Here is a 230,686-nt window from a genome sequence, read left to right as displayed (position 1 = left end):
ACGTCCGATATAATCATCGTATGCCAAGGCGGATACCTGCATCTGAAGCGGCTCTTCATCTAAATCCGGATAAGCTTCCACATGATTCAGGATGGTTTCAAATAATGGTTCAATGCTTGTACCTTCTTCGTCTAAAGAATGCTGAACAATGCCGCGCTTCGCAATACCGTACAGAATTGGGAAGTCTAGCTGTTCATCATTAGCATTCAAATCAAGGAACAGATCATAAACCTCATCGACAACCTCTTCCGCGCGCTGATCCTTCTTATCGATCTTGTTGATCAAAAGGATTGGACGAAGACCCATTTCTAATGATTTAGATAATACGAAACGTGTCTGAGGCATCGGACCCTCGGCTGAATCGACAAGCAGAATAACGGTATCTACGGTTTTGATGATCCGTTCTACTTCACTTGAAAAGTCAGCATGTCCCGGTGTGTCGACAATGTTGATTTTGTAATCCTTATAGTTTACACTGCAGTTTTTAGAATAAATGGTGATCCCGCGTTCACGCTCAAGATCATTGCTATCCATAACGCATTCCACAACTTCTTCGTTAGAACGGAATACGTGGCTTTGATTTAAAAATGCATCCACCAATGTTGACTTACCGGCATCAACGTGGGCAATTACGGCAATATTAATAATTTTCTGTTTACTCATGTAAATTCCACCTTTTTAACTTTAAAATTATACTATAAGGAATAGCTAATTACAATTTATTTGTGAAAAAATACAATGATTAACGCTTTCATTGACCGGTTTTTACTGAAAGTTAAGATTTATCAGCATAAATACGCGTTTTTCACATTTTAAAGTATTGTTAGAAAAGTGGAATTTTAATCAAAAAGAGGCAAGTTTTTCATTCTGAATTTCTATACTAGAATGAAAAGGTGATAAAAATGAAACGATTCTTAATGGTGATTAGTATACTCTCACTGATGATTTGCGGCTGTCATAAATCAGTGAATCCGGTTAAAGAAGATGTGAATATGAATTATGAAAGCGGTGAGGATAAAAAGATGATGCTGGTTTATCCTACCTTAAATGCTCCCTTGCTTGATGAACAGCTGAAAGCATTAAGTGAAGAACTGAATCAGGAATTTGCGGCTATTGATGGTGACTGTGAATTCAATATGTCGTATCGGTTAAATCACAATGATGATTTTATCTCATTGATGGTTAAGATTCTGCGTGGTGATAAGGAAGAAGTAAAGACTTTTTTAAGTAATGGTGACGGCAGTCAAAGCTATACGTTTGAAGACGCGTTTGATGCGAAGCAGATTAAGAGCTTGGCGCAAAAAATTGATGAGCGTTTGCGGCAAAGCGATGAAACAGCCGGCAGCTCCATTGATTATAAAATGGCTGTCATGCCGAAAGCTGAGAATTTCCAGAATTTCTATCTGGATCAAGATACAATTACATTTTATTTTGATAATTTTGCTGATCAGCAGATTCATGAGGCTGTCTTTACTTATGAAGAATTAAAGGATTTCACCAAGCTTGAAAACAGCAATCCCGTATATTTAACCTATGATGAAATTTTATATGAACCGACAAAGATCATTGATCCTAATAAACCGATGGTTGCCTTAACCTTTGATGACGGGCCCAATAAGTATACGGAGCAGCTTTTAGACGCGTTAAAGGAATATAACTGCAGCGCTACTTTTTTCGTGCTTGGCAGCATGGTTGAAAAGTTCCCGCAGGCTTTGCAGCGAATGGTATTGGAGGGCAATGAAATCGGTAATCATACGATGGATCACCGTCAGCTGACTAAATTATCAGAAAAGGAAATAATCAAGGAGGTTGAGGATACCCAGCAGGCGATTGAATCAATTGTTCATATCTATCCCAAGCTTGTAAGGCCGCCTTATGGTTCTAAAAATGACACTGTTTCACGAATTCTTGATTATGATTTGATTCTTTGGGATTTAGATACCCGTGATTGGGCCAGTAAGGATACGCAGAAAATCATTGAAGTGACATTAAATAATGTGCGGGATAAGGATATTATTTTGATGCATGATATTTATCCGACCAGTGTGCAGGCCGCCATCGAGTTAATTCCTCTGCTTCAGGAGCGCGGGTATCAGCTGGTAACTGTCAGTGAATTGTTGCTGTATCGATAATTTAAAAAAACTTAAGAAATTTTTAATAGGTAATTATTTGAACGTTTTGCTGGACCATGGTAAACTAAGAAATGAGAGGTGAAACTATGGGAAAGCAGCGGTTTGAATTTGACCGTTTGAAAATTTTGGTTCTGGCATTATTAGCTGTCATGGTTTTGCTGGTGTCATTGATCTTCTTAGGACGGAAGGAAGATCGTTATCAAGAGTTCAAATCAGTTTCTTTAGATAATAAAAAAGCAGGTGAGACATTGCAGGATGAGTTCAGTGAAGCCGATGTGATATTGGCCCTTCATTATCCGCAGTTCAGTGATGAGACGCTGAATCAGCTGATTAAGGATCATGTAGCAGCCATCCGCGCTTATCAGGGTGAGGAAAATGATTTGGTTTTTCTTGATTATGAGAGTATGAAAAGCTTTGATCAGTATGTGACTATCCGTTTTATTGAAAAAGTATATGATGAGCAAATAAAGCTGAAGCAGACTAACACAAGCTTTATCACTTATGATATGAAGCAGCAGAAGATTCTGAAAATCGAAGAACTATTCCGTTCGGATTATCTGGTTCAGCTGCAAACGATGTTTAATGAAATTCCCGAGCATTTTCGGATTGAAGAACAGGGAATTCGCTGTTTTGATAAGGATGGCAATGAATTGGGTTTATTTGAATATGCCAATCATGAACGCTTTATCGCGTTAAAGAATCCGCAAGTGCCTTCACTGGCATATAAGGGAGATGAAGAAGTCGAAAAGATGACGATTGATCCCAATAAACCGATGATTGTATTTACTTTTGATGATGGTCCTACACCAGAGATTACCAAAAGAATCATGGATGCTTTTTTAGCAGCCGGCGGCAGAGCTACCTTCTTTGAGTTAGGCAATCGGATGGAAGCTTATGGCGATTTGACACAGATGCTTTATCAGCACGGCTTTGAGATCGGCAACCATTCTTACAGTCATGCCAATTTAAGTGTCGCAGATGAGGCAGCGATTCGACAGGAGATTTATGCGACGCAGGATATCGCTTATGCCTTGACAGGGAAAGAGATTCAGCTGGTAAGACCGACCTATGGCGCTGTTTCGGATTTGATGCGTGAAGTGATTCCGTTTAGGATGATTAATTGGAATATCGATTCATTGGATTGGAAAACAAGAAATAAGGAAGCTATTTTAAATGAAGTGCTTCCCTACATAGAAGACGGTTCAATTATTTTAATGCATGATTTATATGATGCCACTGCTGAGGCGGTTGAAGCGATGCTGCCGATTTTAGCTGAAAAGGGGTATCAGTTTGTAACTTTATCTGATTATTTAGCAAGTACAGAGACGAAATGATGATGTGTTTAAAAAGGAGTGATAGGGAATGAAGATTGCGTTAAGCTCAATGCAGATCAACCCTGGAGATTGTCAGGCGAATTATTTGAAAATGCAGGCTCAGATTAAAGAAGCCATTGCGATGCAGGCAGAACTGATCGTTTTTCCGCAGAATGCGCTGAGCGGGACTTATTTGGGAGAATTGTGGCAGAATGATGATTTTTGTCAGTTTGCGGACAGCTTTAATGAATTATTAATTGAAGCCAGCGATCAGATTGCGATTGTTTGGGGCAATGTGAAGTATCGGCATGGGCATTTGTTTAATTGTGCTTTTTTCGCATGGCAGAAAGAAACGCGAATGAAAGTGAAGCATCCTGAGCATCATTTTATGGACGAGGCGCTTTATTTTGAAGACAGCGCGATTGATTCGGAAATTGAATACAAGGGTGAATTGCTGAAGCTGAACTTCGGCACTGATACCGAAGCGGATGTTTTCAATATTAATCTTGATCATCATCCATACTGCCGTGATTTGATGTGCTGTCTGCATCACAGCGGGGTTTATGTGAACGCTCTGTGTGTGGAAAGCTATGGTAAAAATGTATTTGTTTGTCCGGGCGGCCCGGCTTATTATGAAGACGGTGAATTGATTAGCAGCGCACCGTTTCTGCATGACGGCTTGACGCTGATTGATACACAGCAGCCAAATCATCAAAAACATGAGCTGTGTGAGCTTGATGTGATGCTTTATGGTCTTAAGACTTTTGATGCTCAGGTACTGGGCGGCAAGATGCCGTGGATCATCGGTTTGTCCGGCGGTTTGGACAGCAGTGTTAATGCCGCATTGATTACCATGGCTTTTGGCCCTGACAGGGTTTATGCTTATAATCTTGCGACAGCTCATAATTCATCGGCTACCAAGCAGAACGCGCAGCAGCTTGCGAACGCTTTAGGCATCCGGCTGAATAATGGCGCCATTACGCAATTGGTTGAGGCCAGCCGTGATGTACTTTGCAATGAATATGGTTATGATGATTCAAAATGGCCGTCTCTGGTCATGGAAAATATACAGGCGCGGATACGAGGCCATCTGCTGTCAAGCTTTGCGGCAATCCACGGCGGTGTCGTAATGAATAATGGCAATAAGGTGGAGGTTGCTTTGGGGTATTGTACACTCTATGGTGATGCCATCGGCGTGCTTTCACCAATTGGTGACTGTACAAAATGCGACTTGTTTGCTTTATCAAAGCAAATCAATGAATTGTATGAAAAAGAAGTAATTCCTTGGAATCTGCTGCCCGAAGTCAGCGATAAGATTGAATGGGAAACACCGCCGAGCGCCGAATTGAAAAATGATCAGCTTGATCCGATGAAATGGTTCTATCACGATCAGCTATTAGACGATCTTTTATCCGGCATGGACCCTTGTGAATATCTGCGCGCCTATCAGTCAAAAGAACTGTTTGCAGGTAAATATGGTTTCTGGCTGAAGCTGTATGGTCTTGATGATCCGCAGGAATTTGTAAAGGATTTTTGCTGGTTCACATCAACGCTGCGGCGCAATGCGTTTAAACAGCTGCAGACACCGCCGATTCTATCCTTAAGCAGTAAGCCTTTTGGTACTATACCGGTGATTCAGGGGCATGCCGTATATCCGCAATGCGAAAAATTATTAAAAGAAATAACAGAAGCTTAACACACTCTTTCATAAAGACATGATATGATAGCTATGGAGGTTTTTTATGAATCTAAAACTTACAGAAGAAAACAGGTCGAAGGTAATTGCCAACAGCATTGTTGTTGTGATTGGCATCACCGTATTTTTTGCCTTTTACCGTTTTGATGAATTACGAGCCGGTTTTGACGTCATGATCGGCAAACTCTTCCCATTTATCTTTGGCTTCGCAATCGCTTTTTTGCTTGACAAGCCAATGATGATGTTTGAGGAATTTCTAAAAAAGGTAGGCTTAAAAGGCAAGGGAGTAAGAAACCTGGCGGCGATTCTTGCTTTGATTCTTGGTTTTATCATGGTATCGGCACTGCTTTGGCTGCTGATTCCGCAGGTGCTGACATCACTGTTTGATCTGATTGATAAAGCACCGGGTTATCTTGGTCATTTCTTTGATTTTGTTAATGATGTAATCGTAAGAGAAAACATTGATATTTCATATTTATATGAATTTTTAGGAACCGATTTTGAGAAAGAGCTGATTACTAATTTGACAAGCTTCTTTTCCAGTTCACTGCCGCAGATGGTTACATTAACTGGTAAGGTTACTTCCACCTTCTTTAATATTATTTTAGGAATGATGGCAGGTTTATACATCATGTTTGAGAAAGAAAATTTTATCTTAGGCATCAAACGGACTACATATGCATTTTGTTCTAAGCCGGTTGCGGACTATCTGTCTCGTTTTGCCAAAATCACGGCCGATATTTTTAATAATTTTATTGTCGGGAAGGCAATTGATTCAGTGATTATCGGTGTGATTACTTATGTGCTGATGACGATCTTTAAAATGCCTTATGCCTTGCTGCTGAGTGTAATTGTCGGTACGACCAATATGATTCCGGTATTCGGACCGTTTATCGGCGCTATTCCGGGTGTCTTTATTCTGATGATCATTCATCCTTTACAGGGCTTGTATTTCGCCTTATTGATTTTAGCTATCCAGCAGTTTGACGGCAATATTTTAGGGCCGATCATTCTCGGTGATAAGCTGGGACTGCCGTCGCTCGCTATTTTGTTTGCGGTGGTAATCGGCGGCGGGATGTTTGGCATTCTAGGCATGTTTATCGGTGTGCCAATTTTTGCGGTCATTTATACAGCCGTTCGTGAAGTCGTTGAATATCGGCTGAATAAGAAGAACCTAAAGGTTGAACTGAATACCAAGGTTGAATAAATCATAGATGAATTGAATACATATTAATTAAACCTTCAAACTCTCCATTGAGTGTGTCTGAAGGTTTTTTCTTTAACCTTATACTCAGATTATATGCATATGTTTCTTAGTGACACAAATTTAATGATAATTAAAGAGCAGTGCTACAAAACGTTTTACAAATGACAAAAAAAGCCTTATAATGTATTAAAATAAGGTAAAAAATATCTTGTGAAATTATTTCTTATCAGGATGTTAAATACCCTTTTTTATTACTGCACAGTGAATTTAACGTTTATCGGCTTGTAAGTTCTGCTTAAACGATAGAATTGAGGAATCATAACATGAATAAAAAATCGACAACTAAGAATAATCAAGATGTTTATATCCTTCCTTTAGCTTCGATTCGAAGAGTTTTTATCGTTTTTGGTATCGTGAGTTTTTTAATTGTGTTATTGGGCGGTGTTTTTGTTACGGTTTCCAGAATGAGACAGGTGACTTTATCCGCCTACCAGAACGCGTCTGCGCAGATTTCTCAGCGTGTGAATGAGACCATTAAGCTATTAACTTCGCTGGCCGCTTTGCCGGAGTTTTATGAGCCGGGGGTGCCATGGGAGGAAAAGGTTGCCAAGCTTGATAAAATCAATGAATATTACGGCTATATGTTTATTTGTTATGTGGATCAGGATATTCAGGTTTATACGCTTGGCGAAGAACCGGCAAGTCTGGCAAGCCGTGAACATATGCAGCGCCTCTACACGACAAAGACCAATCTGGTTACTGACAGCTTTGTTGCCGGTGCGGATGGTGTAACGCTGAATTATACGATCGCAGTGCCGTTAATGAAAGCCGATGAGATGGTCGGCAGCTTGTTTGCATCGATTTATTTTGATGAAACGGTATCACTCCTGAAGGATGCCGCCAGTGTGAATGAGGCAGAGGCAGTTTTGATTGGTTCAAAGGGTCAGATTATGTCGTCGACCAATGGTTTGACTTATGGCAGCATTTATACGGATTACCTTCGAGAAGCCAGCTATGTCGAGATTTCCCCAGATAGTTTAGAAACGATGCTGTTAAGCCGTGAAGCTGGCTCATTTAAGAGCGCGGAAGGCTTGAACCCAAAGCTTACTTATTATGGCCCGGTTGAAAATACGAACTGGGATATTTTAGTCAGCGTTGATTTTTTAGGACTGTTTATGTCGGTACTGCCAATCCTGCTGCTGGCGACGGTGCTGATTGTTCTTGCGGAAATTATGCTGTTTATTTTTGTAAGAAAGCATATCTATAATCAGAAAACAATTGTAGAACATTTAGTCACATCGATTCAGAAGCTGGAAAAGAAGCTCTATCATGATGATGTGCCGGAAAGCGTCGATTTTGAAGCATTGCTGAATATGTCCAGCAAAGGACTGCATGATGGCCTGACCGGTGTAATGACGCGCTCGATCTTCTTAGCGCATGCGGAAAAGCTATTAGGCAATGAGCAGAAGCTGCTTGTGCTTTGTTTTGTTGACTTAGATAATTTAAAAATATTAAATGATACCCATGGTCATCAGGCGGGTGATATCGCGCTGCGGCAGATCGGTTCGATTCTGCGAGCCTATGAAACTAAATATGAGGGTGCGGTAGGCCGTTATGGCGGTGATGAGTTTATATTAATTTTAAGAGATATTGAAGATATTGAAGAATTAAAGAGTATTTTAGCTGAATTGGTGAAGAAGCTAAGCTTTAATATTTCATATTCCGATCAAGAAATTAAAATCAGCTGCAGTATCGGCGCCGGTATTTGGAATCAAAGAGATAGTCTTGAAACTTTAATTGCGAATGCGGATAAGGCTTTATATGAAATTAAACGTCATGATAAAGGCACCTATTCGTTGTTTAATAATGGTGAAGAAGTATATGAAGAAAGCTGAACATAAGTGGCTGTATAGCCTGATGCTGATTGTCTGTATGCTGGTTGTAGTCGTGCTGATTCGGAATGCGGCTCAAGGATTGATGATTGAACGGCGAAAGAATGAAGCTAAAGCGGTCATTGATTTATATTATGATAATTTATACGCTAATCTTGAAAATTTAGATATGAGTTCCAATCTTGCATACAGCATTGATTTTGATGATCTTGATGATTTGGCTTTATTTGAGAAAAAAGCCAATCAGCTAATAGCTGAAAATGAACATATTCTCTCAGTTTTATATTTTGAAGGTGACAATGTTAAAATGGCGCTGCCGGAAGATTACGGCTCGTTAGTGGGGAAGAATATTCGTGAATTTTCTTATAGCTACACCTTGGCTAAGGTTGTGAAAACGAAGACCTTTGAAGGCCCGGAAGTATTGCCAGGCAGCGATCAGGAAGGGTTTTTATGTCTATTGCCATTTATAGACGGCAATGAGTATTTAGGCGAGCTTGTGGTAGCCATGGATAAGGATTATGTATTAGATCAGATGCGTTTTGATTTGCTGACTGATAAGGGCTATGATTATGAATTATGGCGGGTTAATGCGTTAGGTGAACAGAAGATGATTATTTCAGTATCAGATGATCAGCTTGATTATTCTGATGCGGTGAAGCATGAATTTAATCTGCCGTCCTCATGGACCTTAAGCATTATTCCAAAAGAAGGCTGGCTTTCAAAGCAGCAAAAGCTGCTGACTGATTTGACTTGTTATGCCGGTGGGATTTTAATTGTTCTTGTGATACTGCTCACCCAGCGTTCCTATCAGCTGCAGCAGGAACTGCGGCGTATTCGTTATACGGAACCTGACAGCGGGTTATATAATCTTGAAGGTTTCTGTTACTTTGTGAATCAGCGGTTAAAGAAAGACAAGCACATGACGCTGCTTTATTTCGGTCTGACTAATTATTATGAAATTGTACAAAATACTGAGCGTACCATCGTCTTAGCTTATTTAGCCAACATGAAGGAGAGTATCTATCAGAATTTTCCGGAAAGCACGCTGGCTGTACGTTTGGATCAAGATAGATTTGCGGTGGCCATTTTTGCTGATTATGATGACAGCTTAAGAGAAAGCATTGAAGAATTTGTTCTTCAGCTGTTCTGGAAGCGTCGAATTGAGGGCCGGAAAATCTTTGCGGAACCTTATTGCTGCGCGGTCACATATCCTCAGTCTGGTGAAGACGCGGCAACCTTACTGGCAAGTGCTGAAAGCAGGCTTAAAACGCTGCATCCGGATAAGATCAAAGACTGAATGGCGGGGGAGCATTATGAATAACCAAAATACAATCCAGTTATATGCGTATAAATTTCACTTTTTAAATAGAGGAATTTGAAAAAATGAAAAAGAAAACGATGCTTGCCGTTCTGGCTGTTTTATTCACCGTTATTATTGCTGCTGGACTCTATGATCATTATTTTGCTTTTAAACCTGATATGCATTTTGTCATTAGTGAAAATACAGAAACCAAGGACTTTCACTTACAGATAATCACGCTGATGCTTGGCACTGATGAAAATCGCCCAATGCCAAAGGATTTTGAAGATAACCTGATTGCTTTCATGGATTGGAACAATGCCATTATCACTGATTTGTATGAGTATATCCAGCCGATTGACATTTATGCTTATGGTGAAATTAAGGATGGAAAGGTTATTTTCAGATATGCGGGTACGGTTACCTCGCAGGATGGAGAGAAATTGGACTATAAAGAAGAAGCTGCCTTTGATTTTGGTATAATTCCTGAATTAATAGGCTTTGAATAATAAAGAATCCTTTGCCCGATTCATTAAGGCAAAGGATTTTTAAATATATTTAGTCGTTTTGATCAAGCAGCGTCAATAATTGATCAACAGCTTCCATTGGGAAACAATCATCACTGACAGCTTTTAAAGACCTTAAAAAATCATGTGTATTCTTGCTTTGCGGCAGCATATAACCGGCTTCTCTGAATAGATCTTCAGCCATAATTCGATTTGATTTCTCTAATGCGGCAGCAAGCTGAGCAAATACCTTATCATCACTATGCTTCGCAAGCTCATGAGCGGCTGCCTCCTGTTCAGCGATCGTTTGTATCAGCTTCATCATTTCCTGTTTCATTGCATCAGCCTTGCGCTGCTGCGGTGCAAAGGTATCCGGCACCATTGAAATTGCGTGTGAAGGACAGGCGCTGACACATAAGCCGCAGGCAATACATTTCTTAAAGTCAATCTGACCATTTTCTGTATCACTGGCACCGGTCGGACAAACATACAGACATAAGCAATCCTTGGTACAGTTTCTTAAATTTCTAAACGCATGCATGATTATTGCCCCCTTTCAATCTTATGCAGTTTAAAGTTGGGTACCTTGCATACCGGGCAGATTTCCGGCGCTTCATCACCAACATAGATATAACCGCAGATTTCACAGACATAGACATTGGCTTTTTCAATAAAATCACTGCCTTCCTTAAGCAAGCGGTCAAGCAGGCTGCTCTGTATCCGCGATACCTTTTCACTCCATACTAAGGCACGCAGAGAACCGCGGTCATTTAATTCTTTAGCGGTCTGCGAAGCAATCGGATAAATATCGGATAAATTTTCATTGACCAGCGTGCGCAGTGTTTCAAACTGCGGATCAACAGTTTTCTTCGCATGTGCCTTAAAATAATCGGCAAGCTTTTGAAACAGTGCCATTTCATCCATTAATACTTGCTTTTCACAGCCTTTTGCCAGATTTGAACATAAAATACTCATTTCAAGCGATGACAGATTCAGCTTGTTTTCCAGCTTTTGTTCCTTTTCTTCTGCTTCTTCTTTTACTTCTTCCTTCACTTCATTAAACATTGATTTCGGTGCGGTACAAATTGGACAAACCCATGTTTCAGGCAGATCCTCCCATTTTGTATCAGCCGCAATACCCTGATCAGGACTGCCGGCTGCTTCATCATAGATATAACCGCAGATGGTACAGACATATTTCTTCATAGAATTCCTCCTCTATAATTTTGGTAGCGCTTTCTATATATTAACTGTACGCTTTATAAATTTAAAATGATAGTCATTTGCTCAGTATTTTTATTTGGTAATAGCATTATTATCAGGCACATGACATAGGATAGGAGTGGAGGTGCAGCCATGAAAGAAATGAATATTGAAAAAAGAATATTAAAGGGTTTAGCTATTGATGGGGTAATTGATGTAGAGGCAAAAACGGAGCTTGATTACCGCCGTGAATCAGGGGGCATGCGTGCGGTCGGGCCGGTTATAATCAGCGGTCACTGTCGAGTTGAAAATGAAGTCCGCTCCTTTAGCGAAACATTAGAGCTGGATGTACTGGCACCGCGTATCAAATTAAGCAATTCAGAACCTTTTACGATTGAGGTACTGAAGGTTAAAGGGGTTGCTGATGACGGCATACTGCTGATGCTTGATTTAGGTATTCATGGGATTGAGGATAATAAGACGGAAACTTTGCCGCCGGCTTTGGATGAGCTTGCTGAAAAGCCGGTCCCTGTGCAGGCTGAACCGACTGTACAGGCAGTTGACGAAACGGCACCGGCAGCGGAGGAAGCGGAGGCTGATTTTGAAAGCATTGAGGATCTTTTTGATGATGCGGATAATGTTTATACGAGCTGCTGTCTGGTGGTCGCGAAGGCTGATGATACGTATGAAACGATTGCCGGCCGTTATCAGGTTGATGTCAATGAACTGCGCAATGTAAATAAAAATAAAGGAATTGAGCCTAAAATGCTGATAATGCTTCCTTAAGACTTGTTTTTTCTTTTGAAATTCGTTATAATGCTCGCAGAAATACTGTGAAGAGAAGGAGTAATTCAGCGGCATGTGCAGAGAGCTTCGGGTTGGTGAAACGAAGTCATTAAACTGAATGAAGGTAGTCTTGGAGTAGATTTTCTGAATTGAGTAGGAAAATCCGTTTCATCTGCGTTAAAGAGTAGAGGCATGAATGTTTGTGCAAATAAAGGTGGTACCACGTGAATAAGCGTCCTTTGCGGATGCTTTTTTTATTTGGAGGTGAGTGTTGATGCGGATGCCTGAAATTGAAACGGAGCGTTTATATTTAAGAGAAATCAGTTTGCAGGATGCAAAGGATATTTATGAATATATGCGTGAAAGGGAAGTTACTGATTTTATGTTTACCGCCTGTGCAACCCTTCAAGAGTGTCAGCATTATCTTAAGGTTGAATTCTTAAGCTATGAGCGGATGGGACTGCCCTCGCCCTATGCGATTGAGTTGAAGGCGTCAGGCAAGGTTATCGGCACATGCAATTTCCATACGATTGAAGAGGATACCGCCCAAGTCGGCTTTGTGCTGAACCCCCTTTATCAGCATCAGGGCTATATGAGCGAGGCCATGGAAATGCTTTTGGAAATGGGCTTTGAAATCCTTGATTTAAGACGGATCACCGCCATGCACATGAATGGCAATACAGCCTGTCAGCATCTGTTAGAGCGTCTTGGTTTTGTGAAGGAAGGCATTTTGCGTGAAGCTGTGACGCGTGAAGATGAAGCTTTGGATATGCATTTATACAGCTTATTAAAAAGAGAATGGAGAGAGAGAAATGAAAGAACTGGCAAGTAAATATGATCATTTGAATGTTGAGAAAGATATTTATAAAACCTGGTGTGATGAGGGTTATTTTAAAGCGGGCGATAAAAGCAAGGATCCTTTCTGCATCGTAATACCGCCGCCGAATGTTACCGGTAAGCTGCATCTTGGACATGCATGGGATACGACTTTACAGGATATCATTGCCCGTTATAAACGGTTAAAGGGGTATGATATGCTGTGGCTGCCGGGAATGGATCACGCGGGTATCGCGACACAGGCAAAGGTTGATGAAAGGCTGAAAAAAGAAGGCATTTCCCGTTATGACATCGGCCGTGAGAAATTTTTAGACCGCGCGTGGGAATGGAAAGAAGAATATGCGAGTCATATCCGCCAGCAATGGGCTAAAATGGGTCTGAGTCTTGATTATTCAAGAGAGCGTTTTACTTTAGATGAAGGATTAAGCCATGCGGTACGGAAAATCTTTGTCGATCTATACAATGACGGGCTGATTTACCGCGGTGAACGTATTATTAACTGGGATCCGAAGGCAAAGACGGCATTGAGTAATATTGAGGTTATTCATAAAGAGATTGAAGGTGCGATGTATACCTTTAAGTATAAGGTTGTGGAAACCGGTCAGATTTTAAATGTATCTACAACCCGGCCGGAAACAATGTTTGGGGATGTTTGTGTCTGCGTACATCCTGATGATCCGCGGTATACGGATGTTATTGGCAAGCATGTGATCAATCCGGCAAATGGTGATGAACTGCCGATAATTGCTGACAGCTATATCGATATTGAATTTGGTACTGGTGCGATGAAGTGTACACCGGCGCATGATCCTAATGATTTCTTGATCGGTGAAAAGTATAAGCTGTCAAAAATTATCTGCATGAATCCAGATGGCACAATGAATGAGTGCTGCGGTGAATTCAAGGATATGGATCGTTTTGAATGCCGTAAAGCGTTAGTTAAGAAAATTGAAGCAGAGGGTAATCTTGTTTCAATTGAAAAGCATATGCATCAGGTAGGGCACAGTGAACGCACCGATGTAATTGTTGAGCCATATCTGAGTAAACAATGGTTTGTGAAAATGAAGCCGCTGGCAGAAGAGGTTTTGAAGCATCAGGAAAATCCAGAGGAGAAAATCAATTTCTACCCGCTGCGTTTTGAAAAGACTTTTAATCAGTGGCTTGAAAATATTGAGGACTGGTGTATTTCCCGTCAGCTTTGGTGGGGACACCGTATCCCGGCCTGGTATCATAAAGACAGCGGTGAGGTTTATGTCGGCTATGAAGATCCAAAGGATATTGAAAACTGGATTCAGGATGAGGATGTATTAGATACTTGGTTCTCCAGTGCTCTGTGGCCTTTCTCAACATTGGGCTGGCCGGAAAATACCGATGATCTGAATCGTTATTTCCCTAATGATGTATTGGTTACCGGCTATGATATCATTTTCTTCTGGGTTGCCAGAATGGCGTTCCAGTCACGCTATGCAATGCATTCAAGACCGTTTAAAGATGTCTTGATTCATGGCTTAGTGCGTGATGCACAGGGCCGTAAAATGTCTAAATCATTAGGCAATGGTATCGATCCAATGGAAGTTATCGATAAATATGGCTGTGATTCGCTGCGCTTTTTCCTAACGACCAATTCCACACCGGGGCAGGATTTGCGCTTTATCACCGAAAAGGTTGAGGCAGCTTGGAATTTTATTAATAAGATTTGGAATGCCAGCCGTTTTGTCTGCATGAATTTGGATGCTGACTTCAGTGTTGATCAGTTAGATTTAAGTCAGGCTTCGATGATTGATAAATGGATATTAAAACGTTTAAATGAAACGATTGAATCAGTCAGCGCCAATATGGATAAATATGAATTTGCTTTGGTCGGCAATGAACTAACAAGCTTTGTTTGGGATGATTTCTGCAGCTGGTATATCGAACTGTGCAAGGCAAATCTAAACAGTGAGGATGCTGCGATCCGCAATGCGGTTAAATCAACATTGGTGACAGTATTAAGCGCTATTGTACGCTTACTGCATCCATTTATGCCATTTGTTACTGAAGAAATCTATCTGAGTATTCCGCATCGTTTTGAATCTATCAATCTTGAAACATGGCCGAGTCTGATTGATGTTGCCATGAGTGATGAAGAGATGAGCTCGGTTAATGAATTGATTACGATGATTCAGGCAGTACGTGAAATTAAAACTGCGTATAATCTGAAACCTTCGGCTGATGTTAATATCATTGTTAAGGCAGCTGACGGCACATTACGGCCTTGTGATGATAAGATTAATGCGATTCTGAATAAGATGTGCCATGCTTTCTGGATCAATGAGGACAGTTCGGAAGAGGTTGTTACCCGTACCATTTTAAATGGAACACTCTCTATTCAGTTATCAGATGTGATTAACGTAGAAGAAGAAATCGCTAAGTGTGAAAAGGAAATTGAGCGGTTGAAGAAGGAAATTGCCCGTGCTGAGGGAATGCTGGCAAATCCTAATTTCACAAATAAGGCACCGGCTGCCAAGGTTGATGCTGAACGTGAAAAATTGGCTGGCTATACACAGCAGTTAGCCTTGAATATTGCCCGTCTGGAAGGGTTAAAGAAATAAGCATGAAGTCCGATCTTAACTGGTCGGGCTTTTTCTTTATTTTGGTGTATAATTAAATAGAGGTGAAGATATGGAAAAACGAGGAATGCGATGGTCTTGTCCATGCTGCCGCGGTAAAATTTATGCCAGTGAATTAAAGCGTGAGATGAGCTGCCCGCACTGTATGAATAAATTATATGTGGTTAAAAATATTAAAAGGGCAACGCTTAATATTTTCTTAATCATACTTGCTGAAGTATTTCTGCTTGAGCCGCTGCTTAGCTGGGTGATGCCTGATGCACCCTACTTGTTGTCTGCCATAATTCGTACCAGTGTAATGTTGGTGCTGATGCTGTTTAGCGGTTATCACTGTGTAAGTCTATTCACAGAAAAACAAAGGGCTGAAAAAGTGCGTGATGCCAGTTGGGATGCTTCTGGTTGGTAATCAGCTTGTCAATCTTTAAGGGTACGCTTATAATAATAAAGTAAAGTGAGGATGAAAGCATGGAAGAGAATAAAAATCAGCCGCGTCATAAAGTGGATATCCGCGAGATGACTATTGATGATGAAACAACGTTAAGACAAATCTGTGACCGGTGTGAGGATGCACTGGCTGGCTGCGGAGAGCGGATCAGCGATCAGGAGGTTCATGATATTGTCAGAAAGAAGGTACTGCCGCCTGAGGGCAAGTCTGAAAAGTATCATGCCAAGCTGATTACCTTTGATGGTGAGCCGGCAGGTTTTATGACTTACTATGAAGGCTATCCTTTTGAACGCACCGTTTGGATTGGTTCTTTCTACCTTGTTCCGGAAGTGCGCGGGCAATCATTAGGTACTCAGATTATGGTGATGTTTAAACAAAATATGATAAATTTAGGTTATATGCAGTTTGTGGCACAGCTGCATCGAATGAATTTAAGAGGCCAGGATTTCTTTAGAAAAAATCAATTCGTATTGGATCAGCGTTCCATTGACCGGGATTTTTTACTGTATTTCTGTACTTATCGAAGCAAGTCTGAAAAGGCTAAGTAAACATTGTTTATCTGTCATTCATTATCTTTGCACCTTTACATGGCTGCGGAAACAATCTTTTTCGATGAGTGTAACGAGCGTGTCAAACGCTTGATTTTTATGCTTAATATGGTAGAATATAGGTGAGGAAACTCATGTTTACTAGATGCATAAACTTATTATGAGCTTTGCTCACATAAGTGTGGTCTCCGAGGGTAACGGGACTTTAATTTAGAATATTATCCATGTGTAAGTGTGGTCTCCGAGGGTAACGGGACTTTAATTTAGAATATTATCCATGTGTAAGTGTGGTCTCCGAGGGTAACGGGACTTTAATTTAGAATATTATCCATGTGTAAGTGTGGTCTCCGAGGGTAACGGGACTTTAATTTAGAATATTATCCATAAACAGACTCTTGTAAAAAAGAGTCTGTTTGCATATATGGGGGGATGATCATGAGCAGTCAGTATAAAAGAAAAATCAAGGTTGTAACGATTAAGCAGTCATTTTATGAATTGTTTTCAGAGAATTATGAAATCATGCGGATTATGGGCCAGGAAGCAAAGGACAGACCTTGTTTAATATTATTGAAAATGAAGTATAAAGGAAACCTACATACTTTTGCCATGCCTTTTAGATCGAATATTGGTAATGCTCCTAGCAATACTTATTTTCCGCTCCCTAAAAGGGCTAAAACCAAAGATCGAAGAAAACATGGTCTTCATTATTCGAAAATGTTTCCAATTACTGAAAAATACATGCTTGCCTATCATATGGGAGGCGATTTTCAGGAAGAACTTGTGATGGCTTACATTGAAAGAAATATCAAGCAAATTTATTCTGAGGCAGCCCAGTATTTAAAAAACTATGAAACTGGCCAACATGAATTATTCTGCGTAGATATAGATGATGTATTGATTAAATTGAATAATCAGTGATTAAAAATCTAAGGAATGGTTGATGAAGGAATAAATCAGTATTTATTTTGTTTGAAGAAAAAAAGGTATCCAAGGTGAGGAAGAAATGTCATTTACGGCTAGTAATTTTTCAAAAAATCTGTATAATTATGTGTAAGCGATTACAGCCAACTTAGAGGAGGTTTAAGAATGAAAACAAAATATGTATATAAGTTTTCAGAAGGCAACGGCAATATGCGTGAGCTGCTTGGCGGCAAGGGTGCGAATCTTGCGGAAATGAAAAATCTCGGTATGCCGGTTCCTGATGGATTCACGGTTACGACCGAAGTCTGCAACCGTTATTATGAAGACGGTGAGAAAATTCACGAAGAAATTCTCGATGAAATTTTAGAGAACTTAAAAGATCTTGAAGAACGTACAGGTAAAAAGTTAGGAGATGTGGAGAACCCATTGCTGGTATCAGTTCGTTCTGGTGCCCGCGCTTCAATGCCTGGTATGATGGATACTATTTTAAATTTGGGTATCAATGATGATGTTGTAGAGACGATTGCGCGATTAACTAATAACCCGCGTTTCGCTTATGACAGTTATCGTCGTTTTATTCAAATGTTTGCCGATGTTGTTATGGGACTTTCTAAGGCTAAGTTTGAAACGATTATCGATGACATTAAGGCTGAGAAGGATGTTCACTTAGATACGGATCTTGATGCTGAAGATTTGAAGGAAATGGTTAAACGTTTTAAGGCTTTCTATCAGCGTCAGTTAAATGAAGAATTCCCTATGGACCCTAAGGTTCAATTGATTAAATCAGTTGAAGCGGTATTCCGCAGCTGGAATAACCCGCGCGCGATTTATTACCGCCGCATGAACGATATTCCTAGTGAATGGGGTACAGCGGTTAACGTACAGTCAATGGCTTTTGGCAACATGGGCAATGACTGCGGTACTGGTGTAGCATTTACAAGAAATCCGGCTACTGGTGAAAAGAAATTATTTGGTGAATTCCTGATGAATGCTCAGGGTGAAGATGTTGTTGCGGGTATCCGTACACCTCAGACAATCGATCAGCTGAAGGAAGTTATGCCGGAAGTTTATGATCAGTTTGTCGATATCTGCGGTAAATTGGAAGAACATTACCGTGATATGCAGGATATGGAATTTACTATTGAAAAAGGCAAGCTGTATATGCTGCAGACGCGTAATGGTAAACGTACAGCTAAAGCGGCTTTAAAGATTGCCTGTGATTTAGTATCGGAAGGTTTGATTACGAAGGAAAAAGCATTGATGATGGTTGATCCTAAGCAGCTGGATTCTTTACTGCATCCTCAGTTCTCACCGGAAGAGTTAAAGAAGGCAACACCAATTGCTAAAGCATTGCCGGCATCACCGGGAGCTGCCTGCGGACATATCGTATTCTCTGCAGAGGATGCTATTCAAAAGGCTGCTGTAGGTCATAAGGTTGTTCTAGTTCGTCTTGAAACTTCACCTGAAGATATCGAAGGTATGGCTGTTTCTCAAGGTATTCTGACTGTTCGCGGCGGTATGACAAGTCATGCGGCAGTAGTTGCCAGAGGTATGGGTACATGCTGCGTATCTGGCTGCGGTGATATTAAGATTGATGAAGAGAATAAATGCTTTACAGTTAATGGTGTTACTTATAAGGAAGATGATCCAATCTCTATTGACGGATCTACAGGCTTTATCTATGGTGAAGCAATTCCTACCATCCCTGCCAGTCTGTCTGGTGATTTTGGAACCTTTATGCAATGGGCTGATGATGCCCGCGTATTGCAGGTAAGAACAAATGCTGATACGCCAAAAGATGCTGCTCAGGCAGTTGCTTATGGTGCTGAAGGTATTGGTTTAGTTCGTACTGAACATATGTTCTTTGAGGGTGAACGAATCAAAGCGGTTCGTGAAATGATTGTCTCTAAAACAGAAGCTCAGCGCCGTACAGCGCTTGATAAGATCCTGCCGATGCAGCAGGGTGACTTTGAAGCTATCTATGAAACCATGAAGGGTCTGCCGGTAACCATTCGTTACTTAGATCCGCCTCTGCATGAATTCCTGCCAACAAGCTCATATGACATCTCTCAGTTGGCTGCTGATATGAAACTTGATTTAGATGAGCTGAAAGCAGTAATTCAGGGGCTTCATGAATTCAACCCAATGATGGGACATCGTGGCTGCCGTCTGGCTGTTACTTATCCGGAAATTGCTGAAATGCAGACAAGAGCTGTAATTCAAGCTGCTATCGCTGTAAATAACCGGCATCCGGAATACCACATCAAACCGGAAATCATGATTCCGCTGGTTGGTGACCGCAATGAATTAAAATATGTAAAAGATATCGTTGTGAAGACAGCCGATGCAATCATCAAGGAAAATAACGTTGAGCTTAAATACTCTGTGGGTACGATGATTGAGATTCCAAGAGCTGCATTGCTGGCGGATGAGATTGCGGAAGAAGCTGAATTCTTCAGTTTCGGAACAAACGATTTAACTCAGATGACCTTTGGCTTCTCTCGTGATGATGCTGGCGGTTTCTTAAAGGATTACTATGACAAAAAGATCTATGAACAAGATCCATTTGCCCGCATTGACCAGCGCGGTGTCGGCAAACTGATTAAGATGGCTGCTGAACTTGGCCGTTCTACACGACCGGATATCAAACTGGGTATCTGCGGCGAGCATGGCGGTGATCCAGCTTCAATTGAATTCTGTCATAAACTGGGCTTAACTTATGTGTCATGTTCACCTTTCCGTGTACCAATTGCACGTTTAGCTGCTGCTCAGGCTGCAATTAAAAATCGATAGGATCGATAATTACTGATTCAATTAAAAGCGTATTATTCAGATTGAGTAATACGCTTTCATCTTATGGTTATTAAAGGGGGAAGAATATGGATTTTTTAAAAGTATTACTGACATTGCTGATCAGTGCTGGCTTAGTATTGTTCTGGATTGGCTTTACAGCCAAACTTAATGAATGGCTGAAAAAATATAAGATGTCCACATTGTTATACTTAAATGTCTTGATTGCAAGTTTTCCTTTTTTATTCATCGCGCAGCTGTCGCTGGGGCTCTATCCGATAAAATCCTTGGGCAGTTCTGCGTTATTCATGATTGTGATTATCATAACCGTGCTGGCTGCAATGCTTGATGGCTTAAAGCATAATGAGGCTAAACACGGCGGTGATTTACTAGGGTGGTGTATGGAAGGGATGCTGATGGAAATACCACAGCGTATGTTGATGCAGTATTTCATCTTTATGCTGCTTCAGACGTTGGCCGTATCCAATGCAGCCTATTATGCGATACTCTGCAATGCATGTGTGTGGTGTTTGGCTATTTATATCAAAAATAGATTGCTGAAAGCACAGGCTAATAAAGATTTATTCTATGAACTGCTGGCATCTTTTATTTTTTCAATCGGTATAGGCGCGATTTATCAATATAATGGCTTTATCCTGATTGCGATGATAGCGCACGGTACAGAGCGTTTTGTCAGTAACTGGCTGATCAGTTTGAGAGATTGATTCAAAGGAGGCATTTGTATGCGAAAGAATTTTGGCGCAAAGCCATATATGTATCCACAACCGGTTTTAATCATAGCTGCCTATGATGAAGCGGGCGTTCCCAATGCGATGAATGCGGCATGGGGCTGCATTGCTGATTATAAGCAAGTAGCGCTGTATCTTAGCGGTGAACATAAAACAGTAAAAAATATCCTTCAGCGGCAGGCTTTCACAATCAGTATGGCCGATAAACGGCATGTGACTGAATGTGATTATGTTGGCATCGTATCCGGCAATAAGGAGCCTGATAAATTTCGCAAGGCAGGTTTCCATGCGACAAAGAGTGAATTTGTAGATGCACCGCTGATTGATGAACTGCCGATGGCATTGGAATGCAAGCTGTTAAGCTTTGATGAGGAAAGTGAGCTCTTAATTGGTGAAATCATCAATGTAAGCGCGGATGAAAGCATTCTTGATGAGGAAGGAAAAATTGATCCTGTCAAGCTGGCGCCGATTACCTTTGATGCCGTACATAATACTTATATCATGCTTGGTGAAAAAGCCGGCAATGCTTTTAAGGATGGAAATAAGCTTAAATAAAAATTATAAAAGGAAGCTGACGGCTGTTGGTATCAAACAGCATAAGGCTTCCTTTATTAGTTAAATTAATCGTAATAGGATGAATTGTATTATAGTAATTGTTAGAATTATCTTTTCATAAACAATCAAAATTTTCAGTATCAAATTGTTCACATCAAATCAACCAGAGCAAAATATACTTGATCAACACCCGGTAATTGAAGCTGTGGATGGGCTATTTCAACTATCATACGAAGCTTGCCTTCATCAGTCACAAACAAACCACCGCCATCAAGCTGCGCATTGAAAACCTTTCTGAAGTAAGAAGTTAAATTCTCATCCGTCATATAACAATCGGTATAGCATATGTCATGAATTGAATCATCTTTGTCAACTTCGCAAGCATCAACGATTTCTGTACTACAGAAGCGGAAACCAAGAGCATCAAGCTGATCATATACAAGCTGCTGAGTTTTTTCCTTGTCTAACTCATATCGCTCAATGATTTCTTCGTTAGTCATCAATTTGTTCGTCCTTAAATCAATGTTAAAGACTTCACGGCGCATTGAATAATAAAACAGATTTGCGGAACCACACCGAATCACTAATGATAGAACATCATGTTCATCATCCACAAAATAACGATAAGTCATTTCTATGGCTTGTGTAATTATTGAATCAGAATAGAGACTATCAAAATAGTAATTTAATAGTTGGGCAGTTTCTCCTTTTAAATTAGTCTGAATATGTTCATAAGTAACTTCTGTTGTAATATTTGTATGCAACCAATTATAAAGTTCATCATCGGTATTGGTGTATTCATTTTGATTATGAGAACCAATATAAGTATACGCACTTTCAATCGTATAGAAATAATCCTGTTCAGGATTGACTTTCCCTGTAACTGTATCCGCCTTTGAATAATGCACTGCCTGCATTATGCATCGTTTGATTTGAGTAGGAAAAAGCTTTATATAGTGCTCATAGCTTCTTACCACAGGGGCATGCTGGGGCTTTTGAAAATAAACATTGAGTTCAGCTTTGCCTTCATAAACAGGACTTTGACAAGCAGTCAGCCCAACAAACAAACAGAATATTGTTAATATTGATTTAATTTTCATGATGCTGTTCCTCTCTAATCTCAATATAGCACAAAATATCTCAAGTTAACAAGGTGGTTTTGTAAAGAATGAAAAGCAACGATTATATCAAAATGAATCACAGCTTTTAGATGCTTATTGTAATCTGCCATTAGAATACAAATGTATACCAAACTCCTCAATTTAATTCTACTTTTTACTCATTTTCTAATTTGTAGGATTCATAGTAATTCATAAGGATTTGTGATAAAATGATAAGTATCATATAATGTCATGTGAGCTTGATAAATCGGGGGTAGATACTGTTTTTTAGGCATCCGTATCGGTCGATATCCCATAGATTGTGAAGAAAAATCATTTCATTGCAGGAGGTAAGAAAATGATTAAAAACAAGGAAGAAGTAAGTGAATTTACAGCTCATATCCTGCGTACCTTTTTTCAGGATAATAATATCGAACCGTTAATCAATGCAATGGATGAGGATATTATTTGGTTTGGTTCAGGACGCGCGCAGTCAGCGGTTGGTAAAGCCGCGGTTGCCAAGCAGTTTATTGACGGTAAGGATGATCTTCAGCCATGCATTCTTAGCCAGGAGCATTACGATGTTGTGCTGCTGGGTGAGGATGATGCGGTATGTCAAGGGTCTAGCTATATGGATACCAGAGCGGATAATGAAGTCAGCATCCATGAATTTCAGCGAATCACCCTTGTTCTGCATAAGGCGTCTGACCGCTTTAGGATTAAGCATATGCATCATTCAATCGCTTATGACGCGATGGAGGATGAACGCTTATTCCCGCTTCAATATGGGAAAGCTCGTTATAAAGAACTGCAGGATGAATTAAAAGCCCGTGATAATCAGATTGAACTGATGCTTTCTCAATTGCCGGGCGGTACGACTATTTGCGCGATGGATGAATATTTGACTACAAAATGGATTTCTCCGCAAGGCTGTGAGCTGATAGGCTTTGCGAATGAAGCCGAATTTATGGAAGCTACCCTCGGGAATACAGTTTCTTTGATTCACGAACAGGATTTAGAAAAGATTCATAATGAATTAATGAAATCAATTCAGGAACAGCGCAATTTCATGTGTGAATATCGGTTTAGAAGAGCTGATGGCCAGCTGATCTGGATTTTAAATATTGGTAAAATTATTAAAAATGATCAGGGTGTTGACGAAGCCTATTGTTTTGTCAGTGATATTACCGAGCGCAAAGAACGCGAGTTATTATATGCTAAGGCAGATCGTGATGTTAAGCGTCAAGCGGCCTTCATGATGGAATTGTTTAACACATTGCCTTGCGGAATCATTCAGTTTAGTGTCGATGCGAAGCATCAGCTGCTGATGAGCAACCGTCAGGGATGGGAAATTTACGGCTATGATGAAGAAAGCTTCCATAGAGAAATTAAAAGTCCGCTTCAGTTTGTTCTTGCCAAGGACTATGACGCAATCGTTAATACATTAAATAATATGAAGCTGGGTGATGAGACTGCTTATGAACGGCTGACATATCGGCGAGATGGCAGTGAGCTGTGGATCTCCGTATTGATGAAGCGTTTGATCAATATGGATGGAAAAGATGTAATTCAGGCTATTTATACAGATATTACAAATGAAAAGAAAATGCGTCTTGAAATAGAAAAGAGCCGGCGGGTTGAAACAGAATCATTAAGAGCGGCTATCGATACCGCGTATCCGCTGATTTATAATTTGAATCTAAGTGAAGACAGCTATTCCTTGCTGCATAATGAATTAGAGGCTGGATTGTCAGAAACCGGCAGTTATCATCAGCTGTTTAACGATTATTTTAAACGTGTGCATCCGGATTATCAGCAGGATTATGTAAAGAATTTCCGCCGGGAAGCTATGGCTGAACGTTTTGCGAAGGGTGAAAAAGAAATCTATATGGAACTGCTTCAGCAGGATGTCAGCGGCAGCTATCATTGGCAGTCAGCGCATGTGATTCATGTTGAAGATCCTTATGCGGAATCACAGCTGGCGATCCTATTGGTTAAAGGCTTGGATGAACAGAAGAGTGAGCAGGCCAGACAGGAACAGCTGCTTCGCGACGCCCTGCAGAGAGCTAATGCCGCCAATGAAGCAAAAAGTGATTTCCTGTCGCGTATGAGTCATGATATCCGTACACCGATGAATGCGATCATCGGCATGGCGACAATTGGTAAGATGAAGCAGGGAGATGTTGAAACTACCTTGCACTGTTTTGATAAAATTGATACTTCAAGCCGATATTTACTGGCTTTGATTAATGATATCCTTGATATGTCGAAGATTGAACAAGGAAAGATGCAGATTAATGAGGATGAATTCAGCTTGCAGGATGTTCTCCAGGAAATTAACAGTATCTTGGTACCGCAGACCTCTGAGAAAGAAATACAATATGAGATGCGGATACTTGAGCCGTTAGCAGATGAGTATCAGGGGGATGCGCTGCATCTGCGTCAGATTCTCATGAATCTTTTAAGCAATGCATTAAAGTTCACATCTGAAAAGGGTAAGATTACTGTTACTATCAGCAATGAGTATACAAGCAATGGCTACGCGCATTTAAAATTCTCAGTAAAGGATAATGGTATCGGTATTTCAGAATCATTTAAACAGAAGCTGTTTCAGCCATTTGAACAGGAGCGCAGTGATAATGCCCGCAATAAGGCAGGCAGCGGTCTTGGTCTGTCAATCGTGCATAATCTTGTTAAACTTATGGGCGGCAGTATCAGTGTTGAAAGTGAGCAGGGAGTCGGAACTGAGTTTATCGTTCAGCTGCCGCTGAAGCTGGTTCACGTTGATCATAAACAGGAAGAAATACGCCGTCAGCGTGAGCTTTTAAAGGATTTGAGTATTTTAATTGTTGATGATGATGAAATTGTAGGGGAACAGGTTACCGCCATTCTAAAAGATATCGGCGCTGATTGTGAGTGGGTTGATTCAGGAATCAAGGCTGTCGCATCAGTGCGTGATCGAATGGATAAGCATGAATTATATGATGTAGCGATGATTGACTGGAAGATGCCGGATATGGATGGCTTAGAAACTACCCGCCGAATTCGTCAGCTTGTCGGGCCGGATACGATGATTATTATTATATCCGCATATGACTGGAGCAGCATTCAAAATGAGGCAATCGCAGCAGGGGCAAATGGTTTTATTACGAAACCATTGTTTACTTCATCAATCTGCTCTGCTTTGGGCAGTATGTTTATTCATCATGAAGCGCAATCTGAGCCAAAGCCTGAATATAATCTGAAAGGTAAGCGCATCTTACTGGCTGAAGATAATGAGCTGAATATGGAAATTGCTAAAACACTGCTTGAGATGCAGGGAATGGTTGTTGAACCAGCGGTGAATGGTGCTGAGGCGGCAGCGATGGTACAAAATCATCCTGAAGGAACTTATTATGCGGTACTGATGGATATCCGTATGCCGGTTATGGATGGTTTGACAGCAGCCCGCAAGATTCGAGCCTTACCTGGTGAGCGCGGTAAGGTGGCTATTCTGGCGATGAGTGCCGATGCCTTTGAAGAAGATAAGGCAAAAGCCAGAAAAGCGGGAATGAACGGCTATTTAGTAAAGCCGGTTCATGTTGATGAATTATATCAGGCATTAAGTAATTTACAGGAAATAAAGATAAAAGAATAATTATCACAATTGGTATTTATTATTGCTAACATGTGCACTCGAGACTATAATAGTTTCATAGGAATCATGTTTTAAAGGAGATACTGCCATGAATCAGACAGAGAATATACAGCGGGCGCAAGTACCAGAGGATTGGGCCGCGGCAAGGCTGACGCTGATGGATGAAATGGGACTGGCCGCCTGCTATCTGCTGCTGGATGATGGACTGCCTCTGCTTGCGGCTAATCAGCGGCTGAAAAAGCTTTGGCAGCTTACATCGGATGCGGTTAAGCTAAAGCAGCTGCTGACTGAAGAGGCATATGATAAACTGATGCATTCACTGCTTCAGCTTTCAGGTGAACAGAGTCAATGCAGTGAGCTTTTGAGTCTGAAAATTAAGGGGCTGACTGACTGGCAGCAGGTGGATATGACCGTCACTAATCAGACTGTCAACGGCAAAACAGTGCTGTCGGCAGTTTTTCATGATATGAATATTCTTTGTCATAAGCAGGCAGCATCCGATGCGGAGATAATGACGCGTATCGGACAGATTGAATGGCTGATGTCAGAATATGCGGGCAATGTGTATATCAGCGATATGGATAATTACGAGCTTTTATACGTTAATGAGAAATCATGTGAAACACTGAATCGGCCAAAAGAAAAGCTGATTGGTAAAAAATGCTATGAGGCGATTCAGGGACGAAGCGCACCTTGTCCATTTTGTACGAATCATCTTTTAAAAAAAGATGAAACCTATGCTTGGGAATTCTATAATCCATCGCTGGACAGAACGTTTATGATTAAAGACCGCATGCTTGAATGGGAAGGCCGCCGCGCGCGGATTGAGCTGTCTCATGATATGCTGAGTACAGAATATAAGCTGGCAAAAAAAGATCAGGAACGGGAGGCAATCATCAAAACGATTCCCGGCGGTTTGCTGCGTATTGATGCCAGAGATTATGATACGGTTTTATGGTACAGCGATGAATTGCTTAAGCTGATCGGCTATACGGGCGAACAATTTAAAACTGAGCTGGATTCCAAATGCTCATACATTCATCCAGAGGATATGGATCGGGTTTACAAGAGTGCTAAAGCATTAAATAAGACTGGTCAAAACGCGGTGCTGCAGACTCGCATTATCACTCGTTCGAAAGAAGAACGAATGCTGACAATGACCTTATGCTACATCAGCGGTGAGGATAGTTGGGATCGAATTCCGTCAATCTACAGTGTAGGGATTGATATTACTGAAGAGCATCTTGAGCAGGAACGGCAGCGAAAGGCTTTAGAAGATGCTTATAATACAGCCAAGGTTGCCAATGAGGCTAAAACTAATTTCCTTTCATCAATGTCGCATGATATCCGCACGCCGATGAATGCTATCGTCGGCATGACGGTAATTGCACAGGCAAATCTCAATCAGCCGCAGCGGGTTGCGGACTGTCTGAATAAAATTGATGTATCCAGCCGGCATCTGCTGAATCTGATTAATGAAGTTCTCGATATGTCTAAAATTGAAAGCGGCAAGATTGATCTGATGCTGGAAAATATTAAGCTGCCGGAGCTTCTGCAGAATGTAACCGATATGTGCAAGCCTTTATTGGTGCAGAAGAATCTCGATTTTCAGATAACGGTCGGTCATCTGCTTCATGAGAATGTAGTCGCTGACGGTGATCGTCTTCAGCAGATCTTAATGAATTTACTCTCTAACGCGATAAAATACACCCAAGAGGGCGGCACGATCCGCTTAGCGATTGAGGAACATGAATCCATGATTGATGGTCGTGAACGCTATGAATTTGTGATTTCTGACAATGGTATCGGGATGTCCGCGGATTTTATTCCGCATATCTTTGAACCATTTTCAAGAGCTGAAGATACCCGCATTTCTAAAACACAGGGTACTGGACTTGGCATGACAATTACTGAAAATATTATCCATATGATGAATGGAACGATTGAAGTTAAAAGTGAATTAGGCAAGGGCAGTCAATTTACCGTATCTTTGCCGCTGCAGGTATGTCATGATGCGCAGGAACAGGCAAATGAATTGATCAATCAAACCGTGTTAATTGTAGACGATGATCGAACCGTCTGTGAGAGCGCGGCATTGCTGCTTGAAGAGCTTGGGATGCAAACGAGAAGTGCCTTATCCGGAACGGCGGCGCTGGCAGAATTAGATCGGATTAGCTTTAGCCATAAGCCGGTATTTGCCGTATTGCTGGATTGGAAAATGCCGGATATGGACGGCCTTGAAACATTAAAACAAATACGCTTAAAGGCCGGTAATAAAGTAGCGGTTATTATCATGTCTGCCTATGATTTTTCCGGCGCGGAAGAAGTATTCATCAAAGCAGGTGCTGATGCGTTCATCACTAAGCCGCTGTTTAAGTCAAAGCTGCTGCATATATTAAAGCTTTACTGCATGAGCAGCAAGCATAAAACAGCTAATGCGTTTATTGAAGAGAAGCACACGGATCTGCAGGGTAAACGAATCCTGCTTGTAGAGGATAATCAATTGAATCGGGAAATCGCGATGGAAATTTTAAATATGCAGGGTCTTTGTGTAGAAACTGCAGTTAATGGTAAAGAAGCTGTTGAAATGTTTAAACAATCCACAGTCGGTAAGTATGACGCCATTTTGATGGATATTCAGATGCCGGTTATGAATGGTTATGAAGCGACTGAAGCAATTCGTGCATTTAAGCGAGAAGATGCAAATACAATCCCCATCTTCGCACTGACAGCCAATGCTTTTATTACCGATATTGTCAAGGCGCAGAATGCTGGTATGAATGGTCATATCGCTAAGCCAATCGATGTAGAAATACTGATCAAAACATTACAAAAATGGATCGTTTAAGGCGATCCTTTATTTGTTTTCATCTGGATATAAAAATCACCCTAAATCATTTAGGGTGATCGATAAATTTATACCTCAGTTTCCTCATGACGGTAACGGCGAGTCTGATGCTTTTGATAAAACCGCATCTTATCCGCATACATCAGCTCATCCGCTTCCTTGATTACGTTTTGAATGTTAGAGCATTCAGCTTCCCATTTATAACCGATGGCAATCTGATACGCGCTCTGTTTGAAGTTGTTTTTCAGCCGTTCTACATTGTCATAAAAGGCTTCTTCATTCGTTTCGGTATAAATGATGACAAACTCATCACCGCCGATGCGGTACAGCTTCTCAGAGTCAGAACTATTTTTGATAATCTCAGCGCAAGCCTTTAATGCCAGATCACCTGCCGCATGGCCCAAGGAATCGTTGATCCCTTTTAAGCCATTCATATCTAAATAAACAACACCGACACTGCCTTGTAAATCTTCTAATTCAGTAATATTTTGAATGTAGCGATTGCGGTTATAAAAGGTTGTCAATTCATCAAGATAGCTCATCTCATATAATGTTTTTTCGTTTTCATTTCTTTCCATCGCCAATGTAATAAAATACTGAATGGTCTGCAGGAAAGGAATGACAATATCCGACATGCCATAAGCCAGATTATCTAAGCCGATACAGCCGCTTAATCCATTATCCTTTTCTAAAGGTACCCAAACAATGTTTTTGATATCCTGCTGACTCAAAAGCTCATAACCGGCAGGCATTTCATCTTTCAAAATCTCAATATCATCATAAATAATATTCTTATCCTTTTCAAGCAGCTCAAGCCAAGGCCGATAGTCATCCATCACAACGTTTTGAAGATGCTCAATCTGCGGCTCAATGCCGGTATTGCACCATTCGGCAATATTAGAAAAATAAGGGTCATGAAATATAAAAATATAAGCACGTTCGGCGGAGAACAACTGACCGATATGAGCAAGTACCGTTGTTAACGCATCGGTGATTTCATGATTATGGTAAAGTTCACGAATACAGTCAACTAAAACATTATCTCTTTCCAGACGCTGCTTCAATTCATTCTTTTCATTGTTGGTCGCGGTTATATCAAAGGCAATTTCCATCCGTGCTGTTTTACCTTCCCATTCAATCAGCCGATCCTTCAATAAATAATGCTTTTGCAGAAGGGGATTGGTATATTCCCATGAATAAGTCTCATCGGTTTTTAACCGTGAATTAGTACAGAATTCACAAGGTGAATCAAAACCCTGAATCACTTTATAGCATTTTAAATTACTTAAATCATCACTGATATTAAAGATTCTTTTACCGGCATCATTCACAAATAATAAATCATATGTATCAATATCTGACACATACATCAATTCAGATATTTCATTCATCGGTGCCAGCAATTCACGCTGCTGTCTTGTAAGCTGCTCGCTTTTCCGCTTGTTTTCATTTTCTATCCGAATCAGCATTTCTCTGCGTTTTTCCTGATAATAAGTAAATACCGTACAGCCGCCAGCCAAAATAATAAATACGGAATTCAAGATGATTAAATGATTTCTGGCAATTTGAACACTTTGTTCCGTATATTCCTCGGCAGAGCGTACAGTATTATCTGCTAAAACGAAATAATCTTCACTTAAGGCATATAAAGCTTCATTCGATGAACCGGTGCGGACTTTATATATTTCATCCTTGATGATTGACCAGCTGCTTTCCATTTCTGTCAGCTGGGCTTGAAAGGTTTGATCCTCAAGCTTAATCAGATCAAATTCATCACTGCCGTTTGCCAGCCCATACAGAATATTATCCAATCGTTCAATCAGGGCGTCATCAGGCTCATGATTCAATTCTTTTTTTATTAATCTTTGGGTAGCGCCGCGGACGATGCCGATATAATTGATGACTCTGGCATTGCCCTGCAGGTTATCAATGGAAGTAATAGAAAGCAGAGCGGTAAAAATTAAGGCTAAGCATAATATTATGGGGATGGTTAATTCTCCTATTTTTGATAGTTTACTTTTCATAATAGCAGTACCTCATGTGAAGCTTCAACATAGTTATTTTATATATTATAACATTAACAATGTTTAAAAGGTAGCCGGTTAATCATTTTAAAGAAAATCAAATAGAATAATTAAAAGTTAATTATTTATAAAAAGAGCTTTAAGGCAATCGCCTAAAAGCTCTTTCTGTCTGCTGATGCTTATTTAGCGTATTCGGCAGCGCTGGCGCCAGCCAGTCGGCCAGAGGTTAATGCGAAACCTAAACCGGTTCCTTCGACATTAACATAAGCAGCTACAGATAAGCCGCTGACATTATTACCGGTAGAATATAAGCCCTTAATGATCTCATTATGTTCGGTAACAACCTGCATTTCATTGGTAACATCGACACCGCCTAAAGATCCGAGTACCGCGTTGTAGCCTTTAGTAATATAATAAGGTCCAGTTTCACAAGTCCAGATCAGCGAATCCTCATCGGTGTAGAATTCAGGATCATATTTATCATTGACGGCTTGGTTATAAGCAGCAACTGTTGCTTTTAAGGTTTCAGCATCACAGCCGATGAAAGCTGCCGCTTCTTCAAGTGTATTCACAATCTTGCCGTCACCTGTATTAGTCAGCACTTCAAAGTCAGCGAGGAAGGTTTCCTTGTCAACCGGCGCGTGGTAGATAGTTGGATCACCATTTTCATCGGTAATACCGAAACGATCCCAATAATGTACCCAAGAACCGGTGTTGGCCTGACTCATATCCGTCCATTGATCCACGGTTTTCTGATCAACAATCGTATAGGCAAAACCGCCTTGCGCAAGAACCGCACTTGAATAATCAACCGTATCCTTTAATAATGACGCAGCCATAAACCGCTGACCGAGATTATTTACCCAAAGTACCGGTGAATTTAATGTAAGCTGATCAGCTACCTGTACATCCTGGGATTTAGGGCCGACACCATGATTCATTGAAAGCAGTTCACCTTTACCGGCACCCACTTCATACATCATTTCTAAACCGCTGCCGTCGCTGCCGCCCATAACTGAAACAGTTTCATAGATTTCCTCGCCAAGCGCTTCCTTCATCATTGCCTCATTGCCCGCAAAACCACCGGTCGCAACGATCACACTTTTAGCATTGACAATCAGCTTGCTGCCATCTTCATTGCGGCATTCAACGCCTACAACTTCATTGTTTTCATTGACCAACAGTTTGGTCGCGGTTGTGTTGTAATGAATATCGACATTGTATTGATCCAGATATTCCTGTAAATGAACAAATGGCTGTGTATTGCCCCAGCGATGGTAAATAATCGTATCATCAAAGTGAGCAATCTGCTGTGCTGTTTTAGACAGATAGACATTAATATCATGATCAAGCAGATATTCAACGGTATTCTTTGCTTCACTGACAAAGGTACGGATCAGCTGTCCATTGCCAAGATAATTGCTTAATTCAAGATAATGATTAAACCAGTATTCTTCATCACTGCCTAAATCATCGCCGTAGCGTTCTTCTTGAAGGGTTGTGCCGATGGCAAACATTCCCTGTGCAGCATTTCCCATGCCGCCCAATGTACTAGTCATTTCGATGCCGATTACATTTGCACCGGCTTCAGCGGCACTAAGAGCGGCCATTGATCCAGAAGCACCCATACCGATAACTACAACATCGGTGGTTAAGGTTTGATCTTCACCGATAACCGTATTTGCATCAACGGTGAAGCCTGCTTCACTCATTGCCGCATCCACAGCGCTCTTTACCGCGTTGCTGGTCATTGTAGCACCGCTGACCCCATCAATTTCTGAACTTTGTGCGGCTTTCACCTGTTCAATTAATTCAGGCATCGCCGCCTGACCGATCGTCTTTGTTTCATCGGCACCTTCAATCGCAACATCGCTGATTGTACCGGAAGAAACCGTGAGGGTAACTGTCACGTCACCGCCATAGCCTTTTTCTGACGCTGTGTAAGTACCATCTTTAATATCCGTTGATTGATTGTTGTTATCGGCAGGTGTTTGTGTACAGCCGCTCAGCATCAATAAGGATACTAATAGACAGGAAAGCATTTTTGTAGATTTTTTCATGAATCCATCCTCCTTGTTAATAGATTAACAAAATTAGGGCATTTACATAATCTATACATCTGAGATTAAAAGTGGTTTATTTTTAGAATACGATTGACTAAAAGATTACTATCTCCTACAATGTCAATATGAACAACAAACCGATGCACCCGCAGAATGATTTACCGTTGCCCTATACATTGCTCACCTGTGAAAGTAAGGCTTATGCAGCTCATACAGTGAGTCTTTTGATCTGCTTTGAAAATGGCAGAATAGAACTGGAAGGCAGGCGTATGCATCTGCAGGCAGGTAATTCAATTCTGATGCGCAATAAGACACAGTTTAAGATTCAGCCTAAGTCGGATAAGATTTATCTGCTGCATTTGGAAGCAACTGTATTTGATACGATCATGATGAGTCAGTTGGCCGACTGCCGGATCATATATGATTTTCTGACATTAGATGAAAACAGTCATGATTATTTATTCTTTGATTATGGACGGCGCAGTCCGCAAGCTGAATCAGCACGGAACCTCTTGCGTCAATGCATGATTCATGATAACTTTTCCGATAAGCTGCTGCGCTGCTGTTTAGTACAGTATCTGACCAATCTGCAGCGTGATTTTGTACATCATTTGGTTGTCAGTCAATCAACGATGGTACGCCATCACCCTTTTGGCCAAGTGCTGAAATATATCGGAGAGAATTATGCGGAAATTGATTTAAAAAGTGCAGCGGCGCATTTTTCCTATAATCCAGATTACTTCTCCGCTTATTTTCATCATCACGCAGGTATGACCTTTACTCAGAAATTATTTGAAATCAGGTTGGAACAGGCATTGCGTTATCTGATATTAACCGATATGCCAATCAATGAAATCTGTGAAACGATAGGCTTTAAGGAAAAAAGCTACTTTATCCGCAGATTTAAACAGCGTTTTAACTGCACTCCTTCTCAATACCGAAAACAGCATCAAAAGACAAGTACCTAGCGGTACTTTTTTGTATAGTTAATTATTGTTCAGTAAATCATAAGACTTGACAGAAGGTAAAACCTGCGTTATATTGTACCCGTACCCCCAGGGGGTAATAGGAGGCTTGCGATGAATGAAAAATTTGATGTGACAGGGATGACTTGTTCAGCCTGTTCAAGCCGTGTTGAGAAGTGTGTCAGCAAGCTTGAGGGTGTTGAAGAAGTAAGTGTTAATCTGTTAACGAACAGTATGCAGGTAAAGTATAAAGAAGGCGAAATTGATGAAAATGCGATTATTTCTGCCGTTGAAAAGGCAGGCTATGGCGCTAATCTTCATCAGGGAGCACAGCCTAAAAAGGCAAGTGTCAAGGTTGATGCTGTTGAGGATGCAATGCATTCCATGCGTTATCGGCTGATTGTTTCCTTTATCTTTTTGATTCCATTATTTTATATATCTATGGGACATATGATGGGATTGCCGATTCCATCATTCTTGAGCGGCATGGAGAATGCGATTGCTTATGCTTTTACGCAATTTCTGCTTTGTCTGCCCATTCTATATGTGAATCGTAAATATTATCAGGTAGGCTTTAAGACTTTATTTCATGGCGCACCGAATATGGATTCATTAATTGCAATTGGTTCGGCAGCGGCGATGATTTACGGTATTGTCGCAATTTATGGCATTGGTTATGGTTTAGGCGTTCATGATATGGCGCTTGTGGAACGTTTCCATATGGATCTCTATTTTGAATCAGCGGCTACGATCTTAACCCTGATTACCTTAGGTAAATATTTAGAAGCTAAATCCAAGGGAAAGACGAGTGAAGCAATCAGTAAGCTGATGGATCTGGCACCGCAGACAGCTTTAGTTTGGCGGGATGGACAGGAACGTGAAATCGCGGTTGAAGAGGTAGTGATCGGTGATACAGTGATTGTTAAGCCGGGGGCTAAGGTACCGGTTGACGGTGTGATTTTGGAAGGTTCCACCGCGCTTGATGAAGCAGCAATTACCGGTGAGAGCATTCCGGTTGAAAAAGGTGTCGGTGACAGTGTGGTCGGTGCGACGATGAATAAGAGCGGTTCAATTCGTTTCAGAGCTACGCGTGTCGGCAATGATACGACATTGGCCAAAATCATACAGCTTGTTGAGGATGCCAGTGCAAGTAAAGCGCCGATTGCTAAGCTGGCCGATAAGATTGCCGGTATCTTCGTGCCGGTTGTAATTCTCATTGCTATTGCCGCATCGGCTTATTGGCTGATACAGGGTCAGTCAATTGAATTTGCTTTGTCAATTGGTATTTCGGTACTGGTTATTTCATGCCCATGCGCCTTAGGTCTGGCAACCCCGGTGGCAATCATGGTCGGTACCGGCAAAGGTGCGGAAAATGGTATTTTGATTAAATCTGGTGAAGCTTTGGAAACCGCTCATGCGATTCAATGCGTTGTGATGGACAAAACAGGTACGATTACTGAGGGAAAACCTCAGGTTACAGATGTTATAACGCTCAATGCAAGCCGCAATGAACTGCTTGAACTGGCACTGGCATTAGAAAAGCCAAGTGAGCATCCATTAGCGGAAGCGATTGTTGCTTATAGTGAAAAAGCTGGCTTCAGCGCTGCCTCCGTCGAACATTTTAAAGCTGTATTCGGTAAGGGTGTCGAAGCGGATTTTAATGGCAGACATTATTTGGCCGGCAATCAGCGGATGATGAATGAGGCAGGCATCGACTGCAGTGATCTTTTAAATCAATTGGATCAATTGGCAGATCAAGGTAAAACACCGCTGCTTTTTGCGGATACAAAGCAGGTGTTGGGAATTTTAGCGGTTGCGGATGTTGTCAAACCAACGAGCCGTGAAGCGATTCAGCGGTTTCAAAAACAGGGTATTGATGTCGTTATGCTGACCGGTGATAATAAGCGTACCGCAGAAGCTATTCGTTCTCAGTTAAATATTAATACGGTTATCGCTGAGGTCTTGCCTCAGGATAAAGAAAAGGTTATCAGTGATTTACAGGCTAAAGGTCAAAAGGTGGCGATGATCGGTGATGGTATCAATGATGCGCCGGCATTAGCGAGAGCTGATGTGGGGATTGCAATCGGAGCCGGTACGGATGTAGCCATTGAGAGTGCGGACATTGTCCTGATGCGTTCTGATTTACTCGATGCGGTCACCGCCCTGCGTTTAAGCAAGGCCGTAATTCGCAATATTAAAGAAAACCTATTTTGGGCATTCTTCTATAATTCAGTCGGTATACCGTTAGCTGCCGGATTGTTTTATACGGCATTTAATTTAAAACTGAATCCGATGTTTGGCGCGGCGGCAATGAGTCTGAGCAGTGTATGTGTTGTCAGCAACGCATTAAGACTGAAGTTCTTTAAAACGGATCATACGGCAGCTGAACTAAAGCCTGCCGATGAGAATAAACAACAAGGAGAGAATAAAATGAAAACGATTAAAATTGAAGGTATGATGTGCATGCATTGTGTAAACCACGTGGAAAAAGCGCTGAATGGTATTGAAGGCGTTCATGCCAAGGTTGATTTGGAAAAGCAGCAGGCGGTTGTGACTTTGGATCATGAGGTCAGTGATGAGACTTTAAAAGCAGCCGTAGCAGAAGCTGGGTATGAAGTCGTATCGATTGACTGATGAAAGCAAATAAAGAAAGTGTGCTGCGGCTGATTAAAACAGCCCGCGGCCAGCTTGATGGGATCGAGCGGATGATTGCGGATGACCGTTATTGTGTTGATATTTCCACCCAGCTGCTTTCCACCCAAGCCATTTTAAATAAAGCGAACCGAGAGATTTTAAAGGGTCATGTGGAGCATTGTGTGAAAGAGGCAATCTTGACGGGTGATGTCGATGTCAAATTGAATGAGATATTAATGCTGATGGATAAAATGAAATAGACGGGAAACCGTCTTTTTTTAAATTAAAAACTTTATAATTAAAATGATTTGTGCTAATGTATTGAAAAAGGAGATGGAAGCATGCTTACAATTAAACTATGTGAAAGTGAAGAAGAGCTGCAGACGCTGGCAAAGCTGGCAGAAAAGATATGGAATAACTATTTTTTAGGGATTATTACGCAGGAGCAGATTGATTATATGGTAGCGATGAATCAAAGCTATCCGGCAATTAAAAAAGCGATTCAGGAACAGCATTATCGCTATTATCTGGCTTATGAGGGAGATGTGATGGTTGGCTATATGGGCGTAAAACCAGAATCAGAGCGCTTATTTTTAAGCAAACTTTATTTAGACGCGCCGGCAAGAGGTAAAGGCTATGCCAGTCTATTGTTTAAACAAGCGGTTGAATATTGTAAGGAACTTGGCTTGAAGGCTATTTATCTAACTTGCAACAAGCATAATGAGCATTCATTGGCTGTCTACCGCAAAAAAGGTTTTAAAGTCATTGATGAGGCTGAAACCGATATTGGTCAGGGATTTATTATGGATGACTATATCATGGAATTAACATTATAAAATTTAGACAATGATATGCTTTTGTCAAAAATGGTTCAATTTTTAATCGTTGGTTACAATAATGTTATTGACAATTAAGGGTCAAAATGATATTGTACAAGCATGATAAAAATACCCTGATAAGGGGGAGTAGCTGATGAAGCAATTCATAATTACATTCGACAAGCCCGATGCATTCGCATCCGGATGTAATGATCCGATAAGGATAAGCAAGACCTTTATTCTTCATGTGTTGTAGAATAAGGGTCTTTTTTATCGAATTGGGAGGTAAACATGATTAATCAAACAAAACAGGAATTAGAGAAGGCATTAAATGTTGATACGAGTATAGGATTAGGCAGTGAAGAGGTTAAAAAACGTCAGGCTAAGGATGGCTTTAATGAGCTTGAACAGCCGAAAAAAGCGTCTTTGTTTGTTCGCTTTATGCTGCAGTTCAAGGATACTTTAGTCATTATTCTGCTGATTGCGGCTTTGGTATCGGTACTTGTTGAGCCTGGTGATTGGATTGACAGTGCGATTATTGTCTTTGTCGTTGTGGTTAACGCAATCTTAGGGGTGGTACAGGAAAGCAAGGCAGAGAAAAGCTTAGAGGCTTTGCAGAAGCTGAGCGCGCCTAACGCCAAAGTGCTGCGTGATGGTAAAAAATGTGTGGTGCCGGCCAGAGAACTGGTCGTTGGTGATGTGTTAGTGCTTGAAGCCGGGGATTGTGTGCCAAGTGATGCAAGAATTGTAGAATGTCATAATCTCAAGGTGGATGAAAGTGCATTGACGGGTGAAAGTCTGCCGGTAGAGAAAAATGATGAAATCATTGATAAAACTGAGGTAGCGTTGGGTGATAAAACCAATATGGTATTTCAGTCATGCAATGTGACCTATGGCCGTGCAATAGCCATAGTGACATCGATTGGCATGCAGAATGAGGTAGGTAAGATTGCCGGTATGCTGCTGGCGGCAAAGCAGGAAGCAACACCGCTTCAAAATAAATTGGATGAAATCGGTAAAATGATCGGCATTATGTGCATCGGTATCTGTATCGTTGTTTTCGGTATGGAAATGCTGTCAGGGCTGAGTGCCTTAGATGCCTTTAAAACCTCTGTCGCTTTAGCGGTAGCGGCGATTCCGGAAGGCTTGGCAACGGTTGTGACCATCGTATTAGCTTTAAGTGTGCAGAAGATGGTAAAACAGAATGCAATCGTGCGCCGTCTGCCGGCAGTTGAAACCTTAGGCTCTACTTCAATTGTTTGTTCCGATAAGACAGGAACCCTGACACAGAATAAAATGACGGTAGTAAAAACCTATACGCCAGCGATGGGTCTGCGTTCATTTGAAGAAACAGAGGATCATGAAGCAATCGATATGCTGAACTACTTTACGCTATGTTCAGATGCGGAACTGATTGAAGAAAACGGACAGCTGATTGAAATCGGTGATCCTACGGAAACCGCCTTGGTAGCTGCCAGTTTGAAGAAGGGGTTCAGTAAGGAAAAATTAGCTGAAACTTATCAGCGTGATGCTGAACTTGCTTTTGATTCAGAACGTAAAATGATGACGGTATTCTATAAATTAAATGGTCAGATTCTGTCTATTACCAAAGGTGGTCCAGATGTAACTTTAGCCCGCTGTGTTAATGCGGATATCACGAAGGCAATGGCTGCCAATGATGAAATGGCTAATGATGCCCTGCGGGTACTGGCGGTTGCAGTCCGTGTTTGGGATCAGATACCTGAAAAGCTTACTAGTGAACTGATTGAAAATGATTTAACCTTTATCGGTTTGGTCGGGATGATTGATCCGCCGCGTCCTGAGGTAAAAGATGCCGTTGCCGTGGCAGCTAAAGCCGGTGTGCGGACGATTATGATTACCGGTGATCATATTACTACCGCTGTAGCAATTGCTAAAAACCTTGGCATATTGACGGCAGGACAGAAGGCTATTATGGGTGTTGAGCTTGATAAGATGAGTCAGGAAGAATTGGAATCGCATATTGATGAATATAGTGTTTATGCTCGAGTTGCCCCTGAACACAAGGTGCGTATCGTAAAGGCATGGCAGGCACAGGGACATATTGTAGCGATGACGGGTGACGGTGTTAATGACGCGCCGGCATTAAAGAGTGCGGATATCGGCTGTGCGATGGGTATTACCGGCACAGATGTCGCAAAAGGCGCTGCGGCGATGATTTTAACTGATGATAACTTCGCAACGATCATTTCATCAATTCGTGAAGGCCGCGGTATCTTTGATAATATTAAAAAAGATGTGCAGTATCTTTTATCCAGCAATATTGGCGAGGTATTAGTCATTTTCGGTGCCTCATTGATTTCAGTGCTGATTCCCGCCAGCGGCTTTGGTGTACCTTTGCTGCCAATCCATCTGCTTTGGGTTAACTTAATTACAGATTCATTGCCAGCCTTCGCATTAGGCATGGAACCGACAGAAGCTGATGTAATGAACCGCAAACCACGTAAAAAAGATGAGGATTTCTTTGCGCATGGTTTCTTATGGACGATTATCTGGCAGGGAATCATGGTGGGTGTACTGACGTTATGCTCCTATGCGTTAGGAGAAAACGTATCCCACGAATACGGCATGACGATGGCCTTCATCACTTTAGTCGGCTGTCAGCTATTCCATAGCTTTAATGTGAAGAGTCATCATTCAGTATTCTCCAAACAAATTTTCAATAATAAATATCTATGGGGAGCAGCAGCGGTCGGCGTACTGCTTCAGGTGCTGATCATCAATGTGCCGTTCTTGTCAGATATTTTCAAACTGGTGCCGCTTGATCCAATACATGCCTTAGAAGCTATCGGTATTTCCGCATTAACAGTCGTGTTTGTAGAAATTTATAAATTAATCAAAAGAATCCAGCATAAGGATTAGTAAAATCTTCACAAAAAGAGTTCTGCAGAACTCTTTTTCATGTTATAATTTTAATGACTATAACGGGAGTGAATCAATCATGGCTACTAAAATATTAGTATTAGGCGGGAATCGTTTTATTGGACGTGCGATTGTGAATGTGCTTACTTATTACAGCTACGATGTAACTATTTTAAATCGGGGGAGCGAACCAAATTTGTTTGAAGGCGTCTCTCAGATACTTGCTGACCGCAATGATGAGGTTTCAATGCGTGAGGCTTTAAAGGATCGTGCTTTCGACATTGTGGTTGATGTCAGCGGTAAAACTAAGTATCAATGTGAGACAGTGATTCAGTCATTGGAACTGGTAAACCTAAAAAAATATATTTATATCAGTTCATCGGCTGTCTATGATTATGCGGCCTGTACGCTGCCTATTAAAGAGGATGCACCTAAGGGTGCTAATGAATGGGGACAGTACGGCTTGGATAAGCTGGCAGCTGAAAATTATCTGATTGAACAATTTGAAAACACACCGATTGAATGCATTATCCTGCGTTTCCCATATGTATATGGACCATATAATTATCTGCAGCGGGAACGTTTGATATTCCATCATTTGGTCAATGACCGACCGATTTATGTGCCGAATGACGGTAATACAAGAATCCAGTTTTATTATGTCAAAGACGCGGCAAATCTAGTTTTGACATGTATTTCTGAGCCTTGTGAGAATATTACAATTTATAATGCCGGCAATCGTCATTCTATCACTTTTAATGAATGGATTGCCTGCTGTGAGGAGATCGTTGGAAAGAAGGGCATGATTTATCATGTAGATTCTAACACCCGCAATACCAAGTTTTTCCCATTCATGGATCAGGATATCCTATTGGATGTAAGCCGTTTGCAGCCGTTCTTTCATAAAGAAATTGATTTTATGCTGGGACTTGGCGAAGCCTATAAATGGTTTAGAGAAAATGAAGACTTGCTGCTGATTGATGAAAATCAGCTTGAAGCTGAACGTGAATTAGCTGTCCAATTCAGCCATTAATAAGAAGGAGAATTTCATGCAGGAGAATCAGGAAATAGAAATAGAATCAATAGGTCAGACGTACCAGCATCATGATCCTTATTCATTTGAGGAACAGTGCGAGCGCTCACTGGCAGGCAGTGATAATTTTTATAACCGCAGTAAAAATGCCGGTTTCAGTGTTTGGGCACTGCTGTTTGGTCCTTTCTATTATTTATACCGTAAAATGTATCTTGAAGGCATTTTATTAATGGCAATACTTAGCATTCTGCCGATACCGCCGCAGCTTTCGATGGTTGTCTGGCTGATTGAAGGGTTAGCTTTTTATCCATTATACCGTGCGCATGCTAAACGGAAAATAAGCAAACTGCTGTCTAAATACAGTGATCTCAGCAGTGAGGAACAGCTATCTGTGATTCACAGTAAAGGCGGCGTGAATTATTTTGTTGCTTTGATATTTGCGGCATTGTATTTTATGGTTTTGTTTGCTTTATTAGGTAATGCTTAAGAATCCTGTTGATGCAGGATTTTTCTTTAAGGAGGCTATATGAAAATTATCGGTTTGATCGGCGGCATGAGCTGGGAAAGTACCCAGACTTATTATCAGGTAATAAATGAAGCTGTAAAGTCAAAACTGGGCGGTCTGCATTCCGCGGAGTTAGTTTTGGTCAGTGTTGATTTTCAGAAAATTGAGGCATGTCAGTCTGCGGGTGATTGGCAGCAAAGTGCTGAATTATTGACAGAGGCAGCGCTGCGGCTGGAAAGAGCCGGTGCTGATTTTATAATTATATGTACAAATACAATGCACAAGGTTGTGCCAATGCTTGAAAATAAGATAAAGCTGCCTATTGTTCATATTGCTGACGCCACTGCCGATGCTCTGAATGATAAGCATATCAAAAAGGCAGCACTGCTGGGAACCAAGTATACGCTGCGTGAAGATTTCTATAAGCAGCGGCTGATTGAAAACGGTATTGAAGTTATTATACCTCAGGATGAGGATATTGAAGTAATTAATGATATCATTTTAAATGAATTGTGCTTAGGCATCATTCATGACTCATCAAGAAAAATCTTTCAGCAAATTATTATGAAGTTGTATGAGCAGGGAGCGGAAGGCTTGATTCTTGGCTGTACGGAGATTGGTTTGCTGATTAATCAGTCAGATGCACCGATGCCAGTGTTTGATACGACATTGATTCATGCGCTCAAAGCAGTATCATTAGCTATTTAATAATGATTTAATTCATTTATAGAAAATAAACAGGAGCTGGTATTTAAAGGCTCCTGTTGTTTTTTGGCGATTAACAGTAAGTGAAGCGTGTTATAAAGTATACTTTGTGACACAAGACAAATATGGTCAGAAACTGTGTCTAAGTGTCAAAAAACGGTTTACAAATGTAATAAACAGGCATACAATATTAATAAAGAAAGCGTTTCACAAAGTATACTTTATGACACATTTTCTGCTTTTTTGTATATGTTATAAATGTGAAAATTTAGATAAAGGCGGGAGAGATATGTTTCAATCATTAAAAAAACTACTTTTTGTGTGCAGTTTGATTCTATCATCGTGTGTAGTGCCGATTTATGCGGAATCAGAGAATCCGTTAGTTTATGATCAGACACAGGATAGTTTTCAAGAATTTTTGGATCAACAGTCTGGTGATGTAAAGGTAGTGATGGAAAAAGGATTTACTGAAACGATCAGTATACCTGATACTATTACATCTTTGGAGATTGATTTAGCAGGTCACAGCATTTCAGGTACAATGTATGCCAATGGAATACCACTTACGATCAGCAATGGCGAAACTGGTGGTATTTATGGCGGTTCACATAATAAGAATATTACAGCTAATCCTAGAATTACATTAAATAATATAAGGCTACGCGGTGATCTATATGGCGGTGGTTGTTCTGATGATGGTAATTCTGCAAATGTTAATGGTAATGTTATTGTAAAGTTAAATAGTATCAGGTTTACTGATGAAGTGGAAAATCCGCCCGGTATGGGTAATGCTCACGAAGTTTATGGCGGCGGAAAAGCTATAAATGGCGGACAAGCTAACGTGGAGAACACACAAGTCTATGTTTCAAATAGCTATACAAGCAGTATTTATGGCGGCGGTTACGCAGAAGGCGGAACAGCTAATGTATCGGGGAACTCTTCCTTAACCGTTGAATCATTAACCAGCTATGGAGATATGGTAGGCTGTGGGTATCTTAATGGTAATAATTCTACTGCCAATTGCGGAAGTGTTGAATTAACGGTTAAAAACACTTATTTTCCTGCGGCTAATAGTATTTCAGGAGGGATTCAATCAGGGCTGATTATTGGGGGAACGTTGAATTATAATGCAACTAATGATCTGCAAGGTATAGTAGAGGGCAATGTTAAAATTAATGTTATTGATACGAAAATATCTGATTATATTGTTGGCGGCGGTTGCTCGTTTGCAGGTGAAAATTTCAGCGTTGGCAGTGTGGATATGTACCTTGAGGGTGTCAAAGAATTTTATGAGCCACGTTTAGATAAGCAAATAAGCAATGAATTTGTGTTATTGGGTGGTATTTTTAATAATGCTGATGTGTTAGGTGACATTCATGCTATTATTAAAGACTGTGACCTTGGTTATCTGTACGTTAGTGCAGGAAGTGAAGCCAAAGGTACTACAATACTTGAATTTGAAGATGGCGGTGTGATTGCTGGTGTTGATGGAATTAACAAACTTGTACTTGGCGCCCCTTTAAAGCTTACTGATAATGATTTAGGTGATAATTTTAAACCTGTTGAAATTAAATTAAAAGGGAATTGGAAAAATGGTGTTAAAGCATTAACAATAGATGGTTTTAATGAAGGTGCTGAATATGAAGGTCTGTTTTATGGCGATAATCTTATTTATGGCGCAGATGAAACAGCTCCTTATTGGATGACAGACGGCCTTGTGGAAACACCAACTATTGAGCCTGAACCTGATCATTCTTCTTCACATTCCGGCGGCAGTACCAGTAGTACGATTGTCAAGGGTGAAACTGAAACTACGGTTAAGGTTGATGATAAGACAGGTTCTTTAAGCAGCAGTGTAGTGAAAAAACTCGTTCAGGAGAATGAAAAAGTACCGGTGGTAATTGAAAACAGCGATATGAAAATTACTTATCCAAAAGGAGCATTGGGCGACTTAACTGGTGCATTAAGTGTGAATGTAACGGTGGACGGTAAGGATGAAATAACTAAAAAAGCCGCTGAAAAAGCGGGTGAAGCAGTTATGACGTTAAATTTTAAAGAAGAAAAAATGTTTTCTGCTCAGCAGTCAGTTAAAATTGAAATAAAGACTGATACAGAATTAGTTGGTAAAACATTGTATTATCAGAAATATGATGAAGAGACTAATCAATTGGTTTTGGTAATGCCAACTGTGGTTAATGAAGAAGGCTGGCTTGAGGTCTCACAATTAGAAGCTGGCTGCTATGTGCTAAGTGAGACGATTGATCCATACTGGCATAAGACAGTGACTGGCGATTGGTATTATTTTGATGAACAAGGTCAAACGGTAACTGGCTGGCTGGCAGATAACAGTGATTGGTATTATCTCGAAGAAAAGGGTACAATGCATAAGGGCTGGCTGTCGCTTGACGATACATGGTATTGTATGAATGACGCGGGTAAATTGATTAAAGGATGGAACCCACAGGGGTCAATCTGGTACTATCACGATGGTACGGGATCACTTGTTAAAAATCAATGGATCTGGGATGAGGGCGGTTGGTACTATATTGATCATACCGGCAGTATGCTCAGAGATGGTTATACACCAGATGGTTTCCATGTCAATCAATCAGGAGTTTATGATTACTAAATAATAAATAAAGAGTGTTCTGCGCGGACACTCTTTATTATGAATTTTGATTTTCCCTAACACGGTATAAAATTAGTTCACGAATTAAATCAGCAGGCAGCGGTTTTTGATAATCAAGCTGAATTGTATTTTTATTATTAAAGGGAATGCCGTCAAGCATACTCTTGCAATGCTGAATTGCTGCCGGGCTTGAATAAAATCCCAAATGACGTTCATAAGCCGCAAATTGAATGAGATAACCATTCAAGTAGTAAGTGGGAACACTCCAGGAAAGCTTTTCTTCAGCTTGGGGAACCGTTTGAAAAATCAAACTGCGTAAGGTATTTAATATTGCTTGTTTATCCTTGTCAAATTGTTGAATATAAGCAGTTACATCTTTAATGGTAGATTTCATGTTAACGCCCCTTTTATTTATTATAGCACAGTCATAGAGAAGTAAATTAAGAATCTAAGAGGGTGATGCAGTATACCGGAATTCAAATCATGACTTTTAGCTTAAAATAGTGTAGAATAGGGACGTTGGAGGATTTGTTCTATGATAAAACTTGTTATTACGGATATGGATGGCACATTGCTGAATGATAAAAAAGAGGTGCCGGCTGAAATTTATGAGCTGATTTTAAAATTAAAGGAACGCGGTGTTACCTTTGCGGCAGCCAGCGGACGTCAGTATTTCAATCTGCTTGACAGCTTTGCACCCATTCAGAATGATATTTATTATATTGCTGAAAATGGCGCCTATATATTAAATGGCAGCGAGGAACTGTCAGTCAGTGAACTGCCGCATCCATTAATTGAAAAGCTGCTGAGTGTTGCTGAGCGGATTCCAGAAGTATATCCGATTCTGTGCGGTAAAGGCAAGGCTTATGTAACAAGCCGTGAACCACGAGTCATTGAACAGGTAGAGCCTTATTATAAAAAATATGAAATTATTGATAATCTGCATACCGTAGATTCGGTTATCTTTAAGATAGCTGTGCTTGATTTTATCCATGCGGAAAAGAATGCTTATCCTCATTTCAAAGACTTTGAAGATCAGCTGCAAATCAGTGTATCAGCCCATGAATGGATGGATATCATGGTCAAGGGTGTCAATAAGGGAGAAGCGGTTAAAAAGCTGCAGAAAATTTTAGGTGTCAGCAAGGCTGAAACGATGATTTTCGGTGATTTTTTAAATGATTATGAAATGATGCAGGAATGTGAGTACAGCTATGCTATGGCTAATGCACATCCTAAGCTGAAAGCAGTCTGCAACTATGAATGTCCAAGTAACAATGATAATGGGGTTGTCGATACCATAAAAAAAGTTTTTAATTTATAATAATTCAAAAGCATTGTTTCATACTAAGACTGAGGTGAAACAATGGAACACGAAGAAATCTTAAAATCATTAGATACATTATTAAAAGGCAGTCATATGGGTGTTACTACTTTTTCTGATCTGCTTGAGCATTTACAGGAAAGAAGCCTGCGCGATCAATTCAGAGGTTATGTAAAGCTGTTTGAAAATCATGAAAAAGCTATTACGAAAGCGATCTTGTTTTATCATGGACAGCCGGATACTGAATCAATTAAAATCATGATGGGTGAGGTTATGACGAGCTTAAAGAATTTAATGCTGGTTGGTGACAAGGATGTTTTAAACTCTGCGGCTAAGGCTATTGAAATGGGATTGACGCAGCTGAGAGAGTTTGATGATAAAAACCTTGCTGTTACTGAACAGGTGCGTAAAGATGTGAAGATCATCCATGATGATTATGAAGCGATGAAGCATGAGATTCATAAGGCATTAATGGAAAGAGAATAGAGGGTGCTTCCTGGCGGAGTGCCTTTTTCTATGTTGATTTATGTTTTTAAAATTAATGATGAAGCATCAATTTCACCGTACGTTTAAATGAAGTTGTGCTATAATATTTTTAATTGAAAAGAGGAATGACATGAAAACAGAAGAAAGATTTTTAAAGTATGTACAAGTTGATACTGAAAGTGATCCATACAGTGAAACAACGCCTTCCACAATGAAACAGAAAGACCTTGGCAAGCTGTTGGTTGAGGAAATGAAAGCAATTGGGATCGAGGATGCGATGATGGATGAATATGGCCGCGTTTACGGCAGTATTCCGGCGAATACGGATATGGCGTGTGAATCAATTGGTTTCATTGCTCATATGGATACATCTCCGGACTGCAGCGGCAAGGATGTTAAGCCGCGCATCGTTAAGAATTATGATGGTTCATTGATTGTGTTGAATGAAGCATTAAAGGTATCGATGGAACCTAAGGAATTCCCAGCTTTGGGACAATATATCGGCGATGATTTAATTGTTACAGATGGTACTACCTTGCTGGGTGCTGATGATAAGGCTGGTGTAGCGGAAATTATGACGATGGCTGAAACATTGCTGACACATCCTGAAATCAAGCATGGACGCATTGCAATCGCTTTTACATGTGATGAAGAGGTTGGCCGCGGGGCTGATGATTTTGACTTAAAACGCTTTGCTTGTGATTATGCATATACCGTTGACGGAGGCGATATTGACTGCATCGATTATGAGAATTTCAATGCGGCAGCAGCGGTTGTTACCGTACATGGCAAAAGCATTCATCCAGGCAGCTCTAAAAATAAGATGGTTAATGCGATACTGGTTGCTTATGAATTCCATAATTGTCTGAATGTGTTTGAAAATCCGGCGTGTACAGAGGGCTATGATGGGTTTAATCACATGACGGAAATCAATGGCGGCTGTGAAAAAGCTGTAATGCATTATATTATCCGCAATCATGATGAAGAAAAAATGGCACATCAGAAGGCAGAATTTGAGAATGCACGTGATTTCCTAAACAAGAAATATGGTTATGAGATCATTGAACTTGCCATCAGTGACAGTTATGCCAATATGCGTCAGTGTATTGAAAAAGATATGCGCTGTGTTGACCGGGCGAAAGCGGCTATGCTGAGTCTAGGCATTACGCCTCGTTCAACGGCAATCCGCGGCGGTACGGATGGCGCGCGCTTGACTTATGATGGCTTGAATTGTCCTAATCTTGGTACCGGCGGTGCAAATTATCATGGTAAATATGAATTTGCTTCGATTCAGGCGATGAATAAAATCACGGAGCTATTAGTGAAGATTGCCAGTGTTGAAGCATAAATAATGTCATTTTAATCTTTTAATTAGTATGTCAGATAATTTAAAAGGAAGATTTAGATCTTGATCTATTTCTTCCTTTTTTTGACTTTAAATAATTCTTATGCATTATCCTTAATAATCAGTCCCAGCAGCTTTGCCAGTTCAATAGCCTGATACTCTGAAACAATTAACCCCTTTAAAGTATCCATTGATACGGCAATACCCTGAATACTGCATGTAGAGACATCAATACCTGCCAAGGATGAATTGAAAAATTCTGCTTCATCCAGCTTGCTGTCACTAAACAGTACCTCTTTAAACTGGGTTGCCACAAAACTGGCCTGGCCGCAGTCACAATTTATAAACAGGTTATTTTTTAAAGTGGAAGAGGAAAAATTGGCATATGTGCATTTGCAGTGATCAAAGACTGTGTTCTGAATCAGCATGCTTGTAAATTCACTGCCGGTACAGCGGCATTTATGGAACTCACAGCGATGGAATGACCCTTTTTCAAAGCTGAGATTTGAAAGATCACAGTTATCAAAGATGCAGTCGCAGAAATCACAATGATCAAAGCGGCAGTCCATAAAGTCACAGCTTCTGAATATAGAACCATTGATGTGAATCCGCTCGGGTTTCACTTCACTGATAAATTCATTTTCAATTAACACATTTTCAATCAGATCATCCTCAGTCATAGCCTTCTCAATGGTTTGAACCGGTTGGATGTCAGCACTGATTCTTGGTTTTTGGATTGTTTTCATATTGTTCACCTGATATTCATTATATCTTAATCAGGAATAAAAGACACCCCTTATTTATGATATAATAGTGGCTGGGAGGCATTATGCGAAAAACAATTGATCTACATGGCTGTTTGACATCACAAGCCAAGGCATATCTTTTAAAAACATTAGACACCTGTCCTTCATCAGTGAGTGAGCTGGTTGTCATTCATGGCTCCAATCATGGTGATAAATTGGCTCAACTGGTCCGCAAACAAATCAAACATCCGCGTATCAGCAAGATATTTCTGACAATGAATCCAGGTGAAACCATTCTTGAGCTTAAGGCTGTCAAGACTGGAATAAAAAAATAAAAGCATTATAATCATAGAGAGAAAAGAGGTAGCAGTATGGAACATTTAATCGCACCTATCGCGAAAGAACTTAATATATCAGTAAATCAAATTAAAAGTACATTAGCATTGCTTGAAGAAGGCAATACAGTTCCTTTTATCGCCCGTTATCGCAAGGAGATGACAGGGGGACTTGATGAGGAACAGATCCGTGTTATTTCTGAAAAATATGAATATCAGGCGGCGCTTACCAAGCGTAAGGAAGATGTCGCCAGATTGATTGAGACACAGGGTAAATTGACCGATGAAATCAAGGCGCAGCTGGCAGCCTGCACAAAGCTGAGTCAGATTGAAGATATCTACCGTCCTTATCAGCAGAAACGTAAAACAAGGGCAACGGATGCCGTGGCTAAGGGGCTGAAACCCTTTGCTGAATGGATGCTGACGCTGCCTAAGCAGGGCAATGTCGAAAATGAAGCAGCAAAATATCTCAATGAAAAGGTTACAACGGCTGAAGAAGCAATGCAGGGAGCCAGAGATATACTTGCGGAAATGGCAAGCGATGATTTAGAAATACGTAAAAAGCTACAGGACAGCATGAATAATTACGGTAAAATCGTAACTAAGGAAAAGAAAAAACATGAGGATGAGCGCAAGGTTTATAAGATGTATTATGATTTTACGAGCCGGGTGATTTCCATTCCGAATCACTGTATCATGGCGATGGACCGCGCAGAAAAGGAAAAGGTAATTACCGTATCCATTCAATTTGATGAGCAGTACTGTATCAATTGGGCGATCCGCCGGTTTACTAAAAACCGTGAGAGCATCGTAAAGGAACAGATCGAAATGGCGGTGACTGACGGCATTAAGCGGCTGGCTATTCCATCAATTGAAAATACGATCCGCGCTGAATTAAGTGAGCGTGCGCAGAAATCAAGCATTGATGTATTCTCGATGAATCTTGAACGTCTGCTGCTGCAGCCGCCAATGAAGAACAAGACGATTCTCGGCTTTGATCCGGCGTTTAGAACCGGCTGTAAATTAGCGGTTATCGATAAGACGGGGAAGATGCTGACGGTCAGTGTTATTTACCCGCATCAGCCCAATGCGAGAGTTCAGGAAGCTAAGCGCATTCTGCTTGATTTATGTACCCGCTATCCAATTGATATCATCGCTATCGGCAATGGTACAGCCTCACGTGAAAGTGAGAAGTTTGTTGCTGAATTTATCCGTGAGAATAAATTGAATATAGCTTTTACCATGGTATCGGAAGCCGGAGCATCAGTATATAGTGCGAGTAAGCTGGCGCGTGAGGAATTTCCGGATCTGCATGTGGAACAGCGCAGTGCGATTTCGATTGCCCGCCGTATCCTTGATCCGCTGGCAGAGTTAATTAAGATTGATCCGCAGTCAATTGGCGTTGGCCAGTATCAGCATGATCTGCCAGCCAGTCAGCTGAAACAGCGGTTGGATTTCGTAGTGTCTAAGGCTGTTAACCTGGTAGGTGTCAATGTGAATACAGCCAGTCCGGAGCTGCTTAAAAATGTATCCGGTTTGAGTGCTGCCAGTGCGAAGTCCATCGTTGATTATCGTGACAGCAACGGCGGTATCAGCAGCCGTAAGGAATTAATTAAAATACCAAAGATTGGCGCCAAGAGCTTCCAGCAGGCTGCCGGATTTTTACGCATTGAGGACGGCAGTGAAATTCTTGACCGTACAAGCATCCATCCGGAGAGCTATGATGCCGCTTATCATGTATTGAAAGAGCTGGCTGTTGATCCGCAGCAGATTGGGTCCTTACAGGCTCAGGAAAAGGCTGCCGGCGCTGATCGCGAACAATTAATGAAGGTATGCGGACTTGATGAATATACATTAAATGATATTTTAGAAGCGATTGCCGCACCGCTGAGAGATTATCGTGACAGCTATGATGCACCGCTTCTAAGAAGTGATATTTTGGAGATGGAAGACTTAAAGGTTAATGAAAAACTGGAAGGAACTGTTCGTAATGTTGTGGATTTCGGTGCCTTTGTCGATATTGGCCTGCATGAAGACGGACTGGTACATATCAGCAACATGAGCAAAGAGAAGTTTTCACATCCAAGCGAAATTGTATCCGTCGGTGATATTATTACGGTTTGGGTAAAGAAAATCGATGAAGAAAAGCAGAAGGTTCAGCTGACGATGCTGGAGCCATAAGGAGGACAGCATGAATCAAAGAGAATTACAAGATCGCTGTGAGGCATATCAGGTTGATAAAATCATGCAGATTCAAGCATGGGGTGAACAAGCGCATGAGGGCTCATTCGTCTTGTTGGGTGATTCACTGATCAATCGTTTTGATGAACATCTGCTTGACATAAACAAAGAGGTTATAAACTGCGGGATTGATGGCGCTACTTCGCAGACCTTGTATTTAGTGCTTGACTCAGTGATTCGTATGAAGCCGGACAAAATCATTTTTTTGATTGGCACAAATGATCTTGATGATGCCCATGAATTTGACTGTCTGGATATTACGTTTGCGCTTTATAATATGATTTCTTCCATCAGCAGGCAGCTGCCGGCAGTTAAAATCGGTATAATGACGCCGCTGCCAATTGATGAATCAAGACAAAAGACACGGGCCAGAAACAATCGTACATTAAAAATGCTGGGTAATGAAATGATGGCCTTAAAGGATGAACTGAATCATGTAGAGGTGCTTGATCTGTTTGCGTTATTTTCAGATGCGCAGGGCTCGCTGATTGATGAAATGACAACCGACGGCCTGCATTTGAACGCGCAGGGCTATGAGCGTCTTGCGAATAGACTCAATGAATGGCTGGTGAGTTTTTAGTGAATGACTATGTAGAAAAAGCGCTCGCTAATCAGCGCAATGGTTATAATTGTGCGCAGGCGGTTGTCTGCGCTTACGCTGATGCTGCCAATATCAGTGAAGCAGATGCCTATCGGATGGCTGAAGGCTTTGGTTCAGGATTGGCTGGCTGTCAGCTGACATGCGGTGCCCTGCTAGGTATGGCCATGGTGATTTCGCTGCTGAACAGCTCTGGAAAGCTGGGCGATAAGCAAACCCGCGGCCAAACATACAAGCTGATTCAGCAGGGACTGAAAATGTTTGAGACCATGAATCAATCGACTCAGTGTGCTCAATTAAAGGGGATGGGATCACAGCCGATGCTGCGCAGCTGTCCGGGCTGTGTTGAAGACAGCGTAAGGATCATTGAGAAGCTTAAAAACAGCTGTGTCTGCAGCGGAAACATGCGGTAAGCCATGTATTTTATTTGAACACAAAAAAATGAATTGTTGGTGCGAAAAATCTTGTCAATTTAATACTTTAACGATAAAATAAGAAGACGTATAAGGAGAACGAAAATGAAAGCTGTAGTAAGTGTTTTGGGTAAGGATAGTGTAGGGATTTTAGCTAAGGTTTCAAAAGAGTGCGCAGATGTCAACGCGAATGTTTTGGAGGTAAGCCAAAATATTATGCAGGAAATGTTTGCCATGATTATGATGATTGATATCAGCCATATCAATTGTGATTTTAAGGAATTTGTTGATCATATGTCTGCATATGGTGATCAGAACAATCTGAAAATCCATGTGATGCATGAAGATATCTTCAATTCCATGCATCGTATTTAACAGGTGAAGCTTATGTTAAATGCTAATGATATTTTACAAACCATCAAGATGATTGATGAAGAGGATCTGGATATCCGTACAATAACGATGGGTATTTCTTTGCTTGATTGTGCTGACGCGAATATTGATAAATCCTGTGAGAAAATCTATAACAAGATTACTCGCTTAGCCAAGGATTTGGTTAAGACTGGCAATGATATTGAAAAAGAATACGGTATCCCAGTAATCAATAAGCGTATTTCAGTGACACCGATTGCGATGCTGGCGGCAGTCAGCGGCGGTGATCCTATCAAATATGCTTTAACTTTAGAGCGCTGCGCGCAAAGTGTCGGTGTTAATTTTATCGGCGGTTTTTCAGCGCTTGTTCAAAAGGGCTTTTCAGCTGGTGATTTAGAAGTGATGAACGCGATTCCGCAGGCTTTAGCGCAGACGGATCATGTTTGTGCCTCAGTAAATATCGGCTCTACAAAAGCCGGTATTAATATGGACGCAGTTAAGATTATGGGTGAAAAGGTTGTGGAAGCTGCCAAGCTCACTCAAGACCGTAATTGTATCGGTGCTGCCAAGCTGGTTATTTTTTGTAATGCACCTGAAGATAATCCGTTTATGGCGGGTGCTTTTCATGGTGTCGGGGAAGCTGACTGTGTGATTAATGTCGGGGTTTCCGGTCCAGGGGTTGTAAGAGCCGCGCTGGCCAAGGCACCAAAGGATCTGCCGATGCATGAACTGGCGGATATTATTAAAAAGACAGCCTTTAAGATTACCCGTATGGGACAGCTTGTCGGAACAGAAGCGAGCCGCCGGTTAGGTGTGCCTTTTGGTATCGTTGATCTTTCATTGGCGCCGACACCGGCCATCGGTGATTCTGTGGCTTATATTTTAGAAGAAATGGGTCTTGAAACATGCGGTACCCATGGTACGACAGCCTGCCTGGCAATGCTTAATGACGCGGTGAAAAAGGGCGGCGTTATGGCATCAAGCTCAGTCGGCGGTTTATCGGGTGCTTTTATTCCTGTTTCTGAGGATGCCGGCATGATTAATGCAGCCCGCAGCGGTGCGCTAAGCATTGAAAAACTGGAAGCTATGACAGCGGTATGCTCTGTGGGTCTTGATATGATCGTTGTGCCAGGTGATACACCGGCCGAAACGATTGCGGCAATTATAGCTGATGAGGCTGCAATCGGTATGGTTAATTCTAAGACAACAGCTGTCCGCGCAATTCCTGCTATCGGTGTCGAAGAAGGCATGGATCTGGAGTTTGGCGGTCTGCTTGGCAGTGGTCCAATCATGAAAATTAATCGCTGTTCAAGTGCTGTGATGATCAATCGAGGCGGAAGAATTCCGGCTCCGTTGCAAAGTCTTAAAAATTAAAATTCAGCTCTTTTATCAAAAAGAGCTTTTTTAAATGAGTCAGCAAATTTTTTTTACGATTAAATTAAATATTGATAGATAAACAAAATAACTGGATAATTAACGTTTATGTACTGATTATTGGGCTAAATGTATTTTAACGTTAACTATTACAAGCGGCGGTTAAGCTGTTGTAACTTTAAAATGTAAAGTTTATAATAAAAATGAAAGTATCTGAATATCATGAAATAAGGTGAAAATAGTAATTATTGAAAATGATAGGATGATATAAAAATCAATGACTAAAGGAGACACAATTATGAAACGTACGATCTGTTTTGATGGACCGGTTTACGATCATCTGCAATATGCGAAGGATGAAAATTCAGTGGAATGTCAGCGTATTAAAAAGGTACTGACAGATAAAATCGACACTTTGATCAAAGAGGGAGAATGTGTGTTTATGAGCGGTGTGCGACGGGGGATAGAGATGTGGACTGCTGAAATCGTACTTGAAAAGATGGAAGTGTATCCCAATGTAAGTCTGATCTGTGTCTGTCCTTATGAGGAACAGCCAACCTATTGGAATGAGAATCACCGTGAGCGTTATTTTACGATTCATCAGCTTTGTACCAAACTGGTAATGCTTAATCGGCATTATGAGAATGATAGCTATCAGAAACTGGATAATTATCTTCTGGAGCATTGTGATACCATTGTTACGCTGAACAGTGAAGAATCAAGAATGGCAAGAAAAGCGGCGCAAATGAATAAGCTTATTTTAAGCATCGACTAAATGAGGAGGTTCAGCCTCCTTTTATATTGCTTGTTCCTGTTTTCAGTGCTACTATAAGAGAAACAGGAAGGTGATTTCCATGGATGCTTATGAAGTTGGACTGCAGAAGCTGTCAGCCTTATTCAGTCAGGATCGGACATTTGTTTTAGCGACAGTGAAGGAATCAAAACCCTCTCAGCGGGTAGTGGATACTTATTATGATGAGGGTGTATTCTGGATTGTCACCTATGCTCAGTCAAATAAGGTAAAAGAATTAAGGATGAACCCGCAGGTATCCTTATGTAATTCATTTCATACATTTAATGGTTTAGCTTATTATGCCGGACATCCGCTTGATGAGCAAAACAAAGATATCCGCGCCAAGCTGATTCAAGTATTTGAGCCTTGGTATTTTGCGCATAATAATGAAGCGGATAAGGATATGTGTTATGTGCGGATTGAATTAACAGAAGGTTTTTTTCATACTGATGGTTTCGGATATATCATGGATTTTACAAAGCATGAAGCTAAAATTATTCCCTTTACTCCGCAAATCAGTCTGTTACCGATTTAGGCAGGTGATGTAAATGCTGATACAAAGCATAGTGGGTGTAATTTGCGGGGGACTCGCACTGCTGCTTTTGATTTATTGTATTTTTATGCTGTGTGAAAGAGGCCCGATTTTTACTAATCGTTTTATATGGAGCAGTGAAGCTGAAAAGAAAACCTTTGATAAAAAGGCGGAATATCGTCTGGCGAGCATCGTCTACGGCACTCTGGCGTTATTCTTCGCTTTAGAGACGATTTATGTATTTACTTTAGATATGCGGGTGCTGATCGTTGGATTTGCTTTGATCGGCCTGCTTTTTATCTATTTGATAATTAACGCGGTTAAGTCTCAAAGAAAGCGGTAAAGGATTGTTTATAGCAAAAATTAAGTTCGTTAACGAACTTTTTTTATTTTATGCTTGAATTTTAACAGAGATGGATTATAATATCATTAGCACTTAAATGCGATGAGTGCTAACGGAGGGATCAACATGAGCAAAAAGAAAGCATTTAAAGCTGAGTCAAAACGATTACTTGATCTGATGATCAATTCTATTTATACGCATAAGGAAATCTTTTTAAGAGAATTGATTTCTAATGCCAGTGATGCGATCGATAAGTATTATTATTTATCATTGAGTGATGAGAATATTACGGCAGATCGTTCAGCGCTGAAAATTCAGCTGTCAGTGGATAAAGAACACCGTACTCTTACCATCAGTGATAATGGTATTGGTATGAACAAGGATGAGCTTGAAGAAAACTTAGGTACGATTGCCAAGAGCGGTTCTTTAGCCTTTAAGGAAAAAATGGAAGCAGAAGAAAAGAATGATGAGGATGTTGATATCATCGGACAATTTGGTGTCGGTTTCTATTCTGCCTTTATGGTTGCCAGTGATGTTGTAGTGGAAAGCCGCAAAGCTGGAGAAGAAGAGGCATACCGCTGGGAAAGCAATGCTGTTGATGGTTATACAATCGATAAATGTGAAAAAGCGGAGCATGGTACAACGATTACTTTAGTGTTAAAGGAAGACAGTGAAGATGAAAAATATTCACAGTATCTTGAAACCTATGAGATTGAAAATCTGATTAAGAAGTATTCTGATTATATTCGTTATCCGATTACAATGTTTGTATCACATGAAGAACCAAAAGAAGAAGGCAGCGAAGAAATGCAGCTGGTTGTCGAAGAAAAGACATTGAATTCAATGGTGCCTTTATGGAAAAGAAATAAATCAGAGATTACCAAAGAAGAATACAATGAATTCTACAAGAATAAATTTAATGATTACATGGATCCTCAGAAGGTGATTCACACACATGTGGAAGGCAGTGTAAATTTTGATACCTTACTGTTTATCCCGTCAAAGGCGCCTTATAATTATTACAGCAATGAATATGAGAAGGGCCTGCAGCTGTATTCACGCGGTGTCTTTATCATGGATAAGGCCAGTGAATTAATTCCGGAATATTTCCGCTTTGTGCGCGGTCTTGTCGATTCACAGGATCTGAGCTTGAATATCAGCCGTGAAATGCTTCAGCATGACCGTCAGTTAAAAGCGATCGCTTCTAAGATTGAAAAGAAGATTAAATCTGAATTAGTAAATATGCTGAAGAATGATCGCGAGGAGTATGAAAAGTTCTGGAAGAACTTTGGCCTGCAGATTAAATTTGGTATTTATAATGATTATGGTATGCATAAGGAGATGCTGCAGGATCTGCTGATGTTCACATCTTCCCATGAAATGAAGCTGACAACGCTTGATGAATATGTGAGCCGTATGAAAGAGGGACAGGATGTCATCTATTATGTAGCCGGTGATAATCTTGATAAATTGGATAAACTGCCAAGTGCAGAACTGGTAAAGGATAAGGGTTATGAAATCCTTTATCTGACAGATAATGTCGACGAATTTGCTCTTCAGGTAATGATGAATTATCAGGAGAAGAATTTCAAAAATATCGCTCAAGGTGATTTGAATCTTGAAAGTGAAGAAGAAAAGAAGGAAATTGAGGAAAAGGCAGAAGAAAATAAAGATATGCTGTCTGATCTGAAGGAAACATTAAAGGATAAAGTAAGTGATGTTGTTATCTCAACTCGCTTAAAGAGTCATCCGGTATGTTTGAGTGCCGGTGAGGGTATGAGCTTTGAAATGGAAAAAGTATTGTCCCAGATGCCTGAGGGTAATCCATACGGTATGAAGGCAACCCGTATTTTGGAAATTAATCCAAATCATCCAATCTTTGAAGCTTTACAGAAGCTGTATGGCCGCGATAAGGATAAGGTTAAGGATTATGCGGATCTGCTTTATGATCAGGCATTATTAATTGAAGGCTTTGATTTAGATGATCCAATCAGTTTCTCAAATAAGATTTGTAATTTAATGGTTGATGCAAGTAAAGAATAAGAGTGGCTGTCCACTCTTTTTCATCATTATAAAAGGAGCGCCGGGATGGAAAAATCAATAAACCAAGGCAAAAGAAGTCGATTATGAATAATGCTTATATTCGTCTGCTGGTTTTCTTATATACAGCTGAAAAATCCTCTGTGGATTATGAGATTGCCGTTGTTTTGATGAGGGAATATAATCGCTTTCCCAACATACTGATTGAAGATATCGCAAAGCAGGCTTGTACGACGGCTTCAGCAGTTACTAAGTTTTGTCATAAATTAAATTATAAAAGCTTTAAGGAGCTGCGGAATGATTGTATTTGTGATGAACAGCTTCAGGTGATTCCTAAACAGCTTGAACTTGCCCAAACCAGCTATAAACAGGCATGTTTATCTTATTTAGAGCAGGAACAGCATAACCTAGCCTTTTATATGCAGTATCATGATGAAGCAATGATTCAAAAAGCAGCTTCATTGATGCGGGCGGGGATGGAAATCGGTATTTGTTATGCCCCTTATAGCTATACCTGTGTGCATGTGATGCGCAATTATCTGGAGATGTTTCATATTCAGGTACAGGGTGTGCCAAGAGATCTCGATGAGGATTTTATGGCGTATCGCTTAAAGTCATCAGCTTTGATTTGGCTTATCAGCTTGCAGGGGACATGGATCAAGGAGCATTGGAACTGGCTGATTAAGCTGAAGGGTGAAGGGAAAACATTTTTAATCATTATCGCTACCTATGAAGAAAGGTTTAAAGAGCTGACACCTTATATTTTTCCTTTTCAATTTAAGGATACAATTCTGGATACAGCCGCTCAGATTTCTTGTCTTTTCGTGAAGCTTGCGTTTGCCTATGCGAATTTTCCAAAATTGGAAAAAAGCTGAACAGCGTTTATCAAAGACACCTGTTATACTGAAACTGTAAACAGGAGGTAAAGATGATGAAACGTTTTTTGGACTGTGGTTTTTCTGATATGGAGGCAATGAATAAAAAAGAATTGCTGGAATCTTTAGAGGCAAGTGAGGGACGCGTGTTGATTGCAGAGTGTTCTCTGTGTCATGACAGCTTACTGCCCCCGATTAGCAACGCGGAAATCAGTGCGGCATTTGGCGCGGATATTCTTTTATTGAATATGTTTGATGTGAATCATCCACGTATTGACGGAATCCAAGGGGCAGCGGATAGTGAGGTTATTCGTGAATTAAAAAGACTGAGTGGCCGATTGATTGGTGTTAATTTAGAACCCATTGACCCAAGGGCAGAGACCATGGGTCAAATTGAAGCGATTTGTGAAGGCCGGCAGGCTAGTGTGGATACGGCGCTAAAAGCAAAAGCGCTGGGCATTGATTTTATCTTGCTGACTGGCAATCCAGGCACCGGTGTCAGCAATCAGACAATCATTGAGACACTGAAAATGATGAAGGAAGCAGTCGGTGATGATGTTGTATTGATGGCAGGTAAGATGCATGCCGCAGGTTCAAAAAGTGAAGCTGGCGAAAATATTATCACAAAAGAAACGATCCGTGCGTTTGTCGAAGCGGGAGCGGATGTTATTTTGATTCCGGCGCCGGGTACAGTACCGGGAATCACTTTAAATTATGTAAAGGATATGATTGCGTATGCTCATTCTTTAGATGCCTTGACACTGACATCGATCGGCACCTCTCAGGAAGGCGCTGAGGAAGCTACGATCCGTGATATTGCTTTGATGTGCAAGATGTGCGGTACGGATCTTCATCATGTAGGTGACGCGGGTTTTGCGCCGGTGGTACCAGAAAGTATTATGGCATACAGCATTGCCATTAGAGGCAAGCGTCATACATATGCCCGTATGGCAAGATCAATTAATCGATAATGCAAGCGGGCTGTCTGATGGTTGTTATTGCAGAAAGTGACTAAAACTGTTAGAATGAATGTATATATTAGAGAATAAGAGAGGGTTATCATGCAACAATATTTAATAGTTTTAGGGGTTTTTGCGATTATTTATTTAATTTATTATATTTGGAAAAAGAAAAAATCCAATGCTTTAATTGACGAACTTTACAAGGTACTGCTGAATAATGATGAAAAACGGCTGAATGAGATCTGTGATTCAAGATTGGCTAAGTTCTTATTTACACCTTATCATTTATATTACTATAAGTTAAATTTCTATACGAAGAATGATAATGAAAAAAAAGCAACGGAAATTTTAAAGACTTTGCTGCCTTTAAAGATTCGTGATAAAGAAAAGCTGTCTTTCTTAAATCTAACTTTCCCATATTTCTTAGGTAAGGAAAATAAGAAGATGTGTGAAGAAATCGCACCATTGATTAAGACTTTATCCGCTAAGGATAAAAATGCAGAGCTGATCTGCAGTGAAGTTGATTTATTAATGGATATTTATATTCATCCTAACCGTGAGAGAATTGCGGAGCTGCGCGCTCTTGCTGATGAGAATGAGGGCGAGGTTAAGGCAATGTATCTTGAACGTCTGGCTATTCTGTATACGATGCTGGATGAAATGGATAATGCGAAAGCGGCTTTTGATGAAGCGGTGCCATTGGCTGAAAATGCGGCTTATAAGGCTAAGCTGGAATTACTTGCTGAAAAGATCGGCGAAAAGAAACATAAGAAATAGTTATTATAATCAGAAACAAGCTGCCCTGAATTTGCTTTTATAGGGCAGCTGTTTTTAAAATATCAGATATATTACAGATCCAGAATCTGAAAACATGGAGGATTTATGAAATCGATATATAAATCAGCACAGGGAAAGCAAAAAATAATCGATCTATATGATGAACAGTTATCGAGACTTAATGTACCTTATCGCGATATTTATATAGCTACCTCCTTTGGTCAAACGCATCTAATTGAAACAGGGATTCAAGCGGGGCCGCCTCTGCTTGTATTTCATGGCGGCAATGCGACTACCGCCTATAATTTATTAGCGTGTACGTTTCTGTTGGAGAATTTTCATGTTTATGCCGTTGATACAATGGGGCATCCCGGTAAAAGTGCTGAAACTACTTTATCGCCTAATAATTATGATTATGGCAAATGGGCAAGTGAAGTGATATCTAATCTTGGATTCCAGAAAATACGATGTTTCGGCGGTTCTTTCGGGGCGGGCATTCTTGCCAAAACGATGTGCGCGGCTCCTGAAAAGATTGAAAAAGCGGTGCTTTATGTGCCATCAGGAATAAAGAATGCGCCTGCTATCCATTTAATAAGCATGGCATTGCCAATGCTGTTCTATCGGCTTACACATAAACCGAAATGGTTGATTAAAACCATTCTGCCAATGGCTGTATCTGAGGAGAACATTGATCATGACGCGCTTGAAACGGCAAAGTGCAGCATTGATAACGCAAGAATCAAAGCGGGGATGCCAAGTGATGCAGATCCGAATAAAATACGAAAATGTCTCGCTCCTACGCTAGTGATGGCAGGCGAAAAGGATTGTATGTTTCCAGCTGAACGGGTAATTCCACAGGCTGAAAAAATGCTTGTCAGCTGTACTGCATATTTATTGGCAGGCAGAGGGCATATGCATAGCTTAACGGAAACTGAGAAACAAATGATTATTCAATTTCTTATGTGAAATAGTACAATTGAAATGATTGTCAGATTAATATCACCGTTTTTTTTATTACAATAAATATTATTACTATTTTACTGATTTATTAATAATAGACAAAATATATTATAAAAACTAAAGTTTTTATTTATTTTAAGCAAAAAGTTCGAATACAATAATGTTATTAAAAGATAGGTAAGGCTGGTATATATCGGGTGGAGATGATTGCACTTAAATTTGTCTGTTGAATGCAAATTATTACATTTTAATGAAAATTTACAGAAAATGGTTGACATCCATTTTCTTCAGCGTTATGATTGAATCAGAAATAATGTTAAGACTGGAAAGAGTAGAGCTGGGCGCAGTATAGAGAGCTTTCGTTTGGTGGAAGAAAGCCTGTTTAACAGTTTGAACACATCCACGAGCAGTCAGGGTGAATGAAGTAATCCTGAACGGGTCCCTGCATCCGTTATCATGCTAGAGTATGTTTGTACTTGAAGAGGTTGGCATTGTGAGATGTCAATAAAATAAGGTGGAACCACGAAGTCAGCTTTCGTCCTTAGGATGAAAGCTTTTTTGTATTTAAAGGAGGCATAAAGATGCAATTCAGTATTCCGGAGGGAACCCGCGATCTTCTGCAGCGCGAGTGCCGAATTAAAAGATTAATGCAGAATCGTATTGAAGCGGTTTTCGAGCGTTGGGGATATGAGGAAATCATTACACCGGCTATTGAATATTATCGGACTTATCAGACTGGCTTCATGCTGCCCAAGGATGAGGAGATGTATAAGTTCTTTGATCAGCAGGGACAGATTTTAACTTTAAGGATGGATATGACGGTACCCATCGCAAGATTGGTAGCAGCTCGTTTCAAGGATCAGCAGCCGCCGTTTCGTTTTCGATATTGCGCCAATGTCTATAAGGTTAAGGAGCATTTAGCTGGTAAGCAGAATGAAGTGAGCGACTGTGGGATTGAATTGATCGGCATGAATGAGCAGGAAGGCGATCTGGAGGTGCTGTGCTGTGCATGTGAGGTGATTGATCAGCTTTCATTAAAAGACAGTGTGCTTGAAATCGGCAACGTGAATTTTTTTCATCAAGCTTGTTTAGCCTATGGCATTGTGGATGATCAGCAGGCTTTAATGGCTGAATTGATTGACAGGAAGAATCTGCCGGCCCTTCATGAACAAGTATCCAAGCTGCAGTTGGATGATGCGGGCAAGGCATTCTTTCTGCGGCTGCCATGGCTGTGCGGTAAAGCGGATATCTTAGATGAGGCTTTGTCCTATTGTTTCAATGATGAATTGCGTGCAATCGTGCTGGCCTTGAAAAAACAGCATGCGGCGTTAACGATGCTTAGCGATGCTGCAATTACTTATGATTTAAGTAAGGTACCGCATCTGAATTATTACAGCGGTTTGATTTTTGAGGTTTATGCGCAAGGTGCCGGCAGTGCGGTAATCAGCGGCGGCCGTTATGATCATCTGATTGAGAAGTTCGGCAAAGCGATGCCGGCGATTGGGTTTTCAATCAAGCTGGATCAGCTGCTGCCGCTGATGAGTGATGTGAGTGTTAAAAAACATGTTCTGGTATATCCGTTATGTAAACAGGTAGAGGCGTTAAAACAAGCAGCGCTCATGCGTCAGCAGGGAATTGTCGAGCTGCGGGTCGATGATCAGGCTGACATTGTATGGTTTGAGGAGGGATAGAATGAGTCTTTCAATTGCGTTAACCAAGGGACGTTTAGAAAAGCAGACCGTGGAAAGATTGGCGGCAGCCGGTTATGGCATCGAGGCTTTAAAAGATAAGGGACGTCAATTAGTATTTCAGGATCAGATTAAGGATATACGCTATTTTCTGGTCAAAGCAAATGACTGCATCACCTATGTGAATCATGGCGTGGCAGATATAGGTGTTGTCGGTAAGGATACTTTGCTGGAAAATATGAATGAGACCTATGAGCTGCTGGATCTGAAGATGGGCTGCTGTAAATTTATCGTCGCGGGTTTAAAAGATAAGAACCCTTTAATGAAGTTTGGCCACATTAAGATTGGTACGAAATATCCAAATGTTTGCCGGGAATATTTTCAAAAAAGAGGTATGGATGTAGAAATTATTAAGATTGACGGTTCGGTGGAACTGGCGCCGATTTTAGGCTTATGTGATGGTATTGTTGATATTATGGAGACGGGTTCAACGCTCAGGGAAAACGGGCTGGTGGTTTTTGATACCGTCTGTGATTTATCGGCAAGATTAATTGTGAATAAGGCCAGCTTTAAATTAAAACAGGCAGAAATTTCACAGCTTTTAGAAGATCTGAAGAAAGTGATGGAGGATGAATCATGTTAGAGCAAATTAAACAGTCGGAAACAAAAAAGCTGGAAGCATACCTGCGCAGCCGCAGTGATGATTTAAGCTATGAGGTATTAAGTAAAGTGCAGTCAATTCTGAGCGATGTGCGTCAGCATGGTGATGAAGCAATCATTCGGTATACGAAAGCTTTTGACGGCATTGAGCTGACTAGCTTAAGAGTGAGTGATGAAGCGCTTAATGAATGGGCAGCGGCGGCGGATGAAGCGTTTAAGGAAGCAATGGCAAAGGCTAAGGATAATATTATAGCCTTTCATGAAGCGCAGAAGCAGAACAATTATCTTCAGCAGCAATCCTTAGGTATTTGTTTAGGCCAGCGGGTCCTGCCGTTAGAGCGTGTCGGTGTTTATGTGCCAGGCGGCCGTGCTCAGTATCCATCAAGTGTATTGATGAATGTTTTGCCCGCTAAAATAGCTGGGGTGAAGCGCATCGTTATGATTACACCGCCCAGCAAGAGCGGTCAGCTTGATCCCAAAATCGCCTATGCGGCACAGCTGGCCGGTGTCGATGAGGTTTATCTGGCAGGCGGTGCGCAGGGAATCGCAGCACTGGCTTATGGCAGTGAAACCATACCGCGGGTTGATAAAATTGTCGGCCCGGGTAATATTTATGTGGCAGCCGCTAAAAAGCTTGTCTATGGCACTGTTGATATCGATATGATTGCGGGGCCCAGTGAGATTTTAGTGATCGCGGATGAGGGGGCAAGAGCCGATTATACAGCCGCTGATTTATTATCACAGGCAGAGCATGATCCAATGGCTTCCGCCATTCTGGTTACGACTTCATCAAAGCTGGCGGATCAGGTTTGTGAAGAATTGAAACGGCAAAGTGAACAGCTGCCTAAACAGGCTATTATAGCGGAATCATTAAAGGCTTATGGTAAATTAATTCTCTGTGAGACACTTGCTGATTGTGTGGAGGTTGCCAATGCAATCGCCCCGGAACATCTTGAATTAATGGTTGCCGACCCATGGGCGCTGTTAGGCTTAGTACGCAATGCCGGAAGTGTATTTCTCGGCTATTACACATGTGAGAGTGTCGGCGATTATTTGGGCGGTACTAATCATGTACTGCCGACCAACGGTACAGCCCGCTTTGCCAGCGCGCTTTCGGTGGACAGCTTTGTGAAGCGTTCCTCTTTTCTTTACTATTCAAAGGAAGCAATTGAAGCCTATGGATCAAAGATTGTAACCCTCGCCGAATCAGAAGATCTGCAGGCACATGCCAATGCGGTCAAGGTGCGGATGTGATGAAGACGATTAAAACCTATCAGGTAACGCAGAGTCAGGGGATCTTATTGAATGCAAATGAATGCGGTGAAAATCTGCCGCTTACCGTTAGAGAAGAAATTGCTCAGGCAGCTCTTGACTTGGCTTATAACCGTTATCCTGATGATGAATGTAAAGAATTATTGAACGCTTATGCGAAAGTGATGAACCTATCAACAGAACAATTAATTGCCGGCAATGGCAGTGATGAATTGCTGGGCTTATTAATCAGTGTTTTGGCAGCTAACAAGAGCGTATTAACCCTTGATCCTGATTTTTCAATGTATGACTATTATGCTTCCGTTCATCAGGCCGAACTGCTTAAATTTCAGCATGATCTGCATCGTCCCTTTGATCTTGACGCATTCATTCAGATGGGGAAAAAGGCGGATTTAATCTTATTTTCTAATCCAAACAATCCTTCCGGCATAGCACTGTCAGCGGCTGACCTATGTCAATTGGTGGAAGCTGCGGCGCCGATACCGGTAATCATTGATGAGGCATATGCGGAGTTTAATGATGAATCAATGATTGATAAGCTTGCTGTTTATGAGAATCTGATACTCACCCGCACCTTATCCAAGGCTTATGGCTTGGCAGGCTTAAGAGTTGGCTTCGCCATCAGTAATCCCGCCATGATTCAGCGTTTAAAGGCAGCTAAGGTACCTTATAATGTGAACAGCTTTTCTCAGCGGGCGGCATCGATTGTTTTAAAGCATGATGAAATATTCGCACCCCGTACAGCGCAGATTGTCCATGAACGGGAAAAAATGCTGGCAGCCTGTCTATCATTAAAGCATTTTACTGTATATCCTTCAAAAGCTAATTTTATTTATTTCAGAAGCAAACGAAAAGCAGTCTTTATGAGCCTGCTTGACGATATAAAAATCCGTGATTATAACGATGACGGCTTTCGTATTACGATTGGCAGTCCTGATCAGAATGAGCGGATCATAAGCCTGCTGAGACAGGCGGATAAGGAGATTTTATGAGAATATGCAAGATGCAGCGAGTAACAAAAGAAACAAAAATCAGCTGTTCACTCAACCTTGACGGCAGCGGTCAAAGTAAGATTGCGACCGGAATTGGATTTTTCAACCATATGCTTGAATTATTTGCCTTTCATGCCAATTTTGACTTGGAGCTGATGGCTGATGGTGATCTTGATGTGTGTGATCATCATACGATTGAAGACTGCGGTATTTTATTAGGTGAATGCTTTAAAACAGCGTTAGCGGATAAACGGGGAATCAATCGGTATGGTTTTATGAGTCTGCCGATGGATGAAGCATTAGCAAATGTAACGTTGGATTTGTCAGGACGCAGCTATTTAGTTTATCACTGTGAATTAAAACGTGAACAGATCGGCGGCTTTTCCTGTGAAATGCTTGAAGAATTTCTGCGCGCGTTCAGCTTTAATGCCGGCATTACATTGCATGTGAATGTTGCCTATGGAACCAATGATCATCATAAGATTGAAGCGGTATTTAAAGGCTTGGGCCGCGCTTTAAGGCAGGCTGTGCAAATTAGCGGTGATGAGCTGCCCAGCACCAAGGGGATCTTAGCATGATTGCCGTAATTGATTATGGCATGGGCAATCTGCGCAGTGTAGAAAATGCGTTAAAGAAGCTCAATGCAGCTTATATGATTACCGCCGATAAGGAACAAATCTTGGCCGCGGATAAAATTATTCTGCCCGGTGTCGGTGCTTTTGGTGACTGTATGCGAAATCTGCGGGAAAATGGTTTGATTGAGGTATTAAATACGGCGGTATTGGATCAGAAAAAGCTCTTCTTAGGGATCTGTCTCGGTATGCAGGTTTTGTTTGAAAGCAGCGAGGAAGGCGCGCTGACACAGGGGCTGGGTTATCTGAAGGGCAAGGTTGTGAAAATGCAGGATACAAGTGTTAAGATTCCGCATATCGGCTGGAACCGCCTTGAGTTATGCGGCCAGGATGTTATAACCTCTCTGATTGATGATGAAGCCTATGTCTATTATGTGCATTCTTATTATGCTTCTGAAATTGATGAGAAGGATCTGCTTGCTTATTCAAATTATGGAACGATGCGCTTATGCGGGTTGATTCGTCATGAGAATATCATCGGTGCCCAGTTTCATCCGGAAAAAAGCGGTGAGACCGGCTTGAAAATATTAAAATATTTTGTGGAGGAACAAATATGATCTGTATTCCGGCAATTGATCTGCTTGATGGTCAGGCAGTACGGCTGTTTCAAGGTGATTATGAAAAAGGGGAAGCAGTTGGTGAGGTTGACAGCATTTTAAAGCGGTTGAATCATGCCAAGGCTCAGCTGCTGCATGTCGTCGATTTGAATGGCGCAAAATGCGGTCAGCGGGTGAATGAGGCATTAATCGCCAAGATTGTGCAGAAGGCTGAAATGCCGGTTGAGGTCGGCGGCGGTATCCGCACGATGGAAGCCATTGAAGCTTATCTGAGCTGCGGTGTAAAACGGGTGATTTTAGGTACGGCAGCCTTAGAAGATGAAACATTTTTAAAGGCTGCGCTGGCTCGTTACGGCGATCAGATCGCGGTCGGCGTTGATTGTAAGGATGGTTTTGTCTGTGTGCGCGGCTGGCTATCTGAAAGCCAGGTCAATTATATTGAATTTGCGAAGCATCTGGAAGCACTGGGGGTTTTGACGCTCATTGTGACAGACATTAAAACTGATGGTACATTACAAGGGCCTAATTTGACGATGTTAAAAGCGCTGCGCTCACAAGTATCACTTCAAATCATTGCCAGCGGCGGCATCCGTGACCTTCAAAACCTTCGGGATTTGAAAGCTATCGGCATGGACGGCGCTATTATGGGTAAAGCGATTTACGCGAATACCATCGATCTTGAGGCGGCAGTTAAGCTCTGCCGGGAGGCTTGATATGCATACAAAAAGAATAATACCGTGCCTTGATGTTAAGGATGGGCGTGTTGTGAAGGGAATTAACTTCCTTGGTTTAAAGGAGGTCGGCGATCCGGTTGAGCTGGCTCGTCAGTATTATGAACAAGGTGCCGATGAATTAGTGTTTTTAGATATTACAGCGACCAATGAAAAACGGGAAACGATGCGTGAGCTTGTTGAGGCGGTGGCTAAAGAGATTTTTATTCCCTTTACGGTTGGCGGCGGCATTCGCTCACTCGATGATATAAGAAAACTGTTATTGGCGGGTGCTGATAAGGTCTCATTAAATTCAGCGGCGGTTTATGACCCGCAATTAATACGCACTGGTGCTGATAAGTTTGGCAGCCAGTGCATCGTGTTGGCGATTGACGCGAAAAAGCGGTCTGACAGCGGCTGGAATGTCTATACTCAGGGTGGTCAGAAGGACAGTGGGCTGGATTTGATTGAATGGGTAAAGGAAGGACAGCGGTTAGGTGCCGGTGAGATCTTGTTGACGAGTATGGATGCGGACGGTACCCAGCAGGGCTATGATCTTGAGATGCTTCAGGCAGTGCAGAAGGTTGCCCGTGTACCTTTAATTGCATCAGGGGGCTGCGGCAGCCTTGATGATTTTAAAGCTGTATTCCTTGCAGATGCGGCAGACGCGGCATTGGCGGCTTCGCTGTTTCATTATGGAAAGCTTACAGTCAAGGAAGTCAAGAATGCTTTGGCTGAAGCGGGTATCGCCGTGAGGAAAAGCCTATGATCGAGTTGGATTTTGAAAAGAATCATGGTTTAATACCCACCATTGTACAAGACAGCACAAGCCGGCAAGTGCTGATGCTGGCCTATATGTCAAAAGCCAGTCTTGAACGCACGCTGGCAAGCGGGCTGGCCTGCTACTACAGCCGTTCCCGTCAAGAACTATGGACAAAGGGAGAAACCAGCGGTCATTATCAGCATGTGGAAGCCATCTATGTTGATTGTGACGCGGATACGCTTTTGCTGCTGGTCAGACAAGAGGGAGCCGCCTGTCATACCGGTCATCAAAGCTGTTTCTATCGGACAATTAAAGGAGAAGAAAGTGATGAATGAATTTGAAAATCTATATCTTACCATCAAAGACCGCAAACAAAATCCAGAGGCAGGCTCCTATACCGCCTATCTGTTTGACAAGGGCTTAGAAAAAATATTAAAAAAAGTCGGTGAGGAAGCTTGTGAGGTAGTAATCGCGGCAATGAAAGATGATAAAAGCGAACAGGTGAATGAGGTCTGTGATCTAATGTATCATCTTATGGTACTGCTTGCGCAGTTAGATATTCCATTGGCTGATGTATGCGAAGAATTAGGCAGACGTTCCGCTAAAACACATAATCTGAAGGCAGAACGCAAACCGATTGAGAAACTGTAAAAATTGATAATTTATCTGAGTTGTGTTATCCTAATCACTAAGAAATGAGTGATTGGATGAAATTATTTGAAATGCTGAAAAAATATCGCCGGCAGCTGCTGCTTACCATGGCTGTCTGTATCTTTTTATTTATTGCCTGTGCGCTGAAACTGAATCAGCTTTCCGCATTTGATCAGCAAGTCTATACTTTTGTATCACTTGCAATCTCTAAAACACTGACGCCGCTGATGCGCTTGCTGACTGAATTAGGCGGGACGCTGGGCTTAGTTCTTTTATGTGCCATCGGCGCACTGCTTTTAATGCTAATGAAAAAGCGTGTACTGGCTTGTTTAATGATCAGCAATCTGGCAATAACCGCAGCCAGTAATGTTCTCTTGAAACAGCTTTTCATCAGACCAAGACCGATTGGTTACCGGCTGATTGAAATTGATGGCTATTCATTTCCCAGCGGTCACTCGATGGCGGCGATGGCCTTTTATGGCTATTTAATCTATTTGATCTGGCATAAGCTCGAAGTAAAATGGCAGAAGTATCTATTTACTTGCTTACTAAGTTTATTGATTGTTTTAATCATGCTGAGCCGTATTTATTTGGGTGTGCATTATGCCAGCGATGTATTAGCCGGCGCGGCTGCGGCATTGGCGATACTGATTTGTTTTACTTCATGTACCAGAAAATATTGTCTGCTTGAATTAAACGATAAAAAGGACTAAGATTAAGGCAGAGGTGATCGTATGAGCGAGCTTAGCAAGCTGCCAAATGTCGGCAAGGTATTGGAAGACGCGTTGCTGCAGATTGGTGTGCATAATGAAGAAGAATTATGTTTAATGGGAGCCAAAACAGCTTTTATTAAAATCAGGGAACAGGTGGATGAGGGAGCCTGCCTGCATATGCTCTATGGTATTGAAGGAGCTATTGAAGGAGTTAGAGATAATCTGTTAGCTGATGAGGTCAAACAGGATCTGAAGCAGTTTTTTAAAAACTTATAATGAAAAATGATCTGTGGGTAAACCATGGATTATTTTTTTATGTTCTTAAATAAGCTGGATTTGGAGAAATGTGTAATAAATGAGTCAAAAGCTTGGAAAAATGTGTAAAACTTTAATCGGCTATTAAAAATACTCAGTTAGAAAAACAAAAGAATTCTTGTTAATACATGGTAAAACGTAATTCTTATAAGTATAAAAAAATCCGGGCACCTGTGCAGTGAGCCTGGATTTTATTGTTTTAAATGGATGATTAATTCGTATAATTATCAAAGTAGCCCTGTACCAATACAATCGGTGTTCCCTTGTCACCAGATCCGCTGGTCAAATCACAGAGAGAACCAATTAAATCAGTCAGACGCCGCGGTGTAGTACCCTGGGAAGCCATTGAGCCAACAAGATTATCATCTTTTGATTTAATCTTTTCGCTGATGGCAGCTTTTAGTGCTTCACCATTCAAATCAGAGAAATCATTGTCTGCCAGATATTTCAGCTTTAATTCATTCGGAGTACCTTCAAGTCCGTCAGTATATGCAGGCGATACACATGGATCAGCCAATTCCCAGATTTTGCCGACAGGATCACGGAATGCACCATCACCATAAACCATAACTTCGATATGCTTTCCGCAGCCTGCTTTTAATTGCTGCTGAACCGCTTCAACAAACGGCATGCAGTTTCGCGGGAACAGCTTAACGCTCTCTTCGGTGGACTTGTTTGAACCAAGCAAACCAAATTGCTCATTATAGCCGCTGCCATTTACACTGGCATTCAGGATATCGTCCAAGCCGCATACAACTTCTGCACCGGCTTTTTTAAGCAGGCGTTTTGTACGCTGGCGGGTATGAATGTCACAAGTCAGAATCCGTTTAGTATAATCAAGAATCACTCTTGGATCATTCGCAAATAGGATTTCAACCTCAGCACCGCTTTCTTTAATCAGCGAGCTGTAATAATCAACATAATCTACACCAGTAAAGGTATGTTTATTTTCACCGAATAATGAACGGTATTTTTCTAAGGTCAGTACATCACTGTAAGGGTTGATGCCGGCTTCATCAAGCATATCTAAAGATACTAGCTCATTGCCGACTTCATCACTTGGATAACTCAGCATTAATACTACTTTTTTCGCACCTTTGGCAATTCCTTTAAGACAAATTGAAAAACGATTGCGGCTAAGAATCGGGAAAATGACACCGATGGTTTCACCGCCAAGCTTCTTTCTTACATCTTCGGCAATCGCATCTGTAGACGCATAATTACCCTGTGCTCTGGCAACGATTGATTCAGTAACTGCCACAACATCCTTGTCTCTTAGTTCAAAGCCTTCTGCTTCTGCAGCTTCAAGTACGCTAGAGGCTACAATGGCTGCCAGATCATCACCCTCGCGAATGATTGGACAGCGGACACCTCTTGATATAGTTCCAACTTTTCTTTCCATAAGAATCCTTTCTTGTCTCACGACGTTACAGTATTATTATAAACGAAAAGCGGGTAGGTTTACAGATGCAAATGCAATTGTTCGACAGTTTTTCGCTGATAGGCATGAATGATGTCTGACATCTTATACAGGATACCGGCTTCATCACAGGCGCTTTTAAATATGGCATAGAGCCGGCGGGCATTCGGCACCTGACAGTTATAGCTGCTGCCAAAGGCATGAATCATCTTCTGGGCAGTGCCGGGGAATAATTCATCTGCTTTCTTTAAATAATAATCACGCTGATTATCACGCAGTGTCACACCAAACATTGGATAAATGAAAGGTATCTTATGCTCTTTTGCCTGCTTGACAATCGCTGTTATATTTTCTGATGTATCATTGATGAAAGGAAGCAGCGGCATCAACAAAATACCGGCATAAATCCCTGCCTTATTCATGGCCTGAAGGGCTTCAAAACGCTTAGAGGATGGGCAGACATTTGGTTCAATCAGTTTGGCTAAGTTATCATCAGCACAGGTAATTGTCATTTTCACGATTGCGCTATTATGTTCGGAAATACTTTTAAGAATATCAAGATCACGAAGAATTAAATCACTTTTAGTCTCTAATGACAAACCAAAACCATAACGATCAAGAAGCATTAGCGCTTGTCTTGACAGTTTGAGTTCTTTTTCAAATGGGTTATATGTATCTGACATAGCACCCATACCGACAATACCTTTAACCCGTTTTCGGCGCAGTTCATTTTCTAATATCAGCAACGCATCTTTCTTAATCCGTACCGTATCAAAATGATCGATGCCGTAACAGCTGCTTCTGGAATCGCAGTAAATACAGCCATGACAGCAGCCGCGATACAGATTCATATTGTAATCAACACCAAACCAGCCAGCTTTATAGCTTACATTCTGTAAGATTGACTTAGCGATAATTTCTTCCATATCAGATTCCCAAGAAGCTTTTAATTTTCTTTTCTGAATAGATTTCATTGGTAACAAAACAACCATCTTTAAATAACGCATAGGTTGTTACCGGGGATGGACAAGCTTTGGCTTTTTCAAGCGTATCGATATGGATCAATGTCATAGGGATATTGTTTTCATCCGCAATCTTTTTAAATAACGGCGCATATTGAGCGGTAAACGGACATTGAGCGGTGTAATACAGGCAGAGCCCTTCTGGCGCTTTTGAACAGTTAAAGGCAGGTAATGGCTGATCATCAAAGGGCAGTGCGGCTAACTCAAAGGGAGCCCAGCTGTCAGCCAGCACAAAGCCATTTGCTTTCAAAAAGACAGGATCGGAAAGAAAGGGCATTTTCTTCGCTGAGGTTATGGCCGCCAGCCCTGATTTACCTTCGGCTTTTGCTTGGTCAATCAATTTTGCGAGTAATTCTTTTCCGTATCCGCAGCCCTGATACTTACCGCTGACCCAGAAACAGTCAATGATCATATAATTATTGCCGATTATCGGCAGCCAAGCCTTTTCAACCGGCATCGCTTCGATAAATACCTTTCCGCTGACATCACCCTTTAAAAAATACAAGCCTTGATCAAGCTGCTGCTTCAGCCATGCTCTTTTTGCCGCAGTACCTAATTTATTTGAAGTTGCACAGCATAAATGCTCTTTATCGATATTTTCTTTTGTTAGTTGTATGTAATTCATTCTTGTTCTCCTTGATATAATATAGACAGTTCTTTTAATTGACGGTTTATCTCATGCCGCAAAACACTAGGTTCAAGTAATTCACAGGCATTGCCGAAAGATAATACAAATCCAATGATCCAGCTTTCATCAGGAAAGGTTCCGGTAACGATGAAATAGCCGTTTTCATCACGGGTATAAGCATGCGGATCAAATTCATCAACGACCCGAAACCCCATGCTTGGATGAATCCTTAAAGTGTAATTAAATTGTTTATCAGGCTTGGGCATCGACGGCAGTTTTGTGATTGGCTTTCTGTTGAAGGTTTCCTCTAACACTGTCAGATTAATAATGCGTGAAATCTTAAAGAAGCGAAATCCCTGACGTAAATGACAATAGGCATAGATATACCAGGCAGATCCTTTAAAAATCAGCTTATAAGGATCGACTGTACGCTCACTTTCTTGACCTTCATTGCTGATATAAGAAAAATGCAGGCATTGGCAGTTGAGAATTGCATTTTTAAATAAATTGAATAATTCGTTAGAAGTATCCACTGCCCAGTTTGTAAAGTCAACATGAATCCAATCAACATCAAGATGGGGGAAGAGGGCGGAAAATTTATTTAGAACAGAGGATGTGGCAGGATCATATACTTGATTAAAGCTATGGAGGGCAGCCAGAATTTCCTTTTGTTCATCATCGGTAAGATAGGTACGGTTTAATACATGATCATCCATTAAACGAATCCCGCCGCCGCGGCCTTTTTCAGTATACAGCGGTATTCCTGCCGCACTCAGCACATCTAAATCACGATAAATTGTCCGCACCGATACTTCAAAATGTTCAGCCAGTTCCTGAGCGGTAATTGAACGTCGCTGAATCAGCAGCCAGATTGTTTCAAGATAGCGTTGTAGTTGCATTGTTATCACCTGTTGATATTGTAGCACATTAAACTGACAACCCTATGTCATATTAAAAAGAAAAGATTATATCGGTTCATATAATTATTCGTTTGTTTCAATGTGATGACGTATTTCAGCTTCATGATTTTGACAAAATTTATAACTTGTCTGCATAAATTTATCAATCGGCATTTGCTGGTACATTTCATATAAGTGATCAAGAATGCACTTTTTATCAATAAATAGTGTGTAAAAATAATCATAGACACACCCAGTCTCAAAATAAGGGTTAATTGAGCTTAATAAAGGATCACGCATAATTGGATCAACAACCATTTCACTTAATATCCATTTTAAATGCGGCGTTTCATATTCTTCAGCTTGATCATGAAAGATTTCTTGCCACACTTTAAACCATATAAAATGAATGATTTCGTGGATTGCGATACCGACTGCGCCCTTGTCACTATTTAGATAAAATTTTATATCTAATTTTTGATTATCCGTATAAACACTATACTTTCAAATATTTTGAAGTATAGAAAAGCACTCATTTTACCACGAATTTACCATAATTAAACGAGCCTTGATATGACTATAAATAACACTAAAAAGACCTCACACCTAAACGGTGTCTTTTTTAAAAGCAGTCAATCATAAGACCAACTGCTTTGTAAATATAGATATTAAATTGTTAAGCTGAGATTTTACTTAGATTTATCTTTCACTGGTTTGCTATTTTCATCATTTTCTCCTTCAAGCCATGCCATTATGCCAAAGTTACAAAATGGATAAATTATTACTTCTTTATAAACTTCTTGCTCACAACGAGGGCAGATGACATATTCTTCACCTTTTACATTTTTTAATTACCGAAATTCCCTTTTTTATTTGCAAATTACATGTCTTATAGCTTACCATGTTTTTCGTATCTTGCGACTCTTGATATTTTGTTATCCTCATCTACAAATACTACTTTAGGTGGATTTTTCTTTACCTCTTCTGGAGTCATCTGTGCATAGCACATTATGATTATCTTATCACCTGTCTGAACACATCTTGCAGCAGCTCCATTGAGACATATCATTCCGCTGCCTCTTTCTCCTGCAATTGTGTATGTCTCAAATCTGTTCCCATTATTTATATCTACGATACTTACCTTTTCATACTCCAAAATTCCAGCACTGTCAAGTAAGTCTTCGTCTACAGTGATGCTTCCTACATAATCAAGTTCTGCTTGAACTACTGTAGCTCTGTGTATCTTCCCCTTTAACATTTCAAATGTCATATTTAACCCCCGTTTAACCTTCGTAAATAAAGTTGTCAATCAATCTGGTTTTGCCGATATAAACTGCCATGGCAACTAGTACTGGTGCTGTCATCTCCTTGACCGGTTTAACTGAAACAGCGTCTACAGCCTGAACATAATCTATTTTCGCCATAGGCTCAGTTTCAATAAGCTTAATCATTTCTGATACAATTTTATCTGTATCTTTTTCTCCTGCTTTTGCCATATCTTCTCCGAGCTTAACTGCTTTGCTTAAAATTAGTGCCGCCTTTCTCTCATCTTTGCTTAGATATGTATTTCTTGAACTCTTTGCAAGACCATCCTCTTCTCTAACTATAGGGCAGCCCACAATTTCGATATCAAAGTTCAAATCTCTAACCATTCTTTTTATAATCGCAAGCTGCTGTGCATCCTTTTGACCAAAGTAAGCTCTGTCGGGATTTACAATATTAAAAAGTTTAGATACTACTGTGCCTACACCCCTGAAATGTATTGGTCGTGATTTTCCACAAAGTTCCTCTGAAAGACTTTCTATGTTTACATATGTTGAAAAATCGTCAAAATACATATTTTCCGGCTCAGGATTAAATATTAAATTAGCACCTGCCTCCTCACATAGCATAGTATCCCTTTCCAAATCCCTCGGATAGCTTTCCAAATCTTCCCCTACTCCAAATTGAGTCGGATTTACAAAATCACTGACAACAACTCTATCGTTTTCTGAAACAGCCCTTGTAATTAAACTCTTATGTCCTTCGTGCAAAAATCCCATAGTAGGAACAAGACCTACTGTAAGACCTTCTTTCTTCCATTCTTTGACTATAACTCTCACTTCATCTACGGTTTTTACTATTTTCATCGTTCTATCTCCTAATATAACTTGTTAATTACATCTTCTGAAATTTTAAATGTGTGTTCAGGTGCTGGAAAGCTTCCCTGTTTAGTTTCTTCTATATATGCAGCAAAGGCTTCTTTCATTACATCTCCTACCTTTGCGAATTGTTTTACGAATTTAGGTGTAAAGTCAGAGACCATTCCAAGCATGTCCTGATAAACGAGAATCTGTCCATCGCAGCCAGATCCTGCACCTATTCCTATTGTAGGAATATTAATGCTTTCAGAAATAATTTCCGCTAATTTTGCAGGTACGCATTCCAAAACAATCGCAAATGCTCCTGCTTCTTCAACAGCTTTTGCCTCTTCAATGAGTTTCTTTGCTCCCTCTTCACTTTTTCCCTGAACTTTAAAGCCTCCAAAAACGTTCACTGACTGAGGTGTAAGTCCAATATGTGCCATAACAGGAATTGAAGCAGCTGTAATAGCTTTAATCTGTGGACAAACAGAGGCTCCACCTTCTAGCTTTACTGCTTGACATCTTCCTTCTTTCATAAGTCTTCCTGCGTTATACATGGCCTCTTCAACTGAAACTTGATATGACATAAACGGCATATCTCCAACTACTAAGGCATCTTTGGCACCTCTTGTAACTGCTCTTGTATGGTGAATCATATCTTCCATTGTTACCGGCAAAGTATTTTCGTATCCGAGCATAACCATGCCAAGAGAATCTCCAACGAGAATACCGTTAATACCTGACTGATCCATCAATTTAGCTGTCGAATAGTCATAGGCTGTCAGCATTGTAATCTTATCGCCCTTAACCTTCTGTTCTTTAAAAGTGGATACTGTGTTTTTCATTTTTAATTACCTCCGTCATCTTCAAATAGTCACTGTCTAAATGTTTTTCCTGTGCAATACTGAGAAGCTTTTCTGAAAGCAAAAGATATATCATCTCATATCCCACCTTTTCCTCAGACTCGTTTATCCATGCTGCCTTAATAGCTTCAATGTGTTTTGTGATAGTCGACAAATCATTTCGCTCAACAGGACCTGTGAGGGCAGCCGCAACTCCTTTTTCTGCCAATGTGTCGGCATTTCCAGTAAACAAAGGCACTAAGGCTTTCTTTGCATCTTTTTTATCAAAGCCGCATTTTACAAGCATTTCAGCCCCCACTTGAAAAAGTCCGTTTACGAGATTGCTTACAACTACTGCACCGCAGTGGTAAAGAGATTTATTTTCCGCTCCCATTGCGATTACCTTATTTCCTGCTCGCTCAAAGATACTCTTAATCTCATCTAGATTCTCTGCCGAACCCTCCACAGTAAAATAAGCCTTATTCAAGTGTTTCCATGATTCGCACTTATCACTTATTGCATATAGGGGATGTACCGAATAGATATTTGCACCGAGGTTTTCACCATCAAAAAAAACGGTTGATGAAATCGAACCGCTGCAATGACAAATATTTTTATTTTTAATATCCAGATTCTTCATATAATCCCATACTTTGCTTATCTGTCCATCAGGCACAGTAATAAACAGGGTATCACTGTCACTTAAGATATCCTCTATACTCTTATATAGTTTTGTGTTAGTAAAATCTGCTGCTGATTTAGCTGATTCCGGTGATTTGCTGAAGTAACCCGTAATCTCTACGCCGTTTTCCTTCAGGTATTTTCCAAGGGAAAATCCTACTTTCCCCGCTCCGATAAATCCTGCTCTCATATCGATCACTCCTTTCTGGGAAGTGACAATCATGAAAATCTGCATGGATGAGGTCTCGTTCAAACTGATATAATCCTCATGGTTTAAAAATAAAAAATATGTGGTATAGTTTCTGTTCGAATACTATCTACCCATTACTATAGCACCTATTTAAGTGATTGTACAGAGAAAAAAATAAGGCACCACTCTAACTAATTTATCATTAAAGTGATGCTAATATAAATCGTGTTATTTAGCTTTTCTGTATTTAATCATTTTCACAATCTGAATTATCAAAGTCGGGATAAAAATATAAAGCATGACAAAACACTTCTTCATTTTTCGCTTGATTACCCACCACAGAAAAGAAAGAACCCTGTAAAGAGCCTTACCACCATTGGTGGTGCTTTGCACTCTTGATTGGGCTTTTTGTTTGCTGTATCTTTCATGCAAGAGGAAAATTAAAGTCCTCTATTCCATTTCTCTTTTAGATAATCTTCATAGTCCGTTTCATTAAAATCTAATTGTGGCGAAGTGTTGGGAATGTTGTTTCTGTTGTCTATATCTGCAAGCTGACGGAATATCCAATCATCATAAGGGTCGTGATATTTATACTCTTTGGGCTGTTCTCTGTATCGGTCTAACCCTCGCATTTCCTTATGTACTTTCATCATGCGTTCCAATTTCTGACGCTGTATCAACTGCTTGATTTCCATAAGTTCTTCCAACTCTACTACCTCACTAGAAAGATAATTGCTAATGTATCTAATCAATGTAGTTTCCATGTAAAATCTACATTCTTTTTCGTCATTGAAAAATTCATTTTCAGACAAATAATCTAAGGAAACATTAAAATCCTGTTCTCGTTTGATAACGTCCATGATATATGGCTCGGTGTGGTCAATATATTTCCATTCCCCCGACAATAATTCATTCGGTGTTACTCCCAGCACGTCCATTATCTTTTCCAATGTATCAAAGGTAGGATAATTCACACCTCGTTCAATCTTGGAAAGGCTCTGCATATTGATACCGATTTTATTGGCAAGTTCCTGTTGTTTCATTCCCCTGTGTTTTCTTATGATTTGTATGTTTTCTCCTAAGAAACTGATTTTCTTTTCATAATACTCCATAACTTAGTATAACCGCTCCTTTCGTTGCTTTTATTGTCATTTATAAGCATATCATACTTAATATATATCGAAAAGTCAATCGAAACTTCTTGACAAGTAATTCTAGTGGCGTTATTATCTTATCAGACAGAGTGATTAAGCACGCTAGGGTCAATCACACACTTGAGTAAGCATATATAAGAGATGTTTTCACTTTGATAGCATGAATGAGCATGGACTATCAGACTAAAAATAGGGTTTCTGACTGGGGCTGTTTCGTTTAGCCACGAGCCTCTCAAGGCTCGTGAGCGTTAAGAACGGAACAGACACAGGAAGAAAGGGAACGCCTTTAGGCGCTCGTAAAGGGCGTATATGTAACACCGCCCTGCGCATACATGTCATAGTACCTAGAAACTGTGATAAATAAAGGACAAAACGCTATTTTTACCCCGCAAAAAAACGGGGCATACGAAAGGAGTAATGCACTATAACTACACACAAAAATTTATCCGTTAAGATTGATTACATCAGCATTGTATTTGAAACGGCAACCGCTGAAGATGTAATCATGCACATTTTAGGTTTACCGACTGATATTTTCAATGTCTATCCGGCAAGCATTAAATACAAAACCTATCAAGCACGCTGGCAGATTGGAGATATTTATGTATCGGGGGACGCAAGAAAGACAGAGGACAACCCACAGGGGCTAGGCTGTTATCTTGTTATGACTGGCAGAGGTTGTGATGATATTTTCCGTATTCTCGACAGTAGGAATTATACCTTTGGGGATATGTTCCGACGCTGTGAGCGAAGATACGGACTGGATAATTTTCATTTCACAAGACTTGATATTGCCATTGATGATAAGAACGAAAAGCCATTCTTTACCATAGAGCAGATAAAGAAGAAATGCGAAAAAGAGGAATTTATCTCCAATAGTGAGGGCTACCACTTTGATGAAAGCAAGTTTGACGATTTCGACACCGCAAAGACTGTTTATATCGGTGCTGGAAAATCTGGATTATCCTACCGCTTTTATGATAAGGATAAGGAAGTCTGTTCAAAACATAATAAGACGCTTGAGGAAGTCGGCAGTTGGAAACGAACAGAAATGCAACTGCGTGATGATAAGGCTCATGTTTTTGCCATGACATTTAAGGACAGACCGCTGGAACTTGGGGAACTGGCTTTCGGGCTACTGGCAAACAACCTACGCTTTGTCGTGCCAAACAGAAATGAAAGTAATAAGAGCAGATGGAAAACGTGTCGGTTTTGGGAACGATTTTTAGGGGCTGTGGAAGTCTTGAAACTGCAAGTACCGAAACTACATAATTCCCTTGAGGAAACACAGCAATGGCTCACAGAGGGTGGCGTGATTTCTGCTGTCAAAAGTTTTTATTTCTTAGAAGAACATGATGCATTAGGTGGACTGGAAAAAGTGGGAACTATGCTTGACAGGGCAAGATACAGCAGTTCCCTTTCCAGTAAATTAACCGCCCACTTACAGAGGATAGACCGCACCGACCTTATCCCCTATATCCAGTATGACACGAAACATGGGAAAGGGGGTATCTGATGAATAACAACGATATTCCCGTATGGGAAAAATACACCCTTACCATTGAAGAAGCGTCAAAGTATTTCCGTATCGGAGAAAACAAGTTAAGACGCTTGGCAGAGGAAAACAAGGACGCTGGCTGGCTCATTATGAATGGCAACCGCATACAGATTAAACGCCGACAGTTTGAAAAGGTCATTGATAAATTGGACGCAATCTAATGCAAATGAGCCTTGTATGTGTTATGATGAACACAAGTCATATCAAGGCTCTTTCCAACAAGGAAAGGAGCAGACACCATGAAAGAAAAAAGACGGGATAGTAAAGGACGTATCCTGCATACTGGAGAGAGCCAACGAACAGACGGAAAATACTTATATAAATATGTGGACGCATTTGGAAACACAAAATATGTGTACGCTTGGAGATTGACACCCACAGACCCGACACCAAAGGGAAAACGGGAAAAACCCTCACTTCGTGAACTGGAACAGCAGATAAGACGGGATATTGAGGACGGTATCGACAGCACAGGCAAGAAAATGACACTTTGCCAACTCTACGCCAAACAGAACGCACAGAGGGCAAACTTGAAGAAAAGCACAATAAAACAACGGGAACAGCTCATGCGGTTATTGAAAAAGGACAAGTTAGGTGCTAGGAGCATTGATACAATCAAACCCTCTGACGCTAAAGAATGGGCTTTACGCATGAAAGACAAAGGCTTTTCCTATAACACCATTAACAACCATAAACGCTCGTTAAAAGCGTCATTCTATATCGCCATACAAGACGATTGTGTAAGGAAAAATCCCTTTGATTTCAAGTTAAGTGAAGTCCTAGAAAATGATACCAAAGAGAAAGTTGCATTGACAGAGGAACAGGAACAAGCCTTACTCTCATTCATCAAGACGGACAATGTGTATCACAAGTATTATGATGATGTGCTGATACTGTTAAAAACAGGACTTCGTATCTCGGAACTGTGCGGACTGACAGTAGCCGATATTGATTTCAAGAATGAAGTTGTGATTATCGACCACCAGTTACTAAAGAGCAAGGAACAAGGCTATTATATTGAAACGCCTAAGACGAAAAGCGGAATAAGGCAAGTACCATTAAGCAGAGAAACGATACAGGCATTTCAACGGGTTATGAAGAAACGCCCAAAGGCAGAACCATTTGTGATAGACGGACGGGGCAATTTCCTATTTGTCAATCATAAGGACAAGCCAAAAGTTGCGATTGATTACAACGCCTTATTTGTCCGTATGGTAAAGAAATACAACAAGCACCACAAAGACAATCCCTTGCCACATATCACACCGCATACGCTACGCCATACGTTCTGCACAAGGCTGGCAAGCAAGAACATGAACCCAAAAGATTTACAGTATATCATGGGGCATTCAAACATTAGTATCACAATGAATTGGTACGCTCATGCGTCCATAGATACCGCAAAATCAGAGGTTCAGCGTCTAATTGCATAGAAGTATTTACCACGATTTTAACCACGTTTGATAGAGAAAATATAAGAAGATAGACCTAGATATGTGAGGTTTACCACAAAAGCAAAATGCCCGTAGAGCCGATAAAATAAGGCTTTGCGGACATTTAAGAAGATATAAAAAGATAGTCAAAAACACATATATAATTTATTATCAAATAAATCGAAGCTATGCTCAGACAGTGAACGAGGACATATTGGATTGAATGTAATTTTTGCGTTCATATCGTTAAATTCTTCTTCGAGATTTATTTTAAATGCTGAATTTAAAGCTTTGGTAATTTGCGGCAGACATATCTCCCAATGGTTTTGATAAGCGATGCGTTTAGCTTTTAACGTATTTTTATTTTCTTCAACCAGTTGTGTGAAAATAGTTCTTAAATATAGTTTTTGATCTTGCTTTTCTAATTGGTAAATCTTGCTGCGGTCAATTTGTGGAATGAAAGCAAAGATAGGTTCTGTCCAATAAGCTGTTTGACTGTTATCTAAAAATTGTAAGATACTTTGAACATTGTAATCGACATCCGCTAAGGTAAATACTAGTTTCATAAGGGCCTCCTTAATCAGAATCATTATTAAGATGATTATACCATGCTGCGCCCTTGTTTGATTTATTTAACATTATTATGCAGGTTGAAATTATTGTTATAAAATAGTTGACAAGAGGTAACGAACTGGTTATAATTTAATCATAAAGTTAACCAAAGCTAATTATGGCGGCTGTCACTAGATAAGAATTCCTTCTTTTTTTAGCCGTCTAGTTAGAAATGGGTAACTTTTAAAGGAGACAGCTGCAATGCATGTCATCCTCAATGCCTTGAAGCAATGATGACCCTCATGAAATCAAATGTTTCTTGGTTTGCCGATGTGTTTTGAACATGAAGGCAGAAATTATCTGGTTATACGCTTTTATATAAAAGGAAGCTCTTGTACCATGATATAAGAAGTTATGAATAAAATTTTGGCAGTAAATCTTCACAGATTCAGCTCAGGGTTATCGCATGCTGGTAAAACTTTGTTTAACTCCTATGGATGGGGAGACAGACAATGGGTATGACTGGCAGATACTCGCTTACTTGAGAAAGCCCTAATGATTAACGGTATTCCCGAAACCGTTGAGATTTGAATTCTTTACCTTTTGACGCTGAATTTACAAAATTTTTATTCCTGTTTAATCCCGTTTTAGTTTTTTAATTCCCGTAAACAAATTTTTATAATTTTTACCCCTTTCTTAAAAAACGATGTTTAGCCGCATCGTTTTTTTCTGTGCTATAATGTTGAAAATGGAGGTCGGCTTATGAAGATAAATGAACGGATAGAAAGCAGCTTTGATGAGGTTGACCGCTTGGATAATGAACGATTAGATAATTTTTATACGGCTTCACAGGTTTATGAAAGCCTTGGTTTAAGCCGTGAAACAATCAGATATTATGAAAAGCTTGGATTATTAAGTCCACTGAAGCAGTCAGGGAATAATTATCGGCAATTTACGGTATATGATTTTCAGCGTTTAATGATCATCGATGCTTTTAAGAAACGCGGCTTTATGGCATCACAAATTTGCAGCTTGATGAGCTTGGATACTCCCGAGGCATTGGCGGCTGAATTGGCAGGCAAGGCAGAGGAGATTAGAGAACACATGATTTTGCTGGAAAAACAGCTTCATCAAATTGAACAGGATCGTTGCTTTATCAATGAGCTGCCTCAAACCTTACATCAATTTACAATTCGGTCGATGCCTTTATATCGCGTTTGTTCTGTATTTCCGGCGATTACTAGTTTTGAGGAGTATGCCGATAAAGTATTAAACCGCATGGATCTTGATCATGAGGATATTTTAAATAAGCTGATCCGTGTTGTCCATTTTGATCATGAGTCGGGTTATCTCAATTCTCAGATTTGTGTGGTTGAGCTGGCTGAAACGGCTGAAGAAGGTCAAACGTATCTGCATAGCGGCCGCTGTATTTATTCGGCGGTTGCTTCAGAGATTGGAGAAATGAATACAATGGGAAGAATGTTCGAATTGACTTCATCTTGGATCGATGGACAGCAGTTAAGTGATCAAGGGGTTGTTTATATCCGGCCTCGCTGTGTGCTTGCCGGTAAGCTGCCAGCCTTTTACTATGAATCATGGGTGCCTTTAAATGATTAGGCTTGACCTGGGGGTATGAACCACGTTTACACTCTATATGAAGGATGTGAACGAATGAAAACTTTTATTGTGAATGAGTATAAAGAATTAAAAGATTCTGATGTCTATGATTTGCGTACAGAGACATGTAAGGATTGTATTGGATGCTGGACATGCTGGCTGAAAACACCGGGCAGATGTGTGCATCATGATTTAGATACTTATTATCAGTCATTGCTTCAAGCGGATACGGTTTTGTTTTATTTGCGGCCTAGCCATGATTTTGTCAGCGGCAGAATAAAGACATTATTTGATCGTATGATTGTTTTAGGACTGCCTTTTATTCGTTATGACAGCGGCGAATCAATGCATTTAATGCGATATAAGAAAAATCCATCAGTTATTGTGCGCTATCTTGATGAATTTTCAGATGCGCAGGCCCGCTCATTATTTGTGGAATATTTACAGCGTGTTTTTTTTCAGTTTGGTATGGAGGTAATTGAAATCAGCGCTGATGGAGGACAAGCATCATGAAAACGATATTTATCAATGGTTCTCCGCATGGCCGTCAGGGTAATTCTGAAATCTTTATCCGTCAGCTAATGACCGGTATGAATGTTGTATCAGATGTTCTTTATGTCAGTACGCATCAATATGATGAATTGGCGGATCAGGCTGCTTTGGCAGATCGGCTGATTTTTGTCATGCCGCTCTATGTGCATGCCATGCCGGGAATTGTCATGAAGCTGTTTGAAGTAATGAAGCCTGCGAAAGAGGGAGCGCAGATTCTTTTTGTTGTGCAGTCAGGCTTTATCGAAGCGGCTCAGTCAGCCTATTGTGTCAAAGCGCTTAAGCATCAGGCTGCACGGCTTGGCTATGAATGTTTAGGCGTCGTTGTTAGAGGGAATTCAGCAGGTGTTTCTTTAATGCCTGAAAAAGCGAATCGAAAGCTTTTTGAAGATTTGCAGGCGCTAGGTCAGCGGTTAGCGGAAACCGGCGAACTCGATGAGGTGATCGCTGCGCGGCTTGGTGATCCCTATCGGCTGAACCGTAAAAAGTTATGTCAGCTGCAGCTTTTATCACGGCTTGGTTTAGGTGATTTATACTGGCAATATATGCTTAGAAAAAACCATGCCTACAAAAAGCGGTTCGATCGTCCCTTTGGCCAATAGGTTTGTTTCCAAAAGCTTAAAATCGTGGTAAGCTATTCATAATAAATCATGGAGGTGGCTTATGGCTGTACTGCATATTAATTTTATGTCAGCAGCACTAGGACGTCAGGTTAATTTTACGGCTGTGATACCTAGTGTCGATTTTGATCATCTAAATATTGAAGAAATGTATAACCCCAAACGAAAGCTGAAGGTCTTATGGCTGCTGCATGGCTTTTCAGGGGATGAGAATGATTATCTGACCTTTACCAATGCGGCCCGTTATGCCCAGGATCATCAGCTGGCCTTGATCCTGCCGCCAGCTGAAAACGGCGGTTATACGGATATTCCCAAGGGGGCCAAATATTTCAGTTTTATCGGGGAGGAGCTAGTCGCTTTCTGCCGTTATTTGTTTCCTTTAAGTGATCGGCGTGAGGATAATTTTATCGGCGGCTTATCAATGGGCGCGATGGGGGCAATGAAGCTGGCGCTGGCCTATCCTCATCAATATTCAAAAGTGGTATTGATGTCCGGCTGTGCTTTTGATTTAGCAGACGGCGGAATGGGAAATGTTGACTGGTTCGGTGATGCTCCACAAGTATTTGGCGGTTCCATTCCAGGCGGCAGGGAACTGATCGGCACACGTGAGGACGCTTATGCGATGCTGAAGGAGAACGCGGAAAAGCATTGTGAACTGCCTTGCTTTTATATGCGTGTCGGCAGTAAGGATTTTCTGCTGGATAAGTGCCGTTATGCGAAAGCACAGCTGGAAACGTATGGCTATGAGTTAGATTATGCTGAGATAGAAGGATATGGACATGAATGGCGTTTCTGGGATCTGGTTTTGAATGAGGTCATTTCAACATGGCTGTAATTTATTCAGAAGAAGAAATCAGGCAGCTGATAGCACAGCTTTACGCATCAGATGCTAATGCCGGTTACGCGGCTTTGAAGCAGCTGGAAATGATGAGTGAAGAGGGGGCGGCAGTAAGTCTTTACTTAGATGAATTCTTTTCAATGCTGAATCATAAAAATTCATATGTGCGTAATCGGGGGTTGGTATTGATTGCGGCAAATGCTAAATGGGATAGTGCGCAAATGATTGATGCGAAGCTTGAGCACTTTCTCGATCATCTTCATGATGAAAAGCCAATTACCGCCAGACAATGCGTCAAACTGCTGCCGCTGTTAGTAAAAGACAAACCAGAACTAACTTTAAAAATAACGGCGGCCCTGCGGCAGGCACAACCCATGGCCTATTCAGCAAATATGCAGAAACTGATTGCTGAGGATATTAAGCAAAGCTTGGCGTTGATTGAAAATACCGATGATTATTAGCGTTAAAAAAACACATCTTTCTAAGAAATGATGTGTTTTTATATTATTGGCATTTTCAAAGGCAAACGATGCAGTTAATAGCGGGATTGATTCTGGATGGCCCACATGATCCAATTCGACCACTCAACGGCTAAATGTTTTTGGTGTTCCTTGAGAATTATTTTTGGACATAAACGGGGAAATTCGACTAAGGTTCTGACTTCAATTCCCGTGGTTGTATCTTTAAATTGATGTCGGACACCGCCGATAATTGTACCGTCTTTGAGCTTCGCAATGCCTGTTGATTGAAAAGGGTAATCAAAATTTCTAGGTTCTTTTAATCCGGTTTCATCGTTAAACGTGATATAGAATTGAGTAGGAACCGGTGTGCAGCCGGCGGTTTCAATCACTTCAAGCGTATCGTTTAAGGGTCTTAAAGCATAATGATCGGGACAGGCAGCAAGATTTGCACGGCGGTGTTCTTCACTGTCTTCTAACATCAGCGCGTCGATCACTTTAGAGAATTTTGCTGCTGTAATACCATCAGCCGATAGAATTGTTATCGCCGCCCGGCGTCTGCCGAATGAAAAAACAGCGGCAAGCTTCATCGCAAACTTGCCAAACGCCAATTTAGTTTTAATCAAAGATGTTATTTCAGCATAGGACATTTCTGCTTTTAGGGTCGTTAAGCTTTCATACAAACGGTCTGTATCATCAGTCATGGGCAATGTTTTCTTAAGATTTTTAAGAACTTTACCGATTCTTTTACGAATCCAAGCCGCTTTTTCCTCTTCGCTGAATTCTTTTCCATCAATCAATATTTTCATAAGCATTATCCTTTCAATATTTTGTATACCATATTTTTCATCGCATCCAGCGCGTCTTTATTGATTTCTGTGTTTTCATCAAAGACGCATATTAAGCCATTTAATATAAAACCAGCCGTAATGGAAACATTATTTACATGAAATGCATTTTCTGATAACCCTTGTGTCAGCACGTTTTCTGTTTCTTTCTTTAATTGCGAAATCAGCTTTTCTGTCAGGGCATAATGATATTCACTGCGAAAGGGGGCGCTTGAGCGAAGCGGTGCCATCTTTTCAGCATAATTGAAAAAGGCGGTCAATACAGCTTCTAATTTATCCCAGGCGGTAAGCTTTTGATCCTTTAATATTGCTTCAAATACGGCAATTTCCTGTTGGATGTAGTAATTTAAAGCTTCATCAAGGAATTCATCCTTTGATTTAAAGTAATAATAAAATAAGCCGGTAGCAACCTCTGCCTGTTTCACCACCTCTTGAATGCTGACTCCTTTTTCACCTGCTTCAAAAAATAATTTAATACCAATATCTAATAATTCTTGCCTGCGTATATCAGGCTTTTTTACGATTCTGCTCATAATATACCTCCACTGAATATGATTCAATTATAATATACTGAATATGGTTCAGTCAAGGATCGGCGCATAAAAAAATGCAAGTCTGTTTATTTGACTTGCACTTTCTTAATCCTATTTTACGACTCTGACCCAATTAAACGGATCTTCAACCTTACCCCATTGGATACCGGTTAATGTATCATAAAGCTTTTGCGTCAGCTCGCCGGTTTTGAAATCATTGATCGTTACGATATGACCGCGATAATTCAGTTCACCAATTGGCGAGATTACCGCCGCTGTACCCGTACCGAAAGCTTCTTCCAGTTCGCCTTTGTCACCGGCCGCCATCAAATCATCAATTGCCAGATGTGTCTCATGAACGGTATAGCCCCAGCTTTTCAGCAGCGCGATGATTGAGTCACGCGTTACACCCGGCAGGACAGTGCCTTCAATCGGTGCGGTATAGATTTCATTATTAATTTTAAACATGACATTCATCGTGCCGACTTCTTCAACATATTTGCGTTCTACGCCATCAAGCCATATAACCTGAGTATAGCCTAATTTTTCTGCTTTTGCCTGAGCGGCCACGCTGCCTGCGTAATTACCGCCGCATTTAGTGAAGCCAGTACCGCCGCGAACGGCTCTTACATATTCTTCTTCAACATAGATTTTAACTGGATTAACACCCTCTGGATAATATGCGCCTACCGGTGAGCAGACAATAACGAAGGTATACTTCTTTGAAGGGTGAACACCGACACTGGCTTCTGTTGCGAACATGAATGGACGAATGTAAAGGGAAGTGCCTTCAGCTGTTGGAATCCAGTCAGCTTCTACCTTCACCAATTCCTCAACGGCTTGAACAAAGTCAGCTTCCGGGAAAATAGCCATGCAGAGACGTTCATTTGAATTTGCCATACGGCGGGCATTCATTTCCGGACGGAATAATAAAATTTCATTCTTAGGTGATTTATAAGCTTTCATGCCTTCAAAGGTTTCCTGTGCATAATGCAGAACCATTGAAGCGGGATCTAACATGATCGGCGCATAAGGCTGAATACGGGCATCATGCCAGCCTTGACCTTCATCCCATTCGCAGACAAACATGTAGTCGGAAAAGTATTTGCCGAAACCTAAAGCGTTTTGATCGGGTTTAGTCTTAAGATTCTCTGATTTGATAAATTTGATATCCATGATGTTCCTCCTATAATTTTGAAACAATTTTATCGCCCATTGCTGAGCATGTCAATTTGATTTTACCTTCTGTATAAATATCCGCTGTGCGGTAGCCTTCATTCAGCACCGCGTTCACCGCATCTTCAATCGCCTGACTTTCAGCCTCCATTTCAAAGCTGTATTTCAGCATCATCGCCGCTGATAAAATCGTACCGATTGGATTTGCGATATTCATGCCGGCAATATCCGGCGCTGAACCATGAATCGGCTCATACATGCCGCGGCTGCCAACACCCAGTGAGCTGGATGGAATCAAACCGATTGAACCGGTAATCATGCTGGCTTCATCACTTAGAATATCACCGAACATATTTTCAGTCACCACAACATCAAATTGTGAAGGATTTTTGACTAACTGCATCGCTGTATTATCTACCAGCATGTCAGTATAGGTTACATCTGGATATTCTTCAGCCAGCCGATGCATTACCTTACGCCATAATCTTGAGGTATCTAATACATTTGCTTTGTCGACGCTGGTTACATGATGACGGCGTTTGCGGGCAGTTTCAAAGGCAACTCTGCCAACCCGTTCGATCTCATGCTCACTATAGCTCATAATATCCGTAGCCTTTAATTCATTGTTTATTTCCTTGGTTTCACGCTTGCCAAAGTAAACGCCGCCAATAAGTTCCCGCACAATCAGTAAATCAATACCCTGAGCGACAATTTCTGGTTTCAGCGGTGAAGCGGCAGCCAGTACGTCAAAAACCTTAGCTGGCCGAAGATTAGAAAATAAACCCATTTCCTTGCGGATTTTAAGTAATGCTTTTTCCGGGCGAATCGCTGGATCGACCTGATCCCACTTTGGTCCGCCGACCGCTCCCAACAAGACGCTGTCACAGTCTAAACAGGCAGCTAAACTCGCATCAGGCAGGGAAGTGCCGAATTTATCGATTGCACAGCCGCCAGCATCAATATAATTATAAGTAAAGTGATGATGATATTTATCGGCAACAGCATCTAAGACCTTGATGGCTTCATCGATGATCTCAGGCCCGATGCCGTCACCCTTAATAACGGTAATACGCTTATTCATGAATAGACTCCTTTTTTAATTTATTTATCAGGCCATTGCATTCAATGATCTCTTTAATAAAATCAGGGAAGGCATTTGCCTGATAGCTTTCATTTTTTGTATGATTGGTTATGATGCCGCTGTCAAAATCAATACTGATTTCATCCCCGGTTTCAATCTTATCACTCGCTTCTTCACATTCCAGAATCGCCAGCCCAATATTAATTGCGTTGCGGTAGAAGATACGGGCAAAGCTTTTGGCGATGACACAGTCGATGCCGCTTGCTTTAATGGCAATCGGAGCATGTTCCCGGCTTGAACCGCAGCCAAAATTATAGCCGCCGACCATGATATCACCAGACTGCACTTTCTTCACAAAATCCTGATCGATATCAATCATGCATAAGGCACCTAATTCTTTAGGATCACTCGTATTCAGATAACGGGCGGGAATAATTACATCAGTATCAATGTTATCACCGTATTTATGTGCCTGACCATGTGCTTTCATTTACATTACCTCCTTCACATCAGCAATTCTTCCCATGATGCCGCTGGCCGCCGCGATGGCAGGGGAAGCCAGATAAACCTCAGAATCGACATGACCCATTCGGCCGACAAAATTGCGGTTCGTAGTGGATACACAGCGCTCACCCTCGGCGAGAATACCCATATAACCGCCCAGACAAGGACCGCAGGTAGGTGTTGAGACGATACAGCCGGCTTCAATAAAGATATCCATATAACCGCGCTTTACACATTCAAGCCAAATCTTTTGTGTAGCAGGAATAATGATGGCACGTACATCACGATGAATTTTCTTGCCCTTTAATACCGCGGCAGCCGCTTCCATGTCGGAAATTCTGCCGTTGGTGCATGAGCCAATTACGATCTGATCGATTTTTACTTCACCGACTTCATCAATTGTTTTTGTGTTTTCCGGCAGATGCGGGAAAGCAATCGTAGATTTAATGGCTGATAAATCAAGGTCAATAATTTGATCATACACGGCATCTTCATCCGCTTTATACGTTTTATAAGGACGATTGACACGTTCCTTTACATAAGCTTCAGTAATTTCATCAAACTCAAAGATTCCATTTTTTGCCCCGGCTTCAATCGCCATATTGGCAATACACAAACGATCATCCATGCTTAGATTTTTTAACCCGTCACCGCTGAATTCCATTGATTTATACAAAGCTCCGTCAACCCCAATCATGCCGATAATATGCAGAATGACATCTTTGCCGCTGACCCATGGATTTAATTTGCCATGAATATTAAATTTAATGGCAGATGGAACCTTGAACCAGCATTCGCCGCTTGCCATACCGGCACACATATCTGTAGAGCCGACACCCGTAGAGAAGGCGTTTAACGCGCCATAGGTACATGTGTGTGAATCAGCGCCGATAATACATTCACCAGGCCCTACCAAGCCTTTTTCCGGAAGCAGGGCATGTTCAATACCCATAGTGCCGACATCATAGAAATTCGTTACGTCAAAGCGTCTGGCAAAGCTTCGGCACTGTTTGCATTGCTGAGCGGCTTTAATATCTTTATTTGGTGAGAAATGATCCAAAACGATGGATACTTTATCTTTATCAAAAATATCCGTAAAACCAGCTTTCTCAAATTCTTTGATTGCTACCGGTGTTGTGATATCATTACCCAAAACCATATCTAACTTGGCATTAATCAGCTGACCGGCTGTAACCTGATCCAATCCGGCATGAGCAGCCAGGATTTTTTGTGTCATTGTCATTCCCATTTTATTTTCCTCCCATTAAACGATTTACCGCCGAGAATAAGGCGATTACACTGGCGGCGATAATATCATCATGAATACCGGCGCCCCAGTACATCAATCCTTTTTCATCATGGATTCCCACATAAGCAACCGCCTGTGAGGTTGATCCCTTTGTCAGCGCGTGTTCTTTATAAAGCAGATCCTTATAATTAATATTTAAGGATGAAGTAATCGCATTGCTTACTGCATCAAGACGTCCGTTGCCGCGGCCGACGATATCTCTTTTTTCACCATTCATTTCAATCGTTAAAGTAACCATCACTTCATTAGTTCTGACAAAATGATAATCCAGCATATGAATCGGCATCGTTTTGTTAAAGTATTCCTGTTTGAAGATTTCAAGAATTTCATCACTCTTTAACTCCTGATGGCGATGATCAGAAATACCCTTCATCAGATAACCGATATCCTCACGCATTTCCTTTGGCGTATCATAACCGTATTTTTGTTCCAGCAGATAACCGATACCGCCTTTGCCTGACTGTGAGTTAATGCGGATAACACCGCCGTCATACTGTCTTCCAACATCCTGCGGATCTACCGGCAGATAAGGCACGGTCCAAGTATTCAGCTGTTTCTCTTCACGCCATTTCATACCCTTGGCAATCGCATCCTGATGACTGCCGGAGAATGCCGCAAACACTAATTCACCGGAATATGGCGAACGTTCATATACATGCATACGGGTTACTCGCTCGTATACTTCAATGATTTCAGGAATATTAGTAAAATCAAGATTTGGTTCTACACCCTGAGAATACATATTCATTGCCAAGGTGATGATATCTACATTACCCGTACGCTCACCATTGCCAAACAATGTACCCTCAATGCGGTCAGCTCCGGCCAGCAAGCCCATTTCACTGTCTGCAACACCACAGCCGCGGTCATTGTGCGGATGCAGGGATACAATAATATTTTCCCGCTCATGGAGATGATCACACATATATTCAATCTGATTGGCATACACATGCGGCATACTGACCTGAACCGTTACCGGCAGATTGATAATTACTTTATTCTCAGGTGTAGGCTTTAAGACATCAATGACAGCATTGCAGATATCAGCCGCAAAATCCATTTCCGTCTGGGTAAAGCTTTCCGGTGAATATTCAAATTGATAATTACCTTTCGTTTCATCAGCAATGGACTTAATCAGCTTAGCGCCGTCTACTGCAATCTGGATGATTTCTTCCTTGCTTTTTTTGAACACCTGCTCACGCTGGGCAACAGAAGTAGAATTATACAGGTGAACGATCGCTTTTTTAGCACCCTTCAAGGCATCAAATGTCTTACGGATAATATGCTCTCTGGCCTGTGTCAGCACCTGAATTGTCACATCATCAGGAATCAGATTCTGATCAATCAGCGCCCTTAAAAATTCATACTCAGTTTCACTGGCTGCCGGAAAGCCTACTTCAATTTCCTTAAAACCGACTTTTACCAGCATTTTAAAGAATTCGAGCTTTTCTTCAAGGCTCATCGGTATAATCAAACTTTGATTGCCGTCTCGTAAATCAACGCTGCACCAAATCGGCGCATGATCGATGTAATCCTTTTTAATCCAGCGCATCGGTGCGTTTTCTACATTAAAATATGTACGCTGATATTTATTCGCATGTTTCATTTTTATGTCCCTCCCAATAAAAAAAGCCCAGTCTTATCAAAAAGACGGAGCTTAACACCGCGGTACCACTTTTCTTGATATCAAATTGATATCCTCTCAGCCAGTTTCAAACAAAACTGTTCTTCAATAACGGGAAGTCCCGACTTCCTTACTCGTTGCCTTTCAGGTTGCAGCTAACGGGCGAGAGCTGGATGTACATGGTACTGCTTCACATCAGCCAGCAGCTTTCTGTATCCGTTTTCCATCAGCATTTCCCGATCATCGCTTTTTATTTGATACTAAGAGAATACCCTTGTTTCATGAAAATGTCAAGACTATTTACAGCTTATTTCATAAATTTACAATAAATGAAATCAATACTCCTTGATGACTCTGATCCAGCAAGTAGTTTTCTTTGGCGGATCATTTTCTTCCACCATAGTTTTCTTTTCATAAGTGACAGATTTAGGTGACCCTGATTCATGGATGGCCTTGTTTAAAGAACGCTGCCCTGAGTTATTGCTTACATCTATGCCGCATTGCCAATCAATATTGCCATTATCATACATATCAGCTTCATGAATACAGTCATACTCATCACTGTCACTTTGGACATTGGTAAAATTAGCTTCGGATTGTGAAATATTAGCTTCAATTTCATCATCCATTTGCTGCATCTGTGTCTTTTTCACTGGCGTTGACTGACGTTTTGTGCATGTATCATAATTTGAGCAATCTTTACAGAATTCATCTTCACTGACCATCTCATCATAAGGATCATCAAAACTTGCACAGAGTGAGTCATCAAATAGATCATAAGGACTTTGATCATCCTCTTTCCAGACATGCTGATCCCCGTATTCCTTGATTCTTTCCTTTACTTTATCGAAAGTATCTTCCTCATGATCAATTAAATCATAAGGACTGCGGTCTTGTTCATGCCATACGGCGGTTTCATTTTGATCATCATTGACTGAATCCATCGTAGCTTCTTCACCGTCTGCTTCCATCAAATCATAAGGACTGATGTCTTCTTCGCGCCACACCGGCTTTGTCTGAATGGATGGATCTTTTACTTCTTCATCAAGAAATGGCTTAAATTCTTCTTCAAAGTTTAGCTGATCATTATCCAGATCCACATAAATTTTATCCATAACATTCTCCTTTCTTCTACCCATACTATGTAGAAGTAGGCATTTGGTTCATCCTCACTTCATTCTTATTAAGAAATATTTGCTGGCGTAATGGGTCTGATAAGAAAAAAATGATATAATTAATTTATAGAAGAAACATAAATGATATGCGCATGGAAATAAAGCAGCTTTAAGATTGATAGGTTTGAATAATTAAAAATTGGAGGGCTTTTTATGAGTAAAGAAAAGAAAAAAAATAACCATGTGAACCGTACGCTGGCAATTATCATTATTGCTTCATTTTGTCTGCTTATTTTAGCATTTGGTATGAGTCATCCACGAAAGCGTGAAATTCCGGTACTAGAAGATGGCGGCAGTATCTTTATGTCCTATGACGGCCCGGTTTTTCCTTTGACAAGCAGTGAGGCAGTGCCGGGGATTGAAGTAGTTCGTGAAATTGAATTTGATTTGTCTGATTATGACGTTTCATACGGTTATCAAGGTCTGCGGCAAAGTAAGATTCATGATCGTTATGTTTTGATGAATACCACAACGGAAGATAAAACGTTTACAGCACTCTATCCATATGTTTCTTCGTTTGATTCTAAGCTAAATCCAATCATTACAGTGAATGGTAATGAAGCAGAAACAAGGCTGCATAGTGGTATGTATAGCGGTGATTTCAGTGGTGCAGGAAGTAATACAGAAAGCTTGAATCTAAACGAAATATCCTCATGGGTGGGTTATCAAGCACTGCTTGCTGATGATGCCTATATAGAAGCAGCCTTCAGTGACTATCCAACACTGGATGAACCGGTATATGTTTATGAATTTAGTGAGATTAGCGATGGCGGCTCGGATGCCGCTGCTCCAACATTAAGCATAGAATTTTCAATGGATTATAATCAAACAGCAGTTTTTACTTATGGTTTTAATGGTGGCAGGTTTGAGCCTGAAAATAATTACTCACAGCGCAGTTTCTTCATTCCTGCCAAGGATGACTATGATTATGGAATATTAAGAATGTTGATTGTAATGGGTGATGATATTGCAGCTTATGATATACAGGGCTATCAAAATGGCGGCTGTAAACCCGGCGAGGAAATTGAAGGAGCAGAAGCTGTCATCAGACGTTTTGAAACAACACTAGGTGATATACTGAAAACGATTACCACTGCTCATTATGAACAAAGTATCAGGACTATGGCTGTTGATGAAGTGGCCCCCTTGATAGCTGGTGGAATTAGTGAAGAAATGTTTTATGGTGAATTATGTCGTGTGTTTAAGCAATATAGTATCATTGGCAATGATACAAAAGAAAGGTATCAGACTGGCATGGTAGAGGATTTGCTTAGTGATGTTGAGTTTTATAAACGCATTCTGTATGAGGCTTTTGAAATAACTATTCCAGCGGGTGAGAGTATTAGCGTTGAAGTGGAATTTAAGAAAAGTGGAAGCTTTGATTTTGGCGGTACAGGCGGCAGGAATTTCGGTGTTACCGGTTATGATTTCGTCACTCAGCTAGGCTCGGTTTTGGATTTTCAAAAACAGTCAGTGTTGGTTAATCATAATCATAATGTCGAAATTGTCAAAGAAAATCTCGGCATAGATGCTAATCAAAATCATGCCGAGCTTGATTTAAATGTTGAACACTATTATCTTGAAGTGCGATCAACTGACAAATAGTTTTTATGGAAAATACTGGCATTTCACCAAGCCTTGACATTTGTGAATGGCTATCTTAAAATAAGAATATCATTTCTAAAGGAGGTGCAGGGCAAGTGATGATTCGTATGATAGAGAGTACAAAACATAACCAACAGTTAGCGCATGATGCTTTTTGTCGTACGATAACATTCACTGTTTTTCTTGAAAATAGGGACGAGTGCGTCAATTTTTAGGGAAAACTTAAGTAAAAAGCCTTGCATCAATATTATTTTATAATTTTGAATGTCCCACTTTTTGCTGGGGCTTTTTCTTTTCCCGCGTTTAAAATGGAAAGGAAATTTTATTATGACAATACAATTAAATCATGTCACAAAGACATATACTCAGGACATTGTTCTGGATGATATCACATTGAAAATAACTGATGGTGAACACATAGCCATTGTTGGTGAAAACGGCTGCGGCAAATCCACGTTATTAAAGGTAATCGCTGGCTTGGAAACGATTCAGGAAGGGGAAGTGCTGATTACTAAGAATACCAGAGTTGCTTATCTGAATCAGATGTTTGATGCTTATGAAGGAAATGTTTTAAGCTATCTCATGGAAGCTCATGAGGACATTATTAAGCTTCAGCTGCAGCTGCAGGACTTAGAAGCACAGATGGCAAAAGCTGACGGTCATGAGCTTGAAAAAATATTAGATAAATATGGCAGGCTTCAGGCACGTTTTGAAAGCATGGATGGATATCAGGTAATGGTAACAGTGGAGCAAATTGCCTGTGGCTTGCAGATCGAGCATTTGCTTCAAAGTGATTATCAGGTGTTAAGCGGCGGCGAGAAAACACGGGTGAATCTTGCTAAACAATTGCTGATGAAGCCAGATGTATTGCTTTTAGATGAACCGACGAATCATCTTGATTTTGTTGGCATACGCTGGCTGGAAAACTATATTTTGAATCTAAAAGAAACGGTGATCATCGTATCTCATGACCGGACATTTTTGAATCATACGGTAAAGAAAATCTATGAGATTACTTATGGTGAATTATCGATGTATATCGGTGATTATGATGCCTATCGCAGACAAAAACAGGAACGGTATTTATTATGGCAGCAGGATTATGAGGAACAGCAGAAGCAGATTAAAAAGCTGCAGGATGCAATCCGGCGTTTCCGTCAATGGGGACATGAGGGCGATAATGAGAAGTTTTTTAAAAAAGCTAAAATGTTAGAAAAAAGATTGGCGAATATTGAGCGCATTAAGCGTCCGCAGATATTGACACGGCGTTTTGATGTATCGGTGAAGGAAAAAGAAAGTTATTCGAAGAAAGTATTAACGATTCATCAGCTTTCGAAGGCCTATGGTGAGAAGCAATTATTTGATCAGGCAGATGCTGATGTCTATTGGCAGGATCGGATCGCTGTCTGTGCTGAGAATGGGCAGGGGAAAAGCACACTGATAAAAATGATTATGGGTGAGGAGAATGCTGACAGCGGTGAAATCAGCCTTGCGTCATCTGTACAGATTGGTTATTTGCCGCAAATGATTCTTTTCCCCAAAGAAGAGGAAAGAATTCTGGCTTATGCACAGTTCATGTTAAGTTTAAATGAAGAAGATACACGAAGATATCTGACGCGTTTTGGCTTTGATCAGGCGGACATGTATAAACGCTTGAAGGTGCTCAGCGGCGGTGAGCGAACCAGATTAAAGCTGGCACTGATATTAAAGCAGGAAGTAAATCTGATTATTTTTGATGAGCCGACAAATCATCTTGATTTCACAAGCATTGAAATCATTGAACAGACTTTACAGGAATATACGGGAACCTTATTAGTGGTATCACATGATCGTTATTTCATTCAGACACTCTGTGAAAAGGTTTGGCTGATTAAGGCAGGGAAAATAAAAGAATATCTGAATGATAATTGGCTTGATGATTAATTTAGAAAATTAGTGGTAATTGTACAGTCGTTTTTATCACTTCACCATAGAATAGTGCAGGAGGTGAAGGTAATGACTAAAATTCTTGTTTATGATCAAGATAAGAATCTGATGTACAACTTTAATAAAAATGAAGATGATCCGATGCCTTATTCTTATGGCCGAACTTTGTTAGTCCGTGAATTCCGCGGTTCTTCAAGAGCGAATGTATTATGGACGACAACAAGAGCGATGGAAGCATGGAATGATACCCGCCGAACTTATGGCTCTGGGATTCCAGTCGGTTATGCTTTTAAGCGCATTTGGGAGGGCGGTCACGGTCAGCAAAGTCAGCATTATGCCGGTGTATCTTTTGATGTCGGTCAGCGGCTGACTGCGGCTCAGCGGCGTCAGATTCATCAGATTGCTACTAATCTGGGAGTATGGGGTTATGTTGAACCTTTATCAATGACACCAACTTGGGTGCATATGGACCGCCGTTACATTGGCGCGGCCTGCGGCGGTACTGCTGGCTTTCCAACCTTAAGAAGCGGTAATTCTTCAACCTATGTTTTAGTGCTTCAGGATGCGCTGAACGCGTTAGGCTACGGTACTTCTTATTTGGACGGTATCTTTGGCCCGGCAACCAGAAGCGCATTGGTCACATATCAGCGTAATAATGGTTTAAGTGCTGACGGCATCTGCGGATGTGCGACTTGGCGTAAAATTGTTGCCATGGTTGTTGGTATTGGCAGAACGCCATCCGTTATAGATTACTAAGCAGGAAGCAATTCCTGCTTTACATATGTGATGTAAAAGAAGCTGGTTTATTCTCAAGCTGAACATGAAGAAATGAAATTAATTGCTGACCAGCTGCATGAATTTCCATAATCATAATAATAATTTTGAATTGATTGATGTCAGGGTCATAAAGGACTAGTATTAAAATAAAGATATTAGTATTCGTTTTATTACTTTCAGCTTTTATTCGTGAAAGAAAGGGGCGAAATAAATGCTTAAAAAACAACTTAAGATAATGACCTGTCTGACTTTGCTGCTGTGTGGGTGCAGCGCGGATACCAATGATTTTGAACCAGTGACCAAGCTTGGTGATTTAGCTAAGATTGCGAAACAAGAAAGGGTAATTGTTACTGAGGAAAAAGTCAACCCCCAGTCTGTAACAACGCAAAAGGTGACAGAATTACCAATTTTTGAGGTTGAAAGTCTGTATAATGTAGGATGGAATCTGATGGGGCTTGATCTGTCTGAATTTGATTTATCCGAGAATAAAAATCTGATTTATTCATCCTTTGACACTTTTACTGTCTGGCCTGATAAGCTGCCGGAAACTTTTGATCCAATTCAAATTATGGAACAGGGTAAAAATCCAGGCTTAGGCATTCGCGCCCTTCATGAACAGGGAATTACCGGCAAGGGTGTGAGTATTGCCATTATCGATCAATCCTTGGATGTGAATCATGAGGAATATGCTGATCAGCTGATGCTTTATGAAAAAATAAATGTTTATGGTGATGGTATTTCAATGCATGGTCCGGCGGTTGCCAGCTTGGCAGTAGGTAAAAGCATTGGTGTCGCACCCGATGCAAAGCTGTATTTTATAGCCTGTGATTTTATTGATTACGATGTAAAAACAGATGAAGCCACGATTAATTTTAATTACTTGGCATCTGCGATTGAACGAGTGATTGAAATCAATGAGGTGCTGCCAAAGAATGATAAAATCCGTGTGATTTCAATATCCAGAGGCTATGGACTTGGTAAAGATGCTGAATTAGGTTCTGATGAATTATATGCCGTCATTGAAAAAGCTAAATCGGCGGGTATTTTTGTAATTACTGTAACACCAAGTGTAAATTACAGCTTTGATATTAATTTTTTAGGCCGTAAGCTAAATACAGATTCGGATCAATTAAATTCGTATACCTTACCTCTGATATGTCAGACAATTCCAGAAGCGATTTGTATTAGAGATGAAACCGTAAATCCAATGATATATGCACCTATGGATGGACGTACATTGGCTGGTGATGGCGGTGAAAATTCATATACATATCTTTCAACCGGCGGTGCGAGCTGGACAGTGCCATGGCTGGCAGGCATGTATGCTTTATGTGTTCAGGCGGATCCTGATATGAATCCGGATAAATTCATCAGGAAAATAAATGAAACCGGTGATATCTTAACCTTGGATACCGGCGAAAAAATTAAAACCGTAATCAATCCACAGCGGCTGATAGAAGCAATTCAGGCTGATAAAAAGTAAAACTAAATGGATCAGGATTCCTTTTCGTAACTTGAAAGGGAATCCTTTTTCTAGTGCTGATGGGTTGGTCTAATTGATTAAAAAATGCTATACTAATTACTGAATGTTAGGGGTGAATATATGATTAAACGATTTATACAATATTATAAGCCGCACAAACGGCTGTTTATTCTGGATATGATTGCAGCTTTTTTTATTTCCATTTGTGATCTGTCCTATCCAATCATAACCAGAGGGATTCTGAATGATTACATACCTAATCAGCAGCTTCGCTCTGTTGTAGTAGCTGCTATATTGCTGCTTGCCATCTATTTACTGAAATGTCTGCTTGCTTATTTTGTACAATATTACGGACATTTAGTTGGTGTATATATGCAGGCGGATATGCGGCGTGATGTATTTAATCATCTTCAAAAGCTGCCGTTTTCTTATTATGATGAACATGAAACCGGTACGATTATGTCACGGATGATCAACGATTTAATGGATATATCTGAGCTTGCGCATCATGGGCCTGAGAATCTGTTTATTTCATCAATTATGATGATTGGTGCTTTTATTTACTTATGCACAATCAATGTGCAGCTGACGGTAATCATTTTTATCTTTATTCCAATTTTAATTTATTTTGCGATTAAAATGCGTGCTAAAATGACGGAAGCTTTTACGGAGGCGCGTGTTAAAATCGGTGAGGTAAACGCTAATCTGGAAAATTCAATTTCCGGTATCCGTGTTTCCAAGGCTTTTACCAACGCGGAATATGAAGAAGAAAAATTTCAGGCTGGTAATAATGCCTTTAAACGGGCCCGTGAAAAATCATATAAAGCGATGGCGCAATTTCACAGCGGTACCGGCCTGATCGTCGATCTGCTGAATGTCGTAGTGATTTTGGCAGGCGGTATTTATACTTATTTTGGTGTGATTGAAGTTGCGGATTTTGTGGCGTATATGCTGTTTATCAATATGTTTGTATCACCGATTCGCAAGCTGATTGATTTTGTGGAGCAGCTGCAGTCAGGTGCGACAGGGTTCAGCCGTTTCTGCGAGCTGATGGATCAGGAACCTGAACAGGAAAGCAAAGATGCCCGCAATCTTGAACGTGTTGAAGGTCACATTCGTTTTGATAATGTAAACTTTACCTATTCTGACGGCAAGGAAGTGCTTCATGATATTAATTTAGATATTCCGGCTGGCAAGACAGTCGCCCTCGTTGGTCCAAGCGGCGGCGGCAAAACTACGATCTGTCATTTAGTTCCGCGTTTTTATCAGCTTGAAACGGGCACAATCAGTATTGACGGCATCAATATTGAAAATATCTCGTATGAAAGCCTGCGTAAGAATATCGGTATTGTTCAGCAGGATGTATTCTTGTTTACAGGTACTATCCGTGAAAATATCGCTTACGGCCGTCTTGATGCCAGTGAAGAGGAAATCATTCAAGCGGCTAAACGGGCAAATATTCATGACTATGTGATGCAGCTGGAACATGGCTATGATACCCAAATCGGTGAACGCGGTGTTAAACTGTCCGGCGGTCAGAAGCAGCGCTTGTCAATCGCCCGTGTATTTTTAAAGAATCCGGCTATTTTGATTCTTGATGAAGCTACCAGTGCTTTGGATAATGCGACAGAAATACTGATTCAGGATGCTTTGGATGAATTATGCAAGGGAAGAACGACTTTAGTTGTTGCCCATCGTCTGTCGACCATTAAAAATGCCGATGAAATTGTGGTAATAACCGATCACGGCATCGAAGAGCGCGGCACTCATGAAGAATTGCTTGAGAATAATAAGCTTTATACAATGCTTTATAATTCTCAGTTTAAAACAAATTAGTGACACTTTGTTCAGAGTTGTTGCAACTGTTCATAAATCGCTTATACTTAAAAGAAAGAGGTGTTATTTATGAATGAAACAGAAGATCTGAGAAATTTATTGGCAAGAGCTAAAGAAGATGGTCAGGAATTTTATGTGAGCTCACTAGAAAATATGATTGAAGTTTTGATGGAAAAGGTAGACCGCCTGACTTTAGAAAATCAGGAATTAAAACGCGGTGAATTAGCTTTGGATGAATATCATCTGCGTTTCTTTGAAGAGGCTTATCTGCCTGATCCGGATAATTTTAGTGAAGAAAAGATTACGAGCTATTTGTTAGTTCATGATGAACATTACCGGATTGCTTTTGAAGAGCTTCTGGTATACGGGTATTTAAGAAAACCGGCGAAAGACAGCTTGATAAGACTTTATACAGTGCCAAATGAGAAGAAGATGAAGCTGTTGTCTGCCCTTAAGAAAAGACTGCCTAAAAGTGAATAAAAGGGCTGTAAAATAAATTAGAATGACGTATAATATTAACGGATAAAAAGGAGATATTTATGGCAAAAATTAAGAATGCATGGGAAAAGTATGATGATGCCGCGATGCAGGCGTGCTTTTCTTTTAATGAAGAGTATAAGAAGTTTATCAGCAGCTGCAAGAGCGAACGTGAATGTGTAAGCGAAAGTGTGCGGCTCGCAGAAGCAAAAGGCTATCGTGATTTGGAAGAGGTTATCAAGACTAACGGTAAGTTGTCAGCCGGGGATAAGGTTTATGCGGTAAATATGGATAAGGCGCTGGCTTTATTCCACATTGGCAGTGAACCATTAGAAGCGGGTATGAAAATTTTAGGCGCTCATATCGATTCACCGCGTATTGACCTGAAGCAAAATCCGGTATATGAAGATAATGAATTAGTTTTATTTGATACGCATTATTATGGCGGTGTTAAGAAATACCAATGGGTAACGCTGCCTTTGGCAATGCATGGGGTCGTAGTGAAGAAAGACGGCACTAAAATCAATGTTGTCATCGGTGAGGATGATTGTGATCCAGTTGTTGGTATTTCTGATTTATTAGTTCACCTTTCAGCTGATCAGCTGCAGAAGACAGGTGCTAAGGTTGTAGAAGGCGAAGATTTGAACGTATTGGTTGGCAGTATTCCAGCGAAGGATGCGGAAAAGGAAAAATCAAAGGCAGCAATTCTGAATTTGCTGAAAGAGAAATATAATATCGAAGAAGAGGATTTTGTTTCTGCGGAGATTGAAGTAGTGCCAGCCGGTAAAGCAAGAGATTACGGCTTGGATCGCTCGATGGTTATGGGCTATGGTCATGATGATCGGGTATGTGCATATACATCCTTGATGGCTCAGCTGGAAATTGAAGAAACAGATCGAACTTGTGTTTGTCTCTTAGTGGATAAAGAGGAAGTCGGCAGCATCGGCGCAACGGGTATGCAGTCACGTTTCTTTGAAAATACGGTAGCGGAATTGATGAATTGCATGGAGGCTTATACAGAATTAAAGGTTCGCCGTGCATTGAAAAATTCAGTCATGCTTTCTTCAGATGTAAGTGCTGCTTATGACCCGAATTATCCAAGTGTTAACGAAATGAAGAATACTGCGTTCTTCGGTCATGGCTTATGCTTTAATAAGTATACAGGTTCACGCGGAAAAGGCGGCTGTAATGATGCCAATCCGGAATTTATTGCTAAACTGCGTGATATCATGGACAGCAATGAGGTAACCTTCCAAACTTCTGAGCTTGGCCGTGTGGATCAAGGCGGCGGCGGAACGATCGCTTATATTACTGCACAGTACAATATGGAAGTTATTGACAGCGGTATCGCGGTTCAGAACATGCATGCACCTTGGGAAGTTGTATCGAAGGCAGATGTTTATGAGGCCTATAAGGGTTATTTGGCATTCTTAAAAAACGCGTAATATAAATAATGAGATGGCTGAAGCTGTCTCATTTTATTTGCAAAGCGCTATAATGAGAATTAAAATAAAAATAGTTAAAGGAGGACAATCAGATGGCATTTACAGTAAATATTTATTATACAGGTAAAAATGGAAGTGCAAGAAAATTTGCCCAGGCGATGATTGACAGCGGTATCGTAGAGGATATTCGTGCGGAAAGCGGCAATCTGCGCTATGATTATTTCTTCCCTATGGAGGATGAGGAAACGGTGCTCTTAATTGACAGCTGGCAGGATCAGCATGCGCTTGATCTGCATCATGCTTCACCAATGATGGAACAGATTACGCAGTTAAGAGATAAATATGACCTGCATATGAAGGTAGAACGCTATATTTCAGATGCGAGTGGGGATGCTGCTTTGAATGATTCGTTTATCAGAGAATAAAATGCTGACTGACATGAGGAGTGTATGGCATAGACAGCAGCCAGTTTAAGCTTGCCTTGATATTGTTTGTTTAAGCGGCTATGATATAAGGTAATAAAAGCAAGGAGAGGGATATAGTGAAGGATTATAAAATAATGATTGTCGATGATGAAAGGGATATATTGGATTTACTTGCAAGGGCATTAAATATCGAAGGTTTTAAAAATATCATAAAAATAGATAATGGTATCTCAGCAATCGCAAGCTGTCAGGAACAGCAGCCGGATATAATCATTTTGGATGTAATGCTGCCCGATATGGATGGCTATGAGGTTTGTAAACAAATCCGACAATTTTCACATTGTCCCATTCTATTCCTTTCTTCTAAAAATGATGAACTTGATAAAATATTAGGTTTAGCGGTAGGCGGTGATGATTATGTCACTAAACCATTCAGTCCCAAAGAAGTCGCATATCGTATAAAAGCACAGCTGCGCCGTATGGGCTATACTGAACAGGCATCAAAACCGCATTGGCTGCAAATAGGAAGCCTGATCATCGATGGTGAAGGGTGCCAGGTAACTAAAAATAATCAGCCTGTTGAATTAACGGCAAGAGAATTTGAAATTTTGTATTATTTGGCACAAAACAAAGGACGTGTTATCAGCCGTGAACGATTATATGAGGCAATCTGGAGTGAAGACAGTTTTGGCTGTGATAATACGATCATGGTGCACATCAGCCATTTGCGTGAAAAGATTGAAGATGATCCTAATGATCCCCAATACATTCTCACGATGAAGGGCTTAGGATATAAGCTGGTAGAACCCCATGAAAAAGCGAAGTAAAAATATCGTATTGAGAATCAGTGCTGTCATATCCATTCTTATTCTGCTGCTGACCGGGGCGCTCATGGGTATGGTTTATTATATTTTTTATATTCCAGAACCAGAAGGACTTAGTTTAGCATCATGGCCAAGTATTTTTACGGATAACTTTGCGGTATGGCTTGATTGTGAAGATGGAAAGCTTAATGTTGAGGCAAAAGGGCTGACCCGATTAGATGAATATGGGTTATGGATTCAAATTGTTGATGAAGACGGCCATGAGGTGTTTTCACACAATAAGCCTGAAGATTATCCTAATGCCTACTCGCCATCAGAACTGATTTCATTCACCAAAGATAATTATGATGAAAACTATACGCTTTTTGTCAGCAGTTTTGAAGATAAGGGAAATCGTTGGAATTACATTATTGGCTTTCCCTATGCGATTGGAAAATATATGCTTTATTACAATGGAGAAAATCTTGGACGGCTTTCTCCCATCGTCAAGACCGCTATGCTGGCAGCTTTACTGGGGCTGATCTTTTTGGTTATTGCGGCATGTTTTTGGCTGTCACATCAGCTGTCGAAAATATCTGCTGGCATTAAACAGCTCTCATTGCGTACTTATGAGCCGATAAAAGAGAAGGGTACTTTTGGTGAGGTTTATAAGGCATTAAACAAAATGGATGATGAAATTAAGCATGCGGATCAGTTAGAGGCAGAGAGTGAACAAGCACGCAGAGAATGGATAGCCAATATCACTCATGATATGAAAACGCCGCTGTCACCGATTAAAGGGTATGCGGAAATATTATCTCAGGGAACGCTGAATGATGAAGCACTGATACAGGAATATGCGTCAATTATTTTAAAGAATGTGAATCATACAGAAAAACTGATTAGCGATTTGAAGCTGACCTATCAGTTAGAGTCAGGTGCTTTGCCATTTAACCCACAAGAAGTTTCTATCATTCACAGTTTGCGGGATTGTATTATTGATATAATCAATGATCCTCAATTCAGTGAAAATGATATAGAATTTGTCAGCAGTCAGCCGGAAATATACGCGCAAATTGATGAGGCATTGTTTCGCAGAGCGATACAGAACATAATTATTAATGCCTTTATGCACAATCCGCCTAAAACTAAGGTAGCAGTAACGGTTACCGAGAATGATTGTGAAAAAATAGTGATATCTATCCGTGATAATGGCACGGGCATGGATGAGGAAGCATTAGCCAAGCTTTTCAGCCGTTATTACAGAGGAACGAATACTGAACAAAAGGCAGAAGGCAGCGGTTTAGGTTTAGCGATTGCTAAACAGATAATTCAACTGCACGGCGGTGAAATTAATGTGATGAGTCAGCTTAATGAAGGGACAGAATTCATCCTCTTGATTCCCAAATTCACAGCTTAAGGTAAACTTAAGGAAGGCAAAAGGTTAATTTAAGATAGGCAATTTATGCTATTAGCATAGGTTGCCTATTTTTTATACCAAGGGAGGTTTTTAAGATGCAGCTTGAATTGCAGAATTTAACAAAACAATATGGAGCTAAATGTGCAGTTGATGATATAAATGTTGTTTTAAGACCCGGTGTATATGGCTTGCTTGGCGCTAATGGTGCAGGTAAGACAACACTGATGCGGATGATATGCAATGTTTTGAAACCCTCAGCCGGCAGTATTTTATTAAATGGAAAGACGGCGGCAGAATTAGGAGAGAGCTATCATGCTCAATTGGGGTATATGCCGCAGGATTTTGGCTTTTATCCAGATTTTACCGGCCGGGAATTTATGTATTATATGGCAGCGGTGAAAGGGCTTAATGAAAAAGAAGCTAAATATCAAATAGAACATCTTCTGCAAATGGTTAATCTGCAGGAAGCGGCAAATAAGAAAATTAAAACATACTCCGGCGGCATGAAGCAGCGATTGGGAATTGCTCAGGCTGAATTGAATAATCCTGCTATCCTGATTTTAGATGAACCGACAGCCGGGCTTGATCCTAAAGAGCGTGTGCGTTTTCGCAATCTTATTGCCAATTTTGCTAATGAAAAAATTGTAATATTATCTACCCATATAGTTTCTGATGTTTCCTACATTGCTGATACTATTCTGATGATGAAAAACGGTAAATTTCTCTTGCAGGAGCCAATGAATACAATTACCAATTGCATGGAGGGTAAGGTGTGGGAGCTTTTAGCGGCTGAGCATGAAGTAACAGAATACAATGAATGTTTTTCAGTAGTTAATCTTCATCATGAAAATGATACTGTACGTTTGCGGATCGTCAGTGACACGGCTCCCTCAGAAAAAGCGGTTAATGTGAAACCAAGTTTAGAAGATTTGTTCTTATATTACTTTGCGGAAGAAATGCAAAATGAAGGGAGCGGTGAATTATGAAGACCTTAGTAAAATATGAATTTTTAAAAATCCTGCGCAAACCTTCTACATTGATCGTGATGGTCGTCAGCGTGCTTTTGACAGCCTTCCTTTTCGGACTGCCAATATTGCAGTATCAAACTTATAATCAAGAGGGTGTACTGCGTGGCTTGGCGGGAATTGAGTATGAAAAAGCTCTTGCGTCTGAAAATACTGTTGTGCTGAATGATGAATTTGTGCAAGATGTTGTTCAGGAAGTAACTCAGCTTTTTGCTGATCCGGATAATGTTGGCTTTGACGGCACGGAAAAATTCTTAATCGGTAATGCTTATTGGCAGGATATCGCGCCCAAGGAAAAGCTGCTGCGCTTGATTGCGACCAATTACGCCAAGCAAGGAGAGTCTGCGGGATATAATCAATTACCTGAATTGAATTTAAGTGAAACAAGCTTCTATGCGGCAAGGGCAGAAAAGATTGATGCTTTGCTGAATGCTTCATCCCGCAATCTCTCTGATGCGCAAAAGCAGTATTGGCAGAACTTAAATCAGCATGTTGCGGTGCCGTTTAATTATGGATATTATGAAGGCTGGGAAGTAATCTTGACGAGCTTTGAACTTTTAATATTTGCCATCCTCTCAATTTGCATCGGAATCGCTCCTGTGTTTTCCAATGAATATCAGATGGGAACCGATGCCCTCATCTTATCCGCAAAATATGGAAAAACAAAATGTGTCAGCGCTAAAATAATCGCCGCATTTCTATTTGCCATTATAGCGTTTACTCTGCATATCATCGTTGCTTTTGGCTTGCCGCTTGCCTTTTTCGGATTCGATGGCTGGCAGCTGCCCTTGCAGATATTGGGAACAACCATTCCCTATCCTTTCACCTTGCTGCAGATGTGTCTGATCAATACTGGTGTTCTTTATCTTGTATTGATAGCCATGGCTGGCTTAACATTACTGTTATCCGCTAAGCTGAAAACTCCTTATATAGTATTGGCAATATTAGTGCCTGTTTTATTTATTCCAATGTTTTTGACACCTACGGGAACTCAGGGAATATATAACCAGCTTCTATTCTTGCTGCCATACCGTGCGATGATGCCTGAATTTGGCAAATATATTTCATATCAGATTGGCGGCTTGGTATTTGATGTTCTTTCTGTAAGGATGATAGTTTATCCGATTATAACGATTGTTTTTGTGATATCAGCATGCCATGCTTTCAAAAAGCATCAGGTTTCTGCTTAGAGGCTCTTATGAAAAAGAAAAACATAGTTGGCATGATTATCTTCATAAGTTTATTACTCGCTGCCATTTTTATGCTGATATCCACTAAAGCATCTGAAAAAACATTCGAAGCTGTTATTTTAAATACTGTTATACAAAGTGATGGGGAAGTACGGCTGATTGTGGAGCGAACAACGCAAATATATGCTGATCCTAACAATTCACTCGCAATCAGCAGTGAAACATCATTAGTTGACGAAAAGGGTAATAGGGTAGAGATTGCTGCACTTCAAAGCGGCACTCATGTGAAAGTGAGACTGAAGGATGCATTCATTGAAGAAACGCCATTTTATTATCCAACCGTATATGAAATAAGAATCATTAAATAAACAAGAAAAAACGATATAGCTGGACTATATCGCTTTTATATCTATAAGTTAATTAGCATTGAATGGCCTGAATGGCGATGCACTGAGGACCTCCCTGGGTAATAAAGGCAGGTGTCAGTTCAAATAATTCAATTCTGATATCTGGAAATGCAGTTTTAATTTTTGTGAGAATGCCTTCTGCCTGCTCTTTCGCATAGGCATGTGATACACCAATAGAATAAGAGGAATCAATGCCTCGGCGGCGCATATCTTCAAGAATCATATCGACAGCTTTACCCATGGTACGGGCTAATGCGAATTTTTCAAGACGGCAGCCATCTTCAGTCTGCATCATCACAGGTTTCAGTTTTAAAACGCCGCCAATCGTTGCGGCTAACGGTGTTAAACGGCCGCCGCGTTTTAAAAAGCTAAAATCCTGAGGTATTAAAAATGAGAAAGCAGAATCAGCCATACGCTGAATCTCAAGGAGTATTTCATTTGTATTTTTACCTTCAGCAACTAATTCCATGACTTTATCTACCATGAAACGCTGTGGTGCGCAAAGCGTTTTTGAATTAATGACATGTATATTTTCTTTTGAAGCCGTACTATCTTTAGCACTTAACGCTGATTGATAAGTACCGGAAAGACCATCTGCCATACAGATATGAATGATTTCATCATTCTGACATTCATCATAGGCTTCCATAAGCATACCAATCGGCGGCTGAGAAGAAGAAGGAATACTTCCTTTTAATACTTGCTCATAAAAGGTTGGGGTGTCAATATCAACAAATTCCTGATAAGTTTGGTTATTGATTGAAACACTTAATGGGAATACCTTAAAGCCTTTTTCAGCGCCTTCCTTAGGCGTATACATGGTTGATGTATCGGTAAAAATTTTAATCATGATTCTCTCACTTTCTATTATATTTCTCATATGAAATCTGACATAAAGTAGTATTGAATACTACTTTATGTAATTAATCATATCATAAAATAAGGTTTTTACAACCTTAAACTTGCAAATTTCTATAAATAAAGTACAATATGAATGAAATGAGGTTTTTTATGGAAACAATGGAATTAAAAAAAATGATACATGACACGTTAAATGATCGTGATTTAAGTGTCAGTGAAATACCAGATCTTGATTTATACATGGATCAGATCATCAGTTTGATCAATCATGCTTTTGAAGAGAACAAGCGTGATCCTGAAGCTAAGGTTGTTACTAAAACAATGATTAATAATTACACTAAGGAAGGGCTGCTGCCGCCGGCAAAGGGTAAAAAATATACGCTGGAGCATATGCTGAGGCTGATGATTGTTTTATCAATGAAGAATACACTGTCCTTAGGGGATATTAAAATTGTGATGCAGAATTTATCGGAGACTGACGATTATAGTGTGGATTCTCTGAAAGATAGTTATACGAGTTATCTTCAGCTGAAGCAGCAGATTCGTGAGTCAGTAGGTGATGCGATCTGCTGTTTGATTGATGTTGAAATGCTTGATCCGTCACAGAAGAAGGATTTATTATTGCTGCTGCTTGGTTTTACTTCTATGGCTGATGAAATGAAGCGGGTCGCGGAGAAGATGATTGATACTTATTTTAAAGGGGAATCAAAATGAAGCTGAATCAAAGTTTAAATATTAAAGTCAGGCAGCTTGCAATGGATGGTCAGGCTTATGTACCAATTCAAGGTGAAACGGTTATACTGAATGGTGTTTTACCTGATGAAGAAGTAAAGGTGACGTTAATCAAACGTATTAAAGAGGGTTGGATTGGCAGAGTGGATGCGTTGATCAAGCGTTCGCCGAAAAGAGTTAACAGCGCATGTCCGTACAGTTTGAAATGCGGTGGCTGCGCTTATCTGCATATGGATTACGCTTATGAGCTTCAGCTTAAGAAACAGCAGCTCATTGATCTTGTCAATAGTCAGGGGCTGCGGCTCAAGGTGCATGATGTGTGCGGTATGGAGGCTCCCTGTGCTTATCGAAATAAGATTATCATGAGTTTTGGACGGCATGGCAAACAGGTGCAGTTTGGTTTTTATAGTGATTATTCTCATGAAATCGTGGATATCAAGAATTGCTTAAATCATGATGAAGTCAGCAATCGCATTCTTCAGACGATTAAAGAGCTGGTAATTAAATATCGCGTTGAAATATATGATGAAGACCGCCGAACTGGTTTTCTTCGTCATGTTTTGATTAGGCGCGGATTTATGAGTAATCAGACGTTAGTCTGTTTCGTAGGTGCGCAGAAGGTATGGCCGGGCAGTAAAAATTTTGTGAGTGAATTAATTCAGCGCTGTCCGGAGGTAACAAGTGTGGTTCAGAATACAAATTCAAGAAAAACAAGTGTTGTGCTGGGCGATGAAGAAAAGATACTGTATGGCAAGGGATTTATTATTGATAAATTATTAGGGGTAAAATATACCATATCAGCTAAATCATTTTATCAGATCAATCATGATCAGACAGAAAAGCTTTATGCCAAAGCGATTGAATTGATGGCTTTAAAGGGTAATGAAATGGTTTATGATATGTATTGCGGAATCGGTACGATTGGCATCAGCGCGGCTTCTAAGGCAAAGAAGGTCATCGGTGTCGAAGTTAATCGTCAGGCGGTTGAGGATGCGAAGAAAAATGCGGCTGTGAATCAAATTAAAAATGTCGAGTTTGTCTGTGAAGATGCTTCAGCATATATGAAAAAAGCAGCGGCTCAGCGCCGAATGGTAGATGCTGTGTTTATCGATCCGCCAAGAAGCGGCAGTGATGAGGCTTTTTTGACAGCGTTGGCGAATATGAAACCGAAGCAGATTGTGTATGTGTCATGCAATCCGCAGACGCAGATGCGGGATATTAAGGTGCTGATGAAATATGGCTATCAGGCAGAGGAATGCTATCCGTTTGATATGTTTCCAAGGACGGCGCATGTTGAGAGTGTTGTGCTGATGTCGAGGAAGAGAATTTGATTTTACGAGGGTTTATAAGTGATAACAAACCGTCTATTCAACCTAAAGTGTGCTTTTTTGCTTGTGGGAACAGATCATTACATGTTAAAAGAGTATTTTAAATTTAATTAGGTAGAATTGAAAAAATATTATTAGGAGCTTGAAGAGTTAAAGATAAATTTCAAAACAATAATGAAATGGTATATAATTGAACGAGATAACTGCAGGTAATTGTTAAACATATTGAGGTTAAATCATAATGGTTTAGCCTTTTATTTTTGCATTTTGATTTCAGAAATAAAAGATTTAAAAATATTTTTTGTGGCAGCAAAGATTATAAATTGACTTTATGCACCCAAAATAATATAATTATGGGTGCAAGAGGTGGCGTGAATGAATTCGATTATTATTCAAATAGAAAACATCATGAGTGAAAATCAAGGTAAAATTTATTCTATTCATGATTTTTATAATTTAGGAACAAAAAATACAATAAAGTCTGCTTTATATCGTTTAAATGAAGAAGGTAAGATTACAAGGCTTATTGATGGATTATATACAAAACCTAAATTTAGCGAGATTTTAAATGAATATTCTTATCCGGATGCAAATGCTGTTGCTGAGAAAATCGCAATTAAGTTTTCTTGGACAATATCGCCAAGTGGAGATACAGCCTTGAATAATACTGGCCTTTCTACTCAAGTACCAAATGAATATGTTTATATTTCAGATGGTCCATATAGAGAGTATCTTTATAGGAATAAAAAAATCATTTTTAAACATACCGCGAATCGAAACATAACATCTTATTCAAAAGAATTATCTATTCTAATTCAGGCAATTAAAGCTATTGGAAAAGATAACATCAGCGATGGAGATATTCAAAAACTTGCATATTTTTCTAAAAATATTAATGAAGATTTGCTTAAGGATACTTTGAAATTACCTTTTTGGATTCAAGAAGTTTTAGAAAGGATACAGAAGAAAAATGATGAGTAAATTACTGCAAATATCAAGTGATGAGTTGGAATTAGTAATTCAAAACACGGCAGATAAACTCAATATGTCAAAAGCTATAGTTGAAAAAGATTTATGGGTTTGCATTATTTTAAAATATTTGTTTCAGGATTTTAAATATAAGAATTCTATTGTTTTTAAAGGTGGTACAAGTCTATCGAAAGTATATAAGCTAATAGAAAGATTTTCAGAAGATATAGATTTGGCTTTGGATTGGAAAGTTATGGGCTATGGAAGTTGTGAACCTTATGAAGAGAGGAGCAATACCAAACAGTTAAAATTCAACGATAAGTTAAATGACGACACTAAAGCTTTTCTTCGTAATGAATTTTTACCGAGACTTCAAAATGATTTTAAAGAAATTTTAAAAGATAGAAATTATAGTTTTTACATTGATGGAACTGATGAACAGACAATTTGCTTTGATTATCCTAAAAATCATCAAGATACTTCTATCTCACAAGTTGTTAGATTAGAAATTGGATGTTTGGCCGAGCCTATTCCTGCATTTAAAAGGAATATACAAACTTATATTGAAGAAGTGTATCCTGCTGTATTTAATGAAAACATTGAAGTTATAGCAGTTGATTCTTTAAGAACATTTTATGAAAAGATTACAATACTTCATCGAGAAGCGAACAGAGTCAATGGAAATTATCCTGCGAGATATTCAAGGCATTTTTATGATGTGTATAAAATGCTATTGACGGATATTAAAGAGAAAAGCTTTGAAAACTTAGACCTTTTAAAAACAGTAATTGATTTTAAGAAGAAATTCTATGCAAGTAATTGGTCGAAGTATGATGATATCATGGCTGGAAATCTAAGGCTGATTCCTACTGATGATGGATTAGAAGTTTTTTGTAAAGATTATGATAGCATGAAGAATATGCTGTTTGGTGAAAAGATACCATTTGAAGAAATAGTAAGTACTATAAAAGATTATGAAGCAGAGTTAAATAAAGTAATTAGAAATAGTTAAATTTCACATTAGAAAGCAAAAATAAAGGTAATGTTATTTTAGAAAGAAGGATAGATAAAGATAACGAAGATCTCAGATAGAATTATACACCAAGAGAAGTTATTTGTTATTGGCATATCATCAAGTGACTGTTTAGAATATAAATGTGATGATTTAAAAAATATCATGAAAAAGATTTAAGAAAGGAGTGAAAGCATATGGTAAAATTAAATGTAAAAAAAGAATTAAGTTTTAACTGTAAGAAGCCTAACATATATTCAATGCTTTTTAAATATGCAATTTTTCCATTTGTGTTAGTAATCATTGTTGACTATTTTAATGTTCCTTCAATTATAGGTTTTGAAATGAGTAATATAAACTTTGATTTGATTGGTGCGCTTATCAATGCTTTAATTGTGTTATGCTTATATATTATTACATATGCTGTTATTGATAGAAGGCAAATGCAAAAAGATGATAATGCAAAACTAACTGCAAATTTGCTAATACTATCTACATATAAAAAGTGCCAAGATTTACTCAAAATTATTGATAATCAAGAATGGTTAGAGAATTATATTGTACCAAAAATCGATTTCAATAAGATAGACTCAAAAAACGAAGTGAGTATGAATTTGCAAAATGATCCTTTTACTGAACATTCGCATATTTTAGATTTAGCAGGTAATGGTTCGATTACTATTTCTGATTTAAAGATGTATCTTAATGTAATGGAATCATATAGGTCGTATGTATCTATGAGAATAACTTTTTATGATATATATAATGCGAAAACTGTTGAGCAAATGCAATTATATGAACATATTATTGAAAAAAGAAATTTGTTAAATGATACACTAGAAAGTGAAGTTGAGAAAATGAAAAGCAAAATATGAGGAGATGTAATTGTGTCCATTTTTAAGAAATATCACATATTTCGATTTCACATTATCTTGCTTATCATTGTTGTTATATACACGAGATAATTTCACTTTTCCTGTAAATTAACAATTCCATTAATATGACCGGAATACCATTTGCAAATAAAACAATATTAATGCTGTTTTCGTTGAATACAGAACCTTTTACCATACAAAATATTGCAGTTAAGCCAAAAGTAAAAGTTGAAGCAGACAAAGAAAAATTGCTTTTTAATCACCGTAATGAATGTGCTGGAAAGCGTAGAAGAAACCGAAATTCAAATATAATATGATAGAATATTATTAAAAGGCAAAAGGGGGAATTAAAATGTTACTTCGGCAAATGAAATACTTTGTTACTGTTGTTGACTGCAGCAGTTTTACAGAAGCTGCTGAACAATGCTATATATCACAATCAGCAATTTCCCAACAGATTCATAGCTTGGAAGAAGAACTAGGCGTTCAATTAATTCATAGGGAAAACCGCCGGTTCGATCTTACCCCTGCCGGCGAGTATTTTTACACGCAGAGTAAGCTTTTACTAGATGAAGCCGATAGGATCAGGCGGGAAACGATACGCATCGCACAGATGGATGAGAGCCGGCTGCGCATTGGCTATTTACGAAATTACAGCGGACAGGAATTGCATATGGCAGTTGCTGAATTCTCAGGCCTATATCCTGATATTTCAATTGAAATAGTTGCCGGCACACATGAAGAATTATATGATTTGATTCGTTTTGGCGGTGTTGATATTGTCATCAGCGATCAGCGGCGGGCCTTTTCAGAAGCATATGAAAACAAGATATTGCTTGAGTGCGAATGCATAGCTGAGATTTCTGATAATCATCCGCTCAGTATCAATAATACTTTAACGCTCAAAGAATTAAAACAAACACCTTGTATATTGATTGCTCCATCTAAATATCAGGACAGTGAAGCTGCCTATTATCGTGACACATTAGGTTTTTCTGATCACTTTTTATATGCGGAAAATCTTGAAGAGGGAAGATTGATGGTGCTTGGCAACCGCGGCTTTTTACCTCTAGAAACCATAGGTACCTTGCCGCCAAAACTGCCTAAAATTAAACGCATAGCATTATTTAGCCAAGGAGTGTTAATAAAACGAACAATCTGTGCTTTCTGGCTGAAGCAGAATACCAATTACTATATTGAGGAATTTGCGGAAACCTTGTCTGCTTTAATTAAACAAAGCAATCGTGCTTAATGAATAATTTTAAAGTCAACTCACTCACATTAATTTGTGATGCAGTTGGCTTTTCTTTTCACATAAGTTTTACTTATGAAAAAGTCTTAAAAACAAAATTGCTGATTATCAGCTCTTTTTTTATAATGGGTACAACAAGAAAGGATGTGGGTTTATGAAAACTTTAATTGCATATTTTTCAAGAAGCGGCAGTAACTATGTCAGCGGCAGTATTGTGAATCTACCTATAGGTAATACGGAAATTGCGGCGAAGAAAATTGCGGCAGTGACGGAGGGTGAACTTTTTGAAATTAAAGCGGTGTATGCTTATCCAGAAAATTATGATGCTTGTACAAGAGAAGCACAACATGAGCTTCAAAGTCATGCACGGCCTCAGTTAGCATCAGATATTCCTAATGTTTCAGATTATGATTTAATCTATATTGGTTATCCAAATTGGTGGGGAACCGCACCTATGGCAGTATTTACCTTCCTAGAGGGTGCAGATTTTACGAATAAAATAATCATGCCATTTTGCACACATGAAGGCAGCGGTATGGGACATAGTGAAGCAGATATTAAAAAAGCTTGCCCTAAGGCAAAGGTCGTAAAAGGTCTTGCTATTCGCGGTAGTGATGTAAATAAAGCTGATGCTGTGATCAGAGAATGGATCAGATAATATGGAAAAACGAAAATTAAGAAAAGTATTGAAGGTTTATGCAGTTGGTTTTGATACTTCCAAAAAAGAAAGGAGTAAGTGATATGAGTATCACAGATGCTTCTAAAAAGTATCATGAAAAAATGTTTCCAGGCTATCATTCAAGCTTTTTGAAAACAGATCCTGAATTTATTAAGCGCTTTGATAATTTTGCTTTTGATGAATTGGTAAATCACGATGATTTAGATGGCAGAACAAGAATTTTGGCTATTTTGGCTGTCTTACTTGGCTGTCAAGGGATAGATGAGTTTCGTATTATGCTGATTGCAGCAATGAATTTTAAAGTTACGCCCGTTGAGATAAAAGAAATTATATATCAAGCGGTATGCTATCTGGGTATCGGCAGAGTATTTCCATTTTTGAAAGTTACTAATGAAGTGCTGATTGAAAAAGGAATTGTATTACCGCTGTGCGCTCAAACCACCACTACAATGGAGAATCGCTTAACAGCTGGTGAAAAGGCACAGATAGATATTATGGGTGATTAGATGAAGGGTTTTTGGAATTCTGGCCCTGAGGAAAGCCGTCACATCAATATGTGGCTGACGGATAATTGTTTTGGTGATTTTTACACCCGTAACGGTCTCACTTATCAGCAGCGTGAGATGATTACATTTTGTTTTCTATTGGCTCAAGGCAGCTGTGAAGAACAGCTGCTATCACATGCCGGTGCCAATATGAGAATCGGGAATGATAAGGCATTTCTTATTAAAATTATTTCACAGTGTATTCCTTATATAGGATATCCGCGCAGTTTGAATGCGCTGCGTTGTGTTAATGAGGCAGCAACGAAATAAGCTATGTCAGTATTAACTGATTTTAATACTGACAGGCACAGTGTAAATGCAAAGTAAAGGAGGAGGTTTAAATGAAAAACGTAATGATTTTATGCGGTGCTGGACAGATTGGTATGGCGATTGCCCGCCGCATGGGATATGGTATGAAAATTATAATTGGTGATAAAAAATATGAAAATGCGAAGGCGGTTGCTGATATTATGACAGCTGCTGGCTTTGATGTGACAGCGGTAACAATGGATTTATCTGAGCGTGTTTCAATTCAATCAATGATTACTGAAGCACAAAAGTATGGGGCAATTAAAATGCTGATTAATGCAGCTGGGGTTTCTCCAAGTCAGGCGCCGATTGAAGCAATCTTAAAAGTAGATCTATATGGAACTGCCGTTTTGCTTGAAGAAGTAGGTAAAGTAATCGCTGAAGGCGGTGTGGGAATAACCATTTCCAGTCAGTCAGGGCATCGTATGGCTCAGCTTAGCGCTAAACAGGATGAGCTGCTTGCAATTACTCCTGCCGAAGAATTGCTTAGTCTGGATATGCTGCAGCCAGCTAATATTCATGATACTTTGCATGCCTATCAGTTAGCTAAGCGCTGTAATGAAAAGCGTGTCATGGCAGAGGCTGTCAAATGGGGCAAGCGGGGTGCCAGAATTAATTCCATTTCGCCGGGGATAGTTGTAACACCGTTGGCAATCGATGAATTTAATGGCCCACGTGGTGATTTTTATAAGAATATGTTTGCTAATTGTCCGGCAGGACGTCCCGGCACAGCGGATGAAATCGCTAATGCTGCAGAGCTTTTAATGAGTGATAAAGGCTCTTTTATTACAGGGGCTGATTTCCTTATAGACGGCGGTGCGACAGCTTCCTATTTTTATGGTCCGCTGAAGCCTGAGATAAAAGCATGAATATATTTGAGCGCTTTAAAAGGTGAAGTTACTCATATGTAATAGGATAAAGCATACCCAAACAGCTGCACTGGAAGCGATGGATCACTGTCATAAGCTGTGTTTTACAATTAATCGCAAAAATGCTGATCCTGGTTCTTATGAAATGCTGCTATAGTATCTTAATCGGAAACCTAACTAAAGGGGCTAATCAAATTGAAAAATAAATCAAAACATACAGAACGGAGGTACCTATGAAAAAAATACTCTCTTTATGCTTATCACTCATGTTATCATTGATTCTTGCCGCCTGCAGTTCAACGATTGAGAATAACCCTGCAGATTCATTTTTTAATACAACGATAACGGAAAATGCCGATTCGCCTAAAACAGATGATGAATCTGAAATAAGCGAATCTGAAAAGGATGTCGTTGTCACAGATGATTTGACTGCTTCAACTACTAAGGCTGATGATGAGATAAATGATGAGAAATTACAAGCGAATGAATCAGACAATTTGCTTGAGACAGAACAGCTATCAAATACCGAGGAAGTACAGGTGTTTGAAAATGAAGCGACACTAAAAATTCTAATAGCTTATTTTTCTCGCGCTGGTGAAAACTATAATGTTGGATTGATTGAAAAAGGCAATACAGAAATTATCGCCGAAATTATTGCTGAGCAGACTGGCGGTGATCTGTTTCATATTGAAACTGTTCATCCATATCCTGTAGAATATGATGCATGTACAGCGGCAGCTCAGCAAGAATTGCACGATCAAGCCCGGCCAGAGTTAACTGCGTCTGTCAATAATTTTGATGACTATGATGTGATTTATCTTGGATATCCTATTTGGTGGTCAGATATGCCGATGGCTGTCTACACTTTTTTGGAAAGCTATGATTTTACGGGTAAAACAATAGTGCCATTTGATACAAATGAGGGAAGTGGCTTAGCCTCTACTGTAAACAGTATCCGCAATACTTGTGTTGGCGCTAATGTGCTGGATGGTTTTGCCATCCGCGGTTCACTAGCTCAAAATAGGCAGGCCGCAACTGATGAAGCTGTGAACTGGCTACAGTCTGCGGATCTTGTTGAATAAACCAAAAAATGAGGATACAATATTTAATCCTCATTTTTAAACTAAGTGTATACATGCGTTGGTAATGTATGGCCTTTGGAAGTGATTATTAAATGAAACAACTTAGCTGGCAGAATAAATTTGTAAAATAAAATAGTGAACTAAAAAATACTAAAAACCCGACTATGCACAAACTTTATGAGCATATAGGAAGCCGAATGCAGAATGATGATTGGGTATGCTTTTTAGGTATTAATTCATAGAGAAAATAGGCATTAGACATAGGCGACGGCTGTAATTATAATAGAAGCAATGATTGTATGAAGCGGATGACGAAAGAAGGTTTTGGTAAAGAAGGGTTGATGCGTATGTGAATTACATTGAGAATAGAATGTTCTGAATACATTTAAAAATGTAGAAAAATTTGTTTAGGTCTGCAAGCCTATCAACTTGAAATTTAAATTAAAAGGGAGGTAAATCAAATGAAAAACAATCTTAAGAATTTAACAATAACGGCAATGCTTTTTGCGCTAGGTATGGTGCTGTCGTTCTTTACCGGGCAAATACCGCAGATTGGCGGTATGCTGCTTCCAATGCATTTGCCAGTATTTTTATGCGCATTAATCTGCGGCTGGCAGTATGGCCTTCCTATGGCTTTTCTATTACCACTGCTGCGTTCAATGCTTTTTGGGATGCCGCCAATTTATCCAACAGCGCTTGCAATGGCTTTTGAATTAGCTGCTTATGCGTTTGTATCTGGCTATTTATATGAAAATTCTAAATGGCAGTGTGTTAAAGCATTATATAAATGTCTATGTGCATCAATGATTATAGGCCGTATCGTCTGGGGTATTGCGCAAATACTGCTGCTGGGTATTTCCGGTACAGCATTCACTTTTCAGGCATTTATTACCGGCGCCTTGCTGAATGCTGTTCCTGGTATCGCACTGCAGCTTATGCTAATTCCTGCCGTGATGGCGGCCTTGAATCGTGCTAAGGTAGTACCGTTTAAGCATGAGATAAAACAAACAGCAGGCTCAATGGCTAATTAATGAGTGAAGCAGGGTTAAAAATCCTTTTTAGCTTAAACGAAAAGGAGGTGAATCAATGATTGTCAGCATGGTGCGTGAATGAATCTATCTTTATTTATGAAAGCTTGAAGATATCATGCTTTTTAATCTTTTGGTCAGTATAAATTAGGTGTCGCTGCCAGCATTTCTGGAATTTTCTCGCCATAATGTATAGTGCAATTCCTATTACTGCTTCATTTTATAATAGCGGAATTAAGGAAGATCATTTAATGGAGCAGATTTAAAGATTAAGTATTATATCAATTAAATAAAAAAGACTTGCGCTGGAGTTAACTCCAAGGTGTATAACTATGATGAAGGAGAATCTTTAAAAACTTCAAAATTCAAAATCTTATTGTTATATTAAAAGTTTAATTTAAGCAAATTTGAAAGGGGACGCGTTATGAAAGCAAGAGTTTATTTTACACCAGAAATTACAGCAGCCAGTTTAATTAAAATCTATGAGGCATTAGGCAGAAAGCTTCATGGAAAAGTAGCAGTAAAAATTTCAACTGGTGAACCGGGCGGCCATCATTTTCTGAATCCATTATTAATTAAGGACTTGGTAAAGCAGCTTGATGGTACAATTGTTGAATGTTGTACGGCTTACGAGGGAAAACGCATGAATCCAAAGGATCACTGGGAAGCTATTAAACAGCATGGATTCAGTGAAATCGCGCCTTGTGATATTATGGATGAAAAGGGTGAGATGGAAATACCGGTTAATGGCGGGTTCCATTTGACTAAAAATATTGTCGGTGAGCATTTTAAGGACTATGATTCATGGCTGATTCTTTCTCACTTTAAAGGTCATGCTATGGGCGGTTTTGGCGGCGCACTTAAAAATATGAGTATAGGGATCGCATCGACCGATGGAAAGACAAATATCCACACGGCTGGCAAAACATCTGATCACACAAAGTTATGGGAGAATCTGCCTGAACAGGACGCCTTCTTAGAATCGATGGCCGATGCTTGCAAAGGTGTCGTTGATGCTGTCGGTGAAGAAAATATTATCTACATCAGTGTGGCTAATAATCTGTCTGTGGATTGTGATTGCGATGCTCATCCACATGCACCTGAAATGGCGGATCTTGGTATTTTTGCTTCATTAGATCCGGTCGCCTTGGATCAGGCTTGTTATGATGCTGTCATTAATTCGCCGGATTCAGGCAAGGCTGCGCTGATTGAAAGGATGAACAGCCGTCATGGAATTCATACTGTTGAAGCGGCCGCCGATTTAAAGCTAGGCAGCCGTGACTATGAAATTATCAATTTATAAATAGGATAAGGTGAGATATATGGAATATCGAAGGCTTCCCCACGGTGATGAACAAATCAGTGTTATAGGTCTGGGTACCAGCTCATTAGGTGAATCGGACGAAGCGGAAATTATTAGTGTTATTGAACAAGCGATGCAAAACGGCATCAACTATATTGATTTGGCAGCCGGCCATGCGAAAACATTTGAAGCAGTAGGCAAGGCTATCAAAGGTAAACGTGATCAGGTCTATCTTCAGATTCATTTTGGCGCTTTATATGATTCCGGAGCGTATGGCTGGAGTACAGATCCTAAGGCAATAAAAAAATCAATCGCATGGCAGTTAGAGAAGTTAGGGACTGAAACAATCGATTTCGGTTTTATACATTGTCTTGATGAAGCGGCTGATCTTGAGGCCTTTAAGCGTCATGGCATTATCGAACTGCTGCTTTCGTTAAAGGAACAGGGTATTGTAAAGCATTTAGGCTTATCTTCACATACACCAACCTTAGTTCATAAAGTGTTGGACATGAACTTAATCGATATGGTTATGTTCAGTATTAATCCGGCCTATGATAATCAATATGGTGATTATGCAATCGGTGAAAACAATGAACGTATGAATTTATATCGCCGCTGTGAAAAGGAAGGGGTGGCTATTTCAGTCATGAAGCCATTCTGCGGCGGACAGCTGCTGGATGCTAAAAAGTCACCTTTCCATCATGCTTTAAGTGAAGTTCAATGTATTCAATACGCCTTGGATAAACCAGCGGTTGTTACTGTGTTGCCGGGGGTGCGTAATTTGCGTGATCTGCAAAGCATTTTAAACTATTTGAATGCTTCTGATGAAGCGCGTGATTATTCTGTACTTGGCTCATTTGAGGCCATCAAGCAGCAAGGCAAATGTGTCTATTGCAAGCACTGTCATCCTTGTCCTGCCGGCCTAGATATTGCATTAATTAATAAGTATTATGATTTAGCTTTACTGGATGATGAGCTGGCTAAGGATCATTATCATCATCTGGCGAAGAAAGCCAGCGATTGTATACAGTGCGCTCATTGTAATAACCGCTGCCCGTTCAGGGTGAATCAGATGGATAGGATGAAAGAAATATCAGCCTATTTTGGTGAGTAAGATAAGTTCTAATCAATTGTATCTTCGATTTAAATGTGTTATTCTACATTTAGAAAGTGAGGTACATTTATGGATAAAACAAGCTTAGATTTTGTGATTGAAAAAACGCATGAGTTAATGAAGGCATCAACTTGCTGCAATGAATTGAAAGCGGCTGCGCAGGCATGGCTTGATGCTTTAGGAACTGATCGTGAGACAGCTGAAACAGTACGGTATTTTGATGTATTGGCAGAAGATATTGAAACTATCGATAATTTAATCGCTTTTGCTGGATCAGACGCTGGTGTACAGTATTTTGGCGCTGAATTGGCCCATAATATTGTTGCTCACGGTAAAGAAATTAAAGCGGAAGGGGCTGTATATTGTGACTGCCCGGCTTGTGCGGCTGCTGAATTGATTTTAGCAAAGAAGGATAGCTTGCTTAAATAATGAATACGGAAACACTGATCGTTAAGATTGGTGTTTTTATTATAATGCGTTCAGAATACTCAACATGTGATTGCCAGTTATACAAAATAGTTATTATAAATAATAATATAAGGCGAAATTTAAGAGATATTTAGTTGCAAAGCAAAGCCTATATCAGTAATTTGATAGTAAAATTCAGAAAGGATAAATGTGAGTGCGCATGGCTACAATCATAGATGTAATGCTGTCAATTAAAAGAGAAAGAACCATCCTGTTTTATCATAAGGATACAAATCAATTTGATAATTATCCAATATCAAAGACTGAAATGAAGAATCTGTCTGATGATGCTTCAATTCCTGAATATGACTATAATAATTTTAGACTGCCATCATACGAAGAGATTGGTCACAAGGAAATTATGCGTTTGTATGTGAAAGATTGCGTGGAAGATAAAGTAATGAGAACTGCATTATTTAATATTTTAAGAAGAGATGATTATGTGGATGCTTTCTTAGAGAAACTACAAGAATTAGCTTTATATGATGATTTTTTAACAATTTGCGGTGATATTTATAATCAAATCTTTGAAGAATGGGCATCCAAAAATGATTTGCATTTTAGCTAAGAATTTATTAACATGAAATGGATATGCAGTTTAGATATTAAGTCACTGAGGAAGGTTTGATTGAAATAGTTAATATTTTACAATTAATTGGAGATGTTTATGACATTTACATAGATTTTGTATTCTTTAAGCATAAGCTTTTTAGCAACTTCCTGTATAATTACATATGATAAAAACAAGAAAAGGACAAATGAAAACCAGCCTGCAAGGACTAAATTTTTCTTAGGTTTTTTAATGAATATTTCTGTAATCAAACTATTGACAGGCAAATTACACGGTGCTAGAATGATAGCGTATACAAAATATAGATAGGACTGTCACTTCTTTAGAAGGCATAACCTTAATAGCTATTTAGTTATTTTTTAGGGCGCCGTAAAGAAGTTTTTTTTATAAGGTGGTGAGTGAATGCTTGTTAAAAAAAAGATAAACAATAATTTTGCTATTTGTCTAGACTCAAATGGTCAAGAAATTATTGCTTACGGCAAGGGGATAGGTTTTGGTAAAATGCCTTATCAGCTTGAAGATTTAAGCTTAGTAGAACGTACTTTTTATGATATTGATAATCATATGGTATTACTTGCTAATCAAATACCTGAAAAAACATTTGAAGTTGCAACGAAAATAGTGGATATTGCGAATCTTTATCTAAATAACAGCTTCTCTTCAAATTTGATATTTTCTTTGGCGGATCATATCACATTTGCAATTGATAGACTCAATAAAGGTATATTTATAGCAAATCCTTTAGGAAAAGATATTAACTTTTTATATGAAAAGGAACTGCAAGTAGGTCGGATAGCACTTAATATAGTTGAAAATGAGTTAGGTGTTCGACTTCCAGATAAAGAGGTTACAAATATTGCCATTCATTTTATTGAGGCAGAAGTATATTCAAGCAATACTGCTGAATTTCAAAGTAAAGAACAAGTGATAACTGAAATAATGGATTTGCTTGAGAAAGAGATGGAGATATCAATAGATAAAAATGATGCAACTTATATAAGATTTGTCACTCATCTGGAATATCTGTTGAAAAGAAGTCCATCTAAAGTGGAAGCATCAAGTAAGAATATGCAGTTGTTTGAGCAGTCAAAAGCAGAATTTACAGAAGCTTATCAGGGGGCTATGTTAATTAGTGATTATATTTATGCAAATCTAAAATGGTTGCCAAACGAAGAAGAGTTACTGTATTTAATTATACACATTAATAGACTTTGTTCAAAAGCGGATTGTCACCTTTAAGGGCATCACCGGCATATAAAATTCAACTGGATTTTTTATGTCGGTTTTATTTTGAAACAATATGTTTCATTTTACAAGTATGGAAGCTCTCTCTGAAATATGTTTAAGTATTTTAACAAATCTAAATGAATTTAAATATATCTGATGGCCGTGAGGTATATTTTGAAAGGAACGGCAAGAAAGGAATTTATCAATTATCCTATATTGATAAAAATAAGAACAGTATGAATAGAATTAATGATAACTATCAAAATCTATGTGAAAATATTCTGACTAATATTGGCGGCAAAGATAATATTTTGTCGGTAACCCATTGTGCAACGCGTCTACGATTCACATTAAAGGATATTGGTCTTGTGAAGCAGGAAACGATTAAGAAACTGAAAGGTGTGATTGGTACGCAAGTTTCAGCGGGTCAGTTTCAGATTATCATTGGCCAGCATGTTCCTGATGTATATGATGTGTTTATAACATTAGCAGGAATCTCAAAGGCAGAGCCGATTAACGAAAATTTAGATGCGAATCTCAATAAATTATCATTTAAAAATATTCTAAATAGAATATTTGAAACAATATCTAGTTGTGTTATTCCAATTTTCCCAATTTTTATTGGTGCAGGGTTAATCAAGATGCTTGTTGCAATTTTAGGCCCAGGTTTACTCAATGTGTTTTCAGATACGAGCGATGTTATGGTCCTATTAACATTTGTCGGCGATGCTGGATTTTATTATTTCCCAATATTTGCTGCATGGTCTGCTGCTAAGCGGTTTGATGTAAGTATTCCAATTGCATTATTCTTGGCTGCAATTCTGGTCCATCCTACATTAGTGGGTATTGTGGCTAATGGTGAACCATTCACCGTGTATGGTATTCCTATGACACTAGTGAATTATTCAAGTCAATTTATTCCTGTAATTCTAATGGTTTGGGTATTATCGTATGTACAGCGATTCGTCGATCGGATTTGTCCGGTTGTCATTAAAGTAGCATTCCTTCCACTTCTTTGCGTTTTGATTATGCTGCCTATTACTTTATGTGTACTTGGCCCGATTGGTACATATTGTGGCATTTTGATTGAAAATATCGCGAACCTATTAGCCTCTACAGTTGGACCTTTAGCGGTCGGTTTAATTGGTGGAGCTTGGTACTTCTTGGTTGCTTTGGGTATGGATAAAGCTTTAGTTCCTGTGATTTTAAATTCTTTTGCTTCACAGGGCTATGATAATTTGTTCTGGCTCAGCGCTGTTGTTGCTACATATGCTTTAATTGGTGTTGCTTTTGCATATTTCATTCGCTGTAAAAAAGAGGATCGAGCAATGGCAGGGTCCAATGCAATCACAATAGCTTTAGGTGGAGTTAGTGAGCCAACCATTTATGGATGTATTTTTAGATTTAAAAGAGCAATGATTTATCTGTTTACTGGTGGCTGTGTAGGTGGTATCCTTGCTTCACTTTTACATGTAAAAGCATATACACTAGGCGCTGGTAACATTCTATTCTTTACCATTTTTGCAGGCGGGGATGGTAAAAGCCTAATTCCTGGTATTATTTGCTGTATTGTAGCTTTTGCTATAAGCTTTGGACTTGGACTTGTTTTTGGCTTTCCCACAAATAAATCTGCCGAATAACTATAACCTAGAGTATTAAAATAATAGAAAGAGGTAATAACAAATGAAAATATTGATAGCGCATATGACATCCGAATGCAATGAACATATATCACATACAGTAGATCTAGATGAGTTTTTACTATTATATGGAAATGACTGTATTAACGCCATGCACATACAAGATGTTTTTGAAGCAGAAAATATAGAAATCATCCCTTCAATTTATGCAAGCTTACATCCAAATGGGATGATAAAAAGAGAAGCTTATGAATTTATCGCAGATAAAATACTGGAAACGATAAAAGGAAATTTAAATGAGATTGATGGTATCTATTTACAACTGCATGGTGCAAGTGGAATTGTAGATTTAGAGGGTGTATCAGGTGAACACGATTTGATTTTACGGATTCGTAGGCTTGTAGGGGAGTATATGCCTATAGCGGTTGTGATGGATCCTCATGGCAATTTAACAAAGACATTTGCTGATAATGTTAACATTGTCCGATGTTACCGTGAATCACCGCATAGTGATCAGATAGCTACAGAAAGACTCGTCGCTGAAAAATTAGTTCATTTATTAAAGCACCGTAGAGGCATGCATCCTATTCTGCGCAAATTGCCAATTATGGTTGGCGGTGAACGAAGTGTATCAGCTAAGGAGCCTGTTCGCACAATCAATCAATTAATGGATGAGGCTGAAAAAGATTCAAGAGTATTTTCATGCTCTTATCATGTTGGATATATTCGACATGACGATGATAAACTAGGTGCTGCAGTAGTAGTAATCCCTAATACGGAAAAAGACATTGAGTATTGTTCTAAAATTGCCGACAAAATATCTCATTATGCTTGGAATCATCGTATGGAATTCAAGTTCAGTGGAAATTTTGCAGAACCTGTTGAAGCAGTTGCTCAAGCCATTAAATATTGTGAAAGTAATAAAGAAGAAAAAGGGACTGTTGTTATTACAGATTCTGGCGATAATTGCGGTGCGGGAGGTTACGGACAAAATACAATTATGCTGCAAGAACTTCTAAATGGAGATTTGAAAAAGCATAGAATACTTATTGCAGGGATTAATGATAAATATGCCCATGAATACTTAGCAAATAAAAAAATCGGGGAGAATGTTAAGTTTGAATTGGGTATAAATGAAGATGAGTTTTCAAAGCCAGTGAAAATACAAGGTACTTTGCTCAGTATTGGTGATGCGGTCTATGGCTTAACGCATGAACATGTTGTTGGAAAAAACTACACGGTACGATTAAGCGATAAACCTATTGATATCATTGTCCTTGATCATAATATTCAATACGGTAATATGAGTCAGTTTGAAAAAGCTGGTCTGCATTTTCATGATTATGATGTGGTTGTCGTAAAAATGGGTTATTTGGACACTTATCTGATTCCAGAAACTGCTTATCATATTATGGCATTAAGTGATGGCCCGACTAATCAGAGGACTGAAAATATTTCTTTCAAAAAAATCGCACGGCCAATGTGGTCCATTGATGATTTTGATGAATTATATTATCTATAATTAAACATCTAATCGATTGAAATTTGAAAGCAAGTAGCTGCATTATACCTAAGTTGTAGTTACTTGCTTTTATTATAAAATTATGAAGGAAAGCGAATAATCGTTTAGTTGTTGATAACGGTTGGCTAAAATGGTAAAATTTGAACACATGTAAATGTATCTGAATTTGATAGCGATGCAAAATAGAAGGAGATTGTTATGCAAAGAAATTATCCCAAGGTAGTTATTTCAAAAGAAGGTGAAGAATGGCTGAATAAAGGGCAGATGTGGATGTACCGCAATAATGCTGTAAATCTTGATGAAACTATTGAGAATGGCTCGGTGGTAGATATTGTAACGACCCAGGGCGATTATATGGGGACAGGTTTTGTATCTATGAACAGTCATATTACAGTGCGGATTCTTTCTAAAGATTTGCATGATGTATTTGACCGTGCTTTCTTTAAGCATAGAATTCAGTTTGCCTATGCTTTTCGCAAGACTTTGGAAGCGGAGAATCTCACCAACTGCCGATTGATTTTTGGTGAAGCAGATCAGCTGCCGGGATTGACCGTGGATCGCTATAATGATATTTTGGTTGCGCAGATCAGCTCTTTTGGTATGGATAAAATCAAGGATATGCTTTATGAAGTATTACTTGAGGTATTAAAAGAAGATGGACAGGATGTGAAGGGAATCTATGAGCGCAACGATATTAAGGTTCGCACGAAAGAAGGACTGCCTTTAGAAAAAGGGTATTGGCGGCAGGCTCAATTACCTACTAAGACAGTTATTAATGAGAACGGTTTGCTGCTTAATGTTGATGTGGAAAATGGTCAGAAGACAGGTTACTTTTTAGATCAGAAATCGAATCGCGTCTTGCTGCGCAAAATGGCACATGGTAAAAGAGTGATGGATTGTTTTACACATACTGGGGGCTTCGCTTTAAATGCGGCTTATGGGCAGGCATTGGAAGTTGTTGCTGTGGATGTTTCACAGATGGCGCTGGATCAGGCGTATGAGAATGCAAAGCTGAATCATTTAGAAGATCGAATGTCATTTGTTAAGGCGGATGTCTTTGATTATTTAGATGAATGTGAAAGTGGACGTTTTGATATCATTGTTTTAGATCCGCCGGCGTTTACCAAATCAAGAAGAACTATTGATCATGCATACAGCGGTTATAAAAAAATTAATATGAAGGCCATGAAGCTGTTAGGTAAGGGCGGCTATTTAATCACTTGCAGCTGTTCACGCTTTATGGAAATTGATAATTTTGAAAAGATGCTGAGAGAGGCTGCTCATGAATCAGGTGTAACGCTGAAGCAGGTTTCGGTTACTCAGCAGAACCATGATCATCCTATTTTATGGACCATGGAAGAGACATCGTATTTGAAGTTTTACATCTTTCAGATAATATAAGTTTTTTGAGTGTTAGAGGGCTGCGCGGCTCTCTTTTTTGATGCCTTCAGAGCAGCGAAGGGTTCTTTGCTGACATAAAGTTGACTGGATAAATAAGTAAAGCCACACGATAATCGTATGGCTTTGTTAATTGTTTATAATCCATTCTGTTATTCATATTTTTCAAAATAACCAATATTATAGAATGAAAATGTTCGGCTTTTTACCTTAATGGAAATTGCAAAAGGCAGCAAAATGAGACATACCGCAATACCGACAGAAATACCAAGGCCAGCAACAATATCTACAATTGAAAATGTCGATTTCATCAGCCATGAAATTCCCCAAATCGCTATTGGCAACAGAGGGAATATTGATGTGATAAGACCAGGCGCATAGATAGTATGTTTACCCTTATTTCTATATCGAAGATACATTCCGATGCCTTCTCGTGTGTGATTTATCATCTCCACAATGCCGAAAAAAACAACGACAACAATTACGGCTGCTTCCATTTTTAGTGCGTTAATGGTTAACAGAATAAAGACAATCTCAGCGCCTAAGTTAGTAATCATATTCGTTAGACGATTCTGAGGGTAAACCCTTGGTTCTTTTGAACCGAAACTTAAATTATTCATATAAAAGAAACCGCCCGGATAAGTGTTTTCTTCAAATATATGTATGGGTATGGCAACAGACAACATACATATTAACTTCTGAGATATTGCCCAATTGCTCCAATTCAGCAATAAAACCAAAAGCATTACAAATCCCATCATATAAACAATATATAACCATACCTTATCACAAAATTTACTTAATAAATTAAGCATTCTTTATTCCTCCTGCCATAATTTTGCACGTAACATAATTAATACTGCTGCTATTTCTTCAACAGGTTCAGGATTTTCACTGTTCAGCCAGTCAGTAAGTACAGTAAATGTGCCTTGGAAGATAAAACGGCGAATGTATTTTGCCATAGTATCAGAATAATTATGTTCGCTCGTCATGTTTTTAAAAATAATACTGATACTCGGAATTGAAAATAAGTGCATTGCAAATTCCTGAGTGGGCATCGATTGAACAAGGAGACAGAATAATTCTCGCTGCTCATATAAATAATTGAGTACAGGAAGAAGAGCATCTGTACTCTGTGTAATAATTGATTTTAAGCCTTCATTTAACTGCGCCATAAAATCTGCTTCTATTTCATTTAAAAGATCTGTCTGACTGCCATAGTATTTATAAAATGTAGTCCGGTTGATCTGTGAAACGGCACATAATTCATAAATAGAAATTTGATTCAGAGGCTTTTCTTTTAATAATTGCAGCAGTCCTGATTTGAGCATCGTTTTGCTGATGCGTATTCTTTGATTTTCCATAACTTTATTTCACCTCGACAAATCATTGATAAATGTTGATTTTAACTCATAATATGAGCTGATAGTATACTACACAGCATTCTTAAATCAACAGTTTGTTGACTTAAATTCCTTGTGTTTATTATAATTACACTATAATGATTTGTCAACTTTTGCAGGAGGTTAATTAAAATGAAATTTTGGCGACGCAATTGGTATTATATCGGTGGCATTTTGTTTGTTGTGCTGGCTTTTATAATGGGACTTTGGGGCAGTAATCATATGAGTAAGCTTCAAATTATACTGGTGTTTAGCTGGATGGGCATGCTGATGCATCAGTTTGAGGAATATGCATTTCCTGGAGGGTTTCCCATTATCTCAAATATGGCAGGATTAGGAGAAACAGAGCATCCAGAACGCTATCCGCTGAATGCCAGACAAAGTTTTTTAAGTAATACTATTTTTTGCTATTTAAGTTATATTATTCCGATCTGCTTTCCAAATTTGATTTGGATGGGCGCGTGTCAGGTTTTAGCTGGTGTATGGCAGTTACCAGGTCATGGCATTGCTATGAATCTGCGCTTAAAGAGCAAATATAATCCGGGTCTTGCTTCAACAGCTTTTTTACAAACACCGGTGGCCATTTATTATATTTGGTATGTATGTACAACTATGCCAGATAAGGCCAGTCAATTATGGTGGGGCATTCCGGGTTCAATTCTAATGCTGTTGTTGACTTTTATTGTACCTATCTTATTTATGAAAGATAAAAATTCCCCATATCCTTTTGAGGATCGTGAATTATATGGTTATAACAAAGAACATGTCTTAGCACTTTGGGAAGAACGGAAAGCAGCGAAAGCTAGTAAGGAGGGTAAATAACGATGATTAAAAAGCTGGATAAATGGTGCGATGTTCATTGGATAATTTTTATTTGTGTTACAGGTGTAATTACTGCTGCAACAGCAGCAATATTTTGGGATAAGATGCCGCTTGGCGCTCAAGGTGCAGTATTTGTAGCAATTATTATGCCGTTTCATGTGTTAGAAGAATGGAAGTTTCCTGGTGGTCTTCACTATTTCTATAATGTTTTGCTGGGACCAAAAGAAGCTGGTAAACAACAGCTTGACCGTTTCCCAATGAGCCGCATAACGGATATGATTACTAATGTCGGATTACAATGGATACCGTTAATATATTTAATCTTCTGTTTTTTTACAAACCTTTCTAATGCAGCTGCTTTATGCATGATGTTGCTTTGCTTCATTGAGGTTTTAGCGCATACAGGAGCCGGTACACTGACTTATATTTGGTTGAAAAAGGATGGTAAAAAAACTATTTATCATCCTGGCTTTGCTACTTCTTGGATGTTGTTTCTGCCGTTCGGCATCTATCTGCTTGCTCATTTGCAAAATGTTACAGCCAATGACTGGCTCTGGTGTATCATTCTCTTTGTTATTATGATGCTGATCTGTATTCCGCTTACTGAAACGCCGCTGAAGAAGTGGGTAATCAAACAGGATCAGGGGATGTTTGCTTTTGCCGATGCTAAGTATTATAAAAAATATCCCAATTTTGGAAAAAAGAAATAAGGTGTATTTATGAAATTTTGGAGGAGATATTGGTATCTGATTGGTGGTGTGTTGTTTGTGATTCTCGCATTCTTTATGGGATTATGGGGCAGTGAGCATCTGCCGCCGATACAAACTATTTTAATATTCAGCTGGATGGCAATGCTTGTTCATCAGCTAGAGGAATATGCTTTTCCTGGCGGTATGCCTTCAATCACTAACATGGCGGCATTTAAAGAGAAAAAGGCGCCGGAGCGTTATCCTTTTAATGCCCAGCAGTGCTTTATCTGTAATGTTTTTTTGTGCTATTCTTTTTATATCTTGGCAATTTGTTTTCCTAATGTGATATGGCTCGGGGCTTCTCAGGTATTATGTGTGCTTGTACAGCTAGGTGCTCACGCGCTGCTGATTAATTTTTCGTTGAAAGACTTCTATAATCCTGGTTTGGGTTCTACTATATTTCTGCAAATACCGGTAGCGGTTTATTATATTTATTATGTGGTAACAACGATGCCGGATAAAATAGATCAATTATGGATAGGGATTCCGGGTGCATTCATTGCGATGATAATTTGTTTTATTGCGCCTGTATTCATTATGAAAAACAGGACGAATCACTATCCATTTGCCGAGGCAGAGATGTATGGCTACAAAAAGGAAAAGGTATTGAAGATTTGGAAGGATAGCAAGCAATCAATTTTACAGAAAGTAGGTATCAAGTAATGATAAAAAAATTAGATAAATTCTGTGACACGATTTGGCTTGAGATTTTGGGTATTATAGGAGCAATTGTCACTATACTGCTTGTGATTAATTGGAATCATTGGCTGCCTGGAACTAAAGCCGGTGCTTTTCTGGCGATTATTATGCCTCTCCATGTATTGGAGGAATGGAAATTGCCTGGTGGCTTGCACTACATTTATAACATAATATTTGGACCGAAAAGTTATGGCGATAAATATCTTGACCGATATCCTATGAGCCGTTTTACGGATATGATTACCAATATAGGTCTTGCGCTGATACCTTTGATTTATGCGGTTCTTGCGCAAAATTACGGATTATCAAACATTGTGACAATCTGTATTATCATCCTTAGTTTTGGTCAAGTTGCCGCCCATACTATTGTGGGCTGTTATGCATATAAGCGTTATCATAAAACAGGCAAAAAATTTATATACTGTCCAGGGCATATTACAGCTCTTACAATGTTTTTACCAGCTGGCATCTATCTTTGCAGTACAATTTCAAACATCACTTTCACAGATATTTTTGGCGGTATCCTAGCAATGGTGTTTCTTGGTGTAACTTGTGTACCATTACAAGAGATTCCTTTAAAAAAATGGGTATTGAAGCAGGGAGGAAAAACATTCGCTTTTGCTGATCCTAAATATTTCAGTAAATTCTTAGATGATAATAATTACTAATTAAAGGCATGCTTTATTAAGTAAAGGTGGATTCAAAATTAAACTTTCTTATTTGATGTTTTGATTTTCCTAAGTCTTGAGAGCCGCAAGGCTCTTTTTAATATAATTGTCATATTTTATATGGAATCTAATCATGTTAAAATGATTTCAGGAGGGAAGTGTATGAACAATAATGAAATCAATGCAGCATGGTTTATTAATAAATACCATTGTAATCCAGAATCAATCAAAGTGGTTATGATAAATGAAGTTGTCCCTGAGGATGTAAAGGATGATTTTTATGTACCCGATTCATCCTATTCTCAGTCAATCATTGGATTGTTCAGCAATGCTGGTATATTGTGCGATATGCAGGAGCTGCTTGAAAAGGGAATCTATGTATGTAATGCTGTTAAAACACCTAAAGAGCAATCTGTTATACCTATACTTCAAATAAAAGATTCATTGGATGAGCTGGAAGCTGAACTTTCCCTTTTTGATAATTTAAAAGTCATCATGTTGATGGGAGATGTTGCGCGCAAAGCTTTTAATATGATTGCAAAAAAGCAGACAGGAAAAAATGTCATACCTTCAGGATCAACATATAAGCTGCGTCATAATGAATATTTTTATCATGATATCAGGGTGATGCCTTCTTATATTTGTACTGGCGGTAATTTGTTGATTGAGAAAGGGAAGGTGTCTATAATCAGCGAAGATATACAGCTTATGTTGAGTATCATTGGTGATTGTCATGAGTGAAAAAGCTAAAATGATTCACGGTGAGCCTTACAATCCTATTGATCCAATGCTTGTTCTTGAGCGTGACCGTGCCAGCCGTATCTGCGCGCGTTATAATAGAAAAACATATCATGAATACGACATACGTAATCGATTAATGCGAAAATTAATTAATACTAATGGGAATTTCTGGGTTAAACCGCCCTTTTACTGTGACTATGGGTATAATATAACGCTAGGACAAGATGTTATGATCAATTATGGCGGTGTCTTTCTTGATGTTTGTCCGATCGTAATTAAAGACAAAACTTTAATTGGGCCAAACGTCCAGATTTATACGGCTTGTCATGCGACCGATCCAAAACAGCGCTTAGCAGGAGTAGAGTTTGGAAAATCTGTGACTATTGGTTCTAATGTTTGGATTGGCGGCGGCAGCGTCATTTGTCCGGGTGTAGAAATTGGCGATAATACAGTAATTGGGGCAGGGAGTGTCGTAGTGAAAAGTATTCCTGCGAATGTAATGGCCTGCGGTAATCCTTGCGTGGTAAAAAAATCATTAAGTAATGACTAATATAAGAATGGTTGTAAATTATTAAGATAGTATCGAGAAGTGCAGGTGATTAGGATCATCGGCATTTTTTTATAAATAATTGTGGTTGGTAAGCGGTGTTTACAAGCATTGTTGTTGACAAAGTTAAATGTATCTGATAAAGTTACAGTGTAAAGTGTAACAAGTAAAGTTACAGATAGGTGAAGAGACCTATGGAAAGGGTTAAACTATGAAAAATTATACAGATGTTATCATTGGCTTTGGCAAGGGCGGAAAAACGCTGGCGGGAAAATTAGCAGCTTCAGGCCATCAGGTCGCATTGATAGAAGCATCTAAGAGGATGTATGGCGGTACTTGTATCAATGTAGCCTGTATTCCTTCTAAATTTTTAGAGAATAATGCCCGTCTTTCAATGGCAAAAGGCGGCAGCTTTGAAGAAAAAGCAGCTTTCTACAAACAGGTTATCGCCGAAAAGAAACAGCTTATTGCGGCGCTTCGTGAAAAGAATTATCAGAAAATTGCCGGCAGTGTAGATGTGATTGACGGCCATGCATCATTTATTGACAGCCATACAATTCAAGTTGAAAGCAGTGAAGGAACGAAAGAAATCAAAGCCGATCGTTTCTATATTAATACTGGCGCGCGTCCATTTGTACCGCCGATTAAAGGGCTAAAGGAGAGCCGTTATGCTTATTTGAGTGAAACCATGATGGATAATGATCGGCTGCCAAAAGAATTAGTAATTATAGGCGGTGGTTATATCGGTGTTGAATTTGCTTCTTATTATGCTAATTTTGGTTCTTCAGTAACTGTACTTTTAGATGGCAAAGACTTTTTGCCAAGGGAAGATCAAGAGGTTGTCGCATTAGTTGAACAATCATTTGAAAAACGGGGTATTAAGCTGCTTCGTGAAGCAAAGGCTGAAGAAATTATAGATGAAGAGCAGCATGCTTTGGTTAAAGTAAATGTCAAAGGTGAAGATATCGTTTTATCTGCTGATGCTATTTTAACCGCGACAGGCCGCCGACCTAATGTTGAAGGATTAAGGCTTGAAAATGCCGGTGTTGAATTGACGGAAAGAAAAGCTGTAAAGGTTGATCAGACATTAAAAACAACCGCTGAAAATATTTGGGCAATGGGAGATGTTACCGGCGGTCTGCAATTTACTTATATCTCACTCGATGATTCGCGGATTGTGGCTTCTCAGCTGATGGGTGATCATCAGCGTACAACCGAAAACCGCGGCAATATACCAACCAGCATTTTTATTGATCCGCCATTCTCAAGAGTGGGTCTAAGCGAAAAAGAGGCATTGGCCGCTGGTTATAAAATTAAGGCTGCCCGTATGCAGGCAATGGCAATTCCTAAAGCTAAAGTGCTGAAACAAACGGACGGTATGCTGAAAATGATTATTAACGCTGAAACGGATCAGATTTTAGGCGCTCATTTCTTCTGTGCTGAATCACATGAATTAATCAATCTAGTCAAGCTTGCGATGGATTCAGGTTTACCTTATCAGACGCTTCGTGATAATATATATACACATCCGACAATGAGTGAGGGACTGAATGACTTATTGTCCAATGTGCAATAATTAAAAAGGAGTGAATTGCATGACAGGTGAATTAAATGTTGCCGTTCACGCACTGGTCTATCTTTATCACAAGGATACACTGCTGCCAAGTGATGGTTTGGCAGCCAATGTTTGCACTAATCCGGCACGTATCAGAAAAATCATGGCTAAAATGAAAAAAGCTGGTTTTGTCGATACCAAAGAAGGGATCAGCGGCGGTTATTTTCTGATTCGCAGCGGTGAAGAGATTACTATCAGGGATGTCTGCGAGGCACTGTCTGACAGAATTGTCAAATCGGCATGGTCAAGCGGTGATCCTTCAATGGAATGTCAGGTAGCATCTGGCATGGCTAAGGTTATGGATAATATCTATAATCAGCTGAATGAGCAATGCCTGAACATGCTTGCAGAAATAACAATTAAGGATATCAATGATCAATTATTTAATCAGTAGATAATAAGCAGAGTAATATGAAGCCGGCACTTGTTCCGGCTTTCTTTTTCTTCGTTTCAATGCTAGAATAAGAAGGGTTTAAAAGTGAGGTACTTATGAGAGAAAAAGCGAAAGCTCAGGCGGGAATGCTTTATGATGCTAATTTTGACGAAGAATTGTTAAAAGAGCGGGCGGCGGCAAAGGAACTGCTGTATGAGATTAATCATCTGCGTCCAAGCAAACAGTCAGATAAGGAACGCCTGTATAAAAAGCTGATTGGAAAGCTTGGTGAACGTTTCTTGATTGAATCACCCTTTCATTGTGATTATGGCTATAATATCGAAATTGGTGATGATTTTTATGCAAATGTCAACCTTGTCATTCTTGATGGTGCCAAAGTTAAAATCGGCAATCATGTGTTTATTGCACCGAATGTTGGCTTATACACAGCCGGTCACCCGCTGAATATAGCAAAGCGCAATGCGGGTCTTGAATATGCCTATCCCATTACGATTGGCAATAATGTCTGGATTGGCGCGGGTGTCAGCGTATTGCCTAATGTTGTCATCGGTGATAATTGTGTAATCGGCGCCGGCAGTGTAGTGACCCATAGTATCCCGCCAAATTCATTGGCAGTGGGAAATCCATGCCGGGTAATTCGTACATTAAATGAGGAGGAAAGCGAATGAAAGCAGCAGTTACAACGGAAAATCAGGAAGTATTTCAGCATTTTGGAAAATGTCAGACGTTTACTTTGGCAGTTATTGAAAACAATCAGATTCTATCAAAAAGTTTGCTTGATGCACAGGGCAATGGTCATTCAGCATTAGTTGGTTTATTACAGGCACAAGGCGTAGATACATTAGTCTGCGGCGGCATCGGTCAGGGAGCCGTTGATGCTTTATCGGCGGCCGGTATTCAAGTGATCCGCGGCTGTCAGGGCAGAGTATCGATGATTCTAGAACTGTTGGCCCAAGGTTTATTAAAAGATAATCCTTCACAGGTTTGTGATCATCATGATCATGATTGTAAAGAACATACTTGTTAGGAAGTTACAATAAATATTAAATGGAGAGGTAGATTTATGAGTGTAAAGAAAGTATGTTTAATCAATGATATTGCCGGATATGGCCGTGTTGCATCAACAGCGATGATGCCCGTTTTATGCTCACAAAACATTATGAGCAGCATCCTGCCAACCGCTTTAGTCAGCAATGTGCTTGATTATGGTAAATTTCATATTGAAGATTTAAAAGAAGTGATGGCTAAAACCATTGATGTATGGAATCAGCTGGATTTTCATTTTGACGCAATTGCGACCGGTTTTGTAAATTCTGACGGGGAATTTGAGCTGATTGAGAATTATTTGTGTCAGCAGCAAAATACATTGATTTTAGTTGATCCTACGATGGGGGATGATGGTCATCTCTATCCCGGGCTTGATCCGCATATCGTTGACCGCATGCGCTCTCTGATTGCCTGCGGTCATGTAATTACACCTAATATGACGGAAGCGGCTTTATTGTTAGGTGAGGATTTAAAGGACATTGATGAATCAAAAATCTATCAATGGGTAGAGCGCCTAAGGGAGATGGGGGCTGAATCAGTCGTGATTACCAGTGTGTTTTTGAAGGATGATCCAAGGGGTTATATGTTTGGGTATGATCATGATACGCAAAAGCCTTTCAAATTAACATTTACACCCATTGACGCACGTTTCCCCGGCACTGGCGATGTTTTTGCCGCCGTGCTTTTAAGTAAACTGCTCAGCGGGTATTCATTGAAGGAGGCATGTCAGATTGCTTCAGATTTCATTTATGACTGCATCAATGACAGCATGCTGGCAGACTATGATCATATCGAGGGTATGCTGGTAGAAAAAAATCTCTATCGCATCATGGAGCTTGATTATGTCAAGGGCTAAGATTCGTTTAACGCTGATTAAAAAACTGGGTAATGGTCAATGCCATTATAATCATCAGGTTGGTGACTGTTTTGATTTCGATACGGATCGGGGCAAGCTTTGTCCAATGGCAATGCATGTTGCCTTTCCTTATGTAGATATTTTACGGTATGGCGGTCAAATTCCCGGTAATCCGCATAACGAATGTGTATTTTCATGTCCGGATGTCGATATTCTGAATGTTTTTAAAATCGAAAAGATTGATGAATAAGGTTCACCATTGCTGGGTATCTTAAGGGTGGAGGAAATGAACCTATGAAACAAAAATCTTTAATTTTTATACTCAGCAGTATGCTTGTTTTCACATTAAGCGGCTGTTCATGGTTTGATCGTAAAGATTCTTCAGCTAATAACAATAATACGACCAACAATGCATCCGAAAATGACGCTTCTAAGAATGATGCGAATAAGAATAACGCGTCAAATAATGATGCCGATAAGACAGCGAAAACGATTCAGGATATGATGAACAGCTTTGAATCATCAGGTGTCACTTTCGGTAATGTCACACCGATTGACAACATGGATTTTGCTGCTCATGAAGGCAGAATGTTTGATGTTAATGGTGAGCGTGTTTACATTTACCGCATGAATCTTGAAGATGCTCAGATGAATGAGCTGATGCAGAAAGCAATGGCCGATAAACGGGTGACCGTAAACCGCAACGGGGTAGATGAAGAATACAATGCCTTAGTAAATAATGATTATTTATTGGTCTATGGCAGCAATGCTTCAATCGCACCGCTGGATGAGTTATTTACGCAGTATCGTTAAAGTAAACCGAGAAATCGGTTTATTTTTCTTTGTGAATGTGCTATATTATTAAAACAATCTGAGGTGATTTATATGATAGGGAATTTTATTCTGAAGCACTGTGCAAAGGGTGCGGAAGTAAAGAGCAATGAGGTCAGAACTAAGGTCGGCAATTTAAGCAGCATCATCGGTATTGGTATCAATTTGGTGCTTTGTACAAGCAAAATAGCCATCGGTACACTTTTTGGCAGTGTTTCAATCAGTGCTGACGGCATTAACAATCTATCCGATGCCGGCAATTCAATTATTTCACTTGTCAGCTTCAAGCTGAGTTCACGCCCAGCGGATAAGGAGCATCCGTTTGGTCATGCACGTTATGAATATATTGCAGCGATGATTGTCGCTATGTCGATTTTAATTTTAGGAGTAGAAATGATCAGAAGCTCAATCGATAAAATCATCAATCCCGAACCTGTTAATTTTTCGTGGCTGGCGGTTGGTGTTCTGATTTTTTCCATCCTAGCGAAAGGCTGGATGTATTTCTTTAATTCCGGTGTCGGTAAGGCGATAGAATCAACCGTGATGCAGGCAACAGCGGCTGACTCGCTTTCAGATTCTGTGGCTACTACGGTAGTTTTAATATCATTGTTTATCTCAACCTTTTTTCATATTCAGCTCGATGGTTTTATGGGGATCATTGTGGCCTGTTTTATAATGTTTACAGCCTTTAATATATTAAGAGAAACCTTGGATAATCTTTTAGGAACAGTGCCTGAATTAGCCTTTGTCCAGCATATTGAAAATAAAGTGAAAAGCTATCCGGGAATTTTGGGCATCCATGATCTGATGATTCATAATTACGGTCCTAACCGCTGCTTCGCAAGTGTACATGCGGAAGTGGCCAGCAATGTAGACATATTAAAAAGCCACGATCTGATTGACAATATTGAACGTGACTTTCTGAACGAGGATAATATCCATTTAGTGATTCACTTAGATCCGATTGTTATTGACAATCCGCATATCAATGAACTGTATGATTTTATGAAGCAGGCTGTTTATGAAATTGATCCTGAGCTTCAGATTCATGATTTCAGAGCTGTCCTGGGTGACAGTCATAGCAATATGATCTTTGATTTAGTCATGCCATATAGCTGTAAGCTTTCTCAAAGTGAGATTCAGGAACAAATCAATGCCAAGCTGGCAGTGCGTCCTGAGAAATTATATACAGTCATTACCTTTGAACGGCCTTTTAATTAAAGCCGTTTTTATTTATACAATAGTTTTTCTTTCTTTTCATGCAGTGTTCAGGGTTCGACAAAATTGCTTAAGGGAAGATAATCTGAAGCGTTTTTAATCAGCAGTGGATATTCATGAATCAGGGTAAATTCATCCAGCTTTGTGTATGCGTCATAAAGGGAATAAAAAGTAGTGATGGACAAATTGGTTCTTACCAGCTGAATCGCTTTTAGAATATCCACTAGATTTTTATTAGCCGCTAGTGTCTTCAGATCTTCGATCCCTAATTGATTCTGCAGATCCACATAGCTGTCAAGGTTTAGCTGAAATGCATTGTTCAGGGAATTCATCAGACATTTTGGTGATGCGGAGAAGTTGATTTTTCGCAATGGCATTGCTTCATTATTCATACATGCAATGGGTATGCGGGTATTTTCATTCAAATGACGGACATGAATTGTATCTAATGAATCAGTATATTCTACAAGGTAAAAGGTATCTGTTTTAACATTAAATATTACGGCTTCATGTGTTGTCTTTGGCGTGTTTGGCTGCATCAGCAGCAGACAGACTATCAGTAAATTTTTCATTGGCGGCACCTCGCAGTTAGTTTAAACCATTGAGCCTTGTTTATGCAGCTTCATGTTTTTTTAAGTAAAATTAATAAAACATGATATAATAAATAAGGGTTTGACACATCATTACACTTTTAAAGTGTTACTATAAGGAGAATTGTATGCGTGATTTTGATCTGCGAGCGTTGCAGCTGAAAGAGCTGGAATGCCTGAAGGAAATTGATCGGCTGTGCCGTAAGCATAAGATCGAGTATTTTCTTTCATGGGGCAGCGCCATCGGCGCCATCCGTCACAAAGGATTCATTCCATGGGATGATGATATTGATGTATCTATGAAAATGGATGATTACCTGCGTTTTAAAGAAGTATGCGCGCAAGAATTAGATGCGAAATATTTCTATCAGGATTGGGAAAGCGATCCTTATTATTATTCAAGCTGGGCTAAAATAAGAATCAATGATACGACCTCTGTAATGGCTGATATGGTAGATTATCCAACCCATAATGGAATTTGTATCGATATTTTTCCATTGCTGCCATATCCATATGAAAAGCTGGATAAGAGAGATGCATGGCTGGCTAAGCTGGTAACTTTCTTTTCATCTAAGCGGTTGAATGAGTATCATTTGGGTAAGTATTTTTATGAGAATGATAAGCTGAAATATTTTCCAAGTGCTTTTTGTGATTTTGTAAGAGATCATGCTTATGCGAAATTAATTCATTCACATAAGCATGAGGAATGTAACTATTATTTATGCAATGGCTGTCATATTTATGATGTCAGCTTTCCTAAGGCAATCTATGAGGAAAGTATTGAAGTTCCTTTTGAGGATGCCATGTTTATGATCAATAAGGAATATGATGCTTGTCTGCGCAGCTATTATGGTGATTATATGCAGCTGCCGCCAATGGAACAGCGCGGTGGTCATGGCAATATCCTTGTTGATTTAGAAAGGGATTATAAAACATACCGGAGTGAAAGGAGCAGCCATGCGAACGAAAAGAGCGCTTTATAACTTTCTGACTGATTTCTTTCCGCTGATTTTAATTACCTTGATCGGCTTGCTGAAGCTGAAACTGATCAATGTTAATTTAGGCGAAGAATTATCAGGAATGAATACCCTTTATGTGAATATTATGACCTATCTTTCAATTATGGATGGCGGTCTGGCCTCGGCTTTGATCTTTAGGCTTTATAAACCCATTGCCGATAGTGATACGGATAAAATCAGCGCCCTTGTAAGCGGCGGTAAACGTATATTTAATTTGATTGGTGCGGCGATGCTGGTCATTGGCATCGTTGTTTCTTTCTTCGTATTCTTTTTCTTTAAACGGGAAGCTGGATCAACGATTACCTACAGCTATATGCAGACTACCTTTCTGATTTATTTAATCAGCTCAGTGATTCCATATTTGGTGGTTGTCAATAAATCGTTATTTGAGGCAGGTCAGCGAAAATATGTCACAAATATGGTCTTGCAGAGCTTTATGATTTTTAAGAGTATCGTGGAAATAATTCTGCTGATGAATGGCTATGGTTTGATTGAAATGTATTTACTATTAGCTTTCTGTAATATTGCTTCCTCAATCATTATCTATTTTTTAAGTAAAAGAGCTTATCCTGAGATTAATTTCAAAGCAGAAAATAAAGATTATGAAATGCTGGGCGATGTAAAGAATCTGCTGATCCATAAGATTGGTACGATGGTTGCTTATAATATTGATTCGATGATTATCGGTGTCGTGTTAGGGATGGCAGTGGTGCCGTTTTATACCGCTTATCAATATATTACCGATAATCTAATGACGATGATTGGTAAGATTACATACAGTGTGACGGCGGGTGTCGGTGATTTGCTGGCACGGGATAAAAAACGGGCATTTGAAGTATTTAATGAATTAAATAATCTGTCTTTCTTTATTGCAAGCATCGTTTGTGTACCGCTTGTATTAGTAATTAATCAGTTTATTGACGTCTGGCAGCCAGGCTTATTTAATACGAATTGGGCCATGGCGATCTGTTTTGTGCTGCAGCTGTTTTATTATGTAATTCGTATGCCGCTGACAACCTATACGAACGCGGCGGGTCTGTTTAAGGAAACCCGTTTGTGTCCGATTATTGAGTGCGCGGTCAATCTTACTTTATCTTTAACATTGATTAATATTATCGGCTTGCCGGGAGTCTTAATTGCGACTTTTATCGCTTATCTGGTATCTGATTATTTTATCAAGCCAAGAATCATTTATCATCAAGTATTTGATGAAAAAGTTATGCCATACTATGGTAAGAATCTGTTATTTATCGCATTAATTATTATTCTGTCTCTGGGCTTTGTGAATGTACTGCCTTTCTTTGATTTCAGCGGTTATCTGAGCTGGTTTGTCAGTTCATGTATTCTGTTTATACTGAATTTTGTGATTGTTTTTGCGGTCTATAAAATCAGCGGACAAGCAAACTTTATGAATCGTGTATTCGATATGATTAAAAGAAGGGTGGGTAAGGCATGAAGCTGAGTATCTTAATTACGGCTTATAATGCGGAGTCTACCTTAAAGCGCTGTATTGACTCACTGCTTCCTTCATTAAATGAAGAGATTGAGATTATTGTGGTGGATGACGGCAGTCAGGATAAGACAGCGCAGATTCTGTTGGAGTATGAGCAGATTAAAGTCATACATCAGCAAAACGGCGGTGTTTCTAAAGCCCGCAATACAGCCTTGGATGCAGCTGCAGGTGAATATATCACCTATCTTGATTCCGATGATTTTGCGGTGGCAAAGGCTTATCCAAATCTGCTGCAGCAGGCGGTGGATACGAAGAGTGATATTCTTCTTTATGATGCTTATTTTGACTGGGGATCACATCAGGAATATTTTGACATGGGTCATCATTTTCCTGCCGGTTCCTTAACGCCGGCCCAATATGTGCTTTGTGATCCATGTCCATGGAATAAACTGATGAAGCGTTCATTATTTACAGATCATCAACTGCATTTTGCAGAGGGGATGATTTATGAGGATTATGCGCTGATTCCACAGCTGGCAAACTGGGCTGAAACGATTACCTATGTTAAAAAGCCATATATTCATTATTGGCAGTCAGCATGTTCAATTATGCGCGGTGAGGGTTACCGTGAAAAAAGCAAGGATATTTTAAAGGCCTCAGAGCTATTGATTAATGGTCTTGAACTGCAGCGTTTTCATGATGAAGCAGAAGCTGTGGTCTATGAACATATGCTGCAAAACAGCAGCCGCTATTTTCTTGAACATGATCATTTAGAAGTGATCGATGAGATTGCTGACTTAATGAAGCAGTATTTTCCTCAGTGGCATAAGAATCCGTATATTGCTCAGCGTTCAAAAAAGGAACGGCTGATTGGTTGGTTATTTTATAAGCATCAGGCAAAACTGGTAAAGAAACTGGTAGCCTCAAAACAGAAAATTAGGAGTGAAGTGAATGATTAAGAAGCTGAATAATCTTAAATTTGAAAAATATCTAATGTTTGTGCTGATACTGCAGCCGCTGTTAGATATATACCGTACTTTTTTTCAGGACAGCATCAGTGTTGCCGGTTTCGCAATCGAAGAACTGATTAATATCGGTTTAATTGGCTTTGTTGCCCTTATGGCGCTGCTTCATTTGATTGAAGCTAAGGATAAAAAGCATCTGCTGATGTATGGCGCCTACTTTGCTGTACTGGCTGTTTATTTGGGTTTGCATGTCATAAATACCGGAAAATTTGATGTTTCCATAATTCCTGAATTAGCGAAGGATAAGAGCTGGCTGCGTGATGTTTATTACATTATGCGGGCCTATGTCATGCCAATCACGTTGATGATTTCGATATTTACTTTAGGAATGGATAACAATTCATTTATGAATGCGATTAAGATGGTATCATTAATCATGTCAGCGGTGATTGTGATTACTAATGTTACCGGCATTTCCTTAGTCTCTTACAGCACTGAAAATGAACGCATATTAGGCGGCATCTTTTCGTGGGGTTCTCTGCATGCTGATTCAGAGTTTGAGCTATATTCATCCCGAGGCTTTTTCTATTCTGCCAATCAGATAAGCTCATTGATGTTTGCGATGATGCCGCTGATTGTTGCGGAATGTATCGCAAAGTTCAATTGGAAGAATTTTGGCTTAGTGATTCTGCAGTCATTGGCAATGCTGATGATCGGCACAAAAACAGCCGCCCAGGGGACATTGATCATCTTGGCGGTAATGATAGCGGGTACCTTGATGCTGCATCTGCTGAAATTTGAAAAAATTAAGAATAAAAAGGTATTGCCCTTATTAGTTGTGGTACTGGTGGCTTCCTTTGGCTTATATACGAAATCACCATCTAAGCTAAGAATTGACTATATGAAATATCTCGATTTGAATCCGGATCGTGAGGAAAAAGAAGAATTACCGCCGATGAGTGATAATGAAATGGTTAATTACATCAATCATGAATATTGGTTCTATTATGTTAATGGTGAATATCTTGAACAATATCCGGTAGCGGATAATCTCGATTTCTGGGTAAAGGTCATCACTCGCGACCGTCGTCTGAACCGTGATAACCGTAATTTTAAAACGTTTATGATTAATGATATCATTGCTAAAAATGATAATCCGATGGATAAATATTTAGGTATCGGTTATACATCCGGCGTTCCTTATACGGAAAGAGATTATGTCTTTGAATATTACATTTTTGGCATCGGCGGTGTAGTGCTGCTGATACTGCCGTTTATCGGGGTTGTTTTGCTGGCCTTAATTCGAATTCTAAAAGACATGAAGCATCATGCGAATGGATTGAATCTGGCGCTTGGGGTGGCACTCTGTGCTTATTTTGTGACCGCTTATATTGCCGGTCATACCTTTGGCAAGCTGTTGAATATGATTTTTATGGCATATTATGGGGCCATGCTTTTATTGAATACAAAGCGGGAGGGATAGCATGAAACTATTGTTTCTCCAGAATGTTTATGATGCCATGGGCGGTTCTTTTATGGTTAACTGCTCACTGGCCAGAAAATTTCTTCATGAAGGTCATGAAGTCTTTTTCGTATCGTTACGTTCCAGCGGCCGCAGCGATTTGCTGCCATATCCCAACACAGCCAAAAAGCTTGTGATTAATGCGGATGAAATATGGCATACACCGCTGTTGAGCGATGCGCTGAAAATGTTTAAGGGAGGCCATTTATTACGGGGGATGAGGCAGGTTAAAGACCGCCGTCATTTTGATCTTTCCCTGAAGCTGGACTTTGAAAAGTGTAAGCTGGAGATTGGCAAAATAGATCCTGATTTTATTATCTGTTCACATTATGAATGCTTAGAAGCGGTACCGGCGGCTTATTTGAAAAAGACGATCAATCATTATCATACGACGTTTAATCAGGTCGAAGCGCACCGTACCCAGCTGCCGTTTTTTAAAAAGTACAATGATCGTGTCGGCCGTCTGCTCTGGCTGAGTGACGCGACTTGCAAGCGGGCTAAAGCGGCCGGTTTATCGAATTCTTCCTATATCTATAATCCGATTAATTTTGAATCATTAGAAGAAAGTTCATGCATGAGCAATCATGCGTTGTTTATCGGACGCTTTTCATCAGAGAAGCGTGTAGATTTATTGGTCAAGCTGTTTGATGAAACGATCCGCGAATACAAGATTAATTACTGGGAGCTTGATTTAGTAGGCATGGGTGAATTAAGTGATGAAGTTAAAGAAATCATGCAGCGCAATCCACATATTCATTATCTGGGACCTACCGCTGATCCTAAATCGGCATATCTGAATAGTTCATTGCTATTGCTGGCCTCGGAGTATGAAGGCTTTGCTTTGGTTGTGCTGGAAGCAAATGAATGCGGTGTGCCTTGTCTGGCCTTTGATTTTGGTGAAGCCGCAAAGGAAGAAATCATCCATGGTGAAACTGGATATTTAATTGTTCAAAATGATGTTGAGGCTTATAAAAAAGCCATGGCACAAATCATGATTGATGAAGCACTGCGTCTTAAACTGGGCAGTGCCAGTAAAGAATTTGCAAAGCAATTTCATATGTCAGCCATCTATCAGCAATGGCTTGAATTGTTTGATGAATTAAAGGAGAGCAACGGATGAAAAAGCTAAGTCTGGTGATACCGATATATAATGTAGAAGCCTATCTGCGTGAGTGCTTGGATTCAGTTTTATCGCAAAAGAACGTTGAGATGGAAGTAATATTAGTGAATGATGGCTCAACCGATGGCTCTAAGTTAATTCTGGAAGAATATGTCAGTAGGTATCCTGAATTATTCATTCTCGTTGATAAACAAAATGGCGGATTGGGGGATGCCCGCAACTGCGGTGCTGCCAAGGCACAGGGTGAGTATCTTGCCTTTCTTGACAGTGACGATTTTTATGAGGCTGACGTACTGTCCAAATTAATTGAATTTGCGGACGTTCAGCAAGCGGATTTGGTTAATTTTGATTACTATGAATATTATAGTGAGGATCATAAAGAAAAACGTGGTGCGCTGCCTAAAGAATTTGACGCAATGACTTCTAAAACATACCTATTAGCTAATCCATGCGCTTGGAATAAGCTGATTAAACGTTCATGCTATGAAGCGAATCAGACAATGTTTCCAGCTAGAATCTGGTACGAAGATATTGCGACAACTCCCGCTTATGTTAAGGTTTGCAAGCATATTATCCATTATCCAAAACCATTAGTTAATTATCGCCAGCGTACTGATTCCATTACATCTAAAAGTACCTTTTCTGTCCGCACTTTGGAAATTATCCAGGCTATGCAGCGGACGATCGATGCTTTTCAAGACAGCGCCTATCTGACAGAAATTGAATATCTGTCAATCTATCAGCTCTGTTATATCGCATCCTATCGTTTTCTGGCATTTAATAAATATACTGAATTTAAAGAATGTTTAAACACCCTTAAAAGCAATTTTCCTAATTGGCAGCATAATGCCTATTATCGGGCAAAGCCATTTGCTTTCAGATTATATTGTGAAAGTCTGATGAAAGGGTATTTTACCTTTGCAAAGCTGTTGATTAAGCTGCGCGGATAGGAGGAGTTATGAAATTAAGTGTTATTGTACCAGTTTATAATACTGAACGATATTTAAGAAAATGTCTTGATACAATTTTAGCACAGACATTTACCGATTATGAAATCATAATTGTGAATGATGCAAGTCCGGATCAATCACAGGTGATTATTGATGAATATATGCAGGTGCATTCTTGTATTACTTGTATTAAGAAACCCAACGGCGGTATATCAGATGCCCGCAATGCTGGGTTGAAGATTGCCGGCGGTGAATATATCAGTTTTATTGACAGTGATGATTATATCCGAGAGGATATGTTTGAGAAGATGATTAAAAAAGCTGAAAGTGAAGATTTTGATTTAGTATGCTGCGACATGGACTATATTTTTGAGGATGGCAAGACAAAAACAGTATCCAGTCATATTGAAAGCGATCTGCATGATTTTGAAGCAATCAAGGAAAGTATGACACGTATTTATCCCGCACCTTGGAATAAAATTTATCATCGCCGTTTGTTTGACCATGGCGTGCGCTTTACCAAGGGTGTCTGGTATGAGGATATGGAATTCATTTATCGGCTGTATCCTTATATAAAATCAATTGGAACCGTAAAGGAGCCTTTTAATCAATACGTTCAGCATCCAGGTGCTATTACCTATACTTATGATGAGCGGCTGTTTGATTACATCAAGAATTGGCAGCATATTCTTTCTGATTATGAAAAGCTTGGCTTGATGGCAAGCTATCATGATGAGTTGGAATTCAGCTGTGTCAGGTATTTGTATGCGACCTTCATTAAGCGGGCAGCCAATTATTCTGATAAGAAGCTATTTGATCAAGCTGTAGACAAAGCGATGGCAATGATCCATGAACGCTTTCCTGATTATAAGAAAAATAAATATTTTAAAGGTGCTGGTCTTAAAGGCCTGTATCTGCTGACATTTAATCGCTTGACTGCTAATCTGGTTTATTACAAGACAGTCAATAAATTGGGGTAAAGGTTATGAAACACAAGGTTTTATTTATTTCCAGCACCGGCGGTCATTTGAATGAATTGCTGCAGCTGAAGGCATTGTTTGATGATACGGATTTTCATTTGATTACTGAGAAAACAAAGAGCAATATGAAGCTAAAGGAACAGTATCCGGGCCGTGTAGATTATCTGGTCTATGGCAGCAAGGATCATTTATTAGCCTATTGTTTTAAATTTCCGTATAATATTTTAAAAAGCTTCTGCTTCTGGCTCAAGCTGCGTCCGGAATTCATTGTCAGCACCGGCGCTCATACAGCAGTGCCAATGTGCTATATCGGGAAGCTGTTTGGCAGTAAAATCATCTATCTTGAGACTTTTGCTAATATTAAGACTAAGTCATTATCTGGAAAATTAGTCTATCCCATTGCGGATCTGTTTTTAGTACAGTGGGAAAGTATGCTGGAATGCTATCCAAAGGCAGTGTATGTTGGAGGTGTTTATTGATGATTTTAGTAATACTTGGAACACAGGATAAACCCTTTACACGGCTTCTGAAAGCCTTGGATGAACAGAAAAAAAGCCATCTAATCAACGATGAATTAATTGTTCAGGCAGGCTGTACGAAGCTTGATACCGATTCGATGAAATTGTTTGATTTATTGCCGATCGACGAGTTTGACCGGCTGATCAATGAGGCTGATGTTGTGATTACACATGCCGGCGTCGGTTCCATTCTTTCCGCATTAAAAAAGGGAAAGAAGGTTATCGCATGTGCGAGACTGTCAAAATACGGTGAGCATACAAATGATCATCAGTTACAGATTCAGGAAGAGTTTGCCAGACAGGGATATCTGATCAGCTGCAATGATTTCAGTAAAATTCATGAAATTCTTGATAAACTTGATGAATTTACACCAAATCCATATATTTCAATGACAGAAAATGTAGTAAATGCGATAAGAGACTTTATTCAAAAGGATTAAGTGTGTTATAATAAGCAATGCAATTTGCATTGTTTTTTTATTTTTTTTAAAACTATTCACCTGATTTTCACAAGGGTTTGTTAAAATTCCATCAGGTATTATAAAGTTAGAGGGTGTTTTATGCGTTCGAAATGCTTATTCATATTTAATAAATTAACAGCGCTGATACAGTGGCTGCTGCCAATGCTTTTTATGTTTGTTGGCTTTTTCAGCACCGATATCATTTTGCGTTATTATACTTCGGATATTGGTTTTTATGATATTCGTCATTTAGCGCCAATGCTTTTTACTGTATGCTGGTGCTGCTTTTTAATTCTGCTGGTATATTCATTACCGCGCAAAATCGGCCGTATTGTATATTTTATAATAGCAGTGGTAGTTACATTATATGGCTGTGCCCAATATATCTATTATCAATTATTCCAAAGCTTTATATGGTTTAATGATTTGGCAATGGCAGGGGAAGGCAGCGATTATCTAAGCTTTGTGCTGGGCTTAATCGATAACCGGCTGCTTTCGATCTTACTGACAGGCTTAATCTGTATGGTGTTTGCGTTGATTTTCTTTCCTAAAAAGAAGAATACATTGTTTTCGCTGAGTGTTCATTCAATAATATTTGGTTTTGTGCTGATATTTTACAGTACAATTCCGGATATGATAGGAATCCAACAGACTGAAGCTCGATGGGATTCATGGCGAGATCCTCGTAATGTTTATGATCAATTCTCAAATCAGGCGTGGATGATGCAAGTATCTGGTTTCTATGAATATATTAACCGTGATTTTTATATGACATATATTAAAACGAATTCGGTGGATCAGGCTGATTATGATTCGATCAATGAATATTTAGATGCAAAGCCGGAAATTGAATCGAATGATATGACCGGTGTCTTTAAGGATAAGAATGTTATTTTAGTACTGATGGAGAGCATTGACGACTGGTTAATTTCTGATAAGTATACACCGACTATAGAATATATGATGGCTAATGGTCTGAACTTTACCGATCATTATGCGCCGATCTTTTCATCAGGGGCAACATTTAATTCTGAATTTGCAGCCAATACGGGTACTTACTCACCGAATGGCGGTAATGCGGCTTATTCGTTCAGTAAGAATACGTTCTCACAAAGCTTGCCTAATTTATTTAAGAATGCTGGTTATTCTGTGAAATCGTTCCATTATAATGTACCTGAATTTTATAATCGAGCGATCATGCATAAGAATTTTGGCTATGATGAATATGTATCTTTCACTGATTTATTGGGCGGTGATTATACTGCAGCATCGATTGATACTATTATTACTCAGAATGAGGAGATTTACAGCAAGCTGACTGAGGGTGAGAAGTTCTTTGATTTTATTATTACTTATTCAGCCCATCTGCCTTACAGTACATATGCGGATATGTGTGCTTATCAGGTTGAAAATGAACCGGAGCTTTGGGATTATGATATGAATAATGAGACCAACTGTATTTATATGCAGGCAAAGATCACGGATAATTTCTTTAAGGAGCTGCTGGAAAGACTCAATGAAGATGGCTTGTTGGAAGATACGGTAATCATAGGGTATACCGATCATTATACTTATGGATACAGTGATACGGAGGCATTGCAGGCTTATACAGAAGCGGCCGGTTCGCCGCTAGTCGATAAGGTGCCGTTCTTTGTCTATAACTATGGCAGTGAAGAATTAGCTCAGGAAGTAACAAAGGCTAATTCAACGATTGATATTTTACCGACAGTTGCCAATTTGTTAGGTCTTGATTACGGCAATACCTATGTTGGTTATGATATCTTTGATGATCGTTACCGCGGCTACGCTTATTTTAAAGATTATTCATGGTATGACGGGCATACTTATTATAAAGATGGGGAAGTTGTATTTACGGATGACAGCGGTTTGACAAATATTGATGAAATGAATCGAATTGTTTCAGATAATATTAAATTTGGTGAAATGATTGTGACAGACGATTATTTTGCTTATCTGAAGAAGCATGGAAATGAGTAGATAATCTAATTAGACTATGACTTTAAAGAAATATAATTTCTGATAAGGTTGTAGTCTTTTTTTAGCATAAAAGAAAAAGCATCTTTAAGTACAGGTTTGACCTTGCAGCTAAAGATGCCTTTTGCTAATAATAAATCTTTTACAAAGTAATTATTACAATCCACAGGGTAAATTACTCTATAAGTAAGATAACATAAAAGTTGTATTATTCAATTAATTATATATTATAATTTAATTGAATATTCAATTGTTTTGTTAAAAGATTAAATTGACAGCGCTTACATTCTGAATTAGTATAAAGGCAAATAAAAGAAAAGGAGGGAAATTAATGATTGAGAAAGCGTATCCGATAGCCTTTGAAATAGCAGGACCGTCTGCAATGTTCGCACGACCAGATACTGGTTCTTCACCTGTCTCTTATGCCGTGCCAACCAAGTCAGCGCTGAAAAGCATGTTTGAATGTGTCGTCATGTCAAAGGATGCTTATTTTGAGCCGCAGCGAGTTGAGATCTGTTCACCGATTATTTATCACAAGTATGTGAACAATTATCAAGGCCCATTGAAAAAGAGCGGAACTGTAAATTATCAGATCTTTGCTACGGTATTAGAAAATGTCTGTTACAAGGTGTACGGTGTGATTAAAGCATACAATGCACCTGAACATAAGTATAACGCACAGCATCAGCTGCAAGAAGTATTTATGCGGCGTTTAAAGTCTGGACAATTCTATTCAACGGCATTTTTAGGATGGAAGGAATTTACACCAAGCTATTTTGGGCCTTTAAGAGAGTCAACGAAAGCGGATAAAACCCTGAATCTCGTCATCCCATCAATGTTAATTTCGATGTATGATCGACCAACAGATGGTCATGTTTCACCATCATTTGTTCAAATGATTGAAGTGCGGGAAGGTGTGGTCAGATATGATTAATGAGCTCTACGGATTAAGCTTAGCTTTGGAAAAGCATCAATTGCTGCAATCGTCGACGCACCCTAATGTGACGCAAGTTGGGAAAAGCGATGTGATAATTGTGGAAGTTAATGCAAAAGGTGAGCCAAAAGGTCTGCGTTTTATTCAAAAAGCAAAGATGCCTGAACTTTGGAAGCATAGTAAGGGGAATCATAATAGCTTTCCGGCAATTCGTATCCAAAAACCATTATTAGCTATATCTGAAAGTAAAAAGATTGATGAAGCAAGTTGGAAAAAAGCCAAATTGACTGAAAAAATAAATCTTCTCTTATCACTTGATTTTAATGCCATGAATGCGAATTCAAATGAAATAATGATCTCAGAGTGGTCTTTGAATGAGTTAAAACCAGTCATCGAAAGTGATTTACCAGAGCTTGCTGCATTAAAAGATTTGCTTAATGCATTTCCATCGGATCAAGCAAGCCAGCATGAATTTTTAAGCCATCTTTTACAGCTAATGCATGATAAAATTGTAGACTGTAATGATGAAATGATGCTTAACGGTTTAAAACTAGTATTGGTAGGTCAGAAAGAATCAAATGGCCGCTATAAATCAGGAATCATGACTTATTATGACGCGTATGGAATGCTTAAGTATGAGAATTATGTGTTCTCAAAGGATACACAAATAGCGTTGGTTCAATTATTAAACAGCTTTGAAAATCGTGAAGATGCGCAAGAGAAAGCAGCAATAAAATCACCATTAAGTGGTAAGCGGACAGTAGGTGTTGGTGCTAAATATCCTAACCCTAACCTGCCGCTGCTTGGCCTTACCTACTTATACTCTAAAAAAGCTGATACCCCATGTCTTTCTCGTTATCATTTAACGGGTGCAAAAGCATATCAAGCAGGTAAATCGGAAATTAATAAAATTAATGATGCAATCTCCTTTTTAACGCAGCCAGATAATGAGAATAAGACTTGGCGTGCTGTCAGCGACAGTAATAGCGATAAGCAAAATTTGCTGCTAGCTTATATACCTGATGAACCTAAAAATGATGCTTTTTTGGCAAAAATACTAAGTAATCCATTCAGTTATGAAGATAATAAAGAATTTTCAAGGGTGCACGCTGAAAGTGCTTATAAAGCTATTTGTGAGAAAGTTCTTAAGGATATGGAGGGTATTTTAAATAGAAATAAGGAGGCCAAGGTTTGTTTGATACTTTTAGGAACATTAGATCCAGGCCGCAAACAGGTTATTTATGAAAGTGCTTTTAGCGTTGAACAATTAACTGAAAATATGCGATTATGGGACAGCGCTTTAAAGAACTACCCGCCTTATGAAATTAAGATTTGGAATAAAAAGGAAATAGCCAATTATGAATTCAATTGTCTTGGACCGGACACGCTATGCCGATTATTCAAAACGAATTATAATCGGTCAGGCAAAAATAATACGCTGCCGCAGAGTGATGTCACTTTACAAGAGATATATAATCTCTATATGCCAAGCTCATTAGAAATAAGAAATGAAGCTCTAATTGATCATTTCTTACAATTATCTGTAAATAAAGCTAAATATTTACTTGGCGATATTGGTCAACAGTTGACTTTAGATCATATTTTATCATCTTCAATGAAGACACAGGCTGAGAATGCCGCAGCATTTATGTCCCTTTATTCAGTTTTATTATATCTGAAAGGGATTAGAAAGGAGAATTACATGTTAGATGCACCGTTCAATATAGGTCAGCTTTTGAAATTGACTGATATGTTGCATAAAGAATACACAATACAGGTACGAAACAATGGCAGCAAAACTGCATCTTTACCGTCACAGTTAATGGGAAATGAGTTATTGCCAATTGTTTCAGAAAAACCTTTAGAAGGCTTAGTCAGGCTGAAGGATCGTATCCGCATTTATCAAGCATGGGCTTATACGGCTGTGGGTGAAAACAGTCGTAAGGCAAAATGGATACTCGCTCGTTTTGAAGAGATCTGTTTGAAAATTGCTGAAAATGAAATACCTGAAAATTTTACAACTGCTCAGCAAGCTCAAGTTTTACTTGGTTATTTAGCAGTTATACCTTATGAAAAAAAGAAAGAAGCCAATAATGGCAAGATGGAGGAAATTACAAATGAATGAATTTATTAATCGAGGTACAGGGCTTTTACTTATTGATGTGACAAATTCTAATCCTAATGGTGATCCTGATCGTGAAAGTGATCCAAGAATCAGACAAGATGGCTGTGGTGAAATATCACCGGTTTCTTTTAAGAGAAAACTTCGTGATTTAGTAGAAGCAAAGGATTCTCCGCTTTGGCAAGAACTCGCAGAAGAATTGAATTTACCTAAAGGAGGTTTTGATATTATGGAAAGCAAAAAGACAAGACGAGCCGATGTTAATAAGCTTTCTTTGCAAGAATTACTTGATAAATATTGGGATGTACGTGTATTTGGGTCTACATTTTTAGAGAATGATAAAAATGAAAATGAATCATTTATTGCTTCGGGGGTAGTGCAATTTGGTTTAGGTGTTTCCTTAGATCCAATAAGAATTGAACGAATGACAACCACTAAGGTAATGCCAGTAGAAGAAGGTAAAAGCAAAGGGATGGCACCGCTTGCTTATCGTATCGTTTCATATGGCTTATATGCAATGCCTTTCTTTGTGAATGCTACGGCAGCGCATAAAACACAATGCACAAAAAAAGATATTGAATTACTTTTACGTTTAATTCCTCATGTATATAAAGAAACCGCTTCTTATATTCGCTCACAAGTCGATATTCGTTATGCGTTTTATGTAGAACATAATCGTGCACGGGGTACTTATAATGATTTTCGGATTATAGAAGCGTTAACACCAAAGCGTATAACGGGTATGAGTGGACCTGCAACTTCATGGCATGATTATGATGAAGCAGCGCTGATGCAAAGCCTTGATGAGTTAAATGTGAAACTTATTGGCAAAACAGCGCCAGTTATTGATTTGATGGAGCAATTATGAGCCTGCTTGCTAGAAGTGCAGGGGATAGAAATCAGGAACAAACGTATTCTGATCATATTCGAGAAGTCGTGGTAAAATCACTTGATAACTTACATGCCTTGACCTTCTATGTTGGTGAGGATAGAACAAAGCTTTATGAAGAGATTTTACGTGATGCTGCTGAGTATCACGATTTGGGGAAATTGAACGCTCAAAATCAAGAGGTCTTGCATGAGAAAAACAGAGCGAAAAAATTGCCAATTAATCATCGCGATGCAGGTTTGACGTTTTTACTTGATAAAGATTCAGAAAGAATTGAGGCAACCTTAGTATATGCCCATCATCGACCAGGGTTGCCTGATCTTGTGAGAGAAGAAGTAAAGGACTCACCATTTCGTTTCACGGATAGTATGGCTGATAGTGAAGCTCATTTAGAAGAATATTTGCAAATGCATTATCAGGAATTAGGCAATTTTATATTGAAAAAAAAGAAAACAAAGAGATCAAAAACAAAGAGATCATCAATGGAATACAGAATGCTATTGAGTTGTCTTGTTGACGGTGATTATACAAGTGCTCAAGGGTATGTTGAACCACTAAGCGTTTCAAATCGCTGGAGTGAAAGAATTGGAAAGCTGGATCAGTATATTACGAATTTGTCAAATGAAAAAGAAAATAATCAGAGAAATCAAATGCGTAAAAATATGTATTATGCATGCAGAGATGCAGATACGGACAATCCGATAGAATATTGTGGCAGTCCAGTTGGAACAGGAAAAACAACGGCGGTAATGGCGCATATGTTAAAAGTTGCGGAAAAGTACAAGCTACGGCATATTATTGTAGTATTGCCGTATACCAATATCATTACTCAGACAGTAAAAACTTTAAGAGATGCTGTTGTTTTAGAGGATGAACAGGGTAAAGAGCAAGAAGTAGTGGCTGAATTGCATCATCAAGTAGATTTTGATAATTCTAAATACAAGTATTTAGCAACCACATGGCGAGCGCCAATAATCGTAACGACCGCAGTTGAATTTTTTGAAACACTTGCGAGTAATCAACCAGCTAAATTACGTAAATTACATCAATTGACAGGCAGCGCGATAATTCTCGATGAATATCACACGATGCTTCCGCTTAAATTAATGCTCCCCGCTTGGCAGTGGCTGAATGATTTAACATCTGAATGGAGATGTCATATTTGTATGAGTTCAGCGACACCTATTGAATTCTGGAAGATTAAGAAATTCAAAAAAAAATCTAATCAGTCAGTATCATCTCTGCTGCCGCCTGAAATTAATAAGCAATTATCTGAATTTGAACGCAAGAGAGTCACTCATAATATTCTTAGTGAGAAACTATCTCTCTATAAGAGTGTCACAGAATTGAAAGAACATGTAGAGAAATTTTATGGCAGCAAAATAGTATTATTTAATACTATACAAAATGCTGCATATTTTGCTAATTATTTGAAAGTAAATGGATGTGATGTCTTACATTTATCAACTGCGCTTACACCTGAAGATCGAAAAGAGATTATCAAAGAAGTTAAGCATCGATTAGAGAATAAAGATGAGTATCAAAATTGGTATCTTGTGGTTACAAGTGGTGTTGAGTGTGGGCTAGATATCTCATTTCATTATGGTTTTTGTGAGTTGAACTCTTTACAGAATTTGCTTCAGTTGCTAGGAAGAATATGTCGGGAGAGTGACTTTGAAGATAGTTTTTTAGAAGTTTTCAAAATAAGTGATGATCATTTTGTACCTAATTCATCATTTGAGATATCAATTGAAATTTATGAAGAGATGATGAAGTTAGACGAATTAAAGGATTGTTCTGATAATGAGTTAGTGTCAATTGCATTTAAGGAAGAATGTAAAAAGAGTGATGAATTATCGGAGGAAATTTGTGATGGGGACCTTTCTTGTGAATTTGAAACAGTAGCATCAAAATTTAAAGTGATTGATGAAGATACAGTCACTGTTCTAGCCGATAAAAAGCTTGCAGAAAAAATACGATCAGGTAAATTTGTTTCAGCAATGGAACTTCAAATGGGTAGCGTTAATATGAGAAGAAGTGTTCAGAAGAAATTAGGACTGCGGGATGATGACATAATGTTTTTATCGGATAAGCAGTATGATAATTTTATTGGCTACATGAAAAGCTTAGTTTGATATTATTAAGTTATTGAGTGCGAATGTGAAGTGAACATGAATTTCCTGGGGGATTCGCACTTAAAATCGAGATGAAACATTCAAAAAGAATGAATATTTAAGATTGTTTTGAGTCTTTGAAATTGAAAGCTTAAAGAAAAAGCTTCTTTTTTAGTAAAATTATTACTAATTTGGTAATATTTTGCTGTCGAGAGTCGCAGGACTCTTGTGGATTGAAATACATATAACTTCAACAATCGCTTCCGTGCTTGTTGTCGAGAGTCGCAGGACTCTTGTGGATTGAAATGGTGTAACTCAGGACAAGATACAAGGGCTATCGTTGTCGAGAGTCGCAGGACTCTTGTGGATTGAAATCAATCCATCTGCTATTTTACCAAGATTATCACTATCGTCGAGAGTCGCAGGACTCTTGTGGATTGAAATTTGACCGCATTATTTGTCTGACTAACTGCTGTATGTCGAGAGTCGCAGGAATCTCGTGGATATTACAATACAACAAAAAAATACATCAGCACAGATGTATTTTCTTTATGGTATGTCAAGCAGTGCATAAATCTTGGTGGTGCAAGTCCACTATGGGGCTTGCAACGCAATCGTCAACTATTGGCCGTAAATGTGGCGGATATATGGAGAGAAAGATACATAACCTTATCTCGGGAGGTATTGTCAGCGAAAATTAGGGATACTCTCGTAGTAACAACGAATGGCAAGAAGCATAGTAAGTAAGCCGAATGTTATAAAATACCTAGGCTTTTTTCTACAAGGATAACCAGATACAAAGTTACAAAGTAAGACTATATGAAATATTCATTGCAAAACCAAAAGAGAAACTGAAACAACGTACATTAAGAAGCTGTTGAGTATAGATTATTGTTTATTAATGATAAAAACAGTTAATTACAGGAAGATAAACTATTGGTAAAATTAGGGGTAGAATTTCACAAAGTACAATCATGGGCATACTCAAGAAAGATTTACACAAGATGTGTAAATAGTTTTCTGCAAGTGGCTATTCGCAATATAGCGTTTAAGAAAAGAGGTCTAGTATTATTACTAGACCAATATCAATTGATACATATTTAGAATAAATCCGATCCGTTGTATGTCGAACGACACATACGATGGTGTGAGAGGACGATAATTGTAATAATTATTATCTCATACTTTATTATATTTATTTATACAAATGAATCAAACCATTATCATTTAGATTTATTACAATAATCAGCAGCATTGGCATTAGGAAGATACCTAGAAAGCCAAATAAACGAGCGCCTAAGTACATACATAACAGCATCAGCAGTGGATGCATGCCTAATTGTTTACCTACAATTTTTGGTTCTACCACATTACGAATTAAAGTAATGATTAAATAAACAATTAATAATCCCACCGCAAGCTTTGTTTGCTTCACAAAGAATACATAGATAATCCATGGAATCATGATGCCGCCTGTGCCGAATACGGGTAATAAATCAAAGAGTGCGATTAAGAATGCAATAATAATCGCGTTATCAATCTTAAGCAGACTTAAACCGATGGTTAATTCAATAAAAGTAAGCAGCATCAGTTTCATATAAGCAATTAGCATAGAGGAAGCTGACCCAGTGATATATGATTTTATACTCAACAGCAAATGTTTGGATTTATCACTTAGTTGCCGCATTAGAAAATTTGTGATTTTTCGATAATCGAAACTGAAAAAGAAAGAGGATAAAATTGTAAAGAAGAAACTAATGACTCCGTTAGGGACTGAGCCAGCAAAATTGGTCAGCATATTTAAGAATCCCTTTGATGCTGATGTGATGATACTTGATAAGGTTTCATTAAAATTCATTAGTAAATTTTGTACGGTTTCCCATATATCTGGATGTACCTCACCTAATGTTGACTCAAGAGAGGCAAACGCGGCAGTTAATGATGGTTCAAACTGAGTCTGATATAGGTCAGGAATGCGGATGATAAAATCTTTAGCAAATCCATAACCCTTAAAGCAAAGATAAGCTGCACAAGCGCCAATCGTTGCATAGAAAAGTATAAATACAACAGTAGCACATAATTTGTTTGGTAAATGTGTTCTTTTAATCAACGAGCGAATCATTGGCTGCAGCATAAATGCAATTGTAAATCCTAGGATAAAGGGCATGATCCAATAGATAATATATCTTAAAAAAACATAAATTAAAAATAAAACAATGGCATAATAGAAGAAATGAATTATAAAAGCTCGCTGTTTTTCAAGATCCAAAATTATTCACCCCACTTTTCAAGCTTTTTCTTAATTACTTCAGCTGAATTACGAATGTTGCGCAGCCGCTCTGAGACAATCTGGTTAGGGAATGCCTTGCTAAGACGAAGTTCAGTATATGGCTGATGTGCCTGCATAGCTTTGAATTTAGCATTAACACGTTCTAATACTTGCTTCAAACGTTCATCGGCATCTGTACTATCAAACATTGCTTGCAGCTGTACAGAAAGCGGTTCTTCATCATTATAGCTGAAATCATGGATAACCTGCCGCAATTCCAAAAGACAATCTTCAATCTCTGCAATATCTTTATTCTTGCGTAACTGAGCTTTAATTGTATTAAACAGATCATAGGTGAATAATAAGAACAGAATGAGTGAAACCCATGCCTGATAATGCAATGGAATTAAATTAATTAAATCACTCACTTGTGGATGCAGAACATAGATTACAAATAAAGACATAATCCCAAATAAGGTTGAGTTTAGCAAACATACACGACCATTGATATTAAACTTGTAATGTGAATAATCCCACCATTTTTTATTAAATAGCTTTTCCATGACAAAGCTTGTGACATATTCAAGCAGACTGGTCAGCACCATGCCAAGAAAGAAGACTAATACAGGATTATTCAGATATCCGTCCAGAAGTACCGTAACTATTAAAGCACCAAATCCATAGATTGGACAATATGGGCCGTATAAGAAACCGCGGTTGATAAATTTTTTAGCTGGAACAGAGCAATAGATACACTCACAAATCCAACCTCCGAAACTGTAAATGAAAAAATATAGAAAATAATTTAAGAAATTACTCAAGAACTTCACCTTCTTTCAGAACGTTGTCGAAGAATTGATTCAATAGCTGTAATCCTTTTAATACGCAGCTTTGATCCTCCTGGCTGAATGCCTCCCATGACAGCTGGCACCGTTTTAGCATTAATGCTTCAATAGAATTAATGATAGCAGCACTTTTCTCGGTCAAGGCCAGCTGAACGACACGCTCATCATTGATACTGCGAACCTTCTTCAGCAATGCCTTCTGTTCTAATTTTTTACAATAGGCGGATACATTGCCAGCATCCAATGCCATGACTTTAGCAAGCTTTCCCACGGTAATTTGTCGAACTTGCTGAACTTGGCGTAATAATTGAAATTGTAGAAAAGTCAGGTTGTATTTTCCTAGATAAGGATTTAATAATTCTTGCTGAGATTCATTGATTTGACGGCTTAATGTTTCAATCATTGTATGATAGGATAAAAAATCCATAATTAACCTCCTTTATATGTATATTACATATTATATGATTCACATATAAGAAGGTCAATGGTTTCTTGTATAAACACATACTTTCGCATATTTGAACTTTGGCCAATGAAGATAATAGAAAATAAAAATACATCAAGGTGAATGTATTTTTATTTTGAATGATGATGTTTTATTTTATACTTTTGATTCAAATAATCCACAAGAGTCCTACGACTCTCGACTCAAACCAGCGGCTGAATTTCCGACAAACCGTTCCATTTCAATCCACGAGAGTCCTGCGACTCTCGACTCATTATTCATCAATTTACGCCTCCTTTACATAGTATTTCAATCCACGAGAGTCTTGCGACTCTCGACCATGCCGATTCTTTGCATCCCAGCAGCTGTGATGGATTTCAATCCACGAGAGTCTTGCGACTCTCGACTAGCGATTGGATATCTATTGATAACCAATTGGGATATTTCAATCCACGAGAGTCTTGAGACTCTCGACAAAGCGTTGAATGATACAGATGCCAAACTCTACAAAATTTCAATCCACGAGAGTCCTGCAACTCTCGACTAAGTGCAAGTGACTGACATCGTTGCAATGAATATTTCAATCCACGAGAGTCCTGCAACTCTCGACAGCAAAATATTACCAAATTAGTAATAATTATACTAAAAAAGAAGCTTTTTCTTTAAGCTTTCAATTTCAAAGAATCAAAACGATCTTAAATATTCATTCTTTCTGAATGTTTCATCTCTATTTTAAGTGCGAATCCCCCAGGAAATTCATGTTCACTTCACATTCGCACTTATTGATTTTTTTAAAGACATGCTTTCACATGTCTTACATTGAATATTATACGATACCTTGTGCCTGCATGGCTTCCGCAACCTTTACGAAACCAGCAATATTTGCACCAGCAACATAATTACCTTCAGCGCCAAATTCACGGGCTGTCTCATCGACTGTCTTAAAGATTGAAGTCATGATTGATTTAAGCTTGTCATCAACTTCTTCAAAGGTCCAGCTGTAACGCATTGAATTTTGTGACATTTCTAAACCTGAACAGGCAACACCGCCGGCATTGCTTGCCTTACCTGGCGCGTAGAGTACGCCCTTTGACTGAAGCAGATGAATTGCATCAGGTGTTGTCGGCATATTTGCCCCCTCCGCAACTGCAAAACAGCCATTTTTAACTAATGTCTCAGCACTCTCCTTATTCAGTTCGTTCTGGGTAGCACATGGCAGAGCAATATCACAAGGAATTGTCCAAATAGCTGCACAGCCCTCCAAATATTCTGCATTCGGATGAGTTTCTAAATATTCTTTGATCCGTCCACGGCGAACCTCTTTTATATCCTTCACCAAGGCTAAATCAATACCATTAGCATCATGAATCACTCCATTTGAATCAGACATAGCAACGACCTTAGCACCTAACTGCGTAGCTTTTTCACACGCATAGATGGCAACATTGCCGCTGCCTGATACGAGCACCGTCTTACCTTCAAAACTTTTACCGTTTTGTTTCAGCATCGCATCAACGAAATAGCACAAGCCATAACCGGTAGCTTGAGTACGAGCCAATGAACCGCCCCATTTTAAACCTTTGCCGGTTAATGTACCAGTAAATTCATTTTGGATGCGTTTATACTGTCCAAACAGATAACCGATCTCTCTTGCTCCAACGCCGATATCCCCAGCTGGAACATCTGTATCAGGTCCAATATGACGATATAATTCGCTCATGAAGCTCTGACAGAAGCGCATTACTTCACCATCTGATTTACCTTTAGGATCAAAATCACTGCCGCCTTTACCGCCGCCGATTGGCAGGGTAGTAAGAGCATTTTTGAAAATCTGTTCAAAACCAAGGAATTTGATAATACTTAAATTCACCGATGGATGAAAGCGTAAACCGCCTTTATAGGGGCCGATAGCAGAATTAAACTGCACACGGAATCCGCGGTTAACCTGTACATTTCCCTGATCATCTACCCAAGGAACTCTAAACAATATCTGACGTTCAGGTTCTATTAAACGTTCCAGCAAACTATCTTTTAATAGCTCAGGGCGTTTTTCTTCGACTAATTCCAATGATTCCAGCACTTCTTCAACAGCTTGCAGAAATTCCGGATCATTAGGATTGCGGGTGATAAGCAATGCTTTGGCTTTTTCTATTTGTTTCATAACGATACCTCCGATATAATCATTATAAACAGTTTTTGAAGAATGAAAAGAAAAAAATTATTTTCTGACAAAATTCTATTATTTTCATGAAAAATATTCATTAGAATAAAGCTGGTGATAAAAATGACAGCTTCCGAATTAAAAATCAATCAGCGGGCAATAATCAGTAAACTTCATTTAAAGCTTAGTGATCGCCGCCGCTGTTTTAATATGGGAATCTATGAGGGCGTCAGTATTACATTGATAAAGAAGGCTCCCTTTAAAGATCCCTATCTTTTTTCAGTCAACGGGAATGAAATCTGCATGCGGCAGCAAGACGCAAAAAGAATTGAAGTGATTCTTTCATGAATTATACCGTAGCCTTTGTAGGCAATCCCAATGTGGGGAAGAGCGCGTGGATCAATGCCCTCAGCAATGCGCATTTTCAGGTTGGCAATTGGCCGGGTGTAACGATTGAACGCAAAGAGGCAGTGATTGATTTTGCTGGTGACAGCTATCATTTGATTGATCTGCCTGGTGTTTACAGCCTTGATGAACAGACCAACGAGGAAGCGGTAACCAGCCACTTTCTTGCGGAAGAAAAGATAGACTGCATTGTAAATGTTGTTGATGCAAGCAATCTTTCCCGCAATCTGATGCTGACCGTAAAACTTAGAGAACTGAATATCAGCATGGTTTTATTATTTAATTTCATGGATGAGGTAAAGAAGCAGAACATTGTAATTGATCAGTCGGCTATCAGTCATCGCTTAGGTTTGCCGATCTATGCCGGCAGTGCTTTTGATCATCAGCGTGAACCGTTAATGAAGCTGATCCAACAGGCATGCCGAAATCAGTCCTTTTACCATCCTTTATTAGATGCGGAAAGCGACCGTTATTTTGTTTACTTGTTTGATTTAATTCATCAAGCGATGCCAGAGCTGGATGATCGTCAGGCAGCACAAGCGGTTTATGCGTGTTTTGAAGGTAAAGCACAAGTTTTGAAACTGCTGATGGATCAGGGGCTGAAACTTGAAAGCTTGAATCAGATGACCATGGAACGGCTAGAGAAAAATCAGATTGAAGCGGTTGCTTCCTGTATGCGTTATGTGAGTCAGCGTGATGAGAAACGTTATCACATAACACATAAAATTGACGCTGTGCTGCTGAATCGCTGGCTGTCCTATCCGTTGCTGATTTTATTCTTTGTTTTGTTATTAATGATTGTTTTTAATGGTTCACGCCCTTATATTGATTTTATAAATCAGTTTTTTAATGAATTTCTCGCTAATTATATTCGCTTTTATTTAGATTTTCTGCCTGTTTCAATTCTAGATTTAATAATCAGCGGTGTGCTCGGCGGAGTGGGCGGTGTTTTATCCTTTCTGCCGTTGATGGCCTTATTGTTTTTCTTTCTCGGCATTTTGGAAGAGAGCGGATATATGGCCAGAGTAGCGTTTCTTTTAGATAAAGCCATGCGTGCCTTTCATCTTTCCGGCAAAGCCTTTTTGACATTGCTGATTGGTTTCGGCTGTAATGTGCCGGCGATTTATGCGACAAGAACACTGGATAATCAAAAACAGAAGGAATTGTGTGCGACCCTGATCCCTTTTATGAGCTGCAGTGCCAGACTGCCCGTATATATGCTTTTTGCATCGGCATTTTTTCCGGATCATACCGGCGCCGCCATCATCACTGTCATAGGCTTTGGTATTTTAATGGCATTGATTTTAGCACTGGTGGTAGCGCATTTTAAAGGCCATCAGGAAACGACGATATTTTTGCTTGAACTGCCGGTTTATCGTCTGCCGCGCTTATCGGTATTGCTGCAAAAGGTAGTGCGGGAAGTAAAGAGCTTCATTCATAAAGCATTCACGGCTGTCTTATTGACAATGATGCTGCTATGGGCGTTTAGTTATTTTCCTAACGGCGATGTGAAAACCTCCTACATCGCAGATTTCTCCCGTCATGCAGCTGTATTGTTTGAACCGCTTGGTTTTGGCACCAGCTGGGAAGCGGTCGCTTCTTTACCGGCGGGAATCAGCGCCAAGGAAAGTGTGGTAGGCTTTTTATCGCAATGCCTGCTTGATGAAGAACCTGAAAGGATTGAACCTGAAATTGGTCGTGATTTGAGGGAGCAGGGAAAGCTGCTGTTAAATGCCGTAAAAGAGAGTACAATGCAGTTGTTTACGGTTGAAAAGCAAGAGGGGAATAAGGCGCTGAATACATCGATTCAGCAATTATTCACTGATCGTTATGCACCGCTTAGAGCCTTTAGCTTTATGGTTTATATATGCTTAACAATTCCTTGTGTCATGGCAATGAACGCATTATATCAGGAATATGGCTGGAAGCTGCTGCTGCGGTCAATCATTATTATGCTGATTGTGCCATATGTTGTCTGTCTATTGCTTTTTCAGGGACTAAGTCTTTTGCTGTAAGGATTTTTGATTGAAACAAAGGTTTAGCTGTGATAAACTTAAACCAGTTGTTGACACTGGAGGTAAAATCATGGATTGGAATGAAGAAGCAAAGAAATTAGAAGTTTATCAGGAAGCCTTTAAATTGTTTAACGGCATACAGAATAATGCGGCTGAGCTGTTGATGGAATGCCAAATGAATTATGCAGGTTTTCTTGATAACCATCCTGAATTTAAGCCATGTTTTGCTTATGCCGGTGCAAATATGTTTGTTGGCTTGTATCAGCATTTTTTGGAAAGCGCCGGTTATGTCGCTACGATTGACTGGAAAGCGACAGCAGGTCTGTGCGTTTATGCGCTGGCTCGCTGCGGTCTGCCGGAAGCTGAATACCGCAAGCTTGATTTAGACGCGTTAGCACCTTATGATACACAGGCAATTCTGGCTCGCATCGGCTTGCAGCTGACAGACAGTGATGTACGTCTGTTTCAGATTGCACCGGAATTTGATGATGTCTTTGTGGCCGGCATCGCGCCTGCCAATGTCATACCGTCATTGATTCAAACCGCCGGTAAAGCTGGGGTTCATATTGTCTGCATCGACCAGGCTTATATCAATGAAAAGAAGATTGATCTTAATCAGGTCTGTGATAAGGCCGATCGTCTAGGCATTGATGCAATTTATCAAAAGGAAGAGAATAATGAAAAACATTATCTGTTTTCAGATGTCCGCTACTCAGAAACCGGCCGTATTCAATTTGAAAAAACACCTTTTGGTGAGCGCTTGAGTCCTGAATGGCTGCATGCGGTGCTGGCTGATCAGCCTGAACTGTTGAAGGCATATCATGAGGGCAAGGCAGAGGTTGTCTTAAGCGTTGTCTATGATCCTAATGAAAAGCCTTTGATCTTTAATGATCCTTATTCACGTTTTCATCAATAACCACTGAACACTTCTCAAGCGGAAGTGTTTTTCATTTATCGAAAGTTGGATGACAATCAATTAAGGGTATGCTACAATGCCATTAAGTCAGGTTTACGCAGGAGGCATTTATGATATCATATACATTAACCAAACAGCAGGCCCGAACTTTTTTGTTATTAAAGCATGGTCTGATCGGTGCTTACCGATTTAAAGGCAAAGGTGGAATTATAGAATTTATCAAGCAGGCTGGCTGCATACAATATGATCCGATTGATGTCTGCGGACGCAGCCCTGAATTAGTCTTATTATCAAGAATCAAGGGTTATAAAAAACAGATGCTTTATGATTTGCTTTATAAAGAACGCAGGCTAATTGATTATTTCGACAAAAATCTGGCAATCATTTTAACTGAGGACTGGAATTATTTCTATTCTGAGCGTCAGCGGCATCGTGCTAAAAATTACGCACAGCTTGAGATTTTTGAAGCATGTAATAAAATAAAAGCTGAAATTGATCGGCGGGGAGCTGTTTGTGCCAATGATTTAAAGATGAATGAAAAGGTTGACTGGTATTGGAGTAAAACTTCACTAGCCAGAGCGGCCTTAGAACATCTGTATTTTATCGGTGATCTTTGTATACATCATAAGCGGGGCATTTTAAAATACTATGATTTAAGCAATCGCTGTCTGCCAATGTCATTGCTTAATGAACAGACACCATTTAATTCTGAGTATGAGCGTCATAAATGGCTGGTGCTGCGGCGGATTTATTCTGTGGGAATGATGTGGAATCGGGCCAGTGATGCCTGGCTTGGAATTTATGGCCTAAAGGCACCTGAACGCAGTCAAATCTTTAATGAACTTATAAAGGAAGATCAATTGATTGAACTGCGAATTCAGAATATGGAGACTTGCTACTGCGGGGCTGAGGATGCTGAATTAATTGAATATGTGCTGAAATCACCGCGTTTGCGAAAACGCTGTGAATTTATCGCTCCCTTGGATAATCTGCTGTGGGATCGTAAGCTGATTCATGCGCTGTTTGATTTTGATTATAAATGGGAAATCTACACACCCCAATCAGAGCGCAAATATGGCTATTATGTACTGCCGATACTTTATGGCATTGATTTTGTCGGCCGTATTGAAGCAGTTTATGATAAAGCAAAACAAGAGCTTACGGTTCATCACGTCTGGCTTGAACCTAATGTTCATGACACCCCAGCGCTTCAAGCAGCGATTCAAAAGCAAGTGAGCTTGCTGACACAGTTTAATCAGCAGATGGTAAAAGAATTATAAGTACGGTATTTAAATTTTCAAAAAGGGTACCCAATTCCTATGCTTTTATGGGCGCAGCTTTAGCATGGAAACAAATACACTGAGGTAAATAGATATGGAACAATATTTAAGAGAAACACCTTTATTGGATTTTTCAGCCGCCAATATACAGCGTTTAATAAATGATAAACTTTGGAAACAAGCTGATGAATATCATCGTATCAAGCTAATATATAACTATGTTCGTGATGAAATCTTATTTGGTTACAATATAGATGATGGTATTCCAGCGTCGAAAGTGTTGGCTGATGGATATGGACAATGTAATACAAAAGGCATTTTGTTCATGGCATTGCTCCGGGGTGTGAATATTCCATGTCGGGTACATGGGTTTATGATTGATAAGAAACTGCAAAAGGGTGCAATGACAGGTATTATATATCGAAGTGCTCCCAAATATATTTTCCATAGTTGGGTAGAGGTCTGCTTGGATGGAATATGGTATGAATTAGAGGCATTTATATTAGACAAAGGGTATCTCTCACAATTACAAAACATTAATTCAACTTGTTCAGGTACTTTTTGTGGGTATGGTGTAGCTGTTAAGAACTTTCATAATCCGATCATTGATTTTGAGCGAAATAATACCTACATTCAAAGTGAAGGTATAACTCAAGATTTTGGGATTTTTGATTGCCCAGATGATTTGCTTAAAAATTATCATCAAGAAATGTCTCCCTTTAAAGCTTTTCTATATAGAAATTTTGGCAGACACTTAATGAATCACAACATCAGTAAAATAAGAAATGGCAAATGATAAATTCTAATCTGTCAGGCTGAATTAGCTTCACCTTATTGGTATAAGTCGTTATAATCGAGGCAAATGATTTAAGCTCTATTTTAGCTTGCAGGCAACAAAATTAGTGTTTAATTTTGATCTAATAGTGTAAATATTGAAAGAATGCATAAATATCGACTTTTAAGGTTTTGTATATTCTATGTTTTTGCGCAACCAATGCGGTTTGATGCTTTTTGATACTCATGCGTTATGAGAATTTGAAGATAATTATTTTTTAGAGTAGTTTAACCAGTTTTTATTTTTAACTGTCCTACTTTAAAGGTGTGGTATTATTAAAGCCGTATTAAGTTATGTCCGTGAGCAATAATCAAAATGCGATTTGTATTTTCAACAGAGTGCTCAATATGAATTAAGGAGTGGCCGATGAATATAAAAAAGATGATTGATAACAATTTTAGAGGTAATGTATATATTGTTCAAGACAAAGAGATTTTGTGTGAAAGCTCGACAGGTTTTGCTGATTTAGCAAATGAAGTTCCCAATTCATTAGAAACTAAATTTGCCAGTGCATCAGCAGGCAAGGTGTTTGTCGCAATAGGCATATTACAATTAATTGATCAAGGAAAAATTAAGTTTGACGATACTTTAGGGAGGCTTCTTGATATTGAATTAAATAATATTGATGTAGATGTAACCGTAAAGCAATTGTTGAATCATACTTCAGGAGTTCCTGATTATTTTGACGAAACTATTATGGAAGATTATGAAGAATTATGGATAGATTATCCTAATTATAAAATTAGGCATAATAGCGATTTGCTTCCGCTTTTTATAGACAAACCCATGATGTATTCTAAAGGTGAGAAATTTCAATATAATAATTCAGGTTATGTACTGCTTGCTATGATAATTGAAAAAGTAACGGGAATGGATTTTGATCAATACCTAAAAATAAATGTTTTTGATGTGTGTGATATGATATCAACAGGTTATTATGAATTAGACAGATTACCAGCAAAATGTGCATATAATTATATTTATTGTGCAGATACAAATGATTTCCGCACAAATATCTTTTCTGTTGATGTAAAGGGAACAGGAGCGGGCGGCGCTTATATCACTGTAAAAGATATTATCAATTTTTGGCTTGGCTTATTAAACGAAAAGCTGATTTCAAAAGAATTAGTATCTGAGATGCTTAACAAACAAAGCGGGAACGGCATGGACACAGAAGAAGGCTTTTATGGCTATGGTGTATGGATTATTGATAATCCAAAGGGGAAGGATCTTGCGTATTTTCAAGGCTGTGACCCGGGAGTAAGCTTTCTTTCTGAATATAATCCCAACAATGGAATTATTTCTGTTTTGGTAAGCAACTATGGTGATAATGTTTGGCAAGAAATGCGAAAAGTTAGAGAAAAGCTTTATGAATAACCGTTTGTTTTAGGCAGTTAAGCAAGCAAAACCAAAATTTTACTTAAATTTCATTATTCTGTTATAATAATTTATAGAACAATTTTTATAAATAGAATCAGTAAAAAATAAGAAAGCGGAGGAAAAAGTATGGGATTATTTAAACGATTCAAAAAGGCAGCCCCTCAAATCGATACACAGCTGTATACAGAAGCTGAAGTAAACGAATTGGAAGCTTATATCAATCAGCATTTTGGCGAATTTGATCAGGTTTTTCATGAGCTTGTATCACCAGATATTCATGTCGATATAGCGATTATTCCGCCAAACGCTGATAGAAATTATTATCGGCTGATTACAATGGGAATGGGGGCACATCGGATGAATGTTCCTTCTGCCCTTGATGAATATGAATTAAATTATGCTGAACTGATGATTGATTTACCGCCGGATTGGCTTGTACAGGATGATGATGAAAATAATTACTGGCCGATTCGCTGGCTGAAAATCTTGGCGCGCCTGCCAATCGATTCAGACACTTGGCTGGGTTATGGGCATACGATAGCAGCGGGTGAAAATCATGAAACCTTATCGGATAACAATCAGTTTGAGGGTGTAGGCTTGATCAACGCGATGGATGAAAACGGGAAAGAGGCTGTTTTAAGAATGAAAAATAAAAAACTGGTTCATTTTTACCGCATGATTCCGCTTTATGGCGCTGAAATGGATTTTAAACTGCAATGTGAAGATATTGAACCTTTACTGAAACGTTTTGATACAGCAGATCAATCGCATATTGTAAATATTCATCGCAAAAATTATGGACTGCTGTCTGCAAAATAAATTTTCAAATACATATAAAAATAAACAGCTGAGGATACACGTTCTCAGCTTTCATTTACTAATTTTCGTCAATTTAATTGGATAAAAGAAATCAGGAGCGCTTCATAGATATCACAGATAAGCCATGTTATCATCCTATCAAAATGTAATAAAGTGAAATCGTAACTTCGGTTAATCAAATTTATCAATGCCAATTTCTTCACATATTATGTTAAAATAGAATTAAATAATTGTTGATGAAGATTGTTGAGGTGCAAATGATGAAAAAGAAACTATATGCGGGATTAGCTGGTTTGTTTTGTGTCTTTTATTCGTCGCTTTTCAATTGGCATATATGGCAGAAATTTATTCATGATTTCTTTTATAATACATTCCATATTGAACAATTTTTAGGACTGCGGATGGATTCGATTATTTTAATCCTGTATGCTGTTTTAATGTGTGTGTTTGGTGTTTTGGGATATGACAATAAATACATTAAGAAAAAATATGGCATTCCTGTAATCATTGCTTTTGGTTTCTTGCTGTGTATATTGGCATATGCGAGATAAGGGGGAATCAGTGGGGGATTAGGATTATTCTATTAAGATAAGGAGCGCTGGTTATGAAAGTGAATGATTTTTCAAAACGTTTAGGTATCGGCAGCAGCAAGGTGCGTTATTATGACCGCATTGGTTTAATTAAGGGCGGCCGCTGCGAAGCGAATAATTATCGTGATTTTACTGATCTTGATGCGCTGAATATTTATCATGCTCAGATGCTGAGGAGCTTTGATATGAGCGTTCAGGAATCTTTGGCGGCTAAGCAGAAGGGGCTGACGCAGATCAGCGGCTGGGTTGAAGAACATGCGTTAGAACTTGAAGAATTAATTCGGCAGGAAGAGATGCGGCTTTTTCGTCTGCGGGAAATGCAGGACTATTTCACAATGATTCAAGAATCAAAGAGCTTGCTTACAGAGCATTTGCTTGATGATAATTATAATGTTTTTAATTTTGGCAGCTGTGCGAAACCAGATGCAGTTACCTTAAAGGCGATTGAACAGCTTGCGGAGGCAATGCCGTTTTCTTATATCGCAATTAAAGTATCAAAAGCGAGCTTGTTTGATGAACAGCAGCCACTGGCGGTCAGCATCGGGCTTGGTATTTTAGAGCGTAATCGTAAAAAGCTGGGTGTAGAGCTGCCACCTCAGATTGAGAAGACAAGAAGCCGTAAAATCTTGCAGATTTTGATTTTGAGCGCTGATCCTTTTCATCTGCAAAGGCATGAGCTGGCCCCTTTGCTTGAAGAGGTTAAACGCCGCGGGATTGCTGTGAGTGATGATATTGTCGGCAGAATTTATATCAGCTATCAGGAGAATGGCACTTTTATACATGGTATTGGCTTGAGCGTACCTATTGATAATGAAAAATAAATCATTCACAATTCCCTTGACCTGTTAGCTGCTAACAGGTTTAAAATACAATTATTCCAAAGGGAGGAATAGAAATGAAAAAGTTACTGCTTTCTGTAACACTGGCTTTAGGCATGGTTGTCAGCCTAGCCGGATGTTCCAACACAACAGGCAATGAAACGAAGGATAATACTTCGGTTTCAGGTGTGTTTACTGGTACTTCTACTGGTATGCAGGGTCCTGTTACGGTTGAAATGACAATCGAAGAAGGCAAGATTACCAAGGTTGAATTGACTGAATGTCATGAGACTGCTGGTCTTGCCGACGTTGCTCTTGAGCGTATTCCTGCACAGATCGTCGAGCATCAGACAACAACATTGGATACTGTGACAGGTGCTACACTGGCGAGCAACGCAATTATGCGGGCAGCGAATGAAGCTGCTAAAGCAGCTGGTTTAGATACTGATGCACTGGCTGCCAATGCATATCACGCACAAGCAGGTGAAGATGAAAAATGGAGTGCTGACGTTGTTGTTGTCGGCGGCGGCGGTGCCGGTTTAAGTGCAGCCATTTCGGCAGCACAGCAGGGCGCTAAGGTTATCCTTGTTGAAAAAAGCTCATTCTTGGGCGGTGACACAATGATGGCCGGCGGTGCTTTCAATGCGGTTGATACAGTTGCTCAAGGTGAACGTGTATTATCTGAAGCACAAAAGCACACAATGGATTCTTATCTTGAATTATCAGCAAGTGATGAAGCTCTGCATTTTGATCAGTTCCCAGAATGGGCTGAAGTATTAGCACAGCTGCAAAGTGATATCAATGATTTCTATGCAGCGAATGCAGGCAAGACAGCCGGTGTCGATATGCCTGGCTTTGACAGCATCTCATTACATATGTGGCATATTTATGTTGGCGGTCTGCGTCAGATGAATGACGGCACATGGATTGCTTCTGACATTGATTTAGCCCGCACATTAGCTGAAAGTGCTCTTGATTCTTATGACTGGGCAGGTTCTTTAGGTGTAGGTACTGCATCTCATGAGGGTGCCGGTGAAACACTGTATACCGTATTAGGCGCCATGTGGCCAAGAACGCATGCTTATACAGCCGGTGTTCCTTTGATTCAATTATTGAAGGATGCAGCTGAAGCTGAGGGTGTTACCATTTATACAGAAACTGAAGCAACTAAACTGCTGACTGATGAAAATGGCAAGGTAAACGGTATTGAAGCTGAAAAAGCGGACGGTACTAAGGTTACGATTGATGCTGCGAATGGTGTTGTACTTGCCAGCGGCGGTTATTGCGCAAATCCTAAGATGGTTAAAGAATATGATAATTATTGGGGTGATGATCTGACTGATCACACTTTGACTACTAATGTCGGCACCAATACTGGTGATGGTATTGTCATGGCGATGGAAATCGGCGCGGCTACGGTTGATTTAGGTGTATCTCAGCTGATGCCTTCATCTTCACCAATTAAGGGTACGATGACAGACGGTATCTGGGCTGATGCTTCAGAACAGATCTGGATTGACGGCAACGGCAAACGTTTTGTTAACGAATATGCGGAACGTGACGTTTTAGCTAAGGCTTCACTTGAATTAGATAACGGTATTTTCTATATCATTTATGCAGGCAGCGGCACACAGGAAGCGGATGGCTTATGCAAGGGTACATCACTGGATGCGGGTCTGTTTGGTACAACGGTTCAATCAATGGTTGACAATGGCCATGTATGGTATGGTTCTACTTTAGCTGAATTGGCTGAGGCTACGAAGAATGCAGCCGGCGGTGCAACGCCAGCATTCACTGAAGAACAGCTGCGTGAAGTAATTGAAACTTATAACAGTTATGTAGCAAATCAAAGTGATCCTGATTTCGGTAAGGAAGTATTAGCAGGGGCTATCGATCTTGAAACGATTGAAAATGATCCAAGTGTTGGTATCGTTATCTCTCCTCGTAAGGCATCTTTACATCATACAATGGGCGGTGTTGTAATCAATACAAGCGCTGAAGTATTAAATGAAGAAGGCAACGTCATCGAAGGCTTATGGGCTGCCGGTGAAGTTACAGGCGGCGTTCATGCGGGTAACCGTTTGGGCGGCAATGCAATTGCTGATATCTTCACATTTGGTCAGATTGCCGGTGAACATGCCGGTGCTGCAAAATAGCATATGAAATAAACCTCTCTGTCATGGAGAGGTTTTCTAATCCTTGACAGTTAAGCTGATTTAGCTTAATATTAAAGTTAAGTGACTGAGATTGAAAACTAATGCAAAAAAATGTTGACTTTAGTTATCAGCTCATGTATACTTAACAAGTAAAGATTACGTGGAAAGTAGAAGCACCCCTTCTCACCTGATGGCTGAAGTCATAGGTCAATGCGACGAACGATCAAAAGAGATCAATGTTGATAGCGGGTGCAGACTGTACCCGCTTTTCTTTTGTACACTAAAATGGAGGTGTCGGTTATTAATAAAAAAGTGATTCCCAATAATGTGAACGATGATTTAGTTAATGAGAAGATCAAATTTAAAGAAGTTCTGGTTATTGGCCCTGAAGGTGAACAACTTGGAATTAAACTACGTCGTGAAGCATTAGAAATAGCTTATGACAAGGAATTAGATTTGCTATGTGTTTCGCCTAATTCTGTTCCACCGGTTTGTAAGATTGTAAACTATGGTCGTTACCGTTTCGAACAACAGAAGAAGACTAAAGAAGCAAAGAAAAAACAGCATGTTACAGAGGTAAAACCTTTACGTCTGTCACCGGTTATTGACAAACATGACTTTGAAACCAAACTGCGTCAGGCACGCGGCTGGCTGGAAGACGGCATGAAGGTCAAGATTGACATGCGTTTCCGCGGCCGTCTAATTACGCGTCTAGAAGTTGGTAAAAAGATCATGGACAGCTTTGTAGAAGAATGTCAGGATATTGCCAATATCGAAAAGAAGCCATTGCTGGAAGGAAACACAATGTCAACCGTATTGGCACCGAAAAAGAAATAAATACTAGGAGGGTTATTGATATGCCAAAAATGAAAACACACAGAGGACTTGCAAAACGTGTAAAAATGACAGGTTCTGGTAAATTGAAAAGAAGTCATGCTTTTACATCTCACCGTTTCCACGGAAAAACTAAAAAGCAAAGACGTCAATTAGCTAAGTCAGGATTGATCAACAAGACTGATTACAAGCGCATTAAGTTAATGCTGATTAAATAAGGTAAATAGGAGGAATAAAAGATGGCAAGAGTTAAAGGCGGAATCGTATCACGCAACAGAAGAAAAAGAACATTAAAATTAGCTAAGGGCTATTTTGGTTCAAAACATTTATTATACAGAACTGCACATGAACAGGTAATGCGTTCACTGCGCTATGCATACAGAGACAGAAAACAATTGAAGCGTGAAATGCGTAAATTATGGATTGCACGTATCAATGCTGGTGCTCGTTTAAATGATATGAGCTATTCTACATTAATGCATGGTTTAAAAGTGGCTGGTATCACAATCAACCGTAAGATGCTTTCTGAAATCGCTATTCATGATCCTAAGGGATTCACAGCAATCTGCGACAAAGCTAAAAAAGCATTAGAAAAATAAATCCTTTAACCTCTGAGCAATCAGAGGTTTTTCTTTATGGCAAATGATAAATTTTATAACTGCATCAACCTTTTTAGCCAACTGTTTGAGAACGTGGTATAATATTTATAAAGAAGAGGTTCAAAACCATGAATGGAGGAAGATTTATGGACAAAAAGATCATTATTACGATTGCCAGAGAATATGGCAGCGGCGGCCGTGAGATTGGCAAAAAAATCGCCGATAAGCTTAAAATTCCTTTTTATGATAAAGAATTGATTACGATGGCAGCTAAAGAGAGCGGCTTCAAGCAAGAAATGTTTGAAAAGAATGATGAGCAGGTAGATTACAGCAATAATTATTTGACTGCCATCGGTTATGTGCTGGGTTCTCCGATAGCTGGTTTAACGGATATTTCAATGAATGATGAGCTGCATCAGATTCAGGCAAATGTAATCCGTCAGCTGGCAGAGAAGGGAAGCTGTGTGATTGTCGGCCGCTGTGCAAATTATGTGCTGCGCAATGATCCATCACTGGTATCCTTGTTTATTACCGGTAAAACGGAAGATAAGGTCTTAAGAGTTGTGAATGATTATCATACGGCGTCTTTGGAGGATGCGGAAAAGCTAATGGAAAAGACGGATAAACGCCGTGGCAATTATTATAATTATTATACGAATCAGGATTGGAAGGATGCCCAGCATTATGATTTATGTGTAAATAGTTCTGTGCTGGGAATTGATAAAACGGTGGATTTGATTTGTGAGTTCATTAATTTAAAAGCATAAAATAATGAGAACAGGCTGATTTAAAGGCCTGTTTCTTGCTTTATCAGGGTGTGTAAATCAACAATGTAAGCGGTTTACAAGAAAGTTTTTTCATAAATTTACTGAAAAGAGTTGACAAATGCTTCACTTCAGCATAAGATAGGAACATACAAAAAACGTATAGAGGCAGCGATGCATCAGAGTAATCAGCGGAGTCGGCGGACTGTGAAGCTGGTGAAAGGTAACCATCGCCGAAAGAGAGCTTTGGCAAAGGCTTGTCTTGGGGTTATAGGGAATACCTATAACACTCCTTCAGCAATGAAGAGGAGCTATTAGTACTCGATCGGTAATTAGAGTCGTGCTAATAGCGCGGCTTTTGTATTTTAGAAAGAGGGACAAAAACATGAAAAAATTATTAAGCGTATTTATGGCAGCCATGCTGCTGGCTGGCTGCAGCTCAACACCAGCAGACAACAATCAAGGTGATGCAAAGGATACCTTTACTGTAGGTATGGAATGTAACTATGCACCATTTAACTGGACAGATCCTCAGGCTAGTGATTTCAATGTCGCAATCAGCGACGGCGGTTATTGTGATGGTTATGATGTTCAGATTGCCAAAGCGGTAGCAGAGAGCTTAGGTAAAGAATTAGTCATTGCGAAGCTGGATTGGGATGCACTGGAACCATCATTAAATTCAGGTATTATCGATGCGATTATCGCCGGTATGACAGATACTGCGGAACGCCGTCAGAATGCTGATTTCACAGAACCTTATTATCAGTCACAGATGGTTATGGTTGTCTTGAAGGATGGCGCTTATGCGAATGCATCAACACTTGATGACTTTGCCGGTTCAACCATTCTTGGTCAGATGAATACAATGTATGATACAGTTATCGATCAAATCAAAGATGTTAAGCATGCGACACCGTTAGAATCATATCCATATATGATCATGTCATTATTAAATGGAGAGGTTGACGGTATTACTGCTGAAACACCGGTAGGACAAGGCGCTGTAGCGGCACATCCTGAGCTTGCGTTGGTTGAATTTGATGAAGGCAAGGGCTTCAATATTGATTTAAGTGATACAGCCGTATCTGTTGCCGTTAAAAAAGGGAATACTGAATTACTTGAAGGAATCCAAAAAGCATTAGATGGTATCAGTGAAGAAGATCGTTCATTGATGATGGAAGCAGCGACAACGCGTCAGCCTGCTAACGAATAAGATAGAAAGAGGACGGTACGAATATGAATTTGATAGAAGTTATATCAGTGACTAACCCAAATATGATCGCTGATGCCTGGAATGTATTTATCAAATATAAATCATTGCTTCTCATCGGTGTAAGAAATACACTGATCGTTGCGCTGATAGGTACGCTGGTGGGTTTGCTGATCGGGTTAGTGATTGGCGCCATTCGTGCCGTAACCCAGAATAAAGAGGCAAGTGATTCTGCCTTTATAAGGATTATTAAAAAAATTGGTTATCTGATTACCAGTATTTATGTATCCATCTTCCGAGGTACACCGATGATGGTACAGGCAATGTTTTTGTTTTATGCGCTGAAACCGATTTTGAACTGGAATCCGATCAGCGCGGCTTGTGTGATTATTTCAATCAATACCGGTGCGTATATGGCGGAAATTATCCGTTCAGGTATTCAGTCAGTAGACCGCGGACAAAGTGAAGCCGCCCGTTCAATCGGTATGACATCGATTCAGACGATGCGTTATGTTATTCTGCCGCAGGCCATTAAGAACGCATTCCCGTCAATCGGCAATGAGTTTATCGTTAATATTAAGGACAGCAGTGTTCTGTCAGTAATCGGTTTCTCAGAGTTATTCTGGCAGGCAAAAAGTATTGCCGGTTCAACGTTCTCAACAAGTGAACCATTCTTAGTTGTTGCGGTAATGTATTTTATTCTGACTTACGCGACAGCGATGCTTCTGAATTATTTTGAAGGCCGTATTAATCATACTAAATCAAGCTTCCCAGCTTCTCAGACTGTGGAAGATTCAACATACTAGGAGGTTGTCAAATGGAGAATATTATTGAAGTCAATCATTTACGCAAAAGCTTTGGCAGCCTTGAGGTATTAAAGGATATTAACTTTAATGTTGAAAAGGGCGAGGTAGTTACCGTCATCGGTTCTTCTGGTTCCGGTAAATCAACAATGCTGCGCTGCATCAATCTGCTTGAAACACCGGACAGCGGTGAAATCCTGGTAAATGGCGTCAATGTCATGGAGGGAGATATCAATAAGCACCGCAGTGAGGTGGGAATGGTTTTCCAATCCTTTAATCTATTCAATAATTATACTGTGCTTGATAACTGTGTGCTCGGCCAGACTAAGGTTTTGAAGCGTTCGCATAAGGAAGCGGTTGACAAGGCACATCAGTATCTGAAAAAGGTCGGCATGGATGAATTCGCGGATAAACCTAGTACCTTATTGTCTGGCGGTCAGAAGCAGCGTGTCGCGATTGCCCGTGCTTTATGCATGGATTGTGTGGTACTGCTGTTTGATGAACCGACCAGTGCGCTGGACCCGGTAACCGTCGGTGAGGTGCTTGATGTTATGAAGCAGCTGGCTGATGAGGGCTTGACTATGGTTGTGGTTACTCATGAAATGGGTTTTGCCAGAGATGTCAGTGACCGCGTCGTGTTCATGGAAAACGGTGTTATCGTAGAAGAAGGCAAGCCTGAGGATATCTTCACGGCGCCTAAGAGTGAAAGCCTGCAGCGTTTTCTCGGCCGCTTTATTAATCAAAATTAAGATGCTCCGGCATCTTTTTTTTCAATGGAAAGCGTGCTAGAATGGATGAAGATAGTTGGAGGAGCTTATGAAAATGGAAGTAAACAGAGATTTGATTGTCGATATTACAAGAGATTTTATTAATACGCCTTCACCGGTGAGCTATTATGATGAAATTCATCAGCTGCTTGAAAAAAACGCGGCACGATTTGGCTGTGAGGTCAGCTATGACCGCAAACGGACGGCTTACATCACCTTAGCAGGTGAGGATGATTCAAAATGTGTTTGTGTCGGCGCGCATTTGGATACGCTGGGCATGATGGTACGTCAGATTAATCGTGATGGAACGATTATGACCAGAGCCTTAGGCGGCGTCAGCTATGCCAGCTTGGAGGGCGAGAGTGTCATTGTCCATACCTGCAATGGTCAAAAATACAGCGGCTTGATGATGTGCAAATCACATTCCGTTCATGTCTTTGATGATGCCCGTACTGTTGAACGTGATGAAAACAGCATGATGGTCATTCTCGATGAAGAGGTAAGCAGTGATGAGGAAGTCTATGCGTTAGGCATTGAGCATGGTGATGTCATATCAGTAGAACCGCGTTTTCAGCTGAGTGCTTCAGGCTATATTAAAAGCCGCTACATTGATGACAAAGCCGCGGTCGGAGTGGTATTCGGCATGCTGGATTATCTTAAGCAGCATCAATTAAAACCTAAGTATAAGACCTTATTGGCATTTCCTATTTATGAGGAAATCAACCATGGCGGTGCTTATGTGCCTGCGGAAGTCAGTGAATATGTAGCTATTGATATCGGTTTGATTGGCCCGGATTATCATGGCAGCGAACATAAAGTTTCTATTTGTGCCAAGGATGCTTTTTCACCGTATGACCGCGGTTTAACAACTAGAATTATCGAACAGGCCAAAAAGGTTGAAGCCGATTATTGTGTTGATATTTTTTACCGCTATGGCACTGATGCGAATGCGGCAATCCGTGCCGGCAATAATCTGTATGCGGCTGCGTTTGGCATGGGCTGTCTTTGTTCCCATGGGATGGAGCGCACCCACATAAAAGCTCTTGAGGAAACTACAAAATTATTGATTGCTTATGTATTAGATTTATAGAAAAAGAAGGATCGCATCCAAAGGACAGCACCCATAAGGAAGTAATTTAGTAACCGCAGGGCGGCATAGTCAAAAGCTATGTCGTTCTGCTTTTTCTCTGCCTTTCAATGGTCTGCTTATCCTCGTCTGTTCCAGTTCTCCGATAAAGTTCCAGACAATTTCTATCCACTGTCTGCGGTGTCCGGTGGACTTGTCCGGCGCATAGACTATGATTTTCTTCACAAACTTATTGACGATAGTAGGCGCTAATTCCCGTATTCCCACTTACTTGCGGTAAACAGAAGAGAAGCTGTCAAAATCCGTCTTGTCCATCTGAACAAAATGTTAAAATAGTTTTCCACTGTTTTCTGTACCCCATTGACACATACTTTCCATAATTGGGAGCAAAGAACGACCTTTATTAGAAAGACTGTATTCAACCTTAGGTGGAATTTGCGGATACTCTTTTCGGATAATAAGACCATCTGCTTCCATTGCTTTTAATTCCGTACTTAAAGTTTTGAATGTGATTGTCCCGATTTTTCGTTGCAATTCATTGAAGCGAATTGCTTCATATTCAACAAGCCAGTAAAGAATGACCAATCTCCATTTTCCGCCAATCATGGATAGGGTATAGCCAAATGGTGTATCAGTTAAAGACTCTATTCTCTTTTCAAATTTTTCCATGCTCATAGTAGATACTTTCCTTTACGATAGTATATGTCAAAAAAGTGCGTACTTTTCTTTTTGACACTTTATATATAAAATAACATAAAGAGATAAATCAAACAAGAGGCGCGAACTTTTATGAAGAAAAAAATTTTGATTATTTTGGGTGGCGGACGTTCAAATGGAAATACGGTACAGTTAGCTAAAGCATTTATGAGAGGAGCCACAGAAGCCGGGCATCATGTGCAATTTATATCATTGAATAATATAAATGTGAATGGTTGTTTAGGCTGTAAAGCTTGCCGCTATGAAAAGCCTTGTGTACAAAAAGACGATTTTAATTCTCTTATTCCAAAGATAAAAACAGCAGACTTAATTGTATTTGCTTCACCCTTATATTTCTGGACTATATCATCAAAAATCAAAGCATTCATTGAACGCTTTTACTGCATAGCAAAGCAGGATGAAAATCCACCTTTGGGGCGGTATGAAAAATACCCGATACACGATTGTGCTTTGCTTATGACTTCTGCTGATAACTTTTTTTGGACGTTTGAGCAGGCTGTTTCTTACTACAAATTTACGTTGATAAATTATATTGGTTTTCAGGACAAGGGTATGCTGCTTGCTGGTGGCTGTGGTAATACAAATGGTAAACCGCAGATACATTCAACAAATTATTTAAGAGAAGCGTTTGAATTTGGAAAAAGAATATATGAAGATGAAGAAATGTACAGAAATAAAGGAGAAGAAGATGAAGAAAGTGAAAATAACTATTTTGAAAACTATGTTAAATGTTGAACTTGCAAAAGAATATGGTGTTGATGGTCTGACCGTCTGCCCTATGATGAAGGAAGGGCAGGTTTTCTTTGCTGACTATGCGAAGCCAGAAGGGTTTTGCGATGAAGCATGGAAAGCTATTTATCAGTATGTTTTTGCTCTGGCACATGGAATGGGAAAAGAGTTATTTTACTACGGCGACTGGATAAAAAAACCCGGTGTCGCCATTTGTAGCTGTAATGACGGATTGCGACCAGTTATTATGAAACTTGAAGCTACTGAAGATGAAGCGGAAATCAATTACACACCAGTTAGATAGAAAAATCAAACAACAACAAAACCGTTACTCTGACGGAAAACGATTGTTGTGATGTTAAGCGGCGGCTTTCATAAATCACAATCAAAGCCGCCGTTTTCCTTTTCAAAATGAAAATACGGAGAGTGTATTAAAGCTGCCCATTTTTAAGGATTTGGCAGTATTAAATGCTTAAAAGCATTGGAGGTATCGATATGTCCTTTTTCTATATATCGAACACTATGAAATCATCAAAAAAAGCCTGTCTAATTCAACGGGATATTATGACTATAAAGATGAACACACATATCATGTAGTATGTTTTAATAATTCGTATTACTCAGCGCCTATACAGTTTTCTATCGTATGGGCGCTTGTTGTAATAGCCCCCTACTGGGAAGAAAGGGGGTGAGAAAAATGAGTTATTCCGAAGAATACAGGGAACATATTGAGTACGCCTTTGCAGCCTTTTGTAAAATCGTTCTCCGTAACGCCGCCATGTCTGCCTATCGGGATATTGGCAGAAAATGGAAGCACGAAATCTCTCTTGATTATCTCATGGACGAACAATATTATAACCCGTCTACGACAGATAGCTACTTTGAAGAATCGATAAAACTAACACAACCGACGGAATTTGTAGTGTGTGGAGAGATAATTGAAATTGAAGATGAACGATTAGCAAAAGTGTTTTCCACTTTGCCGAAACTGCGACAGGAAGTTTTGGTACTGTATTTCTTCTTGCGATATACGGATAGGAAAATCGGAGAAGTGTATGGAAGAAGCCGTACAACAGTAAACTACTGGAAGTTAGCCGCATTGAAGCAGCTAAGAAAAGAATGGGAGAGATTGGAGCATGAGGAACGAAAAGCTGATACCTTTTGAAGTGCTTGAAAAAGCGGTTGCCAAAGAGCCGGAAGCTATACACTTTGTCTTGTGCCATTACAGAGGATACATAAAATATCGGTCTGTATTTCAAGGGCATTTTAACGCCGATATACAAGACAGATTAGAAGCACAGCTAATTAAGGCAATCTTTCAGTTTCGCTTCGACAGGTAGGAAATAGCAAAGCCAAAGAAAACCGTCAAGGATAAAATATACGCTTCGCGTCCTTGACGGTTTTCTCTGTCTTTGTTGTTAGGCAACTAAGAGGGGGCAATCGGATAAACTGCTTGCCCCCTCTGTAAATTATCCTATATGTGAAAACGGAATGTCTGTATTTTCCTTTCCTTTCGCTTCCGTTCCGTGAGTTTTGTTATTAGGGGAAGAATTATTGGAAAGGAATATTTGTAATTCTTTAATCTTTATTTTATATATCTTTATTTAATTGCATTGGATTTTCCAACGTTGGAAAATTTAATATAGGTAGATTTAATATCGGACAATTTGACGCTTTTATAAAACGACTGAATTTCGGGTAAGAATGTTACGCAGTAGAGGGCAAAATCCCCTTGATTTATGCGGTTTTCAGATCATGAAAATTATATAGCCGATATTTTATACTTAAACCCTCAAAAATGGCGTTCTACTGCGTAACAAAAAGCAGAGAGCCGACCACTTATGAAAGTGATTTACTCTCTGCTTTGTTGCACCTGTTTGTCGGCCGTTAGATTAGTACGTTTTTAAAACTTCCTTATCAGCATTCATCCAATTTTGCGGTCCTTTATGATTTGTTAGCTATCAGCGCGCGCAAGGCTTGATATTTATCCTTGGCAATATCCAGGTAAACTTGTTCATGACGGGATTCAGCCATCATCATAGCCCAAGTACACCAAAGAACATCTTCAAAAATTTCCCATTCTTTCAGCTGATTTAAAAGCAGAATATCAGGAGCAGCGTTAAAGTAAGCGAGATAAAATCGCTGCCGCAGCTCTTCATCAAAAATTTGATTTTCACTGAGAAATGAAATGACATCAAAAAGCGGATCATTCATGGCCGCGTATTCATAATCAATCAGATATAGCCGATCTTTTGAAAATAAGAGATTGCCGCTGACCAAATCGTTGTGACAAAGCACCTGATGCTGATTCTGACTGGCAATCTCACGCATCCTTGCCTCATAACAAGTTAAATCATAGATTGGTTTCTGCACGTGAGCTTTATATTGCAGATAGCGCTCATATGGATCGAAGGCATAAGGGCAATGTAAGTCTGCCTGATGGAATTTTCTGAGCAGCCGGCCGACCTGTTCAATTTTATCCTGGGCGGTGCAAGGCTCATATTCCTGACAGTCAGGGATAAATTCTGTAATCTTGATGCCGCTTTTTTCATCGTAATAAATAGTAGGTACGTCAAAGTCCAGATTTTGAATGGCTCGTAATGCGGCTGTTTCGTGGCTTCGGCTGACTACCTGTTCGTTATCGGCACGGGGAACTCGGACAATATAAGCCTGATTTTTTGTTTCAGCATAGTAATTATGGTTGGTCAATCCTTTTTCATATCGTTCAAAGCGAACTAATTCACCAAGGATCTGTTCAATCGTATTTTTAACTTTCATAAAATCACCTGTACCAATGATAGCATATTTGACTGAATTTTAGTATAATAGGGCGTAGAGAATTGAAGAAGGTGAAGGTATGAAGGTCGTGCTGACTACTTTAAATGCAAAATATATCCATAAGAATTTAGCTCTGCGCTGGCTTTATGTAACCTCGCCGATCAAAGAGCAGGTTGTATTAAAAGAATTTACCATCAAGGATGCTCATGAAAAGGTGCTTGACTGGCTGATTGCACAAAAGGCGGATGTTTACTGCTTTAGCTGTTATATTTGGAATATTAAGCAAACCCAGCTTTTGATCAAGGATTTGAAGCGGCAGCATCCATGTACGGTTTTAGTCGGTGGCCCTGAGGTGACTTTTGAATCAGAGGCTCTGCTTCAGGAGGGGATTGATGCCATTAGTATCGGTGAGGGAGAATTGAGTGTTTGGGAGTATATTCAATCCATCATCGATCAAAATCCGCATCCTATATTAGGGATAAATACATTGGCTTATCCTGATACGACGTATGCTTACAGTGATCTGACGTTTAATGAAGCGTGTGAGAGTCCTTATTTTCTTCCTTTTGATGAAGCGGATATGGATAAACGTTATTTATATTTTGAAACCAGCCGCGGCTGTCCGTATGGCTGTGAATACTGTCTCAGCTCAACGGATAAGCGGGTGCGTCAGTTTTCAGAGGCTTATATCTTTAAAGAACTCGCGAAGATCAGTCAAAGCAAGGTACGTCAGGTAAAGTTTCTTGACCGTACCTTTAATACAGATCCTAAACGGGCATTGCGGATTGCCCGCTACATCAATGAACATTGTACCGGGCAAATTTTTCAGTTTGAGGTGGTAGCGGAAACCCTGAGTGAGGAGCTGCTTGATTTCTTCATCAATGAGGCAGACAAAAGCCGTTTCCGCTTTGAGGTAGGTGTTCAGTCATTTAATGGCAATACATTAAAAGCGGTAGGCAGAATTCAGAATAATGAACGGTTAAAGGAAGTCATTCACCGCATGCGTGAGGCAGGTCTTATTCTTCATGTAGACTTAATTGCGGGTCTGCCTTATGAGGGCTTAGCTTCGTTTAATGCTTCTTTTAATGAATTGTTCTCCTTAAAAGCGAGTGAGCTTCAATTAGGAATCTTAAAGCTGCTTAAGGGAACCAGCCTGAAACGAAAAGCTGAATTCTATGATTTTGATTATGACAGCGATCCGCCTTATGAGATCTTATCGACGAAGTGGCTCAGCAAAGAAGAACTTTGCAGTATTAACCATACAGCCTTGGCGGTTGAGAAATTTTGGAACAGCGGTAAATGCCGCAGGGCCATCGATACTTTCTTAAAGCTAAAGCTAAGGGAGAACGCGTTCAGCTTATTTATGGCTTTAGGTCAGCGTTTAGCTGAATACGAACGGCGCTATCATGACCATGATTTGTTTCTGATTCTGAAACAGGAACTGAGTGATTGTGATGAAAGACTTGTAGAGGCTGTCTTAATGAATGATTATATGCGTTTGTTTAAACAAAAGCCAAAACGATGGAATACATATCGTGTTGATCACGAAACGATGAAGCATTGTTTTCAGCTGCTGATTGATGCTCATGAGAGCAGTCAGAATGAGCTATACCATTATGGCTGTGTGGAGTATGCGTATTCAGAGGGAATCTGTTACCAAGTATGTGTTTATAATGCCAGTCAGACTTATCCAAAACGCTGGCTGATTAAAGAAAAGGAAAGGATTGAGAAAATATGAAAGAAATATTAATTGCCACAAGCAATCTGCATAAAGTTGAGGAATTTAAGAAAATGTTAGAACCGTTAGGCTATACGATTAAAAGCTGTCTGGATCTTGATGAACCAGTAGAAATCGATGAAACCGGAACGACATTTGAGGAGAATTCTTTGATTAAGGCACGGACGCTTCATGAGATGTTTCATACCGCGGTTATGGCTGATGATTCTGGCTTAGCGGTTGACGCGATGGATGGGGCACCTGGTGTATACAGCGCGCGTTTTATGGGGCATGATACGAGCTATACGGTAAAAAACAATGCAATCATTGAGGCGGTTAAAGGAAAGCCGCGCGGGGCACAGTTTGTCTGCGCGATTGCTTATGTTGAGGAAGATGGCACTGAGCATGTGTTTAAAGGTGTAGTTGAGGGTGAAATCGCAGAGACAATTATCGGTGAGCATGGCTTTGGCTATGATCCGATTTTCTACTATCCGCCTTATGGCACCACCTTGGCAAATGTGAGTGATGAAATGAAAAATGCCGTATCACACCGCGGCCGCGCATTGAAACAATGTGTGGAATATCTTGAAGGAGGCAGATAAGATGATTCATGTAGTTTTATATGAGCCGGAAATTCCTCAGAATACCGGTAATATGATGCGTACATGCATGGCAGCCGGCTGTAAGCTGCATCTGATTGAGCCTTTAGGCTTTTCACTTGATGAACAGCATTTGCGCCGTGCCGGCATGGATTACATCAGTGAATTAGATTATGAAATTCATAAATCATGGGATGATTTTGTCAGTAAAAATCCTGCTGAGCATTATTATTATCTGACCCGCTATGGCAAGAAGGCACCGTCACAGTTTGATTTTACTGAATGCAAGGGTGATCTGTATTTTATCTTAGGGAAGGAAAGCACCGGTATTCCTAAATCCATTTTAAGCAAGGATCTGGATCATTGCATGCGTTTGCCGATGAAGGCCAGCGCCCGTTCGCTGAATCTGTCCAACTGCGCGGCAATCATTGTCTATGAAGCGCTGCGGCAGCTTGATTATCCAGGCCTGAGCCGGGTTGAAGTAATTAAAGGTGAAGATTGGATCTATGAATAGGATTGATGCCTTTTTAAATACCCGCGCTAAACGCAGCTGTCTGTTTTCGCTTATCCTTTATGGTCTTTTATGTTTTATTACAGCGCTGCATCTTTATTTGGGAATGGTAGTCATTAAAGCGGCAACCTATGAACAAATCGTATCGTTATTGAATATGAAAATTGTTCAGCTGGCTTTTTTAGGAAGAATGGTGCTTAGCTTTATCTCAACAACATCGATTTCACTCTTGCCGCTGCTGTCAACCTTCTTTCGTTCATTATATTTATATGAAATTTTATTCTTTTTATTTTCGATGATTGTTATTTTCAGTCATGCTAAAACACGGCTTGAAAAGAGTCTGAAAAAGATGACTTGTCTGAATTTGTGTGTCTTTTTGCTGATTTGTGTGCTGTTTGCGATTGCGGCGATGATGGCGATGAAGTCCGGTTCCTTATTTTCCGGTTTCTCATTAATTCACTTATTTGGTTATGGTTTAATTGCCGCTAATGGTCTCTTATTGATTCTGGATGGCTATGCATTTTGTCAGATTCTGCTGATTGATTATCCTCAGGCGATGGCTTATGATGTCATCGAGGAAATCCAGTGAATACCCTGAAACGGGCGGCAATCGGCTTGTTTTGTCTGCTTCTTTTAGTTGGCAGCATCATACTCGCGGTATGGATCGTGCGTCCGCAGTGGCTGCAGCTAAAGCCGGATGAAAAGGTTGAAGCGGATCACGAACCGGAACCGGAACCAATCAAGCCTGTTGAACCCAGTGAACCGGTGATTGTGAAAACCCGGGCTGAGGAACTGCTTTCAGAAATGAGTCTGGAAGATAAAATCGGTCAGATCTTTTTTATCCGCTGTCCGCTTGATGAGGAGCTTGAATCCGTGATGGAATTGCAGCCCGGTGGTGTGATTTTGTTTGGCCGAGATTTAAATGGCAAAACCAGTCAGGAAGTGATCGATAAGAATGCGCTGCTGCAGTCTATGAGCAAGCTGCCTTTACTGATCGGTGTTGATGAGGAGGGCGGTATTGTTAATCGTGTCTCCTGGAATCCAGCTTTAGTGCCGACGCCGTTTCCAAGCCCGCAGGCATTATATAATGAAGGCGGTCTGGCCGAGGTCAGTCAAGACGCCAAAACTAAGAGCAGCTACTTGCTGGCGCTTGGCATCAATGTAAATCTGGCGCCGGTAGCCGATGTGACTGATAATCCTGAGGATTATATGTATCCGCGAACGGTTGGCTTAGATGGTGAGGGAACAGCCGCTTATGTGGCGGCAGTGGTTGATGCGATGAATGAGATGCAAATCGGTTCCTGTCTGAAGCATTTTCCCGGCTATGGCAGCAATATCGATACTCATGAAGATATTGCCGTTGATGAACGGGCAAAGGAAGTTTTTTATAATCAGGATTTTATTCCCTTTAAAGCGGGTATAGACCATCAGGCGCCAGCCATCTTAGTCGCTCATAATATTGTCACCTGTTTTGATGAGCTGCCGGCTTCCTTATCGCCGACGATCCATGAATTATTGCGCAATGAACTCAATTTTCAAGGTGTTATCATGAGCGATGACTTATCGATGCAGGCAATCCGTAAGTTTACCGATGAGCAGGAACCAAGTGTTGAGGCATTTCTGGCGGGCAATGATTTACTCATCATCACTGATTTTAAAGCTGGGGCAGCGGCAATGAAGCAGGCAGTTGATGAGGGCAAGGTCAGTGAGGAGCGCTTAAATGAATCAGTGCTGCGTATTTTAAACTGGAAGCTGTCATTAAATTTGATGGATTAAAAAAAGTCACAGTGAATATTCACCATGACTTTTTTTCAATGTTTGAACTCTATTAATTAGAATTCTTTTAAGTTAGATAAGTTAGTTGACTCATCGCCGTCGTTGATACCACGGATATGACGAGCGCCATCACGGCCAGTAAATGGCAGAGCGTTTTCAATCATTCCGTTTTCAACAGCTTCCAGTGCTTGTTCGTAATCGTATACTTTACCAGTATTTGATTTAAATTCCTTTAAAGTACCATCAGGGTTACGACGTGCAGCTACAAACTTTTCTTGCTTAGAGCTTTCTTTAGAAGATTTTTTCATTTTTTTTACCTCCTGATGTTATTGTAGACAAAGCTAAAATCATTATCCAAAATTGATGTTGAGAAATTTTGGAAAATTTATTAATGTATAGAATTAGTGAATTGCTGCATTATTTAGGATAGCCATTGTGTACTTCGTTTGAATTTTAACTGCTTTTATCGTATAATATCAAAAGAGGTGATTTGATGATTGAAAATATTAATGACTTATTGTCGATCTTATGTCTGCTTGGACTGATCGGCGGCATTGCTTTTATATCCATCAATCATCTGCTTCAGAAAAGGCTTAAAAAGAAAAGAACACTGGCAGGTAAGTTTTACCGCGAATGGTAGAGGAGGATTTCATGTTTTTACAAGCAATTAAACCAGCTAATGGACCGGAAGCAATCGGACCCTATTCACCGGCTGTAAAATTAGGTGATTTCGTATATGTATCCGGACAGCTGCCGGCTGATCCAAAAAGCGGCGATATTGTTGGGACAACCATTAAGGAACAGACTCAACAGGCTATCGCTAATCTTGAAAATGTATTAGCTGAAATGAATTTGGAATTGCGTCATGTCGTTAAGACAACGGTATTTATGAGTGATTTGAATGAATTTAATGAATTTAATGAGGCTTATGCTGAGGCATTTACCGCTCCATATCCAGCCCGCAGCTGTGTGCAGGTAGCCGCGCTGCCTAAGGGTGCTAAGGTGGAAATTGAATGTCTGGTTATCGATACGTTGATTTATGAACAGCAGATGGCAGCTTCAAGCTGTGGCGGCGGCTGTGGCTCTGAAGGCGGCTGCGGTTCTGATTGCGAAGGCTGTCAATAAAGTGCAGAAATGCACTTTTTTCTTATATTAATCAATTTCCGAGGCTTTTGAATCATAATCTTACAGTTAATTGTAAAAATAAAGTTCTCGCTGTGCAGTTCCATGGTACAATGGTACTGTGCGAGGGAGAAAGGGGAATGTAAGATTATTTACTTTATTAAAGGTAACGATGAAGAGTGTACCATTATTTATGAAGACTTAAAGTGGGGGAGGGTTGAAACAGAGCATATAGACTGTTCGGCATTGAAGCTGATCAAGGCAATATGCGCTCATCATGAGCTTGATTTTGATGGCTGCCGCAAAGCGGTGTCAGTGAATCATGGCTTTAAACAGAAAATACCAGTATTTATTAAAGAGAACTGGCTGCTTCTTTATCCCTTAACCGCTTTACGGGATAAAAACAGTATCTGGATCAATTATTATGCAGTTAGGCGTATCAGCGGCAATGCTGAACAATCAACGCTTGCGTTTGGCCGCCGTGCTTCTTTTTCAGAAAGAATGATTCAGCAGGCATTGGCCAAGCCTGATCAGCCAAAATCGAAGGCGAGTTATAGCTTTGCGTTTGATGTGCGGATGATCCGCCAACAGACTGAGCGATGCCGCCGTGTGGATGATTTTGTCAAACAGCGCCGTTATGAAATCTTAGATTAGCTTAATCAGCAGACGCACTGTCAATTATTTACCAAGGCTCGCACAATGATGGGGAAATTTTTTAGAAATGGTTGTAAATAAAGGCAGAACGTGTATAATAAGTTTGCTGATTAAAGAAAATTAGAGGTTTATCATGATAAATAAGAAAACAAAGAAGGATCTGTTTACACTGATCTGTGTTATTATCGGCGCGCTTATCATGGCTGTTAATATTAAAACCTTTGTAAGAGCAGGAAATTTATTTCCAGGCGGCTTTACAGGGCTGACAGTAATGATTCAGCGTATAGCTGATGAGTATTTTAATGTGAGTGTGTCTTATTCATTCATCAACATCACGTTAAATGCCGTACCGGCGATTATCGGATATAAAACAATTGGTAAGCGATTTACGATTTATTCATGTCTGATGATTTTGCTGACCGGTATTTTTGTCGATTTTCTGCCTTCTACACCGCTGACGTATGATCCATTGCTGATTGCTGTTTTCGGCGGTATTTTCAATGGTGTCGGCATCGCATTCGCGTTAAGAGGCAAAGCCAGCAGCGGCGGTACTGATTTTATCGCGGTCTACTTATCGGATAAGCTGCATGCGCCGGCATGGAATTATGTGCTTGGATTAAATGCGGTGATGCTAGTGGTAGCTGGTTTATTATTTGACTGGAATCAAGCATTATATTCAATTATCTTCCAGTTTGTATCGACGCAGGTTGTCGGGGCTTTGCATGTGCGTTATAAAAAGGTTACGGTGCATATTATCACCAGTAAGCCAGATGATCTCTCTGAGAAGCTGATGATTTATACGCATCATGGCATTACGCGTTTTGAGGGTCATGGCTGTTATTCAAATCAGCCGAGAACTTTACTTTATACAGTAATATCGACGGAGGAGTTAAAAGAGGTTATCCGTTTTGTTCACCTTGTTGATGATAAGGCATTTATAAATGTAATGAAAACCAACAGTCTGGAAGGACGTTTTTATCAGGAACCGATTAATTAATGAAGAATAATCTGACTTTTAGTTTTTATTCTTCGCACCACTTCATAAACTTCAATGAGGTGGTTTTTTTGTTTACTAAGAAATGCCGTAAAATGACAATTTATATTTTGTTATGTACATTATTAGGAATCCTGACAATCGGCAGTTCAAGCCGGGTTTGGGCTTTATACAAGTTTAATGATGCCGCGTATTTTATTAAACGGCAGGCAGTGTTTGCTTTTATCGGTGTTTTTGTGATGATGATGGCATCAAAAGTCGATTTAATGAAGCTGAAGGCACATAATAAAGGTATCTATCTGGCTTGTATGGCATCACTGGTTCTGGTATTGATACCAGGGTTAGGTGTACAGCGAAACGGCAGCCGCAGCTGGTTTGGCGTTGGTTCATTGCTTGTGCAGCCTTCAGAGTTTTTTAAGATAGCGATTATTTTGATGTGTGCGCAATGGCTCGCATCCCGCAGCCGGATAAAAAGCTTTATGAAGGATTTATTAATGGTGGCAGCTATGACGCTGGGCGGTTTTTTATTGATCCTGCTGCAGCCGGATTTTGGCAGCGGCATCGTTATGGTTTGTTCAATCGTGGTAATGGTCTTGGCCGCCGACAGCCCGCTAAGCTATTTTGTACGGGTTGGCTTTTTAGGGATTCTCGGCTTTGGAGCTTTGATCTTATCGGCACCTTATCGTTTGGCCCGCATTACATCTTTTATTGATCCATGGCAGGATCCTTTAGGCAGCGGCTTTCAGATCATTCAGTCGCTGTTTGCTATCGCGCCGGGTGGTTTATTGGGAAAGGGCTTTGATGCCTCGGTACAAAAGCATTTTTATTTACCGGAACCGCAGACCGATTTTATCTTCGCTATTTTTGCGGAGGAATGGGGCTTCATTGGCTGTGCGCTGCTGATCCTGCTCTATATATTGATTATCTATGAAGGTGTGAAGATTGCAAAGAATTCAACCAATGCTTATCTGGCTTATGTAGCCATCGGCATTATCTCATTATTTGCTATCCAGGTACTGATTAATCTGGGGGTTGTAGTCGGTTTGTTTCCGGTAACTGGGATTACTCTGCCGCTGTTCTCCTATGGCGGTTCATCACTGGTGGTAATGATGGGCTCATTGGGTCTTTTGATGGGGATTGCAAATCATGATTCGGCAGCATAAAATTATGCTATAATAAATAAAACGGAGTGTGAGAGAATGAAGATTTTAATTGCTACCGGCGGAACCGGCGGTCATATATATCCGGCTTTGGCATTGGCTGATGCAGCGTGTAAGCAAGATCCGAAAACAGAAATTCTGTTTATCGGCAATCATGACCGTATGGAAGCAAAAGAGATTCCCGCTCATGGTTATGCGTTTAAGGGACTCAATGCAAGCGGCTTGACCGGCAATGTGTTTAATAAGATAAAGGCAGTGACATTGATGGGTATTGCTTTTACTAAGGCAAATAAGATCGTGAAAGAATTTAAACCGGATATTGCGGTAGGCTTTGGCGGTTATGTCAGCGCACCGGTAATGATGGCGGCTCATCATAATCATGTACCAGTGATGCTTCACGAACAGAATTCAATTGTTGGTGCCGCAAATAAGCTGTGCGCCCGTTTTGCGGATGCGATCGTGCTCTGCTACGAAAAGTGCTTCGATGAGCTGGGCCGGGAAAAGACGCGTCTGCTGGGCAATCCGCGGGCCAGTATCGCCAAACAGTCAGTCTTTGATGAAGCGTATTATAAATCGCTGGGCTTAAGCATGGATAAACCATTGGTTTTGATTGTTATGGGTTCATTAGGCTCAACTTCGGTGAATGAGGCAATGGTTACCGCGTTAAAGGAAATGAAGGCTGATATCCAGATTCTTTATGTCAGCGGCAAGCAGAATTATGAGACTATGAAGAATAAATTCAGCAATAAAAACATTAAAGTTGTTGATTATGTCAATCAAATTGCTATAATGGAAAAAGTGGATTGCATTATCTGCCGTGCGGGCGCAACAACGGCTGCGGAAATTACGGCATTCGGCATCCCGGCTATTTTGATTCCATCCCCTTATGTAGCGAATAATCATCAGTATTATAACGCCAAGGTACTCGTTGATAAGAAGTGTGCTTATATGATTGAGGAAAAGGATCTGAATGGTAAAATTTTATTTGAAAAATTGAGCCGGATCATGAATAATTCAAAGCTGCGGGAAGAGATGCATGAAAACATGCTGAAGAATGGCTTCGTTAACGCAAGCGATGATATTCTGACCTGGATGAAGGAATTGGTAGGGTGAACTGAATGAATGATGTTGAAATCAAGCTGCAGATGTACGGTGATCTATTAGTCGATGCGCCGCTGTCTGCACACACTACATTTAAAATCGGCGGCAAAGCGAAATACTTTTTATATCCTAAAAGTACGCTTGGCTTGATGCGGGTTTTAGATATCGCAAAAGAAAATGGTTTGGAAGTAAGAATTTTTGGCAAGGGCAGCAATATTCTTGCCAGTGATGAGGACTATGCAGGATTGATTCTCTGTCTTGATCGTTATTTCTCAGATTTTTATTTTGAAGAAGATGGTACGTGCATCGCGCAAAGCGGCACATCGATTATATTATTGGCTCATGAGGCGATGAAACGCGAGCTGAGCGGTTTGGAATTTGCGAGCGGGATTCCCGGTACATTAGGCGGTGCGGTATTTATGAATGCCGGTGCTTATAAGAGTGAAATCAGGGATATTCTTGATAAGGTATTTGTCTTGCAGGACAATAACTGCTGCTGGCTGAGTGTTGATGAGCTGGCAATGAGTTATCGCTCTTCGATTTTTCAGAAGCAGCGTGACTGGATTATTTTAGCGGCTAAGCTGAAGCTTTCTAAAGGCAACGGTGCAGAGATTCGTGATCTGATGGATTCCAGACGTCAGCGCCGCTTGGCTTCACAGCCATTAAATATGCCTTCAGCTGGCAGTATTTTCCGCAATCCTGAACAGCTTCCGGCATGGCAGTGCATTGAAGAGGTGGGCTTGCGCGGTTATCAGATCGGCGGTGCGATGGTTTCGGATAAGCATGCAAATTTCATTGTGAATGCTGATCATGCAAGTGCGAATGATGTGATTGAACTGATTACTTTGATTCAGCAAAAGGTAAAAGATAAATATCAAATTGAGTTAAAAACAGAAGTGGAGCATTTTAATTGGCCAAAAAGAAAATAGAACTCCAGCAGGAGAATGAACTTGAAAAGCGATATTTGTCGCAGCTGAATCGTAAAAAGAAGATCAGGACACGCAGAAGAATCTTGCGTTTAGTTGGTTTGATCATTTTGGCACTTTTGATCTTTGCATATTTTTCATCAGATATTTCTAAAGTCAAAACATTGTCGGTTAATGATAATATGATTTATTCTGATGAACAGATTTTAGATAAAGCTAAATTAAACTATCAGTCTTCTTATGTGCTGAATCCCGGTTTTTTGATTGAAATGCGGCTGAAGGATGATCCGCTGATCAAAGATGCCTCGGTTAAGAAAACTTGGGGCGGCGGTATTACGATTCAGGTTGATGAAAGGCTGATTATCGGTTATCTGAAGGATGATGCGAATACGCTTCTCGTACAGGGCGTAGGCAGGCTGGATGCCAGTGAATTGAGTCAATTGAATGCGGCGATGATTCCTAGAATCGGCGGCTTCAGTGAGGAGCAGCTGACAATGCTTGATGAGGCTTTTGCGAATGTAGATAAGGAAGTCATGCCTTTGATTTCTGAATTGGAGCCTTATGTTACCAGTTATGATGAGAATATGGTTCAGTTTGTCATGATTGACGGCAATCGGGTAACGACCTCAATGAAGGGTATTGAATTGCTGAATAGCTATCGTTCGGTTTTAAAAGAACTGGAGGGTACGCATGTCTGTCTGTATATGGATGATATCAGCGGCAATATTTTTAAGGAAGTGGATGATTGTTCGGTGGGCTTAAAGGATCGTGAGCCAAAGCCTGCTGAGGATGAAAATACTGAGGGTAATGAGGGTGAAACACCGCCGTCAGAGGATGAAGAAGATCCGCAGGCATGGGTTCCTGATGAAGAAATGCCTTCAGAAAATGAATAGTTTTTGCATTTGTTCAGAAATACGGTTATAATATTAGTTATTAATAAGGAGGTTGCTTTATGTCTATTTCAAAGAGCACACAATTTGGTAATATCAATATCTCTATTGAAGCGATTGCATCTTTGGCGGGTGGGGTAGTCAGCGAATGTTACGGCGTTGTCGGTATGGCTTCTCAAAAGGTTTTAAAAGATGGTCTTGCTGAACTGCTGAAAAAAGAAAATTATTCCAAGGGAGTTGTCGTTCGTCAAAACGAAGGCAAGCTTGAACTTGATTTATATATTATCGTTTCACATGGTGTTAAGATCAGTGAAGTTGTTCATGAGGTTCAGAAGAAAGTAAAATATATGCTTGAAAAGAGTCTTGAACTTGATTTTAATGTAATCAATGTTTTTGTTCAAGGCGTCAAGGTGATGAAGTAGGGTATGACTATGGAAAAAATGAATGGTGCCATCTTTAAAAAGATGCTGGAAAACGGAGCGAACAATCTATCGAATCATTTTACGGAGATTGACGCGCTGAATGTTTTCCCGGTTCCTGATGGTGATACAGGGACAAATATGTCAATGACTTTTAATGCGGGCTATAAGGAAACTTTACAAACTACGCATGACAGTGTAAGTGATATTGCTAAGGTATTGTCTAAGGGCTTGCTGATGGGTGCCCGCGGTAATTCAGGCGTTATCCTGTCACAGATCTTCAGAGGCCTTTATCAAGGCTTAGAGGGTATGAAGGAAGTGAATGGCTTCCAGCTGGCTGCTGCGTTTGTTCAGGGCAGCCGGGTTGCTTATAAGGCGGTTATGCGTCCGGTTGAAGGAACAATTCTTACAGTTATTCGTGAATCTGCAGATTACACGTATGATTTTGCATCTAAAAAGGCAAATGTTACTTGTACAGAAGTAATTGACAAGTTGGTTTTGGAAGCCGAGGAATCTTTAAAGAGAACACCGGAATTACTGCCGGTTTTAAAAGAAGTCGGTGTTGTTGACAGCGGCGGCGCGGGTTTGGTTGCGGTTTTGAAAGGCTTTCAGGCAGCGCTGCATGGCGAAAGCATTGAACGAGCTGAAGCTAATGAAACAAGTGAAATGGCGGCGGCTAATCTTGAATCAGAGGAATTTGGCTATTGTACAGAATTTATTATTCGTTTAAGTGCTCAGGGCATGGTAGCCTTTAATGAGGATGCACTGCGTGATTCATTATCCAGAATTGGTAATTCATTGGTTGTTGTTCAGGATGAGGATATCGTTAAGGTTCACGTACATACGCTGACCCCTGGTGATGCTTTGAATCTTGGTCAGCGCTATGGTGAATTTGTAAAGCTGAAGATTGAAAATATGTCACTCCAGCATGAAAATGTTATGATTAACGCAGAGACTGAAAAGCAAGCGGCGCCGCGTAAGAAATATGCGATTATTGCTGTTGCGGCAGGTGACGGGCTGTCTGAAATGTTTAAAGATCTGCGCGTTGATTATGTAATTTCCGGCGGTCAGACGATGAATCCATCGACTGAAGATTTTGTGGCGGCAATTGCTAAGGTGCATGCTGAGAATGTATTTGTATTGCCTAATAATTCTAATATTATACTGGCTGCTCAGCAGGCAGAAAGTGTGTGCGATGAAGAAAATGTCATTGTCCTGCCTTCTAAATCAATCCCGCAGGGATATGCTGCATGCATCAATTTTAATCCGGAAGTCGATGTTGATGTCAACAAAGCTGAGATGACGAATGGCATCGAAACGGTTAAGACTGGTCAAGTAACTTTTGCAATCAAAGATACGACTTTTGATGGCATGGAAATCAAAGAGGGCGATTACATGGGTATCATGGAAAAGGATATCGTTGTATCGACCCAAGATAAATTTGAAGCGACTAAGGCTCTGCTGGATCGTTTGATTGATGATGACAGCGAGTTAGTTACGATTTTCTGCGGTGAGGATATTACTGATGCAGAGACAGAAAAGGTAGAAGCTTATATCAATGAAAAGCATCCGCATGTTGAGGTGGAAATGAATCAGGGCGGTCAGCCGGTATATTCATTCATCATTGGTGTAGAATAACAAAAACAATGAAAAGTGCCAATAATAGGGCACTTTTTTGTTATATGTAAATAGTTTTAACGTTCATTTGGAATTCATATTTATTTTAATATAATGAACACCTTCTATTTTTTTGTAAGTTCAAGTATTTGCATAACCAGTAGATTGGATAATAGTTACTTCATATTTTTGAATATTGATTGTGAAATTGAATTTGATTTTATTTAATTTATATATTCTTTTGTTTCAATCTATTTGATGATACAATAAATACAAATCAGAATTATGAAATGATAAAAAATGTTGAATTTATAAAAATATTATAAAAGACGAGTAATTAGATTGTATCAAAATGAAAAAATGCTTTTACTTTTCTTAGCATTTTGCAGTGGTGTATACAGTCGATTAGCAATTAAAAAGAGGAATCACAATGGAAAAAGAATTACAAGTCAACGGTTTTAAGCTGCACGCAGTATATAATGATGAATTTATTAATCAGCAACTCATGCCCCTGATTGCTTCATGGCAGCAGCAGGCTGTCAAAAAGCAGCGGCGGATCATAGTTTTCTTGGCCGCGCCGCCGGGAGCCGGTAAGTCAACATTGGCATTATTCATTCAAAGCTTGTGCGATGATATTCAGGCATTAAGTCTTGATGGTTTTCATTACCCCCAGCAATATCTAAAGAGTCATTCGCTGGTACTTCACGGCGAGGAAGTTTTGATGAGCAAGATAAAGGGCAGTGCCGAAACATTTGATACTCATGCTTTTAAAAAGCATCTGGAACAGCTTACAGGGGATGATTGCTGGTGGCCGATTTATGATCGCAATCTGCATGATGTCATTGATCATCAAATCCATGTGACAAAACCTATTGTTTTGATTGAAGGTAATTGGCTGCTGCTTAATGAGCTGCCATGGAATGAATTAGTCAAAGCAGCTGATACTACGATGTTCATCCATGCTGAGCTGAAGCTTTTAAAAGAACGCTTGATCGAACGTAAAATCAAGGGTGGTTCAAGTCCTGAAGATGCGCTTCTTTTTTATGAAACAAGTGATAAACTTAATTGTGAAAGAGTAATGCAGCATAGTCTTCAAGCTGATATTGAAATTAATGAATCCATGATGTTTTAGGGCTGTAAGCCCTTTTTTCTTTTTTTGTATAGAAATTTCTTGTTTTTGAATCATCAGAGGTTTATACTTTTCTATGCTGGAAAGAGGGTGAATATATGAAGTGTATGGTTATTATATTGAATAAGACTGAGGTTTTAGATGATCTTTTAACTAAATTAGGGGATAACGGTATCAATGGTGCCACGATTTTATCATCAACAGGTATGGCACACCGGCTGCTGAATGAACGTGAGAATGAGGCAGAGCGTTTCATTGGTTCACTGCGTTTTCTGTTGAATCCAGAACGTGAAGAGAATAAGACAGTTCTGGTAGTATTAAGGGATGATCAGGTATTGTTGGCACGGGCTGCTGTGCATGCTGTTTTAGGCGATTTAAGTAAGCCTGATTCAGGTATCATGTTTACGATGCCAGTTGATTTTATTGAAGGCGGAAGTTTTAAAATATAGGAAAGAGGGATTGTTTTGTCTAATATATTAGTACAAGTGTCCATCATTTTCTTTACCGGCCTGCTTTTTGCGCGGCTTGTGAAATACGTTAAGCTGCCTTCAGTTACTGGGTATCTGATCGGCGGTCTGATTTTGGGACCGCATGTTTTAAAGCTGATTACGTTAGAAAGTGTTGAGACATTAAAAATATTTTCAGAAATAGCACTTGGCTTCATTGCCTTTTCAATTGGCAGTGAATTTAAGATGAGCTATTTCAAAAAGGTGGGCATGACACCGATTGTCATCGCTTTTATGGAAGCTTTTGTAGCCGTGTTTCTGGTTGCTGCGGCTTTGATTATAACAGGAAATGACATTAGTTTTTCAATCATGCTGGGAGCAATTGCGGCAGCGACCGCACCGGCTGCAACGATTATGGTTATTAAGCAGTATAAGGCTAAGGGATCAGTGACTGAGACTTTGCTGAGTGTAGTTGCTATTGATGATGCGGCGGCTCTGATTGCCTTCGGCTTTGCTTTAGCGATTACGAAGTCAATGTCAGCGGCGGAGAATACGAATTTGCTGCTGTCTCTGCTGAGTCCATTCAAAGACATATTAATGTCTGGGGTTATTGGCTGTGTGCTGGGCTTAGCATTTACTTATTTGCTGCGTTTCTTTAAGGATAGCGGTAATCGTCTGTGTTTAGTTGGCGGCTTCATTCTGCTTGCCATCCCACTAGCTAATGCAACAGGTGCTAGTTCTTTGCTTGTCTGTATGATTTTAGGAGCAGTATTCTGTAATTTATCTAATTCATCGGATGCCGTCATGTCAATGATTGACAACATTACACCGCCGCTGTTCATGATGTTCTTTGTTTTATCAGGTGCTGAGTTAGACACTTCAGTATTGGGCAGCATTGGCATCATTGGTGCGGTTTACATTATTGTTCGTGTCGTCGGTAAATGGCTGGGTGCTTATCTGGGTGCTGTAATTATGAAAGCCGACAGCAAGGTACGCACATACCTTGGACCATGTCTGATTCCGCAGGCAGGTGTAGCCATCGGTCTGTCATTGATTGCGGAAAGTGCAGTGCCGGGACATGGGGCAACCATTCGTGCGGTTATTTTATGCGGAACGATGGTTTATGAATTGATTGGGCCATTTATTACAAAAATGAGCTTACAAAAAGCCGGCGAAATACATCCAGGCGCATAGACAGAACTTCGGTTCTGTTTTTTTTGTATTATAGGAAATTTCATTTTCAAGCATCAAAGCACTAATATCTCATTATGAAAAGTTATCTAAAAAAATAATAAGATAGATGAAATTAGCGTGTGGATATGGTATGCTATAAAAACATATATTTAATCATTTATAGTAAGCATTACCTAGTTTCTTTTGTATCAATCGAATGTCAGCTTACAGCCACATTAGCCCTATTTAGATAACATGAAAAATCAGTTCAATGAATCAAAGTGAATAGACCTAAACTAGAAGAAAAGGCTGTTTACTTGATGGAAATCATTGAACTGATCAAAAGAGTGCCTGTAAGGATTTGCTCGGGTATGACTCCAATACCGATAGGTAGAAAGTAGTGACATTGAAATACAGGAATGAACAGCGCCGCGAGAAAGGCAGCTGGGTGTCATCATTGATGGCATGATTTCCTGAAGGATTAAAGGAAATCATTTTCTTGTTTATAAAAGCACCCCGAAGGGTGCTTCAATCACTATTCTTTACGAAAGACATCATCCATATGTAATTCAAACATAATGTTCGGGGCTACATAATATTGATCAAGATCAATCGTAACCGCTGGCATGGCAGCACATTTAATTCGATCATCTTCTCGATAATAGACATTGTAGACCGGAATGGTATCGTAAAGATAATCTTCGGTGTTATAACCAACTGTGACGGTCAATACTTCATTGATTTGCGGTGGTATTGCCATTAATTGATTAAACTGACGAATTGCATCATCAACACTAAGCAGCGTTGTATCGCATATCTTGGTTCCTATGATTGGTGTGTAGGAGATACTATTTAATCCTTCCTCTTTAAACCTAAAACCAAGCTGCTGATAGCTGGCGGCGAATAATTGTTGGCTCAAAGTGAGATCAGCGCGATTTTCCTCAAGCCTTGTCCAGTAATCTAATTCATGATTGGTTGCAATGCTGCTGGCGGAAACCTCCTGAATATCAGCAATTGGCGTATCCAGTGTCCATAGATTTTTGAAGATTCGCTCATAAGCAGTCAGCATTTCACGCTGATAGAAGGCTGTGTTCTTCTCAGTATTGGCTTGTGGGTCAATGTATTCCGTGTAATTTGAATCTGGATTTTTAGAATATGGGAAATCGGTCGTATCAGCATAAGGCAAGTCGATGCTTAGTACAACGGTGCCATGTTCATTGATTCTTAAGTAAAACAGGTCAGTATCAACGGTCAATGATTTTTGGGTCGAATCCATCCGATGGGAACGGGTTAATATGAAATCATCTGCATGGAAGTCGAGGGGTTCATAATACTCTATTGATTTAATCGTGGCATTAAAATAGTTACAGATTGCATCGGCCATGCTTTGCATATCGGCTTCACTTAATGATGCTTTATGATAGATAGGGAATAAAGCATCACTTGTGAAGTTTGTTAAGTTCCAGCGTGAGCTTTTAATTGCTTCCAGCTGTTTTTCAGTATAGAAGTAATACAATCCGCCAGCTGCCCCAACACCGCCGACTGCTGTATATGAGAATTTTGCATCCTTATTTTGTTTAATCATCGTTAAATCATTAGGCAGAGAAACTTGAAGTGACAGCGGTGCTGAATTAATGGCTGCATTGGCAATTGCCTGCTGCTCTTTAGAATGTTTTGAATCAAGATATTCTTTGTCAAGCTTAACTGCCGGTGCCTGCATTATATGATAGGTGTTGGGTTCTTCACTGTTTTTGTAGTAGAGCTGATAAACTGGAATGGTTTGTTTTAACTCAAACGCATTGGCGTAAAACAGTTTGCCATCATAGATTTTTTTAATTTCCGGCATCGTTTCATCATCAATGAATAATTTTAACTGTTCGATTGCCTCATCCACACTCAGCAGGTCAGCGTTTCCAACTAAAACTTTCGCTGGTGCATGATAATCGATTTGTGTCAGACCATGCTCATCAAAGCTTAATGTCAATGTGTTGTAGGAAGCATTAAACTGTTTTTCTTGTTGCTGAGAAGCGGCCTCTTGAATGGTAGCCGAAGCGGTAATGACACCTCTAAATCCACTTTGATAAGTAACACTGATTTGTGGTTTTGTGTAGGATACCAATTCTGTGAGATGTTGTTTATAAAAACTTCTCGCAAGCTGTTTGATAAAAGAACTATCATTAAATTCATTGGTGGTGTAAGCTTGTTTACTCACTGAGAGCGGTTCATCAAATCGCAGCGAATAAGACCCGTTTTCATAAAAATATAAGCGATGGTTATCACCAACTAGATAAATATTTTCACGGTCATTCTCACTGAAATTCTTACGGATTCTGTTTGATTTTAATCCAAACAGAGCTTCAATTGCTTCTGCCTGTTTCATCATTTCATCAAATTCAAGCAATTCATATGTATAAATAGGCAATGATTTCAATTTGGACAGCTTCTTGATGTTCCATGGCTGATTCCTTAAATCATTAGGATTGTTCACTTCTGTAAATGGAAATGGCTGGGTATCACCGTTAAAGGGGTAATACAAATGCTGTAAGTCCGCGGCTTTAATTGGACAGACACTTAGGGACACACCGAGTAGGAGTGTCAGCAAGACTTTTAAATGTTTCATATGTTTTCCTCCCTGATGAAAGCGTGACTTATCTCCCCAAATAAAAACGCTCTCATTTCTTCTACCTTTACTCTAACACGCTTTCAGCATTTAAACCACAACATAAATCAATATGTGAAATAATTGTTTTAATCTTGGCAGTCTTAAAAGACCATTAAAAAGCACCCCAAAGGGTGCTTCAATTAATTATCGAAAGGCTTGATCAATATGCAGTTCAAACATAATGTCCGGTGCTATATAATATTGATCAGGATCAATGGTTACCGCTGGTATTGTAGAACAAATGATGTGTTCATCCTGCCAATAATAGATGTTGTAGACAGGAATGGTATCGTAAAGATAATCGCCATTATTATAGCCAACTGTCACCGTTAATATTTCATTGATTTCAAGCGGTTTCGGACCTATGGCAGGCGGCAGTAATGACAGCTTGTTAAACTGTGAAATTGCATCGTCAACACTAAGCAGCGGGGTGTCGAATACCTTTGTACCGAAGATTGGTGTGTAGGTAACGCTGCTAAGACCTTCTTCTTCAAAGGTGAAATCAAGCTGCTGATAACTAGCGGTAAATAATTGCTGGCTCAGACTGACATCCGTTCTGCTTTCGTATAGTTTAGTCCAATAATAAAATTCATGATTCGTATTAATATGAGAACAAGAAGCTTCCTGAACATCAGCGATTGGATTATCAAGCTGCCATAAGTTTTTGAATAGCTGTTCATAGACAGTCATCATTTCACGCTGATAGAAGGCAGTATTTTTTACTGTATCGGATTGCGGACCAATGTATCCTGAAAAACCAGTTTCAGGATTCTTAGAATATGGCTTATCAGAAGGTTCAGAATAAGCTAAGTGGATACGCAGCCAAATTGTCCCATGTTCATTAATGGTCAGATAAAACTTTTTTGTATCAATATTCAGTATTTTTTGAGTATGATTACCTCGGTCAGCGCGTTGATAGATGTAATCGTCAGAATGAAAATCAATAGGTTCATAATATTGAGAAGATTGAATTGTCACATCAAAATAATTACAGATTGCATCGGCAATGGCCTGCATCTGCGCATGCGTCAGAGATGCTTTATGATAAATAGGAAATAAAGCTTCATCAGTAAAATTTGTTAGATTCCAACGTGAATTTTTAAGCATTTCAATTTGTTTCTCGGTATAGAAGAAGGACGGCCCGCCAGCTGCGCCGACACCTCCCAGAGCGGTATAGGAAAGCGGGGTATCATCAACCTGTTTAATCACTGTCAAATCATCAGGCAATGGAATTTGAAGCGGATTTTTAAGTGGTTCGACTGCTTCATCAACTGTTATTTCTTCAGTATCCTCAGGTTTGATAGCATGCAGATATTCTTTATCAAGCGCAACTGCCGGTGCCAGCATTTCATAATAGGTATCTGGTTCATCATTATTTGTGTAATAGATTTGATAGACGGGTATTGTTTCCCTCAAATCAAAAGCGTTGCTGTAAAATAATCGGCCGTCATATATTTCGCTGATATCCGGCATCAGATTTTCATCATCAAAAGCTTTTAGCTGTTCGATTGCCTCATCCACACTTAATAAGCGAGCATCATTGACCAAAGCATTTACTGGTGCATGATAATCAATGCCTGCAAGTCCTACATCGTTAAAGCTTAAAGTTAATGTGTTATAGGCCTCATTCAATTGTATTGTCTGTTCATCCTCAGCTCTTTCATAAAAAGTAGCGGTTGCAATTATGAAATTTCTGGGGGTACGATAGGTATCATAATGAATTACTGGATCATTGAAAGGAATGAGTGTTTCCAAATTTTGATGATAGAAATTTTCTGCTAATTCTGTAATAAATGCCTCATTTTTCAATTCGTCCTCACTGCAAGATCGCTTTGTAACATAGATTGGTTTATGCATAAGCAATGAATAAGACCCTGTTTCATAAAAATATAAATGATGCGTATCGCTGCTTAAGGTAACAAAATTATTTTCATCTTCCATTAAATTCTTGCTGACACTCTTTGATTCTAAATCAAGCAATGTTTCAATTGCTTCTGCCTGTTTCATCATTTCATCAATACTTAAAGACTGATAAGTATAAATAGGTAACGCTTTAAGCTTTTTTAAATTTTGAATATTCCATGGCTGATCTTTTAAATGATCAGGATCGTCCACCTCAGCGTGCGGATATGGATAAGTATCACCGCTGAAGGGGTAATACAGCTGCTCTAAGTCCTCTGCCTTTTCTGAACATGCACTTAAAGATATGCTCAGCAAGAGCACCAGCAATAATTTTAATCGTTTCATTTTATTTCCTCCCTGATGACAACGCTTTAATTTTCCCCAAATAACGCTGTCACTTCTTCTTACGTTTACTTTAACATTCTTTCACAGCTTAAACAATCACTTGATTCATAACTTGCCCAATAATTATCTTGTCATGGCTGATTCAACACGTTCATCCTTTGCAAGCAATCAAGGAACTTGCTATAATAAATATAAATAACGAAAGGCGGTTTCTATGGAATTAAAAAAATTAAAAATCACTGATAAAAAAATAGAACTGCTGACGCTGATGGGCATCGACAGCGGTGAAGGCCTGCTCGCTCATTATCCGTTTCGCTATGAGGAAATCGTACAGAAGCCTTTTAACGAATGGCAGAAGGACGATAAAATTACCTGTGAGGGAATCATTGTTTCGCAGGCCCGGGTGCTGAGGTTTGGCTCCAATCGTTCCATGACTAAATTTTCAATTCTGATAGATGAAGAGGTCATCGACTGCACAATCTATAATCGGCCATGGACGAGCGCTTTTGCTATGGAAAAAAAGATTACGGTCATGGGGACGTATCAGGGGGATCATAAACTGGTATGTACGAATTATAATTTTCAGCCGATAAGTGAACAAATAGGCTTGCATCCGGTATATTCTACACGTGAGGGAATCAGTCAAAAGGATTGGCAGAAGCTGATTCAAAAAGCGATTGACGGCATGCTGAGGGAGGTCGAGGATGTTATTCCTGAAGATTACCGTCAGAAATATCATCTTTTACATAAAAGAGATGCCTTGTATTTTATTCATAAGCCGCCGAGTATGAATCATGTCAAACAGGCCATCCGTACTTTAAAGTATGAAGAATTTTTAATGTTTCAGCTTTGTATGCAGAGTATGCGTCTTGAAAATAGTCAGAATCGAGGGATTGAAAAGCATTTTTCAATTGATCAGGTGATGGAGCTGAAGCGTTCGCTGGCTTTTGAATTAACCGAAGATCAGCAAAACGCAATCATGGATATTCTTCATGATTTAAGCAGCAGCAAAAGTATGATGCGTTTAGTGCAGGGCGATGTAGGCTGCGGTAAAACAATGGTTGCTGCCTTTGCGTTATATGCGTGTATCTGCGCCCATAAGCAGGGAGCTTTTATGGCACCAACGGAATTGCTGGCTAAACAGCATACCGCAAATCTGAAACGCTTGTTTGCTGATCATGATGTGGTCATTGAATTATATTGCTCATCACTGAAAAACAGTGAGAAAAAAGATATTCTTGAACGCTTGAAAAATAATCAGATTGATATATTAATAGGTACGCATGCCTTATTTCAAGAGGATGTAAGTTTTTATGATCTTGGCTTGGTTATTGCTGATGAACAGCACCGTTTTGGCGTCCAGCAGCGCCGGGCTTTATTGGCAAAGGGTGAAAAGGTTGATTTTCTTTTGATGAGTGCAACCCCGATTCCGCGTACTTTGGCTTCTTCATATTATGGAGATCTGGATGTATCAACGATCGCACAGCTGCCAAAGGGCCGTTCAATCATTACTACCAAGGTTGTTAAGTCAGCTTCCATGAAGCCGATTCTTAATGAAGTATTGACGCTGATTGATGAGGGCAATCAAGCTTATGTCGTTTGTCCATCCATTGAAACGAATGAGGAAATGAAGATTAAGGGTGTTGAGGAAATCTATGAGGGTATGCGCAAAACTTTAAAGGGCTATAAAATCGGTTTAATTCACGGCAGGATGAGTACCGAGGAAAAGGATCGGATTATGAATGATTTCCTCGCAAAGCAGATTGATGTGCTGGTTGCAACGACCGTCATTGAGGTGGGTGTCGATGTCAAGGATGCGAATATTATGGTAATCTATGATGCTCATCGCTTTGGCTTGAGTCAGCTTCACCAGCTGCGGGGCCGTGTTGGCCGGGGGAATCGGCCAGGTTATTGTTATTTGCTTTCACCAAGTAAAGATGAGACTAGCATGGCGCGTTTGAAAATATTGGAAAATACATCGGATGGCTTTGAGATTGCCAAGCAGGATTTGATTATGCGTGGTCCCGGTGATATTCTCGGCATTAGGCAAAGCGGTGTACCGGGCTTTATATTAGGCGATTTTGTGCTGGACAGCAATGTTTTGGAAACCGCGCGTCAGGATGCCTGTGAACTGCTTAAGGCATTTGCCCAAGGTGCTTATCCTGATTTAAAAAATCTGGTGATGAAGACAGTTGATAGTACAAAATATTTAGATTAATGGTATAATAGTTTTGGTTTAGGGTAAAAGGAGACAGATTCATGGATATTTTTGATTGGCTTAGTGAGAAAGGGATTCCATATAAGAACAAGGACTTAATCATGAATGCCTTTGTTCATTCCTCATATGTTAATGAGCATAAGACTTTTTTAGATGATAATGAACGCTTAGAATTTATGGGGGATGCGGTACTTCAAGTATGGACTACAACAAAATTATTTCTGCTTGAACCGCCGCTGCACGAAGGTGAAATGACAACCTTGCGCGCTCAGCTTGTTTGCGAAGAAGCGTTGGCGCAGTATACCCGCACGTTAAAATTAAATCGTTTTCTGCTGCTGGGAGTCGGTGAAGAGAAAACCGGCGGCCGTGAACGTGATTCAATTCTTGCTGATATGTTTGAGGCTTTATTAGGAGCGGTCTATCTTGATTCCGGATATGCTTCCGTAGATAAGATTTTAGAAGAAGTGATTACACCAACCATCAACAAGCCGAAGAGTGAAAAGGTTATTGATTATAAAACTAAGCTTCAGGAATTTATACAGTCTGACTCACGCAAAACGGTACGCTATGAAGTAGTTAATATGAGCGGTCCCAGCAATAAGCCTGAGTTTGAAGTAGTTGTGCTGTTAGATGATATTATTCTTGGCCGCGGTGTCGGTTTTTCAAAGAAGAAAGCGGAGCAGCAGGCGGCGCGTGATGCTTTTGAGAAAATGGTAAAATAATAGAGATGAAAATCATAATGCTGAGGCTATGATTTTTTTCTTTTGAAAGGAGAAGAATGCGATGAAAAAATTAATGATCTTATTTTGCTGTCTGATGATGTTTATCTGTCCGATCCAGGCGGTGGAGCAGCATTCTTTAACGATTGAAAGCAAACAGATGCTGATTGTGAATATGAATGATTCACTGAATCTTTATGAGAAGAATACCAATGATTTGATTCAGCTTGAATCAATGACAAGGCTGGCATTTGCCGTTATAGCGATAGAAAATAAGGCTCAGTTTAATCAGACTCGGGCCGGCAAGGATTTTGATACGGCTCTGTTGGATGCAATATCTTCAAAAGAAGGTGCCCGTGATTTGGCGGCGGCGATGATGGGTGAAACGCGGATGATTGAGCTGATGAATGAAAAGGCCCAGGCGCTGAATTTAATTAAAACGAATTTTGTGAATGTTGACGGATCACTGGATATCAATCAGATCACCACTGTGAATGAACTGATGCAGATACTGAAGATGGGAATGGATTATCCTGAATTCAGGCAGATGCTTACAGCTTCTCAAGCTTCTATCAAAGAGCGGTGTGATGAACTGCACTTAGAAAGTGATTCATTGATTGGCGGAATTAAGCTGAGTGATGCAATGCTGACGCTGCATCTGAAAAATGGTTTGACTCTGCTTTGCTTGAGCATGAATGGCTCAGGCGATAAGGCATATAAAGATATGGCAGAAGCAGTTGGTTATTTTTATAAAAATTATCAATGGGTAAAGATCATTGATGAGGGAGAAGAAATCGCCCAGCTGCCGGTAAAGTGGGGAGATACACATAGTGAGCTGACATTTATTTCAGATAATGATTACTATGCCTTGCTGCCAATTAATTATAATGAAGCTGACATTATCAAAGAGGTTGTCAAATCTGTTACCTTGGAGGCACCGGTTGAGGAGAATCAGTATGTGGGTGAGTATATTATCCGTTACAGCGGTGAAATTGTACTGACGATCCCGCTTTTTTCTAATCAGCAGATTGACCGCAGTATTTTCCGTTATGGTTTTGATGTCGCAAAGGACTGGCTGATGAATCATCCGTTTTATGCACTTATTGGCGGCGGCATTTTAATACTTTTGCTGATTCGTGTGATTTTGCGTAAATATAAGTGAAGTATGATATAATTCAACATATAGAAATGAGGTTTAAAATGAACGAAGTTTTAGAAAGCCTGCTTATTAAAATTGGTCTTGAAGAAGATCTTGAATATTTTAAAAATGGTCAGCTGATCGATAAGGCTGAATATCATGCCCTCAGCAAGTCTTTACGCATTCGTGTACAGCTTGATGAGAGTCTGCCTTTTGAGGTTTGGCAGCGTTTTAATTCGCATTTAATGACGGCTGCCCGCGCCAAGGTTGATCTGACGATTGAAACCAGACAGGATAAGCCGACGATTTTAAAACTGCGTGCCTATCTTGAATATGCGCAAAGTATTCAGCCCAAGCTGAAGCTTTTTGAAAGCTCAATGCCGCGGCTTGAGGATAAACGCATCATCTATGCTTTTGCGGATGCGGTAATGATTGATGAAGCGATTCAAACAAAGCATTTGTTAGAAGGCTTTTTGAAAAATGTCGGTATTGATCTGCCGATTTTAGTCCAAGAGCTGAAGAGTGAGACGCAGCAGGTAGAATTTAAAAAACCTGAGGCGGCACCGGCTACGGTTTATGAAGAAAAGAAAATGAGCTTTGTGCCTAAGAGCAAAAAGAATCAGACATATATTGATTTTAAAATCAAGGATATCGTTGAGGCTTGTTTCCAGATTAAGATTACCGGTAAGATTTTTGAAAAAGAGAACCGGGCTCTGCGTACCGGCAAGCATATTCAGACTTTGTATATCGCAGATGCCGAGGATGCGATTGTCATCAAGCGTTTTGAGCGCGGAGCTTTGACGCTGGAGGTTATGGATGAAATTAAAATCGGTGATACTGTGGCAGCTTATGGTAAGGTTGAATTTGATTCCTTTTCAAGAGAGCTGGTCTTTATGCCTGACCGCATCGATAAAATTGAAGAAGTCAGACGTATGGATCATGCAGAGAAAAAGCGTGTTGAACTGCATGTGCATACAAAATTAAGTGAAATGGATGGTGTCAGCGGCATCAGTGAATATATTGATGAGGCTGTACGCTGGGGGCATGATGCGATTGCGATTACAGATCATGCGGTTGTACAGGATTTCCCAAAAGCTCAGCGCTATGTAGAAAAAATTAATAAAGGCCGTGAAAAGCCGTTTAAAATGATTTATGGGGTTGAGATGTATATGGTTGATCCCTTCCTTGAAATTGTTAAGAATGCTGATGATACGCTGCTGGAAGAGGGAAGATATTGTGTCTTTGACCTTGAGACAACAGGCTTATCGACACGTTTTGACCATATTATTGAGTTTGGCGGTGTGTTAGTTGAAAATCGTGACATTACATCGGCTAAACAGATGTTTATTAAACCGCCGGTAGAATTATCTGCTTTCACAACCAGCTTAACAAACATCACTGAGGAGCATCTGCGCAATGCACCGACCATTGAAGAGGCGATGGATGAGCTGTTGGCATTTATCGGTGACCGTATTTTGGTAGCCCATAATGCCCAGTTTGACGTTAACTTCTTAAACGATGCTTTGATTCGTATGGGACGCGAGCCATTAAAGAATCCGGTGATTGATACCTTAGATCTGTCAAGAAGCCTGCATGCTGACCGCAAGGCTCACCGTTTGGGCAACATCGCGCGTGTTTATAATATCCGTTATGATGAGGAAGTAGCTCACCGCGCAGATTATGACGCGAAGGTACTGGCACAGGTTTATTTGAATATGCTGAACGATCTGAAGCATATCAAAACCTTAAAGGATCTGGCGGGTATGTATGATGAATCATGTTTTAATAAGGTCAGAGATAAGCATATCATGGTGCTAGCTAAGAATAAGGCTGGTCTGAAAGAGATGTTTGAACTGATCACTTTATCGCATACGAAGTATTTATCGTATAACTCAAAGAATACAAACAATGTTGTCGCAGAACCAAAGATTTTCCGAGAGGAAATCGCGAAGCGGCATAAGAACGGCAATCTGCTTTTAGGCAGCAGCTGTCTCAACGGTGAAGTGTTTGAAATAGCGCAGACACGCGGTGAAGATAAGCTGAAGGAAGTAATTCAGTTCTATGACTATATCGAGATTCAGCCGCTTGGCAATTATATGCATCTGGTTGAGCGCAACAGTATTGGCAGTAAGGAGCGGCTGATCGAAATCTTAAAATCGATCATTAAGGCTGCGCAGGAATTAGGAAAAATCGTTGTTGCAACCGGGGATTGTCATTATGTTCAGCCTGAAGAAAAGCTGATTCGTGATATTTATATCAATTCACAGGCAATCGGCGGTAAACGGCATCCGCTCTATATCTATAATGCGCAGCGCCGCCGCATGAGTCAGGCACCGGATCAGCATTTGCGTACAACCGATGAAATGCTTGCCGAGTACAGCTATCTCGATCATGATTTAGCCTATGAGATGGTTGTGACAAATTCAAATAAAATCAATGATATGATTGAAGATATCAAGGTTGTTTATGATACCTTGTTCCCGCCTGATATCAAGGATTCTGATAAAAAGCTGGCGCAGATCTGTTATGAGAATGCGCATAAGAAGTATGGGCCACAGCTGCCGGAAATTGTTGAGGCACGGTTAAAGCGAGAGCTTGACAGTATCATCGGGCATGGTTTCTATGTTGTTTATTACATTTCTCATCTTTTGGTTAAAAAGAGTCTTGATGACGGTTACATGGTAGGCAGCCGTGGTTCAGTTGGTTCCAGCTTTGTTGCGACAATGGCGAATATTACTGAGGTTAATCCATTGGCTCCGCATTATGTTTGCCCGAAATGCCATTATGTTGAATTCTTTACAGATGGCAGTGTTGCTTCCGGATTTGATTTGCCGGATAAAAAATGTCCGGTCTGCGGTGAAATGATCCGCGGTGACGGTCAGGATATTCCATTTGAAACATTCCTTGGCTTTGAGGGTGATAAGGTTCCTGATATCGATTTGAATTTCTCCGGAGATTATCAGCCGACCGCGCATAATTATCTGAAAGAAGTATTCGGTGAGGATCACGTATTCAGAGCTGGTACGATTGGTACAGTCGCGGAACAGACTGCCTATGGATATGTAAAGGGATATGAAGAAGAAATGGGCATGGAAACTCATATGCGCAATGCTCAGATTCTGCGGCTGGCCAAGGGCTGTGAGGGTGTAAAACGAACAACAGGTCAGCATCCAGGCGGTATTCTTGTAGTACCGAATGAATTTGATGTGCATGATTTCACACCCGTGCAATATCCTGCCAACAACCCCTTTGCTGATTGGAAAACAACGCATTTTGAATTCCATGACATTCATGACAATCTGTTGAAATTTGATATCTTAGGGCATGTCGATCCTACGGCAATGAAGCTGTTGGAACGTATTTCCGGTATTGATCCGAAAACGATTCCGATGAATGATCCGGAAACAATGAAGATTTTCTCCTCTGTCGAGAGTCTGCATATTGATACGAGCAAAAATACAGAAAAAACCGGGGCTGCCGGTATCCCTGAATTTGGTACACCTTTTGTACGCGGTATTCTGGAATTGACCCGCCCGACAACCTTTGATGAATTAGTACGTATTTCCGGTTTATCACACGGTACTGACGTTTGGTTAAACAATGCTGCTGATCTGATCAAGGAAGGTAAATGTACACTTAAAAATGTAATCGGGTGCCGTGACGATATCATGGTTTATCTGCTTCACAAACAATTGCCGCCAAAGCTTGCCTTTACAATCATGGAAAGTGTGCGTAAGGGAAAAGGCTTAAAGGATGAATGGATTCCTGTTATGAAGGAACATAATGTTGATGATTGGTATGTGGATTCATGCTTAAAAATCAAATATATGTTCCCGAAGGCACATGCTGTCGCTTATGTTATGATGGCGGTGCGTATTGCTTGGTTTAAGGTTCATAAGCCGCAGTATTATTACTGCATGTTCTTCTCAATTCGCTGTGATGCTTATGATATTGATACGATGATTGCCGGTGAACAGGCAATTCGGGCGCGTATGGCAGAAATTACTCAGCGGCTAAACAGTAATGAATTTAAGAATGATGTATCCAAGAAGGAAAAGGATATTTATTCTACACTGGAGCTGGCACTTGAAATGGTGCTGCGCGGTTATCGCTTTGGTAATATTAATTTGATGAAGTCAGCGGCATCGGAATTTATTGTTGATCCAGATGATGAAAATGTGTTGATTCCGCCATTTACATCAATTGATGGTCTGGGTGCCAACGTTGCTGTCACGGTAATTGAAGAACGAGAAAAACGTCCGTTCCTATCTAAACAGGATCTTTCTGAGCGGACAGCGCTTAATGGTACTCATATCAAACGGCTTGAGACGATGGGTGTGTTAAGTGATCTTCAGGAAGAAAATCAGCTTTCATTATTCTAAACAGTATCTTCGGGTACTGTTTTTTTGTGAAATTAAGATAATTATGATATGTGTTAAGCTGTTAGATAATTGTTAATTTTTTTTGCTATGTTTAATATTTTTATTGTAGATGCTTGTCTTACAATTACTCTGGTAGCTAGAATGTTCCATGGCTTAACCCATGGCTTTAAGCTGGTTTTAATTCTTTGTAATATATTTGATTATTTGTGTAATTTTGAATAAGAAAGATGTTTGGCTGCCTACATATTCGGCGTTATTTTACAGGTTTTATGTTATAATTTTTCAGGGTGGTATTTGGTGAGAAAACTTTACAAAACAGTTGATGAACAAATAGTATACTTAAAAGAAAATAAAAAAATCATGGTAAAAGACGAACATAAAAAAATTTTTGAAGAGAGAAATTATGCTTCTTTAATCAATCCATATAAAGAATTTTTTTCTTATGGCCGTGATGAAAATAAAAATCACATTTATACAAAAGAAATCGATTTTGAAGAGATTTTAAAACTCGTTAAAGCAGATGAGGGATTTAGTCGTTTAATGTATGCCTACATCGGAACTTTTGAAAAGAAATTTAAGAATGCCCTATTTGCTGAAATTTGTTCTAAATATATTGGATGTGAAGATGAGGACAAAGAATGTATCAAATATGTTGAAGAAATTGATAAATTTTTGAAATCAGACGATGATGGTGATCTGCCAAGATTCTGCACTAACTTTAGATATTCAATCTCTAAAACAGAAGGTTATGTATACGATGACTTTCGTAGCGAAAAACGAAGATTAGTCCTTCAGCATATAAAAGAAATAGGAATGAAAACAAAAGATGAGCGTAACAAATTAGGTGAATCTAATAGTTTGATTTCACATTATCATAAAACACAATCAGTAGCACCATTATGGGTTATTCCAAATGCTTTGACTTTAGGAGAATTAAGTGTTTTATATGCAATGTTAGATAGTGACAGTCAAAAGAAAATCATTTCTAAATTTTATGCAACAGATAACTATAAAAAAATTGATATTAGAAAAATTGTTTCATTCTCAGGTCAAATTGAAATTATCCGTAGAATTAGAAATATAGTTAATCACTATGAGCCAATTTTTCCATTGTTGAGTTTTGAAATAAAACGAGTAAAGAAAATTGAAAATTCACCACTGTATATGACTTTTGAATTGTTAAAGAGTACTTATGCTTCTTCATTATTCAATGATGTTAAAGCTGATGTTTTCAAAATTGAAGAAAATCACTATAATTCTAAAAATTTGAGATTACTAAATCTAATGATGGATATGATTAAAAATACAAATAAAAAGTGAACCTTGCGATTCACTAGTTTGAGGACCAAGTCCTCCTTCGGCATTATTATTATATGCCGTTTTTGAATAAAATGCAATTGGGAATATATTCTATTGTGGCTTTCCTTTGTAGAACTTTTTTAAAGTTTGGGATGATACTTGATATTAAGAATCTAACTAAAAAAATTAGAAATACGCTTATATTGAAAGATATATCATTTAATATAGGGGATAATGATATTGTTGGGTTTATTGGTCCTAATGGCGCAGGTAAATCCGCTACTTTAAAATCAAAACAGTATCTTCAGGTACTGTTTTTTTTGCTTTACTAAGTATTTATGATATGCTTAAGCTGTCAGGAAGTGAATATTGATGATAAGAACATATAGAAATGCGGATCAAAAAGCGGTCATGAGCATTTGGCTGCAAGCTAATCTTAAAGCTCATTCCTTTATATCGGCTGATTATTGGCAGTCACATTATGAAGAAGTAGCGAAGATGTTGTCGTCAGCAGAGCTTTTGGTTGCGGAAAATGACGGCAGAATCTGCGGCTTTATCGGTATATATAATGAAATGATTGCAGGTTTGTTTGTTGATGAGCATTATCGCGGCAAAGGAATCGGCAAAATGCTGTTGGATACTGTCAAGCAAATGAACTCTCAGCTTTATTTACAAGTATATAAAAAGAACAAGCGGGCTCTGCATTTTTATCAAAGAGAATCGTTCAGTATTGAAAAAGAACAGCAGGATGCGGCATCAGGGGAGATCGAATACGTGATGAAATGGGTAAAAAAGAAGTTGTAAAAGAATTTTGACAGGCAATTCTATGCTATGTCAAAGAGATTTGATAGACAAAACAGGCTGTTGCTGAGACAATGCCGATGAAAGGAGAAACTTATGGAGATAGGAAGTAAACTGAAAGAAGCTCGTGTTCAATGTACGATGACACAGGAGCAGGTGGCTGAGGAGCTTCAAGTAAGCAGACAGACGATATCGAATTGGGAGAATGAGAAATCATATCCGGATATTCTCTCTGTCATAAAGCTAAGTGATCTCTATAAGGTCAGCCTTGATGATTTACTGAAAGGAGACATTAAAATGATCCGGCACTTGGCGGAGAGTACGAATGTTGTTACCAGCAATAAAAAGCTGCTGACAATGATTGCATTGAATGGTTTGCTGCTGATTTTGTTTCTGCTTTTTAACGGCATTATCGCGCAGAATAAATATTTAATTATGATCTGCGCCTCAACGGCTATTATCAGCACTACATTTCTGTTTTATCAGATTATTAAAAAATTCTAGGAGGTCATAATGACTTGGTTAACCATTGTATTTGTATTTATTATTTTATTAGGAGCTGTCAATCTGTCTTATCAGGTTTACAAAATAACTGAATTGGATGCCCGCTGCCGAGGCTTGAAGCATCCTAAATTCTGGGGGATATTTTCTATCGGTGGTAATTCGGGCAGCGGCGGGCTGCTGCTGTATCTGATTGGCAGACGCAAGTACCCCATAACAATGAATGAAGAAGAGCGCCAGATAATCGAATCACGCAAGAAAAAGGCGGGTGTGGGTCTTGCCTTTATTGCGGTGGGTGCCGTTTTCATGATTATCACTATCGTAAGCATACAGGGATATATTTGAATTCTGAATCAGGATTTGCCATGCCTGCATGAAAAATGGGCGCAGAAACTCAGGTAAAGCAAATTTCCGCTTATTTTTAGCTGAAAAGCTTGAATTTATTGGCATTGCGTGGTACACTAACAACGTATAGAAAAGCGAGTGGACGAAAGTCCACTCTTAATTTTGTCAGAATAAGGAGAAACTATGGATCAATTGGCAAAAATCAAAGAAGCAGTGCTTCCGCTGTTAAATGCCCATGACATTCAGTTATATGATGTCTGCTGGACGAATGAAGGAAGAAATAAGATCTTACAAATCGCGATCATGCATGCGGATGGCAGTATGGATATTGATGGCTGTGCTGAAATGGCTGAGCTGATCAGTGAAAAGCTGGATGAAATTGATGTAATCGCTCATGAATACATGCTTGAGGTATGTTCACCGGGAGCCGAGCGTGTTTTACGTTCGCTTGATGAAGTAAAGGGAGCTGTCAATGAGTATATCTATGCCAAATTCATCAGTGAGGTCAAGGGACTGCGTGAGGTTAAAGGTGATTTACTGGCTGTGGAAGATGATGAATTGCTGATTGCTTATATGGATAAGGCAGTAAAAAGACAATTGCGCGTAAGCTATCAGAATTTGTCACTGATACGTTTATCGGTGCGTATTTAACGAAAGGAAAGAAAATAACGACATGAAACTTAAAGATTTTATGAAAGCAATGCAGGCAATTGAACAAGACCGTTCATTGTCACAGGATATTGTTGTTGCCGCATTGAAAGAAGCGCTGGCAAAGGCATACCGCAAGCACATTGAAATTCCTGATGCGCTGGTTCGTGTAGATATTAATGAAAAATCAGGTGAGATCAAAGTATATCAGCAGCGTGCCGTAGTTGAAGAGGTTGAGGATGATGAGTTGGAAATCTCATTGGCTGATGCGAAAAAAATACGTCAAGAGGTTGAGCTTGGCGATATGATTGAAAATGAGGTCAGCATTGAAAACCTTGGCCGTGCGGCTGTTATTTTGGCGAAGAATGTAATGAAACAAAAAATCAGAGAAGCCGAGAAACAAGCGGTTTATGATGAATATTGTGACAAGCTTGATGATCTGGTTGTCGGTACAGTTGAATCCGTAGAGGAAAAGTTCTGCGTTGTCAATATCGGCAAAACATTGGCTTTGATGCCAAGAGTTGCGCAGATTCCTGGCGAGCATTATTATGAGGGTCAGCGTCTGCGTGTTGTTGTCAGTGAAGTAAATAAAGAAACTAAAGGCGCTCAGGTACTTGTATCAAGAGCTGATGGTAACTTAGTTAAGCGTTTATTTGAAAAAGAGGTTCCGGAGATCTATCAGGGTATTATTGAAATCAAGGCGATTGCCAGAGATCCTGGTGAGCGCTGCAAGATGGCGGTTTATTCAAAAAATGAAAACATCGATCCAATCGGTGCTTGTATCGGTCCGAGAGGTTCCCGCGTTCAGGTGATTATCGATGAGCTGCATGGTGAAAAAATCGATATCTTTGAATGGAGCGATGATGTTACTGAATTGATTAAAAATGCATTGGCACCGGCTGAAATTTTAGCGGTTATTCCTAATACTGACCGCCGCGGCTTGCTGATTGTTGTTAATGACAATCAGTTATCTTTGGCAATTGGTAAAAAAGGTAAAAATGCCCGATTGGCTGTTAAGCTTACCGGCAATAAGATTGATATTAAGTCAGAGAGTGAAGTAAATGCTTTAGGCATTGACTGGAAAGCAATTGCCGCTGAACAGAAAGCAAAACAGGCTGAGAAGCTGGCACTTGAAAGAGCCGAAGCTCAGCAGAGGATGTTTGAAGAACGTGAAATGGGCAATTCTGAAATTGATGATGAATATTTGGCAAATGAATTGCAGCCAAGCTATGAAGAAGTGGCTGCTGATGAAGTAGTCAGTGAGCCGGCTTTAGAAGTAAACAGTGAAGCAGAAGAAGCGGCTGAAGCTGAGGCTGAAGAGGTTGCAGAAGTAAAAGAAAAGGCTGAGGTTAAAGAGGAACGCGCTGAGACAGATCTTGAAAGAGCCGCCCGCATCGCTAAGGAAAAACAGCGTGCAGAAGGCTTGAATATCAAGGAAAAACAGGAATATGTTTCGAAGTTCGAACAGATTGCTGGTGCGCCGGCTGCCAAACCAACAGCAGCTGCTAAGCCTAGATGGAAGAAGGAAAGCGACGAAGAAGAGAAACGCCGCAAGCCGACTTTTGATCTGAAGAAGGATTATGAATTGAAGCCGATTTATTCTGAAGAAGAGCTTGAAGAAATCGCCAAACGTGAAGCCGAAGAAAAAGCGAACGATTGGATCAATGATGAAATCGACTTTGATGAATTTGATGAATACTACGAAGAATAGGAGGGATGTTCATGAAGAAAATTCCGATGCGTAAATGTGTCGTAACCCAGGAACAGCTGCCTAAGAAAGAATTGATCCGCGTTGTGCGCACACCTGAACAGCAGGTCGTTATTGATAGCACGGGCCGCACTAATGGCCGCGGTGCTTATCTGAAAAAGGATCTGGCTGCCATCGAGCTGGCTAAAAAGAAAAAAGCGCTGGCCCGGGCATTGGAATGTGAAATTCCTGATGCCATCTATGAACAGCTGACAGCATTGGTGAGCAATGAACAATAAGGCAATGGGTTTGCTTGGCTTAGCGGCCAGGGCGCGCAAGGTAATCAGCGGTGAAGGGGTTCTCACCAGTATTCAAAATGGCAGTGCTAAGCTCGTGCTGATTGCGTCGGATGCCAGTGAGAATACAAAGAAGAAATATGTAGGTAAATGCACATACTATAACGTGGAATTTGATTTTGTCGAGACATCGGCAGAACTGAATCAGGCAATGGGTACTTTCAATCGGAAAGTCATTGCCGTTGCTGACGAGGGTTTTGCGAAGAATCTTCATACTTGCTTGAAAGGCTAGGTGATATAATGGCAAGACAGACAAATAACAGAAATAGAAAGAATAACAACCGGAATAATAACTTTACTCCCAAGAAAGAACGGGTAGAGGTTAAGGCAATTACGTATTCCGGCGTATTGACGGTAGGTGAACTAGCTGAGAAGCTGCACCGCAATGCGAGTGAATTGATCAAGGTATTATTCATGCTGGGAAATATGGTTACCATTAACTCCACATTGGATGATGAAACGATTGAATTGCTTTGTATGGAATTTAATGTAGAATGTACGAAAGAAAATATTATTGAAGAAACTAATCTTGAAGAAGAATTAAAAGAAAATGAAGATGATGAGTCTACATTGGAATCACGTCCGCCGGTAGTTACGATCATGGGACATGTTGACCATGGTAAAACAACCTTATTGGATACCATTCGTAAATCAAGAGTTACTGAAGGTGAATTTGGCGGTATCACTCAGCACATTGGTGCTTATCAGGTGAATGTCAAAGGTAAAAAGATCACTTTCTTAGATACGCCGGGACATGAGGCATTTACTGCCATGCGTGCACGCGGTGCGCAGGTTACGGATATCGTCGTTATTGTTGTAGCTGCTGATGACGGTGTTATGCCGCAGACAAAGGAAGCCGTCGATCATGCGAAGGCAGCAGGTGCGCCGGTTATCGTGGCTGTCAACAAGATTGATAAGCCGGATGTGAATACAGACCGCATCATGGGAGAAATGTCTGATTTAGGTTTAATGCCTGAGGAATGGGGCGGCGATACGATGTTCTGCCCAATCAGCGCTAAATTTGGTCAGGGTGTTCCTGAACTGCTGGAATCCATTCAGATTCTTGCCGAGGTTGAAAACTTCCGTGCCAATCCGAACCGTTTAGCTACGGGTACAGTTATTGAAGCAAAATTAGATAAGGGCCGCGGACCGGTTGTCAGTCTGCTTGTTCAAAAAGGTACCTTAAAATCAGGTGATGTATTGGTTGTTGGTTCATGCTATGGACGAGTACGTAAAATGGTTGATGACCATGGCCGTGAAATCAAGTCGGCTGGACCTTCTTCACCGGTTGAAATTATCGGTTTAAATGATGTGCCGGTTGCCGGTGATGTTTTCCGTGTCTTTGATTCGGAAAAGAAGGCAAGACAGATCGCGGAAACCAGAAATCAAGTAAGAATTGATGCTGAACGTAATTCATCCAGCGCCTTAACGCTTGATGATCTTGCCCGTCAGATTGAAGAGGGTAATATTCAGGAAATCAATGTTATCGTTAAGGCAGATGTTCAGGGTTCTGCGGAAGCGGTTAAAGCTTCACTGGAAAAACTGGATGTTCAGGGTGTACGGGTAAATGTAATCCGTTCTACCGCCGGTGCGATCACCGAGAGCGATGTTGTATTAGCCAGTGCTTCAAATGCTATCGTTATTGGTTTTAACGTTCGTCCAAGCGCTAATGTTCGTAAGAAAGCGGAAGAGGAAAAAGTTGAAATCCGTCTGCATAACATTATCTATAAAGCATTGGAAGAAATGGAATTGGCCATGAAGGGTATGCTGGCGCCGGTTTATGAAGAAGTTGTTATCGGTCAGGCTGAAGTACGTCAGACATATAAGGTTTCAAAAATCGGTACGATTGCCGGCTGTATGGTTACTGATGGCTGCTTAAAGAAAGAATGTAAGATTCGTCTGATCCGTGATGGTATCGTTATCTATACTGGTAAGCTGGCTTCTTTAAAACGTTTCCAAAATGATGCGAAGGAAGTTCAGTCAGGCTATGAGTGCGGCTGTACCATTGAAAATTTCAATGACATCAAAGAAGGCGACATTTTTGAAGCTTATGAAGATCAGCAGGTAGAGGTTGCTTAATATGGGATTAAAAAAGGATAAGATGGATAATATTATCCAAAAAGAAGTCAGTGAAATTATTCAATTTGAACTGAAAAATCCTAAGATTGGTTTTGTGACGATCACTGATGTTGATGTGACTTCAGATATGTCTTATGCGAAAATCTTTGTTTCTTTTCTAGGTCAGGATGCCCGCAAAGAAGCTGGTTTGAAGGCATTAAATCAATCTAAGGGGTTTATTCGCAGCGAATTAGCCAAAAGGCTGACGATCCGCAAAACACCGGAATTGATTTTTCAGCTTGATAATTCGCTTGAAAAAGGCAATAAGATTGAAAAAATTCTACATGACATTAATTCAAATAACTAAATAACTGCTTCGGCAGTTATTTTATTAGCAGGAGGACGTATGAGTATTTTAACTGTTGAAAATATCAGCCACAGCTTTGGCGGACGGAGCATATTAGAAAATGTTTCCTTTCGTCTATTAAAGGGCGAGCATGTGGGGCTGGTAGGCGCTAATGGTGAGGGGAAATCAACCTTTCTGAATATCATTTGCGGTAAATTGGAACCAGAACAGGGAAAGGTTGAATGGTGCAACCGTATCACAACCGGTTATCTTGATCAGCATACAGTATTGGAAAAAGGTAAGACGATTCGGATGGTTTTACAGGACGCCTTTGCCTATCTGTTTAAATTAGAAGCTGAAATGATTGAGATGTATGAAAAGATGGGGGAGTGCAGTGAGGAAGTGTGCAGCCGCTACATGGATGAAGTCGGCATTATACAGGAAATGCTGGATCATAATGGCTTTTATATGATTGATGCGAAAATTAATGAAGCAGCCAGCGGGCTTGGTTTGCTTGATTTGGGATTGGATCGGGATGTTTCAGAGTTATCCGGTGGTCAGCGCACCAAGGTATTATTATGTAAATTATTGCTTGAGAATCCGATGATTCTAATTCTTGATGAACCGACCAACTATCTGGATGAGGAGCATATACGATGGCTGACGAATTACCTTCAAAATTACGAGAATGCTTTTATTTTGGTCAGTCATGATGTGCCTTTTTTGAATGATGTAGTTAATATTATTTATCATGTAGAAAATTGCACACTGACGCGATATGTCGGCGATTATCAGAAATTTGAAGAGGGGCTGGCGATGAAGCGCCGTCAGATGGAGGCGGCTTATAATCGTCAGCAGAAGGAAATTGATGAGCTTCAGGATTTCATCCAGCGCAATAAAGCAAGAGTTGCAACCCGTAATATGGCAGCTTCAAGGCAGAAGAAACTTGATAAGATGGATCTTCTGTCTAAACCAAAGATAAAAATTAAACCGGAGTTTACTTTTTTAACTGCCAGAACACCGGGCAAGGTTCTGTTTAAGCTTAATGATCTGGTAATTGGCTATGATGAGCCATTGACTCGTCCGATCAATATGGAATTTGAACGCAACCGCAAGATTGCAATCAAGGGAGTGAATGGCCTAGGTAAGTCAACGCTGTTAAAGACATTAACTGGCTTGCTTCAGCCATACAGCGGTGAAGTGGAAACTGATCCATATCTTGAAATTGGTTATTTTGAACAGGAAGCGGTAAATAATACTAAAACAGCTTTACAGGAAATTTGGGATTGCTTTCCGGGCTGGACAAATAATGAGGTACGCTCAGCGCTTGCGAAATGCGGCCTTACAACGGATCATATTGAAACCAGCATGATGGTTTTATCCGGCGGTGAAAACGCAAAGGTCAGATTATGCAGGATTCTGAATCAGGAAACCAATGTACTGGTACTGGATGAACCGACGAATCACTTAGATGTGGAAGCTAAGGATGAGCTTAAAAAGGCCATCAGAGAATACCGCGGCAGCGTGATTTTAGTATCACATGATCCGGAATTTTATGAAGATATCGTCGATGAAGTGTTGAATGTTGAAGACTGGACAACCAAGGTGTTATAATGATTAAGAAGCTGTTGATTCTGCTGCCTTCACTGATTCAGGCATGCCTTTGTCTGCTGCCAAGAAGCGGTTTGGTTTTAGCGCTGAGCTGCATTCTGGTATTGCTTCAGGGCGGCTTGTGCGCATGGATGGCTCAGCCTTTATGGTTCAGCCTGCTGATTACATTGCTGGCGGCATTGCCGGGGGCAGAAACGCAGAGCATTCTTATACTCTATCTGCTGATTTTGAATCTATTGGCTTATTTTTGTATTAAAACGATTGTTGCTATTTATCAAAAGTGAGGAAATTCTATGCGTGAATCCATAAAAGAATTAAAAAATAAATATCTGATTAACCATTTGCTCAGCCGTGATGAAGTAAGCATTGAGCTAGCGAAGGGGGTAACAGATGATGAGGAATACTGTACTTTAATGTGGCTTTTAGGTGTATTATATCAGGAAGAAGGCAATAAAAACGCGGCAACCTATTGTTGTCTGCGGGCAAATGAAATCTGGTGCATGAATCAGCTGAAGCCTAAGAAAAGACGGTCGGAACTCATATTTACTAATTTTATTATGGATACAGAAATGGAAACTTTTATTCAGCAAAAGATTGCCTTTATGAAAGATAAATATAAACATATTAAGCGTCAGCTTATTTATATCAGCATCTGTTTCGGCTCCTTAGCTTTTTTGATTTCATTTTTCTTTTTAAAGCTGAGTATTGGTGCGGCAATCATTGAATGGGTCTGTTTCTCAGTGCTTTCTTTCTGGTTTACCTATGGCCGCAGCAAGGATCGCTTTTATGTCCTGCAGTCAGAAGCCAGCGGTAAATATTTAAGTGAAGCGGATATGAATTTTGATAAGAAATATCTCTAGCCTATACATTGTGTCTCTTCTTTCATAAGATAGCTTGAAAGGAGAGATTTATTATGTACACACGTTATATCTTGAAGCAGGGCGACCGCGGCATTGCCGTTAATAAGATGCAGGCTTATTTGAATATGTTTCAGCGTGCCGGTTATATCCGTACCGCTCAGAGCGAGGATGGCATTTACGGCACGAAAACGGCTACCGCAGTTAAAGAATTTCAAGTGTTTGCCCGTTTAAATCCAGATGGTGTCATCGGCAGCAATACTTGGGATACAATCATGGAAACCTTAAAATTATTAGGGGTTACAACTAATATTCCAGTAGCCAGCAGTTCTTATTATCTGACAAGCGGTAATACGGGAATCGATGTATTTAAGATGCAGGAATATATTAACAGCATCGCATCGGTGAATCCATGTCTGCGTCCGGTAACTGTCGATGGTGCTTTTGGCAATGCTACAAGAATTGCGGTTCAGCAGTTCCAATATTTGAATAATATGGCAATTGACGGCAAGATCGGCCGGGCCACTTGGGATGAAATCGTTAATCAAGTCAATAAAATGGGCAGTTAGCAGTAAAAGTGGTACACTATCATTGAGGTGATTCAATGAAACACGTAAAAATGATGATGTTATCTACATGCCCGCATTGTAAGAAAGCTTTTGAAATGCTTGATGAGCTTAAAAAGGAACATCCTGAATATCGGGATGTTGAAATTGAAGTGATTGATGAGCAGAAGGAAGAAGAAAAAACAAAGGGCTACGATTATTGGTATGTTCCGACATTTTTTGTAGATGATCAGAAACTCCATGAAGGTGTACCAAGTATTGCGGCTATTGAGGCTGTATTGAAAGCAGCTATTGAATAGCATAAATTAAAGAAACGGTAATCGATAGTGATTATCGTTTTTTCTTAATGTTTGAGTTAATATCGTGATTTATGATAGAATGTTACAAAAGGGAGAATCATTATGGAGAAGCAATTAACCAAACCCTTGCAGCGCTCAATGCTGAGAGCCAAAGCAGGGATGGTCTATTATGGGATGAAAAGACGGCTGCTGTGGGTAAGGATGAAAAAGCAGTTTGCGCATGAGTTTCAAAAGCCGCTGCCTTATGTGATTTTTAAGCATCAGACACCGCTGCTGCGCGAGCTGAAAGATGTTGAGATGCAATATCAATATAATAAAATTATTAATTTAAAATTAGCGGTCAAAAAAATCAACGGCATTGTGATTCATCCGCATGAGGTATTCAGTTACTGGCAGCTAATCGGCAAGCCGACAAGGCGTAAGGGATATGTAGATGGCATGATTTTGGATCATGGACATTTTTGTTACGGCATCGGCGGCGGTTTATGTCAGCTTTCCAATCTGATCTTCTGGATGAGCATTCATACACCTTTGACAATCATTGAACGGCATCGCCATGGCTATGATGTATTCCCGGATGCCAACCGCACGCAGCCCTTTGGCAGCGGTGCTACCTGTTTCTACCCGCATGGAGATTTGATGATCCGCAATGATACGGATCAGGATTATCAATTAAATGTAGAGGTTGGAGAAACGATGCTGATCGGTTCGTGGCGTGCTTTGGCACCCCTTGATGTCAGCTATAAAATTATCGAGAAAAATCATGAGATGAAAGCTGAAACATGGGGATACAGCCGGCATAATGAGCTGTACCGTCAAGTTTATGACCTTGATGGTCAGCTGCTTCATGAAGAATTTCTGCTTTCTAACCATGCGATGATGATGTATTCACCTTATCTTGAATATGAAAAAAACGCTCAAAGCTGATGCTTACAGCGTTTTATTTTCTAAGGATGGCACAATCAGCTTCAGATGCTGTTGGTGGACAATGATTTTAGGGTTTTTTAATTGTTTGATTTCACCGTCGATACAGACGTTGATCTCATGCTCAGCTTCTACCTGTACCTCATGGCATTGACGGTAATGGACAATCTTTTGATATTGCTTTTGAAGATGCTCACCGCGCTTGTAGACATTCATCAGCTGCAGAATTTTAAGCCTTGATACCGAGGGGATCAATACTAAATCGATCAGTCCGTCCTGCATGTCTGAACATGGGGCTGCCCGATAGCTGCCGCCGTAATATTGGCCGTTTGCCATGACCGCGAAGGTATAGTTCTTATGCGGCAGCCGAATGCCGTCAGCAATCAATTCAAAATGATTCTTAATAGATGTTAAGAAGCAATAAAATACAGAAATATCATAAGCCTTGGCACCGCTGATAAAAGGCAGCCGTTTAAAACGTACCATATTCTGGGCAATACTTGAATCAAGACCAATATTAATCACATTGATGCTGAAATGACCATTCACCTCAAGCAGATCAATCTTGCGGGCTGGTGCTTTAATTAATTCTTTCAGATTAAGGAAAGCATCCATAGCCTGACTGCCGAAGCTTTTCACAAAATCATTGCCGCTGCCGATGGGAACCGGCGCTAGTTCAACATTTTCATGATGAACGATGCCGTTGACAATCTCATTCAGCGTGCCGTCACCGCCGCAGCTGTAAATTCTTACCGGCTCATTGCTCATGGCATAGTGCCTGGCAATATCGGTAGCGTCATGAACGCCTTTTGTCACTTCAATGCGATAGGTACCCTCAACGGCTTCTTCAATGAATATTTTGTTGACCATCGCTGCGATATGCTTTGTCTGATCACTTTTGCCGGCAGTAGGGTTAATGATAAATATATGCTTCATAAACTTCTCCCTTTTTCATTAAATTCATTATAGCTGATTTAAAGATATACAGCAATCATATATGATGAATGAATAGTCTTACAGATTAGTCATAGAGCTATACATTTATTGTGAAAATGTTATAATAAGACATGTAAAGGAGGACATTATGGAA

At 39.7% G+C, this 230,686-nt stretch carries 229 protein-coding genes, 1 CRISPR repeat array, 1 riboswitch and 4 other annotated features (2 of these 235 running past the window's edge); of the genes, 187 read left to right on the top strand and 42 right to left on the bottom strand.

Annotated elements, in window-relative coordinates; translation table 11 throughout:
• On the bottom strand, positions 1-663 hold the 5' end (the start) of the coding sequence (typA, locus tag DWZ33_RS03255) for a translational GTPase TypA (RefSeq protein ID WP_118453771.1). It extends 1,176 nt beyond the left edge of the window; the window shows 663 of its 1,839 coding nt (coding positions 1-663); the start codon lies at positions 661-663; its stop codon lies off the left edge, out of view.
• 239 nt (positions 664-902) lie between these two features.
• On the opposite strand from typA, the gene DWZ33_RS03250 reads away from it, so the two are divergent.
• The 7 genes from DWZ33_RS03250 to DWZ33_RS03220 all read left to right on the top strand — a co-directional run bounded on the left by DWZ33_RS03250 (position 903) and on the right by DWZ33_RS03220 (position 10,049).
• The gene (locus tag DWZ33_RS03250; protein WP_118453770.1) at positions 903-2,132 is read left to right on the top strand and encodes a polysaccharide deacetylase family protein; all 1,230 of its coding nucleotides are present in this window, start codon (positions 903-905) and stop codon (positions 2,130-2,132) included.
• 86 nt (positions 2,133-2,218) lie between these two features.
• Positions 2,219-3,466 (top strand): polysaccharide deacetylase family protein, encoded by a 1,248-nt coding sequence (locus DWZ33_RS03245; protein ID WP_182425490.1) that lies wholly within the window; start codon positions 2,219-2,221, stop codon positions 3,464-3,466.
• Between the two features lie 28 nt (positions 3,467-3,494).
• Positions 3,495-5,141, top strand: coding sequence for an NAD(+) synthase (nadE, locus tag DWZ33_RS03240; RefSeq protein WP_118453768.1), 1,647 nt, complete (start codon positions 3,495-3,497; stop codon positions 5,139-5,141).
• 46 nt (positions 5,142-5,187) lie between these two features.
• A complete protein-coding gene (locus DWZ33_RS03235) occupies positions 5,188-6,348 on the top strand; it encodes an AI-2E family transporter (RefSeq protein ID WP_022936857.1) in 1,161 nt (386 codons plus the stop codon).
• 323 nt (positions 6,349-6,671) lie between these two features.
• On the top strand, positions 6,672-8,243 hold the full coding sequence (locus tag DWZ33_RS03230; protein ID WP_118453767.1) for a GGDEF domain-containing protein: 1,572 nt from the start codon (positions 6,672-6,674) through the stop codon (positions 8,241-8,243).
• A complete protein-coding gene (locus DWZ33_RS03225; RefSeq protein ID WP_118453766.1) occupies positions 8,230-9,537 on the top strand; it encodes a hypothetical protein in 1,308 nt (435 codons plus the stop codon). The genes DWZ33_RS03230 and DWZ33_RS03225 overlap by 14 nt, the downstream gene beginning before the upstream one ends.
• An 86-nt stretch (positions 9,538-9,623) precedes the next feature.
• Complete coding sequence (locus DWZ33_RS03220) at positions 9,624-10,049, top strand: hypothetical protein (RefSeq protein WP_118453765.1); 426 nt, start codon at positions 9,624-9,626, stop codon at positions 10,047-10,049.
• 49 nt (positions 10,050-10,098) lie between these two features.
• Here DWZ33_RS03220 and DWZ33_RS03215 read toward each other — a convergent pair whose 3' ends face one another.
• Both DWZ33_RS03215 and DWZ33_RS18400 read right to left on the bottom strand, forming a co-directional pair.
• Positions 10,099-10,587, bottom strand: coding sequence for a DUF362 domain-containing protein (locus DWZ33_RS03215; RefSeq protein WP_118453764.1), 489 nt, complete (start codon positions 10,585-10,587; stop codon positions 10,099-10,101).
• A gap of 2 nt (positions 10,588-10,589) precedes the next feature.
• On the bottom strand, positions 10,590-11,252 hold the full coding sequence (locus DWZ33_RS18400) for a rubredoxin (RefSeq protein ID WP_118453763.1): 663 nt from the start codon (positions 11,250-11,252) through the stop codon (positions 10,590-10,592).
• A 150-nt stretch (positions 11,253-11,402) separates the two neighbouring features.
• On the opposite strand from DWZ33_RS18400, the gene DWZ33_RS03205 reads away from it, so the two are divergent.
• The 9 genes from DWZ33_RS03205 to DWZ33_RS03165 all read left to right on the top strand — a co-directional run bounded on the left by DWZ33_RS03205 (position 11,403) and on the right by DWZ33_RS03165 (position 21,489).
• Positions 11,403-12,035: a LysM peptidoglycan-binding domain-containing protein gene (locus tag DWZ33_RS03205; protein WP_118453762.1), complete on the top strand. Its 633-nt coding sequence runs from the start codon at positions 11,403-11,405 to the stop codon at positions 12,033-12,035.
• 38 nt (positions 12,036-12,073) lie between these two features.
• Positions 12,074-12,278: a binding site (T-box leader), on the top strand.
• Positions 12,279-12,309: 31 nt separating this feature from the next.
• Complete coding sequence (locus DWZ33_RS03200; protein ID WP_022936864.1) at positions 12,310-12,867, top strand: GNAT family N-acetyltransferase; 558 nt, start codon at positions 12,310-12,312, stop codon at positions 12,865-12,867.
• Positions 12,848-15,463, top strand: a complete 2,616-nt coding sequence (locus DWZ33_RS03195) for a valine--tRNA ligase (protein ID WP_118453761.1) — start codon at positions 12,848-12,850, stop codon at positions 15,461-15,463. Before DWZ33_RS03200 ends, DWZ33_RS03195 begins: the two co-directional genes overlap by 20 nt.
• Positions 15,464-15,533: 70 nt before the next feature.
• Positions 15,534-15,887, top strand: coding sequence for a hypothetical protein (locus DWZ33_RS03190; RefSeq protein ID WP_118453760.1), 354 nt, complete (start codon positions 15,534-15,536; stop codon positions 15,885-15,887).
• A gap of 59 nt (positions 15,888-15,946) precedes the next feature.
• A complete protein-coding gene (locus DWZ33_RS03185) occupies positions 15,947-16,474 on the top strand; it encodes a GNAT family N-acetyltransferase (protein ID WP_022936867.1) in 528 nt (175 codons plus the stop codon).
• Positions 16,475-16,909: 435 nt separating this feature from the next.
• Positions 16,910-17,392 carry a hypothetical protein gene (locus tag DWZ33_RS03180; RefSeq protein WP_118453759.1) on the top strand — a complete coding sequence of 161 codons (483 nt, stop codon included), beginning with the start codon at positions 16,910-16,912 and terminating at the stop codon, positions 17,390-17,392.
• A 168-nt stretch (positions 17,393-17,560) separates the two neighbouring features.
• Complete coding sequence (ppdK, locus tag DWZ33_RS03175) at positions 17,561-20,188, top strand: pyruvate, phosphate dikinase (protein ID WP_022936869.1); 2,628 nt, start codon at positions 17,561-17,563, stop codon at positions 20,186-20,188.
• Positions 20,189-20,274: 86 nt separating this feature from the next.
• Entirely contained in the window at positions 20,275-20,910 is a 636-nt protein-coding gene (locus DWZ33_RS03170; RefSeq protein ID WP_118453758.1) for a hypothetical protein, read from the top strand.
• Positions 20,911-20,928: 18 nt separating this feature from the next.
• Entirely contained in the window at positions 20,929-21,489 is a 561-nt protein-coding gene (locus tag DWZ33_RS03165; protein ID WP_118453757.1) for a flavin reductase family protein, read from the top strand.
• A 149-nt stretch (positions 21,490-21,638) separates the two neighbouring features.
• Here the strand turns inward: DWZ33_RS03165 and DWZ33_RS03160 are convergent, their stop codons facing one another.
• Positions 21,639-22,589 carry a hypothetical protein gene (locus DWZ33_RS03160; RefSeq protein ID WP_118453756.1) on the bottom strand — a complete coding sequence of 317 codons (951 nt, stop codon included), beginning with the start codon at positions 22,587-22,589 and terminating at the stop codon, positions 21,639-21,641.
• Between the two features lie 358 nt (positions 22,590-22,947).
• On the opposite strand from DWZ33_RS03160, the gene DWZ33_RS03155 reads away from it, so the two are divergent.
• On the top strand, positions 22,948-26,226 hold the full coding sequence (locus DWZ33_RS03155; protein WP_118453755.1) for a hybrid sensor histidine kinase/response regulator: 3,279 nt from the start codon (positions 22,948-22,950) through the stop codon (positions 26,224-26,226).
• 88 nt (positions 26,227-26,314) lie between these two features.
• Entirely contained in the window at positions 26,315-29,074 is a 2,760-nt protein-coding gene (locus DWZ33_RS03150; RefSeq protein ID WP_244925841.1) for a hybrid sensor histidine kinase/response regulator, read from the top strand.
• A gap of 68 nt (positions 29,075-29,142) precedes the next feature.
• On the opposite strand, the gene DWZ33_RS03145 is transcribed toward DWZ33_RS03150, so the two are convergent.
• Entirely contained in the window at positions 29,143-31,098 is a 1,956-nt protein-coding gene (locus DWZ33_RS03145; RefSeq protein WP_118453754.1) for a sensor domain-containing diguanylate cyclase, read from the bottom strand.
• Positions 31,099-31,277: 179 nt separating this feature from the next.
• Entirely contained in the window at positions 31,278-33,158 is a 1,881-nt protein-coding gene (locus DWZ33_RS03140; RefSeq protein WP_022936875.1) for an FAD-dependent oxidoreductase, read from the bottom strand.
• Between the two features lie 128 nt (positions 33,159-33,286).
• Here DWZ33_RS03140 and DWZ33_RS03135 point away from each other — a divergent pair, with 128 nt between their 5' ends.
• The 9 genes from DWZ33_RS03135 to DWZ33_RS03095 all read left to right on the top strand — a co-directional run bounded on the left by DWZ33_RS03135 (position 33,287) and on the right by DWZ33_RS03095 (position 45,351).
• Complete coding sequence (locus DWZ33_RS03135) at positions 33,287-34,129, top strand: helix-turn-helix transcriptional regulator (RefSeq protein ID WP_034456338.1); 843 nt, start codon at positions 33,287-33,289, stop codon at positions 34,127-34,129.
• Between the two features lie 111 nt (positions 34,130-34,240).
• Positions 34,241-36,760, top strand: a complete 2,520-nt coding sequence (locus tag DWZ33_RS03130; RefSeq protein ID WP_118453753.1) for a heavy metal translocating P-type ATPase — start codon at positions 34,241-34,243, stop codon at positions 36,758-36,760.
• Positions 36,760-37,020: a metal-sensing transcriptional repressor gene (locus tag DWZ33_RS03125; protein WP_060692504.1), complete on the top strand. Its 261-nt coding sequence runs from the start codon at positions 36,760-36,762 to the stop codon at positions 37,018-37,020. Before DWZ33_RS03130 ends, DWZ33_RS03125 begins: the two co-directional genes overlap by 1 nt.
• Positions 37,021-37,101: 81 nt before the next feature.
• Positions 37,102-37,596 carry a GNAT family N-acetyltransferase gene (locus tag DWZ33_RS03120; protein WP_118453752.1) on the top strand — a complete coding sequence of 165 codons (495 nt, stop codon included), beginning with the start codon at positions 37,102-37,104 and terminating at the stop codon, positions 37,594-37,596.
• 273 nt (positions 37,597-37,869) lie between these two features.
• Entirely contained in the window at positions 37,870-40,479 is a 2,610-nt protein-coding gene (locus DWZ33_RS03115) for a cation-translocating P-type ATPase (RefSeq protein WP_118453751.1), read from the top strand.
• A gap of 79 nt (positions 40,480-40,558) precedes the next feature.
• Positions 40,559-41,512 (top strand): NAD-dependent epimerase/dehydratase family protein, encoded by a 954-nt coding sequence (locus tag DWZ33_RS03110; protein ID WP_118453750.1) that lies wholly within the window; start codon positions 40,559-40,561, stop codon positions 41,510-41,512.
• A 16-nt stretch (positions 41,513-41,528) separates the two neighbouring features.
• Complete coding sequence (locus DWZ33_RS03105) at positions 41,529-41,999, top strand: DUF2628 domain-containing protein (RefSeq protein WP_118453749.1); 471 nt, start codon at positions 41,529-41,531, stop codon at positions 41,997-41,999.
• 39 nt (positions 42,000-42,038) lie between these two features.
• Complete coding sequence (locus DWZ33_RS03100) at positions 42,039-42,725, top strand: aspartate/glutamate racemase family protein (RefSeq protein ID WP_118453748.1); 687 nt, start codon at positions 42,039-42,041, stop codon at positions 42,723-42,725.
• Positions 42,726-43,011: 286 nt separating this feature from the next.
• A complete protein-coding gene (locus tag DWZ33_RS03095) occupies positions 43,012-45,351 on the top strand; it encodes an N-acetylmuramoyl-L-alanine amidase family protein (RefSeq protein ID WP_182425488.1) in 2,340 nt (779 codons plus the stop codon).
• A gap of 37 nt (positions 45,352-45,388) precedes the next feature.
• Here the strand turns inward: DWZ33_RS03095 and DWZ33_RS03090 are convergent, their stop codons facing one another.
• Complete coding sequence (locus tag DWZ33_RS03090; protein WP_022936887.1) at positions 45,389-45,745, bottom strand: iron chaperone; 357 nt, start codon at positions 45,743-45,745, stop codon at positions 45,389-45,391.
• A 141-nt stretch (positions 45,746-45,886) separates the two neighbouring features.
• Between DWZ33_RS03090 and DWZ33_RS03085 the strand changes: the two genes are divergently transcribed.
• The 3 genes from DWZ33_RS03085 to pepT all read left to right on the top strand — a co-directional run bounded on the left by DWZ33_RS03085 (position 45,887) and on the right by pepT (position 48,506).
• Positions 45,887-46,672, top strand: coding sequence for an HAD family hydrolase (locus DWZ33_RS03085; protein WP_022936888.1), 786 nt, complete (start codon positions 45,887-45,889; stop codon positions 46,670-46,672).
• 42 nt (positions 46,673-46,714) lie between these two features.
• The gene (locus tag DWZ33_RS03080) at positions 46,715-47,158 is read left to right on the top strand and encodes a DUF2383 domain-containing protein (protein WP_118453746.1); all 444 of its coding nucleotides are present in this window, start codon (positions 46,715-46,717) and stop codon (positions 47,156-47,158) included.
• 130 nt (positions 47,159-47,288) lie between these two features.
• Positions 47,289-48,506 (top strand): peptidase T, encoded by a 1,218-nt coding sequence (gene pepT / locus DWZ33_RS03075; RefSeq protein WP_022936890.1) that lies wholly within the window; start codon positions 47,289-47,291, stop codon positions 48,504-48,506.
• Positions 48,507-48,604: 98 nt separating this feature from the next.
• On the opposite strand, the gene DWZ33_RS03070 is transcribed toward pepT, so the two are convergent.
• Complete coding sequence (locus DWZ33_RS03070; RefSeq protein WP_026880783.1) at positions 48,605-49,249, bottom strand: pentapeptide repeat-containing protein; 645 nt, start codon at positions 49,247-49,249, stop codon at positions 48,605-48,607.
• Positions 49,250-49,332: 83 nt separating this feature from the next.
• On the opposite strand from DWZ33_RS03070, the gene DWZ33_RS03065 reads away from it, so the two are divergent.
• The 26 genes from DWZ33_RS03065 to DWZ33_RS02940 all read left to right on the top strand — a co-directional run bounded on the left by DWZ33_RS03065 (position 49,333) and on the right by DWZ33_RS02940 (position 70,778).
• Entirely contained in the window at positions 49,333-49,584 is a 252-nt protein-coding gene (locus DWZ33_RS03065; RefSeq protein WP_118453745.1) for a Smr/MutS family protein, read from the top strand.
• Positions 49,585-49,620: 36 nt separating this feature from the next.
• Complete coding sequence (locus DWZ33_RS03060) at positions 49,621-51,765, top strand: Tex family protein (RefSeq protein ID WP_118453744.1); 2,145 nt, start codon at positions 49,621-49,623, stop codon at positions 51,763-51,765.
• A 10-nt stretch (positions 51,766-51,775) separates the two neighbouring features.
• On the top strand, positions 51,776-52,405 hold the full coding sequence (locus tag DWZ33_RS03055; protein ID WP_118453743.1) for a GDSL-type esterase/lipase family protein: 630 nt from the start codon (positions 51,776-51,778) through the stop codon (positions 52,403-52,405).
• Entirely contained in the window at positions 52,405-52,836 is a 432-nt protein-coding gene (locus DWZ33_RS03050) for a C-GCAxxG-C-C family protein (RefSeq protein ID WP_182425486.1), read from the top strand. The genes DWZ33_RS03055 and DWZ33_RS03050 overlap by 1 nt, the downstream gene beginning before the upstream one ends.
• Before the next feature lie 105 nt (positions 52,837-52,941).
• Positions 52,942-53,211, top strand: coding sequence for an ACT domain-containing protein (locus DWZ33_RS03045; protein ID WP_118453741.1), 270 nt, complete (start codon positions 52,942-52,944; stop codon positions 53,209-53,211).
• A 12-nt stretch (positions 53,212-53,223) separates the two neighbouring features.
• Entirely contained in the window at positions 53,224-54,582 is a 1,359-nt protein-coding gene (locus DWZ33_RS03040) for a PFL family protein (RefSeq protein WP_118453740.1), read from the top strand.
• Between the two features lie 298 nt (positions 54,583-54,880).
• Positions 54,881-55,357: an SLOG family protein gene (locus tag DWZ33_RS03035; protein ID WP_182425484.1), complete on the top strand. Its 477-nt coding sequence runs from the start codon at positions 54,881-54,883 to the stop codon at positions 55,355-55,357.
• 79 nt (positions 55,358-55,436) lie between these two features.
• Positions 55,437-55,910, top strand: coding sequence for a pyridoxamine 5'-phosphate oxidase family protein (locus DWZ33_RS03030; RefSeq protein ID WP_022937378.1), 474 nt, complete (start codon positions 55,437-55,439; stop codon positions 55,908-55,910).
• A gap of 13 nt (positions 55,911-55,923) precedes the next feature.
• Positions 55,924-56,250 carry a DUF3784 domain-containing protein gene (locus DWZ33_RS03025; RefSeq protein ID WP_118453738.1) on the top strand — a complete coding sequence of 109 codons (327 nt, stop codon included), beginning with the start codon at positions 55,924-55,926 and terminating at the stop codon, positions 56,248-56,250.
• 126 nt (positions 56,251-56,376) lie between these two features.
• The gene (gene htpG, locus DWZ33_RS03020) at positions 56,377-58,293 is read left to right on the top strand and encodes a molecular chaperone HtpG (RefSeq protein ID WP_022937380.1); all 1,917 of its coding nucleotides are present in this window, start codon (positions 56,377-56,379) and stop codon (positions 58,291-58,293) included.
• Positions 58,294-58,376: 83 nt separating this feature from the next.
• The gene (locus DWZ33_RS03015; RefSeq protein ID WP_118453737.1) at positions 58,377-59,165 is read left to right on the top strand and encodes a MurR/RpiR family transcriptional regulator; all 789 of its coding nucleotides are present in this window, start codon (positions 58,377-58,379) and stop codon (positions 59,163-59,165) included.
• A gap of 53 nt (positions 59,166-59,218) precedes the next feature.
• Positions 59,219-60,136 (top strand): DUF7916 family protein, encoded by a 918-nt coding sequence (locus DWZ33_RS03010; protein ID WP_244925840.1) that lies wholly within the window; start codon positions 59,219-59,221, stop codon positions 60,134-60,136.
• A 90-nt stretch (positions 60,137-60,226) separates the two neighbouring features.
• A complete protein-coding gene (locus DWZ33_RS03005; protein ID WP_118453736.1) occupies positions 60,227-60,904 on the top strand; it encodes a hypothetical protein in 678 nt (225 codons plus the stop codon).
• Between the two features lie 105 nt (positions 60,905-61,009).
• Positions 61,010-61,870, top strand: coding sequence for an alpha/beta fold hydrolase (locus tag DWZ33_RS03000; RefSeq protein ID WP_118453735.1), 861 nt, complete (start codon positions 61,010-61,012; stop codon positions 61,868-61,870).
• Positions 61,871-62,173: 303 nt separating this feature from the next.
• Positions 62,174-62,410 (top strand) — a binding site (T-box leader).
• Between the two features lie 35 nt (positions 62,411-62,445).
• A complete protein-coding gene (gene hisZ, locus DWZ33_RS02995; RefSeq protein ID WP_118453734.1) occupies positions 62,446-63,555 on the top strand; it encodes an ATP phosphoribosyltransferase regulatory subunit in 1,110 nt (369 codons plus the stop codon).
• Position 63,556: 1 nt separating this feature from the next.
• Positions 63,557-64,195 carry an ATP phosphoribosyltransferase gene (gene hisG / locus DWZ33_RS02990; RefSeq protein WP_118453733.1) on the top strand — a complete coding sequence of 213 codons (639 nt, stop codon included), beginning with the start codon at positions 63,557-63,559 and terminating at the stop codon, positions 64,193-64,195.
• The gene (hisD, locus tag DWZ33_RS02985; protein WP_118453732.1) at positions 64,189-65,466 is read left to right on the top strand and encodes a histidinol dehydrogenase; all 1,278 of its coding nucleotides are present in this window, start codon (positions 64,189-64,191) and stop codon (positions 65,464-65,466) included. Before hisG ends, hisD begins: the two co-directional genes overlap by 7 nt.
• Positions 65,466-66,476: a pyridoxal phosphate-dependent aminotransferase gene (locus DWZ33_RS02980; protein ID WP_118453731.1), complete on the top strand. Its 1,011-nt coding sequence runs from the start codon at positions 65,466-65,468 to the stop codon at positions 66,474-66,476. The genes hisD and DWZ33_RS02980 overlap by 1 nt, the downstream gene beginning before the upstream one ends.
• Positions 66,473-67,054, top strand: a complete 582-nt coding sequence (hisB, locus tag DWZ33_RS02975; protein ID WP_118453730.1) for an imidazoleglycerol-phosphate dehydratase HisB — start codon at positions 66,473-66,475, stop codon at positions 67,052-67,054. The genes DWZ33_RS02980 and hisB overlap by 4 nt, the downstream gene beginning before the upstream one ends.
• Entirely contained in the window at positions 67,051-67,665 is a 615-nt protein-coding gene (hisH, locus tag DWZ33_RS02970) for an imidazole glycerol phosphate synthase subunit HisH (protein ID WP_118453729.1), read from the top strand. Before hisB ends, hisH begins: the two co-directional genes overlap by 4 nt.
• A complete protein-coding gene (gene hisA, locus DWZ33_RS02965) occupies positions 67,662-68,378 on the top strand; it encodes a 1-(5-phosphoribosyl)-5-[(5-phosphoribosylamino)methylideneamino]imidazole-4-carboxamide isomerase (protein ID WP_118453728.1) in 717 nt (238 codons plus the stop codon). The genes hisH and hisA overlap by 4 nt, the downstream gene beginning before the upstream one ends.
• Before the next feature lies 1 nt (position 68,379).
• Positions 68,380-69,144 carry an imidazole glycerol phosphate synthase subunit HisF gene (hisF, locus tag DWZ33_RS02960; protein ID WP_118453727.1) on the top strand — a complete coding sequence of 255 codons (765 nt, stop codon included), beginning with the start codon at positions 68,380-68,382 and terminating at the stop codon, positions 69,142-69,144.
• On the top strand, positions 69,141-69,473 hold the full coding sequence (hisI, locus tag DWZ33_RS02955) for a phosphoribosyl-AMP cyclohydrolase (protein ID WP_118453726.1): 333 nt from the start codon (positions 69,141-69,143) through the stop codon (positions 69,471-69,473). Before hisF ends, hisI begins: the two co-directional genes overlap by 4 nt.
• Complete coding sequence (gene hisE, locus DWZ33_RS02950) at positions 69,466-69,789, top strand: phosphoribosyl-ATP diphosphatase (RefSeq protein ID WP_022937395.1); 324 nt, start codon at positions 69,466-69,468, stop codon at positions 69,787-69,789. The genes hisI and hisE overlap by 8 nt, the downstream gene beginning before the upstream one ends.
• A gap of 56 nt (positions 69,790-69,845) precedes the next feature.
• The gene (locus tag DWZ33_RS02945) at positions 69,846-70,502 is read left to right on the top strand and encodes a phosphatase PAP2 family protein (protein ID WP_182425482.1); all 657 of its coding nucleotides are present in this window, start codon (positions 69,846-69,848) and stop codon (positions 70,500-70,502) included.
• 21 nt (positions 70,503-70,523) lie between these two features.
• Positions 70,524-70,778 carry a TfoX/Sxy family DNA transformation protein gene (locus tag DWZ33_RS02940; protein ID WP_022937397.1) on the top strand — a complete coding sequence of 85 codons (255 nt, stop codon included), beginning with the start codon at positions 70,524-70,526 and terminating at the stop codon, positions 70,776-70,778.
• A gap of 250 nt (positions 70,779-71,028) precedes the next feature.
• On the opposite strand, the gene DWZ33_RS02935 is transcribed toward DWZ33_RS02940, so the two are convergent.
• The 10 genes from DWZ33_RS02935 to DWZ33_RS02885 all read right to left on the bottom strand — a co-directional run bounded on the left by DWZ33_RS02935 (position 71,029) and on the right by DWZ33_RS02885 (position 79,734).
• Positions 71,029-72,219, bottom strand: coding sequence for a coenzyme F420-0:L-glutamate ligase (locus DWZ33_RS02935; protein WP_118453724.1), 1,191 nt, complete (start codon positions 72,217-72,219; stop codon positions 71,029-71,031).
• 59 nt (positions 72,220-72,278) lie between these two features.
• Positions 72,279-73,163 carry an SPL family radical SAM protein gene (locus DWZ33_RS02930; RefSeq protein ID WP_118453948.1) on the bottom strand — a complete coding sequence of 295 codons (885 nt, stop codon included), beginning with the start codon at positions 73,161-73,163 and terminating at the stop codon, positions 72,279-72,281.
• 1 nt (position 73,164) lies between these two features.
• A complete protein-coding gene (locus DWZ33_RS02925; RefSeq protein WP_118453723.1) occupies positions 73,165-73,884 on the bottom strand; it encodes an N-acetyltransferase in 720 nt (239 codons plus the stop codon).
• On the bottom strand, positions 73,881-74,786 hold the full coding sequence (locus tag DWZ33_RS02920) for a helix-turn-helix transcriptional regulator (protein ID WP_118453722.1): 906 nt from the start codon (positions 74,784-74,786) through the stop codon (positions 73,881-73,883). The genes DWZ33_RS02925 and DWZ33_RS02920 overlap by 4 nt, the downstream gene beginning before the upstream one ends.
• Before the next feature lie 84 nt (positions 74,787-74,870).
• Positions 74,871-75,176 carry a hypothetical protein gene (locus DWZ33_RS02915; protein ID WP_118453721.1) on the bottom strand — a complete coding sequence of 102 codons (306 nt, stop codon included), beginning with the start codon at positions 75,174-75,176 and terminating at the stop codon, positions 74,871-74,873.
• A gap of 499 nt (positions 75,177-75,675) precedes the next feature.
• Entirely contained in the window at positions 75,676-76,056 is a 381-nt protein-coding gene (gene panD / locus DWZ33_RS02905) for an aspartate 1-decarboxylase (RefSeq protein ID WP_004847071.1), read from the bottom strand.
• Between the two features lie 13 nt (positions 76,057-76,069).
• A complete protein-coding gene (gene panC, locus DWZ33_RS02900) occupies positions 76,070-76,915 on the bottom strand; it encodes a pantoate--beta-alanine ligase (protein ID WP_004847070.1) in 846 nt (281 codons plus the stop codon).
• Positions 76,916-76,926: 11 nt separating this feature from the next.
• Positions 76,927-77,754, bottom strand: coding sequence for a 3-methyl-2-oxobutanoate hydroxymethyltransferase (gene panB, locus DWZ33_RS02895; RefSeq protein ID WP_004847068.1), 828 nt, complete (start codon positions 77,752-77,754; stop codon positions 76,927-76,929).
• The gene (locus DWZ33_RS02890) at positions 77,729-78,622 is read right to left on the bottom strand and encodes a Rossmann-like and DUF2520 domain-containing protein (RefSeq protein ID WP_009320104.1); all 894 of its coding nucleotides are present in this window, start codon (positions 78,620-78,622) and stop codon (positions 77,729-77,731) included. The genes panB and DWZ33_RS02890 overlap by 26 nt, the downstream gene beginning before the upstream one ends.
• A 440-nt stretch (positions 78,623-79,062) precedes the next feature.
• A complete protein-coding gene (locus DWZ33_RS02885; protein WP_004847061.1) occupies positions 79,063-79,734 on the bottom strand; it encodes a helix-turn-helix domain-containing protein in 672 nt (223 codons plus the stop codon).
• 496 nt (positions 79,735-80,230) lie between these two features.
• Between DWZ33_RS02885 and DWZ33_RS02880 the strand changes: the two genes are divergently transcribed.
• The 3 genes from DWZ33_RS02880 (at position 80,231) to DWZ33_RS02870 (ending at position 82,767) form a co-directional block, all read left to right on the top strand.
• A complete protein-coding gene (locus DWZ33_RS02880) occupies positions 80,231-81,292 on the top strand; it encodes a replication initiation factor domain-containing protein (protein ID WP_476728656.1) in 1,062 nt (353 codons plus the stop codon).
• Positions 81,292-81,495, top strand: a complete 204-nt coding sequence (locus DWZ33_RS02875; RefSeq protein WP_002610247.1) for an excisionase — start codon at positions 81,292-81,294, stop codon at positions 81,493-81,495. Before DWZ33_RS02880 ends, DWZ33_RS02875 begins: the two co-directional genes overlap by 1 nt.
• A 78-nt stretch (positions 81,496-81,573) precedes the next feature.
• Positions 81,574-82,767 (top strand): site-specific integrase, encoded by a 1,194-nt coding sequence (locus DWZ33_RS02870; protein WP_118453719.1) that lies wholly within the window; start codon positions 81,574-81,576, stop codon positions 82,765-82,767.
• 146 nt (positions 82,768-82,913) lie between these two features.
• On the opposite strand, the gene DWZ33_RS02860 is transcribed toward DWZ33_RS02870, so the two are convergent.
• A complete protein-coding gene (locus tag DWZ33_RS02860) occupies positions 82,914-83,333 on the bottom strand; it encodes a hypothetical protein (RefSeq protein ID WP_118453718.1) in 420 nt (139 codons plus the stop codon).
• Between the two features lie 748 nt (positions 83,334-84,081).
• Between DWZ33_RS02860 and DWZ33_RS02855 the strand changes: the two genes are divergently transcribed.
• From DWZ33_RS02855 to DWZ33_RS02835, 5 genes are all read left to right on the top strand, one after another.
• Positions 84,082-84,936 carry a MerR family transcriptional regulator gene (locus DWZ33_RS02855; RefSeq protein ID WP_118453717.1) on the top strand — a complete coding sequence of 285 codons (855 nt, stop codon included), beginning with the start codon at positions 84,082-84,084 and terminating at the stop codon, positions 84,934-84,936.
• Between the two features lie 54 nt (positions 84,937-84,990).
• Entirely contained in the window at positions 84,991-85,449 is a 459-nt protein-coding gene (locus DWZ33_RS02850) for a flavodoxin family protein (protein WP_118453716.1), read from the top strand.
• Positions 85,446-86,087 carry an NADPH-dependent FMN reductase family protein gene (locus DWZ33_RS02845; RefSeq protein WP_118453715.1) on the top strand — a complete coding sequence of 214 codons (642 nt, stop codon included), beginning with the start codon at positions 85,446-85,448 and terminating at the stop codon, positions 86,085-86,087. Before DWZ33_RS02850 ends, DWZ33_RS02845 begins: the two co-directional genes overlap by 4 nt.
• A gap of 61 nt (positions 86,088-86,148) precedes the next feature.
• Positions 86,149-86,940 carry an alpha/beta hydrolase gene (locus DWZ33_RS02840; protein WP_118453714.1) on the top strand — a complete coding sequence of 264 codons (792 nt, stop codon included), beginning with the start codon at positions 86,149-86,151 and terminating at the stop codon, positions 86,938-86,940.
• Entirely contained in the window at positions 86,931-87,404 is a 474-nt protein-coding gene (locus tag DWZ33_RS02835) for a SufBD protein (protein ID WP_118453713.1), read from the top strand. Before DWZ33_RS02840 ends, DWZ33_RS02835 begins: the two co-directional genes overlap by 10 nt.
• A gap of 74 nt (positions 87,405-87,478) precedes the next feature.
• On the opposite strand, the gene DWZ33_RS02830 is transcribed toward DWZ33_RS02835, so the two are convergent.
• The 8 genes from DWZ33_RS02830 to DWZ33_RS02795 all read right to left on the bottom strand — a co-directional run bounded on the left by DWZ33_RS02830 (position 87,479) and on the right by DWZ33_RS02795 (position 95,591).
• Positions 87,479-88,210, bottom strand: a complete 732-nt coding sequence (locus tag DWZ33_RS02830) for a calponin homology domain-containing protein (protein ID WP_118453712.1) — start codon at positions 88,208-88,210, stop codon at positions 87,479-87,481.
• 5 nt (positions 88,211-88,215) lie between these two features.
• Positions 88,216-88,782: a TetR/AcrR family transcriptional regulator gene (locus tag DWZ33_RS02825; protein WP_118453711.1), complete on the bottom strand. Its 567-nt coding sequence runs from the start codon at positions 88,780-88,782 to the stop codon at positions 88,216-88,218.
• A gap of 111 nt (positions 88,783-88,893) precedes the next feature.
• Complete coding sequence (locus DWZ33_RS02820) at positions 88,894-89,958, bottom strand: branched-chain amino acid aminotransferase (RefSeq protein WP_118453710.1); 1,065 nt, start codon at positions 89,956-89,958, stop codon at positions 88,894-88,896.
• A 10-nt stretch (positions 89,959-89,968) separates the two neighbouring features.
• A complete protein-coding gene (leuB, locus tag DWZ33_RS02815) occupies positions 89,969-91,039 on the bottom strand; it encodes a 3-isopropylmalate dehydrogenase (RefSeq protein WP_118453709.1) in 1,071 nt (356 codons plus the stop codon).
• Entirely contained in the window at positions 91,032-91,529 is a 498-nt protein-coding gene (leuD, locus tag DWZ33_RS02810; protein WP_022937412.1) for a 3-isopropylmalate dehydratase small subunit, read from the bottom strand. The genes leuB and leuD overlap by 8 nt, the downstream gene beginning before the upstream one ends.
• Positions 91,530-92,792 carry a 3-isopropylmalate dehydratase large subunit gene (gene leuC, locus DWZ33_RS02805; RefSeq protein ID WP_118453708.1) on the bottom strand — a complete coding sequence of 421 codons (1,263 nt, stop codon included), beginning with the start codon at positions 92,790-92,792 and terminating at the stop codon, positions 91,530-91,532.
• Between the two features lies 1 nt (position 92,793).
• Positions 92,794-94,458, bottom strand: coding sequence for a 2-isopropylmalate synthase (locus DWZ33_RS02800; protein ID WP_118453707.1), 1,665 nt, complete (start codon positions 94,456-94,458; stop codon positions 92,794-92,796).
• A 37-nt stretch (positions 94,459-94,495) separates the two neighbouring features.
• Positions 94,496-94,729, bottom strand: a binding site (T-box leader).
• 82 nt (positions 94,730-94,811) lie between these two features.
• Positions 94,812-95,591: a hypothetical protein gene (locus tag DWZ33_RS02795; protein ID WP_118453706.1), complete on the bottom strand. Its 780-nt coding sequence runs from the start codon at positions 95,589-95,591 to the stop codon at positions 94,812-94,814.
• 213 nt (positions 95,592-95,804) lie between these two features.
• Here DWZ33_RS02795 and DWZ33_RS02790 point away from each other — a divergent pair, with 213 nt between their 5' ends.
• The 13 genes from DWZ33_RS02790 (at position 95,805) to DWZ33_RS02730 (ending at position 110,431) form a co-directional block, all read left to right on the top strand.
• Positions 95,805-97,256, top strand: a complete 1,452-nt coding sequence (locus DWZ33_RS02790) for a hypothetical protein (protein WP_118453705.1) — start codon at positions 95,805-95,807, stop codon at positions 97,254-97,256.
• 327 nt (positions 97,257-97,583) lie between these two features.
• Complete coding sequence (gene abc-f / locus DWZ33_RS02785; protein ID WP_182425480.1) at positions 97,584-99,179, top strand: ribosomal protection-like ABC-F family protein; 1,596 nt, start codon at positions 97,584-97,586, stop codon at positions 99,177-99,179.
• Between the two features lie 72 nt (positions 99,180-99,251).
• The gene (locus tag DWZ33_RS02780) at positions 99,252-99,938 is read left to right on the top strand and encodes a peptidoglycan-binding domain-containing protein (protein WP_022937418.1); all 687 of its coding nucleotides are present in this window, start codon (positions 99,252-99,254) and stop codon (positions 99,936-99,938) included.
• Between the two features lie 232 nt (positions 99,939-100,170).
• Positions 100,171-101,442 (top strand): S8/S53 family peptidase, encoded by a 1,272-nt coding sequence (locus tag DWZ33_RS02775; protein ID WP_118453703.1) that lies wholly within the window; start codon positions 100,171-100,173, stop codon positions 101,440-101,442.
• 120 nt (positions 101,443-101,562) lie between these two features.
• Complete coding sequence (locus tag DWZ33_RS02770) at positions 101,563-103,278, top strand: ABC transporter ATP-binding protein (RefSeq protein ID WP_118453702.1); 1,716 nt, start codon at positions 101,563-101,565, stop codon at positions 103,276-103,278.
• A 69-nt stretch (positions 103,279-103,347) separates the two neighbouring features.
• A complete protein-coding gene (locus tag DWZ33_RS02765) occupies positions 103,348-103,758 on the top strand; it encodes a hypothetical protein (RefSeq protein WP_022937421.1) in 411 nt (136 codons plus the stop codon).
• 59 nt (positions 103,759-103,817) lie between these two features.
• Positions 103,818-105,200: an aminopeptidase gene (locus tag DWZ33_RS02760; protein ID WP_118453701.1), complete on the top strand. Its 1,383-nt coding sequence runs from the start codon at positions 103,818-103,820 to the stop codon at positions 105,198-105,200.
• A gap of 92 nt (positions 105,201-105,292) precedes the next feature.
• Entirely contained in the window at positions 105,293-105,625 is a 333-nt protein-coding gene (locus DWZ33_RS02755) for a putative quinol monooxygenase (RefSeq protein WP_118453700.1), read from the top strand.
• Between the two features lie 116 nt (positions 105,626-105,741).
• The gene (locus tag DWZ33_RS02750; protein WP_118453699.1) at positions 105,742-106,452 is read left to right on the top strand and encodes a response regulator transcription factor; all 711 of its coding nucleotides are present in this window, start codon (positions 105,742-105,744) and stop codon (positions 106,450-106,452) included.
• Positions 106,436-107,848, top strand: coding sequence for a sensor histidine kinase (locus DWZ33_RS02745; protein WP_118453698.1), 1,413 nt, complete (start codon positions 106,436-106,438; stop codon positions 107,846-107,848). Before DWZ33_RS02750 ends, DWZ33_RS02745 begins: the two co-directional genes overlap by 17 nt.
• A gap of 95 nt (positions 107,849-107,943) precedes the next feature.
• Positions 107,944-108,834: an ABC transporter ATP-binding protein gene (locus DWZ33_RS02740; RefSeq protein ID WP_118453697.1), complete on the top strand. Its 891-nt coding sequence runs from the start codon at positions 107,944-107,946 to the stop codon at positions 108,832-108,834.
• Entirely contained in the window at positions 108,831-110,063 is a 1,233-nt protein-coding gene (locus tag DWZ33_RS02735; protein ID WP_118453696.1) for an ABC transporter permease subunit, read from the top strand. Before DWZ33_RS02740 ends, DWZ33_RS02735 begins: the two co-directional genes overlap by 4 nt.
• An 8-nt stretch (positions 110,064-110,071) precedes the next feature.
• Positions 110,072-110,431, top strand: a complete 360-nt coding sequence (locus DWZ33_RS02730) for a hypothetical protein (RefSeq protein ID WP_118453695.1) — start codon at positions 110,072-110,074, stop codon at positions 110,429-110,431.
• 52 nt (positions 110,432-110,483) lie between these two features.
• On the opposite strand, the gene DWZ33_RS02725 is transcribed toward DWZ33_RS02730, so the two are convergent.
• Positions 110,484-111,320, bottom strand: a complete 837-nt coding sequence (locus DWZ33_RS02725) for a DegV family protein (RefSeq protein ID WP_118453694.1) — start codon at positions 111,318-111,320, stop codon at positions 110,484-110,486.
• A 161-nt stretch (positions 111,321-111,481) separates the two neighbouring features.
• Between DWZ33_RS02725 and DWZ33_RS02720 the strand changes: the two genes are divergently transcribed.
• The 20 genes from DWZ33_RS02720 to DWZ33_RS02630 all read left to right on the top strand — a co-directional run bounded on the left by DWZ33_RS02720 (position 111,482) and on the right by DWZ33_RS02630 (position 131,257).
• Positions 111,482-112,045 (top strand): DUF1836 domain-containing protein, encoded by a 564-nt coding sequence (locus DWZ33_RS02720; RefSeq protein WP_022937430.1) that lies wholly within the window; start codon positions 111,482-111,484, stop codon positions 112,043-112,045.
• Positions 112,042-113,394, top strand: a complete 1,353-nt coding sequence (gene rlmD / locus DWZ33_RS02715; RefSeq protein ID WP_244925839.1) for a 23S rRNA (uracil(1939)-C(5))-methyltransferase RlmD — start codon at positions 112,042-112,044, stop codon at positions 113,392-113,394. The genes DWZ33_RS02720 and rlmD overlap by 4 nt, the downstream gene beginning before the upstream one ends.
• A gap of 372 nt (positions 113,395-113,766) precedes the next feature.
• The gene (locus DWZ33_RS02710; protein ID WP_118453693.1) at positions 113,767-114,372 is read left to right on the top strand and encodes a DUF6088 family protein; all 606 of its coding nucleotides are present in this window, start codon (positions 113,767-113,769) and stop codon (positions 114,370-114,372) included.
• Positions 114,365-115,372, top strand: a complete 1,008-nt coding sequence (locus tag DWZ33_RS02705) for a nucleotidyl transferase AbiEii/AbiGii toxin family protein (protein ID WP_118453692.1) — start codon at positions 114,365-114,367, stop codon at positions 115,370-115,372. Before DWZ33_RS02710 ends, DWZ33_RS02705 begins: the two co-directional genes overlap by 8 nt.
• 197 nt (positions 115,373-115,569) lie before the next feature.
• Entirely contained in the window at positions 115,570-116,247 is a 678-nt protein-coding gene (locus DWZ33_RS02700; protein WP_118453691.1) for a hypothetical protein, read from the top strand.
• Positions 116,248-116,599: 352 nt separating this feature from the next.
• Positions 116,600-117,499 (top strand): LysR family transcriptional regulator, encoded by a 900-nt coding sequence (locus DWZ33_RS02695; RefSeq protein ID WP_118453690.1) that lies wholly within the window; start codon positions 116,600-116,602, stop codon positions 117,497-117,499.
• A 154-nt stretch (positions 117,500-117,653) separates the two neighbouring features.
• Positions 117,654-118,157, top strand: a complete 504-nt coding sequence (locus DWZ33_RS02690; RefSeq protein WP_118453689.1) for a flavodoxin — start codon at positions 117,654-117,656, stop codon at positions 118,155-118,157.
• An 83-nt stretch (positions 118,158-118,240) separates the two neighbouring features.
• Positions 118,241-118,684: a carboxymuconolactone decarboxylase family protein gene (locus tag DWZ33_RS18215; RefSeq protein WP_244925838.1), complete on the top strand. Its 444-nt coding sequence runs from the start codon at positions 118,241-118,243 to the stop codon at positions 118,682-118,684.
• Positions 118,685-118,993: a carboxymuconolactone decarboxylase family protein gene (locus tag DWZ33_RS18210; protein ID WP_244925837.1), complete on the top strand. Its 309-nt coding sequence runs from the start codon at positions 118,685-118,687 to the stop codon at positions 118,991-118,993.
• A gap of 71 nt (positions 118,994-119,064) precedes the next feature.
• A complete protein-coding gene (locus tag DWZ33_RS02680) occupies positions 119,065-119,901 on the top strand; it encodes an SDR family oxidoreductase (RefSeq protein WP_118453688.1) in 837 nt (278 codons plus the stop codon).
• Between the two features lie 233 nt (positions 119,902-120,134).
• Entirely contained in the window at positions 120,135-120,983 is an 849-nt protein-coding gene (locus DWZ33_RS02675; protein ID WP_244925836.1) for a flavodoxin, read from the top strand.
• Positions 120,984-121,444: 461 nt separating this feature from the next.
• Positions 121,445-122,014, top strand: coding sequence for an ECF transporter S component (locus DWZ33_RS02670; protein WP_118453687.1), 570 nt, complete (start codon positions 121,445-121,447; stop codon positions 122,012-122,014).
• A gap of 421 nt (positions 122,015-122,435) precedes the next feature.
• Positions 122,436-123,314 (top strand): DUF362 domain-containing protein, encoded by an 879-nt coding sequence (locus tag DWZ33_RS02665; RefSeq protein WP_118453686.1) that lies wholly within the window; start codon positions 122,436-122,438, stop codon positions 123,312-123,314.
• 19 nt (positions 123,315-123,333) lie between these two features.
• The gene (locus DWZ33_RS02660; protein WP_118453685.1) at positions 123,334-124,428 is read left to right on the top strand and encodes an aldo/keto reductase; all 1,095 of its coding nucleotides are present in this window, start codon (positions 123,334-123,336) and stop codon (positions 124,426-124,428) included.
• Positions 124,429-124,497: 69 nt separating this feature from the next.
• Positions 124,498-124,857 carry a molecular chaperone Hsp90 gene (locus DWZ33_RS02655; RefSeq protein WP_118453684.1) on the top strand — a complete coding sequence of 120 codons (360 nt, stop codon included), beginning with the start codon at positions 124,498-124,500 and terminating at the stop codon, positions 124,855-124,857.
• A 199-nt stretch (positions 124,858-125,056) separates the two neighbouring features.
• Positions 125,057-125,464 (top strand): hypothetical protein, encoded by a 408-nt coding sequence (locus tag DWZ33_RS02650; protein ID WP_118453683.1) that lies wholly within the window; start codon positions 125,057-125,059, stop codon positions 125,462-125,464.
• A 405-nt stretch (positions 125,465-125,869) separates the two neighbouring features.
• Positions 125,870-126,706: a PRD domain-containing protein gene (locus DWZ33_RS02645; protein WP_118453682.1), complete on the top strand. Its 837-nt coding sequence runs from the start codon at positions 125,870-125,872 to the stop codon at positions 126,704-126,706.
• 125 nt (positions 126,707-126,831) lie between these two features.
• Complete coding sequence (locus tag DWZ33_RS02640; RefSeq protein WP_118453681.1) at positions 126,832-128,334, top strand: PTS transporter subunit EIIC; 1,503 nt, start codon at positions 126,832-126,834, stop codon at positions 128,332-128,334.
• 43 nt (positions 128,335-128,377) lie between these two features.
• Positions 128,378-129,856, top strand: coding sequence for a M81 family metallopeptidase (locus DWZ33_RS02635; RefSeq protein WP_118453680.1), 1,479 nt, complete (start codon positions 128,378-128,380; stop codon positions 129,854-129,856).
• A gap of 198 nt (positions 129,857-130,054) precedes the next feature.
• Positions 130,055-131,257, top strand: coding sequence for a class I SAM-dependent rRNA methyltransferase (locus DWZ33_RS02630; RefSeq protein ID WP_118453679.1), 1,203 nt, complete (start codon positions 130,055-130,057; stop codon positions 131,255-131,257).
• A 149-nt stretch (positions 131,258-131,406) separates the two neighbouring features.
• On the opposite strand, the gene DWZ33_RS02625 is transcribed toward DWZ33_RS02630, so the two are convergent.
• Together DWZ33_RS02625 and DWZ33_RS02620 are read right to left on the bottom strand one after the other, a co-directional pair.
• Positions 131,407-132,069, bottom strand: coding sequence for an HXXEE domain-containing protein (locus tag DWZ33_RS02625; protein ID WP_118453678.1), 663 nt, complete (start codon positions 132,067-132,069; stop codon positions 131,407-131,409).
• Positions 132,070-132,072: 3 nt separating this feature from the next.
• A complete protein-coding gene (locus DWZ33_RS02620) occupies positions 132,073-132,618 on the bottom strand; it encodes a TetR/AcrR family transcriptional regulator (RefSeq protein ID WP_118453677.1) in 546 nt (181 codons plus the stop codon).
• Between the two features lie 171 nt (positions 132,619-132,789).
• Between DWZ33_RS02620 and DWZ33_RS02615 the strand changes: the two genes are divergently transcribed.
• From DWZ33_RS02615 to DWZ33_RS02550, 14 genes are all read left to right on the top strand, one after another.
• The gene (locus DWZ33_RS02615; RefSeq protein WP_118453676.1) at positions 132,790-133,479 is read left to right on the top strand and encodes an HXXEE domain-containing protein; all 690 of its coding nucleotides are present in this window, start codon (positions 132,790-132,792) and stop codon (positions 133,477-133,479) included.
• A 2-nt stretch (positions 133,480-133,481) separates the two neighbouring features.
• Complete coding sequence (locus DWZ33_RS02610; protein WP_118453675.1) at positions 133,482-134,189, top strand: HXXEE domain-containing protein; 708 nt, start codon at positions 133,482-133,484, stop codon at positions 134,187-134,189.
• Between the two features lie 9 nt (positions 134,190-134,198).
• On the top strand, positions 134,199-134,891 hold the full coding sequence (locus tag DWZ33_RS02605; RefSeq protein ID WP_118453674.1) for an HXXEE domain-containing protein: 693 nt from the start codon (positions 134,199-134,201) through the stop codon (positions 134,889-134,891).
• On the top strand, positions 134,891-135,595 hold the full coding sequence (locus DWZ33_RS02600) for an HXXEE domain-containing protein (RefSeq protein ID WP_118453673.1): 705 nt from the start codon (positions 134,891-134,893) through the stop codon (positions 135,593-135,595). The genes DWZ33_RS02605 and DWZ33_RS02600 overlap by 1 nt, the downstream gene beginning before the upstream one ends.
• A 162-nt stretch (positions 135,596-135,757) precedes the next feature.
• Entirely contained in the window at positions 135,758-136,336 is a 579-nt protein-coding gene (locus DWZ33_RS02595) for a uracil-DNA glycosylase family protein (RefSeq protein WP_118453672.1), read from the top strand.
• Complete coding sequence (locus DWZ33_RS02590) at positions 136,329-136,886, top strand: sugar O-acetyltransferase (protein ID WP_118453671.1); 558 nt, start codon at positions 136,329-136,331, stop codon at positions 136,884-136,886. Before DWZ33_RS02595 ends, DWZ33_RS02590 begins: the two co-directional genes overlap by 8 nt.
• 208 nt (positions 136,887-137,094) lie before the next feature.
• Positions 137,095-138,459 (top strand): FAD-dependent oxidoreductase, encoded by a 1,365-nt coding sequence (locus DWZ33_RS02585; RefSeq protein WP_118453670.1) that lies wholly within the window; start codon positions 137,095-137,097, stop codon positions 138,457-138,459.
• 19 nt (positions 138,460-138,478) lie between these two features.
• Positions 138,479-138,892, top strand: coding sequence for an RrF2 family transcriptional regulator (locus tag DWZ33_RS02580; RefSeq protein WP_118453669.1), 414 nt, complete (start codon positions 138,479-138,481; stop codon positions 138,890-138,892).
• Between the two features lie 95 nt (positions 138,893-138,987).
• A complete protein-coding gene (locus tag DWZ33_RS02575) occupies positions 138,988-139,560 on the top strand; it encodes a sugar O-acetyltransferase (RefSeq protein ID WP_118453668.1) in 573 nt (190 codons plus the stop codon).
• Complete coding sequence (locus DWZ33_RS02570) at positions 139,557-139,919, top strand: NifB/NifX family molybdenum-iron cluster-binding protein (RefSeq protein WP_118453667.1); 363 nt, start codon at positions 139,557-139,559, stop codon at positions 139,917-139,919. The genes DWZ33_RS02575 and DWZ33_RS02570 overlap by 4 nt, the downstream gene beginning before the upstream one ends.
• A 36-nt stretch (positions 139,920-139,955) precedes the next feature.
• A complete protein-coding gene (locus DWZ33_RS02565) occupies positions 139,956-140,795 on the top strand; it encodes a pyridoxamine kinase (RefSeq protein ID WP_118453666.1) in 840 nt (279 codons plus the stop codon).
• Entirely contained in the window at positions 140,782-141,045 is a 264-nt protein-coding gene (locus DWZ33_RS02560) for a TIGR04076 family protein (RefSeq protein WP_022937450.1), read from the top strand. Before DWZ33_RS02565 ends, DWZ33_RS02560 begins: the two co-directional genes overlap by 14 nt.
• A 44-nt stretch (positions 141,046-141,089) precedes the next feature.
• Complete coding sequence (locus DWZ33_RS02555) at positions 141,090-141,608, top strand: hypothetical protein (RefSeq protein ID WP_022937451.1); 519 nt, start codon at positions 141,090-141,092, stop codon at positions 141,606-141,608.
• A gap of 72 nt (positions 141,609-141,680) precedes the next feature.
• Entirely contained in the window at positions 141,681-142,847 is a 1,167-nt protein-coding gene (locus DWZ33_RS02550; protein ID WP_118453665.1) for a cation diffusion facilitator family transporter, read from the top strand.
• Positions 142,848-142,894: 47 nt separating this feature from the next.
• On the opposite strand, the gene DWZ33_RS02545 is transcribed toward DWZ33_RS02550, so the two are convergent.
• Positions 142,895-143,416, bottom strand: coding sequence for a hypothetical protein (locus DWZ33_RS02545; RefSeq protein ID WP_118453664.1), 522 nt, complete (start codon positions 143,414-143,416; stop codon positions 142,895-142,897).
• A 146-nt stretch (positions 143,417-143,562) separates the two neighbouring features.
• On the opposite strand from DWZ33_RS02545, the gene DWZ33_RS02540 reads away from it, so the two are divergent.
• The 14 genes from DWZ33_RS02540 to DWZ33_RS02475 all read left to right on the top strand — a co-directional run bounded on the left by DWZ33_RS02540 (position 143,563) and on the right by DWZ33_RS02475 (position 160,497).
• On the top strand, positions 143,563-144,417 hold the full coding sequence (locus tag DWZ33_RS02540; protein ID WP_118453663.1) for a LicD family protein: 855 nt from the start codon (positions 143,563-143,565) through the stop codon (positions 144,415-144,417).
• On the top strand, positions 144,392-145,909 hold the full coding sequence (locus DWZ33_RS02535; RefSeq protein WP_118453662.1) for a lipopolysaccharide biosynthesis protein: 1,518 nt from the start codon (positions 144,392-144,394) through the stop codon (positions 145,907-145,909). Before DWZ33_RS02540 ends, DWZ33_RS02535 begins: the two co-directional genes overlap by 26 nt.
• Positions 145,906-146,865, top strand: coding sequence for a glycosyltransferase family 2 protein (locus tag DWZ33_RS02530; protein ID WP_118453661.1), 960 nt, complete (start codon positions 145,906-145,908; stop codon positions 146,863-146,865). The genes DWZ33_RS02535 and DWZ33_RS02530 overlap by 4 nt, the downstream gene beginning before the upstream one ends.
• A complete protein-coding gene (locus DWZ33_RS02525; RefSeq protein ID WP_118453660.1) occupies positions 146,858-148,354 on the top strand; it encodes an O-antigen ligase family protein in 1,497 nt (498 codons plus the stop codon). The genes DWZ33_RS02530 and DWZ33_RS02525 overlap by 8 nt, the downstream gene beginning before the upstream one ends.
• Before the next feature lies 1 nt (position 148,355).
• Entirely contained in the window at positions 148,356-149,513 is a 1,158-nt protein-coding gene (locus DWZ33_RS02520; protein ID WP_118453659.1) for a glycosyltransferase, read from the top strand.
• On the top strand, positions 149,510-150,463 hold the full coding sequence (locus DWZ33_RS02515; protein WP_118453658.1) for a glycosyltransferase family 2 protein: 954 nt from the start codon (positions 149,510-149,512) through the stop codon (positions 150,461-150,463). Before DWZ33_RS02520 ends, DWZ33_RS02515 begins: the two co-directional genes overlap by 4 nt.
• An 8-nt stretch (positions 150,464-150,471) precedes the next feature.
• Positions 150,472-151,443, top strand: coding sequence for a glycosyltransferase family 2 protein (locus DWZ33_RS02510; RefSeq protein WP_118453657.1), 972 nt, complete (start codon positions 150,472-150,474; stop codon positions 151,441-151,443).
• 5 nt (positions 151,444-151,448) lie between these two features.
• Positions 151,449-151,922 carry a PssD/Cps14F family polysaccharide biosynthesis glycosyltransferase gene (gene pssD, locus DWZ33_RS02505; RefSeq protein WP_022937461.1) on the top strand — a complete coding sequence of 158 codons (474 nt, stop codon included), beginning with the start codon at positions 151,449-151,451 and terminating at the stop codon, positions 151,920-151,922.
• Positions 151,922-152,401: a PssE/Cps14G family polysaccharide biosynthesis glycosyltransferase gene (pssE, locus tag DWZ33_RS02500; protein ID WP_182425478.1), complete on the top strand. Its 480-nt coding sequence runs from the start codon at positions 151,922-151,924 to the stop codon at positions 152,399-152,401. The genes pssD and pssE overlap by 1 nt, the downstream gene beginning before the upstream one ends.
• Before the next feature lie 120 nt (positions 152,402-152,521).
• On the top strand, positions 152,522-154,420 hold the full coding sequence (locus tag DWZ33_RS02495) for an LTA synthase family protein (RefSeq protein ID WP_118453655.1): 1,899 nt from the start codon (positions 152,522-152,524) through the stop codon (positions 154,418-154,420).
• Positions 154,421-154,748: 328 nt separating this feature from the next.
• Positions 154,749-155,351 (top strand): CRISPR-associated protein Cas5, encoded by a 603-nt coding sequence (gene cas5 / locus DWZ33_RS02490; protein ID WP_118453654.1) that lies wholly within the window; start codon positions 154,749-154,751, stop codon positions 155,349-155,351.
• Positions 155,344-157,476, top strand: coding sequence for a hypothetical protein (locus tag DWZ33_RS02485; RefSeq protein ID WP_118453653.1), 2,133 nt, complete (start codon positions 155,344-155,346; stop codon positions 157,474-157,476). The genes cas5 and DWZ33_RS02485 overlap by 8 nt, the downstream gene beginning before the upstream one ends.
• A complete protein-coding gene (locus DWZ33_RS02480; RefSeq protein ID WP_118453652.1) occupies positions 157,469-158,341 on the top strand; it encodes a type I CRISPR-associated protein Cas7 in 873 nt (290 codons plus the stop codon). Before DWZ33_RS02485 ends, DWZ33_RS02480 begins: the two co-directional genes overlap by 8 nt.
• Positions 158,338-160,497, top strand: a complete 2,160-nt coding sequence (locus DWZ33_RS02475; RefSeq protein WP_118453651.1) for a CRISPR-associated helicase/endonuclease Cas3 — start codon at positions 158,338-158,340, stop codon at positions 160,495-160,497. Before DWZ33_RS02480 ends, DWZ33_RS02475 begins: the two co-directional genes overlap by 4 nt.
• Positions 160,498-161,671: 1,174 nt before the next feature.
• Here DWZ33_RS02475 and ytvI read toward each other — a convergent pair.
• From ytvI to gdhA, 4 genes are all read right to left on the bottom strand, one after another.
• Positions 161,672-162,745, bottom strand: a complete 1,074-nt coding sequence (gene ytvI / locus DWZ33_RS02470; RefSeq protein ID WP_118453650.1) for a sporulation integral membrane protein YtvI — start codon at positions 162,743-162,745, stop codon at positions 161,672-161,674.
• A gap of 2 nt (positions 162,746-162,747) precedes the next feature.
• On the bottom strand, positions 162,748-163,566 hold the full coding sequence (locus tag DWZ33_RS02465) for a putative ABC transporter permease (RefSeq protein ID WP_118453649.1): 819 nt from the start codon (positions 163,564-163,566) through the stop codon (positions 162,748-162,750).
• Complete coding sequence (locus DWZ33_RS02460; protein ID WP_118453648.1) at positions 163,559-164,017, bottom strand: MarR family winged helix-turn-helix transcriptional regulator; 459 nt, start codon at positions 164,015-164,017, stop codon at positions 163,559-163,561. Before DWZ33_RS02460 ends, DWZ33_RS02465 begins: the two co-directional genes overlap by 8 nt.
• Before the next feature lie 256 nt (positions 164,018-164,273).
• Positions 164,274-164,645: a CRISPR direct-repeat array (repeat unit 33 nt; unit sequence ATTTCAATCCACGAGAGTCTTGCGACTCTCGAC).
• 216 nt (positions 164,646-164,861) lie between these two features.
• Entirely contained in the window at positions 164,862-166,196 is a 1,335-nt protein-coding gene (gene gdhA, locus DWZ33_RS02455) for an NADP-specific glutamate dehydrogenase (RefSeq protein WP_118453647.1), read from the bottom strand.
• 123 nt (positions 166,197-166,319) lie between these two features.
• Here gdhA and DWZ33_RS02450 point away from each other — a divergent pair, with 123 nt between their 5' ends.
• From DWZ33_RS02450 to DWZ33_RS02365, 18 genes are all read left to right on the top strand, one after another.
• Positions 166,320-166,544 carry a FeoA family protein gene (locus DWZ33_RS02450; protein WP_022937472.1) on the top strand — a complete coding sequence of 75 codons (225 nt, stop codon included), beginning with the start codon at positions 166,320-166,322 and terminating at the stop codon, positions 166,542-166,544.
• Positions 166,541-168,616 carry a ferrous iron transport protein B gene (gene feoB, locus DWZ33_RS02445; protein ID WP_118453646.1) on the top strand — a complete coding sequence of 692 codons (2,076 nt, stop codon included), beginning with the start codon at positions 166,541-166,543 and terminating at the stop codon, positions 168,614-168,616. Before DWZ33_RS02450 ends, feoB begins: the two co-directional genes overlap by 4 nt.
• A gap of 70 nt (positions 168,617-168,686) precedes the next feature.
• The gene (locus tag DWZ33_RS02440; protein WP_118453645.1) at positions 168,687-169,532 is read left to right on the top strand and encodes a DUF6630 family protein; all 846 of its coding nucleotides are present in this window, start codon (positions 168,687-168,689) and stop codon (positions 169,530-169,532) included.
• Positions 169,533-169,642: 110 nt separating this feature from the next.
• Complete coding sequence (locus DWZ33_RS02435) at positions 169,643-170,812, top strand: winged helix-turn-helix domain-containing protein (RefSeq protein ID WP_118453644.1); 1,170 nt, start codon at positions 169,643-169,645, stop codon at positions 170,810-170,812.
• Positions 170,813-170,906: 94 nt separating this feature from the next.
• Entirely contained in the window at positions 170,907-171,608 is a 702-nt protein-coding gene (locus DWZ33_RS02430) for a transglutaminase-like domain-containing protein (protein WP_118453643.1), read from the top strand.
• Between the two features lie 405 nt (positions 171,609-172,013).
• The gene (locus tag DWZ33_RS02425) at positions 172,014-173,024 is read left to right on the top strand and encodes a serine hydrolase domain-containing protein (RefSeq protein ID WP_118453642.1); all 1,011 of its coding nucleotides are present in this window, start codon (positions 172,014-172,016) and stop codon (positions 173,022-173,024) included.
• Positions 173,025-173,153: 129 nt separating this feature from the next.
• Positions 173,154-173,846: a suppressor of fused domain protein gene (locus DWZ33_RS02420; protein WP_022937478.1), complete on the top strand. Its 693-nt coding sequence runs from the start codon at positions 173,154-173,156 to the stop codon at positions 173,844-173,846.
• A 260-nt stretch (positions 173,847-174,106) separates the two neighbouring features.
• The gene (locus DWZ33_RS02415; RefSeq protein ID WP_118453641.1) at positions 174,107-174,397 is read left to right on the top strand and encodes a hypothetical protein; all 291 of its coding nucleotides are present in this window, start codon (positions 174,107-174,109) and stop codon (positions 174,395-174,397) included.
• Positions 174,398-174,450: 53 nt separating this feature from the next.
• On the top strand, positions 174,451-175,257 hold the full coding sequence (locus tag DWZ33_RS02410; protein ID WP_118453640.1) for a MerR family transcriptional regulator: 807 nt from the start codon (positions 174,451-174,453) through the stop codon (positions 175,255-175,257).
• A gap of 74 nt (positions 175,258-175,331) precedes the next feature.
• On the top strand, positions 175,332-177,410 hold the full coding sequence (locus DWZ33_RS02405) for an FAD-dependent oxidoreductase (RefSeq protein WP_118453639.1): 2,079 nt from the start codon (positions 175,332-175,334) through the stop codon (positions 177,408-177,410).
• Between the two features lie 159 nt (positions 177,411-177,569).
• Positions 177,570-177,690 (top strand) — a sequence feature (ribosomal protein L20 leader region).
• Between the two features lie 5 nt (positions 177,691-177,695).
• Positions 177,696-178,247, top strand: a complete 552-nt coding sequence (gene infC, locus DWZ33_RS02400; protein WP_022937482.1) for a translation initiation factor IF-3 — start codon at positions 177,696-177,698, stop codon at positions 178,245-178,247.
• Positions 178,248-178,267: 20 nt separating this feature from the next.
• Complete coding sequence (gene rpmI, locus DWZ33_RS02395; RefSeq protein WP_022937483.1) at positions 178,268-178,462, top strand: 50S ribosomal protein L35; 195 nt, start codon at positions 178,268-178,270, stop codon at positions 178,460-178,462.
• Positions 178,463-178,483: 21 nt separating this feature from the next.
• Positions 178,484-178,843: a 50S ribosomal protein L20 gene (gene rplT, locus DWZ33_RS02390; RefSeq protein WP_022937484.1), complete on the top strand. Its 360-nt coding sequence runs from the start codon at positions 178,484-178,486 to the stop codon at positions 178,841-178,843.
• Positions 178,844-178,989: 146 nt separating this feature from the next.
• The gene (locus DWZ33_RS02385; protein WP_118453638.1) at positions 178,990-179,610 is read left to right on the top strand and encodes a cytidylate kinase-like family protein; all 621 of its coding nucleotides are present in this window, start codon (positions 178,990-178,992) and stop codon (positions 179,608-179,610) included.
• A gap of 152 nt (positions 179,611-179,762) precedes the next feature.
• Positions 179,763-179,929: riboswitch (Lysine riboswitch) on the top strand.
• A gap of 63 nt (positions 179,930-179,992) precedes the next feature.
• Positions 179,993-180,820, top strand: a complete 828-nt coding sequence (locus tag DWZ33_RS02380) for a transporter substrate-binding domain-containing protein (protein WP_022937486.1) — start codon at positions 179,993-179,995, stop codon at positions 180,818-180,820.
• A gap of 23 nt (positions 180,821-180,843) precedes the next feature.
• Entirely contained in the window at positions 180,844-181,623 is a 780-nt protein-coding gene (locus DWZ33_RS02375; RefSeq protein ID WP_244925835.1) for an amino acid ABC transporter permease, read from the top strand.
• A gap of 11 nt (positions 181,624-181,634) precedes the next feature.
• The gene (locus DWZ33_RS02370) at positions 181,635-182,369 is read left to right on the top strand and encodes an amino acid ABC transporter ATP-binding protein (protein WP_022937488.1); all 735 of its coding nucleotides are present in this window, start codon (positions 181,635-181,637) and stop codon (positions 182,367-182,369) included.
• Positions 182,370-182,442: 73 nt separating this feature from the next.
• Positions 182,443-183,477: a M42 family metallopeptidase gene (locus DWZ33_RS02365; protein WP_118453944.1), complete on the top strand. Its 1,035-nt coding sequence runs from the start codon at positions 182,443-182,445 to the stop codon at positions 183,475-183,477.
• Between the two features lie 69 nt (positions 183,478-183,546).
• Here DWZ33_RS02365 and DWZ33_RS18105 read toward each other — a convergent pair whose 3' ends face one another.
• Positions 183,547-183,741, bottom strand: a complete 195-nt coding sequence (locus DWZ33_RS18105; protein ID WP_205408105.1) for a DUF4368 domain-containing protein — start codon at positions 183,739-183,741, stop codon at positions 183,547-183,549.
• A gap of 60 nt (positions 183,742-183,801) precedes the next feature.
• Positions 183,802-184,143: a winged helix-turn-helix transcriptional regulator gene (locus tag DWZ33_RS02355; protein ID WP_244925834.1), complete on the bottom strand. Its 342-nt coding sequence runs from the start codon at positions 184,141-184,143 to the stop codon at positions 183,802-183,804.
• A 120-nt stretch (positions 184,144-184,263) separates the two neighbouring features.
• Between DWZ33_RS02355 and DWZ33_RS02350 the strand changes: the two genes are divergently transcribed.
• The 4 genes from DWZ33_RS02350 (at position 184,264) to DWZ33_RS02335 (ending at position 186,260) form a co-directional block, all read left to right on the top strand.
• Positions 184,264-184,926, top strand: a complete 663-nt coding sequence (locus tag DWZ33_RS02350) for a flavodoxin family protein (protein ID WP_118453637.1) — start codon at positions 184,264-184,266, stop codon at positions 184,924-184,926.
• A complete protein-coding gene (locus tag DWZ33_RS02345; RefSeq protein ID WP_118453636.1) occupies positions 184,880-185,224 on the top strand; it encodes a TIGR04076 family protein in 345 nt (114 codons plus the stop codon). The genes DWZ33_RS02350 and DWZ33_RS02345 overlap by 47 nt, the downstream gene beginning before the upstream one ends.
• Positions 185,225-185,617: 393 nt before the next feature.
• Positions 185,618-186,085: an RNA polymerase sigma factor gene (locus DWZ33_RS02340; RefSeq protein ID WP_022937493.1), complete on the top strand. Its 468-nt coding sequence runs from the start codon at positions 185,618-185,620 to the stop codon at positions 186,083-186,085.
• Positions 186,057-186,260 (top strand): helix-turn-helix domain-containing protein, encoded by a 204-nt coding sequence (locus DWZ33_RS02335; protein WP_022937494.1) that lies wholly within the window; start codon positions 186,057-186,059, stop codon positions 186,258-186,260. The genes DWZ33_RS02340 and DWZ33_RS02335 overlap by 29 nt, the downstream gene beginning before the upstream one ends.
• 604 nt (positions 186,261-186,864) lie before the next feature.
• On the opposite strand, the gene DWZ33_RS02330 is transcribed toward DWZ33_RS02335, so the two are convergent.
• Positions 186,865-187,698, bottom strand: coding sequence for a phosphotransferase (locus DWZ33_RS02330; protein ID WP_118453635.1), 834 nt, complete (start codon positions 187,696-187,698; stop codon positions 186,865-186,867).
• 79 nt (positions 187,699-187,777) lie between these two features.
• Between DWZ33_RS02330 and DWZ33_RS02325 the strand changes: the two genes are divergently transcribed.
• The 5 genes from DWZ33_RS02325 to DWZ33_RS02305 are packed head-to-tail and all read left to right on the top strand — an operon-like array spanning position 187,778 to position 192,301.
• Positions 187,778-189,436, top strand: a complete 1,659-nt coding sequence (locus tag DWZ33_RS02325; RefSeq protein WP_118453634.1) for a B12-binding domain-containing radical SAM protein — start codon at positions 187,778-187,780, stop codon at positions 189,434-189,436.
• The gene (gene rdgB, locus DWZ33_RS02320; RefSeq protein WP_022937497.1) at positions 189,433-190,017 is read left to right on the top strand and encodes an RdgB/HAM1 family non-canonical purine NTP pyrophosphatase; all 585 of its coding nucleotides are present in this window, start codon (positions 189,433-189,435) and stop codon (positions 190,015-190,017) included. The genes DWZ33_RS02325 and rdgB overlap by 4 nt, the downstream gene beginning before the upstream one ends.
• A 1-nt stretch (position 190,018) precedes the next feature.
• Positions 190,019-190,528 carry a tRNA (cytidine(34)-2'-O)-methyltransferase gene (locus DWZ33_RS02315; RefSeq protein ID WP_022937498.1) on the top strand — a complete coding sequence of 170 codons (510 nt, stop codon included), beginning with the start codon at positions 190,019-190,021 and terminating at the stop codon, positions 190,526-190,528.
• Complete coding sequence (locus tag DWZ33_RS02310; protein WP_118453633.1) at positions 190,521-191,114, top strand: hypothetical protein; 594 nt, start codon at positions 190,521-190,523, stop codon at positions 191,112-191,114. Before DWZ33_RS02315 ends, DWZ33_RS02310 begins: the two co-directional genes overlap by 8 nt.
• A complete protein-coding gene (locus DWZ33_RS02305; RefSeq protein WP_118453632.1) occupies positions 191,111-192,301 on the top strand; it encodes a glycoside hydrolase family 3 protein in 1,191 nt (396 codons plus the stop codon). Before DWZ33_RS02310 ends, DWZ33_RS02305 begins: the two co-directional genes overlap by 4 nt.
• Before the next feature lie 56 nt (positions 192,302-192,357).
• Here the strand turns inward: DWZ33_RS02305 and DWZ33_RS02300 are convergent, their stop codons facing one another.
• Positions 192,358-192,609, bottom strand: a complete 252-nt coding sequence (locus DWZ33_RS02300) for a DUF3892 domain-containing protein (protein WP_022937501.1) — start codon at positions 192,607-192,609, stop codon at positions 192,358-192,360.
• A gap of 185 nt (positions 192,610-192,794) precedes the next feature.
• On the opposite strand from DWZ33_RS02300, the gene DWZ33_RS17925 reads away from it, so the two are divergent.
• The 13 genes from DWZ33_RS17925 to DWZ33_RS02240 all read left to right on the top strand — a co-directional run bounded on the left by DWZ33_RS17925 (position 192,795) and on the right by DWZ33_RS02240 (position 203,953).
• The gene (locus DWZ33_RS17925; RefSeq protein WP_022937502.1) at positions 192,795-192,941 is read left to right on the top strand and encodes a hypothetical protein; all 147 of its coding nucleotides are present in this window, start codon (positions 192,795-192,797) and stop codon (positions 192,939-192,941) included.
• Positions 192,942-192,952: 11 nt separating this feature from the next.
• Positions 192,953-193,426, top strand: coding sequence for a Rid family detoxifying hydrolase (locus DWZ33_RS02295; RefSeq protein WP_118453631.1), 474 nt, complete (start codon positions 192,953-192,955; stop codon positions 193,424-193,426).
• A gap of 102 nt (positions 193,427-193,528) precedes the next feature.
• Positions 193,529-194,077, top strand: coding sequence for a competence protein ComK (locus tag DWZ33_RS02290; RefSeq protein WP_118453630.1), 549 nt, complete (start codon positions 193,529-193,531; stop codon positions 194,075-194,077).
• A 133-nt stretch (positions 194,078-194,210) separates the two neighbouring features.
• On the top strand, positions 194,211-195,074 hold the full coding sequence (locus DWZ33_RS02285) for a YitT family protein (protein WP_022937505.1): 864 nt from the start codon (positions 194,211-194,213) through the stop codon (positions 195,072-195,074).
• Between the two features lie 68 nt (positions 195,075-195,142).
• Entirely contained in the window at positions 195,143-196,234 is a 1,092-nt protein-coding gene (gene ftsW, locus DWZ33_RS02280) for a putative lipid II flippase FtsW (RefSeq protein ID WP_022937506.1), read from the top strand.
• Positions 196,235-196,270: 36 nt separating this feature from the next.
• Entirely contained in the window at positions 196,271-197,344 is a 1,074-nt protein-coding gene (gene murG, locus DWZ33_RS02275) for an undecaprenyldiphospho-muramoylpentapeptide beta-N-acetylglucosaminyltransferase (protein WP_118453629.1), read from the top strand.
• Positions 197,345-197,349: 5 nt separating this feature from the next.
• Positions 197,350-198,261: a UDP-N-acetylmuramate dehydrogenase gene (gene murB, locus DWZ33_RS02270; RefSeq protein WP_118453628.1), complete on the top strand. Its 912-nt coding sequence runs from the start codon at positions 197,350-197,352 to the stop codon at positions 198,259-198,261.
• Positions 198,243-199,151, top strand: a complete 909-nt coding sequence (locus DWZ33_RS02265; RefSeq protein WP_118453627.1) for a cell division protein FtsQ/DivIB — start codon at positions 198,243-198,245, stop codon at positions 199,149-199,151. Before murB ends, DWZ33_RS02265 begins: the two co-directional genes overlap by 19 nt.
• Positions 199,152-199,210: 59 nt before the next feature.
• Positions 199,211-199,570 (top strand): Asp23/Gls24 family envelope stress response protein, encoded by a 360-nt coding sequence (locus tag DWZ33_RS02260; RefSeq protein ID WP_022937510.1) that lies wholly within the window; start codon positions 199,211-199,213, stop codon positions 199,568-199,570.
• 9 nt (positions 199,571-199,579) lie between these two features.
• Positions 199,580-201,205 (top strand): DAK2 domain-containing protein, encoded by a 1,626-nt coding sequence (locus DWZ33_RS02255; protein ID WP_026880844.1) that lies wholly within the window; start codon positions 199,580-199,582, stop codon positions 201,203-201,205.
• 409 nt (positions 201,206-201,614) lie between these two features.
• On the top strand, positions 201,615-202,316 hold the full coding sequence (locus tag DWZ33_RS02250) for a nucleoside/nucleotide kinase family protein (RefSeq protein WP_118453626.1): 702 nt from the start codon (positions 201,615-201,617) through the stop codon (positions 202,314-202,316).
• Between the two features lie 95 nt (positions 202,317-202,411).
• Complete coding sequence (locus DWZ33_RS02245) at positions 202,412-202,762, top strand: hypothetical protein (RefSeq protein ID WP_022937513.1); 351 nt, start codon at positions 202,412-202,414, stop codon at positions 202,760-202,762.
• Between the two features lie 15 nt (positions 202,763-202,777).
• Positions 202,778-203,953, top strand: a complete 1,176-nt coding sequence (locus tag DWZ33_RS02240) for a cation:proton antiporter (RefSeq protein ID WP_022937514.1) — start codon at positions 202,778-202,780, stop codon at positions 203,951-203,953.
• Positions 203,954-204,467: 514 nt separating this feature from the next.
• Here DWZ33_RS02240 and DWZ33_RS02235 read toward each other — a convergent pair.
• Both DWZ33_RS02235 and DWZ33_RS02230 read right to left on the bottom strand, forming a co-directional pair.
• Positions 204,468-206,552 carry a hypothetical protein gene (locus tag DWZ33_RS02235; protein ID WP_118453625.1) on the bottom strand — a complete coding sequence of 695 codons (2,085 nt, stop codon included), beginning with the start codon at positions 206,550-206,552 and terminating at the stop codon, positions 204,468-204,470.
• A 186-nt stretch (positions 206,553-206,738) separates the two neighbouring features.
• Positions 206,739-208,841: a hypothetical protein gene (locus DWZ33_RS02230; protein WP_118453624.1), complete on the bottom strand. Its 2,103-nt coding sequence runs from the start codon at positions 208,839-208,841 to the stop codon at positions 206,739-206,741.
• Between the two features lie 214 nt (positions 208,842-209,055).
• On the opposite strand from DWZ33_RS02230, the gene recG reads away from it, so the two are divergent.
• From recG to DWZ33_RS02125, 21 genes are all read left to right on the top strand, one after another.
• Positions 209,056-211,059: an ATP-dependent DNA helicase RecG gene (gene recG, locus DWZ33_RS02225; RefSeq protein ID WP_118453623.1), complete on the top strand. Its 2,004-nt coding sequence runs from the start codon at positions 209,056-209,058 to the stop codon at positions 211,057-211,059.
• A 41-nt stretch (positions 211,060-211,100) separates the two neighbouring features.
• Positions 211,101-211,781 (top strand): ribonuclease III, encoded by a 681-nt coding sequence (gene rnc, locus DWZ33_RS02220; RefSeq protein WP_022937519.1) that lies wholly within the window; start codon positions 211,101-211,103, stop codon positions 211,779-211,781.
• A gap of 61 nt (positions 211,782-211,842) precedes the next feature.
• Positions 211,843-212,940 carry a D-alanyl-D-alanine carboxypeptidase family protein gene (locus DWZ33_RS02215; protein ID WP_022937520.1) on the top strand — a complete coding sequence of 366 codons (1,098 nt, stop codon included), beginning with the start codon at positions 211,843-211,845 and terminating at the stop codon, positions 212,938-212,940.
• 38 nt (positions 212,941-212,978) lie between these two features.
• Positions 212,979-217,298, top strand: coding sequence for a PolC-type DNA polymerase III (locus tag DWZ33_RS02210; protein ID WP_118453622.1), 4,320 nt, complete (start codon positions 212,979-212,981; stop codon positions 217,296-217,298).
• Between the two features lie 297 nt (positions 217,299-217,595).
• Complete coding sequence (locus tag DWZ33_RS02205) at positions 217,596-218,618, top strand: Abi family protein (protein WP_118453621.1); 1,023 nt, start codon at positions 217,596-217,598, stop codon at positions 218,616-218,618.
• Positions 218,619-218,671: 53 nt separating this feature from the next.
• Positions 218,672-218,929 (top strand): ATP-binding cassette domain-containing protein, encoded by a 258-nt coding sequence (locus tag DWZ33_RS18490; RefSeq protein WP_420841409.1) that lies wholly within the window; start codon positions 218,672-218,674, stop codon positions 218,927-218,929.
• Positions 218,930-218,969: 40 nt separating this feature from the next.
• Positions 218,970-219,401 (top strand): GNAT family N-acetyltransferase, encoded by a 432-nt coding sequence (locus DWZ33_RS02195; protein ID WP_118453620.1) that lies wholly within the window; start codon positions 218,970-218,972, stop codon positions 219,399-219,401.
• Between the two features lie 93 nt (positions 219,402-219,494).
• Positions 219,495-219,902, top strand: a complete 408-nt coding sequence (locus DWZ33_RS02190; RefSeq protein ID WP_118453619.1) for a helix-turn-helix transcriptional regulator — start codon at positions 219,495-219,497, stop codon at positions 219,900-219,902.
• Between the two features lie 9 nt (positions 219,903-219,911).
• Complete coding sequence (locus DWZ33_RS02185; protein WP_118453618.1) at positions 219,912-220,244, top strand: hypothetical protein; 333 nt, start codon at positions 219,912-219,914, stop codon at positions 220,242-220,244.
• Between the two features lie 183 nt (positions 220,245-220,427).
• Positions 220,428-220,895 (top strand): ribosome maturation factor RimP, encoded by a 468-nt coding sequence (locus tag DWZ33_RS02180; protein ID WP_022937528.1) that lies wholly within the window; start codon positions 220,428-220,430, stop codon positions 220,893-220,895.
• Between the two features lie 22 nt (positions 220,896-220,917).
• Positions 220,918-222,603 (top strand): transcription termination factor NusA, encoded by a 1,686-nt coding sequence (gene nusA / locus DWZ33_RS02175; protein ID WP_118453617.1) that lies wholly within the window; start codon positions 220,918-220,920, stop codon positions 222,601-222,603.
• An 11-nt stretch (positions 222,604-222,614) separates the two neighbouring features.
• Positions 222,615-222,878 carry an RNase P modulator RnpM gene (gene rnpM / locus DWZ33_RS02170; protein ID WP_022937530.1) on the top strand — a complete coding sequence of 88 codons (264 nt, stop codon included), beginning with the start codon at positions 222,615-222,617 and terminating at the stop codon, positions 222,876-222,878.
• The gene (locus DWZ33_RS02165; protein WP_118453616.1) at positions 222,868-223,167 is read left to right on the top strand and encodes a L7Ae/L30e/S12e/Gadd45 family ribosomal protein; all 300 of its coding nucleotides are present in this window, start codon (positions 222,868-222,870) and stop codon (positions 223,165-223,167) included. The genes rnpM and DWZ33_RS02165 overlap by 11 nt, the downstream gene beginning before the upstream one ends.
• Positions 223,168-223,175: 8 nt before the next feature.
• Complete coding sequence (gene infB, locus DWZ33_RS02160; RefSeq protein WP_022937532.1) at positions 223,176-225,014, top strand: translation initiation factor IF-2; 1,839 nt, start codon at positions 223,176-223,178, stop codon at positions 225,012-225,014.
• A 1-nt stretch (position 225,015) separates the two neighbouring features.
• On the top strand, positions 225,016-225,360 hold the full coding sequence (gene rbfA / locus DWZ33_RS02155) for a 30S ribosome-binding factor RbfA (protein ID WP_022937533.1): 345 nt from the start codon (positions 225,016-225,018) through the stop codon (positions 225,358-225,360).
• A 39-nt stretch (positions 225,361-225,399) separates the two neighbouring features.
• Positions 225,400-226,953: an ABC-F family ATP-binding cassette domain-containing protein gene (locus tag DWZ33_RS02150; RefSeq protein ID WP_118453615.1), complete on the top strand. Its 1,554-nt coding sequence runs from the start codon at positions 225,400-225,402 to the stop codon at positions 226,951-226,953.
• Positions 226,953-227,234: a hypothetical protein gene (locus DWZ33_RS02145; protein WP_022937535.1), complete on the top strand. Its 282-nt coding sequence runs from the start codon at positions 226,953-226,955 to the stop codon at positions 227,232-227,234. Before DWZ33_RS02150 ends, DWZ33_RS02145 begins: the two co-directional genes overlap by 1 nt.
• 9 nt (positions 227,235-227,243) lie before the next feature.
• Positions 227,244-227,810 (top strand): hypothetical protein, encoded by a 567-nt coding sequence (locus tag DWZ33_RS02140; protein WP_022937536.1) that lies wholly within the window; start codon positions 227,244-227,246, stop codon positions 227,808-227,810.
• 53 nt (positions 227,811-227,863) lie between these two features.
• Positions 227,864-228,376 carry a peptidoglycan-binding domain-containing protein gene (locus DWZ33_RS02135; RefSeq protein WP_022937537.1) on the top strand — a complete coding sequence of 171 codons (513 nt, stop codon included), beginning with the start codon at positions 227,864-227,866 and terminating at the stop codon, positions 228,374-228,376.
• Positions 228,377-228,411: 35 nt separating this feature from the next.
• Positions 228,412-228,672, top strand: a complete 261-nt coding sequence (locus DWZ33_RS02130; RefSeq protein ID WP_022937538.1) for a glutaredoxin family protein — start codon at positions 228,412-228,414, stop codon at positions 228,670-228,672.
• A 102-nt stretch (positions 228,673-228,774) separates the two neighbouring features.
• Complete coding sequence (locus DWZ33_RS02125) at positions 228,775-229,599, top strand: VanW family protein (RefSeq protein ID WP_118453614.1); 825 nt, start codon at positions 228,775-228,777, stop codon at positions 229,597-229,599.
• Positions 229,600-229,602: 3 nt separating this feature from the next.
• Here DWZ33_RS02125 and DWZ33_RS02120 read toward each other — a convergent pair whose 3' ends face one another.
• On the bottom strand, positions 229,603-230,532 hold the full coding sequence (locus DWZ33_RS02120; RefSeq protein WP_022937540.1) for a diacylglycerol/lipid kinase family protein: 930 nt from the start codon (positions 230,530-230,532) through the stop codon (positions 229,603-229,605).
• Positions 230,533-230,680: 148 nt separating this feature from the next.
• Here DWZ33_RS02120 and DWZ33_RS02115 point away from each other — a divergent pair, with 148 nt between their 5' ends.
• Positions 230,681-230,686: the 5' portion of an NfeD family protein gene (locus tag DWZ33_RS02115; protein ID WP_022937541.1), read on the top strand. 426 nt of this gene lie beyond the right edge of the window; 6 of the gene's 432 nt are visible here — the first part of the coding sequence; the start codon lies at positions 230,681-230,683; its stop codon lies off the right edge, out of view.

It is taken from the genome of Dielma fastidiosa (assembly GCF_003475485.1).
Taxonomy (GTDB): domain Bacteria; phylum Bacillota_I; class Bacilli_A; order Erysipelotrichales; family Erysipelotrichaceae; genus Dielma; species Dielma fastidiosa.
This window is presented reverse-complemented; position numbering and strand designations above follow the sequence as displayed.

Bases quoted from the DNA above. Each gene is read 5' to 3' on its own strand.
- DWZ33_RS03250 (WP_118453770.1), top strand. From the start codon at position 903: ATGAAACGATTCTTAATGGTGATTAGTATACTCTCACTGATGATTTGC.
- DWZ33_RS03245 (WP_182425490.1), top strand. From the start codon at position 2,219: ATGGGAAAGCAGCGGTTTGAATTTGACCGTTTGAAAATTTTGGTTCTG.
- nadE (WP_118453768.1), top strand. From the start codon at position 3,495: ATGAAGATTGCGTTAAGCTCAATGCAGATCAACCCTGGAGATTGTCAG.
- DWZ33_RS03235 (WP_022936857.1), top strand. From the start codon at position 5,188: ATGAATCTAAAACTTACAGAAGAAAACAGGTCGAAGGTAATTGCCAAC.
- DWZ33_RS03230 (WP_118453767.1), top strand. From the start codon at position 6,672: ATGAATAAAAAATCGACAACTAAGAATAATCAAGATGTTTATATCCTT.
- DWZ33_RS03225 (WP_118453766.1), top strand. From the start codon at position 8,230: ATGAAGAAAGCTGAACATAAGTGGCTGTATAGCCTGATGCTGATTGTC.
- DWZ33_RS03220 (WP_118453765.1), top strand. From the start codon at position 9,624: ATGAAAAAGAAAACGATGCTTGCCGTTCTGGCTGTTTTATTCACCGTT.
- DWZ33_RS03215 (WP_118453764.1), bottom strand. From the start codon at position 10,587: ATGCATGCGTTTAGAAATTTAAGAAACTGTACCAAGGATTGCTTATGT.
- DWZ33_RS18400 (WP_118453763.1), bottom strand. From the start codon at position 11,252: ATGAAGAAATATGTCTGTACCATCTGCGGTTATATCTATGATGAAGCA.
- DWZ33_RS03205 (WP_118453762.1), top strand. From the start codon at position 11,403: ATGAAAGAAATGAATATTGAAAAAAGAATATTAAAGGGTTTAGCTATT.
- DWZ33_RS03200 (WP_022936864.1), top strand. From the start codon at position 12,310: ATGCGGATGCCTGAAATTGAAACGGAGCGTTTATATTTAAGAGAAATC.
- DWZ33_RS03195 (WP_118453761.1), top strand. From the start codon at position 12,848: ATGAAAGAACTGGCAAGTAAATATGATCATTTGAATGTTGAGAAAGAT.
- DWZ33_RS03190 (WP_118453760.1), top strand. From the start codon at position 15,534: ATGGAAAAACGAGGAATGCGATGGTCTTGTCCATGCTGCCGCGGTAAA.
- DWZ33_RS03185 (WP_022936867.1), top strand. From the start codon at position 15,947: ATGGAAGAGAATAAAAATCAGCCGCGTCATAAAGTGGATATCCGCGAG.
- DWZ33_RS03180 (WP_118453759.1), top strand. From the start codon at position 16,910: ATGAGCAGTCAGTATAAAAGAAAAATCAAGGTTGTAACGATTAAGCAG.
- ppdK (WP_022936869.1), top strand. From the start codon at position 17,561: ATGAAAACAAAATATGTATATAAGTTTTCAGAAGGCAACGGCAATATG.
- DWZ33_RS03170 (WP_118453758.1), top strand. From the start codon at position 20,275: ATGGATTTTTTAAAAGTATTACTGACATTGCTGATCAGTGCTGGCTTA.
- DWZ33_RS03165 (WP_118453757.1), top strand. From the start codon at position 20,929: ATGCGAAAGAATTTTGGCGCAAAGCCATATATGTATCCACAACCGGTT.
- DWZ33_RS03160 (WP_118453756.1), bottom strand. From the start codon at position 22,589: ATGAAAATTAAATCAATATTAACAATATTCTGTTTGTTTGTTGGGCTG.
- DWZ33_RS03155 (WP_118453755.1), top strand. From the start codon at position 22,948: ATGATTAAAAACAAGGAAGAAGTAAGTGAATTTACAGCTCATATCCTG.
- DWZ33_RS03150 (WP_244925841.1), top strand. From the start codon at position 26,315: ATGAATCAGACAGAGAATATACAGCGGGCGCAAGTACCAGAGGATTGG.
- DWZ33_RS03145 (WP_118453754.1), bottom strand. From the start codon at position 31,098: ATGAAAAGTAAACTATCAAAAATAGGAGAATTAACCATCCCCATAATA.
- DWZ33_RS03140 (WP_022936875.1), bottom strand. From the start codon at position 33,158: ATGAAAAAATCTACAAAAATGCTTTCCTGTCTATTAGTATCCTTATTG.
- DWZ33_RS03135 (WP_034456338.1), top strand. From the start codon at position 33,287: ATGAACAACAAACCGATGCACCCGCAGAATGATTTACCGTTGCCCTAT.
- DWZ33_RS03130 (WP_118453753.1), top strand. From the start codon at position 34,241: ATGAATGAAAAATTTGATGTGACAGGGATGACTTGTTCAGCCTGTTCA.
- DWZ33_RS03125 (WP_060692504.1), top strand. From the start codon at position 36,760: ATGAAAGCAAATAAAGAAAGTGTGCTGCGGCTGATTAAAACAGCCCGC.
- DWZ33_RS03120 (WP_118453752.1), top strand. From the start codon at position 37,102: ATGCTTACAATTAAACTATGTGAAAGTGAAGAAGAGCTGCAGACGCTG.
- DWZ33_RS03115 (WP_118453751.1), top strand. From the start codon at position 37,870: ATGATTAATCAAACAAAACAGGAATTAGAGAAGGCATTAAATGTTGAT.
- DWZ33_RS03110 (WP_118453750.1), top strand. From the start codon at position 40,559: ATGGCTACTAAAATATTAGTATTAGGCGGGAATCGTTTTATTGGACGT.
- DWZ33_RS03105 (WP_118453749.1), top strand. From the start codon at position 41,529: ATGCAGGAGAATCAGGAAATAGAAATAGAATCAATAGGTCAGACGTAC.
- DWZ33_RS03100 (WP_118453748.1), top strand. From the start codon at position 42,039: ATGAAAATTATCGGTTTGATCGGCGGCATGAGCTGGGAAAGTACCCAG.
- DWZ33_RS03095 (WP_182425488.1), top strand. From the start codon at position 43,012: ATGTTTCAATCATTAAAAAAACTACTTTTTGTGTGCAGTTTGATTCTA.
- DWZ33_RS03090 (WP_022936887.1), bottom strand. From the start codon at position 45,745: ATGAAATCTACCATTAAAGATGTAACTGCTTATATTCAACAATTTGAC.
- DWZ33_RS03085 (WP_022936888.1), top strand. From the start codon at position 45,887: ATGATAAAACTTGTTATTACGGATATGGATGGCACATTGCTGAATGAT.
- DWZ33_RS03080 (WP_118453746.1), top strand. From the start codon at position 46,715: ATGGAACACGAAGAAATCTTAAAATCATTAGATACATTATTAAAAGGC.
- pepT (WP_022936890.1), top strand. From the start codon at position 47,289: ATGAAAACAGAAGAAAGATTTTTAAAGTATGTACAAGTTGATACTGAA.
- DWZ33_RS03070 (WP_026880783.1), bottom strand. From the start codon at position 49,249: ATGAAAACAATCCAAAAACCAAGAATCAGTGCTGACATCCAACCGGTT.
- DWZ33_RS03065 (WP_118453745.1), top strand. From the start codon at position 49,333: ATGCGAAAAACAATTGATCTACATGGCTGTTTGACATCACAAGCCAAG.
- DWZ33_RS03060 (WP_118453744.1), top strand. From the start codon at position 49,621: ATGGAACATTTAATCGCACCTATCGCGAAAGAACTTAATATATCAGTA.
- DWZ33_RS03055 (WP_118453743.1), top strand. From the start codon at position 51,776: ATGAATCAAAGAGAATTACAAGATCGCTGTGAGGCATATCAGGTTGAT.
- DWZ33_RS03045 (WP_118453741.1), top strand. From the start codon at position 52,942: ATGAAAGCTGTAGTAAGTGTTTTGGGTAAGGATAGTGTAGGGATTTTA.
- DWZ33_RS03040 (WP_118453740.1), top strand. From the start codon at position 53,224: ATGTTAAATGCTAATGATATTTTACAAACCATCAAGATGATTGATGAA.
- DWZ33_RS03035 (WP_182425484.1), top strand. From the start codon at position 54,881: ATGAAACGTACGATCTGTTTTGATGGACCGGTTTACGATCATCTGCAA.
- DWZ33_RS03030 (WP_022937378.1), top strand. From the start codon at position 55,437: ATGGATGCTTATGAAGTTGGACTGCAGAAGCTGTCAGCCTTATTCAGT.
- DWZ33_RS03025 (WP_118453738.1), top strand. From the start codon at position 55,924: ATGCTGATACAAAGCATAGTGGGTGTAATTTGCGGGGGACTCGCACTG.
- htpG (WP_022937380.1), top strand. From the start codon at position 56,377: ATGAGCAAAAAGAAAGCATTTAAAGCTGAGTCAAAACGATTACTTGAT.
- DWZ33_RS03015 (WP_118453737.1), top strand. From the start codon at position 58,377: ATGAATAATGCTTATATTCGTCTGCTGGTTTTCTTATATACAGCTGAA.
- DWZ33_RS03010 (WP_244925840.1), top strand. From the start codon at position 59,219: ATGATGAAACGTTTTTTGGACTGTGGTTTTTCTGATATGGAGGCAATG.
- DWZ33_RS03005 (WP_118453736.1), top strand. From the start codon at position 60,227: ATGCAACAATATTTAATAGTTTTAGGGGTTTTTGCGATTATTTATTTA.
- DWZ33_RS03000 (WP_118453735.1), top strand. From the start codon at position 61,010: ATGAAATCGATATATAAATCAGCACAGGGAAAGCAAAAAATAATCGAT.
- hisZ (WP_118453734.1), top strand. From the start codon at position 62,446: ATGCAATTCAGTATTCCGGAGGGAACCCGCGATCTTCTGCAGCGCGAG.
- hisG (WP_118453733.1), top strand. From the start codon at position 63,557: ATGAGTCTTTCAATTGCGTTAACCAAGGGACGTTTAGAAAAGCAGACC.
- hisD (WP_118453732.1), top strand. From the start codon at position 64,189: ATGTTAGAGCAAATTAAACAGTCGGAAACAAAAAAGCTGGAAGCATAC.
- DWZ33_RS02980 (WP_118453731.1), top strand. From the start codon at position 65,466: ATGAAGACGATTAAAACCTATCAGGTAACGCAGAGTCAGGGGATCTTA.
- hisB (WP_118453730.1), top strand. From the start codon at position 66,473: ATGAGAATATGCAAGATGCAGCGAGTAACAAAAGAAACAAAAATCAGC.
- hisH (WP_118453729.1), top strand. From the start codon at position 67,051: ATGATTGCCGTAATTGATTATGGCATGGGCAATCTGCGCAGTGTAGAA.
- hisA (WP_118453728.1), top strand. From the start codon at position 67,662: ATGATCTGTATTCCGGCAATTGATCTGCTTGATGGTCAGGCAGTACGG.
- hisF (WP_118453727.1), top strand. From the start codon at position 68,380: ATGCATACAAAAAGAATAATACCGTGCCTTGATGTTAAGGATGGGCGT.
- hisI (WP_118453726.1), top strand. From the start codon at position 69,141: ATGATCGAGTTGGATTTTGAAAAGAATCATGGTTTAATACCCACCATT.
- hisE (WP_022937395.1), top strand. From the start codon at position 69,466: ATGAATGAATTTGAAAATCTATATCTTACCATCAAAGACCGCAAACAA.
- DWZ33_RS02945 (WP_182425482.1), top strand. From the start codon at position 69,846: ATGAAATTATTTGAAATGCTGAAAAAATATCGCCGGCAGCTGCTGCTT.
- DWZ33_RS02940 (WP_022937397.1), top strand. From the start codon at position 70,524: ATGAGCGAGCTTAGCAAGCTGCCAAATGTCGGCAAGGTATTGGAAGAC.
- DWZ33_RS02935 (WP_118453724.1), bottom strand. From the start codon at position 72,219: ATGGAAAGAAAAGTTGGAACTATATCAAGAGGTGTCCGCTGTCCAATC.
- DWZ33_RS02930 (WP_118453948.1), bottom strand. From the start codon at position 73,163: ATGGAAGAAATTATCGCTAAGTCAATCTTACAGAATGTAAGCTATAAA.
- DWZ33_RS02925 (WP_118453723.1), bottom strand. From the start codon at position 73,884: ATGAATTACATACAACTAACAAAAGAAAATATCGATAAAGAGCATTTA.
- DWZ33_RS02920 (WP_118453722.1), bottom strand. From the start codon at position 74,786: ATGCAACTACAACGCTATCTTGAAACAATCTGGCTGCTGATTCAGCGA.
- panD (WP_004847071.1), bottom strand. From the start codon at position 76,056: ATGACATTTGAAATGTTAAAGGGGAAGATACACAGAGCTACAGTAGTT.
- panC (WP_004847070.1), bottom strand. From the start codon at position 76,915: ATGAAAATAGTAAAAACCGTAGATGAAGTGAGAGTTATAGTCAAAGAA.
- panB (WP_004847068.1), bottom strand. From the start codon at position 77,754: ATGAAAAACACAGTATCCACTTTTAAAGAACAGAAGGTTAAGGGCGAT.
- DWZ33_RS02890 (WP_009320104.1), bottom strand. From the start codon at position 78,622: ATGAGAGCAGGATTTATCGGAGCGGGGAAAGTAGGATTTTCCCTTGGA.
- DWZ33_RS02885 (WP_004847061.1), bottom strand. From the start codon at position 79,734: ATGGAGTATTATGAAAAGAAAATCAGTTTCTTAGGAGAAAACATACAA.
- DWZ33_RS02875 (WP_002610247.1), top strand. From the start codon at position 81,292: ATGAATAACAACGATATTCCCGTATGGGAAAAATACACCCTTACCATT.
- DWZ33_RS02870 (WP_118453719.1), top strand. From the start codon at position 81,574: ATGAAAGAAAAAAGACGGGATAGTAAAGGACGTATCCTGCATACTGGA.
- DWZ33_RS02860 (WP_118453718.1), bottom strand. From the start codon at position 83,333: ATGAAACTAGTATTTACCTTAGCGGATGTCGATTACAATGTTCAAAGT.
- DWZ33_RS02855 (WP_118453717.1), top strand. From the start codon at position 84,082: ATGAAGATAAATGAACGGATAGAAAGCAGCTTTGATGAGGTTGACCGC.
- DWZ33_RS02850 (WP_118453716.1), top strand. From the start codon at position 84,991: ATGAAAACTTTTATTGTGAATGAGTATAAAGAATTAAAAGATTCTGAT.
- DWZ33_RS02845 (WP_118453715.1), top strand. From the start codon at position 85,446: ATGAAAACGATATTTATCAATGGTTCTCCGCATGGCCGTCAGGGTAAT.
- DWZ33_RS02840 (WP_118453714.1), top strand. From the start codon at position 86,149: ATGGCTGTACTGCATATTAATTTTATGTCAGCAGCACTAGGACGTCAG.
- DWZ33_RS02835 (WP_118453713.1), top strand. From the start codon at position 86,931: ATGGCTGTAATTTATTCAGAAGAAGAAATCAGGCAGCTGATAGCACAG.
- DWZ33_RS02830 (WP_118453712.1), bottom strand. From the start codon at position 88,210: ATGAAAATATTGATTGATGGAAAAGAATTCAGCGAAGAGGAAAAAGCG.
- DWZ33_RS02825 (WP_118453711.1), bottom strand. From the start codon at position 88,782: ATGAGCAGAATCGTAAAAAAGCCTGATATACGCAGGCAAGAATTATTA.
- DWZ33_RS02820 (WP_118453710.1), bottom strand. From the start codon at position 89,958: ATGGATATCAAATTTATCAAATCAGAGAATCTTAAGACTAAACCCGAT.
- leuB (WP_118453709.1), bottom strand. From the start codon at position 91,039: ATGAATAAGCGTATTACCGTTATTAAGGGTGACGGCATCGGGCCTGAG.
- leuD (WP_022937412.1), bottom strand. From the start codon at position 91,529: ATGAAAGCACATGGTCAGGCACATAAATACGGTGATAACATTGATACT.
- leuC (WP_118453708.1), bottom strand. From the start codon at position 92,792: ATGGGAATGACAATGACACAAAAAATCCTGGCTGCTCATGCCGGATTG.
- DWZ33_RS02800 (WP_118453707.1), bottom strand. From the start codon at position 94,458: ATGAAACATGCGAATAAATATCAGCGTACATATTTTAATGTAGAAAAC.
- DWZ33_RS02795 (WP_118453706.1), bottom strand. From the start codon at position 95,591: ATGGATAAAATTTATGTGGATCTGGATAATGATCAGCTAAACTTTGAA.
- DWZ33_RS02790 (WP_118453705.1), top strand. From the start codon at position 95,805: ATGAGTAAAGAAAAGAAAAAAAATAACCATGTGAACCGTACGCTGGCA.
- abc-f (WP_182425480.1), top strand. From the start codon at position 97,584: ATGACAATACAATTAAATCATGTCACAAAGACATATACTCAGGACATT.
- DWZ33_RS02780 (WP_022937418.1), top strand. From the start codon at position 99,252: ATGACTAAAATTCTTGTTTATGATCAAGATAAGAATCTGATGTACAAC.
- DWZ33_RS02775 (WP_118453703.1), top strand. From the start codon at position 100,171: ATGCTTAAAAAACAACTTAAGATAATGACCTGTCTGACTTTGCTGCTG.
- DWZ33_RS02770 (WP_118453702.1), top strand. From the start codon at position 101,563: ATGATTAAACGATTTATACAATATTATAAGCCGCACAAACGGCTGTTT.
- DWZ33_RS02765 (WP_022937421.1), top strand. From the start codon at position 103,348: ATGAATGAAACAGAAGATCTGAGAAATTTATTGGCAAGAGCTAAAGAA.
- DWZ33_RS02760 (WP_118453701.1), top strand. From the start codon at position 103,818: ATGGCAAAAATTAAGAATGCATGGGAAAAGTATGATGATGCCGCGATG.
- DWZ33_RS02755 (WP_118453700.1), top strand. From the start codon at position 105,293: ATGGCATTTACAGTAAATATTTATTATACAGGTAAAAATGGAAGTGCA.
- DWZ33_RS02745 (WP_118453698.1), top strand. From the start codon at position 106,436: ATGAAAAAGCGAAGTAAAAATATCGTATTGAGAATCAGTGCTGTCATA.
- DWZ33_RS02740 (WP_118453697.1), top strand. From the start codon at position 107,944: ATGCAGCTTGAATTGCAGAATTTAACAAAACAATATGGAGCTAAATGT.
- DWZ33_RS02735 (WP_118453696.1), top strand. From the start codon at position 108,831: ATGAAGACCTTAGTAAAATATGAATTTTTAAAAATCCTGCGCAAACCT.
- DWZ33_RS02730 (WP_118453695.1), top strand. From the start codon at position 110,072: ATGAAAAAGAAAAACATAGTTGGCATGATTATCTTCATAAGTTTATTA.
- DWZ33_RS02725 (WP_118453694.1), bottom strand. From the start codon at position 111,320: ATGATTAAAATTTTTACCGATACATCAACCATGTATACGCCTAAGGAA.
- DWZ33_RS02720 (WP_022937430.1), top strand. From the start codon at position 111,482: ATGGAAACAATGGAATTAAAAAAAATGATACATGACACGTTAAATGAT.
- rlmD (WP_244925839.1), top strand. From the start codon at position 112,042: ATGAAGCTGAATCAAAGTTTAAATATTAAAGTCAGGCAGCTTGCAATG.
- DWZ33_RS02710 (WP_118453693.1), top strand. From the start codon at position 113,767: ATGAATTCGATTATTATTCAAATAGAAAACATCATGAGTGAAAATCAA.
- DWZ33_RS02705 (WP_118453692.1), top strand. From the start codon at position 114,365: ATGAGTAAATTACTGCAAATATCAAGTGATGAGTTGGAATTAGTAATT.
- DWZ33_RS02700 (WP_118453691.1), top strand. From the start codon at position 115,570: ATGGTAAAATTAAATGTAAAAAAAGAATTAAGTTTTAACTGTAAGAAG.
- DWZ33_RS02695 (WP_118453690.1), top strand. From the start codon at position 116,600: ATGTTACTTCGGCAAATGAAATACTTTGTTACTGTTGTTGACTGCAGC.
- DWZ33_RS02690 (WP_118453689.1), top strand. From the start codon at position 117,654: ATGAAAACTTTAATTGCATATTTTTCAAGAAGCGGCAGTAACTATGTC.
- DWZ33_RS18215 (WP_244925838.1), top strand. From the start codon at position 118,241: ATGAGTATCACAGATGCTTCTAAAAAGTATCATGAAAAAATGTTTCCA.
- DWZ33_RS18210 (WP_244925837.1), top strand. From the start codon at position 118,685: ATGAAGGGTTTTTGGAATTCTGGCCCTGAGGAAAGCCGTCACATCAAT.
- DWZ33_RS02680 (WP_118453688.1), top strand. From the start codon at position 119,065: ATGAAAAACGTAATGATTTTATGCGGTGCTGGACAGATTGGTATGGCG.
- DWZ33_RS02675 (WP_244925836.1), top strand. From the start codon at position 120,135: ATGAAAAAAATACTCTCTTTATGCTTATCACTCATGTTATCATTGATT.
- DWZ33_RS02670 (WP_118453687.1), top strand. From the start codon at position 121,445: ATGAAAAACAATCTTAAGAATTTAACAATAACGGCAATGCTTTTTGCG.
- DWZ33_RS02665 (WP_118453686.1), top strand. From the start codon at position 122,436: ATGAAAGCAAGAGTTTATTTTACACCAGAAATTACAGCAGCCAGTTTA.
- DWZ33_RS02660 (WP_118453685.1), top strand. From the start codon at position 123,334: ATGGAATATCGAAGGCTTCCCCACGGTGATGAACAAATCAGTGTTATA.
- DWZ33_RS02655 (WP_118453684.1), top strand. From the start codon at position 124,498: ATGGATAAAACAAGCTTAGATTTTGTGATTGAAAAAACGCATGAGTTA.
- DWZ33_RS02650 (WP_118453683.1), top strand. From the start codon at position 125,057: ATGGCTACAATCATAGATGTAATGCTGTCAATTAAAAGAGAAAGAACC.
- DWZ33_RS02645 (WP_118453682.1), top strand. From the start codon at position 125,870: ATGCTTGTTAAAAAAAAGATAAACAATAATTTTGCTATTTGTCTAGAC.
- DWZ33_RS02640 (WP_118453681.1), top strand. From the start codon at position 126,832: ATGAATTTAAATATATCTGATGGCCGTGAGGTATATTTTGAAAGGAAC.
- DWZ33_RS02635 (WP_118453680.1), top strand. From the start codon at position 128,378: ATGAAAATATTGATAGCGCATATGACATCCGAATGCAATGAACATATA.
- DWZ33_RS02630 (WP_118453679.1), top strand. From the start codon at position 130,055: ATGCAAAGAAATTATCCCAAGGTAGTTATTTCAAAAGAAGGTGAAGAA.
- DWZ33_RS02625 (WP_118453678.1), bottom strand. From the start codon at position 132,069: ATGCTTAATTTATTAAGTAAATTTTGTGATAAGGTATGGTTATATATT.
- DWZ33_RS02620 (WP_118453677.1), bottom strand. From the start codon at position 132,618: ATGGAAAATCAAAGAATACGCATCAGCAAAACGATGCTCAAATCAGGA.
- DWZ33_RS02615 (WP_118453676.1), top strand. From the start codon at position 132,790: ATGAAATTTTGGCGACGCAATTGGTATTATATCGGTGGCATTTTGTTT.
- DWZ33_RS02610 (WP_118453675.1), top strand. From the start codon at position 133,482: ATGATTAAAAAGCTGGATAAATGGTGCGATGTTCATTGGATAATTTTT.
- DWZ33_RS02605 (WP_118453674.1), top strand. From the start codon at position 134,199: ATGAAATTTTGGAGGAGATATTGGTATCTGATTGGTGGTGTGTTGTTT.
- DWZ33_RS02600 (WP_118453673.1), top strand. From the start codon at position 134,891: ATGATAAAAAAATTAGATAAATTCTGTGACACGATTTGGCTTGAGATT.
- DWZ33_RS02595 (WP_118453672.1), top strand. From the start codon at position 135,758: ATGAACAATAATGAAATCAATGCAGCATGGTTTATTAATAAATACCAT.
- DWZ33_RS02590 (WP_118453671.1), top strand. From the start codon at position 136,329: ATGAGTGAAAAAGCTAAAATGATTCACGGTGAGCCTTACAATCCTATT.
- DWZ33_RS02585 (WP_118453670.1), top strand. From the start codon at position 137,095: ATGAAAAATTATACAGATGTTATCATTGGCTTTGGCAAGGGCGGAAAA.
- DWZ33_RS02580 (WP_118453669.1), top strand. From the start codon at position 138,479: ATGACAGGTGAATTAAATGTTGCCGTTCACGCACTGGTCTATCTTTAT.
- DWZ33_RS02575 (WP_118453668.1), top strand. From the start codon at position 138,988: ATGAGAGAAAAAGCGAAAGCTCAGGCGGGAATGCTTTATGATGCTAAT.
- DWZ33_RS02570 (WP_118453667.1), top strand. From the start codon at position 139,557: ATGAAAGCAGCAGTTACAACGGAAAATCAGGAAGTATTTCAGCATTTT.
- DWZ33_RS02565 (WP_118453666.1), top strand. From the start codon at position 139,956: ATGAGTGTAAAGAAAGTATGTTTAATCAATGATATTGCCGGATATGGC.
- DWZ33_RS02560 (WP_022937450.1), top strand. From the start codon at position 140,782: ATGTCAAGGGCTAAGATTCGTTTAACGCTGATTAAAAAACTGGGTAAT.
- DWZ33_RS02555 (WP_022937451.1), top strand. From the start codon at position 141,090: ATGAAACAAAAATCTTTAATTTTTATACTCAGCAGTATGCTTGTTTTC.
- DWZ33_RS02550 (WP_118453665.1), top strand. From the start codon at position 141,681: ATGATAGGGAATTTTATTCTGAAGCACTGTGCAAAGGGTGCGGAAGTA.
- DWZ33_RS02545 (WP_118453664.1), bottom strand. From the start codon at position 143,416: ATGAAAAATTTACTGATAGTCTGTCTGCTGCTGATGCAGCCAAACACG.
- DWZ33_RS02540 (WP_118453663.1), top strand. From the start codon at position 143,563: ATGCGTGATTTTGATCTGCGAGCGTTGCAGCTGAAAGAGCTGGAATGC.
- DWZ33_RS02535 (WP_118453662.1), top strand. From the start codon at position 144,392: ATGCGAACGAAAAGAGCGCTTTATAACTTTCTGACTGATTTCTTTCCG.
- DWZ33_RS02530 (WP_118453661.1), top strand. From the start codon at position 145,906: ATGAAGCTGAGTATCTTAATTACGGCTTATAATGCGGAGTCTACCTTA.
- DWZ33_RS02525 (WP_118453660.1), top strand. From the start codon at position 146,858: ATGATTAAGAAGCTGAATAATCTTAAATTTGAAAAATATCTAATGTTT.
- DWZ33_RS02520 (WP_118453659.1), top strand. From the start codon at position 148,356: ATGAAACTATTGTTTCTCCAGAATGTTTATGATGCCATGGGCGGTTCT.
- DWZ33_RS02515 (WP_118453658.1), top strand. From the start codon at position 149,510: ATGAAAAAGCTAAGTCTGGTGATACCGATATATAATGTAGAAGCCTAT.
- DWZ33_RS02510 (WP_118453657.1), top strand. From the start codon at position 150,472: ATGAAATTAAGTGTTATTGTACCAGTTTATAATACTGAACGATATTTA.
- pssD (WP_022937461.1), top strand. From the start codon at position 151,449: ATGAAACACAAGGTTTTATTTATTTCCAGCACCGGCGGTCATTTGAAT.
- pssE (WP_182425478.1), top strand. From the start codon at position 151,922: ATGATTTTAGTAATACTTGGAACACAGGATAAACCCTTTACACGGCTT.
- DWZ33_RS02495 (WP_118453655.1), top strand. From the start codon at position 152,522: ATGCGTTCGAAATGCTTATTCATATTTAATAAATTAACAGCGCTGATA.
- cas5 (WP_118453654.1), top strand. From the start codon at position 154,749: ATGATTGAGAAAGCGTATCCGATAGCCTTTGAAATAGCAGGACCGTCT.
- DWZ33_RS02485 (WP_118453653.1), top strand. From the start codon at position 155,344: ATGATTAATGAGCTCTACGGATTAAGCTTAGCTTTGGAAAAGCATCAA.
- DWZ33_RS02480 (WP_118453652.1), top strand. From the start codon at position 157,469: ATGAATGAATTTATTAATCGAGGTACAGGGCTTTTACTTATTGATGTG.
- DWZ33_RS02475 (WP_118453651.1), top strand. From the start codon at position 158,338: ATGAGCCTGCTTGCTAGAAGTGCAGGGGATAGAAATCAGGAACAAACG.
- DWZ33_RS02460 (WP_118453648.1), bottom strand. From the start codon at position 164,017: ATGGATTTTTTATCCTATCATACAATGATTGAAACATTAAGCCGTCAA.
- gdhA (WP_118453647.1), bottom strand. From the start codon at position 166,196: ATGAAACAAATAGAAAAAGCCAAAGCATTGCTTATCACCCGCAATCCT.
- DWZ33_RS02450 (WP_022937472.1), top strand. From the start codon at position 166,320: ATGACAGCTTCCGAATTAAAAATCAATCAGCGGGCAATAATCAGTAAA.
- feoB (WP_118453646.1), top strand. From the start codon at position 166,541: ATGAATTATACCGTAGCCTTTGTAGGCAATCCCAATGTGGGGAAGAGC.
- DWZ33_RS02440 (WP_118453645.1), top strand. From the start codon at position 168,687: ATGGATTGGAATGAAGAAGCAAAGAAATTAGAAGTTTATCAGGAAGCC.
- DWZ33_RS02435 (WP_118453644.1), top strand. From the start codon at position 169,643: ATGATATCATATACATTAACCAAACAGCAGGCCCGAACTTTTTTGTTA.
- DWZ33_RS02430 (WP_118453643.1), top strand. From the start codon at position 170,907: ATGGAACAATATTTAAGAGAAACACCTTTATTGGATTTTTCAGCCGCC.
- DWZ33_RS02425 (WP_118453642.1), top strand. From the start codon at position 172,014: ATGAATATAAAAAAGATGATTGATAACAATTTTAGAGGTAATGTATAT.
- DWZ33_RS02420 (WP_022937478.1), top strand. From the start codon at position 173,154: ATGGGATTATTTAAACGATTCAAAAAGGCAGCCCCTCAAATCGATACA.
- DWZ33_RS02415 (WP_118453641.1), top strand. From the start codon at position 174,107: ATGAAAAAGAAACTATATGCGGGATTAGCTGGTTTGTTTTGTGTCTTT.
- DWZ33_RS02410 (WP_118453640.1), top strand. From the start codon at position 174,451: ATGAAAGTGAATGATTTTTCAAAACGTTTAGGTATCGGCAGCAGCAAG.
- DWZ33_RS02405 (WP_118453639.1), top strand. From the start codon at position 175,332: ATGAAAAAGTTACTGCTTTCTGTAACACTGGCTTTAGGCATGGTTGTC.
- infC (WP_022937482.1), top strand. From the start codon at position 177,696: ATGGAGGTGTCGGTTATTAATAAAAAAGTGATTCCCAATAATGTGAAC.
- rpmI (WP_022937483.1), top strand. From the start codon at position 178,268: ATGCCAAAAATGAAAACACACAGAGGACTTGCAAAACGTGTAAAAATG.
- rplT (WP_022937484.1), top strand. From the start codon at position 178,484: ATGGCAAGAGTTAAAGGCGGAATCGTATCACGCAACAGAAGAAAAAGA.
- DWZ33_RS02385 (WP_118453638.1), top strand. From the start codon at position 178,990: ATGGACAAAAAGATCATTATTACGATTGCCAGAGAATATGGCAGCGGC.
- DWZ33_RS02380 (WP_022937486.1), top strand. From the start codon at position 179,993: ATGAAAAAATTATTAAGCGTATTTATGGCAGCCATGCTGCTGGCTGGC.
- DWZ33_RS02375 (WP_244925835.1), top strand. From the start codon at position 180,844: ATGAATTTGATAGAAGTTATATCAGTGACTAACCCAAATATGATCGCT.
- DWZ33_RS02370 (WP_022937488.1), top strand. From the start codon at position 181,635: ATGGAGAATATTATTGAAGTCAATCATTTACGCAAAAGCTTTGGCAGC.
- DWZ33_RS02365 (WP_118453944.1), top strand. From the start codon at position 182,443: ATGGAAGTAAACAGAGATTTGATTGTCGATATTACAAGAGATTTTATT.
- DWZ33_RS02355 (WP_244925834.1), bottom strand. From the start codon at position 184,143: ATGGAAAAATTTGAAAAGAGAATAGAGTCTTTAACTGATACACCATTT.
- DWZ33_RS02350 (WP_118453637.1), top strand. From the start codon at position 184,264: ATGAAGAAAAAAATTTTGATTATTTTGGGTGGCGGACGTTCAAATGGA.
- DWZ33_RS02345 (WP_118453636.1), top strand. From the start codon at position 184,880: ATGAAGAAAGTGAAAATAACTATTTTGAAAACTATGTTAAATGTTGAA.
- DWZ33_RS02340 (WP_022937493.1), top strand. From the start codon at position 185,618: ATGAGTTATTCCGAAGAATACAGGGAACATATTGAGTACGCCTTTGCA.
- DWZ33_RS02335 (WP_022937494.1), top strand. From the start codon at position 186,057: ATGAGGAACGAAAAGCTGATACCTTTTGAAGTGCTTGAAAAAGCGGTT.
- DWZ33_RS02330 (WP_118453635.1), bottom strand. From the start codon at position 187,698: ATGAAAGTTAAAAATACGATTGAACAGATCCTTGGTGAATTAGTTCGC.
- DWZ33_RS02325 (WP_118453634.1), top strand. From the start codon at position 187,778: ATGAAGGTCGTGCTGACTACTTTAAATGCAAAATATATCCATAAGAAT.
- rdgB (WP_022937497.1), top strand. From the start codon at position 189,433: ATGAAAGAAATATTAATTGCCACAAGCAATCTGCATAAAGTTGAGGAA.
- DWZ33_RS02315 (WP_022937498.1), top strand. From the start codon at position 190,019: ATGATTCATGTAGTTTTATATGAGCCGGAAATTCCTCAGAATACCGGT.
- DWZ33_RS02310 (WP_118453633.1), top strand. From the start codon at position 190,521: ATGAATAGGATTGATGCCTTTTTAAATACCCGCGCTAAACGCAGCTGT.
- DWZ33_RS02300 (WP_022937501.1), bottom strand. From the start codon at position 192,609: ATGAAAAAATCTTCTAAAGAAAGCTCTAAGCAAGAAAAGTTTGTAGCT.
- DWZ33_RS17925 (WP_022937502.1), top strand. From the start codon at position 192,795: ATGATTGAAAATATTAATGACTTATTGTCGATCTTATGTCTGCTTGGA.
- DWZ33_RS02295 (WP_118453631.1), top strand. From the start codon at position 192,953: ATGTTTTTACAAGCAATTAAACCAGCTAATGGACCGGAAGCAATCGGA.
- DWZ33_RS02290 (WP_118453630.1), top strand. From the start codon at position 193,529: ATGGTACAATGGTACTGTGCGAGGGAGAAAGGGGAATGTAAGATTATT.
- DWZ33_RS02285 (WP_022937505.1), top strand. From the start codon at position 194,211: ATGATAAATAAGAAAACAAAGAAGGATCTGTTTACACTGATCTGTGTT.
- murG (WP_118453629.1), top strand. From the start codon at position 196,271: ATGAAGATTTTAATTGCTACCGGCGGAACCGGCGGTCATATATATCCG.
- murB (WP_118453628.1), top strand. From the start codon at position 197,350: ATGAATGATGTTGAAATCAAGCTGCAGATGTACGGTGATCTATTAGTC.
- DWZ33_RS02260 (WP_022937510.1), top strand. From the start codon at position 199,211: ATGTCTATTTCAAAGAGCACACAATTTGGTAATATCAATATCTCTATT.
- DWZ33_RS02255 (WP_026880844.1), top strand. From the start codon at position 199,580: ATGGAAAAAATGAATGGTGCCATCTTTAAAAAGATGCTGGAAAACGGA.
- DWZ33_RS02250 (WP_118453626.1), top strand. From the start codon at position 201,615: ATGGAAAAAGAATTACAAGTCAACGGTTTTAAGCTGCACGCAGTATAT.
- DWZ33_RS02245 (WP_022937513.1), top strand. From the start codon at position 202,412: ATGAAGTGTATGGTTATTATATTGAATAAGACTGAGGTTTTAGATGAT.
- DWZ33_RS02235 (WP_118453625.1), bottom strand. From the start codon at position 206,552: ATGAAACATTTAAAAGTCTTGCTGACACTCCTACTCGGTGTGTCCCTA.
- DWZ33_RS02230 (WP_118453624.1), bottom strand. From the start codon at position 208,841: ATGAAACGATTAAAATTATTGCTGGTGCTCTTGCTGAGCATATCTTTA.
- recG (WP_118453623.1), top strand. From the start codon at position 209,056: ATGGAATTAAAAAAATTAAAAATCACTGATAAAAAAATAGAACTGCTG.
- rnc (WP_022937519.1), top strand. From the start codon at position 211,101: ATGGATATTTTTGATTGGCTTAGTGAGAAAGGGATTCCATATAAGAAC.
- DWZ33_RS02215 (WP_022937520.1), top strand. From the start codon at position 211,843: ATGAAAAAATTAATGATCTTATTTTGCTGTCTGATGATGTTTATCTGT.
- DWZ33_RS02210 (WP_118453622.1), top strand. From the start codon at position 212,979: ATGAACGAAGTTTTAGAAAGCCTGCTTATTAAAATTGGTCTTGAAGAA.
- DWZ33_RS18490 (WP_420841409.1), top strand. From the start codon at position 218,672: ATGCCGTTTTTGAATAAAATGCAATTGGGAATATATTCTATTGTGGCT.
- DWZ33_RS02195 (WP_118453620.1), top strand. From the start codon at position 218,970: ATGATAAGAACATATAGAAATGCGGATCAAAAAGCGGTCATGAGCATT.
- DWZ33_RS02190 (WP_118453619.1), top strand. From the start codon at position 219,495: ATGGAGATAGGAAGTAAACTGAAAGAAGCTCGTGTTCAATGTACGATG.
- DWZ33_RS02185 (WP_118453618.1), top strand. From the start codon at position 219,912: ATGACTTGGTTAACCATTGTATTTGTATTTATTATTTTATTAGGAGCT.
- DWZ33_RS02180 (WP_022937528.1), top strand. From the start codon at position 220,428: ATGGATCAATTGGCAAAAATCAAAGAAGCAGTGCTTCCGCTGTTAAAT.
- nusA (WP_118453617.1), top strand. From the start codon at position 220,918: ATGAAACTTAAAGATTTTATGAAAGCAATGCAGGCAATTGAACAAGAC.
- rnpM (WP_022937530.1), top strand. From the start codon at position 222,615: ATGAAGAAAATTCCGATGCGTAAATGTGTCGTAACCCAGGAACAGCTG.
- DWZ33_RS02165 (WP_118453616.1), top strand. From the start codon at position 222,868: ATGAACAATAAGGCAATGGGTTTGCTTGGCTTAGCGGCCAGGGCGCGC.
- infB (WP_022937532.1), top strand. From the start codon at position 223,176: ATGGCAAGACAGACAAATAACAGAAATAGAAAGAATAACAACCGGAAT.
- rbfA (WP_022937533.1), top strand. From the start codon at position 225,016: ATGGGATTAAAAAAGGATAAGATGGATAATATTATCCAAAAAGAAGTC.
- DWZ33_RS02150 (WP_118453615.1), top strand. From the start codon at position 225,400: ATGAGTATTTTAACTGTTGAAAATATCAGCCACAGCTTTGGCGGACGG.
- DWZ33_RS02145 (WP_022937535.1), top strand. From the start codon at position 226,953: ATGATTAAGAAGCTGTTGATTCTGCTGCCTTCACTGATTCAGGCATGC.
- DWZ33_RS02140 (WP_022937536.1), top strand. From the start codon at position 227,244: ATGCGTGAATCCATAAAAGAATTAAAAAATAAATATCTGATTAACCAT.
- DWZ33_RS02135 (WP_022937537.1), top strand. From the start codon at position 227,864: ATGTACACACGTTATATCTTGAAGCAGGGCGACCGCGGCATTGCCGTT.
- DWZ33_RS02130 (WP_022937538.1), top strand. From the start codon at position 228,412: ATGAAACACGTAAAAATGATGATGTTATCTACATGCCCGCATTGTAAG.
- DWZ33_RS02125 (WP_118453614.1), top strand. From the start codon at position 228,775: ATGGAGAAGCAATTAACCAAACCCTTGCAGCGCTCAATGCTGAGAGCC.
- DWZ33_RS02120 (WP_022937540.1), bottom strand. From the start codon at position 230,532: ATGAAGCATATATTTATCATTAACCCTACTGCCGGCAAAAGTGATCAG.